We start from the raw sequence: 230,686 nt of genomic DNA, 5'->3' as shown, positions 1-230,686 counted from the left end.
ACGAGGTGCATTAGGTAATCCGTTTATTTTTTCAAGATTTAATTCCATAATCGAAAATAATATTGACCCGGGATTACCAACAATATTAACTGTAAAAGAAACAGTTTTAGAACATATCAAGTTGCTGAAAATTGAGTACGGTGAACTCCGAGCTTTAAATTTTATAAAGAAAAATATTATTTGGTATTACAAAAACTATATCGGGATAAATGAACTTATAGATTCATTAATGAAATTAAATTCAATAGAGTCAATTCTTGACTTAGTTGATGATCATACAGAGAAAATACTCGATCAAAAGTATCCCGAAGAAAATTTACAAGCAGTTCAACAAAAATTTAGAATGAAGGTGCTCTTTTGGTTGGTAAAAGAACCTGTATATACGGAGTCCTTCGGTTGAGGTTTAAAGAAAGAAATGAGAAAAGAAATTATAATCAACTCATCCTCTTCTCAAACAAGAGTTGCTATTACCGAAGACGGTAATTTGGTTGACTATTTTGTCGAGAACCCGGAAAAGAGGAGAATGGTTGGCAATATTTACCTCGGTAAAATTGCAAGAGTACTTCCGGGAATTAGAGCTGCGTTTATTGACATCGGTTTAAAACACGATGCCTTTCTTCATTTTTCTGATATCGGAGACAGATTAGAAGCATTGCAATCTGTTTTAGATGATGACGATGATCGTGATATAGATGACGATGATGATGATGATGCCCCGGCAAAAAAGCCGCACCCAAAGCAAGAACACAGCTCACCAAAGTTGCATAAGGGTCAGGACATTCTGATCCAAATCATTAAAGAACCTGTTAAGGATAAAGGAGTTCGAGTTTCTTCGTCCTTAAGTTTACCAGGAAGATTTTGTGTCTTGCTTCCATTCGATACCAAAATTGGTGTGTCAAAAAAAATAAGTGATTATCGTGAAAGAAAACGTCTTCGTAGAATTGCACGCGAAATTTTACCCGATAATTGCGGATTGATTATTCGCACTGCTGCAAAAGATCAATCCGAGCAACATCTTGCTAGTGATTTAAAATATCTTGTTAAAACATGGAAAACCATAGAAGAGGAAGCAAAGAATAATAAGCCTCCTTATATGGTTTATAATGATGTTTCTACCACAAGAAGTGTTATCCGAGATTTATTCACCGACGAAGTAAACAAGATATTTATCGATTCAAAAAAGATTTATAAAGAGATAAGAGATTACGTGCAATTTATACAACCCGAATTGGTTGAAAAAGTTGTTCTCTATAAAGATTCGCAATCAATTTTTGAAGCATTCAAAATAGAAGAACAGACAAAACAACTTATGGGCAGAAAAGTTCAATTACCTTCCGGCGGTCACATCGTAATTGAACATACCGAAGCAATGATAGTAATAGATGTTAACTCGGGAAGATACGCAGCAAAAAAAGAGCAAGAATTAAATTCACTTAAAACAGATTTAGAAGCAGCGCGTGAAATAGTTCGTCAACTTAGATTGCGTGATATAGGAGGCTTAATTGTAGTTGATTTTATTGATCTTGAAGATGATAAAAATCGTAAGAAAATTTATGACGAGCTTCGAAAAGAATTTAAAAAAGATCGTGCAAAAATTGCGATGCTTCCTATGACCGACTTCGGCTTAATGCAAATTACTCGTCAACGTGTTCGAGAAAATATCTTGCAATCTGTAAATGAAGTTTGCCCATATTGCCTTGGTACTGGTTTATTAACCAAAAAATCTCATATGATTCATGAGATCGAAGATTGGATTAAAAAGTATAAACATCATGGTAAAGAGAAAAAGCTTTTATTAAAAGTTCATCCAACTTTAGGCGCAAAATTAAAGGAAGGATTATTTTCGACTCTCTTTAAATTGCAGTCAAAATATTTTATCAAAATAAAATTGGTTGAAGATAATAAAATCAATCCGCAGGAATTCCATTTTATCTCAGCATCAAACGAAAAAGAACTTACAGAAAGTAATAATGAATAAATGAAAGGTATCTGAAATGAAATTTTTTATTGACACAGCAAATATTAAAGAAATTCAAGAAGCTGCATCTCTCGGTATTCTTGATGGAGTGACAACTAATCCATCTCTTGTTGCTAAAGAGGGAAGAAATTTTAGAGAACTCTTGGATGAAATTGTTAAAATAGTTGATGGCCCAATAAGCGCTGAAGTAGTTTCAACTGATTATGCTGGAATATTAAAAGAAGCTAACGAACTTGCAAAAATTCACAAAAACATAGTTGTTAAAGTTCCGCTTATTAGGGAAGGTTTAAAAGCTGTAAAAACCTTAACTGAAGACGGAATAAAAACAAACGTAACACTTTGCTTTTCGGCATCGCAAGCATTGTTAGCCGCAAAGGCAGGTGCAACTTATATCAGCCCTTTCGTTGGTAGACTTGATGACATAAGTACAGATGGAATGGGATTGATCTATGACATAATTCAGATTTATGAAAATTATGGATTCCCAACACAAGTATTAGTAGCAAGTATTCGTCACCCGCTCCATTTGGTCGAAGCGGCAAAAATGGGAGCTCATGTTGCTACAATGCCGTTTGATGTAATTAATAAATTATTCAATCATCCGTTAACGGATATTGGTTTAGATAAATTTTTGAGTGATTGGAAAAAACTTAATCAGTAGGTGGAAAATGTCGAGTGATCAAAGTAGTTCTAGTAAAAAAACAAAATTTTATGATATTCATAAAAAACTTAATGCAAAGATTGTAGACTTTGCTGGTTATCAAATGCCTGTTCAATATTCTTCAATTATCGAAGAGCACAAAATAATTAGGAATAGTGTGGGTGTGTTTGATGTTTCCCATATGGGCGAAGTTTTTGTCAGAGGTAAAGGTGCATTGGATTTTGTTCAATACTTAACAACTAATGATGCAAGTAAATTAATCCCGGGTAGGGTTCAATATTCAGCAATGTGTTATGAAGACGGTGGAATTGTTGATGATCTGTTAGTTTATAAAATCTCCGATGAAGAGTATATGCTTGTTGTAAACGCTTCCAACAAAGATAAAGATTTCGAATGGATGAAGAAGAATAACAAGTTTGATGCGCAGCTTGTTGATGAGAGTGATGAATATTCATTACTTGCCGTTCAAGGTCCTGATTCAATGAAAGTTTTGCAGAAATTGACTGATGTTGATATTTCAACGCTGGAATATTACCATTTCCTTAATACACAAGTCGCCGGGGTTGATATGATATTTTCTAGAACCGGATATACAGGTGAACTAGGCTATGAATTATATTTCAAAGGCGATGAAACCGTTGCGGAAAAAATTTGGAATTCTGTTTTTGAAGCCGGTGAAGAATTTGGAATTAAACCAACCGGATTAGGTGCACGTGACTCTTTAAGACTCGAAATGGGGTATTGTTTATATGGTAACGATATTGATCAAACCACTAATCCGCTTGAAGCCGGACTTGGCTGGATAACCAAACTGAAAAAAGAAAATTTTATTGCTAAAGATGTTCTTGTTAAGGTGAAAGAAGAAGGATTAAAACAAAAATTAGTCCCCATGCAGACAGATGAAAAAGCTTTCCCGCGTCACGGTTATGATATTGTTGCCGATGGTAAAAAAATTGGATATATAACCAGCGGCACAGTTAGTCCTATTCTAAATAAAGCGATTGCACTTGGATATGTTGATAGTGAATATGCCAGCGAAGGTAAAGTTGTAAGTTTTTTAATTAGAGAAAAGGAAATTCCTGCTACTGTTGTAAAACTTCCATTTGTGGTGAAGTAAATGAAAATTAACGTATTGTTATCTCCGCTTAATGCTGAGGAAATGTATTTTGCCGGTAAAACTGCTGTTGTAATTGATGTTCTTCGTGCAACGACGGTTATTTCAACAGCGCTTGAGAATGGTGCAAAGGAAATTATTCCGGTTGGCACTATAGAATTTGCGATGAAGATTTCCGGTGATGCATTTGGAGGACATCGTTTGTTAGGCGGTGAACGTAACACAAAAAAAATTGAAGGATTTAATCTAGGTAATTCACCTTTAGAGTATTCAAAAGAAATTGTTGATGGAAAATCTATTATTCTTTATACCACAAACGGATCAAAAGCGATTGTGAAAGCAAAATTTTCTGAAAATTTATTTACATGTTCCTTTTATAATTTGAGTTCGGTTGCCGAACAGATGACTGCAATGAATATTGATTTTGATATTCTGTGTTCAGGCGATAATGGCAGATTCAGTTTAGAGGATACAATTTGTGCCGGCAGATTAATTTCGGAAATAATAAAATTAAAAGAGGATATCGAGTTAACCGATTCGTCAAGAGCGAGCGTTTCACTGAATAAATCCTTCGGAAAAAGTATTTCTAAAATGCTTGCCGAAACAGAACACGGTAAGAGACTAATTGAGAATGGTTTTAAAGACGATATTACTCACGCTGCAAAACTTTCTAAAAGTAATATAGTCCCTTTTTATAAAAATGGTGTTATCAAAAAATATGAAATTGAACAAGTTCAATAATTAGTGATGGCAAAAACTAAAGCGAAGAAAAATAATTCAAAAAACGGGAATAATTATTTTATCATTTCTGTTGAGAAAAAGAAAAAATTATTCGGAATAATTCTTTCTGTATTTGCCATGCTCATTTTTTTGAGTATTCTTTCATATTCTTCTAAAGATGTTTCTCAATTAATGGGTGGAAATGACTTAAATATATTTAATCTCTCTTCAGAAAAAGCGGGCAGAATAGTTTCGATAAATAACTGGATTGGGATAATCGGTGCGCATATTTCTTATTTCCTCACACATTCAACTATCGGTTATGCTTCAATTATATTTCCCGTAATTATGTTTATTTGGGGATATACAATTCTTAAAAATGAAGAATCAAAAACCGCAGTTTATCTTTCAAACTTTTTTTTGGTTATAGGTTTAATTTTCTCGGCATTCTTTGGTCTGCTCAGAAACTCAACTGAATTTGATTTACTAACGGACAATGTAGAATACTCAGGTAAGATAGGAGACTTCTTGGGTAATCTTCTTGGCAATCTTCTCGGTGGTCTCGGTGGAATTATTTTCCTTGTTACCGCATTAGTCATAACACTAATAATATCGTTCGATATAAAATTTACACCGATTCTAGAATTCTTTAAGAATCTTTGGGTGGAGACGTTTGAGAAAGAAGAAAAGAAACAAAAGGAAGTTATTCGCATCAAGAAACCTGATGATGAAGAAAAAGAAAGCAATCTAGCCAAGATTAAAAAGCTTCGAGAAAAGGATGCTGATGTTGAAGTAGGATTTACACCCGGCTCAATAGAAGTGGAATCGGTTGAACCCGAACTTGATACAAAAATTAGAATTTTACAAAAAGATGAACCCGAAGGAATTATAGAAGAAGAATCCAAAGTTGAAGATCCCTACATCGCTAAATTAGATGACAAGAAAGTAAAAGATAAAGATACGAAAGAAACTGATACCGACCCGATAATTGACAAGATGGAAGAAGCTAAACTACCGGAGCAGTGGGAAGAGGAAATAAAATATAAATGGCCCCGAATCGATTTACTTGAAGCACCGAAAGAAACTGAACTCCAAATTTCTGAAGAAGAATTAAAACGAAATGCGGAACTGTTAAAAGAAAAATTAGCTTTATTCGATATTAAAATTGAGGATATCTCGGTAACTCCGGGTCCGGTGGTTACTTTGTACGAAATTGTACCTGCACCGGGAGTAAAGATCAGCAGAATTGTAAGTCTGGAACATGATATTGCTTTAGCATTAGCTGCAAGAGGAATAAGAATTATCGCACCAATACCGGGTAAAAGCGCAATTGGTGTGGAAATACCGAATGCTGAATCACAATTAGTTAAAGCACGTTCGGTGGTTGCAAAATTAAAAGAGAGTAAAGCTGAACTCCCGTTAGCTCTCGGTAAAACAATCTCGGGTGATGTTTATATAACTGATCTAGCTACGATGCCTCACTTGCTTATTGCCGGTTCAACCGGTTCGGGAAAAAGTGTTGGAATCAACATGATTCTAACTAGTTTGATTTATGCTAAACATCCTTCCGAGATAAAATTTGTAATTGTCGATCCAAAGAAGATTGAGCTATCATTTTATAAAAGATTAAACAGACACTTCTTAGCTGTTTCACCGGATATTGACGAAGAGATAATAACTAATCCACAAAATGCATTGCTTGTATTAAAAGCCGTAGAATTTGAGATGGAAAAACGTTACGACAAACTTGCTAAAATTGGTGTTAGAAATATTGTGGATTACAATGCAAGAGTAACCGATCCGAAACGTAAACCGAAAGACACTGATTCAATGAAGCATTATAAAATGCCGTACATAATCGTTGTTATTGATGAGTTAGCTGATTTGATGATGACATCCGGTAAAGAAGTTGAAGAGCCCATAGCGAGATTAGCACAATTAGCAAGAGCGGTTGGTATTCATCTTATTGTTGCAACACAACGCCCATCTGTTAATGTAATAACCGGTGTAATTAAAGCAAACTTTAGCGCACGTATTGCATATCAGGTTGCTACTAAAATTGATTCGCGTACAATACTCGATATGAATGGAGCTGAACAGTTGCTTGGTCGTGGTGATATGTTATTTTTACCGGGAGGAATGCCCAAACCGATAAGAATTCAGAATGCCTTTATCACTTCAGACGAAGTTGAAGAAATAACTAAATTCATTTATTTGCAGGAAGGTTTCAGCAAACGATTTTTCTTGCCTTCAATGTTTGAGAAAAAAAGTAAAGCCAATTCAAGTTTTATTACTGAATTGGATGATATGTTTGAAGAAGCTGCAAGGATGATTGTTCGGCATCAACAGGGTTCAGTATCATTATTACAGAGAAGGCTGAAACTTGGTTATGCTCGTGCGGCAAGAATTGTTGACCAGCTTGAACAAGCCGGTGTCGTCGGTCAATCAGAAGGCAGTAAAGCTAGAGAAGTTCTCGTCGAAAATGAAGAACAATTAGAAATGATTTTAAGGTCATTATGATAATTTCAATACAGATACTTTTTATAACATTATTGTTTTTATTTAATCCTCAAATTGAAGACGGTTCAAAATTATTAAATGAACTTCAGGAAAAATATGAGAGTGTAAATGATTTCCATGCTGATTTTAGATTGGAAACAGTCACCGGTAATGTAGAAACCGGTAAGTTTTATTATAAATCAGTTGACAAGTTTAAAATAGAATTAAAATCAAGAACAATGATTAGCGATGGAGAATCAGTTTGGAATTATACCCAAAGAAATAATAAAGTAATTATAACACCGATTGAAGATAATGAAAATTCATTTTCAATAAATGATTATGTGTTTGAGTTTCCGGCAAAATGCAATGTGACGAGAGGAACCGACGAAAAGGGCAGAGATATCTTATTGCTGAAACCAAAATCAACCGAACTGAATTTTAAAGAAATGAAAATAGTTGTTAATTCCGAGAAACTAATAGATGAAATTCATCTTACAGATTTTATGGATCAAGGTTATAGAGTTTACTTATCAAGCACAAAAGTGAACCGAAAACTAAGTGACAAGTTCTTTATCTTCGAACCATCTGACGGGATTCAGGTAATTGACCTCAGATAAAAATGAAAAACATACATTTAGAAAAACGGTCGGTTATGTATTCCCGTTTTTACTAACCGGTTTATTTCTTTATTTGGCATTCAAAGATGTAAATCTTTCGGAAGCATTCGAATTAATTTCGCATATATCAATTCCATACTTCTTGGTATTTCTTGTAGTATTCTCACTTTCACATTATATACGTGCGGTTAGGTGGAAAATAATTATTGGTTCTGTCAAGAAAGATACACACGTGTTTAATTTATTGGGTGCGACGATGATTGGTTATGGAGTTAACTGTGTGATCCCGCGTCTCGGAGAAGTTTACAGAGGTTTATTTCTTGCAAAGTGGGAAGGTATTTCTCGCACTTCAATGCTTGGAACGATCATCGTGGAAAGAATTATCGATATACTTGCTCTCGGTATATCTGTGCTAATAAGTGTAACGATATACTCAGGAGATCTTTATAAAGAAGTCACATGGCTTTCATCAGCATTGATATTAGGAGCAGCGGTAATTTTGTTGTTAATTATAGTTTTATACTTAACGGTAAAATTTAAGGAAAAATTTTATAATGCAATTGTTCGTTTTATCGGAAAAATTTCTGAAAACTCTGCGGAAAAAGTAGCTTACATTTTTCATACTCTTACAGATGGGTTTGCAGCTCTTAAAACGAGCAAAAGTTACTTCTACACTTTTTTATTAAGTGTAGTAATTATGGTTGTTTACGGATTGAATTCATATATCGGTTTTTATATGCTGAATATGAATGAGATTCAAGATGTTACTTTTGAAATGGCCTGGGTTCTTATGACAATTAGTGCCTTTGGTATAATAATCCCAACTCCGGGTGGAACTGGTTCATATCACGCTATAACCATTTTAGTCTTAACGACTTTATATGGATTTGGACAAGAAATTAGTGCAGCTTTTGCATTGCTGACCCACTTTATTTCTTACATCGCATTTATTCTATCTACTGTTTTATTTACATATCTTGTTAACAAGAGACAAGTTAAACTCGGTTATAATAAGGAAAATTTCTTTACCGTACTCAAAAATTCGAGAGAGTCATAATGAAAAATATTTTAGCATCGATCATATTTTTGATAAGCTTAATTAATCTTAGTGCTCAATTTGACATCACTGGGGGTATGGGAATTTCATTTCAGTCAACTCCTTCACTAAAAGATTATATAGACAACCTAGCACCGGCGGGTGAAGAATTAGCCCAATACTCAAGTGCAGTCACCTTCTTCGGTGAAATTGATTACTCAATAAGTAAAACATTCGATCTCGGTTTGGAATATGAAAATAAATTATTTTCATACAATACTTCTTATGGAGGTTTGGGCACATACGATTTATCTTACACTGCTCATAGTCCTTCATTACTTGCGTTCTATGTAGTTCAAGGCGTTGGTTACAAATTTAAGTTTGGAGGAGGAGTCGGTTATAGAATTATTTCAATTGATGAAGAACTTCCTACTTCGAATAGTGTTATAAATTATACTGCTAATGGTTTTGGAATAGTATTAAAATCGTTAGCTCATACACTATTAGGTGGAGATTTTTATGCATCTATCGGTGCCGATATTCGTTATGATATCATAGGTGAAGCATCAAATAACGGAAATACTTTGGGGGCTGCCGGATTAAAAGAAAAAGTTGATTTTAATACTCTAGCTTTCGGTGTTAAAATAGGTGTTTCATATTTTATCAGATAAATTATTTTAGATCAATTATAAATTATGAAGGAGCAATTTTATGAAAAAAATAATCCTAATGGTAATTATTTTATTTACAGTAACAAATTGTACCGAAAAAGTAGAAAATGAACAACAACACATAAAACAAGAGACTAAAGTGAATAAAGAAGAAAGCTATAATTATGTTACTATTGGACCGGATTCAATTTTGGTAGCAGTAGTCAAAACAAATATGGGTACTTTTGAAATGGAACTATACCCAAACGAAACTCCTATTACAGTTACAAACTTTGTAACATTAGCAGAAGAAAATTTTTATGACAGTGTAACTTTTCACAGAATAATTGATGGATTTGTTATCCAAGGTGGTGACCCGACCGGAACGGGTTCCGGTGGAAAAAGTATTTATGACGGCAAACCTTATGCCGATGAGTTCGTTCCATCGTTGAGACATAATTCGGCTGGAATTCTTTCAATGGCAAACAGAGGACCAAGCACAAATACAAGCCAATTTTTTATAACTCTTGCTCCAACACCGCACCTTGATGACAGACATACAGTCTTCGGAAAAGTCATCAGCGGCATGGATGTGATATCAAAAATTGGGAAAGTGCCAACAGATCCACAATTTAACCGCCCAATAGATCCGGTGGTTATGGAAAAGGTTACAATCGAAAGAAGAGCTAAGGTAAATTAATTATTGAATGAAGCAACAAGAGTTTTTTACATCTCGATGGGGATTGATAATTGCTACTCTCGGTATTGCCGTCGGTACCGGGAATATCTGGCGATTTTCTAGAATTGTTGCACAGAACGGCGGCGGTTCATTTTTAATCCCTTGGGTTGTATTCCTTTTATTTTGGTCTATTCCTCTTATCATTGCTGAATTTGCTATCGGTAAATCAACACGCCTCGGACCGGTTGGGGCAATCTCAAAAACTGCAGGCAAACAATTTGGTTGGATGGGGGCATTCATTGCTCTCGTATCCACAGCTATTATGTTCTATTACTCGGTGGTTACCGGATGGTGTTTATATTATTTCTCTTCTGCAATTTCAGGAAATTTATTTGAGACTCAAAGTCACTTAGAGTACTGGAATAATTTCTCAACAAGTTCTTTGCCGGTTTTATTTCACGCATTAGCAATCGGTATTGGTGCAATTGTAATTTATAGGGGAATTGTAAAAGGAATTGAGAAAACTAATAAAATACTGGTCACTTCATTAGTTGTCATTTTACTTATACTCTTTATTCGAGCCATTACATTACCAAACGCTATCGAGGGAATTGAATATTTCTTTACACCAAAATCAGAATTTTTACTTGATTATAAAGTTTGGCTAAATGCACTTACACAAAATGCTTGGGATACCGGTGCCGGTTGGGGATTAATTTTAGTCTATGCTACTTACATGAGAAAGAAAGAGGACATCCCCTTAAATGCCGCACTTATTGGGTTTGGAAATAACTCCATTTCACTTATTGCCGGGATTACAATTTTTTCAACGGTGTTTGCGTTAAGCTCGGTTGATGCGATGAATCAAATATCTCAATCCGGTCCGGCAAATACTGGATTGACATTTATCTATTTGCCTATTCTCTTTTCGAAAATATCCAACAGTGTTGGATTAAATTCTTTTTTTGCAGTAATATTTTTCCTTGCTCTCTCATTTGCTGCACTAACTTCACTAATATCTTTGATTGAATTAACAACTCGTGTATTTATTGATTATGGAATGAATCGGAAGAAAGCTATTAAAATTGTTGCGGCTGCCGGTTTTGTTCTAGGCTTACCCTCGGCTTTAAATCTTGATTTTTTTACAAACCAGGATTGGGTCTGGGGGGTTGGATTAGTTTTGAGCGGTGCATTTATTGCATTCGCTGTCAATAAATTTGGGGTCGATAAGTTTAGGCAGGAAATAATAAATGCTCCGGGAAGTGATATAAAAATTGGAAAATGGTTCAATGTTTCGATGAAGTATTTAATACCTCTGCAAGCAATTGTATTATTGTTCTGGTGGTTAATTTCATCGGTAACGTGGGATCCTCTATGGTGGAACCCATTTCATGCAGAAAATGCCGGAACTTGTTTAGTTCAATGGGGACTCTTTATTTTAGTATTTTACTTTTTTAATAAAAAAATTGTTCATCCAAACTGGCTTAGCAAATGAATCTTGTTTTCATTCTAACTTTATTATTTGTTACAGCTATAGTCTGGGGTGGATTTCTATATTTTCTTTCAAAAGCTATAAAGCACGAAAAAAAGAAGAAACAAAATGGCAAAAGTTCAACATAGATCAATTTATGAAATTCCGGAATTGGTGAAATCAAATAAATTACCGCATGTTAATTTTCTATGCGGTGAGGATACTTTTGCAATCGATGGTGCGTTAAAAATTTTAATTGACTGGATCGAACCGTCAATCGGTTCTGAGTTTGACAAAGAAATTATTTCAGCAGATAAAAATAGTTCATCACAAAATATTATCGATTTAGCTTTGGCATTTCCCTTTGGAGGGATGAAAAAATTAATTGTTATAAAAGATTTTAATAATCTTGATGAAAAAAATAAATTTGTGGAATTAATAACCGACCCTCCCGAATATCTTCACTTAATACTTATTCAATATGGCACAGTAACGGCAACTAAGACTGAACCTTATGCGTCACTTCACAAAAATAAATTGATGTTTGAAGCAAAAAAGTTAAAGCCGGATGAACTTGCTGATTGGTTGGTAAAGCATGCTAAAAAGAACAGGGTAGTATTATCCTATGAAAATGCTGTCGCGTTAACTGAAATTGTTGGTGATGAAAAATCACTTCTTGAGAATCAGGTGAATAAGATGTATGATTATGTTGGTGAGGGAGGAGTACTAACTTTTGATGTAATTTCTTCGCTTGCTTCGACCACAAGAAAATATACTACCTTCAATTTGCAAGACGAAATTGGCAGGGGAAACAAAGCTAAGGCACTAGAAATCGCAATAAATTTGTTAGATAGTGGGACTGAAATGGGGCAACTTATTGCCAATTTGAGCCGATATTTTTTGCTTAACATGCAGTCAATTGAGTTAAAAAGTAAACGTTTTGAATTGGCGGAAGCTGCAAAGGAAGCCGGGGCAAATTTCTTCTATTATAAGAATACTACCAATTCCAAAATTTACAATAATCCGGGTCATCTTAAAAAAGCCGCCGAAGCACTTTTTAAGGCAGATTTAATTCTGAAAACAACATCCGCTGACCCAAGGACTGTCCTAACAATATTAATAAGTGAGATGATTCCGGATTGATTAGTTTTGACATCAAAAAAATTGAAAAGAGATAGAAATTAGACTAATTTGTTTGAAACATTTTTTATCGTAAAAGGTATAAAATCCATTGAGTAGAAAGCTTACAGAATTTACGGACGAAGAACTTATCAAAGAGTTTCAGGATAACGAAACTCTTGAAGCGTATGAAATTTTGGTTAAGAGATTCAAAGACCCCTTGACCAATTTTGTTTTTAGATTTGTTGGTGATCGCGATGCCAGTACCGATATCGTTCAAGATACGATGATAAAATTCTACTTGAACAAGGACTCATACAAATCATTTGCGAAATTTTCGACTTGGATTTATACTATTGCCGGTAATCTAGCTAAAAATGAATTAAAGAGAAGAAAGAGAAGGAAAATTTACTCTCTCGATAATTCGATTGATGATGACGAAAGTAAGAAACTCCAAATTGAGGACAAGTCTTATTTTGAACCGGATAGATTAGCAGATAGCAATATCAAAAGTAAAATCATCCAAAGTGCACTGTTAAAAGTAAAACCTGTTTATAGAGAAGTAGTTATTCTCAGAGATGTTGAAGAATTTTCATATGAAGAAATTGCTGATATCACCGGACTTTCAATCGGTACTGTAAAATCAAGAATTAACAGAGGAAGAACACAACTTCAGAAATTATTAAAAAATATATACAAAGAGTAAGCCTATGGGAATTAATATTTACAAATCTAATGAAGAAGAAAAATTTACCAAACTGATAAACGACTTAAAGAATCTACCTAAAGAAAAGGCGGACGATAACTTTGAGTATAGCCTCATGGTTAAAATCCAGAATAAGAATTTTGAACTTTCTCAACCGGAAAAAAGATTCTATTTTAGTAAACAAATTGTACCGGCCGCTGCATTGGCGTTTTCAACTATTTTATTGTTTTTTGTTCTAAGTGATTCAGAGGTAAATTTAGAAAATCCGTTTCAAGCCACACCACCGGTAAGGGCTAATTATTCGATTGCAAAAACTGATACAATTGTACTTTCTAATCCTGAAACCATTTCTGAAACAATAACGAATGAAGCAAATCAAGCTGCAATTGTTGCTCAATCAAATGTAAATAATGTGGTTCGAGTTGTTGTTGAACCTTCCGATGCCGTTACTGTTGAAGAAGTAAATTTGCCATTTGATGATTCAAATTCACTCGATCTTGATTCTTTTGTAAGCGGAAATAGAAATCAACCTGCATCATTGCAAAGAGGGCGTTTGGTTGGCGGAGGTTCTCAACCAACTCAATTTGATGGATTTTTGTTCAAAGAAAGACCCAGCCCGGAAGCACTGAAATTGCACAAAAATATGCTCGATTCGCTCAAAAAAGCCGAAAATGTTGAAAGAAAATAGTTGTATTTAAGACTTAGGTTAAATATATTTACAGTTCGTATAAAATTATACTAGGTGACAAATGAAACAGGGAATACATCCTAATTACAGACCGGTTGTTTTTAAAGATATGTCAGCAGACTATGCTTTTCTTACACAATCTACTATCGATACCAAAGAGACAATCATTTGGGAAGATGGGAATGAATATCCTCTTGTTAAATTAGAAATTTCAAGCGCTTCACATCCATTTTTTACAGGTAAACAGATGATGCTTGATTCAGCCGGACGTGTTGAGAAGTTTAATAGAAAATATGGTCGCAAGGAAAAATAATTTTTTTGTTTTCAAAAAGAGGGTTGTAACAAAAGTTGCAGCCCTTTTTTGTTTTAAATTTTAGATCGCCTCAACACTCATTACATCCAAAATTAATCCATTATTTTTACTATTTTAATAAACTTCATTGTATTGATAAGCAAGGAATTTATATTTCATGGAACAGGATATTATTTATAAAGGACCGGAAATTTACACAGGGGTTAGAGGGCTAGCTGTTAAGATTCTCAATCGAGTTGATAGAACAGATGCTTACCTAGATAAATTATTAGATATAGAAATTAAAAATTCCGAACTCTCCGGAGTCGATAAAGCACTACTTTTCGAAATTGTTCACGGGGTAATTCGTTGGCTTGGAAAAATTGATTGGATACTTAACGGATTTTACAAAGGGCAATTCTCCAAATGTATTCCCAATGTAAAAAATGCGATGCGAGTAGCACTTTATCAAATATTGTTTTTAGATAAAATTCCGGAATATGCAGCGGTTAATGAAGCAGTCGATTTTGTAAAAAAAATACAAGGTCAGAAACCAGCCGATTTAACTAATGCAGTATTAAGAAATATTATACGAAGCAAAAACGGAATACGTTACCCGGATGAAAAAGAGGAGGAAGTAAATTATCTATCCGCTTATTACTCTCATCCAACATGGATGATTAAAAGATGGCTCAAAAATTTCAACAGAGATTTTACTGAAGAGTTACTGAAATCCAACAATAATAAACCCGATTTAACATTAAGAGTTAATAATCTTGTTACAAACAAGATTGAATTAAAGCAGCTTTTAAATAAGGTAAATCTTGAGCATGGGGATACAAAATATTTACCTGAATATATAAGGTTAGCAAATCTTACAAACATAACAGCGTGGGAATATTTTGCGAAAGGTTATTTTAGTGTTCAGGATGAAAGTACAGGTTTCCCTCCAATCCTTCTTGACCCTAAACCCGGTATGAGAGTTTTGGATTTTTGTGCCGCACCCGGAGGTAAATCAGCCCACCTTGCTGAATTGATGCGTAATGAAGGGGAGATTATAGCACTCGATCAATTTGAAAGCCGCTTAAGTATATTGAACAAGAACTTAGAGAGAATGCATGTTAAAATTGTCAAACCGATAGTCGCTGATTCCAGACAATTTGAAGACGAACAAAAATTTGATCGAATACTAGTTGATGTTCCATGTTCGGGTTTAGGAACTTTAAGAAAGAAACCCGATATCAAATGGAAACGAGATATTGGTGATATACGAAAATTGAATGTAACACAATCTGAATTGCTTCAGAATGCTGCCAAACAATTAAAAGTTGGTGGCTTTATTGTTTACAGCACGTGTACAATAGAACCTGAAGAAAATTTTGAAATTGTGAGTGCTTTTTTGCAAAAGAATCCCGATTTTGAACTTGTCAAGGCAAATAATATTTTCGGTGATGAGTTATGCGATTCTAATGGTTGTGTTCAGACCTATACAAACATTCATGGAATAGATGGATCATTTGCAGCTAAGTTAAAAAGAATTAGATAAGGGTCATATGGATGTCTATTGATGAATTAAAATTACTTGCTTATGAGTTAAAAGAAGCAAGAGAAAAAGCTGAAGTAAGCTTACAGCACATTGCGTCTAAGACTCGCATTGATTTGAAGTTTTTGAAAGCAATCGAGGAAGGTGATTTCGCTATTCTTCCGGATGTATATATCACGGCATTCATAAAGGAATATGCTGCTCTGTGTAATTTGGATCCTAAACAAGTTTTAGAAAAATATAAACTAGCAAAACAAGGTAAGCCTATCAATCCTCCCGTAGATCAACAGGAAACGATAGATAATTCTGCTTCTGAAAAACAACTCGAGAAGAAAAAAGAATTTAATGATAATATTAGTAATGTTAACCCTGTTGGAGAAACTCCTTCAAGCAATAAAAGGATTTTTCTTTATGGCGGTATTGGATTACTTCTAATTTTATCGATTACCTCCTATTTCATGTTTTTTAAAAATTCCTCTCCTGATATTGTTGTTGAAAAGCCATTTGAAGAAGTATTGAATGAACAAAAAAAACGATTTGATATAAATGAAGAACCGAGCCCCCAGGATTTAGCCGTATCAGCTGATTCATTGAGCCTTATTATTAAAGCCGATGATACTTGTTGGGTAAATATAACTATAGATGAAGCAGTGGATAAAGAATATATGTTGTACAGAAATAGTTCAATTGCTGTTAAAGCAGCGAGAAAGTTTGATTTGATCGTTGGTAATGCCGGTGGTATTTCACTTGAATTAAACGGGAATCCAGTTACAATTAACGGTACAAAAGGGCAACGCAAAATATTTTCAATAAACCAAGATGGATTACAAAACTCTTCTAACTGAGTTCTATGAGTTCTAATATCGAAAAAAGGATTGAAGAATTACGAGAACAAATTCGTCACCACGACTACCAATACTATATTCTAACAAATCCTAAAATCACAGATCAAGAATATGATAAACTCTATAAAGAATTAGAATATCTAGAAGCGGAATATCCTGAGCTAGTAACTCCCGATTCACCTACTCAAAGAGTTGGATCAGACCTTACTAAAGAATTCCAACCGATTCAGCATAGAATCCCAATGCTGAGTTTGTCAAACACCTATAGTCAGCAAGAATTATGTGATTTTGATAGAAGAGTTCGAGAAGGTATTGGAAATCTTTCGGAAGTCGAATACGTGGCAGAGCTGAAAATTGACGGAGTCTCGGTTTCGATTCGTTACGAAGACTTTAAATTAGTCTCGGCTGCTACAAGAGGTGACGGTACAACAGGCGAAGAAATTACAAATAATGTAAAGACTATTCGAAGTGTACCACTCAAAATAAAGAAATTGAACATTGCCAAATACGATTTAAATAAAATTGAAGTGCGTGGTGAAATTTTTATGGAAGTAGAAGCATTCAAGAAATTTAATGCTGAACGCGAAGCTAATGGGGAAAAGACTTTTGCCAATCCAAGGAATTCATCCGCCGGTACATTAAAACTTCAAGATCCAAAATTAGTTTCAAAGCGACCATTGGATATTTTCACTTATTTTCTTGCATTAGAAAATGGTCAAATTGAATCGCAGATTGAATCATTATCCTTATTAGAAGAACTCGGTTTAAAAGTAAATCCAAATTATAAGTTGTGCAGAAACATAGATGAAGTCTTGGATTACTGCAATAAGTGGGAAGTAGATCGTAATAAACTACCATACGAAATTGACGGGGTTGTGGTTAAAGTAAATTCAGTTAAATATCAACGCGCACTTGGCAGTATAGCAAAATCACCAAGGTGGGCAGTAGCATATAAATTTAGAGCAAAGCAAGTTGAAACAAAATTAAATAAAATTACTTGGCAAGTTGGTAGAACAGGAACTGTTACTCCTGTTGCGGAACTTGAACCAGTATTTCTTGCGGGCTCGACAATTAGTAGAGCAACATTACACAATATTGAAGAAATTGAGCGGAAAGATATCCGGGAAAGCGATTTTGTTATTATTGAAAAGGGAGGAGACGTAATCCCCAAAGTTGTTCAGGTTGTTAAATCAAAACGCGATTCCAATATTAAGAAAACTTTTGCTCCTAAAACTTGTCCGGTTTGTGGTTCAAAGTTGTATCGACCAGAGGGTGAAGTAGCTATTTACTGTGAAAACAATACGTGCCCGGCCCAGGTTAAAGGAAAGATTGAACATTTTGCATCTCGCGGAGCTATGGATATTGAGGGACTTGGTAGATCCATAATTGATCAATTTGTGGATTTGGATTACTTAAAATCATATGCAGATATTTATGATCTGCACCTTCATAAAAATGAATTGACACAACTTGAAGGATTCGGGGAATTAAGTATCTCCAATTTGATTAAGTCAATCGAAGAAAGTAAAAAACGACCATTTGAAAAAGTATTGTTTGCACTAGGTATTAGGTTTGTCGGCAGCGGAGCGGCACAAAAAATTGCTCGACATTTTAAGAATATTGATGAAATTGTAAAGGCAACTGCAGAAGAAATTGAATCAATACATGAAATTGGGCCGTCAATCAGCAATAGTGTAATTAAGTTTTTTGCTACTTCGGATAATCTTAAAATTATAGAGAGATTAAAAAAGGCCGGATTGATTTTTCAGCAAGAAAAAAAATCCGATGTCTCGGAGAACTTAAAAGACCTTACATTCGTCTTAACGGGGACTTTGGAAAAATTTACGAGAGACGAAGCAAAAGAAATGATTATACTTAGAGGAGGAAAGGTTACTGGAAGTGTTAGTAAAAATACGAATTACTTAGTTGTTGGAGAAAATGCTGGTTCAAAATTGGATAAAGCCGAAAAACTTGGCGTTAAGATTTTAACCGAAGACGAATTTTTATCACTGATTGAGAAAGGTAAGTGATTAAGTCAATTAAAAATTATATTGCATTCTTTATTGCTAAAAAAAAATACTTAAATAAAAAATCTTCACCCAAAAATTTTAAGAGTTTGATTTCAAATTCATCAAAAATTTTGATTGTTCTACCAAATAATGCAGAAGACATTTTAAAAGCATTAGATATTCCGGCTTTTTTTAAGAAAAATAACAAAGAAGTGATTCTAATTACTAATGAAAAATTTCAACACATTGCACAAGAAGAATTTCAGTTTAAGACAATTACCTATAATGAAGAATCTATTTCTAAATTTGGACTGCCTGTGCGCTCCCTGGTTGAAGAATTGTTATTGTTGGAAGTTGATATAGCTCTGGACTTAAATAGAGAAGAAAGCCTGTTTCTAGGAATTTTGGCCAATATATCGAAATCGGATTTAGTTGCGGGATTTAAAAAAATAAAAGCCGATGATTTATATGATTTACAGATAGCAAATCATCAAAATAATGCTGAAATTTCTTATAGAAATTTCTTAAATTCTATTCAAATGTTATAAAAATTTATAATTCATTTTACAGACGAGATATTCAATTATGAACGAAAATATTAATTTTGAACTAAAAAGAATCAACGATATTGCCGTATTCAGATTAAATGAAAAAAGATTTGATTCACAAATTGCCGGTTTAGTTAAAGGCGAATTCACAATTCTTCTGCATACAGACGATGTTAATAAATTAGTTATTGATTTAGCTGAAGTTGATTATTGTGATAGTTCTGGTTTAAGCGCTATTCTTTTAGCCTACCGAATTTTACAATCGGAAGAAGGACATATCAGAATCGCATCACCAACAAAGAACGTCAAAAGTCTGATAGAAATTTCACAACTAGATAGAATATTGCCAATCACAGAAACCGTCGAGCAAGCAATCGAGGACCTAAAGAAAATATAGGTAATTCCTATTGGATCGTACACTCGATTTTGTAATTATATCAATATATCTACTTATCATTGCTTTAATAGGATATTTTTCCGGTGGTAAACAAAAAACCACCAGAGATTATTTTCTTGGGTCCGATAAAGTATCTTGGTGGGCCGTAACATTTTCAATTGTTGCCGCTGAGACAAGCTCACTTACTTTTATTTCCATTCCCGGATTAGCTTATTTAACAAATCTAAATTTTTTACAACTTGCTTTCGGATATATAATCGGGAGGATAATTGTAGCTTCTGTACTTTTGCCGCAATATTTTAAAGGTGAACTTTCAACGGCATATGCTTATTTAGGTAATAGATTTGGAAATAAAACACGATCATTTGCGTCAATAGTGTTCCTTTTTACTAGACTTCTTGCTGATGGTGTTAGACTTTTTGCAACAGCCATACCACTTAAACTTTTATTGGGGATAGACTATCCTTATGCCATATTAATCATTGCAGTTATTACACTTCTATACACAGTAACTGGTGGTGTCAAAGGAATAATCTGGGTTGATGTGGTGCAAATGTTCGTCTATATCGGTGGTGCAATTATTTCTCTTTGGTTTTTATTTAACTCACTGTTACCGGGTGGAATTACTGCAGTCTTCCAAAGTGATTATTCACAAAAATTTGAATTGATAAACTTAGGTTTTGCATCTGGCTTTAGCGCTTTTATAAAGGAACCTTATTCATTAATTGGGGGAATAATTGGCGGTGCATTTCTCTCGATGGCGTCACATGGTACTGATCAGTTAATTGTTCAAAGATTGCTTGTAACTAAAGATTTGCGTGAGGCAAAAAAGGCAATTATTACAAGTGGCATAGCTGTCTTTTTTCAATTTGCGTTATTCTTGTTTATCGGAATTTCACTCTACGCATTTTATGGAGAGATAGACATCCGCGCTGATGAAATTTTCCCGAAATTTATAATTGACAATTTACCGGTTGGAATTACAGGAATAATAATTGCCGGATTATTTGCCGCTGCAATGTCAACACTAGCCGGATCTATAAGTTCACTTTCCTCGTCGGTCGTATTTGATTTATTTCCAAAGTTCTTTAATACAGATGATGATAAGAAAAATTTAAGAATTTCCAGATTAATGACAATCTTTTGGTCACTTTTGTTAATTAGTGCTGCTATTTTCTTTATGAATACATCTCAATCGGTAGTCGAGTTAGCTTTGTCGATTGCTTCTTTTACATATGGCGGACTACTCGGAACGTTTTTGCTGGGAATTTTAAATAAAAGAATAAATCAAAATTTTGCTATAATTTCATTTATCCTTGGGCTTGTTGGAATGGGAATTTTCATAAGCTTGAATCTTGTCGCATGGACTTGGTACACTTTTATCGGTGTGTTAATAACATTAATTTCCGGTACAATACTAGCATTCTTTCAAAAGTCCTAAATCAAGGATAGCTAGTTTTTTTAAGGTATTTATTTGCCTTGCAAGTCAAATCTTTCAATAATTTCTGTTATTTTAGTTTACATAAATATTCTAATTGTTAAACATAACCAACATTAGGTGAATTTTTTGATTGACAAAAACCGATTAAAAAAGTTGAAACTAATTGTATTTGATGTCGATGGCACATTAGTCAATGAGCGAGACGAAATTGGTCAAGAGACGATTAAATATGTAAAGTTACTTAGAGAAATGGGAGTAAGATTTTCGTTTGCTTCGGGCAGACAACATAGTGCGCTTCTGCATCATGCAGAAACTTTAAATATTATTTCACCGCTTATTTCTCTTGATGGTACTCTTATCAAAAGCCATCCTGAAGGTAAAATTGTATCAGAATCTACCATCCCGGATAAGTATGTAAGAAAAGCAATTCAAATGGCAGATAAATATTTGCTGCGAATTGCTCTTTGTCATGATGAAGCAATTTATTATGATGAACAAAATTCCGGTGTTCAATCTTTGCTTGATAAATACGGAGCAAAGTATAAAGAAGTTGAATCATATGATCAGTATATCCCGGACACACTAGAGATTGTTATTACCGGTGATTCAAAAGAAGCTGTGAAATATGTAAATAAGAAATTTCAATTTCCTTATTCATTTGGATTAGTGACATCTTTTTATAAATCACAATCTCATGGTGGAATTTACTATCTTGAAATAAGGAAAAGTGGTGGAAGCAAAGGAAAAGGATTAAAAAAGCTTAACAATTATCTTAAAATTGGTATAAAGGAAACTGCTGTTATTGGTGATTGGTTTAATGACCGAAGCTTATTTGAAACCGGAGCTTTAAAGATAGCAATGGGTAATGCAGTACCCGAAATTAAAAGATTAGCGGATCATATTTTAACCAGATCTTTCCATGATGATGGAACTGCAGAATTTTTAGAAATGGTAGTAAGGGCCAAAAAGTAAAAATTATGTTTACCGAAGAAACAAAAAAGAAACTCAGAACAAGTTTAAGAGTAAGAATCCTTCTAGTTCTTGTCTCAATAATTCTTGTATTGCTGATGTTTCCGAAAGGGGAATCTCTCGAATTTGAAGTCTCAATTGGTTCGATTTGGATTCAAGACGATTTAATTGCTTCAACTTCTTTTGAAGTGCTTAAAGATCCCGATGTTTACAAACGAGAAATTAAAAATGCTCAAGATAATGTTAATCCCATTTTTATACTTGAGAGTTCAATTGAAAGTAAACAGATTGATTCTATTCGTTCGTACAATAATTTTCTAATTGAATACATTGATGAGCATCTTAATGAGAGAAATGAACAATTCAGTAACCCAACTTTTTTAACCGACGATAGTTACAGAAGATTACTCAATATTAGACGACAAGAGAATTTAATTGGAAGTACAAATCGTGTTAGACTAAGATCTATCTTCCAACTTTCCGAACAGATTGTAGATCGAATTTATAAAAGAGGGTTATTGAGTACATCACTTGATGAAATTAAAAAAGATTCAATTACATTGAGAGATGGTAGATTTGAAAGAGACGTCTCAAAAAGAAATTATTTAGATGATAACGCTGCCAAAAATTTCATTCAACTATTTGTAAGGAACAATCTTAATTCAAGCGACGAAATTAGAAGTGCAGTTGATGAATATGTCTACCATTTCGTTAAACCAAATATAATTTTTAGTTCTGAACTAACTAATGAAGCAATTGAGAGAGCCAAAAATAAAATCCCAAGAAATGTCGGAATTGTAAATGAAAACGAAAGAATAGTTGCAAAACATGACAGAATTTCTGCCGAAACCAAGTTAAAGATTGATTCCTATAAAATTGCTAAGGGGGAATCAACCGGTTTTTGGGGTGAGTTTGCGCAATCAGTAGGAAAGTTTTTACATATTCTTGCTATCCTATCACTTTTCTCAATTTATATTTATCTCTTCAGAAAGAAAATTTATAACGATAATATTAAAGTATTACTACTTGCCATCATAATTTTACTTATAAGTTCGCTTGGGTATATAGTACAATTGGTTGTAGTAAATGCACCGATTGAGTATTTAATTTTAGTCCCAGCCGGTTCAATGCTTTTAACAATTATATTTGATTCCAGAGTTGGATTTTATGGCACAATTGTAATAGCATTGATAACTGGAGCATTAAGAGGAAATGATTACGCTTTCGCTGTCATGAATATTGTCGCAGGAGGCTTAGCTGCATACACAGTTAGGGATATAAAAAACCGCTCACAAATCTTCAGATCGTTTCTATTTATTTTAATTGGTTATATAATAACAATCTTTGCCTTTGGATTGGAAAGATTTGCCCCAATCGATCAAATATTGGTTAATTCCGGTTTCGCTGCTACAAATGCATTGATAAGTCCGGTATTAACATATGGACTAATAATTTTCTTCGAAAGAATTTTCAATATTACAACTGATTTAACTTTGTTGGAATTAACCGACTTTAATTCTCCTTTATTAAAACAACTTGCGGCAAAAGCTCCGGGCACATTTTCACATTCTATAACAATGGCCTCATTAGTTGAAACTGCCGCACAAAAAATTGGAGCCAATCCGATTTTAGCAAGAGTGGGTGCGTATTACCATGATGTAGGTAAATCATTCGATCCGGGATCATTCGTAGAAAATCAAATTGATAATAGAAACATTCACGAGAAACTTAATCCACAAAAAAGTGCTCAAGTTATAATCGAACATGTTGTAAAAGGTATTGAATTCGCAAAAGAACAAAGACTTCCTCAAGAGATAATTGATTTTATTCCAATGCACCATGGAACAACAGTAATAGCATTTTTTTATGAGAGAGCAAAGCAAGAATTAGGTGAAGAAAATGTGAATAAAGATGACTTTCGTTACCCCGGGCCTAAGCCTAACACAAGAGAAACTGCACTTGTTATGTTAGCCGATGCTTGTGAATCTGCTGTAAGATCGATGACCGATGCCGATCCTAAAAAAGTAGAGAATGTTATCAATAATTTATTCAAACAGAGAATTGACGATGGTCAACTTGATGAATCGCCAATTACATTGCAAGATTTAAAGAAAATTAAAGAATCATTTATTTCCATTTTGGTTGGTCAACATCATAAAAGAATCAGATATCCGAAGCAGAATGAAATGGAAGAGAATGAATAGGCAATGCGTCAATTTATAGATGAATATTTAACAATTCTTTCGTTAGAAAAAAATCTCGCGGAAAATTCTGTAAAATCTTATAAGTCAGATCTCATAAAATTCATTTCAATTTTAGAAAAAGAAAATATTAGCGACTTGAATGATGTAGATCATAAATCCATCACCAAATTTTTGCAGTATATAAAATCCGAAGGGCTAACCGGATCTTCAGCCTCAAGATATCTATCCTCGATTCGTGGTTTTTTCTCGTATTTAGAAGAGAATAATTATATTGAAAAAGATCCAACTGGAAGAGTTAGTTCTACTAAGATGACGCGAAAACTTCCCGCTGTTTTATCATTTGCTGAGATAGAAATAATATTAGACAAACCGAAGGTAAACGATAAGTTTGGATTGCGAGATAAATCAATCCTTGAGCTTTTATATTCATCCGGACTAAGAGTTTCCGAATTAATTGAATTAAAAATTGCAGATTTATTTATAGATGATGAAGTAATTCGCGTGACCGGAAAAGGCTCTAAGCAGAGAGTTGTACCGATTGGGTCAAGTGCAATTGAATGGATGAAGAAATACTTAATAAACTCTAGACCGTTATTAGAAAAGAAAATGAAAAGTAAGAATTATATTTATCTGAACACAAGGGGAACAAAATTTTCGAGAATGGGTGTTTGGAAAATTGTAGAGAAATATACAAAAGAAGCCGGAATCAACAAGGAAGTACATCCGCACACTTTTAGACATTCATTTGCAACTCATTTATTAGAAGGTGGTGCGGACTTGCGCTCCGTTCAAGAAATGTTAGGACATTCGGATATTTCAACAACTCAAATTTATACACATATAGATCGCGAATATATTAAACAGATTCATAGAGATTTTCACCCGCGAGGATGATTAAATTATTTATAAATATCGGATTAATAATTATAATCTCTGCTTGTAACACAAATGTGGAGAAACCGTTATCATCCGATTCTTGTTCTATCATTGTTAATTATTCCGATCATAAAAACTGGTCAGCCGATAGTTTGGAATCAATTATACCAGATACAATATTAGTTGCAGAAGATGATAGAGTGATATTTGGACTATTCACTAATTTTAGGCAAGCATCCGATAGAGGATTTCAACTTTATGTTGATAAAATTATTCCAAACTTCGATGTTATAATTGGCGATTCAATAATTCCAAATGATTATACTCCATTTTATTTTGTAGGTTGGCATTTAGATAGACCGGCCTTGTATAGAACAGATTTATTAGATGTATCTCCTAAATTAGTTTGGAGTAAGTGGGGAAGGGAAATTTTGCAACTTTATAGAGATCATGAAAGGAATCATTATTTCTTTACTACTGTACTTCATGAAGGAATTAGAGGTAACTTTCCTCTTAAAATGGATGCCAGACTTTATTATTTTAATCGATTAGATGAAAATGCTAAACTTGTTCATCAAGCCGGAAATGTCATGAGTATTGATGGAAGATGGGATACTGACTCAACATTCATAAATTATATCTCGGTTCTTGATTCAATGTTGACATCGAATATCATTCAATATCAATTTGATTATTCGAAGGATGGTAAGCAGATAAATTCAACTGAGAGAATATTTGAATTGATTGAAGGAATTCCGATCCCAAAATTATCAAACATAAATCCCGTTTCTCCAAATCTCCGGTATAAATTATCGGTTATTAAATCGGATTCTCTGATTCAACTAAATATAATTGATGAGTTAAACGGCACAAACAATTTTATAACTAATTTATCCGGTGATATTAAAGAGAATATATGGAATGCGGTTGGAGATTATTTATTTGTAACTTGTGATGCAGAATCAGATTCAACAACTCTTTATTCAATTAATCTACAAAAAATGAATATTGCCTCTGAAATTAAAGCTGTCGGGGAAATGAATTTACTAATAATCGGGAATTTATTGATATATGATGAAGATTTTGACAATGAGGCAAAGATTATTTTATTCAGATATAGAAAAGACGATATTTTTTCATCGATTAAAGTAAATGGTGGTTGCGGTATAAACAGCATACCAGAGCGGAATAAGATTTTTTAATGAAGACCTACTTTAGAATATTATCATATGTAAAACCTTATTGGAAACATCTACTGTTATCAGTTACAGCAACGTTTTTCTATGCCATTCTTAATGGTGCTTCGGTTTATTTAGCTATTCCATTACTAGACACACTTTTCCAAGAATCCGGTGTTTCGACATCTATTCCGGAAACGACTACCGATCCGGCAGCGGCTGAAATTTTACCGGGATGGTTCTCCCAATTCATGAATAGTTTAACGAAATCATTTCAAGAATTTATTTTTAGCGGAACAGAAGTTGAATCATTATTCAAAATATGTGCATTAATTCTCTTTGCATTTCTTGGTAAAAATTTATTTGGATATCTTCAAGCATATTTCCTTGCATTCGTTGAACAAGGTGTAATCAAGGATATGCGCAACCAAGCTTATGTTCATCTACACAAATTACCGATGAGCTTTTTTAAGAATGAAAAAACCGGAAATTTAATATCCAAAATAACCAACGATGTAAATGTTGTTCAGTCCAGTGTATCTGCGGTTTTTCTAAATTTAGTTAGAGAACCACTGACCATTTTGGTATTTCTCGGTATAGCAATGTCAATTAGTCTTCATCTTACTTTATTCTCGTTTATTGTTTTGCCGGTTTCTTTAGCAATAATTGGTTGGATTGGATTAAAGCTCCACAAGCAAAGTGGAATTTTGCAAAGTAAAATGGCCGATATAACGAATTTATTACAAGAAACAATTTCCGGTGTAAAGATCGTCAAGGCATTTGGAATGGAAGAATATGAAAATAATAAATTCAAGAAAGAAACATTCAAGTTCTTCAAGCTAAGTCTTAGAATGGTAAGAGTTAGAAACGCAGCTTCACCAATAACAGAATTTTTGAGTGTTATTGTTGGTGTCATAGTGATTTTTTACGGTGGTCAGCTTGTGTTGATAGATGGAACAATGCGAGCAAGTGAATTTCTCACATTTCTATTTGCAATATTCCAATTAATGCCGCCTATAAAAGAATTAAGCAGTGTTAATAATCGAATTCAAGAATCCAGTGCTGCTGCGGAGAGAGTTTTTGAAATTTTAGATACAGAACCAAATATAAAAAGTGCTGCGGATGCAATCAGAAAGACTGAATTTAATGAAGTAATCGAATTCAAGAATGTTTCTTATAAGTATGAAGATTCTTCGGTAGAAGTTGTTAAAAACATAAGTTTCAAGGTGAACAATGGTGAAATAATCGCACTTGTCGGCAGCAGTGGTTCGGGTAAAACAACTCTTGTAGATTTAATTCCGAGATTTTATGACCCGGTTGATGGCGCTATTTTAATTGATGGAATTGACATAAGGAAAATTAAATTAGAAGATTTAAGAAAAATGATGGGCATCGTAACTCAGGAAACAGTTTTATTTAATGAATCGGTTTCTAATAATATTGCTTATGGTCTTGAGAATTTTGACTCAACTAATATAATCGAAGCAGCCAAAGCTGCTAATGCACATGATTTTATTATTAATCTTCCCAAAGGTTACGATACGATAATTGGTGAACGGGGGACAAAACTTTCGGGTGGACAAAGACAGAGAATTTCGATTGCTCGAGCATTATTAAAAAATCCTCCTATCATGATTTTTGATGAAGCAACTTCGGCATTAGATAACGAATCAGAAATACTTGTCCAAGAAGCAATCGATAGATTGATGCATCATCGAACAACTTTTGTAATTGCTCATAGATTAAGTACAATTAGAAATGCTAATCGTATATTAGTTTTAGATAACGGACAAATAGTACAAGATGGTAAACATGATCAGCTAATAAAAAACTCCACCGGAATTTATAAACGATTATATGAAATGCAATTCAGGTAATATCTATTATGGAAATGCTCAAATCCCGAATTAACTCAAAGATCAGTTATTATTTAGTAGCGGCGTTATTGGCTTCATTTTTGATTTCATTAGCACTGTTGCAATTATTTGCCGCTTTATTATTCATAATATGGTTGTTTGAAAAAGATAAACTAAAATCCGCGGACTTGTTTCTTTATGTTATTCTTGGGTTCGGTTTAATCAGATTGGTTTCAATTCTTTTCTCTGAATACTTTAGCGTTAGCCTCGTAGCAATCCAAAAGGAATTGCTCTTCTATACGACAATATTAGCATTGTTTTTCTATATAAAAACTTTCGAACGTCAGCAAATTACTAAACAATTGGAAATAATGATTCATGCCGGTGCAGTTGTAGCATTGATTGGGATTATTCTTTTTTCACTTGGTACAAGTCATCGTGCACAATCTTTTGGGTCAGGTTATGCAACTTTCTCGACTTATCTCACTGTAATTCTAATGTTTATTCTTTCTTTTCATACAAATTACAAGTTTAAGCGAGGAACTCTAGTTTGGATTTTTGAATCCGGATTAATTTTTTCCGGGATAATTCTTGCGATGGGAAGAGCTGATCTTGCAATTGCAGTCACACTTGGAATTGTAATAATCTTTTTAAGAAAAATAGCACTAAAGAAAATTGTTCCTGCTGCAGTAATTGCTTTTACATTAACAATAGTTGCCCTCCAATTCAATCCGGGTGAATCTGCCGGAAGAATTTCTAATCCAACTACATTATCGGATCGGGATGTTTTATATAAAGGATTTTTTGAACTAGCTTCGGAGCACCCAATTCTAGGATTTGGTCCTAGAACTTTTCATGAGATTTTCCCATTCAAGGATAAACTTGCTGATAAAAAAGTTGGCACCTGGCATAATGATTATATCCAAACATACCTTGAAAGCGGTATTTTTGCTTTAGTTTTGCTCTTAATCTTAATTTTTCTGTTTTTTCACAAATCGAAATGGGTCATCTTAAAGCCTAGTAAATTGGTTAAAATTGATAACGATAAATTCGCTCTGATTTTCGGTACAATCGCAATATTGCTATCAGGATTAACGGGTGTTTTTTTGTATTCGCCAATTTTATCAATTCTATTCGCATATTTTATTTCTTTATTCTCTTATTTCCATTATATTGATGGTTATCAAAGTTAAAGGCAAATTTGTAACAAATTTATTAAATTATTTTTCATAGATTTTAGAGAAATTATCTACCATCATTAAAGGAGGTTATACATGAAAAAAGTATTATTTGCTGCACTATTTTTGATACTTTCGGTTGGTTTATTCGCTCAACAAATTGAAAGTGGTGTTTTTGATGTAAATAGTAACACAAAAGGGTATTCGCTTGATAAAAATAGCGGAGACAGAATTTTTACTTTAGAAGTAAGATTCAATAAACCATTTGAAACAATTCCGGACGTTGTTGTTGGTTTAAATAAGATGGAATTTGATAAAAACACAAACGCAAGAGTAGATGTTCAAGCATCAGCAGTTTCACGTGATGGTTTTGTTCTCAGAATAAAAACATGGGGTGATACACGAGTCTTGGTTCTTGGCGGCAGCTGGGTTGCCCACAATTAATTTTGATTCGGAGGGTGAAAACCCTCCGATCATTTTCTTACCTTTCTCAGCAATAAATCTTATATTTATCATATAAAACTTACCAGCTCTTTAAATGAAAAAAATTCTTGTCGTTACTACTTTTAATAATCACTTCCATTTTTTTTATAGACTTTCCCAAACATTGATTCAATTTGGTTTTGAGACTCACTTTTTGACGAATAAGTATTCAATTTTTCTGGAAGCACAAAAACTTGATCAGAAAATATATTTTTTGTCAAAAGAAAGAAAAAGTGTTCCGGATGTAGATATAGTCAATTCATTTGAAGTGTCTGCCGGCTCAATTACAACTACACAAGCAAATCTCATTACTTCGTCAGTATGGAGCAAATTAGAGGTTTTGAATCGAATAAATAATTATGAGTATAACTTTTTATGGGGTGGAGTTAGATTAATTGAATTGACTTCCGCCGAGTTTGCATTCCGGAATAATATAAAAGCTCTATTTTTTGAGCTTGGAAATTTCCCAAATAAAGTTTTTGTTGATTCGAAAGGTACAAATGCGAGATCATTGCTGGCGGAAAAACCGGAAGTGCTTGACACTATGAATATTGATCCGGAAATGTTCAATCAGTGGAGAACTGAATATATTGCAAAAAGTTTGAGTAATCACTTAGTTCCTCAAAGTGGTGCCGCAGCCGGAGTTGAATACAAAAAAAATTTAATAGATTCATTCGGATTCAAATTTCATAAATTAATTCAAAATGAAGCTCTTATAACAAAAGAAAAGTTGGTTGGGAAGTACTTACGAAAAGTTATCAAATTGGAATATGACCAAATTGATCTCGATAAAACAGATTATCTCTTCTTCCCGATGCAAGTAAATAAAGATGCACAGTTAATACTAAATAGTAAGATTGGTAATCTGGAAGCACTAAAACATGCAAATAAGATTGCCGAAGAAAAAGGATTGAAATTGGTAGTTAAACCTCATCCGGGAGAAGTTGAATTTGGGTTTATTAAAAAAGTTAATAATCTTAAAAATAGTTTAGGTTTTTGTTTTGTAAATAATAATACTATCGAACTCGTACATAAATCCAAGGAAGTTGCTACGATTAACTCTACGGTTGGATTACAAGCAAAAATATTAAATAAACCGGTGACTTGTTTTGGAAAAGCTTTTTATGATAAATTTGATGAAAAAAGATTAGCAGCCTACATGCAAAGTTATTTAATCGATGCTGATTTTTGGAATGATAATAAAATTGATACACCTTCAGCTGAGCAAATTCTCAATAGAGCTGAACTAAAGTAGAGTTTTATGTGACCAAAGAATATTTCAAAAAAGGAATTCTTTTATATTTTCTTGGGAATGTCAGTTCTAAGTTAATTACACTTTTGTTACTTCCTCTTTTTACTTATTACCTTACGCAAGAAGAATACGGTCTCTTTGATGTCCTAAACACTATTGTAATGTTCTTCGTTCCGATTGTCGGTGTTCAATTATTTGAGGGTATCTTAAGATTTCTACTTGATAGTAATGAAACAAATAAACATAGCAAGGTTATCACAACTTCTTTTTATTTTCTTTTGATTAATTTAGTTCTGCTTAATTTATTCTTTCTCGCCATTGTAAATTTTATAAATATTCCTCATTCAACCTGGCTGCTATTATATTTTAATTTTTACTTCATTAATTTTTACCTACAAAGAATTTCACGTGGACTGCAGCTTCAGAAGGTTTTCGCATTTTCAGGTATTATAAACACTTTGGTTATAGCAATCGTAAGCGCGTTAGTCCTAATTCAATATGACTTCAAAACAGATGGATTATTGGCAGCTTATTTTTTTGGCAGCTTTTCATCATCTATTTACCTCATATTTTCAACAAAAATTCATCGTTATATCCGAATAGTAGCTTTTGAAAAAATCTTACTCAATCAACTTTTAGTTTACTCAATTCCGTTACTTTTTGACGCAGTTCTTTGGTGGACAATGAATTTGTCAGATAGATTGATACTAGGCTACTTTAATGGTACAGGTGATGTAGGTATTTATAGCGTTGCCAATAAATTTGCTGCTTTGTTGACCTTTCTCAATCATATATTTTATCTTGTTTGGCAGGAGTATGCTCTTATCAATTCAAGTGATTCTTCTAGAATCGAAGAATTCAAAAAAATATTTATTCAGTATGTAAAAATTCAATTTACGGGGATACTTATATTGATGCCCATTTCCAAATTGGCGATTGAGTTTTTAATTGATGAAAATTTTATATCTGCTTATTTGTTTGTTCCCGCACTAATGATTGGTGCGATGTATTCTTCTTTAGCCGCATTTTATGGAATCTTTTATCAAAGGTTAAAAAGAACAAATGGCGCTCTTTACACTTCACTAATTGCCGCATTATTGAATGTAGGCGCTAATTTTCTATTGATTCCTAGTTACGGAATCTGGGCTGCAGCGGGCTCAACAATGGCTGCATTTTTATTATTATGGATTATACGGATGTATATTTTCCGTGATTCGTTTAATCTTGGTAAATCTTTTTTACTCAAAGTACTTATTGCTGTTATATTACTAACACTTAGTCTAACTTTATATTTTATTGATGGAATCCATTGGCAAATCTTAAACTTATTGTTTGCGGGGGTTTTATTTATAGTGATTAATAAAAACTTCATTCAAAAATTGTTTACTAGAACGTCAAATTAGTTGCAAAACAAAGTAAATATATTGCAAATAAGCGTACGCGCAGACATTGGCGGGGGACCTGAACATCTTTACAACTTAGTAAAAGGATCGACTCAAAAGTTTAACTATTTTATTGCAGCTCCAAACGATAAACCATATTTGGAACTATTTCGTTCACTGGTCGGAAACGATAATATAATTATCATTCCTCATCGTAAATTTAGAGTTTCTGCTTTCCTTAGTTTAAGAGAGTTTATTAAAAAAAATAATATCTCGATAATACATTCGCATGGCAAAGGTGCCGGAATATATGGCAGATTGCTGGCTCTCATTACAGGTAAAAGATCGATTCATACTTTACACGGTTTTCATATCGGCAAGTACAATCTTCTGCAGAAACAATTATACTTTTTTATAGAAAGAATACTTTCAATATTTTCACACAAAATAATTGCGGTTTCCGAAGGAGAAAAGAAACATATTCTTGAATCCAATATATGCAGTGAATCAAAAATTTTAGTTATAGAAAATGGGATCAAAATTCCTGATCAATTCATTTCACAGGAAAACTTTAATCAAACACCCAAAAAGCTTATGCATTTAACGCGTTTTGATTATCAGAAAAATACATCTCAATTGATTTCGATTTGTAATGAGCTAAAAAAGAGGGAAGTTCTACATCAATTTCAATTTCTTATTTATGGAAACGGTGAAGATTTTGAAGTGTTTAAGCAACAAATTATTGATCTAGAATTAGAAAATTCAATTATTTTAAAAGGTGCTGATCCGAACGCAAGAGAAAAATTAGTCGAAGGCTTTTGTTATATTTCTACTTCAAGATGGGAGGGATTACCTATTAGTTTATTGGAGGCTTTTGCCGTTGGTCTACCGGTAATTTGTTCGGATACAACCGGCAATAATGATTTAGTTAAAAATAATTTCAACGGATATCTTTATGATATTTCTGATCCTTCACAAGCAGTTGATTATTTACTAAAACTATCAGCCGATCAAGAACTTTGGAGTAAACTTTCCACCAATGCTAGAGATTTTGTAACTAATAATTATAGTTTGGAGAAAATGATTAGTAAAATAGAACAGGTATACGATAATTGAAAACAGCAATTGTGCATGAATGGTTTGTGGATTATATGGGCTCGGAAAAATGTGTTGAGTCATTTAATAATATTTATCCGCAAAGTGATGTTTTTTCTTTAATTGACTTCTTAGATGAATCGGATAGAGAAAAGATATTAAAAGGAAAACATGCAAAAACAAGCTTTATTCAAAAGCTGCCGAGAGCAAGAACTTCTTATAGATCTTTTCTGCCTTTGTTTCCATTAGCAATTGAACAACTTGATGTTTCTGACTACGATGTAATTATTTCAAGTTCTCATTCAGTTGCAAAAGGTGTTTTGACCAACAGTAAACAATTACATATTTGTTATTGTCATACACCAATGAGATATGCTTGGGATTTGTATCACCAATATATCCTTGAGAGTGGTTTGCAGAAAGGTATTAAAGCATTCTTCGCCAAATATTTTCTTCATAAAATAAGAATGTGGGATTTTATTTCTTCCAATAGAGTCGATTATTTTATTGCTAATTCAAATTATATAGCAAAGCGGATTAAGAAAATTTATGGTCGAGATGCTGATGTAATTTATCCGCCTGTAGATATTGATAAATTTGAACTGACGAAAGTTAAGGAAGATTATTACCTGATCGTTGCGAGATTTGTTCCATACAAAAAAGTTGATATCGTTGTTGATGCATTTACAAAACTTACCAGCCATAAACTAATTGTTATTGGAAGCGGACCGGATGAACATAAATTAAAGAAAATAGCTACCTCAAATATTGAATTCAAAGGTTATCAAAATGATTCTGATTTAACGAAGTTAATGCAAAAAGCAAAAGCTTTTATTTATGCAGCCGAAGAAGATTTTGGAATTACAATTGTAGAAGCTCAGGCTGCTGGTACACCGGTTATAGCATATGGTGAAGGCGGTGCTAAAGAAACGGTTGTTCCCGGAAAAACCGGAATATTATTCAATAAGCAAACATCTGATTCATTGATTAATGCAGTTAATGAGTTTGAAAAATCAATTCAAGATTTTAATCCCCAGACAATTAGCGACCATGCAAAACAATTTTCTAGACAGGTTTTTGAGAGTAGAATTAAAGAATATGTCGAGGTAAAATACCAAGAATTTTTAACAGCGGGTAATTAGGATGTTGGATCAAAAATCATTACTAAATCTTAGAAAGATTCTTGACTTTTTATTTCTGAATATCTCGTTTTTACTTGCAGCTTTTTTTGCACAACCCATTGAAGCATTACTAACCAATCAGCTTATTTTCATACTTTTAATCCTTCAGAATATTATTTGGTATACAACATCTGCAATTACTTCAACCTATTATGATGCTACTTACCGGTCGTTTTCAGATCAATTCTTTAATCTTGGCAAAAACATTATCATCGAAATAGTATTCGCGATACTTTATTTATTCTTTGTTAAAGAAAATTTGTTCACCAGAAATTTTGTTTTTTATTTCAGTACGCTTTTAATTATTCTGATATATTCAAAGGAATACTTAGTTTGGAAATTTGTTGATAGTGAACGACGAAAGGGGAAAAATTTACGAAACCTAATTGTTGTTGGTGTTAATGGTTTTAGTCTTCAGTTTGTTGAAGAAATTGAATTAAGATCGGAATTTGGATATAAATTTATTGGATTCATTGATGAATCTTTAGCGGATAGAAACGTTTTGGGTAGATTAAGTGATCTCGAAAAAATAATAACAGATAATAAAATCACTGATGTAATTTATTCGGGCTCATTAGATGACCAGCAAATATTTGAAAACGTCGTAAAAATTTGTGATAAAAACGTTGTAAAACTAACCATATTACCGCAGATAAAGCAGTTTTTTAATTCTAATATAGAAATGAATTTCCTCGGCAACTTTCCTGTGTTAACTTTTCGAAGCAATAAATTGGAGCAATTTCAATGGCGTTTTCTCAAACGAATATTTGATATTATTTTTTCAATATTAGCTCTAATCCTAATATTGTGGTGGGTCTATTTGATAATTGGATTGGTTATCAAGTTCACATCAAAGGGTAAAGTATTGTTTAACCAAGAGAGAATCGGTAGAGGAGAACGAACTTTTCTATGTTATAAATTCCGAACTATGCGAGGTATGGATTCATTCGGAAAGAATGCTTTAGTTGATGACTCAGATAGAATAACTCCGATTGGTAAGATATTACGTAAGTACAGTTTAGATGAACTCCCACAATTTTTAAATGTGTTAAAGGGAGATATGTCCGTAGTTGGACCGAGACCGCATGCAGTTAATTATAATAATTTGTATTCCGATATGGTTGATGAGATAAAACTCAGACACCGGGTTAAGCCCGGAATTACAGGTTGGGCACAAGTACACGGATTAAGAGGTGATGTTTTTGATTTTGAAGAGAATAAAAACCGAACAAAGAAAAGAATTGATTTTGATAATTGGTATATTGAAAATTGGTCGGTTAAGTTGGATATTAAGATAATTATTGAAACGGTTTGGCAAATTATTTCCGGTAGAAACTTGGGGACTTAATGTGAGTAAAATTGAAAAAATATCATCCATTATTATTGCAAAAAACGAAGAAAAAAATATCGGTAGATGTATAGAAAGTCAAATGAATTCCATTGATGAGATTATAGTGTTAGTTGATGAAAGTTCCACCGATAAAACTTTCCAAATTGTTTCATCTTTCGAAAAAGTTATAGCAAAAAAAACAAATTGGAAGGGATTTGCTGAAACTAAAAAAGAAGCTTTAGCCTTGACAAGTTATAACTGGGTATTTTGGATTGATGCCGATGAAGAAATTACCAAAGAACTTTCCAACGAACTAAGAATGTTGAAGGGAACAGATGTTGATTTTAATGCCTATAAAGTAGCTCGAAGAGCATTCTTTCTGGATAAGTGGATAAAACATAGCGGTTGGTACCCGGGTTATGTAACAAGATTCTTTAATAAAATTCATAGCAGTTTTGACGAAAGTAAAGTGCATGAGGGATTAATCGTTGACGGAGAAATTGGACTACTAGAAAATGATATTAATCATTATACAGATCCTTCAATTCAACATTACTTCGAAAAGTTTAATAGATATACCTCTTTAGCCGCTGAAGATTTATTAAAGAAAGGTAGAATTGCAGACATTTCCGACATTGTTGTGAGACCTTTCTTCCAATTTTTTAAAATGTATTTTGTACGTCTTGGTTTTCTTGATGGACTGAGAGGTTTTATCTTAGCAATCTTTTCTTCGGCGTATGTTTTTACTAAATATTGTAAGTTATGGGAGCTAAATAAGAAGAGTTAAATATGAAAATTGGACTAATTCCTAACACTACCAAAATGAATACTATTGATATCTTAAATGACTTTCTATTACTATTGGAGCAATTCGGAATAGAATATCTTTTTAGCGATAACTTATTGGAGCTAAAAGATCAACTTGTATTTAGGAATACTGATACTAAGTTTATGTCAATTAAAAAACTTGGAGAATCTGCCGACATAATTGTTTCATTCGGAGGTGATGGAACAATGTTGCATAATGCTTATGAATTAAGAGGTACAAAGGCACCCATGCTGGGATTAAATCTCGGTAAACTCGGATTCCTTGCCGAATACGAGATGAAAGATGTTCCACAGTTAGTTAACGAATTGAAAGAAAATAAATTTGTAATAGATGAACGAATGGCTTTAAGCGCATTTAATAAAAATGAACCTCAAAATGAGTTATACGCAATAAATGATCTTGTAATTGACAAAGGCCGGTGGCAAAAGATGATAGAGTTAACTGTTAAAGTTGATGACCATTATGTCTCCACTTTTTCTGCCGATGGAATTATTATCGCAACACCAACGGGTTCAACGGGATATTCACTTTCTACAGGTGGTCCAATCGTCAACCCGAAAGCTGATGCAATAACTATTAGTCCAATTTCTCCGCATACTTTAACTATGCGTCCACTTGTACTTTCTAGTAATCAAAAAATAGAGATTAGTGTTCGATCTCCTTATGAATCTGTTCAAGTGAATTGTGATGGTCAGCGTGTATATTATTATCAATCTCCTGTAACTTTAGAAATAAATAAAAGTTCACAACCCGTTAAGTTGATTCATTCTAACAGTTCGAATTATTTTGAAATACTTCGCAATAAATTATTTTGGGGCTTAGACCTTAGAACAAATATTTCATAATCTCGGTGAAACTATGATTAAGTTTATTGTTTTTTATTTCATGATTCTTCTCAATGTTTTTTCGCAAGAAGGTATCATAGTAATTGATGAACAAACAGATGAAAAAATGCTTCTCGGGCGACATTCAAGAACGGCTTTTCTAGATTCTAGTTTTGTCGAATGGTACTCGGAAGAATACAAGTATTATATAGTTGACGAAGAAACATTGGTTTCAGTTAAAGATGAAATACATAATATTGATATCAAAATTATAATGGGTACATGGTGTGATGACAGTAAAAGAGAAGTACCCCATTTTTACAAAATAATTGATTTTCTTGAATATGATGAATCCAGAATTGATTTAATTTGTGTTGACCGCGCTAAAGTTGGCTTATCAGATGAAGTTGATGGACTGGATATTAAACTTGTTCCTACATTTATTTTTTATGAAAATGGCTCTGAACTCGGACGAATTATTGAAACGCCTATGGAAAGTTTGGAGATAGATTTAGCAAGTATTTTAAAATAAAAAACCTCCGCAAATTGCAGAGGTTTTTTAACTAACTTTTGTAAACTTACTAATTATTTGATGCTGTTAATTCAACAGGATTAATCTCTTCAATTTTCTTGAATTTCTTAGGTGCCTTTACTTTCCCGTTCCCGTTATTTTTGCCAACATCAATATTTATTTTCGTGGCACTTTCTTTGGATTTTCTCTCTTTTATTTCACGATAAACGTAAACTTCATTTTTATAATTACGAAGTACAATTCTATCTTCATCTTGATGCAGGACATAATTTGGAATTAATGGTATTTTACCGCCGCCGCCGGGGGCATCAATTACAAAATGAGGAATAGCCAAACCACTTGTATAACCTCGCAATTTATTCATTATATCTAAGCCAGTTTGAATTGAAGTTCTAAAATGACTGGCGCCCTTAGTTTCATCAGCCATGAATAGGTAATAAGGTTTAACGCGAATTTTTAGAAGCTTCTGAAAAAGCTCCATTAAAACTTCCGCGTTATCGTTAACACCTTTCATAAGTACAGCTTGGTTTTGAACCGGGCATCCGGCATTTGCCAGCATTGTGCAAGCCCGTGTGCTTTCTTCAGTAATTTCCCAAGGATGATTGAAATGTGTATTTATATATATCGGATGATATTTCTTTAACATGTCGCATAATTCGGGTGTAATGCGATGGGGAAGAACGCATGGCATTTTTGTACCGATACGAATTATTTCAACATGAGGAATTGACCGAAGACGTTTTAATATTTTTTCGAGCATTGTATCAGTTAACATTAATGGATCGCCACCGGAGAGAATTATATCTCTAATTTCGGTATGTTCTTCTATATAATTAAAAGCCGATTCCAATTCCTTCATTGAGATTTTACCAGAATCACCAACTTTTCTTTTACGAGTACAAAATCTGCAATACATTCCGCATTGACTTGTAACAAGGAAAAGACAACGATCCGGATATCTATGTGTTATGTTGGGTACTGGACTCATTGCATCCTCATTAAGAGGATCTTCAAAGCCATCCAAATCATCTAATTCAACTCCGTCAGGAACGCTCTGGAGCCAGATTGGATCTCCGGGATAACGGATTAGACTAAGATAATATGGATTAATTCTAGCTTGAAAGAATTCATCGAGATCTTCAGCCACTTTTTTATCTATGTTGAATTTCTCGACAAGTTGATCAACGGAATGCACGCTGTCGCGTATCATTTGTTGCCATAGTTCCATTGATTTTCCCTTTATGTTGTTAGATATTTACCAAAAATTATTAGGTTATCATTAACCTTATAAAAATCTTTTATATCAGCTAGAACTTCGTAATCGTTACTGTGATAAAATTTTCTTGTTAATTCGTAACTTGGTTGTGAAGATGTTTCAGCTATTACCAAGTACCCTTTTTGTTCTCTAATAAAATTTTCTGCATGTTGAAGTAATTCTTTCCCAATTCCTTTCCCGTGCATTCTTGAATCAACAACTATCCAGTATAAATCATAAGTGCCTGTTGTCATGTATCTTTTACCAATGCAATGGTATCCAACAACTTTTTTGTCAAACTCATAAATAAAAATGTTGTAACTATAATCATCTTTTAGATCATTCTCAAGAGTTTCATCAATTAATTCTATAGCTGTCTTCTTTTCTTCAGTACTGAATATGTTAATTGTGTCTAACACCTCTATCAAATCATTACGATCTTTTTTTTCTAATCGACGAATCATTTATCTACTTCTCAACAACGAGAGTTCAATTAATTTTTTTATAAGATCTTCATAACTAATTCCGGCTGCTGCGGAAGAACGTGCAAATCCTGAATCTGGAGAAATATCAGGATTCGGATTAACCTCTATAACAAACGGTCTGTTATCTTTGGTTAATCTAACATCAACTCTTGCATAATCACGGCATCCCATCGCTTTATAAGATTCCAAAGCAATTCTATTAATTTCCTTTGTAACCCTCTTCGGTAACTTAGCCGGACAAATTGGAAGTGTATGTTTATAGTATTCACTTTCCGGTGACCATTTTGCTTCGTAAGTTATAATTTTAGGTAAACCTTTTGACAGTCCTTTAAAACTTATTTCCGAAATCGGAAGGACTTCATTTCCCAAAATTGATACGTTTAATTCTCTTCCGTCTATGTATTCCTCAACTAGCAGGTCTTGCTTAAAGTTTTTGAATAAATAATTCATTCTTGCTGAAAGTTCGTCACTATTGTTTACAACAGAATTTTCCGAGATCCCAATGCTTGCATCTTCACTTAATAATTTTACAATCATCGGAAATTGTAAACCCTTTGAATCAAATTCCTCGTTTGATTTATACAATGCCACTTGATAATTAGGTGTCGGAATTCCTGAACCTATCAGAATCCGTTTTGTTCTTTGTTTAAAAAGACAATTACCTAGCGTCAAACCATTATTGCCTGTATAAGAGATGCCGAGAATGTCAAAAAGTCCTGCGCAATAACTTTCAAAGTGAGAGTTACCCTCAACTGACTCGATAAGATTCAAAATAGCATTGGGTTGATAGGATTTGCATTCATTATAAAGAGATTTAATATTACTGTTGACGGGATATCCTTTTACAACATTATATTCCTCGGAAAGAATTCCAATAATGCTTTCAATTTGCTCTACGAATCCCTTTTCTGACAAATCAGTCGCTACAATCGAATCTTTTCCCGCATAATTTTCATAAATCGATTTGGGCTCGTTATAGCAGACCAATATTTTGTCATCTCTCATCAGATTAACCCATATCTTTTTGCAGCAGCCAATAAAACTTCATTTATCATTTGTTGATAATCCAATCCAGCAGTTCTAGCGGCTTTTGGATAACATGAATTATCTTGAGGATCTGGAAGAACACCCGGTAACGGATTTACTTCTATTATATTTGGCTCACCTTCCGCATCCAATCGAACATCAATGCGGCTCCAATCTTTACAATTTAAAACTGAGTACGTTTTTAACACTAATTCCGAAATCTTACGTTCCAATTCTTTGTTGATATCAGCCGGACATGAAAAAATGTCTAAAGGATTTTCGCGTGTATCCAAAATCCATTTTGCTTCATAAGAATAAATTGGTACCATATCCTTCGGCAATTCGTTGAAATTCATTTCAACAATTGGCAAAGTTCGAGCTTCGCTTCCATTTCCTAAAACCGCAACTGTAAATTCTCTACCAGGTAAATATTCTTCAACAATAAATGGTTGGTTATACTTGTTAACATTTTCTGCGAGAGTTTTTTCAAGTGTTGCATGATCGTTAACGAATGATGAATTAAAAATTCCTTTACTTGAACCTTCGCCAATTGGTTTAATCATTAATGGAAATTTTAATTCCTTACCGGCAAAACCATTTTCACCATGTGAGACAATAAACTTTGAATTTCTAATTCCGTGATAGGTTAGAACTTCCTTAGTTCTGGATTTATCTAAACATAAACTCAAAGTCAATGGATCGGAACCGGTGTAAGGAATTTGGAGCATATCAAGTATTGCAGGAATCTGTGCTTCTCTGCTTATTCCATTCGCACCTTCAGCTACATTAAAAACAATTTCCGGTTTAAGTTTGCGAAACTTTTCATAAGCATCTTCATTTGCTTCAATCAAAGTGACATTATGATGTGCCGTAAGTGCATCTCTTATGGCATAAATCGTTTCGTAAGTATCCCATTCGGCATATCTATCAAGGGTTTCGTCGGATTGAAGATAACTTTGGGATGAGTCTTGTAAAACTTTTGAAGTAGAGTCAGGTTTGACATTATATGTAAGTGCGACGTTAAACTTTTTTATCATTGTAAGGAATAAAAATTCCTTTAAAAAGTTAGTTGCAATATAAAAGTTTAATAATGATATGCAATACTTTGTGAAAAAATATTTTTTAAAACTTTTTTTAAAAATATTCTATGCGATGTGTGAAAACTTGAAAGAAGAAAAATATTTTTGTCTTAACTCGGATTTAATGATTGAGTTTTCTTCTCTTACCAACGATGGATCTGAGTTGATTAGATTAAAAGCATCTTCTCTTGCACAAATTAAAAGTTCTGTATCATTAATTATATCAGCGTACTTTAATTGAGGAAATCCACTTTGCTCTGTTCCGAAGATATTCCCGGGTCCGCGGAGTTTAAAATCAATTTCAGACAGTTTGAACCCATCATTATTTTCAACCATAGCTTTTAATCGTATTTGTGACTTGTATTTTTCCAACTCGGAGGAGGAAAGAAACTCTAGAGAAATATTTTTCGATTTAATTTTGCTTAGGTGTTCGTCTCGTGTGACTAAAATACAGTAAGATTGTTTGTCACTTCTACCAACACGACCTCGTAATTGGTGTAACTGGGATAAGCCAAAGCGAAAAGCTTCGTTAATTACGACAATTGTCGCATTCGGAATATCAATTCCTACTTCAATAACAGTTGTCGAAAATAGAACATCAAATTCTTTATTGGCAAATTTCTCCATTATTTCTTCTTTTTCTTGCCAATTCATACGTCCGTGGATCATTTTGACTTTAATATCGCTTAAGTAAGTACCTGCAAAATGTTCGTATTGAGTTGTTACATCTTTTAGATCTAATTTTTCGGATTCCTCTACAAGTGGATAAATAATAAAAGCTTGCTCGCCGTTACGAACTTGTTCTTTGATAAATCGAAATATATCTTCTAAATTATTTTCACTACGCAGAACGGTTTTTATTTTTTTCCTATTCTTTGGTAGTTCATCAATTATTGAGACATCCAAATCACCATAAACAGTCATTGATATTGTTCGAGGAATTGGTGTGGCCGTCATCACAATTACATCGGGTGAAATATTCTTGTCAATCAATTTGGATCTCTGTGCAACACCGAAACGATGTTGTTCATCGATTACTACCAATCCCATTTTTGGAATAATTACATTTTCTTCAATCAAAGCATGGGTACCAACAATTAAGTTTATTTTATTTTCTTGGATACCGTTCAATATTGTTTTACGTGTTTTTGCATTTTGTCCGCCAATTAACAAAGCCACATTAAAATCATTTTGTTCAAGCAACTTATGAATATTTTTAAAGTGTTGATCAGCTAAAATTTCGGTTGGAGCCATAAGTACTGCCTGGTAACCATTACTTGCTGCTATTAACATGGCTATCAATGCCACTATTGTTTTACCGCTTCCAACATCGCCTTGCAGCAATCTATTCATGGGTTCTGCTTTCTCCATATCCTGTCTAATTTCATGCAGCACTTCAAGTTGAGCATCTGTTAACTTAAATGGGAGCTTGTCAATAAACTTTTTAATTGGTTCAGCGTGAATACTGAACTTGATTCCGTTTTGTTTATGTTTTCTCTTGATTCTTCTCAAAGCAGCAATACATTCGAGATAAAACAACTCCTCATATTTGAATCTTTGAATTGCCTCTTCTAGTTTCTCTTTGCTTTGTGGTAGATGAAAATTTTTAATGGCTTCATTTTTATTTAATAATTTTTGAGATGTGAGGATAGTTTTCGGGAGTGATTCTGTAACTAAGTCAGAATAATCCTCCACAACACTTGAAATTATTCTTCTTAAACTTATATCACCAATATTCGTTGATTTAAGTTCTTTAGAAACTCTGTAAAAGGGAATAATTTTGCCGGTGTTCAAAAATTCATTTGATTCTGTTTCTGTTATCTTATCAAAATCTGGATGTGTGAATTGCAAGTTTCCATATCTTGTTACTACAGGTTTTGATGAAACTGCATAGATATCGTTTTCTTTAAAGACTTCTTTAAAATACTTAATACCTTGAAACCAAACACATTCAAAATGTCCGGCTTTATCTTTCATCTGTACTTTGAATATCTGTTTCTTTCCGTATCGTATCAACTCGGTGTCAACAACTTTGCCAATCACGGTAAGTTCACCATCAAAACCATTTAAAACAATTTGTGCAACTTTAGCCGTATTCAATATTGTCGTGCGATCGAGATGCTTGGTAGGGAAGTAATAGAGCAGATCTTCAACGGTTCGTATTCCGATTTTACTGAAAGCTTCAGCGCGCTTTGGTCCGACTGATTTAATATACTGAACCGATGTAGAAAGATCTTTATTCATTTAGAGAAAAGTTATTAATCGAACTAAAATATAGTTGATTTGAAAGAGATTTGGAAGGAATCTTAATGTTCAGATTTCATATCGCGGTTCATTAACTCAAAAGTCATTTTTTGTGGATCGCGATTTTCATACAAAGTTTTATAAACAGCATCTATTATGGGAGTTTCTACTTTTGCTTGAAGAGCAAGTTCTCTTGCTGATTTTGCAGTTACAACACCTTCGGCAACCATGTTCATCGATTTTAAAACATCTTTTAACTTAATACCTTTACCGATCTGCTCGCCTACGTAGCGGTTTCTGCTGTGCTTACTCATACAAGTAACAATAACATCACCCATTCCGGACAATCCGGAGAAAGTTTCCGGTCTTGCACCCAATTCAATGCCTAATCTGGAAATTTCAGCTACACCACGTGTCATGATTGCGGCTTTGGTATTATCACCAAATTTTGCTCCGTCAATTATCCCGGCTCCGATTGCAATTACATTTTTTAAAGCACCACCTAATTCGACACCAATTATATCAGTTGAAGAATAAACTCTGAAATACGAAGTCATGAATGCGGCTTGTATTTGTTCAGCGGTTTCAAAACTTTTTGAAGCAGCAACCACTGCGGTCGGTATTTTTTTTGCAACTTCTTCTGCATGACTTGGACCTGAAAGAACACCGATATTACTATCAGAAATATTCTTGATAACATCTTTAATTATTAACGAAACAGTAAATAAAGTCTCGGTTTCAATTCCCTTAGCAACACTTACTAAAATTGTATCAGTAAAATCAACTTTCTTTAGTTTTTGCAGAACCCCTCGCAAATACTGTGAAGGAATTGCGAGAACAATCATATGCATTCCTTCAACTGCTTCATCCAAGTCATGAGTTATTTTTATTTCTTTTGGAAGCTTAATTCCTGGTAGATAGACTTTATTAACTCTGGATTTGCTCAAAGATTTGGCATAGGAACGTTTGTATTCCCATAACGTTACATCATGCCCGTTATTTTGAAGTATAATTGAAAGTGCAGTGCCCCAACCACCGGCACCGATTACTGATATTCGCATTATTTAGAATTTTTCTTTTTTGAAAGTGATATTCTATTTTCATTACCTTTTAATAATCTTCCTAAATTTGCACGATGAGTATAGATCACAAGTAAAGCAATAAAAATTGCGAATGGTAGTATAGTGTGATATCCTTGAATATCAACATGGAAGATATTTTCTCGTACAATAAGAATTAACGGAACCGAGATAGCAGCCAAAATTGAACCAAGTGAAACATATCTTGAAATTGTAACAACGACAAAGAAGACTGCAAGTGCTAAAAGCATATCTATAGTTATGATTGCAATTAAGAAACCTAATGAAGTAGCAATACCTTTCCCGCCTTTGAAGCTAGCAAAAATTGTCCAAATATGACCGATGACGGCAAATAAACCAGCGAAAATTTGTACAAGAGTGAAATCATCAAAAGGAGTTGCATTAGGGAATGGAAAATCTCCTAAATACAATCTTGCAATAAGAATAACGGCAACTGCGCCCTTTAATGCATCTAATAAAATTGTTAATACTCCATACTTCCACCCCAATATTCTAAAAACATTCGTACCACCGGCATTACCACTGCCGTGTTGACGAATATCAATACCTTTTACTGCCTTAGTAATTAAAATACCAGTAGGGATAGACCCGACTAAGTAAGAAAGTATGACAATAATAAGTAGATTAAGCATTTGTTTCCTCTATAATTAGGATAAAGTTATGTAAATGTAATCCAATTTTCAATTGAAAAAATTATCCGTTTCTAGATGTAATAAGATGAAATAATTCTACATCAGATTCAGTAGTAATTTTAAAGTTTAAACTGGAGCCCTCAACCAGATTAACGGACTCTCCAAGTCTTGTGACTAACATTGATTCGTCAGTCCCAACAAATGATTCCTCAGCAGCTTTTTGCATTGCTCTCAAAAGTACAGAATATTTGAAAGCCTGAGGAGTTTGAATATAGTTAATTTTTCCTCGATTAATATAATTTACGATTACATCTGTCCCGTTAACTAAAGTGTCTTTTGCTTTAATTGCAGCAACAGCATTTCCCTTTAACTTTGCAGTCTCAATTATATCATCGAGAATATTTTGCGATAATAAAGGTCTGGCAGCATCGTGAACTAGAACTAAATCATCTTCTTCTGCATTAATTGAAAGGAGAGCATTATAGACGGAATATTGTCGCTCACTGCCCCCCTCAACAATTTTCAAAATCTTCCAGAAACCATTCTTAGCTTTAACTTGCTCAAGCAAGTCAAAATACTCAGGTTGAGCGGAAACGATTATATGATCAATTTTTGTATTAAACTGAAAAACTTCCAAAGTGTACGCGATAAGTTCACGTTCATGAAATTTCATGTACTGCTTCGGAATTTCACCGCCAATTCGTTTACCGGTTCCACCAGCTGGTATTATGACGAATACTTTACTCATTAGATTATCAACATTGCATCGCCATAACTGAGAAATCTATAACCCTCTTTCAATGCCTTTTTATAACTTTTCATCACAAAATCATAACCGCCAAATGCCGCTGAAAGCATCAATAATGTTGATTCGGGTTGATGGAAATTTGTAATCAATTTTTTTGTGATCTTAAAGTCATATTGAGGGAAGATAAACTTATCGGTCCAACCGAAGTTTGGTTTAGAGAAACCTTCTGCAGTAACACTACTCTCTAATGCACGAGTTGTGCTTGTACCAACAACAAAAATATTTTTCTTTCCTTCAAGTGCTTTATTAATTTCAGCAGCCGTATCATCGGGAATTTCAAAATATTCAGAATCCATTTTATGTTTAGTCAAGTCTTCAACTTCAACAGGTCTAAATGTGCCTAAACCAATGTGAAGAATAACAGGTACAACCTTTATACCTTTTTTCTTAATCTTCTTAATTAGTTCGGGAGTAAAATGTAGTCCGGCCGTTGGTGCTGCAACAGAACCGTCTTCCTGAGCAAAGATGGTTTGATAATTTTCACGATCTTTAGGTTCAACATCTCTTTTAATATATGGAGGAAGAGGCGTTTGACCAATTTTATCTATTGCTTTGAAAATATCACCGGCATCATCATTAAATCTAACCGTTCTGCCTCTTGAGGTTGTGTTGTCGATTACTTCGCACCATAAATTATCATTGAAGTAGATTCTATTGCCAATTCGTACTTTCCTAGCCGGATCAACAATCACATCCCAGATATTTTCTTCTTTGTTTAATTCGCGCAATACAAAGACTTCAATCTTTGCATTGGTACGTTCTTTTTTTCCGTAAAGACGAGCTTGCATAACTTTGGTTTCATTGACAACCAACACATCACCTTTGGACATATAGTCAACAACGTCGGCGAACGTTTTATGCTCAATCTCTTGGGTTTTCCTATTGAGAACCATCAGTTTTGCCTTATCCCTTTTTTTCTCGGGATATTTTGCGATTGCAGTTTTAGGCAGATTATACTTAAAATCTGATAGCTTCATTTATTCTCCTTCTCTGATGATCTTTTTATTAATGTATATGAGCGGGGGGAAATAATCCTCCCGCTCACTTATTATTTCTTTTTGGATACTTTTTTCTTTGATGATTTTTTAACAACTGATTTATCTTTTAGAGTAGCTCTTGCTGCAGCTAAACGAGCAATCGGAACTCTGAAAGGAGAGCAACTGACATAATTCATTCCAACACGATGACAGAATTCAACAGAATCCGGTTCACCACCATGTTCGCCGCAAATACCTACTTTCAGATCTGCTCTGGTTTCTCTTCCTTTATCGGTTCCCATTTTAACGAGTGCACCAACACCTTCTTGGTCTATACTTTCAAATGGATCCTTTGGAAGTATATCTTGCTCAACATATTTTGGCAAGAATTTTCCGGAATCATCACGAGATAAACCAAAAGTAGTTTGAGTTAAATCATTTGTTCCAAAACTGAAGAACTCAGCAACTTCTGCAATTTGATCTGCGGTTACAGCCGCTCTTGGTAACTCGATCATTGTACCGACAAGGTAATTTACTTTTTTACCTTTTTCTGCAAAAACTTCTTTTGCAACTTTTCTTACAATTGCTTCTTGAAGTTTTAATTCATTTACATGACCAACCAATGGAATCATTATTTCAGGATTTACCTTAATACCTTCTTTTGCAACATTAACCGCAGCTTCAAATATTGCTCTAGCTTGCATTTCTGTAATTTCCGGGAAACTGATACCTAAGCGGCAACCTCTGAACCCTAGCATTGGATTAAATTCATGAAGAGATTCAATTTTCTCTTTAACAGCTTTAGCTGAAACACCTAATGCATCAGCAGTTTCTTGAATTTCTTTTTCTTGATGAGGTAAGAATTCATGAAGAGGTGGATCTAATGTTCTTACCGTAACGGGACGACCTTTCATCACTCTGAATATTCCTTCAAAGTCAGCTCGTTGATAAGGGAGCAGTTTATTTATTGCTTTCTTTCTGCCTTGTTCACTATTAGAGAGTATCATTTCACGAACTGCAAGAATTCTATTTTCACCGAAGAACATGTGTTCGGTTCTGCAAAGACCGATACCTTCAGCACCAAAAGCAATTGCATTTGCTGATTGATCCGGTTGATCGGCATTAGTTCTTACATTCATAGTTCTTACTTGATCAGCCCATTTCATTAGGTCTGCGTAAGTTTTATAAACATCGGATTTTTTAGGATCCATTTCTTTAGTAATGAGAACCTGGATAACTTCCGAAGGTTTGGTTGTCAATTCACCCTTGATTACTTCACCAGTTGTTCCGTCAATTGAAATGTAATCGCCTTCTCTAAGAACATGCTCTGATCCTTCAACTTTCATAACACCGGCTTTATAATCAATATTAAGAGTACCACAACCAGCGACACAAACCTTACCCATTTGTCGGGCAACTAGAGCAGCATGTGAAGTCATACCGCCACGAGCTGTAAGAATACCATCTGAAGCATTCATACCTTTAATATCTTCCGGAGAAGTTTCGATACGAACGAGAATAACTTTATCACCCTTAGCAGCCATTACTTCGGCATCATGAGCTGAGAATGCAATTTTACCTGATGCAGCACCAGGACCGGCATTTAAACCTTTAGCCAATAGAAGGCCTGAATCAATTGCTGATTGTTTTTCCTTTAAATCAAAGATTGGTCTGAGTAATTGATTTAATTGATTTGGTTCAATTCTCATCAATGCTTGTTCTTTGGTAATAAGTTTTTGTCGAACCATATCAACTGCAATTTTAATAGCAGCAAAACCTGTTCTTTTACCGACACGGCATTGTAGCATCCAGAGTTTACCTTGTTGAATTGTAAATTCTATATCCAACATATCTTTGTAATGTTTTTCTAACTTTAATCTGAAGCCATCTAATTGTTTGTAAACTTTTGGATCATCTTTCTTAAGATTTTCAATTGGCTCGGGAGTTCTAACACCCGCAACTACGTCTTCACCTTGAGCGTTGAACAAATATTCGCCATAGAATTTATTTTCGCCTGAAGCAGGATCACGAGTAAATGCAACACCAGTACCGGAATCTTCACCCATATTTCCAAATACCATTGATTGTACGTTTACTGCAGTTCCCCATTCAGCCGGAATGTTGTTAAGTTTTCTGTAAACAATAGCTCTTTCATTCTGCCATGATGCAAAGACTGCACCAACTGCACCCCAAAGTTGTTCCATTGGATCAGATGGGAAATCAAATCCTTTCTTCTCTTTGATTGCAGCTTTGTATTCAGCAATTAATTCTTTTAATTGCTCGGTTGAAAGTTCATTATCTTTTTCAACACCGGCTTGTTTTTTCTTGCGTTCAAGAATTACTTCAAACGGATCATGATCGTGTTTATCTTCAGGTCGTAATCCTAGAACGACATCACCATACATTTGAACAAATCTTCTGTATGAATCATATGCAAAACGAGGATTGTTAGTTTTTTTGCTTAACGCTTCAACTGTCACGTCGTTAAGACCAAGATTAAGTATAGTGTCCATCATTCCGGGCATTGATGCACGAGCTCCTGAACGAACGGAAAGAAGCAATGGGTTTGTTGTATCACCAAAAACTGCTCCCATTTCTTTTTCAATTTTGGATATTGCTTTTAATACTTGATCCTTTAATTCTTTTGGGTACTTCTTCTTATTATCGTAATAATAAGTACAAACTTCGGTTGTAATTGTGAACCCCGCAGGAACAGGTAAACCAATGTTTACCATTTCAGCAAGGTTTGCACCTTTACCGCCAAGTAAGTTTTTCATATCAGCTTTACCTTCAGCACGCTTTCCTCCGAAGAAGTAGACATACTTAGGTGTCTTTTTTGCAGCCATTAAAGACCTCCTTACATTAATAGATTATTTTTTTCGAATATATGTTTAAGCAAGTTGCTCATTTCTTCATCTTCCTCAATCACCATTTCAATCTTGAGGTAGTATATATCAATGTCATCAAATTCTTTGCTATAGGCATTAAGCTTTACAGCATCTTTTTGAGTTGTGATGACAGAATAAGAATTAGTATCGTAGAACATTTTTCTAATTGCTTGTATTTCCTTTAGGCTATAAGATTTATGATCTCCAAAAGTAATTCTGTTCGTTAAATCAATTTTATTATGCTTAAGAACATTTAAAAATGAATGCGGTCTTGCAATTCCACATACCACTAAACTTTTTTGACCATGGAATTCTTCAATTTCATAAAATTTGTGGTCCTTTACATCATAAAAACCGGTAGCTTTATAAAAAGCATGAAATATTTTTTTGCTTTCAAAATAGCGAAGGATATTCTCCGGAATATCTTCCTTATCAGAAAATTTTCTGTTTATTATTATTGCATCTGCTCGTCTGGCAGAAGAGAATGGTTCTCTCATGCTGCCAACCGGTAAAAGTTCTTGATCTGATCTACCGGCAACTCTTAAAAATTTTTGATCAAAGACGAGTAAGTTAAGATCACGTGCAATCCATCTATGTTGAAAAGCATCATCTAATACAACACAATCAAGATCAAATTTATTGATTAATCGCTGTGCACCTTCAACTCGTTTTTCGGCAACTGCAGCGGGAACTTTACATTCTTGTGCCGCAAAATATATCTCATCGCCACTTTCAATAACTGATTTAAAGAATTCCTTGCCATCGGATATCAATTGATATCCTCTTGTTGTTCTCTTATAACCGCGACTAAGGATTGCCGGTTTCTTTTTAAGTTCTTTTAATTTATTTGTGATATAAATTACGGTAGGTGTCTTACCGGCACCACCAAGAACTAAATTTCCCACAGAAATAATTTTTGCATTTACTTGATGACTTCTAAATATTCCTTTGTCAAAGAACATGTTTCTAAGCTTAATAACACTTGCATAGATAAATACAAATGGTGAAAGCAGTATTTTAATTGTTGGTGTTAACAATTTGCTCGGCTTCTTCCTGAAGTTTATTTAATTCCAATTCACAGTCTTGAATTAATTTAGAAATCTCTTCTCGTGTACTTTTTTCGTTTACATAAATCGGATCGGAATAAATAACTGTTACTTTACTAAATGCTTTTGGAACTTGAAACTTATCCCAACTATTAAAGACGTAATGCTTTTTAGAAGCAGTTCCAATTAAAACAAGAGGAATTGATTTTCTATGAGCTAATACGACTGCACCCGGTTTCATCTTGAATTGAGGACCGGTTGGTCCATCAGGCGTAATAGCAAACGAAAATCCTTCATCAATTTTATCTTCCATTATCTTAAGTGCTTCTTTACCTCCGATATGACTTGATCCTCTAACAACATTATAATTCCAATTGTTCAAAAGCTTTGTCAGGATATCACCGTCTTTGCTTCTACTTACCAAAGCGGCAATTTTGTATTTGCGTTGAACATACCAAGGGATAAGCATTCGACCATGCCAAAAAGCTGAAATAAATTGCTCGTTATTATTGAGTACTTTTAAAATCGCCGTTTCATTAAATATTTTAATGCGATACGTCTTAGTAACCAGATTTGCAATAAAATTAAGAACAGTAAGACCTAAAAGGCTGAGAACTCTTTTTTTGATTTCTTTAAGTCTCATTATAACCGGCAACTATTATTTCTGCCGCACGTTTTGATGCTCCGGGACTTCCCAACTTCTCTTTTATAAGTGATAATTCATCTTTGATCTTTTGATATAATTTTATATCACTTAATATTTTGTCAGCTTCTAAAAATACTTTTCTCTCGTTTACATCATCTTGAATTAATTCTGGTAAAACTGTTTTCCCAAGAATAATATTTGCCATTGCAATATTATTAATCTTAGCCAGTGCTTTCCCTATGCGATAAGTTAAACCGGCTGTTTTATACACTACAATGCTGGGCAATTCCATTAATCCGGTTTCTAGAGTTGAGGTTCCGGATTTAATAATTCCAAATTTTGAATTAGCGAGTAAATCATAGTTATTACCATGGCTTATGGTAAACTCAATATTGCCGGCAATCTCTTTTAATAAATCCTCTTCAATATTTTCTGAACAAGCAACAATAATATGCATATTATATTTGGCAGCAATACTTTTTGCACCGGTAATCACTTCCGGGAATATTCTCTCAATTTCTTGTTTTCTACTTCCCGGCATTACAAGTAGAATTTCTTTAGAAAGATCTAAATTTAGCTTACTGTAAAGTTCTTGTTTCGATAGAAAATTGTATTCCGAAATCCTGTCAATCAATGGATGTCCGACATAATCAACCACAACATTAGCGTTTTGATAAAAATCTTTTTCAAAAGGGAAGAGTACGATCATCTTATCAATATATTTTCTAATTTTTTTTACTCTTCCTTGTCCCCAAGCCCAAATTTGGGGTGATATATAATAATAAACTTTAGCGCCTAACTTTTTAATTTTTGGAGCTAGGTTCAAATTAAATCCCGGATAGTCAATTAACACAACTTCTTTAATATTATTTTGCTTTATATGTGACAACAAATTTTTCTGAACTCGTTTAATAAAAGGGATATGCTTAATCACTTCAGTAAATCCAAGAAAAGACATATCTTTTATGTGATATAATAATTCCATTCCGCTTATTTGCATCAAATTACCGCCGATTCCAACTACGGAAACTTCGGGATCCAGTTTTTTTATCTCGCTTATTAATACAGCCCCGTGCATATCACCCGATACTTCACCGGCAATTATCATTAATTTCTTATTCAAAAATTGTTGACCAATTATTTATCAAATAAATTACTACAATGAGAAGAACAACAAATGAAATCGCTTGCAATGTTCTTCGCTCTGATCGTAATGCTGCATTTATATTTTTCTTCGGTTGTTCAATACCAGGATTTTTATATGGTGTCAATCTTGGTATTAATTTAGGAACGTTTGCTTTATAATTTTCATATTGTTTGCCGTAAGTCTTAACTAAGTAATTTTCTTCTTCATCAATGATCAATTTGTATTGAATAAAGAAAAATACAAGAGCAACAATTTGAAGATAGGGGAACAGTGCCCATGACATAATCCCAACGCCGAAATAAATCAATATATTTCCTAAGTACAACGGATTTCTTACATAGGCAAAACCACCGGAAACAACAAGAAATGTTCCACCGACAGTACCAGTAGTTCGTGTTTCGCTACCAGCATAACTTACACCGGATATCCTTATAAACTCACCTAAAAGAATAATTGCAAATCCTACGAGCATTGTTAAGGGAGTTGCTTCTTGGAACGCTACCATCAATATCAAAAAGGGAATAGGTGTATAACTTCTGTACTTAAAAACTTTTGACGCCAGCTGACTCATTTTTTATCCTTGCTGATATACTGTTTTTCTTTTTAATTCTGCTTGATGCCTGTGTCTTAATCTTTTCTTACTTTTTAATTGGTCTAATTGTTTAATTACATCTTCAAAATTTTTATATGGCCAGAATGATATCCTATTTGTCTCACAAAACTTTAGTAAAGATTTTTTTGCGAAAACAAAATCACAATACTGAACGGGACAAGCGTCCGAATATCCGTCACCAATAAACACTGTATAATCTTCATCAGAGCTATTATTAATTATGTGATTTCTTTTACAATTTGCACATTGTTTACATTCTTCATCTGTATAAGGAAATACCGGAACAAGTTTATCGTCTTCGAAAAGTAATTTGTTCGTGTAAGCTTTTAAATGTGATAAATTCTCTCGTTCCAAAACTCTGTTAATGTAATAATCCAATCCATCGCTTAAAATGAATAATTCAAAATTGTTGAGTTTGCAATATTCTATAAATATTTTAAATGTTGGGTCGATATCGATTTCATTTAGAAAAGAATCAAAGTCAACCGGATTAAAATTTTTTACAGTTGCGCAAAGTTGTGTCCAAGTATCCACAGATGTAATTTCTTTTTTGATCCATTTCTCAATAATTCGATTAGCTTTGTCGGCATCACCAAATCTTAAAAACATTTCTTCGCCGATATCTTTTTGTGTTATCGTGCCATCGAAATCAACAAATATTTTAAAAGCTTTTTCTTCAACCACTATTAATTTACCGGTAAATCCTCTTGAAACTGAACACCTACTAATTTGGAAATTCCTTCCTCTTGCATAGTGACACCATACATATTCTCAGCCGACTCCATCGTACGCTTATTATGAGTTACAATAATAAACTGAGTATTATGGCTGAACTCCTTAATTAATCTTGTAAAGCGATCAATGTTTGCATCGTCAAGCGGTGCGTCCACTTCATCCAACACACAGAACGGTGAAGGTTTGACGAGATAAATAGCAAATAAAAGGGCAGTAGCAGTTAGAGTTTTCTCTCCTCCGGAAAGAAGTTCAATTGAAGTTGGACGTTTACCTTTTGGTTTAGCTATAATTTCAATTTTGGCTTCGAGCGGATCAACATTATCTTCCATAATCAAATCGGCCTCATCACCAGGGTCAAACAGTGTTCTGAATATTTTTTGAAATGAAGTTTTGATTTGATCAAATGTGCTTTGAAAAAGTTCTTGAGCAGTTTGATTTATCTCTTTGATGGAACTTATCAGATCTTTTTCAGAATCCACTAAATCGTCACGTTGTTTTAATAGAAAATCGAGTCTTTCTTTTTCTTCCTCATATTCCGAATATGCCAGAAGGTTGATTGGACCGAGACCTTTAATTTTTTCTTTTAATTCATGAACTTCCGAACGTCTTTCCTTGAAGTCAAACGAATCAAGATCTTCAAATTCCTTTAGTTCTATATCGAGTGCATAGTCTTCTTGAATATCTTGAAGCAAGTTTTCCATTCTTAATTTAATTTCACTTACTTGTAGATCAGATTCGTGAACTGAATCTGAAATTGATTCTCGCTCTTTTCTCAGTTCGGATAGTTGATTTTCAAATCCCACGGATTCTGATCTTACGGATTGAAGTTCAGATTCTATTCCCCGTTCTTCTGATATTAACTCTTCTCTTATTTTTTCAATTTCTGCAAGTTCGATTCTCTTTTCAGAAATGCTCTCTTTTATTAATTCAATATCATCAGAAGTTGTGGTAATATCCTTTTCTCTTTTTGCAATATTGGTTTCAGTTAATATTTTGCTTTCTTCGGCTGATTTAAGAGTATTCTCGGCGCTGGATTTCTGACCTCGTAATCTTTCAAGATCAATTTTAAGACTGTTTTGACGATCGAGTGTTGAACGATATTCATGGTCAAGATCAGCAACTTCCGCTTCTATATTTTGCAATTCTAAATCTTCTGCTTTTTTCTCTTCACGACTTGCTGAAATCTGATTGTTCAAATTTTCAATTTGATTATCAAGTTGATTTGATCTGCCGACAAGTTCTTGAATTTCATCTTGGGACTTATCAATTTCTTCAGATGCTTTTTTGTTTTCAAATTCTAACTGAGCAATCTGCTTTTCGATATTGGATATATCATTGAGTAAAAGTTTCCCTTTTTCGGAGAGTGATTTCAAATTGATTAGGGAGATTTCTTTTTCTTTCTCTTCAATTTTTATTTGAATGGATTTAAGCCGATTCTCCAACTTTGGGAACTCAGCTTTTAGTTGCTCAAGCATTTGTTTTCTGCCAAAGATTGAATCATCCATTTTCGGGAGTGAGCCGGCACTTATGATACCATCTTTTTCAACTAAATCACCTTCTAACGTGGCAAAACCAAAATCATTATATTTTTTACTCAGACTGACAGCCGTTGCAAGGTCGCGGACAATAACATAATTTGAGAGTACCTTGTTAAAATATGGTTTCCATTTTTCATCGGATTTTACCGGATTGAATGCCCAATCAACAAAGCCGAGCTCTTTTGAAATTTTATTTCTTTTTCTATTAATTAAAAATTTATTAATCTTTCCAATTATACCATTTCGGCGATATGCAGTAGTTTCTAATACAAAAAAGGAAGCTTTACCGAGATCATTTTTCTTTAAATATTCTACTGCATTTTTAAGTTCAGTAGTGCTTTGTATCAATAAGTTATTAAGTACAGGTTTCAGCGCTGCTTCAAGGGCATACTTGAATTCTTCTTCGGTCGTTCCAACATCGGCAAATATTTGTTTTTCGTTATCTGTCCAACCTTCGCTTTCTAACAACAATTTAGAACCTTGAGAAACACCCTCAAGATTAGTTATCAATGTATTTATAAAATCAATTTTATCACGCAGAACATGAATGGATGATTTTATTTCGGCTTCATCGGAACGAAGCTTACCTAATTCTTTTTCGAGAGATTCTTTTTGAGATTGTTTCTCAGCATATTCTTTTTCTGAAGCTTTTAATTTTCTATCTACATTCTCTTTTTCATTTTGCAACTCTTCAAGAAATCCAACAGTCTTTGCAATATTATTTGTGATTGTTTGAATTTTTTCGTTGAGTTTTTGAATCGATTGATCTACTCTTTGACGTGATTCTTGAAAATTGTTTAATTGATTTTCCTTTGAGGATAAATCACGGAATTTATTAAGAACTGTTTCACTTTTCTCCTTAAAAACTTTTCTTTTACTTTCAAGTATCTCTTTGCGCGATTTGATTTCATAGTCAAATCCAACAAGCTCTGATGTTTTCTTTTCGATTTCTTCAACAAGTTGGACTAATTTATTTTGACTTTCGTCAATTTGTATAAGTGCATATTCTTTTTGCTGTTGAAAATCTTCAAGTTCTTCATGATATCTAAGTAAATTATTTTCGAAAGAATTTAATCTTTCTTCAGAAACCGAAATGATTTTTTGAGATTCGTGAATCTTATCATTCTGCTGACGTATCTGATATCGTTTGTCTCTGAGACGTTTCTCAATTTCTTCAATTTGAGTTCTGAACTTAATTAATTCAGTTTCAATTCTTCGAATATCGCTATCAACAATCGATTTACGTTCATTTAGAGATGCAATTTTATCTTGAGCATTATTTTTATTTCTTGTAAATAAAGCCCATTCACGTTCAGCTAAATCCAGTTCCTTTTCTCGTAAAACGGATTGTATTTGATTATACTTATCCGCTCTTTTTGCTTGACGTTCTAATGAACGAACAGTTTTATCCACTTCCGAAACAATATCATTTACACGGGTTAAGTCAGCTTTAACTTCATCTAATTTTTTAAGTGCAAGTCTTCTTCTTAATTTATATTTATTAACCCCGGCAGCTTCTTCGAACATTCTTCTTCGTTCTTCTGCTTTATTGCTTAAGATAGTCTCAATCATTTTTAATTCGATTACCGAGTAAGCGTTTGTACCCATACCGGTATCCATAAAAAGATTTGTGATATCTTTTAGTCGGCAAATATTTTTGTTTAATAAATATTCGCTTTCACCCGATCGGAAAATTCTGCGGGTGATAGTCACTTCGGAATATTCTGTCGGAAGAATTCCTTTGTCATTAACAAGTGTAAGTGAAACTTCCGCCATTCCCATCGGTTTTTTATTTCGTGTACCATTGAAGATGACGTTTTCCATCTTATCACTTCTGAGAGTGCTAGATTTTTGTTCACCCAAACACCAGCGAAGAGCATCAACAATATTAGTTTTGCCACATCCGTTCGGACCAACAATTCCCGTAATTCCTTTTGTAAGGTTAATCGGGGTCTTATTAGCGAACGACTTAAAACCAAATATTTCCATTTTGGATAAATACAAATCTACCTCTTAAAGAAATTTATATTCACTTACTGCTCTAATAATATGGTAAAGTGAGGAGTTGGTAAGTTGAAAGTATAATAGAATTCCACCAATGACAACAATTATTAAAATAATACTATAAAAATGAACTGTCGATGATCGAACATCAAAAATAACATGAATACCCTTTAATAAACGCTGACCGAGCCAAAGTAAAAACAAAGTGATAAAAATATATACATATGGATTTATAACATTTGCTATTAACACTCTATACAGAACTAATTCCAATGGTAGTAAAAGTGATAAGGGGAGAAAAGCCCAAATAACCGTGTAATAAATGCTCGAAAAATATACTTTAGTTTTAAGAGAGAACGAGAACATTTTAATAACTAAAGAAAATAAAATAAAAACAGCAATTGAAATGAAGAATAGTATAAAAAATCCTTCAAATGGAAACCATGCTAAATAAATAACCATGTCAATTAGTGATGGCGATCCAAACGAAAGTAACAGTTTTTCGAGATGAATATTTGTTCTTAAAAAGTGCAGTAGATTAATAATAAGCAAAGCAAATGAACCAGCCAGAATAAACATTAACAATATTGTCTGAAACCCGGAAAGTAATCTGTGATCTCTGATATCCGCATAAAAATTATATGGTCTAATTAAAGCACGTCCGGCATCTTCTCTAAATTTTCTTTTTGAATTTATTAGCAATGCCATGAATATTGAAAGTACTAAACCAATAATCACAAATAGAATTGGCGAATCATCTTTTTCTGTGCCTATAGGAATTGTAATCTTTTCACCGTTGGTCAGTTTTGATTTAACAACATTGTAGGAAATTCTGTCTGTTGATTCCGGGTTAGCTAACAAACCAAGTTTGTAAATATTTTGTTCATTATATCCGGCGTAAAGCGATTTATAATCACCACTAAAATCATAAAATGAATTTAGGATGAAACCGTTTATTTTATTTTCAAAACTGAAATCAATTATATCACTGAAATATTTTGCAGCAGCTTCGTATGAATTTTTATTGAGGTAACCGTTAGAGTTTCCAATGAATGAGGGATATGTAACTTCTGAAATAAAGACTGAAAAATCATGATCTGTTATTAATTCTGGTTTAGGTAATTCTGTTTCACCGAATAATTCAATACCTGCTAAATCAAGTGATGCAATTTTTGATTTAGGTAGAATAATAAATGAAGCATACACAAGCTTATCAGTTTTTTCATCAAGCAGTTGGGCTTGAGCTCGTAAGAAATTTATTTCATCTTCATTGCTCCCTAAAAATCCACCGCCAAGTCCAAAACCGATTACAGATGAATAATCCGAATACTGATCGATCATTAAATTGAGATGATTCGTAACTCTGTTAGAAAAATCATCATCAAGTAAAATTTGAGCCGGGATTGAATTAATTGGTACTTCGACTAATGCGGTTAAACCAAGCGATTCGCATAAATGTAATGCATAAGTTGGAGGAAGTACTTTTGCAAATCTTATCGTATTAAAACCTGTTGCTTTAATTAATTCTAAATCTTTTTTTAACTTCTCAAAACTTGCCAAACCACCGGTTTCGGATTCAAAGTAAAAGTATGTTGTTCCTTTAATTTGAAAATCTTGATTGTTCAGATGAAGTTTATTTTCCTCCGGAGAAAGGTCAAAAAGTGAAAACGTTTTAACCGATTTATCAATTACAGAATCATTTAACGATAATTCGACATCAAGTTTATAAACTCTTGGATCTGAAGGTGACCAAAGATCAATAGTTGCAAGAGTTAAATCCGTGTTTACTTCACGAGATTCATTAACTTTTATTCCGTTTACATCTGCAACAAATGTTTGAGAATTGGTTGAACCGGTTAGGGTAAACTTCAATTTGTAATTTTTCTCTTCATGCGCAAGATCGTTTCCTGTTTGCAGATTGTTTTGTACCGAAGCTAAAATTTTTATGGTGGCTGAAGATAAATTTTGAGAAAGCGATTTCTCGATTTTTAATTTACTGATAAACAATTTGTTTGTTTCATATAAATACACATCCCCAATAATTCCACCGCGTGTACTTGGGTACAGAAATCTTTGTTCAATGGGAATAGTGTTTTTATCATCAAGTTCGTATTGAACTTTCACCGACAATTTATTTTGAGAATCGGATTTAAGAATGTCGGGTGGAAGAATAATAGAAAATGGCTGAATGCCACCGGGATGTTTATAAATTACGAGATCATTAAGCAAAACATCGGCAGTGTAAGTAATTCCAAGGAATCGAACACTTAAATTTTTATTTGCAGCTTGGTCTTTAGAAATGAAAAAACCTCTTTCATAAACTAGTGATTCGCTTCCGGCAAATGTTGAAGGAACAGATACTTTCACCTTTTTATCGGGCGATGACGGGGTATAAACTTGCCAATCGTTTTTTAAGTCAATTATCGATCTAGTCTGGTTAATATCAAAAAAAAGTGAGTCAACTTCGGCTAAATTATAAGGTGGAAGTTCTTTAATTGTTATTTGAGAAAAAATCGAAATTGTAAATAAATGGAGAGCAAAAATGAATAAAAAATGTCGAATATTGGCCATTTTCAAATTGATTGAATAGAAGTTAATAAAGACATCAAATATACAAAAAAAAGGAGGGGTTAGCAATCAAATAAAGCGAGTGCAGAGAATGAAAAAATGGGTTTATGAAGCATAAACCCATTTTTTATTAAGCATTGACAATCGCCATAAAAGAGCTTGCTTTTAATGAAGCTCCGCCGATTAATCCGCCATCAATATCTTGCTGGCTAAATAATTCGGCCGCATTTTCGGGTTTTACGCTCCCGCCGTATTGAATTACAATATTTTCTGCCAAATTAGATGAAAATTGTGACTTTATTAAATTTCTGATGAATTTATGTACTTCTTGAGCTTGTTCAGGACTGGCGGTTTTTCCGGTACCAATTGCCCAAACCGGTTCATAAGCAACAATTAATTCAGATAGATCCGATTCCGGAATTCCTTTTAAGCCGTTTTTAATCTGAGTTTCGACTACTTTCTCAGTTAGTCCATTCTCGCGTTCTTCCAAAGTTTCCCCAACACAGAATATTGGTTTTAGTCCGGAAGCAATCGCTTTCTTAATTTTTAGATTAATAACTTCGTCAGTCTCGCCAAAAATTGTTCGTCTTTCAGAATGACCCAAAATTACAAATTTGCAACCGACACTTTTTAGCATACTTGCAGATACTTCTCCTGTAAATGCACCGTTTTCTTCATAGTGCATGTTTTGTGCACCTAGTTTAATTTTACTTCCTTTTAAAAGAGTGGTAGCTGTTTCTAAAGAAGTAAATGGGGGACATACGATTACCTCTGTCTGAGTTTCTGATTTACTCATCTCATTCTTAATCGCTGAAATTAATTCAATAGTCTCCGAAAGATTATTAAACATTTTCCAATTTCCTGCTACAATTCTTTTCCGCATAAAATTCCTCTTGATTTAGCTTACTGCTTCAACTCTTCTAATTCCCGGTACTTCGCGTATTAGTGCCCGTTCAACACCTGCTCTTAATGTCATTGAAGACATTGGGCAGTTGGTGCATGCACCGGTTAGTTTAACTTCTACAATTCCCTCTTCTGTTATTTTTACGAGCTCAACATCTCCGCCATCCGCTTTCAGATACGGACGAATAGTCTCTAATGCATTTTGAACTCTATCGTGAAGAGCTTTGTCCATAATGTACTCCTTTAATTATCATTGCCCAATAATATTTCTATCTCGGGCTTGCCCTTTAATCCTGATTTCTCTGCTTCTTTAACTAAATTTTCTGCTATTGAAAGAATTGATTTTGCATTTTCGGAATCAGGTGTATCGTAAACAATAGGTTTCCCTTTGTCTCCGCCCTCTCTAATTCTCGGATCAATTGGGATACCACCGAGAAAGTTTACATTAAAATCTTCAGCAAATTTTTGTCCACCACCGGTTCCAAATATATCATATTTAGTACCGGTATCCGGTGCAATAAAATAGCTCATATTCTCAATTATTCCAAACACCGGCACATTGACCCGTTCAAACATTTTTAGCCCTTTACGTGCGTCAATCAGTGATACCTCCTGAGGTGTAGTAACAATTACCGAACCGGAGAGAGGAATGGTCTGCACAAGAGTTAATTGAATATCACCGGTTCCCGGAGGTAAATCAAAAATTAAATAATCTAATTCATCCCACATTACATCACTCATAAATTGCTTAACCGCACCGCTTGCCATCGGTCCACGCCAAATAACAGGCGCATTATCATCAAGTAAAAAACCAATTGACATAACTTTAATGCCATAATTTTCCAACGGAAGCATTTTTGCTGTTTTTGTGTCCTGGTAAATTTTGGGTTTTTCATTTATCCCCAGCATTAAGGGAATACTGGGTCCATAAATATCGGCATCAAGTAAACCTACCTTGTAACCCATTTTACCGAGAGCTACCGCCAAGTTAACGGCGACTGTACTTTTACCAACTCCACCTTTACCGCTTGCAACAGCGATTGTGTATTTAACATTCTCTAGAATTTTTTCTTTTTGAGGTTGTGAAATATTCATTTGTGGTGAAGATTGAAATTCAACCGTGATATTGCCAATATCATTTATATTTTTTGTGAGTGATTCGTTGATAGATGATTCTAATTTATTCTTCACATGATGAGCTGGGGAAGAGATAGTTAATAAAACTTTTACATTATTTTTATCAATTGATATGTCTTTTATTTTACCTGCACTAACTAAATCTTTCTTTTCTTCCGGATCGATCACCTTACTTAAGGCATCTAAAACGTCACCTTTCATTAAATCGGTCATGTTATACTCCTTTCATCAAAAATATGAACCACTAAATTAACAAAATCCAAAATCACTTTCTAAGACAAACGTATTCTCTGATAATTAATTCGAACAAATTAAAGTAAATAATTATTTTATTGCCGGCTTGAAAATAAATTTAAGTATGCTTAACTTTAGAATAAAATTTACTAAAATTATGCCGACAATATCAAAAGAAAATTATTTAAAAGCAGTTTATAACAAAAGCAAGGAAGATGGCTCCGGCGCGACAACATCAGCATTAGCTGAGAATCTGGAGATTTCAAATGCAGCAATTAGTGATATGGCAAGAAAATTATCAGATGAAGGATTGATAAATTATGCAAAGTATAAAGGAATGGAATTAACAGGTGAGGGTAAAAAAATTGCACTTAAAGTTATTCGAAGGCATCGATTGTGGGAATTGTTTTTAATTCAGGTTCTTGGATTGTCTTGGAGCGAGGTTCATGATGAGGCTGAAAATTTAGAACACTCTACATCAGATCATCTGATTGATAAAATTGATGAGTATCTTGGATTCCCAAAATTTGATCCACATGGTGACCCGATTCCACAGAAAAATGGCTTACTGCCAAGTGCACCCGAAGTTGTTGAACTAGCAAAAGCATCGGTAGGAAAGAAATATAAAGTTGGAAGAGTAAACGATAAGAATAATGATTTAATCAAGTACTTAACAAAAATTGGAATCAGTTTATCCAAAGAAATCGAGATAGTTGAGAAATTATCGTTCGATAATTCTGTAATAATACAAGTTGATTCCGAGCGACATTCATTAAGTGAATTCGCAGCATCAAATGTTTTTTTAGTAAAGGTAAAATGAAATGGAACCGAGCTATTTAATTTTTCTGGGTTTATTAATTCTCTCAGTGATCGTTATTCTGTTTTATCCTGGGAAAGGATTAATCCATTACTTTAAAAAGAGCAAGCAGAATTCAACAAGAGTTTTGATTGAAGATTCGTTGAAACACATATACGATTGTGAGTACAATCAGGCTCAGAGCAGTTTAAACAGTATTGCCGGCAATTTGAATATTACATCTGATAAAGCAGCAAAGTTAATTTCTAAATTAGCTGAGATGGGATTAGTTTATGCAAAGACTGACAAAGTGACTTTAACTCAAGAAGGTAGATCCTATGCTCTACGTGTAATTCGAATTCATCGGCTTTGGGAAAGGTACCTAGCCGACCAAACAAGTTTGCGCGAAACAGAATGGCATGCTCAAGCTGAGGAAAGAGAACATCATTTAACAGAAGAGCAAGCAAATGTGCTTGCTGCCCAAATTGGCAATCCTGTTGTTGATCCACACGGTGATCCGATACCAAGTTCTGATGGCATTATAAAGGAAAAGCGTGGGGTTTCAATTTTAAAATTGGATATTGGTCAGCTTGCTAGAATAGTGCACATTGAAGATGAACCGAATTCTGTATACTCACAAATTGTTGCAAGCGGTATTCACCTTGGTATGCAAATTAGAATTTTGGAAAATTCTAAAGACAAAATAAAGTTTATTGCTGAAGGTGAAGAAATTTTATTATCTCCTTTGATTGCATCGAATCTAACTGTTATGCCGGAAAGTAAAAGTGAAGATTTTAAGAAAGATACACCAACATTAAGCTCATTAAAAGCTGGAGAAGAAGCCGAAGTTATCGGCATTTCAAAAGCTTGCCGTGGTCAACAGCGCAGAAGAATCATGGATCTTGGAATTGTTAACGGTACTAAAATTAGATATGAGATGGAAAGTGCCGGCAAAGATCCAATTGCTTATTCGGTAAGAGGCTCCATGGTTGCTTTAAGAAAAGCTCAAGCTGATCAGATATTTATTTCTAAGAAAGGTATAGTAAATGGTTGATATACATAATTGCGAAAATTGTCCAGCACATAATATTGATAATCTGGTTAAACTCGGTATTAATATGTCGGGGTTCGACTATGTAGTGGCTCTTGCTGGAAATCCAAACACCGGAAAAAGTACTGTATTCAACAATCTAACTGGTTTAAGACAACACACCGGTAACTGGCCTGGCAAAACTGTCACTCGCGCGGAAGGTGCTTTCGCAGTAAACAACACAAAATATAAATTAATCGATTTACCCGGAACATACTCACTCTTATCAACAAGTACTGATGAAGAAGTTGCGAGAGATTTTATTTTATTCGGGCAGCCGGATGTAACGGTTATTGTTGTTGATGCAACAAGACTTGAACGAAATCTTAATCTTGTTTTGCAAGTTTTAGAAATTACCGACAGAGCTGTGTTATGTCTAAATTTAATTGATGAAGCTAAAAGGCATAAAATAGAAATTGATCATCGATCACTTTCACGAGAACTTGGCATTCCAGTAGTCCCCGCTGCAGCTCGTCAAAAAATTGGAATGGACGAATTGATAAATAAAATTAATGAAGTAGCAACGGGCAAATATGTATGCAAGCCTTATCGTGTTAAAAACATATCCAACAAAGTGTCGCAAGTTGTTGAAGAAATAACAAAAAATATTTTGAAAGAATTTCCCGAACTACCAAATGCTCGCTGGGTTGCAATGAGGTTATTGGAAGGTGATCAATCAATTATCAATGCTGTAAAGACAGGTGAACTTGGTAACATAAAAAGTGTTTCATTAATTGCTTCACAGCAAGTAGCATAGATAGGAATTAGTATGAGCAGCAGAGATTATATATTAAAACAAGCTGATGATCTTAGATGGGAGATAGGTGAGAATTTCCATGATCATATTATCGAATCACTTTACAAAGATGCTGGACAGATTGCATCAAAAGTTGTGAAACACGAAGGTGAGGATAAAAAGTATAAATTCGATCAAATTTTAGACCGGTTAGTTACAAGTCGTTGGACAGGTTTCCCAATAATGTTTTTACTTCTTGCAGTTGTATTCTGGATAACTGTTGAAGGATCAAATGTTCCTTCCGGTTTATTAGCGTCTCTACTTGTTGATACAATTCATCCTTTATTAAAAAGTTTTGGAACTGAAATAGGTTTACCGATTTGGTTAAATGGCTTACTTATTGACGGCGCATATTTAGCTTTGGCTTGGGTTGTCGCAGTGATGCTTCCTCCTATGGCAATTTTTTTCCCGTTGTTTACTTTACTTGAAGATTTCGGTTATTTACCCCGAGTTGCGTTCAATATGGACAATCTCTATAAGAAAGTCGGTGCACACGGGAAACAAGCGTTAACTATGAGTATGGGTTTCGGTTGTAACGCTGCGGGAATTATTGCAACAAGAATCATTGATAGTCCTCGGGAAAGATTAATTGCGATAATCACAAATAATTTTTCACTTTGTAACGGTAGATGGCCAACACAAATTTTGATTGCTACTATTTTTATAGGAGGCGCTGTTCCTGCTCATTTAGCCGGGATTGTTTCTGCGGCAGCAGTAGTCGGGATTGCCGTTCTGGGGGTTGTGTTTAGTCTTATTGTTTCTTGGGGATTATCAAATACCGTCTTAAAAGGTGAAGCATCCGCGTTTAGTTTGGAACTTCCACCTTACAGACCACCAAGATTATTACAGACTCTTTATACATCTCTTATTGATAGAACTATTTTTGTTTTGTGGCGTGCAATTATTTTTGCAATTCCGGCAGGATTAGTTATATGGCTGGTGTCAAATATTTCTATTGGTGAATTAACAATTGCCGAACTTTTCATCAATTGGTCAAATCCATTCGCAATACTATTTGGATTAAATGGAATAATTCTTCTTGCATATATTATTGCGATTCCGGCAAACGAAATAGTTATTCCAACAATACTGATGCTTACTGTAACCACAGCAAGTCTTGCTGGTGTTGGCTCAGGTGCAGGTGTTATGTTTGAACTCGAATCCGTAAATGAGACTGCACAAATTTTATACGGTGGTGGATGGACAGCGTTAACCGGAGTATCATTAATGTTGTTTAGTTTATTGCATAATCCTTGTTCAACAACATTATTTACAATATATAAAGAAACAAAAAGTGTCAAATGGACGGTAGTTTCTGCTTTACTGCCAATAGCGATGGGATTTACTTTAACATTTTTTGTAGCACAGATTTGGCGAATGTTAAGCTAGTCTTTTTTAACTTTTTCTCTTCTCACTAGCTTGTGAACCTTACCGCTCGCTTTTTCCATTAAGTATTCTTGAAGATTAATTTTTTCTTCACCAACAACCGGATGATTAAATGCATGTCGCCCGTTCGGTAAAATAACACGCGCTTTCTGATTATCTTTTATTCCTGTGAGTAAAAGTTTTTCAATAATTTCTTGTTTTATTTTTTTGTCATAAACCGGAAAAGTAACTTCAACTCTTCTATCTAAATTTCTTGGCATTAAATCGGCACTACTCAGATACAATTCTTCATCCCCGCCATTATAGAAATAATAAGCACGGCTGTGTTCCAAGAATCTTCCCACGATACTGATAACTCTTATATTTTCACTTAAGCCAGGTACTTGCGGAAGTAAACAACAAATTCCGCGAATGATCATATCTATTTTTACACCGCGTTTAGAAGCTTCGTAAAGTGATGAAATTAATAATGGATCAACAAGAGAATTCATTTTGAATATTATTCTTCCCAGTTTACCATTGTTAACGTTATCAATTTCTCTTTCAATTAATCTTAGAAAACTTTGACGTGTATTGATTGGTGAAACAAATAAATGTCTGTATCTCTTTTGCTCGGAATAACCAGTTAAATAATTAAAAACTTCAGAGACATCCGCACAGATTTCAGGATTAATCGTAAATAATCCAAGATCGGTATAAAGTTTAGCTGTGGTTGGATTATAATTCCCGGTACCGAGATGAACGTATCGTTTAACACCATCTGCTTCTTTTCTTACGACCATTGTCATTTTTGAATGTGTTTTTAAACCAACCAATCCGTAAACAACATGCACTCCTGCTTTTTCAAGTTCACGGGCCCAAAAGATATTATTCTCTTCGTCAAATCTCGCTTTCAATTCAACCAGAACAGCAACTTGCTTTTTTCGCTCCGCGGCTTCAATAAGATATTTTACAATAGGAGAATTAGAGCCAACACGATAGAGTGTTTGTTTAATCGCAAGCACATCAGGATCTTTTGAAGCTTGCTTTACAAAATCAACAACAGGTGTAAATGAATCGTACGGATGATGAAGATAAATATCACCTTTAGAAATTTTCTGAAAAATATTTTCTTCCTCTTCTTCAAATTCACGAGGAATTACCGGATGGAAAGGAGGTTCCTTTAAATGATGCAATGGGAGATCATATAATTGCATAACACTGCTTAAACCAAGGGGACCGTTAATTATATGTATATCATCCTCGGTTATTTCTAAATTCTCTGTAAGCGTGTTTAACATGAATTTCGGAATATCTTTTTCGACTTCTAATCGAACAACAGAACCAAATCTGCGTTGACGAATATTTTCTTCAATCACTTCGAGTAAATCATCGGCTTCATCTTCCTGAATTTCCATATCTGTGTCACGAGTTATTCTGAACCTATGTGCGTCGAGTATTTGAAGTCCGGGGAAAAGTGTTTGCATATTTTTCTTTATTAATTCATCAAGCCAAATAAATTTAGCTGAGAATTGACCATTACTTCCTTTTTTTGTCGGTTTAATAATATCGTCAATTCTTATTAATTGCGGTAATATACTTGGCACTTTAACTCTTGCAAAATGCTCTTCGCCATTCGGCTTTTTTACAAGAATTGCAAAACTCAAACTCAAGTTTGAGATATAAGGAAAAGGTCTCCCGGGATCAAAAGCTAATGGTGTTAATACCGGATAGATTTCTTTGTTAAAATATTCTGATAATAGTCTTTGTTCTTCTTTTGGAAGTTTGTCAAGGTTCAGAATATGAACATTATTTTCTCTTAAAGATGGAACAATTTCGTTTCGCCATAAATCATAAATGGTTTCAATCATCGGGCGAACTTCTTTTTCTATGGCGCGTAATTCCTGAAGAGGTGTCAATCCGTCAATAGTCGGATCAATAATTTTTGCTACAACCTGATCTTTAATTCCGGCAACACGAATCATGTAAAATTCATCTAGGTTGGAAAAGAAGATTGAAATGAATTTCACTTTATCTAATAATGGGAGATCTGGGTTAATTGCTTCTTCCAGAACTCTTCGATTAAATTCAACCCAGCTTAGATCGCGATTTACGAAATTTTTCGGGCGATAATATTTTTTCAGATATTCCTTTGTCAGACGCATAATATATTCTCTAAAACCTTGAAATATAAGGATTTAGTAGTAGAAAATCGTGGTAAATCGGCAATTACTTACTTTTTCTGCTTTTTTTGGCTGATGAAAATGATCCTAAATCATACTCGATTGTGGTATTCGGCATTTTCAATCTTCGCAATTTTACTTTACCCATTTTGAAGAATTCTTCAGCTTGAGTATCATGATAATCCGAAAAGATTACAACTTCTTTGATTCCTGCGGCAATTAATGATTTTGCACAATTGGTACAAGGCATATTTGTTACATATGCTGTTGCTCCTTGAGTGCTTATTCCATGAACTGAGCATTGAAGAAGTGCGTTCATCTCAGCGTGAATTGTTCTGATACAATGATTATCAACAATCCAGCATCCAACATCCTCGCAGTGTTTACCTCCCGGAATTGATCCATTGTATCCGGTTGATAAGATTCTTTTATCACGCACGAGTACACAACCACAATGCATACGAGGACAAGTTGCGCGTTCCGAAACTAACATTGCTTCTTTTAAGAAATATTGATCCCATGATGGTCTTTTTTTCTTTGCCATTTTAACTCCAAGTTTCAGTTCTGTTTGCAATTTTATGAAAATCACACGATTATTGCTTGTAAATTTATTGTTATCAAAATAAAAATGAGAATGAATGAAAAAGAAAATTTGGTCAAATGGGAAAATTTATACAGCAAATCACAAACAAAAGTGGGCCGAATCAATTGTTACAGAAGGAAATAGAATATTATTTGTGGGAAGTAATGATGAAGCAAAAAAAATAACTGGTAATCAATTTGATCTGCATGATCTAGAAGGGAAACTTGTACTTCCCGGCTTTATTGATTCCCATGTTCATTTGATAATTGGCGGCTTGAGTTTAACAAAATTAAATTTGGGAAAGGTCAAATCGAAAGAGGATTTTAGAAATTCTCTAAAGGAATTCTTAGCAAATACTAAATCCGATTGGGTTACAGGCGGAAATTGGAATCACTTACAATTTGATACAAAAGTACTTCCCACTAAGGAATGGATTGATGATCTTACAGATAAACCGATTTATTTAACAAGAGTTGATATACACACTGCTCTTGTTAATTCCGCTGCTTTAAAATTAGCCGGGATAAATAAGAACACACAAGCACCGGAGGGGGGACAAATAATAAAAGATGAAACCGGTGAACCAACCGGAGTTCTTAAAGATACCGCAATGAATTTGGTATCAAAATTAATTCCCGCACCTTTAGAATACGAATTAGGTAATGCGATGTCTGCTGCACAAAAAGAAGCACATATTAATGGCATTACATCAGTTCATGACATAACCGAACCGGAGCATTATCAACTTTACAAAAAATCTTATGCAGAACAGAAATTAAAATTACGTATAAATTGTATTCATCCAATAAGCCAAGTTAAAAGATTGATCGATGGTAATGTATTCAATGAAATTAAAAATGAATATATCAGAAGCTCGGGAGTAAAAGCATTTGCAGATGGTACTCTGGGATCAAACACTGCGTGGTTTTTTGAACCGTATAAAGACGATCCAACCACAACTGGGTTACCGACCGATTATATGGTGGATGGAAAGTTTCGTGAATGGGCATTGCTTGCTGATAAAAATAAGATTCAATTAGCAGTACACGCAATAGGTGACAGGGCTGTTTCCGAAGTTATTAATGTATTTGAGGAGATTGTAGATACAAATCCGAGTTGGGATAGAAGGTTTAGAATTGAACACGTACAGCATATCAAAAGTGAAGATATTACAAGAATGAAAAAACTTAATGTTATTGCTTCAATGCAGCCTTCTCAGCTGTATGATGACGGAGTTTGGGCTGGGGATAAAATTGGTCAACATAGATTAAACGGTACGCATGCTGTTAACACATTACTTAATAACGGAATCAAAGTTTGTCTAGGCAGTGATTGGACTGTCACACCACTTGATGTTATTCACGGAATCGATATTGCGGTTAACAGAAAAACAAAAGACGGTGCCAATCCCAATGGTTGGATTCCTGAAGAAAAAATATTAATTGAACAAGCAATCAATGCTTACACAATTGATGCAGCCTATGCTTCGTTCGAAGAAAATATAAAAGGATCTATTGAAGTCGGTAAACTTGCCGATTTTATTATGTTAAATGAAAATGCCTTCGAATTACCATCAACTGAAATTGAGAAAATAAAAGTAGCAAAAACTATTTTTAACGGAGAATTAGTTTACAGTATCTAAAATTGACTTTCGTACATAATCACAACGTTATCGCTAGCCGGATAACCCACACAAGTTAGACAATAACCTTGTTTGATATCTTCGTCGGTTAATGCAGTTTGTTCAATTAATTTTAATTTACCTGAAAGTAACTTTGCTTTACAAGTACCGCAATTCCCAAATTGACATGAGTTTGGAATTGCTAAACCATTTTCAAGTGCTTTTTCTAAAATTGCTTTACCAGGCTGAACAATGACCTTGTGTCTATCGCCATTTAAAATTATTGTTACTTCTCTTTCCTTTTCTTCAATTTCATCAGATTCATCAAGAATCTTTGTTGTGTAAATTTCTCGATGAATATCTTTTCTATCGATACCCCTTTCTTTTAGTAAATCCATTGCGTTTTGCATCATCTCTTCAGGACCACAAAGATAATACTCGGTTTTATCCTTCAGTTTATCGGCATACTTATTTAGTAACTCAATAGCACAATCTTTTGAGATCCTTCCACTTATTCCTTGCCATTTATCACTTGGATGGCTCAAACAATGTTCAACAAAAAATCTTTCTGAATATTGTTTTGTTAAACTTTGTAATTTTTCATAGAATATAATAGACTTTTCGTCGTGGTTGCCGTAAAATAAAAAGACATTACTCTTGGGTTCATACTTTAGAATGGATTGCAAGTGTGACATTAATGGAGTAATTCCGCTACCTGCACCAAACATAACCAAGGATCTTTCTGCCGCCGGATTTGGCTCAACTGTAAAATTTCCAAGAGGAGGCAGAGAATTAATGTGATCCCCGACTTTTAAATTTTCCAATAGATATTTTGTCGTAACTCCATCTTTAAACTTTTTGATCGCAACTCCAACTTGAGGAAGTTCATCGGGAGTCGTCCAAATTGAATAACCGCGACGTGTTTCAATACCATCAGCATCAAAAATAAATGTGAGAAATTGACCGGGTAAAAACGATAAGTCTCGGTTATCTCTCTCATGTAGTAAAATGCTTAGTGTATCTTCGGTTTCGTTGTTTATTTCATCAACAATCAAATTCAGAAAATCACTCATCAAAATCCTTTCATTTTTGTAAGAATGTAAAATAGTATAAACAAAGTCTTTTCAAGAAAGTTCAAAACTTAAGGGAATTGAGAGTAAGAGGCAAGCCGCTGCAGCCGAGGGCGCAACTGCAGCAGCTGAATTGATCATTAAAGGAGGGTACAACATGATTCTAACTATATATTATCAATTAGCATACCAATAGATTTATTTGAAAGAAAAGGGATATTTGTGGCTTTTTTCTTATTTGGCTGAAAACAGAATTATTTTTTTTCTTAATGGTAAGAATTGAGGGGAAATTTCTCTTATTTATGGAGGAGAATTTTGAAGGTAGTTCCTTTCCCGATCACTGATTCTTTAACGAAAATCTTTCCGTGATGGTAATTCTCAACTATTCGTTTAGTTAAACTTAAACCCAAACCCCAGCCACGCCTTTTTGTACTGTATCCAGGTCTAAAAATATCTTTTCTTCTTTTATAGTCAATTCCCTTGCCGTTATCGCTAACTTCTAGATGTACATATTTTTCATCGGCAAAATATGTAAAATTGATTTCGCCTTGCTTGTGTTCAATAGCGTCTAAAGCATTTTTCACGAGATTCTCAATTACCCATTCAAATAATTCGGCGTTCAAATTTACCGTTAAATCTTCCGGACCTTCAATTTTCATTTTAAGATTTTCGGCGGAACTAGGAAGTCTTCTATAAAAATAATTCATAATGCGGTTTAATAATTCATTCAAGTTCTCGGGTTTTAATTCCGGTTTAGAACCGATTTTCGAAAATCTATGAGTCACTTTGTTTAATCGTGAAAGATCATTATCTATTTCGTCAGCGGTGTCGATAACTTTATCAGGATTATCATGATATAAACGAAGCATTTCAGTCCATCCCATCAAACTTGAAATAGGTGTTCCGAGTTGATGCGCCGTCTCCTTCGCCATCCCAACCCAAATATTGCTTTGTTCGGTTTTCTTCATGTAACTAAAACTGAAATATGCGATCAGTAAAAAGAATAGAGCAAACGTTAGTTGTAGGTAGGGGAATAATCTTAAATTCTTGACTAATTCTGAATCTCCGTAATATATTTTTCGAGAGATTTTGGAATCGGGAAAATTCACAATAATTGGTGTATGTTCTTTTGAGAGTTCAGCGACTTTTTCTTTTAAGAATTCTTGAAGTTCTGTATCAGATAGAGTTGTATCAAACTCAAGATTACGAATTCCTATATCGAATCCTTGAAAAATCACATTATCGTTTTCATCGGTTAAGATTAGTGGGAAGTCGATTCGCTTTACTATGTTTTCGAAGACAAAAGTGACATCGAAATTATTATTGATATTTGGATCGGCAATATATTCCAGTCCCTTCGCATAAAGCTCAACGATTTCGCGCTCTCTGTCCTGAAGTTTTTGAACTAGATTATTAGTGAAGTATAACGTACCCGCGGCAATGGTTATTCCAAATAGAAGCAAAATAATTTTTATGTTAAAGGAGGCAGGTCCGCCGGACATTTTCATTCTACTGGCCTTAAGTTATCAACAAACGAAACTTATAAAATTATTGTCTCTGCTCTACTTGGCCCAACCGAAATAATAGATATCTCAAAACCGCACTTCTCTGAGATGTAGGATAGATATTGTTGAGCTTCATTAGGTAATTCTTCAAATGAGCGAACTTTTGAAATATCTTTCTTCCATCCCGGCAAAGTTTCATAAATTGGAGTTACTTTTTCCATTTGAGCAATATCCGTTGGGAAGGATGTTAATTTTTTCCCTTCGACTTCATACCCGACGCAGACTTTAATTTCATCAAGATAGCTTAGTACATCAAGCTTGGTAATTGCAACTCTTTCAATACCATTTATCATTCTCGAATATCTCATCATGAAAGTATCAAACCAACCACATCTTCTTGGACGACCGGTTGTTGCTCCAAACTCTGCGCCTGCTTGACGTAATTTTTCACCATTCTCTTCATCCAATTCGGTAGGGAAGGGTCCCAAACCCACTCTTGTTGTATAAGCTTTCACAATTCCGAATACTGATGAAATTTTAGTTGGTGGAATTCCTGTACCTGTACAGCCGCCACCGGATGTCGGATTTGATGAAGTAACGTAAGGGTACGTTCCGAAGTCAACATCTAAAAGAGTCCCTTGAGCACCTTCCATTAAAATACTTTTACCTTCGGAAATTTGTTGATTCAGATAAACCGGAACATCTTTAATAAATGGATCAATCACTTTATCAAATTCCAAGTATTCTTTTATTATAGCATCAACATCAAGTTCATTTTCATTATACACTTTTGTTAAGAGAGTGTTTTTCTCTTCAATATTTTGTCGTATCAATTTTTCAAGATGAGGTTTATTCAGCAGATCGACTATTTTAATTCCTTTACGAGCATATTTGTCAATATAACAAGGTCCAATACCTCTTCCTGTAGTTCCGATTTTTCTGTCGCCTTTTTCACTGATCGAGTCGAGCAATTTATGATAGGGCATAATAAGATGAGCGTTGTGACTTATAAATAAGCGGTCTTTAAATGAAATATTGTGATCTTCTAAAAATCTAATTTCATCCAACAGCGCTTTAGGATCAATAACCACTCCGCTTCCGATAACGCAAGCTACATCTCTTCGTAAAATACCGGATGGTATTAAGTGTAGTATGAATTGCTTATCATCAATTTTAATTGTATGTCCGGCATTAGCACCACCTTGATATCGTACTACAACATCATACTTCTCGCTAAGAATATCAACAATTTTGCCTTTACCTTCATCGCCCCATTGGCTTCCAACTAGAATGGTTACATCCATAAATTCCTCAGGTTAAAAAAGTGCAATAAAAAACTCCGAATGGAGTATCCGGAGTTTAATAAATTTTTTGTTAGTTAGAAGCTTTTTACGGCTTCATCAACAGAATCGAAGTTTTCAAAAATTGTGATGAGTTTTGTTATCACTAACAAGCTATTAATTTTTTCTGTAGCACGTGCGAGCTTAAGTCCGCCGCCACCGTTTTTCATAGTCGTAAAACCGCTTATTAACATGCCTAAGCCGGAACTATTCATAAATTTTACCGAAGAAAGATCTACAACAACATGTTTCTTACCTTCATCAAGGAACTTATGCAGTAAATCACTGAATTCTTGAGCTTCGGGACCACCCATAACATTGCCTTTAAGCTCAATAACTACCGCTTCATATTTTTCGGAAACTTTGATTTTCATTGGTTCTCCTGATTGTTAAATTCTATTAAAAACTTGGGAATTAATATAATAATTTTGAGATTTATACCTAAAATTATTCTTCATAAATATTTATATTAACAGCTAAGTTATTCATTCTGAATATAAAAAGAAAGATTATTTTGCTTATAGAGGGCTGTTTTAATTAAACTTTCTAAAATTAGTTTTCTTGGAACTATAAGGGGTAGGCATCGTCTAAAATGTCAAATCTAAATCAAGATTCCGCATTACCTATTAGTGATGATCAAAACGAAGATTTCCAATTGATACGAGATTTTATTGATGGAAATGAAGATGCATTTACTAAGTTAGTTTTGAAGCATAAAGAGAAAGTTAGAAACCTAGTTTTTCTTACTTTAGGTGATGCTGATAATATTGATGATATTTCTCAAGATGTTTTCATCAATGTTTTCCATAAAATAAAGGAATTTAGATTTGAATCTAAATTTACAACATGGCTTTACAGAATTACGGTTAATAAATGCAGAGACTATCTTAGGAAAAAAAGGGTTCGCAGTATTTTTGTTCCTATTAAAGATTCCATAAACGAGCCAAGTATAAAGGGTCATTCCGATAGTCCTGATTTACCCGGGTTAGTAAGAAAGGGAATTGAAAAATTGCCTGAAAAATTAAAAGTTCCATTAATTCTTCGAGATATTGAAGGGTTGAGTTACAAAGAAATTGCTGATCAACTTGATTGTGAAGTTGGTACAGTGAAATCGAGAATTTTTAGAGCGCGTGAAAGTTTGAAATTTATTTTGGAGCCATACCAAGATGAATTGATTTCTTAACCGGGGGTTTAATGAAAGGTCTTGCTAATAAAAAAGACGCATTAAAAAAAATAACACCTATAGTTTTTCTTGCAGTTCTTACTATTTCTCTCATGATATACTTTAAAGAAAATCGAGGTGATTTTGGGGAGATTGTTTCCAAAGGAACTAACGATTTATTATCTATCTACACACAAAATCTAAAACCACTTCTTTTTGGAACAGATATAACGAACGAAGATGTATTTAATTTTGCACTCTATCAAACAATTCCAATAGACAAACAAGAAAATAAACTTCTCAAATTTACAGAGCAAAATGAAGTTGTAAGTTACGAAATTCTTCCATCATCATATAAACCAGATACCGAAAATTATAAGAACTTTGTGAAGTATATGGCGTTTGATGATAATCAAATAGAGCAATTAGACTCCATATTAGAATCTTATCAACCTGAATTGGCTGAAGCTGTTTTAACAGATGGTAATAATACCTTAGCTGTTAATTCTCGTCTTGCCTCTTTACAAAAAGCTGTATTGACCGATATAGCAGCATTTTCGCAATCAGTTAATAGGCCTAAAATCAGTAGTTTGTTTGATGGCAATTATGCTTTCCTTGAATCTAGAAGCGCATTTGATTTTGTGGAGGACATTAAAAGTGATACATCAAAAGATTTTTTAATTATTAGTAATGACACTGCATTCACATCTGAACTTGCATTTAATGAAAAGAAATTACAAGATGAAATAAGTCGAATAAGGAGTAGGAAGAATTCATTAGATGAATTCAGAGTTTCTGTAAGAAATAGAGATCATTCTCGAGTAGTTATTCCTAAGCCACCTAAAGTTGATGTGAATACAAATAATGAAATGAGTTTTTCTTATACTCTACCAAGTGTTGAATGGAACACTCAAAAGTTTAATAAAGAAGTCATGGATTCTCTGCGTATTGCACTTAATCAAATTAACAAAGAATTAGCTAATATTTCTTTCAATTTTGATGTCGATTCATTAAAACGTTCGCTTAAGTTTGGTATAGATGCATTAAAGGAAGATACTTTGCACTCAATGGCGTTTGAATTTAATTTTGAAAATTTGGGTCAAATTGTTAATAAATCAATTGAGAGCGCATTTAAAGGTCAGGCGGATGAAGAGTATTGGGAACGATTCGGAGCTGAGATGGATTCACTGGCAAATGAATTAGTTAAAGCCAAAAAAGACTCTGTTCAATTAACAAAAGAAGAATTGAAAAAGAGAATTGAACAAATGAAAAGAAAAAATAAATAAGTACATTTATGAATTTACTATCAATGGACATTCCCAAATCTCGGAAACTTGAATCTGCTATTGCTTTTTCTATTCTTTTATTAATCTTTAAGGTCTTATTTCATTCACCGAATATTTTTGTCTATGTCTTGTTTGGTGAAACAATTGTATTTATTACTTGGTATTTGTGGTTTAGTTATATAGTTGATTTCATTCGCGTAAGAATTGCTACACCACTTCCAATTGTTTTAAACATTGGAATTCTTGTTGCATTAACTTTTTTTGCAATCTCTATTTCTTCGCTTTTATATGATACCGCGACTTTTGAACCTAATCAAAATTTTATAACATCTATTTTTTCGTTAATAATTTCTTTTATGTTTTTGGCTGCATCCTCGTATGTTTTTGCCTCATTCCGAGAATTGTTTTTCCTAAGACAAAAACGTGATCCGAAAACGTATTTTAATACAATGCTTGTATTCTTCATATTGCTTTTCTTCTCAAACATATTAATAAATATTGATGCTGAATTTGATTATCCCAAAAATGCATTTTATGTAGTCGCATTAATCTTGGCTTCCATCAACTCACTAAGAGTTGCTTGGATTGCATTTTTAACTAAGAAGCAAAAAATCTATTTACTTCTTTTATCGATTGCACTCGGAATACTATTCGGATTTAATTTCGCTCTTTCGCTTGATGACAATGTACTAACTAAAACTATAATCGCTTTCTCTCCGGGATTCCATTCCATTCTGAATCTATTAATGATATATGGAACAATTTATTTCAGTGTAATTTTCTTTACAACATTGTTTCATCTTCCAACTGCTGAAGCTTTTGATCGGAAAGCTGAAGAAGTAACTTCTCTGCGTGATTTAACAAAATTAATAACGCAGGTACTCGACTTTAAAGAACTGGCAAACACAATAACACAGTTAACCACAAAGGTTTGTAATTCAGATTCAGCCTGGCTTCTGATAAAAAATAATAATGATTATGAATTAGCTTCAGTAAATAATATTGGGTACTTAGAAGCCGACAAATTAAGTAAGAAAATTTTAGCGGAAAATATTAATGAAGTTGATACACTTATTAGTCTCAATCCGGGAAGTTTCGAGGTCTCAATTAAAAATGATTTGAGAAAATTTAATTTCAATTGGATTGTAATTGCACCCTTAACAGTTCACGAAAAAAAGAAAGGTTTTCTTTTTGCGGCAAGGAAAAAAGATTTTGCATTTGATGATGATGATAAAAAATCGATTGAAGCTTTTTCAGATTATGCATCAGTGGCAATGGAAAATGCAATGTTAATCGAAGAATCGATTGAAAAAGAGAGACTTGAAAAAGAATTAGATGTTGCAAGAGAAGTTCAGTATAAAATTTTACCATCAAAAACCCCTGATTTGAAAAATTTAGAAATCTCTGCGCTCTTTGTCCCCGCGTTTGAAGTTGGTGGTGACTATTATGACTTTTTTCATATTAACGAAGAACATCTTGGAATTGTAATTGCGGATGTTTCCGGTAAAGGAATTTCTGCCGCTTTTGTTATGGCTGAAATTAAAGGAGTCTTTGAATCTCTTTCAAAAGTTGTTTTAGACCCACGAGAACTCCTTATAAATGCTAATTCAATTCTGACAAATAGTCTTGATTCAAAAAGTTTTGTTACAGCTATTTATGGTGTACTTAACATTAAAACCGGACTATTTAGATTTGCAAGATGCGGGCATAATCCGGTTATACTTATCCGTGATGGTAAAGCTACAAGATATACGCCGGTAGGTTTAGGTCTTGCTTTGGATAATACAGATAAGTTTAAGGAAAGTCTTAAACTCATGGAAATTCAATTAAAGAATAACGATATTTTGACACTATATACAGATGGAATTCCGGAAAGTCAAAATTCGAAATTGGAAGATTTTGGCTATGAGAGATTTGAAAAAATTTTAATTGCAAATGCTGAATCTTCCACTGAAATTTTATCAAATAAAATAATGGAGAAACTAACTACATTCTCTAAAGATTATATTCAACATGATGACATAACATTATTAATTATGAAATGGAATTTTAACAATAAATCAGTCGGGGATAATTAATGGCAGATTTCAACGTCAATGTAAGGGGAGTTGGGTCTGTAAGCGTTATTGATGTTAAGGGTTATCTTGATGCTCATACAGCACCTCAACTAGAAAACGCTTTCAATCAATTGATTGATGGTAGTAAGTTCAAGGTTGTTGTTAACTTTAATGACTTGTCTTACATCAGCAGTGCCGGATTAGGAGTTTTTATGGCTTATGTCGAAACTATGAGAGATAATAGAGGCGACATAAAGTTTTCAAACATGCAAGAAAATGTTTATAATATTTTCGATCTTCTTGGTTTTCCGATGTTATATGAATTCTACAAGGAAGAAAAAGAAGCAGTTCAAAAATTTACCGAGCCGCAAAACTCGTGACAGCTAAAACTAATAATATCACAAGAGAGATTACCGTAAAAAGTTCGACGGATAATCTTGCAGCTATAAGAGAGTTCATCCAAAATTCAGCTCTTGAAAGCGGTTTCTCTCAGGAAATTGTTAGTAAAATTTCACTTGCAGTTGATGAAGCTTGTACCAATGTTATTAAACATGCCTATAAATTTTCTCCCGACAGAGAAATTACCGTGCATACCAAGTTGGAAAAATCTAAGTTTACTATTCTAATAACAGATACCGGAGACAAATTTGATCCCAATTTAATTCCCGAACCAAATCTAAAGGAATATCATAAACAAAGAAAAGTTGGCGGTTTAGGAATGTATCTTATGAAAAAATTAATGGATGAAGTTCAGTATAACACACTTTCGGGTAACCAAAACCAAGTTGTATTAGTAAAATATTTAGTTTAATCTAATGCAAACTCAAGATCAAAACTCAGCATTACGTAACCTTTCAGCACTTGTTGATTTCAGCAATCTTATAAATTCCAGTTTAGATGTCGAGTTCACGTTTAACAATCTTTTACTAACATGTCTAGGCAAATTTCATACAAGCCGCGGTTGTATAGCCATTAAAAGGAGCGATAACTTTTTAGAAATTAGATCATCGAAAGGATTAGTGAAGGAAACAATCAATAATTTCCCCGATGTTCGAATTAATGACTTGGATGAAGATAAGGAGTTCAAAGCATTTTTAACAAAGAATAAACTCGAACTTTGCCAAAGAATAATTTCTTCGGAAGGTGAAATCGGGATACTCATGCTCGGTGAAAGATTTGGAGGAAACGAGTATAGAGAAGACGATAAAAATTTCTTAAAAACACTTCTCAATATTGCCGCAACCGCAATTGATAATGCCTCATCAGTCGAAAAACTAAAAAATCTTAATCGGCAATTAGATGGAAAAGTTAATCAGCTAAGTTCACTCTTTGATTTAAGTAAAGAATTCAGCGGAATACTTGAGAGAGACATGATTGGAAAACTTTTAGTTTTTTCTATTATCGGTCAACTAATGGTTTCGAAATATGCTGTAGTCATTTGTGAAGGTTCGAAAATCGAATATCTTGAAAACAAATTTCCCGAGGAAAAATTATCCAAAGCATTTAGAGATTGTCTCCCAACAGAATTGAAAGAAGTTTTACAGAAAGGTGATATCCAAAAAAGATTCCCGATTTTGTTTGAAATTGGCATAACACTTTTAATTCCAATGCAGATTCAAGGCGAAACGAAAGGTTTAGTCTTGTTAGGCAGTCGTAGAAGCGGAGAAGAATTCTCCAAATCCGATATTGAATATGTATCCTCAGTTGGCAGTTTGGCAATTATTTCAATTGAAAACGCGAGATTATTTGAAGAGACAGTTGAGAAGCAGAAGTTAGAAAAAGACCTTGAATTGGCGAGGAATATACAACAGAATTTACTTCCTAATAAAATTCCGGTAATGAAAAACTATGAAATAGCGACATTTAATAAATCGGCAAGACAAGTTGGCGGTGATTATTATGATCTCGTTAAGTTGGATGAACATCGTGTCTTATTTGCTGTCGGAGATGTCTCGGGTAAAGGAGTTCAGGCTGCACTTTTAATGGCGAACTTGCAAGCATTTTTACAATCTGTTGCAAAACAGAACTTTCCGCTTGCTGAAGCGACTAATTTGATAAATGACCTTGTTTCGGGCAATACGACTATGGGAAGTTTTATCACGTTTTTCTGGGGTATTATTGATGATTCTAACAAAAAACTGACTTTTGTAAATGCCGGTCATAATCCGCCATTATTAGTAAGAAATAATGAACTTATAAAATTGAAAAAGGGCGGAATGATTTTAGGAGTCATGGAAACGATGATTCCTTATGAATCGGAAACTATCGAACTTAGCAAGGATGATGTTATAGTTTTATTTACTGATGGGATTACCGAAGCTATGAACAAGGATTTAGAGGAATATACTGATGAACGATTAGAAAAATTACTATCGAACATGGGTAATAATACTGCTAACGAAACGCTTGAAAAAATAATTGAAGATGTAAATATATTTACTGCCGGGGCAGAGCAATCAGACGATATAACATGTTTGGTTATAAAATATTTGTAGGTGAACAATCAGCAATTATTGGGAAAAATATCGAGATAGACTTAGAACTCCATTCTTTTATGCATTGGTGATTCTAGGCATTTTCAATTTCTATTTTACAATTGAGATCACTCCGCAATCTAACGATGAATGTCTTTGGATTCCTAAACAGATTGATAAAGAGACTAACGGAATCTTCTTTGATTTTGTAAAAGTTGATGGTGTTACTTGGGAAGCCGGAATAAGAAACGGAGATCGGTTATTAGCGATTAATGGTGTTGAAATTAGGAATACCGGAACAGCTCAATTCCTTTTAAATCAAATTGCGGCTGGTGATTCCGCCTACTACTTATATGAACGTAATGGCACTGAATACGAAGGTTATGTAGAGATTAAAAAGTTGCTGAACTTTGGTGGAGTTGCAATTATACTCAGCTCTTTAATCTGGTTAATTGTTGGATTTATAACAATCAAATCAAAACCTGATGGACAACTTCAAACAGTTTTTTATAAAGTTGGTATTTATTTTACAATTTATGCGGCTGGGACTTTATTAAATAATAATTTTAATTCTAATCCGATATTTGAATTCAATTTTTTAGTAATTCTGATTGGAATACTGTTTTTATTTGCGGCAAGTTATCTGCCGTTTAATGTAATTAAATTCTTCTGGATATTTCCCAAACAACTCCCTTTCGCAGAAAAAAGATTTATCAAAAAGTTTTTAATTTATTCACCAAGAATCGTTTTTGTTTTTGTATTACTCATAACTCTGCTTGTAAACTTTGGAATTCTACCGGCAAGACCAATCAATTATTCAATGCATGTCAATAATTTTCTATCATTCCTATTTTTATCATCAATTGCAATCGGATTTGTTTCCCTTATAGTTTCCTATATACGATTGCAAAAAACTGATGAGAAAAAACCGATTTTTGTAATTCTTGTTTCTTATGGTTTTGCAATCTTAGCAATAATTTACACAAGCACATTAGCAAATGAACTTGCAGAAACCATTTTTAATAATCCAGAATATTTTTTCCCAATTTTTATAGTCGCGGTGTTACCGCTTTCGTTTGGGTACTCAATTTTTAAGTATTCACTTATGGACGTAAGCGATGTAATCAAGAATGCAATTTTTTATGGAGTGCTTACTGTCTCGTTAGCCGCTGCATATTTTCTTGTGATTTACATTTTGGGATTGGGTATAAGTAGTGCCGTTTCAACACAATATCAAGGTATTATAGCTGGATTTATATTTGTTCTATTTGCTGTATTATTTCAAAACACTAAAGACAGATTCCAAGAATATATTACAAAGAAATTCTATCCGGAACAGTTTGCTTCACAAAAGATGTTAATGAAATTTAGTAGTGAAATATCAACAATTGTCGGAATGGAAAATATTCTTAACTCTACACAGACTATTTTTATCGATTCGTTATTAATAAAAAAATATGCTGTGTATCTTAAAGATGAAAATGAATCAAAATTTAATTTGGTAAGAAGTTTTGGAGTATTCTCTTTACCAAATGAATTTTATGAAAGCGACTCGTCTTTGCAAAATGCTCTCACATCTGATGATAAACTAAATATGCACAAAGTAATTGAACAAGAAGACTTCGAAAAAGTAATACCGCAATTACAAACCGAGTTAATTAGAGAATCGATTTATACTATCATACCGTTAATTGTGAAATCAAAAATCATAGGTTTATTATTGTTCGGGCTTAAACACTCCGGGGCAAGATTTGCCGGTAAAGATTTGGAATTATTAAACGCTGCGGCAAATCAAATCTCAATCGCATTAGAGAACGCAAGATTATATGAATCTGAAGCTGAAAAAATGAAAATTGAACGCGACCTGGAAAATGCGAGAAAAATTCAAGAGAGTCTATTACCAAAATCAATCCCGCAATTTTCACATCTTCAGATTGCCGGAAGTATGATCCCCGCGATGCATGTTGGTGGTGACTATTACGATATAATTCAGATTAATGAAAATAAAATAATGGTTGTAGTAGGTGATGTATCCGGTAAAGGTTTAGCAGCCTCGTTTTATATGTCAAAGCTACAAACAATGGTCAGATTATACTGCGATGAAAATTCTACTCCTAAGGAAGTGCTATCAAAGGTAAACAAATCAATTTATGAAAGCATAGAAAGGAATTGGTTTATTACAGTAGCTGTTGGTTTGTTTGACATCACGAAAGGTAAGTTGCGTTATTGCCGTGCCGGTCATATGCCATTGATTGAGACAAATAACCGAACTATAACTCACTATCAATCGCGTGGTATCGGGGTTGGATTAGAAAAAGGTGATATTTTTGATACGTCACTTGATGAAATAGAAATCAATCTAGTCAAAGATCACTCTTATATTTTTTATTCGGATGGAATTACTGAAACCATGAATAACACGAATGAGTTATATGGAATCAGCAGATTTGAGGAAACACTAAAAATAAATTCTTCACGAACCTCAGACGAAATTTTAAATACTACAATAAACTCACTGGCAAAGTTCAGAAAATCCTACCATCAGAATGATGATATTACAATGGTTGTTGTAAAATATTTGTAATGCTCATCAAGATCAAATTCGGATAATTTTTCTAATAGACATAATATTTATATCTTTAAAAATATTTCAAATAAATTATATGGAGGCCAAAGTATGCAGGAAATTTTTGATATTTTGAAAAACTGGGCTGAGGTATATATCTTAAAGATAATCGCCGCTATTGCTATTCTTGTGATTGGTAAAATTATTGCAGGAATGATAAAAAATTTTGTAAAAAAGTTACTTAACAAAAGTAATATGGATCTTACGATTGTATCTTTCCTGAGCAATCTTCTTTATGGATTATTGATAACACTAATAGTATTAGTTGCACTAGGGCAACTAGGTGTTGAAACCACATCATTCGTTGCAATTGTTGGTGCTGCAGGTTTAGCTGTCGGTTTTGCTTTAAAGGATTCCTTAGGAAACTTTGCTTCAGGTGTAATGTTGTTAATCAATAAACCATTTAGTGTCGGTCATTATATTGAGGCTGGTGGTACAGCAGGGACGGTACTAGAAATAAAACTATTTGCAACAAAATTAAAAACACCTGATAATAAAGTCATTTATGTGCCCAATGCAAGCGTCGTTGGCGGTAATATTACTAATTTTTCGGCTGAAGATACAAGAAGGGTTGACATGCAATTCGGTATCGGGTACAACGATGATATCGATAAAGCTAAGCAGATTATTCTCAAACTATTAAGTAATGATGATAGAGTGTTGAAAGATCCTAAACCGCAAGTTGTTGTTGGTTCACTTGGTGATAGTAGTGTAAACATTGTTGTTAGACCATGGGTTAATAAAGCAGATTATTGGGGTTTCTTTTTTGATATGACCGAAACTGTTAAAAAAGAATTTGATAATGCCGGAGTTTCAATTCCTTTCCCGCAGAGAGACGTTCATCTTTACCAGCAGTCAAAAAATTAAAGACAATAAAAAAACCCGAACAAATGTTCGGGTTTTTAGTAATCCATTAAAATACTTATTAGAACTGAATATTTTTCTTAACTTTGCTTGCATATTCTAAAACGAAAGGACTAGCAACAAAAATAGAGGAATAAGTTCCTATCACTACACCAAAGAATAAAGTAAAAGCAAATCCTCTAAGAACTTCTCCACCAAAGAATAATAAAACAGCTACAACAATTAATGTGGTAAGACTAGTAATTATTGTTCGCGGGATAGTTTTGTTTATTGCTTTATTAATATTGTCTTCCAGTGGTGCCGTTTTATGAATTTTAATATTCTCTCTAATTCTATCGAATACAATCACAGTATCGTTTATAGAATAACCGACAAGCGTTAGAAAAGCAGCTACAACGTTTACTGATATTTCGAGATTTAATCCCGGAATAACATTATAAAGAATTGAGAAAATTCCTAAAGTAATCAAAACGTCATGAAATAGTGCAGCAACCGCACCAAGAGCAAAGACAAATTTAAAACGGAATCCCAGATAAATCAGCATCACCACTAGCGCAAGTAAAACTGCAATTGTTGCGTCACGTTTTAACTCTCCGCCAACTTTAGGTCCAACGTTATCCTCTTTAAGTACTTTGAATTTATTATCTGGCATGTATTCAAGTAAATTCTCTTGAATCCAATCGGCAATTCCAACTCTAACGATAAGTTTTGAGTTATTTTCTTCTTGGTTAAATCTAATCGCTTGGAATCCGGAATTAGTTAACTTATCCGTTAGAGGACCAACGAGAAGTGGATCCGATATGGAATAAGTAACGGATGAAGATGTTGTATCTGTAATTTGATAAGTAAGATCGGGAAAATTCTTGCTGATTAAAGTTTCAACTCTTTCCAATACGCTTGGGAAAAGATCTGCCGGTATTTCTTGTAATTCTGACCTGATAAGTAAACCGGTTTCTCCGCCGAATGTTTTCACTTCTATATTTCCGAGTCCTAATCCACCTAAATAATCTCGAGCATCTCCAACTTCAATAGGTTTTTCGAATTCAAGCGCTATTTCAGTACCGCCTTTAAAGTCGATTCCAAACTCAATACCTTTGAATAATAAACTCAATAATCCAAAAACTAATAATACACCTGAAACTATATAAGCAATTTTTCTTTTACCGAGAAAATCAAAATTTGTGTTTTCAAAAATTCGCATTTAATAAAACTCTCCTAAATAAAGAAATATTAACCCAAGTTAACTTTCATGCCTTTTGCTGCCATAAGATCGAAAACGATACGAGTTACAACGAGTGCAGCAAACAATGAACAAGCAATACCAATCATTAATGTAAGCGCGAAACCTTGAACCGGACCGCTACCAAATTGATAAAGTATTACACCTGTAAAAAATGTTGTGATATTTGAATCGAAAATTGCGGAGTAAGAATTTGAATACCCGCTATCAATTGCAGCTCTGACGGTTTTACCGGTCGCTAATTCTTCTCTAATACGCTCATAAATAATTACGTTTGCGTCGACCGCCATACCAATCGTTAGAATGATACCGGCTATACCGGGTAAAGTTAAAGTTGCATTAAAACCGGCAAGTATTCCCATAATAAATAACACAGTAAAGAATAATGCCAAGTCTGCAATAGTTCCGGCTTTTACATAGTAGAAGATCATGAAGATAGCAACAATTACAAATCCGATAATTAATGAATTCAAACCCTGGCTAATAGAATCTTGTCCTAGTGAAGGACCTACTGTTCTTTCTTCAATAATATCAACCGGGGCAGGGAGAGCACCGGCTTTAAGTACAATTTCTAATAACTTTGCTTCTTCTAGATCACCAATTCCTTCAATAACCGAACTTCCGCCTGGTATTTTGTTTTGAATAGTTGGAGCCGAATAAACTACACCGTCAAGAACAATAGCACATCTTTTCTGAATATTTGCACCTGTTATTCTCGCCCATTCTCTCGCACCTTCAGCATTCATTTGCATATTTACAATCGGAGCTGTGGTTTGCGGATCGATGTTTGACTGAGCATCAACAATAACACCACCAGTTAATTCTGCTTTCTTATTTAATAAAAATAGTCTGAAAATATTTTCTCCACCTTCAACTGAAGCCGGTTTTGCTGAAAAAGCAAACTCAACATTATCGGGTATGATATTTTTAATTTCCGGGCGAGCTAGATAAGCTTCGAGTTTTGGTCTATCACTCTCACGTACAAATGCATCGGCAAAAGGACTTTGAGGGTTTATCATAGCGATTGCATAAAATGGATGCTCTCTTGCAAATTCTTCTTGAGTCATATCTTCAGCAGAAGTTGTATCATCTGATAAAGTGGTGTCTGTACTTGATTTTAAAGACTCGGCGAGTTTTGTATCGATTGAGTTCATTATTTGGATAGTAAGTTCTGACTCTTTTACAATTTTGAATTCAAGAAGAGCACTTCCTTGCAAAAGTCGTTTAGCATCTTCTTCTTTAGAAATGCCCGGTAACTCAACAATAATTCTTCTTGCACCTTGCTTTTGAATGCTTGGTTCAGATACACCATATTGGTCAACACGGTTTCGAATGATCTCGATAGCTCTTGTCACAGCATCCGATTCTTGTTCTTGCAAGTCATCAATAATATCAGCATCGTCTTGTCTAATCGACCCAAAATAACGGCTTAAACGAATATTGTTTTGTTGAAGTTTTTCTGCAAGTATAGATACTAAGTTTACTTCTTCAATTTTAGCTTGCTGTTCGGCTTCTCCCAATAATTCAAGAAACCTTTGATCGGGATCCTTTGCTAATTTTTCAAGAAGTTTAGCCGTATTAACTTCCATAACTAAATACATACCACCTTGCAAGTCCAAACCTAATTTAACACGTTTTTCTTTTGCGGTTCTGAAATCAGGTTTGTCTGCATAAATTTCATCTTCTTTTAAATTGACCAATCTAACCAAATCATCATCTGAAAGATTAGGGTTCGCTGTTTGCAGACTATCTCTAAACCTTTCTAATTGTGATTGTATAGTAATGGTGTTTTGCGAATCAGCATATGTGGGATAGAGTAGATAGAGACTTAAGGCAACGGCTCCCAATATGAGAATAATTCTAAATCTAAATTCTTTCATCCTGTCAATAAACCTTTAATTTAAGTGGATAATCTGATTTAAATTAAGACAACCAATATAGACAGTTGACCTCTAAAAATCAATTTAATTTGATGTTGTTATTCTGCTTAAGCTATTGTTTTATAAACAATTAACCCGGCATAAAGCCGGGCCAAATTATCAACGAAAATAGTAAACTACTCTCTAACCACCCAGGTTTTTACTGTACTTTGAACTTTTGGGTGAAGTTTAACATTAACTGTATAAATTCCGAGAGCTTTGATTGGTTCTGCAATTTCAATTTTGCGTTTATCTATTTCGTAACCTTTTTCTTTTAAAGAATCAGCGATCATCTGAGTTGTAACTGTACCGAAAATTTTATCTTCTTCGCCCACTTTAACGGGGATGGAGATTGAAACATTTTCGAGTTCGGTTGCAAGTTTTTGTGCTTCTTCAAATTCCTTAGTTTCTTTTTTAAGAATTTGTTTTTTCTCTTCTTCAAACGCTTTAATATTACCTTGGGTAGCTACATAAGCTATTTGACGAGGAATAAGGAAGTTGCGGGCAAACCCGTTTTTCACATCAACTATTTCACCTATCTCACCCAGCTTTTCGTAATTCTTTCTTAAAATTACTTTCATTAGTTTCTCCTCAATTACTTAACAGCTTCAGAAACGTATGGTAAAATAGCAACTTGTCTAGCACGTTTAATTGCGCGCACTAATTCACGATGTTGCTTTGCACTTAAACCGGTAATTCTACGAGGAATGATTTTTCCCTGATCGGTTATAAATTTCTGAAGTTGTTTTGAGTCTTTGTAATCGATATAATCATCAATTACGCGTTTTACTTTTTTTACTTTCATTTAATTTACCCTTTTTGAACTTATTTTTTATCGTCGTTATTCATCAAATCAGATTCTTCATCAGTCAAAAATTTATCAAACGAATTATCTTCATAGCTGGAGTCATCATCGTCACTAGCAGAAAAATCTCCATCTTCATTAGGTTTGTTAAACTTATTCAAGAATTGAATTCTTTTTGCTTTTATTTCGACGATAGTTCTATTTTTTCCTTCATCGGTTTTAAAGGTTCTGCTTTGAAGTTCACCATCAACAAGAACAGCGCTTCCTTTAAACAATCTTTCTTTGCAGCTATCAGCTAATTTATTCCAAGCAACAACACCAACATAGCATACATCTTCTTGCCATTGGTTGCTGCTATCTTTGTATCTTCTATTTACCGCAATGTGAAAATTTACTACGGGTGTTCCATTAGTAGTTTCTCTAAACACAGGGTCTTTAGTTAAATTACCTGCAACAACAACGCTATTTAATTCCGGCATTTTCAAATCTGCCATCATTTACCTCCAACTAGTCTGATGTTTGTTTATCTTCACTAACTGCTTTTTCTGAAACTTCGGCTTCTTTTTGTGTAGCTCTTTCTTTCATTTTTGCGATGTGTTCCAAATCTTCTTTGCCTAAAACTATTGTAAGATATCTTACAACAGTTTCGTCAAGACGATAAATTCTTTCCAATTCTGCAATTGTTTCTGACATTGCTTCAAAACGGAAAATTGCGTAATAACCACTTTTAGATTTTTGAATTGGATAGGCTAAGCGCTTGCGACCCCATTTCTCAATCTCGGATATCTCTGCGCCATTTGTTTTGAGGATTTCTTCTATTCGTGTTAAGGTTGATTCAATATGCTCATCTTCTAATGCTGCATTCAAAATCACAACACTTTCATAATGTCGTTTAGTCATCTATTCACCTCCCTTTGGACGTTTGGCCCACCGATTAATTCGGAGAGCAGGGTTTAAAAATATGACCTCAAATATAATACTATTTTATAAGCGGTGCAATAACTAGTGAAACTACCGCCATAAGTTTAATTAAAATATTGAGGGAAGGTCCGGATGTATCTTTAAAAGGATCGCCTACCGTATCACCAACAACAGCAGCTTTATGAGCTTCCGATCCTTTGGTGTATTTGAATCCGTCAATTTCGATACCGCCTTCAATTAATTTTTTCGCGTTATCCCAAGCACCACCAGCATTCGACTGGAAAATAGCCATCAAAACACCACTTGCAGTTACTCCGGCTAATAATCCCGCTAGCATTTCTTTACTAAAAAATCCAATTACCACCGGAACTGTAACAGCCATTAACCCTGGGACAATCATTTCTCTTATTGCTGCTTTTGTAGAAATTTCAACACATTTTGAATATTCTGCTTTAGCTGTACCTTCGCGTAAACCTTTTATTTCTCTAAATTGTCTTCCAACCTCAATTATCATTTCCTTAGCTGCTCTACCTACGGCACCCATTGCTAATGCTGAAAATAAGAAAGGTAACATGGCTCCGACCAACAGACCTCCCATAATTATTGGTTTTGCAAGATCGATTGTTATAATTTCGGCTTGTTGCATATAGGCTGAGAAAAGTGCCAGTGCCGTTAAAGCTGCAGAACCGATTGCAAAACCTTTTCCTATTGCAGCAGTTGTATTTCCAACAGCATCAAGTTTATCGGTTCTTTCTCTAACTTCTTTTGGAAGCTCCGCCATTTCGGCAATACCACCGGCATTATCAGAAATTGGACCATATGCATCAACTGCTAATTGAATACCGGTTACCGAAAGCATACCGAGAGCAGCAATCGCAATACCATATAGGTTTGCTAATTCGTATGAAACAATAATACTACCCGCTATAATAATAATTGGAAAAGCTGTCGACATCATACCAACACCAAGACCGGAAATAATATTTGTAGCAGCACCAGTAATAGATTGATTTGCAATTCCTTTTACGGGTTTTTTATCGGTACCTGTATAATATTCTGTAATCAAACCAATTGAGGTGCCTGCAAATAATCCGATAAGTGTTGCGAAGAAAATTCCGTTACTTGTATATTGAAATCCACCAAATTCCCATGAAGAGGGGAGAACGTTATGAATAATAAAATACGATGCAATGACCATCAAACCTGAGGCACCAAATTCACCAATGTTTAAAGCTTTTTGAGGATTACCACCTTCTTTAACCTTTACGAAGAATGAGCCCACAATTGATAAAATAATTCCCGCTCCGGCGATAAATAATGGCAAAAGTACGGCTTCAAGTCCCAACTCAGGAACTTCCGGGCTGGCGAATAATGCACCAAGAACCATTGTCCCGATAATTGCTCCAACATAAGACTCAAATAGATCCGCTCCCATACCTGCGACATCGCCAACGTTATCACCAACGTTATCGGCAATTGTTGCTGGGTTACGCGGGTCATCTTCAGGGATTCCTTCATAAACTTTTCCGGCTAAATCGGCTCCAACATCGGCAGCTTTTGTATAAATACCACCGCCCACTCTTGCGAACAAGGCTATTGAGGATGCACCCAGTGAGAAACCTGATAGAACATTTATGACTTTCCCGAGATCCCAATCGAGGTTGCTGTAAACAATAAACAGGACACTTAATCCGAGGATACCTAAGCCGACAACATTCATCCCCATAATTGCACCGCCTGAAAAGGCAATATTTAGGGCTGGTCCTAAACCTGTTCTAGCAGCGTTGGTTGTTCTAACATTGGCTTTTGTTGCAGCAATCATTCCAAGGTAACCGGCAAGGCCTGAACATAAGGCTCCGGCAATAAATGAGATTGCTATAATCCATGAAGAATCTTCTCGTCCGGAATTTGCAATCCCGAGTAATACTGCAACAGACACTACAAATACTGCTAAAACTCTATATTCTGTTTTTAAGAAAGCAATAGCACCTTCTTTAATGTGTCCGGCAATTTCAATCATTTTGTCTGTGCCGGCAGGTTGTTTATTGATCCAAACGTTTTTTGTATATGAGTAGAGAAGTGCAGTTAGTCCAAGGACAGGAATTACGAAAATTAACGAATCCATATTTTTCTCCTAGTTTTCCTCTCTTTCGTGTGGGGGTTCTTTTTGATTAATTTTATTCGAAAACTTACTAAAATGATCGGTCATATTTTTAATACCACCGATCAAAAATTCATCAATTATTTCGACTGCAAAATCAAAATTTGGTTTTAACTTGGTTAATTCTTCGGCCGAAAATTTACTTAATACGTAATCGGCTTGCAATCCTTCTTCAAATTCAGCACCGATCCCAAAACGCATTCTTGGAAAATTTTGTGATTGTAGATGATAGATAATAGATTCTAATCCATTATGACCACCACTGCCACCGCTTTTCCTAATTCTTAGATGTCCCATTCCAAGATTAATGTCATCAACAACAACTAATAAATCCTCGATATTGATATTATAATTTCTACAAATATCAATTGCGGCAAAGCCGGAATTATTTACATAAGTTGTCGGTCTGACAATTAGAAAATCATTTTCTCGAAACTTGCCCTCAACAAAAAGATAGTCGCTTTTTGAAGTCTTGTAAATTAGATTATTTTTTTCGAGAAATCTATCAATAATAATAAACCCGGCGTTATGTTTAGTATTAACATATTTGACGCCGGGATTTCCAATACCTATTACAGCTTGCAATAATAATTACTCGTCTGTTTCGTCTTCAGCTTTACCTTTTTTAATCACTTCAGGTTCGTTGATTTCTTCAGCAGATTCTTCTTCGGTTTCTTTGCTATCATCTACAATTTTCGGTGCAACTATTGAAAGGACGACAGCTTTTACCGGATTAAGAATTTTAACATTTTCGAAAGAAAGATCTGCAATTGTGATTGACTCTCCGAATTTTAAGTTAGATACATCGAATTCTAAATGTTCGGGGATGTGCCGCGGTAAACATTCTATTTGTAATTTATGCAATGTTTGTTGCAATACTCCACCTTCTTTAACCCCGACTGCAGTTCCTCTAAGGACTAATGGGATTTCGAGTTCAAGTACTTCACCTCTGGTAATACCTCTTAAATCAAAGTGAACAACCTTATCGGTTACCGGGTCAAACTGAATTTCTTTTAGAATTGATTCATGCATATCGGCAGAGTCACCTTCAATTTTTAACTGTATCAAGTGACTTTCAGATGTGAATACAAGTGGATTAATATCATTTTCTTCAACTAAAATGGGAATACCTTCCTGACCTTTAATATAGAAAACACCGGGCACTTTACCACTTTTTCTTGCTTGGTTAATTGCACCTTTAGTTGAAATCTCCCTTTTTTTTGCTTTTAATGTTACTTCAGCCATTTTATTTTATCTCCGTGTAATATACTTTTCTAACCTTTATCAATTTCAAAAAGTGAACTTATAGATTCATTTCTATAAGAACGAATAACCGCTTCGGCAAATAATTCTGCAACGGTTCTTACAACAATTTTTGAGCTCATTTTATCCTTGCTAAGCGGAATAGTATCGCTCACATATAGAGTGTCTAATTCAGAATCTTCTATTCTCTTTACCGCATCACTTGAAAGAACGGGATGGGTAATGGTTCCGTAAATATTTTTTGCACCATGTTTCTTAAGAGCTGAAACTGCCGATACGAATGTACCCCCTGTATCGATTAGGTCATCAATCAGTAGGACATTTTTTCCATCAACATCACCAATTACATGCATCACTTCAGCATAATTGTGTTCCGGTCTTCTCTTATCTAAAACAACAATATTTGTATTTAATCGTTTAGCATAAGAACGGGCTAATTTTATTCCACCCATATCCGGCGAAACCATAATCACTTCTTCGGCCATTTCCTTGAAGATAGAAGTGAAAACCGGACTTGCGTATAAGTGATCAAAAGGTATATCAAAAAATCCTTGTATCTGAGCAGCATGCAAATCCATAGTTATTATTCTATCGCAACCAGCTACAGTTAAAAGATTTGCAACAAGTTTTGCAGTAATAGCAACTCTTGGTTGATCTTTTCTGTCTTGTCTGGCATAACCGAAGTAGGGAATAACAGCAGTAACTCGTTTTGCGGAAGCTCTTCTTGCCGCATCAATCAATATTAACAACTCCATCAGGTGATCAGCAGGAGGATGGGTTGATTGAACAATGAAGACGTCTCTTCCCCTAATATTTTCTTGGTATTTTGCCCAAATTTCGCCATCACTAAATCGTTTTAAATCTAGCGTTCCCAAAGGCAAGCTAAGATAATTTGTTATTTTCTTAGCAAGTTCAGGATTTGAGCTACCGGAAAATATTAGTGGAGTAGATTCCACACTTTCCTCATCGTCTTCTAAAATATACAGATTTCAAATATAGCTAAATAGAAAAGGTATGTCAAATAAAGTAATTACAATAACTTATAATGAATAGAACTTTATTTCCTTTTTCGGAACAAGTAATAAAGCACTATTAAAATCACCAGTAAACTTGAGAAATAAACCCATTGTGGAGTCTCTTTTAAGCGAAAAGGACGATATGTTGCCGAAATCTTTTCACCGCTTCCTATTTCACTTAAGGAATAATCCCAAGTTAATTTGTTCCGTGATTTTGATTTTGCATTATGACTTAAAATTTCTCCTGGCAGATAATAAATAAGCGAGATTTTAAAGTCATCAGGTTTCAATCCAAATCCCGTTGCAAAAGGAAGTAGGTATTGTGAAAATATTTTAGTCTCATTTGGGCCGTCAACCAGAGAAAAATTTGCACCTTTGAATGCTCTAGTAAACTTTAGAGAATCAAAATTATTGTATTCCAATTCAACTTGAGCATGTATAGTAGAATCAGCATAATTTATAAATGTATTAATTCTCTCTATTGTGTTGTGTGGGGATGAAAATTCATTTCTAATGCTATCAGCATTAAAGATGTGTAGTTTGTTAAGCAAAACCGAATCTTTTTTGTCTTCCCATTTCATCCAGTAATGCACAAACATTTCGCCGCTACCGTCGGTCTTTATTGTTGTAATTTGGGTATAGTTTAGACATGATGTAAGCAGAAGTAATAAAATTGGTAAAAAGAAGAAAAATTTTTTCAACATGGAGATTAATGAATTTGTGATTAATGAGACCGAACCAAAATACTTGTTTTTTTTTTGGCTTCAAAGATATATTTTTACAGCGCTTAATTATGGGAGTAATAAAATGCCAACATATGAATATAAATGTCAGTCGTGCGGAAACTTATTTGAGTATTTTCAAAAAATTACTGAACAACCGGTAACAGTTTGTGAAAGTTGTGGTGGTGAGCTGAGAAAATTAATCAGCGGCGGTGCAGCACCGATTTTTAAAGGCAGTGGATTTTATCAAACCGATTATAAGAATAATGGTAACAAAGAAAAGAAGGAAATTAAAACAGTAAAGAAAGAAGAAACTAAACCTGTTGCTGCAGAAAATAAATAGGGCTGATTATTCAGTCCTAAGATTAAAAATCTAAACCGATTGAGAAATAATATCTAGGTGTTGAAAAAGCATCAACGTTGTAAGACCAAGCTACATCAATTCTCCACAAAAATATAAAGTAAACTCTAAAACCAAAACCAGTTCCAATCAACAGATCTTTTGTAATTGTATTACCTTCACTATTCTTTGTGAAAAATTGAAGTTGATCATTATTGTTCCATGCGGATCCAACATCAACGAATGCCGTTCCTAAAATGTTTTGAAAAAACAAAGGTAGTGGTCCCGTCAATAAATAACGAATTAAAGGCATCCTCAATTCTAAATTGAGAAGTGAATATTTAGTTCCAATTTGTTGGGCGTAATCATAACCGCGCAACGGTAAACCCGGTGTAAAGAAGGCGAAATCTTCAGGGTCTTCAATAGGAACTTCACCGGTGGCAAATTGTCTATTTACCCAATTATCTGTTCCACCGATAAAAAATCTTTGTGGATTTGCACCTGCAGAGTAACCTCCGGAAAATCGAATCGCAAAATGATTATCAAACCAAAATCTTAAGTACGTTCTATAATCCCACAACAGAGAATAGAAACTTCTAGAACCATCATCAATCCCGGGATTTCCAAAAAGTGTTAATTTATATCTTGTTCCTTCAATAGGGGAAGTGTATCCATACAAAACATTATCATGAACAAAACTTAGAGAAGGAATTACAAATGTTCTTTTCTTTGATGGTTCTCTGAAATCATCTAAGTTTTCTGATGATGTAGAAAACACACCTAAACTTCCGTCAATTCTATAAAATCTGTTTATAGGAAGACTAGCAGATACAATGCCGCCGAAATTTCTGAATCTAAATAAATCTGCACCACCCGGTCTAGACAGGTAAACAAATCTTGCGGTATGGAATCCTTCGATACCATAGTTTATTCTTTTGGGCAGATAATAATATGCCAAACCGTAATCGCTGTTTTTTAAATCAATTTGGAGACTAGTTATCCCAACCAATCTATGATTACCAAGCACATCACTAAAAGATAAAACAGTTGTACCGAGCACTCCGTACATAGTGCTGTAGCCAGCATTTGCATAAATAAGATCTGGTGAGAAATCAATTTTGTATTTATTTAAAAGAAAGTTTCCATCATCGTCTAATTTTTCTGAAAACATTTCCGCGCGCATCGATTTGGATGAAAGCGTATCAGAAGTTGCAACTGATTCTCCAAAAACAAATCTAGAATAATCAACTATTTCCTCATTTGTCGAATCTTCTTGAACATATTGCCCGGTAATAATTCGTGAACTGTCTTTGCTCTCAATCAAATTAATTTCTCTTTCCTCAACTAGTTTAACTTCAGAAGTCGAGTCAGTTTTCAACCTGGCTGTTACGAATGGATCAAAATGTTTGTAGCTTGATTCAATTAACTCCTTCATAAACTTTGTATACTTTAAATCGTCAACAGGCTTCATATCAAACGGGTTATTAAGCATAAAAATGTTATGACCGCTTTTATATAAGGATGAAAAAACTAACTTTTTGCCATCGGCGGATGTGGAAATCTGTTCAATTCCATTCAAAGAATTCGTCAGTGGATACGCAGGTAAATCTACGATTGTAGAAACTGAATCTGATTCATTCAGTGAAATACGTTTTCTATACAGGTTTGTTATACCGCTTCTATCTGAGACAAACAAAATTTCTTTACCATCTGGAGAACTTATTGCGGAAGTTTCATCGCTTAATTCCCAGTCGGTTAGACGAGTAATTTTTAATGATTTCGAATTGATGGCATACAAATCTAGCTGACGGAAATTGTGATAGAAGATATCTAAATTTTCTGGAATTTTAGTCGGATCAGTAAAGCGACCTCTATCAGATGAGAAAAATATGGTTTCATTATCAACCGACCACCGTGGATCCGATTCTGAAAAAATATCATTCGTTAGATTAAACAGTTCTTTTGTTTCAAGATTATAAACATATAAATCCGATTGAACAGCATTAGCTCCTACAAAAACTAGGTTGGTCCCATCAGAAGACCAATTAACGGACTCAATTCCATCTAATTCAAAAGGAAGTTCTGTGAATTCTTCTTCGTCTGTATCGAATGTATAAATTCTATCGAAACCGCTGCTCTTTAATGAAAGTGCAATAGTTTTATTGTCCGGTGACCATGTTAAAGAAGGGTACAGTATATTCAATTCTTCAAAATTTGGTGTTCTTCCGCTTTCAATAATCTTCTTTGTAATTTTGCCGGTATTGGCATCCATTAAATAAATGTCTAAATAAATATCTTGATCTGAGATAAATACTATCTTATCACCCTGAGGAGAGATTGCCGGACTTGTATAATAGAATCCGCCGTCTTTTGTATGATTTGTTAATCTTTTTGCAAATTCATCAGGATTTTGTTTGTGTTCAATTTCCGGCCAATATTGTTTTTTAAAATAATTTCGCCAGCGTTCATTCAATTCTTCAAAGTCTAATCCAATCGAAGCTTTTAATCCTTCTTGTAAACTTCCTGTTGATTGCGATTTGTGAAGTATTTCGCCTATTTTTTCTCGACCATAAGTTCTTGCTATATAAGCCATAACAGATTGACCGCCCCGGTATCCCCAATAACCTGATAAACGATTTATATCCGGTAAATTTTCATTCATAATGGCATCACGAATAAACATATCAGTGTTAGTTTCCCAACCGCTTGCTTCATATTCAGCCATTCCCTCATGATACCAGTGCGGCAGGTTAAGAGTTATATTTTTTGCAATTATGTTTTGAAGAGTTCCGCCATATAGCATATCTCGCATAACCGCATGAACTAGTTCATGATGTATGACGTGACGAAATTTATCATACGATCCTTCAAACGGGAATACAACTCTATTCTTAAATGGTTCGGTAAATCCACCAACACCTTGACTTAAGTAAGATCCAGTTGTATTTGTTTCTTGAAAGTCATTATGAGAATTATAAACGATAAGAGATATTCTATTATTTAATAGATAGTCAAAAGATTCTTGTATTGATTCTAAAGCTTCTTCAGCCGCCTTAGCCGTAAATTCGGCAATTTCAGTTCCCTCGGAAGTAAAATATATATCAAAGTGTTTAGTCTGAATATAATACCAATCAAATTCTTTGTATTGAACTTTATTCTGACCAAACTGTGCAATTGTTTGCATTGTAAGTGAAAGTAAAATGAAGACAGTAAATATTATACTTCGCATTGCTTTCCTTTTTTAGGTTAAAAATTGGAAGATTTTTATTAATTCAAAAGAGCAAAATCCGTCTCTCTTTTTGATTCATCAACTCTTATAAGTTTTACATTAATTTTATCACCGAGTCTATATTTTTTGCCGGTATCTTGTCCAATAATTGCATATTGTTTTTGATCAAATATATAGTAGTCGTCTTTTATATCTCTTAAACGAATTAAACCCTCGGATAGGTTTTCTCTCAATTCAACAAAAATTCCAAAATTGGTGATTCCGGAAATTATAGCTGTAAATTCTTCACCTATTCGATTCTTTAAGTACTCCATTTGTTTCAATTTTACGGACAATCTTTCGGCGTTAATTGCACTTCTTTCTTGAGCCGAACAGTGATCACAAATACTTTCAAGTTTTGCTGAGTTATATCCCGAATCTCTGCCATGCAAGTTATCAAATAAAATTTTGTGTACAATCAAATCGGGGAAACGTCTGATTGGTGATGTAAAATGAGTGTAATATTTAAAACCCAATCCGTAATGACCAATATTGTCCGTTGAGTAAACAGCTTTAGCCATAGAACGGATTGCAACTTCATTTATTAATGCATCGTCTGAAGTTCCTTCGACTTCTTCAAGTAATCTTTGGAACTCTTTTGATTTATTTGCAGCACTCGGTTCAAAAGTATAACCAAGTGATTTTACAAAACTTGCAAACTCCTTTAACTTTTCTTCATCGGGTAAGTCATGCACGCGATAAACAAACGGAATTGAGTTTTTCTTTTGCTTGTTTACGTGCGTCGCAATTACTTGGTTTGCAAGTAACATAAATTCTTCAACGAGTTTGTGACTGTCCTTAACCTCTTTTATTATTATGTCTGTTGGAACACCATTTTCATCAAGTTTGAAATTAACTTCAGGAGTATGAAAATTAATACTGCCTTGATTCATTCTTTTTGATCGAAGTTGTTTTGCAATTTTGTTTAGTAACGAGATTTCTTCAAAAAAATCACCCGAGTTGTGATCAAGAATTTCTTGCACTTCGTTATAAGTGAATCTGCGCCTACTATTTATAATTGTTTTAGAAATTTTGTAATCAATTATTTTAGTTCGTTTAGTCATTTCAATAACAACACTAAATGTTAACCGATCTTCATTCGGTACAAGTGAACAAATTTGATTCGATAATTTTTCCGGAAGCATTGGAATAACTGTCCCAACAAGATAAACACTGTTAGCTCTTTTCTGTGCTTCCTTAAAAATTGGTGATCCTTCGGTAACGTAATGAGCAACGTCAGCAATATGAATACCGATTAATAAATTTCCGTTGCTTAACTCTTCAACTGAAAGGGCATCATCAAAATCTTTAGCATCATCCGGATCAATTGTGAAAACAATTTTATCGCGAATATCCATGCGCGATTTAATTTCTTCTTCAGTTATATCAATTTCAGTTTTATTCGCCTGGTTAATTACTTTTGGAGGAAATTTGTAATTCAGGTTAAATTCTCTGGCTATGTTCATTATTTCAGCTTCATAACTTCCAGCTTTGCCAAAATTATCTTTTATTACTCCTTGTGGGTTTGCTGAATTATCATCCCAAACTATATCAGCCACTAAAACTTTGTCACCATTTTTTGCTCCATGCAAATCTTGCTTATGAATATATATATCGCGATGAAGTTCGGGTTGATCCGGAATCACGAAATAGGTCGAATTACTTTTAACCAATTTGCCGACAATTTCTTTATTTTTTCTTTCGATTACACGTAATACTTTTCCTTCTTTATTTTTCCCACGTTGTTTATCGAAAATCTCTATTTCAACAACATCACCATTGAGTGCATTACCTAAATTTCTTTCTGAAACAAATACATCTTTAATCGAAGAGTCGTTTAAAACAACGAAGGCATATTTTCCATCATCAATTATTTGTATTACACCATTATTTTTTTTCTGGGCTTGACTCAAATGAAGAAAATATCTCTTGCCTTCTTTCTCCAATAATCCCTCTTTGTAGAGTCTGAATAATGTTTCTTTTAATTTTTCATAAAGATGTGGTTCTCTCGCATTTAACTTTTTCGAAAGTTCGCGAGGTTTAATTTTAACAGATGGATGTCTTGTAAAAAATGCCTTTATTTCTTTCTTCATTAAAATTCGAACCTGTATTTTAATCCTAACTCAGTTATTTTATCATCAATACCAAAAGTTCGTACCAATGGATCTTTTCTTTCCAACCGAATTAAAAAGTTTGGATTGAAGAGGTAATCAACTCTTAGATTTGCTTTGTTAATATTTTGAAATAATTCGGTAGTTCCGCCAAAACTATACTTAAAATTAGAGAATCTGCCTGAAACGGCAAACTTGGTGTCTTCACCGGCTTGGCTAAGTTGAATGTTGTTGACAACATCACCGACTGCCGAGTTTACGAATCTTGTCAAGATTCCACCAAGCAACGATGCACCGGTGTTCACTCCAATTGTCTGATTTGCTACATCTTGTCTATTCTGTGCACTTAGGTCAGCTTTAAACTGATTAACCAAAACGAAGGAAACCGCATCAGAAGCATCGTATCTTTCATCCGGAATGTTATTCTCAATATTTCTCGTTCCAACATAAACCGAAATATTATCGGTATGACTAACAAGGTTTGTACCCAATTCGCTAACCGGTCCTTCTAATCTCAATTTCACCGCGACTTCTTCGCTGGTTGTGCTGTTCGGAGGAAGATAATCACTTCTATAAGTTGCAACAACATTCAAATATGGATCTGTAATTTCAGTCTCAAAACGAATTGATCCTTCGGCTTCAAATGTTTTGAAATATTCTAGCTTAGAACCATCTAGCAAATTAAAGGAACCTTGAGCTAATGTTCTGCCTTCAATACTTTCAAATTTGAGATTACCCAGGGCTTCGACACTAAGTTTTTGATTTAACGCTTGAGCAAGAACGATTTCCAATTTTACAATATTCGCCGTTTCGATGTTCAATTTATAATCAAAATTCAATTCCGATTCAGATATGGGTTCCCTGTTTCGTGATGAGGATACTATTTCTTCTAACTGTTGCTGAATTCTATCTATGTTTGTTGTGTCTTCGATAAAAGTATATTCATATGTTGTTCCTCCTTGGTAGCCCGAGGATTCAGCAATTAAAGTTAAATCAGTGTTTATTAATCTCACATCTGCTATTATCGAAGCACCGCTTGAATTGTATTCAAAAATCCAATCACCATTAGTTCCGATAAAAAGATCACCGTAAATCAATGGCTGCACACTGCGAGATCTGTTACCAAGAACAGCCAAGTCGCCATTTATTTTTAACACAACATTATTCGGAATAAGATTTTCGATGTCTCCTGATCCCTTTATATTCATTGTCCCAGCGTTTGCAGTACCGCCTGCATTTATAATAGACAATTTTTCGATATTGAATTTATCGCCTTGTAGTGTAATTAGAGTATTAATCTCATAATCCAAATTATTAAGTGTAGAGTTAAAGCCACCATTGGCAAGTGTTATACTGCCTGCTAATTTTGGATCTGCTAGTGTACCTTCAATAACAATATCTGTAGTTAGTAAACCTTTTTGATTTTTAATTTGCGGAAGAATATTACCTAAAGCAGACAGATTAAATTCCTCAGATAAAATTCGAATTGAAAGAGAATCTTTTTCATTAAAACGTTCACCTTCAAGTTGGTAGTTAAGATCAATAGGAACAGTACCAGTAATTTCAAGATTTGGTATCGAATCAGTTTTTTGAGGATCGATGAAATAAGAATCAATGTTAATCAATTTATCAAAATAATTTATTTCACCGTATAAGTTGCCGAAATAAGTACCGCCATATGTAACACTATCAAGATTGACTGTGAAATCAATAACGGGATCTGAAAAAGTACCGGAGAAATCACCATCCACATTAAGGTTGGCATTAAACAGCGGAACGTTTTCGCCGGTAAGTAATCTGCTTAATAAAAGTCCATCTAAATGCTTAATATCAGTATGAAGATTTTGTCTGCCGTCGTTATAAACAATCCCGTTAATAAATACGGCTGCCGCTCCACTATAGATTGAGAAGTCTTCAATGTCGAGGGATTCTCCTGGTTTGATATTTAACTTAATTGGACGAAGATTTTTCCAATATGTTTGGTTGTATGTGAGTTCTAAATTGTTTAGATCAATATCTTGTGAGTAAGGTGAAATCATGTAATAACCATCGGTCGCAATCAGTATTTTTTTGTCAAAGAAGGATTCTAGGTTGAAGAACATTTTGTTCTGATTGAATATTACGTCGAACTTAATATTCTCTAAATCGAAACCGGAATAGATTCTATCGCAATTCAATGAAATAGCGCCAAACAGATCTTCAAATTTTAGCGAAGAGTTATCTCGTGAAAATTTAAAATCTGTTTCAAGATCGGAAATGTAAAAAACATCATCACCTACAGTCAGCAAATAATCAATATATAAATCTGTATTAATCGAAAAATTATCCCGAGTATTGCTCACCGATCCTGATCCTGAACCCGCGATATCAAGTTCTTCATCAAGTAAAATAGAAATGAGTTCGAAGTCTTTGAAATTAAATGCGAAATCGAAGTTTAACTCTTTCGAAATTATATCCTCGGGAATTTCCTCGAGCACAATTGTCGAGTCCGGTTTATACAGCGGACTTAGCTCTTCAATCTTTTCTGATGAAATCTTTGCAATAATTGCCGCTTCATATGATAAAACATCAATTGCATTTTCCAAAGAAAAATCTCCTGTAATTGTGAAGTCAACAAAATCAGAATCAAGGTAAATATTTCGTTTATCATCAGTCTTTACAATTTGAAGAGAAAGTTTAGCTCGATCAATTACTTTTGAACTATACCTAGAAGAGTCCATTCTAAGATTGAACATGCCATATAAAGAATCTAGGTTAAAGTGGTGGCCGTTTGCATCAAAGTAAAAGTTAAGATCAGAATCGTATTCTTCATTGTTTAAAAAGCCGGCTAAGTTTAGTTCGGAAATATTTCCGTCAAAATCATATCGGGGTTTATCTGATTCGGAAAAATTTAGAAATCCCACCGTTGAAATTTTTGCAGAGTTAACCAAACCATTAATATTCAGTTCGACATTCTTTTTAGAAGCAGTACTTGAGAGTTCAATATTTTCCAATTTATAATCAGAGTAAGTTGAATTAGTTATTTTTAGATCAACAACCGACTCCAATTCCTCAGGTGAAACACCGGAACCAACAATTTTTGCATCAATATTCAATGATGACGCTTCACTAATAATCGGTGCCAAATTAATTCTTGAGGTTTTTAGCTTAATATCATACTTCATTGGATCGGAATCAAGATTCAATGAAGCAACAGTTTCAATCGATCCTTTATTTACATCAGACTTAAGATCGGCAGTAAAATTAGTAGGAGCACCTTTAAAAGTAATATTCAAGTTTTTCAATTCGATTTCTGAAAAGTCCGGGAAATCTACACCCGGTAAAAGTGAAACCACATCTTTGTAACTGGCATAAGAATTAAAAATCTCGACATCTATTAAAAGCTGATCGGGAATATGAAGGTTACTAACTTTACCTTTTGCTTGTACTAAAGTTTTTTCGGTTTTAAGTGATAAACTCTCAAGGTTCAAATTACCATAAGGGCCATTAGCTTTTAAGTAAACATCTACTTTGTCACCTAATAAATTTGTAACCGGTAAGAATGATGACAAATCATCAAAGACAAATGGTGATAAACTGACTTCAACATCCGCCGGTGCATTTTTAAGTTTTTCAAGGGAGAATTCGTTAAAAAAATCTACTTTGTTTAACTTAGCATCAATTCTTATATCCGAATCATCTGAAGTCAATCTGAAATTACGAACAATTGCATCTTTATTTTGATAAACAAAAATTCCAGAAAATTCCTTTAGCTTGAATAACTCAACATTCGGATCGAAAGAAAGTTTTTTAAGGTTTAGACTGTAGTTGTTATTTGCTATATCTAAGATTGCTTTAGCAGAAAAATTAAAATTATTTATTACCAAGTCGTCAAAGTCGATATACCTATATACATTTGTGTTTCCTCGATTCTCATAAGTTTGAACCACAAATCTCATGTTTATTAAATTGAGATCATTAATTTGTATTAAAAAGGGGAATGATGATTCGTTTTCACTTTTGGTCTCATCTGAAATCATTTCCTCCTCAGTTTCCTGTTCTGATAGAGTTGCTACATTCCATAGACCATCCTCATTTTGAAGTAAGGAAAGTTGTGCATTGTTAACGGCAATTTCACGTAAAAGAATTTTCCCAATCAATAATTCAAAAGGATTTAGTTTTATTTCGATATTGTCAGAGTAAAAAATTGAATTGTTTGATGAATCGGAGAGCGCAATATCTCTAATTGTGATAGTTGTTAAAATTGTCCCTTCGATCTTACCAATATGCAGGCGCCCATTGATACTGCTGTTTACATTTTCAACAATTGTCTCGCGGAGATATTCGCGAAAAGTAGAAGTCTGACTTATACCGAGAAATAATACTATAAGAACTATCAAAACGACAACGATAGATATAAATACGTTGACGATCTTGTGAAACAAAGATCTTTTTGTTTGTCGTTTTGTCTTTTTCAAAATTACTTATATCTCTCAATTATAGTTCTTATTATATCTGTTGATGATCTATCAGTGACAAATTTGATACGTTTTACTTCACCGCCATTTTTTTCAACTATTTCTCTGCCTATAATCTTATCAATATCCCAATCTTCACCTTTAATTAAATAATCAGGGATCAGCTCTGTAATAATATTCTCTGGAGTATCTTCTTCAAAGTAAGTTACAAAATCTACCGCTTTTAAGTTCCCAATAAGATATGCTCTTTCTTCTAATTTCAATATTGGGCGTTTATCACCTTTAATTCTTTTAACCGACGCGTCACTGTTTAATGCAACAATGAGTATATCACCGCATTGTTTAGCCTTGTTGAGATAATCAACGTGTCCGGGATGAAGAATATCGAAGCAGCCATTTGTAAAGACAACTTTTTTATTTTGTCTTTTTAATTCAGCTCGTATAACTAATAGTTCTTTTCGGTCTGTTAAAATATTCATTTTTATTCTTCGGCAACTGTATTAAATAATTTGTTTTTTTGAATCGGTACTATCCCGACTTCTTCGCAAACTAAACCGCCAGCATAATTAGCTAAATATGCTGCCTCATCAATTTTTGCTCCTGCTGCTAGTGCAATAGTTAACGTGGCAATCACCGTATCACCGGCACCGGAAACATCAGAGACTTTTCGAGCTTTGGTTGGAATTCTTTTTACAGTTTTCTTACCTTTTTCAAATAACGCTACACCTTTTTCGCCTAGTGTTAAAAGAACATACTTCGCATTTAACTTCTCTAATAATTTATGCCCGGAATTATGAATATCTTCATCATTCATCATGTGTGTTCCAAAAACATCTTCTGTCTCTTTCCGGTTTGGTTTAAACAACGTAACATTAGTATACTTAAAGAAGTTATTAAATTTTGGATCGACGGTAATAATTATTTTATTCTTAATAGCTAGATCAATAACTTTTTCGATTAAACGGGGGGTGAGCACACCTTTATTATAATCTTGTAAAATTATTGCGTCAATATTTTTTATTTCTGACCGCAGTTTGCCAAGAATTTTATCTTCCGATTCTTTAGAAATATTTTGTTTGCTTTCTTTATCAATTCTTACGATATGTTGTTTGCCAGCAATTACTCTTGTTTTTGCTGTGGTAGGGCGTGAGTTATCAATAATAAGTCCGGATGAATCAATGTTTTTTTCATCAATCAATTTTTGGAAAATATTTCCGTCATTGTCATTGCCAACAACTCCAAGCGGGATAGGAATACCACCAAGTGATGAAATATTCAACGCAACATTCGCTGCGCCTCCAAAACGAAAAAACTCATCGTCAATTTCGACTACAGGCACCGGCGCTTCCGGCGAAATTCTTTTTACATCACCCCAAAAGTAACAGTCCAACATCATATCACCAATAACAGCTATTCGCTTACCGCTGAAGTTATTGGATAGTTCTTTCAATCTAGATTTAGAAAAATTCATTCTATTTGTGATCTCCCCATTGAGCAATTTCATTAAATAAATTTATTCGAACAACACCATCCGACGATCCGAGCCACATACTTTTTCCATCAAAATAAAGAGCGTGAATCGAATTTGGAATTCGTTCATCGTTTAGCATTTTGACTTCACCGGTAATTCTATTTATTAATGCAAGTCCACGTCCAAAAGCTTCTTTTGCAGTTATTGAGAACTCATAAATTGAAGCCCATATATAATTGCCGGTTCTTTCGAGGGCATAAATACCATCGCCGTCTAAACCTGAATAACTATCAATTCTTAACCACTCATTTCGTCTATCATATCTATATAGCCCGCCTATATTGTAATTTGGATTATCCGGTGTAATAAATTGATCAAGTCCAATCCAAACAAAATTTCTTTCGAATAAAATATCAGCTACAGATATATTTTCTCCTTCACCATTAAAATAATTTAAACGATTATCATAATAAGAAAGTGCACCCGGTTCTGATAAATCCATGTACTTATTATATTTGTGCAATCCATTTTCAGTCCCGAACCAAACTAGACTATCTCCATCAAGAGCAATGGTTTTAATCGTATTACTTTTTTCATCCTTGTTAATTGTTAAATCAAAATCAGTAAATCTTCTTGAGTTAATATCAAATTTTGTTAAGTAAAGGAATCTTCCAATCCACACAACATCTTGAAGTACATCATATTCAATTGAGCGAATCCAATTACTTAACTGACCACCTTTGCTGAATTTTCTTTTTAACCATCTTTTTGTTCTTTGGTCGAATACAAACAAACCGTCTATTGAGCCTGCCCATACATATCTAGAGTTTGCAGTAACCGAGTAAATAAAATCATTTTGCAATCCATTTGATGAATTATAATTTTCCCATTCATCTTGCAATAATGAATATTTATAAAGTCCGCTACTATTAGTTGCAAACCAGATGTTCGATCCGTCACCGGCAATATCAAGTACATCAATTCCGTTTAAATATTTTTCAATATCTTTTTGGGCGATTAATGTATTGGCAAACACCAACAAAACTATTATGAGAAATTTTGGCATAAAGTAAAAAGTATAAGATTATAAATATTATTTTAATTCCGGAACGAGAGTCCTGTTAAATTCAATTCCGAAATATTCTTCAAAACCTAAAGTTAAACAATTTCGCAATCTTTTATAATCCACTTTTTCGTTTAGGATAGATTCGATCTCGATTGTCTTATCGTTGATCTCTTTTTTTAATTCGAGCTTTGTTTCGATAGGAAAGTTGAGGAAATTTACCAATTCCTTATGTTTAGTTCCGCAAAGTATTGAACCATGTTGAAGAACAACATTTTTCATTTTCTTCTGTGCGCTTCCAATCAATTTTTTACCGGTATATTTAACTTCATTTTTTGCAGTTGAGGCGAAACATATACCACCGGATTTATTTTGTAATATTTGAGTGAAGTTCGGTTGCTGCTGTTCCAAAGAAGTTTCATCTAATCGCTTATCATATCTCAGCAATCCGTAAACTAAAGCTTCCGAAACTGATTGATAAATTTCTTTTGGGGATAATCCGTATGAAAGGGGACAGATAAATGAGTAGGTAATTTCTTCAGAATGAAAAATTGCACGACCGCCTGTCGGACGTTTAACAACATGAATTTGTTCATCTTTTACTTTTTCTAAATCAACATCAGAAAAACTTTGATTTGCACCTAAAGAAATAGCATAAGGTTTCCATTGATACAATCTAAAAAAAAGTTCATCATCTTTACAATTTTCGGCAAGTTGAATATCAAACGACATATTGTGCTCACCTGAAAAAGTACCATCATCAATTAGGAAAAATTTCATTTCCTGATAATTCCTCTATTACTTCGTTGAAGGAAATCCAATAATTCTTTTACCGAAGGTACATCCCCGTATTCCTCAGCAATTTTTTCTTTAGCTTTTGTTAAGGTTAGACCTGAATCATAGATGATGGAATAAACTTTTTTAAGAGTGGAAATATCTTCGCCGCTGAATCCTCTTCTTCTCAGCCCAATTACATTTAATCCCATATATCTCATTGGTTCTCTTCCGGTAAGCACAAATGGAGGAACATCTTGCGTAATTTTGGTTGCAGCACCAATCATGCTATATTTACCGACTTTACAGAATTGATGAATTGCGGTAACACCACCAACTATAACATTATCATCTATTTCAACATGACCTGCAATCTGAACAGTGTTGGCAAGTATTACATTATTCCCAATAATACAATCGTGCGGAATGTGAACATAAGCCATAAGTAAACAATTCTCTCCAACTTTAGAAAAGCCGCCTTCACCGGTCCCGCGATGTATTGTAACAAACTCACGGATGGTTGTATTGTCACCGATATAAACGTAGCTTTTTTCATCTCCAAACTTTAAATCCTGAGGAACATTTGCTATTACTGCTGATTGATGGATATATACTTTGTTCCCGATTCGTGCGCCATTATATACTACAGCATAGGGGCCTATTACGCAATCATTACCTATTTCAACATCATCGTGAATAATGGCATAGGGGTGCACTTTAATATTGTTGCCAATTTTAGCTTTTGGACTTACAATTGCTGTTGGATGAATTTCGCTCATAATTTACCAAGTTTTATTCTTCAATACTTTGAGGAGGTCTATCGGTTACAACTGCCATCATTTCTGCCTCGGCAACCAATGTGTTCTCAACAAATACATTACCTTTAATTTGGAAGAAGTTCTTTTTCTTATTTAATAAATCAATCTCAATTCTCAGTTGATCTCCAGGGACGACCGGTTTTCTAAATTTCGCATTATTAATACCTGAGAAAAACACAAGATGTTCTGCAGGATCTTTTACCGAATTAAGCAACAAAATTCCACCGGTTTGTGCCATTGCTTCAATTAATAATACTCCTGGCATAACAGGTTCACCGGGGAAATGCCCTTGGAAAAATGGTTCGTTAATTGTTACTGATTTTATACCAACAACTTTTCGTTCAATATCAAGTTCGATAATTTTATCGACTAATAAGAAAGGATATCTATGAGGAAGAATTCTTTGTATAGCATTTACATCTAATACAACACCTTCGGTTTTTTTGAACTGATATTTTCTAACGAGTTTTTTTTGCTGATATAATTTTCTAATCTTTTGAGCGAATTCAACATTGGCTTTATGACCGGGTCGTGCTGCCAGTATTTGAGCTTTAATTGGAACACCTATTAAAGCTAAATCTCCGATCAAATCTAGAAGCTTATGACGTACCGGTTCATTCTTGTATCGAAGTGATTTATCATTTAAAAATCCGGTTGGACCAATTTCCACTTTATTTTTAAAACCAACTTTAGTCATTATTCTATCAATGCCCTGTTGGTCAATATCATGATCAACAATTACAACGGCATTATCAAGATTTCCACCTTTAATTAAGCCGGCATCGGCAAGTTGCTCAACTTCACTTAAAAAACAGAAGGTTCGAGCAGGAGCAAATTCGGTTACAAATTCTTTCTCAAGATCGAATAAACCTGTGTGTTGACTTCCAAGAGCAGGATTGAAATAGTCGACCATAACTGTTAATCTGTAACCATCTAAAGGAAGGGCAACTATGTCGACTTGTCTATCTTCGTCATGATGCATTACTGTTTCATCTATAATTAAGTAATCTTTAGGTTCATCTTGAGTAACAAATCCGGCTTGCAATAATTTCTCAACGAATGGCATTGAACTGCCGTCACCAACGGGGGGTTCTATTCCGTCAATTTCAATTTTTATATTATCTATTTGTAAACCGACAACAGCGGCAAGGACATGTTCAACTGTATGAACTTTTGCATCACCTAAGCCAATTGTTGTACCTCTTGAAATATCAACAACGTAATCAGCAATCGCGGGAATTTCCGGTTGACCTCCCAGATCAGTTCTAATAAATTTTATACCGTAATTTTCCGGAGCAGGTTTGAATGTTATTGTTGATGTCGTTCCTGTATGCAATCCATCCCCGGAAATTGTAACCGGAGTTTTTATAGTTCGTTGTAGTTCAAGCATTATTCTTCCTTCGGATTTTGCTTTGTTAATTCTTCAATTTTCTTCTCAAGTTTTTGAATACGTTCAACGTAGCTGGGCAAATTTTTGAAATGAGCTTCAAGTCTCATAGTTAAACCAATTTCTCTTGCGGGTGAACCAAAATACTTACCACCTTTTGGTATTCCTTTCGCGACTCCGGACTGAGCACCAATCATTGTCCCGTCTGCAATTTCGATGTGTCCAACAATTCCAACTTGTCCGCCAAACATACAATTTTTACCTACTTTTGTACTCCCGGAAATTCCTGTCTGAGCTGAAATCACAGTATTCTCACCAATAATAACATTATGAGCTACTTGAACTAAGTTGTCAATCTTGGTACCTTTTTTAATTATTGTTGATCCAAAAGATGCGCGATCAACGGAAACATTTGAACCGAGTTCAACATCATCTTCAATTATCACATTTCCTATTTGAGGTATTTTTTGATATACACCTCTTTCATCCGGTGTAAAACCGAATCCGTCTGAACCAATTACCGTACTCGAGTGAATAATAACATTGTTACCAATATTGCATCCTTCTCTTATAGAAACATTTGGGTAGAGAAGTGTATTTTTACCAATCGTAACATTCTCGAGTATTACTGTATTGTGCAATATGCTTGTGTTATCACCAATTTTGCATCCGTTCGATATAACAACATTGGCACCGATCGAGACATTAGTCCCAAGTGTTACGGATTCTGCTATTATCGCTGTTGGATGAATTCCTTCTATTTCATTTTTATAAGTAAAATACTGCGTTAAAATTTTTTGAAGTGCGGATTGAGGATTATTAACGACTATGTAAGTTATATCTTCTCGAGTTCGTTCAATATCATCTTTTATTAAAACGACCGAAGCTTGGGTAGTATTTAGAAATTTATAGTAAGTCGGGTGGTATAGAAAGGTCAAATCGCCTTCAACAGCTTCCTCGATTTTAGCTATGTTGGCGAATTCTAATTCCGGATTTCCAAATATAAAACCGCCGACTAAATCGGCGGCTTCCGTAACTTTTATTTTCATATTGGAATTTATTGTTCTATTTCCAACTTTTCAAGAACAAGTGGAGTAATATCATGCTCAGGTTTAGTATATAAAAAGATTATATCACCACTTTTATCGAATACAAAATCTAGTTCTAAATCCTCAGCCACTTCCTGAATAACATTAAATACTTTGTTCTGTACAGGCTCCATCAGTTCGGTCTGCTTTTTGAAGAGATCACCGGTAGGTCCAAACTTCTGTTGTCTATATGATGTAATTTTAGTCTCGAGAGCTACTAACTCTTTTTCAGTCTCGGATCTTTTCTGATCACTCATAATCAATTTACGTTGATCATAATCATTATATTTGGATTGCCATTCATCTTCCATCTTGCGGAGTTCTTCTTGCCATTCGGCAATTAAGGCATCCAATCTGGCTTGCGCATCAGTAGCGTCCGGAAGTTTAGACATTATTGTGTTTGAATCAACATACCCAATTTTTAGTTGGGCAGACAATGTAAAAGCTGAACCTAATAGAACTAATGCAACTAATAGTCTTTTCATTTTGATTACCTAAAAATTATTTTCCTCTTTTGAGTTTGTCGAGTACTTTAAAGGTAATATCGAATTCTTGGTCGGCATAAAGGAGAACAACATCGCCGGCTTTATCAAAAACAAAATTCATACCTTCTTCTTTCGCAACTTTATCGATTGCATCAAATACGTTTTGTTTTATTGGACCCAACATTTCTTCTTGCTTAATATAAAGTTCGCCATTTTGCTGATTGTATTTTGACTGTCTGAATTGATCAAGTTTTTGTTGTTGACCAACAATCTCTTGTTCTCTTGTTGCTCTGGCTTCAGGTGTCATGCTTTCAATTTGTTGTTGATATGTTTGATAAGCTTGTTGAAGAGCCACTGTCATGCTGTCAATCTTTTTATTCCAGTTTTGGATCATTGCGTCTAGATCACTTTGTGCTTTAATTGCGGGAGGATATTGATTCAAAATTACCTGTGAATCAACAAATCCAACCTTTAGACCGGTTGTTTGTGCTGTTAAAGCAACTGTCATAAAAAGAAGAACAATTGAAAATAAAAATACCTTTTTCACATTTACCTCATTATTATTATTTAATTAAAATCCTCTTCCGAATTGAAAATGGAATTGCCATTGTGGATCTTGGCCGTCAACAGAAGGTCTGTCAAAACCATAACCAAAATCAAAACCTATTAAACCTATTGGGTTAATCATAATTCTTGCACCGACACCAACCGAGCGTTTTAACTCAAAAAAATCAGTGTTTGGAATATCGAGAAAAACATTTCCGGCTTCAACAAATGTCAAAAAGTATAGCGGAATAGGATCAAGAGTAATTGCTGCTCGAATTTCGGCAGTGTATTTAGTCATTACTCTACCACCGATTATATCATCCAAGTTGTTTGGGTTTTTAGGTCCGACTGATCTATCGTCATATCCTCTTAACGGAGTTGTGGCAATAATTAGACCATTACCGCCCATAAAATAATATTCAAATGGATTTATAGGTGTACCTGCTCTAAGCTCATCCATGTAGCCTAGGTTTGCCGAAGCATAAAATGTTAGCCGGTTTGAATTGAATAATCTTTTATACCATTCAAACCCGAATTCAAATTTATAGTAATCCACTTCACCTGGTAAAAGGGGACCACCATTAAGTTCTCCGCTTACACTAAATTTAGTTCCGCGTGATGGGAAAATCGGATTATCAATATCACTACGCGAGATTGTTGCTCCGACAGAATATTGTCTTGATAGCCCTTCTGTATAAAATCCGCGTCCTTCGATAATATCATTGTACTGAAATTTAAATCTTCCTTGGACATAGAAAAAGTTATCAGGCCATGTTAATCTTCGACCTAATTTTAGAGTGATGCCTGATTGTCTTAAATCGTAAATATATCGCTGTCTTGTATCGAACAAATCAAAACCAACCAGTGTAGGTGTATCAAGGAACCATGGTTCTGTAAAACCAAAACTAAATGTTCTATAATAGTTACCAACGCCAAATTGCCAATTGAAATTTAGGATTTGTCCACCACCAAGTTGGAAAGGTTCGGCGATAGAAAAGTTCGTTAAAGTAACACCAATAGCACCGGAAAATCCGAAACTACCGCTATAACCAACAGAAGCATTCAAGTAGTCACTCGATTTTTCTTCTACTCTATAAATTAGATTTACAGTACTATCGTTAGCTGGACGATAATCAACGCCTTCTGTATAAAGTTTTTCTACATTAAAGTATTGTAAGTTAGAAAGCTGCTGAATACTTCTGAAAATTCCGTTTCGACTAAAATAATCACCGGGGACTGTATAAAGTTCTCTTCTAATTACTTTGTCCTTAGTTTTTGTGTTTCCTTCAACACTAACTTGGCCAACTCTAAATCTATTTCCTTCTACTATGTTAACATGAATGTCAAGAGAATCAGCGGCGACCTTTTCTTCACGAGTTTGGAGATTAAATCCGAGGTAGCCATTATCTTGATAAATTGCAGTTACGTCAGTTTGATTTTCGTTAAAGCGTAGGTTCTGATTAAATTTTGTATAATTATAAACATCCCCTTTAGAGAAATTTAATCTTTGTGAAAGAACAGAATCAGGATAAACTGTATTACCATTCCAATAAACGTTTCTAATTTTATATTGAGGTCCTTCGAAAACGGAGATCTGAACTTCAACGTCTGTCTTATTTTCGTTGTAAATTAAAGTGTCTTTTAATATCTCAAAATCACGGTAACCGTTTTCGTTATAAAAATCTTTTAATAAGCTTTTGTCTTTCTCTAAATCTTCTTTTTTCAAATTAGAGCTTGACCAAAATCTCCACCAAGCCGCTTCTGTAGTTTCATCGAAAGTACTTTTAAGATCGCTGTCGTCAAAAGCTTCATTACCGACAAAGGAGATTTTACGCACAATAACTTCATCACCTTCATCAATTTCATAAACCAACACTTTACGATTTATAACTCTATCAATTATACGAGTTGGAATATTTGGATTAAAATCATATTCGGTTTCAATTTCCCAAGAAAAATCTTTTTCATTTCTCCATGTAACGGTAATTTGTTTTCCTGAAGTATCGGCACGCAAATAAGTGAAAAACTGAGGTGTAATTTTAGCATTCAAATAACCTTCTTCATCATAAAGCTTTTTGATTTTAGTTATTCGTTTATAAATTTCTTGTGTTCTCAAAATTTGTCCACGAATAAAATCACCGACCTCTAGAATCTCATCATCGTCAAGTTCGTCATTTCCAGAAACCAATACTTTTTCAACTCTCGGATATTCGGAAACTTTTATGACAAGAAAAACACCGTCATCAATTTTCTTCTCAATTGCAATATCAATATCAGAGAAGATGTTAAGTGACCAGAGGCGAGTAATTGCATTTACAGTTTGATCACCGGGGATTTCAATTTCATCACCAACTTTCAATCCGCTGTTAGCAATAACGGTCTGCGGATCGGCTGATTCACTACCTTGAACAGAGATTCCGAGTATTTTGTAATTAGTTCTCTGGAATTGTGCCATTGAGGTTGCGGTAAGGATTAAGAGAAATATTAAACTATATTTCAGCTTTCTGCTTAGAGAGTTTTTTTGCATTATCAATATCTTTAGTCTTTTGGGAAACTTGTTCACTAACTAAACCGAATCTTCGTTCTCTTTTTTGAAAATCCTTAACTGCATTATAAAGTTCTTCAGTTCTGAAATCCGGCCAGAGTACATCTGAAACATACAACTCGGAATATGCGAGCTGCCATAATAAAAAATTACTAATTCTATATTCACCACCGCTTCGGATGAGCAAATCCGGATCGGGAAAATCTTTTGTTGTTAAGTGCTGCGAAACTAAATGCTCGTTGATATCTTTTTTGGTAATAATACCTTTTTGGAAATCGTCGATTATAGTCTTTACTGCTTCTAAAAGTTCCCATCTGCCGCTATAACTCAGTGCTAAATTAAGAGTTAATCTCTTATTATTCGCGGTCTTATCCATTGCTTGATGCAGCTCGTTTTGCACTATGTTCGGCAAGGATTTAATGTTACCAATAGCAGTTAAACGAATATCATTTTTGTGTAACTCATTAGTTTCGTTTTGTAAACTCTTAACAATGAGTCTCATCAAAGTCGAAACTTCATCTTTTGGTCTATTCCAATTTTCAGTAGAGAAAGTATAGAGTGTCAACACATCAACACCCAAGTGTGCACATGACTCAACCATGTAACGAACAGATTCGACGCCTTCTTTATGTCCGGCAACACGAGGTAGATTTCTATTTTTTGCCCATCTACCGTTGCCGTCCATAATAATAGCTATATGCTTAGGAATCTCACCGGTTTGTTTTAGTTGATTGAATCTTATTTTATCTTGTTCTGTGAGAGTTGCTGCCAATGTGCTTTTAAATTATTATTAGACCAAGCAAAATAGTTTCGTGAGCTTAGAAAGTCAAGAAATTCGTTATATTATAATAATTTATAGGGGTAGGAAAGTTTTAAATTATTCGTCGTTAAGCGGTATCAATTTTATCTTTTTTTGTGATGATTCAGGTAAAGACTTAACAATCATTCGTGCTTTGTTTAAATGAATTTCCGAAACACCCAAAAAAAGAGTCACTCTTCTTGTCGAACTTCTTACATGTTGAGATGCGAGATAATCCAACTTGGAAATAATTTTAGGGTCATTCAGTTCTTCCTCGCGTAAAATAACACCGAGTACCATTTTCTTTTTATACTTGCCAACTGCATCTACTTGATATTGACCGATTGGTTTCGGTTCGGGTAAGAACTTTCCATATCTTCTGCTTAGTGTAAGAAAACCATTTTTCCAGAAGTGATGAATTAGTTGATCCACTCTATTTTGTGTTTTAACTTGCGCGTTCATGACTTTTATGCCGATAAAATCGGGATTATGGGTGAAAACTTTTTAAAATCGATAACTTTTATGTTATAAATTCTATCGTACTCGAATTTCTTTACTTCACTCGTATTATTTGGTCTTCCGTAAATGACCTTCTTTCCATTTCTACTTTTTGAGATGAAATAAGGTTCCAAAATGATTTCATCCAAGTTATAGATGAAGCGAACTCTTTTTCTACTTCTTATTGCGTGAGCAAAAATTTCTGATTTCATAAAAACCTCTAACTAATTATATAGCCGGAAAACTCCGACAACCTTTCCTATTATCGAAAAATCTTCTCGATTTGTTAGAGTGATTGTCTGATATTTTTCATTTTCCGGTATAAGGTTAATGTAATTGTTCTTTTTCTCAAATCTTTTCAAAGTTGCTTCATCACCAAGAAGTGCAACAACAATTTCTCCATTAGACGCATCTTTTTGCGGATTGACTATAACCGTATCACCTTCAAAAATTCCGGCATTGATCATACTATCGCCTCGTACTTTCAATCCAAAACAATTAGGATTATTCTGAACAAAAGAAGGATCTACTACAAGAGTATTTTCAATATTTTCTTCGGCAAGAATAGGGTAACCGGCTGCAACTCTACCAACAACTGGGATTTCAATCAATTTTTCGGCTATTTGCTGAACTTTTGATGCAACAGAATCTACAATGGAAAGCGCTCTGCTTTGGTGAGATTCAATATTTAAGTAACCTTTTTTAACGAGAGCTTCTAAGTGACGTTTAACACCAAAAGTTGAGGAAATGTCAAATTTCTTCCCAATTTCTCTCAAAGTCGGAGGATAACCGTTGGTATCAAGATACTGCTGAATGAAATTCAAAATATCCTGCTGACGATCTGTTAGTTTTAGTTTCATGTAGTGCTCGTTTGTTCACTACAAATATAGTGTACATATGAGCACTTGTCAAGAAAAAAGTTTAATAAAAAACCCGCCGAAGAGGCGGGTTAGAATTACATGAGGGTTAAGCCATGAAATTAATCAACATAGGTAAGCCAATTATATCTATCTTCAATAGTGCCGTTTTGAATTCCGGTTAATTCGTTGTAAAGTTTTTTACTGAAATCTCCGCCGGTATCTTCGCACATTTTTAGGATTCTATCTTTATATTTTAATCTACCTACACAAGAAATTACAGCGGCAGTTCCGGTACCGAACATTTCTTCAAGGCTACCGTTATCATATCTTTCAAGTATTTCATCAATTCCGATTAATCTTTCATTCACATTCAAACCCCAATCTCTCATAATTTGGAGTGCTGATAATCTTGTAACGCCGGGTAATATTGACCCGGTCAAATTTGGAGTAGCAATTTCATTTTTAAATTTAACGAAGATATTCATTGTACCTACTTCTTCAAGATATCTTAGATGAATAGCATCAAGCCACAAGACTTGAGTATAACCTTGTTTAATTGCTTCACGTTGTGCAAATAAACTTGCGGCATAATTACCAGCAGTTTTGCAATCCCCGACACCTTTACGAACAGCACGAACATATTCATTTGTCGCAAGTATAGGAACGGGTTTGAAGCCTTCGGGATAATATGGACCAACCGGACTTAACATTATAATTAATTTATAATTTGTCGATGGTTTTACACCAAGAAAAGGATCGGTTGCGAATACAACAGGGCGAATATAAAGTGCATGTCCCGGTAAAGTTGGTATCCAATTCTGCTCTAATTTTACCAACTCTAGCATCGCTTCGAGTAAAAGTTTTGAGTCCACTTGAGGGATGCACATTCTTTCGGCAGAGTTGTTTAATCGTTCAATATTTTTTTCGGGTCTGAACAATGCAATTTTCCCATCTCGATGTTTGTAAGCTTTAAGTCCTTCAAATATAGATTGTCCGTAATGTAAAACCATTGCGGCAGGACTCAGTTCAAGTTTAGTTCTTTCTTTAATTGTTGGTGAATGCCATCCACCAAGTGCGGAGTCGTAATCCATTTCAAATACATGATCAGTAAATGTTCTACCGAAGATTAATTTTTCCGGAATCTCAACCTTTGACTCACGCTCCATAATATCGAAACTAATATTTCCCATATCTGTCACCATATTTTTATTGGGGTTTTAAGATGATTTTTTAAAATAAAAATGCCCGGTGGAGGGCACTACCGGGCATCTCATATACGAATTGGTAATCACTCTAATGATTACCAAACTTGGTATTATGATGCTTAAAATGTATGTATTAATCAAGCTCAAAATAGACATCACTTTCTATAAATTATAACACTTCAGGAAGTGGTAATATAATAAATTCTTCTACATTCACAATGAAAAAAAGATTCAAGTGTACTAATTTTACCATCGCATCAACTTTTTGAAACGTTAAAGCAATTTTTCTCTTAATTTTGTCCGTATATTTATTATCGAATAAAAATCAATTTTATTAAATTTTTAAATGACAAAAGCAATTCAACATTTGGGAAGAAAGACTCTTTTATTTTTTGAGGAACTAGGTGAGATTACAATTCTATTCTTGAGAATCTTAAAATTTGCTCCAAGTTTAATAAAACACAGGTGGCATCTTCTTCAGCAAATGGAACACATTGGTGTCAACTCTCTTCCGCTTGTCATAATTATTGCTGTGTTTACAGGTGCGGTAGCCGCTTGGCAAGCTGCTTTTCAATTAAAAGGACTTGCTCCTTTGTCATTTCTTGGTACAGCAACAACGAGAGCAATTATAACGGAACTTGGTCCAGTTTTAACGGCAATTGTTATTGCCGGTAGAGTCGGCGCTTCCATTGCCGCCGAAATTGGTTCTATGAAAGTGACCGAACAAATTGACGCACTTAAAACTATGGGAATCTCTCCGATTAGATATTTAGCCGTACCAAGATTTTTTGCGGCGGTAATGATGATGCCGGTATTAATAATTATTGCAAACGCGATTGCAATTATCGGCGCTTTCTTTATCTCAAATTATTTTTTGGATATTTCATTTAATGTGTTCTTTGATTCTGCAAGAAGATTTTTTGAACTTGGCGATTTTTTCTTTGGTCTTGTTAAAGGAATTTTCTTCGGTGGAATAACTTCTTTACTTGGTTGTCACATTGGCTTTGCAACCGAAGGCGGTGCCGAAGGAGTAGGCAACTCCACAATCCGTTCATTCGTCCTCAGTTCCGCAATGATTCTTATAATTGACTATGTTCTTTGGTCAATTATATTTTAGAATTGTTATCGTTTTGTTAAAAAATCAGTTTTACTTGTTTTAATCAATGGTGGTTTGTATTTTAACAATTATTTTGATGAAAAAAGAGGGTGTTATGAGGAAATTATTTCTAGCTATTTTATTAGTATCTTTATTTCATGGAATCAATGCTCAGACTCTTTATCTGGAGGAAAATTTTAATTTTACAGGTTTGTTAACCAATAATGGATGGACAGCTCATAGTGGTGGGGGTACCAACCCAGTTTCTACCTCAACTGGTTTGACCTTTACTGATTATGCGATGTCTGGTATCGGAAATGCAGCATCTTTATCAAACACTGGAGAAGATGTAAATAGAAGTTTTACATCCATTAATTCAGGTAATATATATATATCTTTCCTTATAAATGTTGGGGATGCTCCAAATGGGTATTTCTTACATCTAAGATCTAGTACATCTCATTATAGTAGAGTATGGGTTACAGAAGATGGGACCGGCGATTTTGAGTTAGGGCTCTCAAAATTTTCTGAAGCTGAGAGTTATACTGACAATAATTATTCATTCGGTACTACATATCTAATTGTTATTAAGTATACATTTAATAACACCACTTCTGATGATGATGTTGTTACTATGTACGTTTTTGCAGATGGTGCTGACTTTAGTTCTGAACCCGTAACTTCTACATTAGGTCCACTAGGTGTTGGGACTGCTGATTTTTCCTCATTTGAGAATATATCATTAAGACAATATACAAGTACTCAAGACATTATAATTGATGGCATTCGTGTCTCCGATTCTTGGTCTCAAGCTCCCCTTCCTGTAGAACTGACCAAATTCGAAGCAGAATATGCCAACAACTCAGTCCAACTAAATTGGGAAACCGCAACCGAGACAAACAACGCCGGGTTTGAAGTCCAACGGCAGAATTCAGAACTCGGAACTCAGAATTCAGAATGGGAAGTTTTAACATTTATACCCGGTCATGGAACAACTAACTCACCAAAATATTATTCTTATACTGATAACGATTTACCAGATTTAGATAAAGTTTTTTACCGATTAAGACAAATTGATAATGATGGTACTGATGCTTACTCGAAAACTGTGGAAGTTGATCTTGGCGGTGTAACTAGTGTTGAAGATGAAATGCAGTTTGAATTTGCGTTGGAGCAAAATTATCCAAATCCGTTTAATCCGGTTACAACAATTAATTTTACACTTCCCAGCGTAGGGACAACTCATGAGTTGTCCCTACAAGCAAAGTTGACAGTTTATAATTTGCTTGGTCAAGAAGTTCATACTCTAGTAAATGAAGTAAAATCTGCCGGAAGTTATCAAATACAATTTGATGCAAGTGATTTACCGAGCGGAATTTATTTCTATTCGCTTACTTATGGTAATCATAATCAAACTCGTAAACTTGCGCTTCTAAAATAGTTTTATGTAGTGGGCGTTTAATTTGCGTCCACTACAAATTTACATTCAACCTAAATATTTTTTAACTTGCTCAGACTGCATGATTAAAAGAATGTAAGAATTTTTTTACTTCAGTACTCTTAAATCGATCATCCGATAAAATCTCAATTAAATTAAAAGTAGTTGCAACATTCCTCAGTTCCGTAATTATACTTATCATTGATTATACCTTTTGGTTATTATTATATTGAAATAAATCTACCATTTTAAATCTTTCCTTTTTACTTGTATTAATTTGAAGTGATTTGTATTATAAAGATCATTTTAATTAATAAATGAGGGCATCATGAGAGGTATATTACATTTGCTTTTAACCTTCATGTTTATAAATATTATTTCCTTCGCTCAAGTTGAATTCTCAATAGGTTCGCCACCAGCTACAATTGATTTTAATTCCTTCACGGGTAATGGTTTTTCGCCAACTCCAGCAGCAGGTCAACTAAATTCTAATGAGTGGATTGTTCAAGGACTTTCAGATGGGGTTCTATCATTTGGTGGAACAGCTACCACTGGTGACTTTGCACGTGGTGCAAGCGTAGGTGGCGTATCAACTGGTGGTATTTATTCTTTTGCAGTAGGTTTTGAAAATTTTGCGCTTGGAGCGCAACCTACCGCTCTTGATATGAACCCAGGCCATTTTATTCTCAGACTTCAAAATACTGGTTCTACCCCTATTACTGAATTATCACTCTCTTATGTAATTTGGGTTTTTAACGATGAAGCTCGGTCTAGTTCGTTTAATTTTAGTTATTCAACTGACAATTCGTCATATATCGACGTCTCAGCAGCGGATTTTACAACGCCTGAAGCGGCTGATGATCCAGCAGCTTGGGTATCAACTAATAGAAATATAAACTTGACTTCATTGGACGTTGCTGAAAATGATTTTTTATATCTCCGTTGGAGTACCGCTGATGTAAGTGGTCCAAGTTTTCGTGATGAGATTGCACTTGATGACATAACATTTACTTCCGTACTTCCGGTAGAACTAACTTCCTTCAATGCTGAATTTGTTGATAATTCTGTTAGACTAAATTGGGAAACCGCAACTGAAACAAACAATGCAGGATTTGAAGTCCAAAGGCAGAACTCAGAACTCGGAACTCAGAATTCTGAATGGGAAGTTTTAACATTTATACACGGACATGGTACAACCAACTCACCAAAATATTATTCTTATACTGATAACGATTTACCAGATTTAGATAAAGTTTTTTACCGATTAAGACAAATTGATAATGATGGTACTGATGCTTACTCGAAAACTGTGGAAGTTGATCTTGGTGGTGTAACTAGTGTTGAAGATGAAATGCAGTTTGAATTCGCGTTAGAACAAAATTATCCTAATCCGTTTAATCCGGTAACAACAATTAATTTTACACTTCCAAACGTAGGGACAACTCATGAGTTGTCCCAACAAGCGAAGTTTACAGTTTATAATTTGCTTGGTCAAGAAGTTCGTACTTTAGTAAATGAAGTAAAATCTGCCGGAAGTTATCAAATACAATTTGATGCAAGTGATTTACCGAGCGGAATTTATTTTTATTCGCTTACTTATGGTAATCATATTCAAACTCGTAAACTGGCACTTCTAAAATAATCTTAATTTATCATCGTAGGGACAATTCATGAGTTGTCCCTACATATTTACATAATAATTCCAATTCCTTTTAACTTGCTAAACAATTCAATAAGGGATAATTTTCACAGGACAATTTTGTGTTAATTATTGAGGAAAAATAATGTCAAATTTTGTAATCAAACCAGCAGTCAGAACTGAAAAAATAACTTATGCAGTGAGAGATATTATTGTATTAGCAAATGAAGTCGCAAAAACTGGTAAAGAGATGTTATACTTAAATATCGGCGATCCTAACTTATATGATTTTGAACCGCCGCGTCACATGGTAGATGCAACTTACAATGCAATGTTAAAAAACAAAAACGGTTATTCACCTTCGTCGGGGATTAAAGAAGCGATTGAAGCTATAGAAAAAGAAGCTGAACGAAAAGGAATCAAAAATATTCACGATATATTTGTAACAACCGGCGCAAGTGAAGCGATCGAACTTGCCGTGACTGCATTAGTAAACCAAGGTGAAAATATCTTAACTCCAACACCGGGATATCCATTATACACAGCAATCTCAAGTAAATTAATGGCTTATGAAAATCCGTATTATCTAAATGAAGCAAACGGATGGCAGCCGGATATCGAAGATATTAAAAGTAAGATTAACGACAAGACAAAGGGAATAATAATAATTAATCCGAATAATCCAACGGGATCAAATAGTAATTATGATACTTTGAAAGAATTAGTTGATCTAGCTGTAGAAAAGAATCTTGTAATCTTTGCAGATGAAATTTATGATAAACTTTTATTCGATGGACAAAAACATGTATCGATTGCATCTATTAGTCCCGATGCACCGGTAATAACTTTTGGCGGATTGTCTAAAAATTATATGGTGCCGGGATTCAGAATTGGTTGGGGAGTGGTTAGCGGACAAAAAGAAATGTTGAAAGATTATATTGAAGCGATAAATAAAATGCTTCGTGCAAGACTTTCGGCTAATCATCCCGAACAATACGGAATTAAACCGGCATTGCAGGGAGATCAATCTCATTTAGCAGTTGCAATGGAAAAACTTCACAAGAGAAGGGACATGACTTATGAGATGCTGAATTCCGTTGAAGGAATTTCATGCGTTAAACCCGAAGGTGCATTTTACGCTTTCCCAAAAATTGAACTGAATAAACAAAATGATAATCACTTTGTTGCCGAGTTAATTAAAGAAACCGGAGTTGTTGTTGTACCGGGAACAGGATTCGGTCAAGTTCCGGGAACGAATCATATGCGCGTTGTTTTCTTACCGCAAGATGATGTTCTCGAAAAAGCTTATGAAAAGATTGTTGCGTTTTATAAGAAGTACAAAGAAGAATTTGATAAATGAGTTAATATTAAAACCCCGGGATTTGTCAAGTTATTTGTGTATTAATAAGTTAATGACTACAGATTTATAATGGGAAATCCCGGGGTTTCAATTAAAAAAAGGAATAGAAAATGATATTCGATTCAATTACAAATAGCGATTTATATTATGGTCTTGGTGAAAAATTCAAAACAGCATTCGAATTTTTAAAGAATACCGATCTTGAAAATTTACCGTTAGAAAAAATTGAAATAGATGGTGATAATGTGTTTGCAATCCCGCAAAAATATATTACCGTTGATGATCATGAGAAAAATTGGGAAGCTCACAGAAAGTACATTGATTTACAATACATAATTAGTGGTTCCGAAAATATTGGATTCGTCTTAATTGATTATCTGGATGAATTTCAGGATTACGATCTAGAAAATGATTATGAGTTACTCTCCGGTGAAGGTGACTATGTACAAATTAACGATGGTGAGTTTGCAATATTTTTCCCCGATGACGCACATAAACCGGGATTGAAAGTCGGCGAGAACGAAGAAGTTCATAAAATAGTAATTAAAATAAAAGTGAATTAAAACCCCGGGATTTCTCAGGTTATTGTTTAGTAGAGAAGTTTTAGATTACAATTTAATAATGGAAAATCCCGGGGTTTTTCAAAAGCTACTCAATAACTTTTTTATTTATAGCATCAACAAAAAGAATATCGCCGACATTATCATAACCTAAAAACATTTCAGAGCCTTCGTGTTTTAATCGTTCTTCATGAAAACCGATAATAACCAATGCGGCTTCATAAGATTTTTCGTTTACCAATGATTGAATTTTAACTCCTTCTTTTCTTTCGATGACTTCAATATTTTTATCTGTGATTGGCAGTCTGCCGGTCAAAACAAGTTCGTTCAAACGTTCCTTTGATAATTGGATTTCTCCTTCTTTGCAAGTACTATAAATTTTTATAAAACTTTTTTGCCAATCCGGATGACCTAAAATAATATAACTAAGTAAAATCATGAGGTTAGCATTATCATCATCAAGACTTCTGATCCAAACATGAATTCCGTTTTCATAACGAATATTTCTATTCGAACAACCGAGAACACATACGTCGAAATCACCGGCTTGAGTAAGTGAAATATTATCTGTAATTCTATCCAGTTCGGAAGGTTCTTTTTTATCGAATTCAAATATTATCATGTTACTTTCCAAACCGGAAGCACTTGGTAGTTGTACTGCTTGCGCAATCGCTGAAGTATAGGAAGGTGAGATAATTGTATCGACAATCATATTCCCGCCGATTTTTTGCGAGCGTTTAATCAAATCCTCTTGAATTCGAACAGCTTCTTGTATTGATTTTTTTGAATAATAACCTTCGATCAAGTGAAGGTATGTTCCGAAACCATGTCGGTGAGAAATCCAATTTAAAAGTTCGAAAGCTTTATCCCGTTCGAATGAATGTTTAGAAATACAAATTGCCGAAGGTCGCCAAGTTTCACGAAGTCGTTTCGATTTTTGCAGATATACTTGCAAGTTTCTACTTAGTTGAAAAATTGTACCGAGAAATATTGATTCCAATCCTTTGCGGTTCTTGTGGTATTCATTAATCCCGATGTACATCGCTATCATTAAAATTATTGAAAGAATCGCATAGGTAGGACTCATCTGAAACATCAGCCAAACACAAAGAACAAAACCAATTAATGAAAAGTACCAACGTGAACGAAAAGTTGGTCTGTATGAAGGATCGGATCCGAAGTGATGTAAAAATGAAATCAAACAAATTGAACCGTATGTAACCATAAAGAACATAGAAATTATTGAAGCAACAACATCAACATCACCAAGGCTTACAAATATCAATGCAATAATGAAAGTAATTACGGATGCATTATAAGGTTCGTTCATTGATCCTTTACCTCGTGAAGTGATCCAGTTCAATGAACGAATTGGAAACGATTGATCCATCCCGATTGCTTGTAATGTTCTAGGCGCTACCATAATGGAACCGAGCGCACTTGAAAGAGTTGAAGCAGCCAAACCAACAGGTATTAATATCCATCCGTATAATGCGATATCTGACATAATAAGTTGATTGTTTACCAAATCTTCGGGACTTGCCGAACCCGAAAGTTTCCAGATAATAAAAAAGTATATAATCATACCCAGAATTGTTGCTGTTATAGTTCCTAAAGGAATTGATTTTTTAGGATCTTTAAGGTCACCTGATAATCCAACACCGGCAGTCATTCCGGTGAATGCCGGGAAAATGATGGCAAATACAATAAAAAAATCTTGCGAATTTCTGAAAGAACGATCCCACAAACTGTAGTTTTGTGTCTCCGCATAGTTTGTTGAACCGAGGAAAAATGCAATTAATGATATCGCTAAAATTCCAACAACAACATAAAGTGCTTTTACACCTAAATTTGCCCCTTTCGTGATAATTACAACTCCTAAAATTATCATGCTTGGTATGCTTACGACTTGTCTTGGTAAATCGAGTCCGTAGTTTATCTTAACCCATTCAAAAAGAGGAGAAAATGCTTCAGTGAAAGCTATAATATAGAATGCGACACTAATTGCTTGAGAGAGATAAAGTGCAATTCCAATTGTGGCTCCGATGTTTAATCCGAATGAACGAGAAATAATAAAATACTCCCCGCCGCCTTCAACTCTTCTATTTGTTGCAATTTCTGAAATTGCTAATGCCGTGGGTATTGTTACAAGGTGACCAAGAAGAACTATGAGAACAACTCCAAAAAATCCAAGAGTACCGACAGCAAAACCGAATCGAAGAAAAAGAATTGCACCTAATATTGTTGAAATGGCAGTGAAAAAAACCGGCATGGTAGAAAATTTTTTTGCGTTATTTTCGTTGGACATTAGTTTTCCGAAAATTGTAGTTATTAATTATATATAAAAGATATCAGCTTTTCAAAACTTGATTAATATTTCGTGAAAGGTTTTGCTCTAATTAAATCCTAATTATTATCTAACATCTTTTGTAATTTAATGATTTCTTGATAACAGGAACTCATTTCTCTATATTTCGTAATTATAAAATTGAACAAAACACTGAATATTTTGCAAAATAATAAAATTACTGTTTTACCAAACGGAATTAGGGTAATTTCCGAGAAGCTTCCTTATGTCAAATCATTTTCATTAGGATTTTGGTTTGATACCGGATCAAGAGATGAAAACGATTCAAATAATGGAATCAGTCACTTCATTGAACATATGCTCTTCAAAGGAACAACAAAAAGATCGGCTGCAAAAATTGCAGATGAAATTGAATCACTCGGCGGTTACTTGAATGCGTTCACTTCAAAAGAACATACATGTTATTATGGCAGAGGACTGTCGCAGCATATTGAGAAAACTTTTGAAGTTCTCTCGGATATGATTCAAAATCCAGCATTCAAGAATTCTGAAATAAAGAAAGAAGCAACAGTTATTGTTGATGAACTTTATGACATCGAAGACAATCCTGAAGAATTGATATTTGATAAATTTGAATCCGCGATATTTAACGGGAACGAATTAAGCAGACCGATAATCGGGACAGAGAAAAACATTCTCCGTTTTAAGCGTGAGGATTTACGAGAGTATGTAAATAAAAGTTATACATTTAATAATCTTTTTATAGTTGCCTCGGGCGCTGTTGAGCATAATGATTTATTAAAATTTGTTGAAAAATATTTAACAAAACCGCTTAATGGTATTGCCCAAAAACGTAAACCGACAGTTCTAAAACAGTCTGATGATCTTCATGTTTACAAAGAAATTCAGCAATCACATTTCATTATCGGAAAACCTACATATGGTTACAATGATAAAAGGAGAGTGCAAATAAGTCTGCTTTCACATATTCTTGGTGAAGGAAGCAGTTCAAGGTTATTCCAATCAATTCGAGAAAAAAACGGAATTGCGTATCAGGTTAATAGTTTCTTAAATTCGTTTTTCGATATTTCTACTTTTGGCGTATATCTTTCAACAAGTGATAAGATGATAAATAAAGCCGTTGATTTAATTGCTATTGAATTCAAAAAAATGCGAAGTAAAAAAATCACTCAAAAAGAATTAAACAAAGCCAAAGAATACTTCAAAGGAAGTATTTTTATGAGTTTGGAAAGCACGACAAATAGAATGATCAGACTTGCAAATTCAATGATATATTTTAATCGAACAAAACCTTTGAAAGAAACAATCGCCGACATTGATAGAGTAACACCATCAGATATTTTAGAAATTTCAAACCAATTGTTGAATGAAGATTCTATGAATAAAGTGATAATTAGTTCGAAAAATTTATTGCTTTATTCAGCAGCATAAAATTAAAAGGAATTAGTAATGCCAAAGTTAATTGTTGATGGTCAAGAATTAGAATTCAAACAAGGACAAACCGTAATTGAAGCCGCAAGAGAAAACGGAATTGAAATTCCTCACTTTTGCTGGCACCCAAAACTATCTATTTCTGGTAACTGCCGTGTTTGTCTAGTTGAAATTGAGAAGATGCCTAAACTTGCAATTGCTTGTTCAACATTAGCATCCGATGGTATGGTTGTCCACACCAAATCAGAAAAAACTTTAACTGCACGCAATGCAGTGATGGAATTTATTTTAATTAACCATCCTCTTGATTGCCCGATTTGTGATGAAGCCGGTGAATGTAAACTTCAAGATTACGCATTTCAACATGGTTATGGCGAAAGCCGTTTTGATGAAATAAAAAACAGAAAAGAAAAACGAGTTGAACTTGGACCAAGAATCATGTTTGATGGTGAACGATGCATCTCTTGTTCACGATGTATTCGATTCTCTGATGAAATTGCTAAAGAAAATCAACTTACATTTGTTCAACGCGGGGATAGAGTTACAATCACAACTTTTCCCGGAGAAGAGTTTGATAATGCTTACACACTAAACACGGTTGACATTTGTCCCGTTGGTGCTTTAACTAGCAGAGATTTCAGATTCAAATCACGTGTTTGGGATATGTCCTCGACAAAAACAATTTGTCCCGGTTGTGCTAGAGGCTGCAACATAGATATGTGGGTTCGCAACAATGAAATTTTAAGATTAACTCCAAGAGAGAATTTAAAAGTTAATGATTATTGGATGTGCGACTGGGGAAGATTAAACACATTCAAATTTGTTAATGCCGATGATCGAATTAACGGCGCATCGATTCGCGAAAATGGTGAAATAAGAAAAGTAAGTATTGATGAAGCAATTGGTAAAGCTGCAAATGAATTAAAAAAATATAAAAACAATGAAATAGCATTTATCGGTTCTGCATTCGCAACATGTGAAGATAATTTTACACTAGCAAAGTTTGCTAAAGAACATTTCTCTGCTTCAAATTTGGACTTCGCACGTTTTATTAACGAAAATGACCAAGATGAAATTTTAATTAGAGCTGATAAAACTCCTAATAGTTGGGGTGCCGAAAATACTGGAATCAAACCTGGAAGCAGCGGACAAGATTTATCCGGGATCATTTCCGAAATAAAGAAAAACAATATTAAAGCTCTTCTTATAATGGAAGATAATATTGCTGTCATATCAGAAGATTATGCAAACGCTTTAAAAAAATTAGAACTATTAATAGTATTCGCGGTCAATGAAAACGAAACAACAAAACTTGCTCACATTGTTTTACCGGCATCAGCTTATGCTGAAAAAAATGGTACGTTTGTAAACTTTGAAGGAAGAATTCAAAGAATAAGACCGGCGGTTCTAACAACTGAAATGGAAAGGTCTCTTGAAGGAATGTCAATGAGCCGGTTAGATAAATTCGGAACTAAATACGATTCATGGGCAAGCGGAAAAAGAATAAATGCAAAACCAAGTTGGAAATTACTCTCGATGTTATCACAAGAAATGGGTGGCAACATCGATTACCAAATGGCTGAAGATGTTTTTGATGATATCGTAAAATCAAATAAAGATTTTAACGGATTGGATTATGATATTATAGGTGAACAAGGTGTAAAAATCGGCAATTTAATCAAAGTAAAAGAAACGGTTTAATCTAAAGCGGAACAAAAATGACGATTCTCGAAATTGTAATTATTACGATGATAAGAATAGTAATAATAGTTAGTGTATTACTGTTGACGGTTTCTTATCTGGTTTACTTCGAAAGGAAAATCAGTGCATGGACACAAAACAGAATCGGTCCAAATCGAGTCGGATGGCGAGGTGCCCTTCAACCTTTTGCTGATGTTGGTAAACTTTTACTTAAGGAAGATATTGTTCCAAGTGCATCAATAAAATCGATTCATACTTTAGCGCCGTTCATCGCTTTATTTATTGCATTTTCAACTTATGCTGTTATTCCGATTGGTCCGGATATCACAATTTTTGGCTACAATATTCCGCTTGTAGTAGCAGATGTCAATATTGGTATTTTATATGTATTAGCATTGACATCTCTCGGTGTTTATGGAATTACACTCGCCGGTTGGTCATCGGGCAGTAAATATTCATTGTTAGGTGGAATTCGTGCTTCTGCACAAATGATTTCATACGAAGTTTCAATGGGATTTTCAATCGCCGGTGTTGTACTGTTTGCCGGTTCATTGAGTCCTGTTGCAATTGTTGAATCACAAAATGGCTGGATGTGGAACGCAATCCTACAACCCATCGGATTTATTACATTTACAATTTCTGCATTTGCCGAAACAAATCGTTTACCATTTGATTTACCGGAAGCTGAACCGGAACTTGTTGGTGGGTATCATACCGAATACAGCAGCATGAAATTTGCGGGATTCTTTTTGGCTGAATACGCAAACATGATTATTGCAAGCGCATTAATCGTAACTTTATATTTAGGCGGATGGCAAGTACCTTATATCGATAAGTTAGGGCTAGGTGAGACATTAACCGTTTTGATTCAAATTGGTTCTTTTTTCGTAAAAATGGGTGCGATGCTATTCTTCTTTATTTGGGTAAGATGGAGTATCCCAAGATTCAGATATGATCAATTGATGTCGCTTGGCTGGAAAGTGATGTTTCCGTTAGCTCTTGCAAATGTTGTTTGGGTTGCATTATTGATTATGATTTTCAACATTTAGTGCTGAAAAAGGAAAGATTATGGCGGTTAAAAGAAGAGAAAAAGATTTAACATTACTGGAAAAATTATACATTCCCGAAATAGCTAAGGGGATGGCTTTAACGCTGAAAAATATGTTCAGACCGCGAGTTACGATGCAATATCCCGAAGTTAAATTCGATCCGCCCGCATCTTACCGAGGAAGGCCTGTACTTGTTGAAGAACCCGAGACCGGTGAAAGATGTGTCGCCTGTGGGTTGTGTTCAAGGGTTTGTCCGGCATTAGCTATCGAAGTTCAAGCTGCTGAAACCGATCGAGAAAAAGAAAGATATCCCGAAAAATTTGAAATTAATATGATCCGCTGCATATTCTGTGGTTTTTGTGAAGAAGTTTGTCCCGAAGAAGCAATTGTAATGAGCAAAGATTATGAGTTGGTTTACACCAACAGACAAGATGCTTTATATGGAAAAGATAAGCTTTTAGTTCCTGTTGAACAGCTTCAAGATAGACTGGAATTTTTAAGGAACTTTAAGTAATATAGACACCTAAGTACGATTTATTTTGATTCTTATGAAGAAAACACTATTTATATTGGTATCATTTTTTATTTTGACCCTCACTACATTTCCAAGTGGTGTAGAAATTGGGAATGTTTCAGTTCCGGGATTCGTAAAAACCGGCGAAACATTTTTTGTCTCCGCAAAAGTTTACCGTTCAATTGATGACAACTCGGTTTATTTCTTTTTACATACCGAAAATGAAGTTGCATTAAAGTCAGCTTACCTAAAAGGTCCTACAATACAGAAGCAAATGCGGTTCTACCGTGAAAATATAAATTCTCAATTTGAAAAAGTCTATAAAATAGAATCGGGTGATTTATCAAGTTCGCAAGATGAAATAATGCAGATTAATCTTGAGTTATCAGCTTCAGGTAATGAGGATATTGAATTGTTAATTACATCTTATGAAAGATTGTCCGAAAACGAGATAGAAAGACGAACAGAAAAGATTAATTTGTATAAAGAAAGTAGAAGTGCCGGTAAATGTTTAAAAATTTTCCCGAGTACAAAAGTTGAATTTGATTTTACATTCGAAGAAAATCATTCTGGAAGGATATTGGTGGAGTTCTGGGCGAATCTTTCAAGCAACCAATCAAAAGTGTTTTCTTTAGATGACGGAAACGGTAATGAAATTGCTAATTTTTCAATTTCAGAATTTGGGTATTTAACCACTAGCCATTTACTTGATGCTGAATTTTTTAGAGAATATTTCTTGAATGTTGCAGGATGGAATTATTTTCTTCTATTGATAGATAAAGAATTTAATAGGGTAGAACTTTACTCTAACGATTATAAAATTTATAGCGGAATAATTTCTGAAATAAACAGCCAAGACAATTTTACCTTCACCTTCTTTAATGATTCACAAAGAGATCAATTATTAGTTGAAAGAATCAAAATCTGGTCATTCAATAATAATTTAAGATTAGCCTTTAGGAATAAAAATTTTAATAGATATTCGGCTGATAGCTCAAGTGTTTTATACCAAAATAATTTTGATTCAGATAAAGCTACAGAAAATATTATTTACCGTGGTCAAATTGGTTTAGTAAAATCAACCGCTCCAATTTTTTCGCAAGCTCCGACTTTATACGTTTCATTGTACGGACAAAGTTTTCAGATCAACTGGGAAGTAAATGATTTATCGCGTGCTGAAAAATTTCTTGTTGAAAAATCATATGACGGTCGCGATTATCATTATGTAAATTCGATCCGAGTAATTGATAACTCAAAAAATATATATTCAACAACAGATCAAGATTTTTCGAATAATCAGATTATCTATTATAGAGTTAAGCAAATTAACGATGATGGCTCTTCGGTCTATTCTTCCGATGCAAAAGTGGGAAGAGGAAAAATCAAGCACTTTAAATTGAATCAAAACTTTCCGAATCCATTCAACCCAAATACAACAATTTCGGTTAACGTGACTAGAGCCGATGAATTCGAAGTGTTAGTTTATGATATTGTTGGAAAGATTGTGACTGTTTTACATCAAGGTCCGCTTAGTGAAGGCACACATCAATTCTCATTTGATGGTTCCGAAATTCCTTCCGGCTTATATCTATGTGAAATTAAGTCTGGTGATGAACTGGAAGTCATGAAAATGATTTTAGCAAAGTGATTTTTCTATAAAATCATTATATTGATATTTCACACAATTAAATTTCGAAGAAAATGTTATCTAAAGTATTTGCTTGCACAACTTACGGCATTGATGCATTCCTCGTTGAAGTCGAAACACACATAGAAAAACAGATCCCGGGTGTTAGTATAGTTGGTTTACCCGATTCCGCAGTAAAAGAAAGTAAAGAAAGGGTAACCGCTGCAATATCAAACAGTGGGTTTCAATTTCCTAAAAAGAAAGTTACAATCAATCTCGCTCCGGCTGATGTAAAAAAGGAAGGAAGCGCTTTTGATTTACCGATTGCAATAGGAATTTTAGCAGCATTAGAAAATGTTAGCAATACTAAACTGGAAGAAACTCTTTTACTAGGTGAACTTTCTTTGGATGGTTCGCTTCGAAAGATAAAAGGTGGTCTGCCGATTGCGGTTGAAGCAAGAAAACGCGGACTTAAAAATTTAATTCTTCCAAAAGACTCAGTAAAAGAAGCATCGATTGTAGATGGACTTAATGTTTTTGGTATGGAAAACTTACTCGATGTAATTTCCTTTCTTAATAATGATAAAGAATTCGAACCAATTGTCACCAAAAAAGAAGAAGTGTTCTCACATGTAAATTCTTACAATCTTGATTTCTCGGATGTTAAGGGACAAGAAAACGTGAAACGTGCGTTGGAAGTTGCCGCAGCCGGCGGACATAATATCCTAATGATCGGGCCACCAGGTTCTGGTAAAACGATGTTGGCAAAAAGATTCCCATCTATTCTACCTCCATTGACTTTTAATGAAGCAATCGAAACTACAAAAATTCATTCGGTTGCCGGAATTTTAAGTAAAGAACGAGCATTAATTACAGAACGTCCTTTTCGGAGTCCTCATCACACTGTTTCCGATGCAGCATTAATTGGCGGTGGTACATTCCCTCGTCCGGGAGAAGTTTCGTTTGCACATCACGGAGTTTTATTTTTAGATGAGCTACCCGAATTCAAAAAGAATGTTTTGGAAGTTATGCGTCAACCAATGGAAGATTATAAAGTTACAATAAGCAGATCTAAAATGTCGCTTGAATTTCCGGCAAATTTTATGCTTGCCGCGGCAATGAATCCTTGCCCTTGCGGTTTTTATACTGATCCTAATCGTGAGTGTACATGTAATTCAGGAATGATTCAAAAATACATGTCAAAAATATCCGGGCCGTTATTAGACAGAATTGATATTCATATTGAAGTTCCTGCAGTTAAGTACAAGGAATTATCCTCAAATGTGAAAGGTGAAACGTCAAACGATATCCGAAAACGAGTTGTTACAGCAAGAAATATTCAGTTGAAAAGATTTAATGACACTCCGTCAATTCATAATAATGCAGATATGCCCACAAAAGAAATCAGAAAATATTGTAAACTTGATGAACAAAGTTCTGAGTTACTTAAAATGGCAATGACAAAACTTGGTCTTTCGGCAAGAGCATATGATAGAATATTAAAAGTAAGCCGCACAATAGCAGATTTGGAAGGAAGTGCTGATATTCAGCCGGCTCACATTAGTGAAGCAATTCAATACCGCAGTTTGGATAGGGAGTTGTGGAATCACTAATTTTTTTTATGAATAAACCAAGTTTCTTGGAGAAACTTGTTTTTTATATGTATAAAGACCCAACCAATTTTTAATAAAAACCTTTCTTGCTTTTCAAAATAATTCACTCTATATTTATTGCTCGTGTTTTTTACATTTTGACGAATTGCATGGGGAGGCGCCAAAGTAGGAGAGTTGGGGCGGACTGTAAATCCGTTGGCTTACGCCTTAGGGGGTTCGATTCCCTCCCTCCCCACACAAATACTCAGATCGTTTGAAGGAGATCACAATCCCGTTGTTATCGTACTTCGCCGATCATTCCAGATTTACATATGTTGATTATATTCTCTTTTCAATAGAAATTCTATTGTACTGAGATTTTTTGCGTTCATTTGTTCATTAAATATTGAAATTATTTTTATAAGCGGGAGTAACTCAGTTGGCTAGAGTCACAGCCTTCCAAGCTGTTGGTCGCGGGTTCGAGTCCCGTCTCCCGCTCAACAAAAACCTGCTGATGTAGCTCAGTTGGTAGAGCACATCCTTGGTAAGGATGAGGTCACCGGTTCAATCCCGGTCATCAGCTCAAAGATATTTTGTGAAGTTAAGCTTCACTGATTAAGAAAGAAATTGTTTACCGGAGTTATAATGGCTAAAAGCAAAAACATAAGACAAAGAATCATATTAGAAAGCACTGCTGGTACAGGCTACCGATATGTGACTACCAAGAATAAAAGAAATCATCCTGGTAGAGTAGAATTTAAGAAATACGATCCAGTTGTAAGAAAACACGTAATTTTTAAAGAAACTAAATAAACACACGAGAGTGGCTCAATTGGCAGAGCAGCGGTCTCCAAAACCGCAGGTTGGGGGTTCGAGTCCCTCCTCTCGTGCCATGAAAGCTTAAAGTGGAAACACGATGAAAGAAAAAATTATCAACTTTTTTAATGATGTGGTCAAGGAAATGAAAAAAGTAACTTGGCCAACTAAAGATGAATTAAAAGAATCTACAACTATTGTTATTGTTGTTTGCTTAATGCTCGCTGCTTTTACTTATGCGGTTGACATGGCTGTTTCGCAAATAATGAGAGGATTATTTTAACATTGGATCAAAACATCGCAAAATGGTACGTTGTTAGAACTTTTTCCGGGCATGAGAATAAAGTTAAAACGCTGATTGAAAATGAATTGGCTGATAACGATGAGCTTCGTGCACGAATATTCGAAGTTTTGGTTCCAACCGAAAAAGTTTTTGAAGTTAAAGACGGTAAAAAGAAAACTAAAACTAAGAATTTCTTCCCAGGTTATATCTTAATTCAAGCCGATATTGATAACCGTGTTAAGGATTTTATTTCAAACACACCTTCGGTTATGGGTTTTCTTGGTAATGCAAATGCTCCCGTTCCACTTCAACCCGATGAAGTCAAAAGAATTGTTGGAAGAATTTCCAAAAATGATGATACCGAAAGAACCGAAACTCTATTTAGAACCGGTGATTTCGTTAAAATTATTGATGGTCCGTTCAACAATTTCTCCGGTCTGATTGAAGAAGTGAATGAAGAGAAAATGAAAATGAAAGTTATGGTTTCCATTTTTGGCAGAAAAACACCTGTGGAAATCGATTTTGTTCAAGCAGAATTTGAAAAATAATTTATTAAGTAGGTTGACTTATGGCAAAGAAAATTGATGGTTACATCAAACTACAAATTCCGGCAGGACAAGCTAATCCTTCTCCGCCAGTTGGACCGGCTCTTGGTCAAAAAGGCGTTAACATCATGGAGTTTTGTAAACAATTTAACGCAAAGACACAAGATAGAGTTGGTTTAATTATACCTGTTGTAATTACTGTTTATGCGGATAAATCCTTTACATTTATCACAAAAACACCTCCTGCAGCTGTGTTATTAAAAAAAGCTGCCAAAGTTGAAAAAGGTTCCGCGGAACCAAATAAAACAAAAGTTGCAAAAGTTACAAAAGCTCAAGTAAAAGAAATTGCTGAAATGAAGATGCCGGATCTTAACGCGACAGATGTTGATCATGCAATGAGCATGGTTTCCGGTACTGCAAGAAGCATGGGAATAACAGTAGAAGATTAAGTTACTAAATTTTGGGTAGTTAAATGAAAAGTTCCAAAAGAGTAAAAATAATTAGAGAAAAATTCGACAAGAATAAAGAGTACTCTATAACCGATGCAATTAAATCATTAAAAGAGTTATCATCTGTAAAGTTTGACGAAACTCTTGATTGTGCAATTCGTCTTGGGGTTGATCCTAGACACGCTGATCAAATGGTTAGAGGCACTGTTTCACTTCCGAACGGAACAGGTAAAGAAGTTAGAGTGCTTGTGATTGCCAAAGGTGCAAAAGCTGATGAAGCTAAAGCAGCCGGGGCTGATCATGCCGGATTTGAAGACTATCTTGAAAAAATTAAAGGTGGCTGGACTGATATTGATGTAATTATCGCCACACCCGATACTATGGCTGAGCTAGGTAAATTAGGTAGAGTTTTAGGACCAAAAGGTTTAATGCCGAATCCTAAAAGCGGTACAGTTACCAACGATGTTGCTCTCGCCGTTAAAGAAGTCAAAGCCGGGAAAATCGAATTTAGAGTTGAAAAGGCGGGTATTGTTCACGCTTCGCTTGGTAAATTATCGTTTACTGAGCAGCAGTTAGAAGAAAATGCCAAAGCTTTTATCAAAACTATTATGAAAATGAAACCTTCCTCAGCGAAGGGTCAATACGTAAGAAGCTTATATCTTTCCAGTACCATGGGTCCTGGTTTGAGAATTTCAAAAGATGAAACTGCTTCCGCCGTAAAACAAGATTAAAAAGTTTACGCACTCATATAAATAAATGCTTCTACATTATTTATATAATGTCAATTTCATGGGAGTAAGATGAATAAGCAAGAAAAAGCAGAATCCGTTGCGGAAATTAAAGACTTGGTAAGCAATTCAACTGCTCTTTTCCTTGTTGATTATCACGGGATTAACGTTGCAAATGTTAGTCAGCTTCGACGTGATTTTCAAAAAGAGGGAACTACTTATAAAGTTTTTAAGAATACGCTTTTAAAACGTGCGCTGCAAGATGCTGGTGGATACGATGAATTTTTGGGTCAGCTTACCGGTATGACCGGTATTGCTTTTGCCGGAGAAAATTTTGTTGCCCCGGCAAAAATCATTAAAAAATATTTTGATGATAAAAAGAATCTGAAATTCAAAGGTTGCTATATCGATTCAACTTATTACGGCGAAGATCAGTTGGAAATACTTGCATCAATGCCTACTAAGGATGAAATCATGGCAAGCATTATCGGAAGTATCGCTAATCCGGCAACTGGTATTGTCGGCGCAATTAACGCTGTAATGAGAGATGTTGTTAGCTGCATCGATCAAATCAGTAAAAAAGAAGCAGCATAATTATTAGAAAGAATCAAACAAAGGAGTTATAAAATGTCAGAGAAAATTGCAGAAATAGTTGAGAAAATTAAGGGTTTGACCTTAGTTGAAGCAGCAGAATTAAAAACTGCTTTAGAAGAAGAATTTGGTGTTACAGCAGCGGCTCCGATGGTAATGGGTGCGGCTCCAGCTGGCGGCGCAGCTCCTGCAGCTGAAGAAAAGACCGAATTTGATGTTATCTTAGCTGGTGTTGGTGATAAGAAAATCAACGTTATTAAAGTTGTTAGAGCTCATACCGGATTAGGATTGAAAGAAGCAAAAGATCTTGTTGATAGTGCACCAAAACCTGTTAAAGAAGCTGTTTCAAAAGACGAAGCCGAAAAAATCAAGAAAGAACTTGAAGAAGCAGGCGCTACAGTAGAATTAAAGTAGTTTGCAATATCATATAAATTGTAAAAAAATGCCGAAGTGGTAAGATGGTGAAGTACGTCTTACCACTTTCTGTCATTTCTTAAAATGACAAACAAAGATTATAATTTCACATTTGGAGGTTAGTTTGGATAAATCAAAAATTAATAAGTTGACAAACAGAATCACGTTCTCGTCCATATCCTCCGTTATAGATGCACCAGATTTATTGAACATACAAGTTGAATCCTTCGAAGATTTTATACAGTTAAAAGTTCCTAATAAAGAAAGAGAAGATAAAGGGCTGCAATCTGTATTTACAGCAAATTTTCCAATTCTTGATAACAAAGAATTTTATAGACTCGATTTTCTTGATTATGCAATTGAAAAACCAAGATTTTCGATTCAAGAATGTGAAGAGAGGGGATTAACTTATTCGGCTCCTTTGAAAGCTAGATTAAGGCTTTCAACGCGTGATGATCAAACGGAAGAATTTGTGAATACCGTTGAACAGGAAGTTTACTTAGGAAACCTTCCTTATATGACCGAAAGAGGTACATTTATTATCAACGGTGCGGAAAGAGTTATTGTAAGTCAGTTGCACAGATCACCTGGTGTTGCCTTTGCGCAAAACGTGCACCCTAACGGAACACCGATCTATTCAGCCAGAATTATCCCTTTTAGAGGTTCATGGGTTGAATTTGCAACGGATATTAATCATGTGATGTATGTGTATATAGATAGACGAAAGAAATTCCCGGCTACTACACTTCTCAGAGCTTTAAATTATACAACTGACGAGGAAATCTTAAATCTATTCAGTTTAATTGAAGAAGTATCAGTTAAGAAACTAGATATCGAAGAACATACAGGAAGAGTTGCTGCTAGTGATATAATTGATACTACAACAGGTGAAATTTACGCACAGAAAGACGAAGAACTAACTGAAGAAATTATCGAAGCTCTCAAAGGATCTTCTCTCACAAAAGTTGAATTGATTACTCTGGAAACATCAGTTGATCAAGACTTAATTCTGAACACTCTTAAAAAAGATACAGCCAAAACTAAAGAAGAAGCTTTATTTGCGATATATAGACAATTGCGATCAGGTGAAGCTCCTGATGTTGATACCGCACAGGGTTTAATTGATAAACTTTTCTTTAATGAAAAAAGATATGACTTAGGTGAAGTTGGCCGTTTTAGAATGAATGACAAATTAGGTTTGGATATTTCGCCTGATGTGAAAATCCTTACTATAGAAGATATAATTGCAATTATGAAAAATATCATCAAATTGAAAAACGGTAATGTTGCAATAGATGATATTGATCACCTTGGAAATAGAAGAGTTAGAACTGTTGGTGAACAGTTAATGCAACAATATAATGTTGGGCTTGCAAGAATGGCGCGTACAATAAAGGAAAGAATGAATATGCGCGATCAGGAAAACATGCAACCACAAGATTTGGTAAATGCAAGAACAATAAGTAGTGTTATTAACGCATTCTTCGGTACAAATCAGTTATCTCAATTTATGGATCAAACCAATCCTCTTTCTGAGTTAACTCACAAGAGAAGAGTCTCTGCATTAGGTCCGGGTGGTTTGACCAGAGAAAGAGCCGGTTTTGAAGTTCGTGACGTTCACCATTCCCATTATGGAAGGCTTTGTCCGATCGAAACTCCCGAAGGTCCGAACATTGGTCTTATTTCATCTCTTACTATTTTTTCAAAAGTAAATCACTTAGGATTTTTGGAAACACCGTATAGAAAAGTTAAAAATGGTAAAGTAACTAATGATGTAGAATATTTAAGTGCAGATCAAGAAGATGAATTTGTTATAGCTCAAGCTAATGCTCCTTTGGATAATAGTGGAAAATTTGTTAATCCAAGAGTTAAATCAAGATTTAAGGATGAATATCCGGTCGTTACTCCGGATACTATTCATTATATGGACGTAGCTCCGGCACAGATCGTTTCTGTTGCCGCAGCACTAATCCCATTCTTAGAACATGATGATGCGAACAGAGCTCTCATGGGTTCTAATATGCAGCGTCAAGCAGTACCGTTATTAACACCTAGTGCACCGATTGTCGGTACAGGTATGGAGTGGAAAGCCGCGAGAGATTCTAGAAATTTAATTATTGCAGAAGATGATGGTGTTGTTGAATACTCCGATTCAAAAAAATTAATTGTTAAGTACAAAGTTGATGCAAACAGTTTTGAAGCATTGACAAACTTTGATGATGAAAGAAGAGTAGAATATAATCTTACAAAATTTTCCGGTACAAACCAGGAAACATGTTTTAATCAAAAACCAATTGTTAAAACTGACCAAGTTGTAAAGAAAGGGGATGTTTTAGCTGATGGCCCTGCTACTGAAAATGGTGAATTAGCTCTTGGTAAAAACGTATCGGTTGCTTTTATGCCTTGGCGTGGTTATAACTTTGAAGATGCGATCGTATTAAGTGAAAGATTAGTCGCGGAAGATGTCTATACTTCAATTCATATTGAAGAATTTGAATTGCAAGTTAGAGAAACTAAACGTGGCGAAGAAGAATTAACCCGTGATATTCCTAACGTTAGCGAGGAAGCAACGAAAGATTTAGATGAAAATGGTATTGTTAGAGAAGGTGCTGAAGTTAAAGAAGGTGATATTCTAATTGGTAAAATTACACCAAAAGGAGAAACTGATCCGACACCTGAAGAAAAACTTCTTAAAGCAATATTTGGGGATAAAGCAGGTGATGTGAAAGATGCGTCATTAAAAGCACCTCCCGGATTAAAAGGTATTGTAATTAAAACAAGACTTTTCAGCAGAAAAAGAAAAGATGCCGAATCTAAAAAAATTGAAAAGAAAGAATTAGATGCACTCGAATCTAATTATAGCAGAAAAGTTGAGAACCATTATAATAAATTGGTTTTAAAGCTTACGAAAATTTCAAATGGTAAAACTACTACCGGAATTCGTGATCTTGACGGAAGTGTTGTTTTAAGGAGCGGTACTTCGATAAAAGATGATACTTACACAAATATTGAAGACGTCACAAAATTAGATTACACACATGATTGGTTTGATAATAAGAAAACCAATGAAATGATAAAAACTCTCTTTAAAAACTACTTCAATATCAAATCAGAGATGGAAGAAGAATACAAAAGAGAGAAACTTAAAATTCAATCAGGTGATGAACTTCCTCCTGGCATTGTTCAACTTGCTAAAGTATACGTTGCTAAAAAACGTAAAATAACTGTTGGTGATAAAATGGCAGGTCGCCACGGTAATAAAGGTGTTGTTGCGAAAGTAGTACCGGTTGAAGATATGCCTTATCACGAAGACGGAACACCTGTTGATATAGTTTTAAATCCACTTGGCGTACCTTCACGTATGAACCTTGGTCAGTTATATGAAACTGCACTTGGTTGGGTTGGTAAACAATTAGGATTGAAGTTTGAAACTCCGATTTTTGATGGCGCTTCAGTAAAAGATGTAGAAGGTTGGATGGAAGAAGCCGGATTAAATAAAGGAAGTAAAACTTGGTTATATGATGGAAGATCAGGTGAAAGATTCCATCAAAAAGTTACTTGCGGATATATTTATATGCTCAAATTAGGGCATATGGTTGATGATAAGATTCACGCTCGTTCAATAGGACCATACTCGTTAATTACTCAACAACCGCTTGGTGGTAAAGCACAATTCGGTGGACAGAGATTTGGAGAAATGGAAGTTTGGGCGCTTGAAGGTTATGGTGCAGCTCATGTGCTTCAAGAAATCTTAACAGTAAAAAGTGATGATGTTACAGGAAGAGCAAAAACTTACGAGGCTATCGTTAAAGGCGAAAACATTCCAACACCAAATATTCCTGAAGCCTTTAGCGTGTTGATTAAAGAATTGCAAGGCTTAGCATTGGATATCAAAATTAACTAGTTAAACTTTTAGGAGATTCTCATGAGATTTAAAGCTCAAGAAAATAAAATTAAGCACATAGAACAATTGACAATTAGTTTAGCTAGTCCTGATGATATTTTGTCAAGGTCACATGGTGAAGTGACAAAACCGGAAACTATAAATTATCGTTCTTTTCGTCCAGAAAAGGATGGTTTGTTCTGTGAAAAGATTTTTGGTCCGGTAAAAGATTGGGAATGTGCTTGCGGTAAATATAAAGGTATTCGTTATAAAGGAATTGTGTGCGATAGATGCGGTGTTGAAGTAACTCTAAAAGCTGTTAGACGTGAAAGAATGGGACATATTGCTCTTGCAGTTCCTGTTGTTCACATCTGGTTTTTTAAAGCACTTCCATCAAAAATTGGTAATATTATTGGATTGACAACTAAAGAACTTGAAAAGATAATTTATTATGAATCTTATGTTGTTATCAATCCTGGTCCAACCGGGTTAAATCATCTTGATCTAATTTCTGAAGACCAATATTTCGAAATATTATCATCATTACCTCATGATAATGATTCATTGGAAGATAACGATCCCAAAAAATTCATTGCTAAAATTGGCGGAGATGCTGTAAAAGTTCTCTTGAAATCTACAGACATCGAAACAACATTCCTCGAATTGAAAGCGCAATTGAAAGAAGAGACTTCACAGCAAAAAAGAAATGATCTTTTAAAAAGATTACGAGTATTAGAAGCTTTTAGAGAAAGAGAAGGTAAAGTTCCTAATAGACCTGAATGGATGGTGCAAAGTGTAGTTCCGGTTATTCCTCCTGAACTTAGACCGCTTGTTCCTCTTGAAGGTGGGCGTTTTGCCACTTCTGACTTAAATGATCTTTATAGAAGAGTAATTATTCGTAACAATAGATTAAAAAGATTAATAGATATTAAAGCTCCTGAAGTCATTCTTCGAAATGAGAAGAGAATGCTTCAAGAATCAGTTGATGCATTGTTTGATAACTCTAGAAGAACAAGCGCGGTCAGAAGTGATGGAAACAGACCTTTGAAATCATTAAGCGATATGCTTAAAGGTAAGCAAGGCCGCTTCCGTCAAAACCTTTTGGGTAAACGTGTTGATTATTCCGGCCGTTCTGTAATTGTTGTCGGACCAGAATTAAAACTACATCAATGCGGTCTTCCGAAAGATATGGCGGTTGAATTATTCAAACCATTTATCATTCGCAAGTTGATTGAAAGAGGTCATTTCAAAACCGTTAAGAGTTCACGAAAAGCAGTCGATAGAAAAGATCCGGTTATTTGGGATATTCTTGAAAAATTAATTGATGGTCATCCGGTCATGCTTAACCGTGCACCAACATTGCACCGCTTGGGTATACAGGCATTCCAGCCGATACTTATTGATGGGAAAGCAATTCAGCTTCATCCAATGGTTTGTACAGCATTCAATGCGGATTTTGACGGTGATCAGATGGCTGTTCACGTTCCGCTTTCTTATGAAGCCCAACTTGAAGCAGGACTATTAATGCTTTCAAGTCACAATATTCTTTCTCCACAAAACGGTGCTCCTATTGTTGTTCCTACGCAAGATATAGTTTTAGGTTGCTATTATTTAACTAAAACTAAAACCGGTGGTCAAGGTGAAGGAATGGTGTTTAGCAATTTTGAAGAAGTTATGATTGCATATAACTCTAAAGTTGTTGAACTTCATGCAAAAATTAAGGTTAGAGTTGAAGGACAATTTATTGAAACAACTGTTGGCCGAGTAATATTTAATCAAATCGTTCCGGAAGGAATGGGTTTCTTTAATGAATTACTTGTTAAGAAAATCTTCAGCGGATTCATTTACAAGATGTTTATAAAACTCGGCAATGAAAAAACTGCAAAGTTCTTGGATGATCTAAAGGATTTAGGTTATAGATATTCAACCGCAGCTGGAATTTCAATTAGCTATAGTGATATGATCATCCCTGAAGAAAAAGAAAAACTTATTAAAGATTCGAATGAAAAAGTAAGTCAGATTTTAAATGAACACGAACAAGGTTTGATTACTGATGCCGAAAGATATAACAAGATCATAGACGTTTGGACACACACAACGAATAACGTTGCAAAGTCTTTGATGGATAAAATTAAAACTGATCAAGGTGGATTCAACTCAGTACACATGATGGTTGATTCCGGTGCGAGAGGTTCACAAGAACAGGTTAGACAGTTAGCTGGTATGCGTGGTCTAATGATGAAACCACAAAAAAGTTTAACAGGTCAATCAGGTGAAATTATTGAAAACCCGATTGTTGCTAACTTTAAAGAAGGTTTATCAGTACTAGAATACTTCATTTCCACACACGGTGCTCGTAAAGGTCTTGCAGATACGGCATTAAAAACAGCAGATGCGGGATATTTAACTAGAAGGTTATGCGACGTTGCTCAAGATGTCATCGTATCAGAAATTGATTGCGGTACGATTAGAGGTGTTTACATTTCTGCACTTAAAGATGTTGAACTTGAAAGAGAACCATTGGCTGAAAGAATTACTGGTCGTGTTGCTCAAGAAGACATTTATGATCCAAGAACAGATGACTTAATTGTCGAAGCAGGCGAAGTTATAGAAGAAGAAAAAGCCGAACTTATTGACGAAGCGAACATTGACTCGGTTTATATTAGGACAGTACTTACTTGTGAATCAAAACGCGGTGTTTGTGCTAAATGTTATGGACGTAACTTAACAACCGGTCATTTGGTTGAAATTGGTGAAGCGGTTGGAATAATTGCTGCTCAATCAATCGGCGAACCCGGTACACAGTTGACTCTTAGAACATTCCACTTAGGTGGAACTTCATCTCGTATTGCTTCACAATCACAAGTTGAAGCTACAGTTGACGGTGTAGTAAAATTCGATAGAGTCAACTTTGCAGAAAAAACAGATTTCTTCGGTAAAGTAAAAGTTGTGATAGGTCGTCGAGGTTCAATTGGTATTTTCGATGAAGATCTTAGACAAATAAAGAAATTTGATATTCCTTATGGTGCTGAATTAATGGTGGAAGATGGCGCAAAAATAAAAAAAGGTCAGCCTCTTTATAATCACGATCCATACAACTCCTTAATCTTAACAGATTCAGCAGGTACAGTTAGTTTTGTTGATTTAATTGATAACTCAACAATTCAACAAGTAGCCGATGAACAAACCGGTCACGTTCAAAAAGTTGTAATTGAATCGAAAGATAAAACACTTACACCAAGTATTGTAATTACTACCGAAGATGGTGAGCAAAAAGTATTTAACTTACCAACAAAAGCCTATCTCTCAGTTGATGAAGGTGAGAAAGTTCAAGCAGGCACAATCTTGGCAAAGATTTCAAAATCTGCCTCAAAAACTCGAGATATTACAGGCGGTTTGCCTAGAGTAACCGAATTATTTGAAGCTAGAAGTCCCCACGAACCAGCAGTTGTCTCTGAAATTGAAGGTGTAGTTAAATTTGGAGTCAGAAAAAAAGGTTCAAGAGAAATCATAATTGAATCACTTGACGGATCTATTCAAAAAGTTTATAACGTTCCTTACGGAAAACATATTCTCGTTCAAGAAGGTGACGAAATACCTGCCGGTGAAAAAATTACCGATGGACCAATAGACCCACATGATATTTTGAAAATTAAAGGAACAAACGCAGTTCAGGAATACCTTGTAAACGAAATTCAAGATGTTTACAGATTACAGGGTGTTAAGATAAATGATAAACATATTGAAGTAATAGTTAAACAAATGCTTCAAAAATTACGAGTTATTTCTTCGGGCGATACGAAATTCATCGATGAAGATTTAGTCGATAGAGTCAAGTTTGGTGAAGAAAACGAAGAAATTAAGAACCTGGTTTATACAGTTGATCCGGGTGATTCCAAATTAAAATTGGGTCAATTAATAACTAAGTCCAAAGCCCGTGAAATTAATGCTGATCTTAAAAAGAAAGATAAGAATCTCCTTGAAGTAAGAGATGCTGATCCTGCAACATTTGATAATATCCTTCTTGGTATCACGCAAGCAGCGTTATCAACCGAGAGTTGGATATCAGCGGCATCTTTCCAAGAGACAACAAAAGTATTAACCAATGCAGCAACAGCAGCAAAAGAAGATACACTAATTGGTTTAAAAGAAAATGTTGTTATGGGCCATCTTATTCCGGCTGGAACCGGCTTGAAGAAGTATAAAAAGATTCTTGTAGTGGGTGATGAGCCAGAAATAGCAGTTGCAGAAGAAGCTATGGAAAAAGTTGAGGAATCTAAGCAGAAATCATAGATTTTCAATCTTAAATTTAATTGGACAATATTGACAATAAAATAAAATAATGGTAAATTTTGAGTCTGTTTTCTATGGGAAACGATTTAAAATTTTGGAGGAAAATAAGTGCCGACAATAAGTCAGTTGATTAGGAAGGGAAGAAAAGAAATTAAGGTGAAAAGTAAAGCACCAGCTTTGCAGAATTGTCCGCAAAAAAGAGGTGTTTGCACCAGAGTTTATACTACTACTCCCAAAAAACCTAATTCGGCTTTACGTAAAGTTGCCAGAGTTAGATTAACAAACCAAATTGAAGTTACAGCTTACATTCCGGGTGAAGGTCATAATCTTCAAGAACACTCAATCGTTTTGATTAGAGGCGGAAGAGTAAAAGATTTACCTGGTGTTCGTTATCATATTTTACGTGGTACGTTAGATACCAGTGGTGTGGAAGAAAGAAAACAAGGTCGTTCTAAGTACGGCACAAAAAAACCTAAAGCAAAATAAGTTGAACTATGAGAAAAAGAAGAGCAGAAAAAAGATTTGTAAAACCTGATCCAAAATTTAATGACGTTTTGGTTTCAAAGTTTATTAATTACATGATGTTGGACGGTAAAAAATCTGTAACTAGAAATATGATCTACGATAGTTTTGAGATCATTGAACAAAAAACTAAAAAACCAGCGTTAGAAGTTTTTCAAAAGGCAATTCAAAATGTTGCCCCAATGGTAGAAGTAAGAAGCCGTAGAGTTGGTGGTGCAACCTATCAAGTACCTATGGAAGTTAGACCTCAAAGAAGAACTTCGCTCGCAATGAGATGGATTAGAAATTACTCAAGAGATAGAAAAGATAAATCAATGGCCTTAAAGTTAGCTGCGGAACTAATTGCAGCATCTCAAGGTGAAGGTTCAGCAGTTAAGAAAAAAGAAGATACACACAGAATGGCAGAGGCGAATAAAGCATTCGCTCACTTTAAGTGGTAATCGTAGAAAGGTAATTAAGTTTTAAATGGCAGAGAAAAGAGTAGATATAACAAAATTAAGAAACATCGGTATCATGGCGCATATCGATGCCGGTAAGACTACAACCACTGAAAGAATTTTATTCTATACCGGTAGACTTCACAGAATGGGTGAAGTTCATGATGGCGCTGCTACTATGGATTGGATGGAACAAGAAAAAGAGCGTGGTATTACGATTACTAGTGCAGCTACTTCTTGTCATTGGGCTGATCATCAAATAAATATTATTGATACTCCCGGTCACGTTGATTTTACGGTTGAAGTTGAACGCTCATTAAGAGTTTTGGATGGTGCGGTTGCTTTATTTTGTGCTGTCGGTGGTGTTGAACCTCAGTCTGAAACTGTATGGAGACAAGCTGATAAATATGGTGTTCCAAGGATTGCTTTTGTAAATAAAATGGATAGAATAGGCGCAGATTTCTATCACGCTGTCGATATGATGAAAGATCGTCTAAAAGCAAATGCGGTGCCTATTACTTTACCCATTGGTGAAGGTGATTTGTTTGCAGGTGTGATAGATTTGATTTCGATGAAAGCAAGAATGTATCACGAAGAAAATTTTGGTTCTACATTTGAAGATGTAGAAATTCCACAGGACCTAAAAGCTCTTGCTAATAAATATCGAACATTAATGCTTGAGGCAGTTTCTGAAGTTGATGATACACTTCTTGAAAAGTATTTAGAAGGCGAAGAAATTTCAGTTGATGAAGTAAGAACGGTGCTTCGAAAAGCAACGATTCAAAATAAAATCGTTCCAGTTCTGTGCGGTTCTTCTTTTAAGAACAAAGGTGTTCAAAAATTACTTGATGCAGTAGTCGAGTTCTTGCCTTCACCAATAGACATTGGTGAAATTCACGCGCATCATGTTGATAAAAATGATCAGGTTATTGTATCACCTGATGAAAAAGCAAAATTTGCTGCCTTAGCTTTCAAAATTATGACTGATCCATATGTTGGAAAAGTTACTTTTATTAGAGTTTATAGCGGTAGATTGGAAGCTGGATCTTATGTTCATAATTCAGTTTCGGATAAGAAAGAAAGAGTTGGCAGAATTTTAGAAATGCATGCTAACTCAAGAACAGATAGAGAATATTTAAGAGCTGGAGATATTGCAGCTTTAGTTGGTCTAAAATATACTAAGACTGGCGATACTCTGTGCGACGAAAAAGATCAAATAGTTCTAGAAAAAATGGTTTTTCCTGAACCGGTTATTCAAATTGCCATCGAACCTAAAACTAAAGCTGATCAAGATAAGTTATCAGACGCATTGTCCAAATTATCGGATGAAGATCCAACATTCAAAGTTAAAGTTGATGATGAAACAGGTCAAACTTTAATAAGCGGTATGGGTGAGCTTCATTTAGAAATTCTCGTCGATAGAATGAAGAGAGAATTCAAAGTAGAAGCAAACGTTGGTAAACCTCAAGTTGCTTACAGGGAAACTATTAGAAAAACCGTGCAACAAGAAGGTAAGTTTGTTAAACAAAGTGGTGGTAGAGGTAAATACGGTCACGTTTGGGTTGAAGTTGGTCCGAACGAACCTGGTAAAGGTTATGAATTTGAAAATGCGATAGTTGGTGGTGTTGTGCCGAAAGAATATATCCAACCGGTATCGAATGGTATAATTGAAGCGATGAGAAATGGTGTTATTGCCGGATTTCCGGTTGTAGACATCAAAGTTAAGTTGTACGATGGTTCATATCACGATGTCGATTCGGATGAAATGTCATTTAAAGTGGCTGGCTCAATGGCATTTAAGGAAGCGGCTAGAAAAGCCGGTCCTGTTTTGTTAGAACCAATGATGAAAGTTGAAGTTACAACCCCAGAGGAATATTTGGGTGATGTTATGGGTGATTTAAATAGTAGAAGAGGAAAAATTGAAGGTTTCTCATCTAGAAAGGATGCTCAAGTAATTAGGGGATTAGTACCTTTAGCTGAAATGTTTGGGTATGCAACTACTTTAAGATCGATGACACAAGGTAGAGCAATATACACAATGCAATTTTCACATTACTCTGAAGTTCCAAAATCAATAGCAGATGAAATTTCAGAAAAAACAGGTTCAAAGAAAACTGAGTCAGTTTAAACAAATTTGGAAATCATTAATAAAAAGTAAAATAACAAGGAGAATTCGATGGCAAAAGAAAAATTTGATAGGAGTAAACCTCACGTAAACATAGGTACTATTGGTCACGTTGACCACGGTAAGACAACACTTACTGCTGCTATCACAATGGCTTTGTCAAAACGTGGATTATCCGAAAAAAGAACATTCGATAGTATTGACAATGCTCCTGAAGAAAAAGAACGTGGTATCACTATTGCTACTGCTCACGTTGAATATTCAACAGCTAATAGACACTATGCTCACGTTGACTGTCCTGGTCACGCTGACTACGTTAAGAACATGATCACCGGTGCTGCTCAGATGGACGGTGCGATTCTTGTAGTTGCTGCAACTGACGGTCCTATGCCGCAAACTAGAGAACACATTCTACTTGCTCGTCAGGTTGGTGTTCCTAAAATTGTTGTATTTATGAATAAAGTTGACTTAGTAGATGATCCTGAATTATTAGAATTAGTTGAAGTTGAATTGAGAGATTTGTTAACAGAATATGAATTCCCGGGTGATGAAATTCCGATTATTCAAGGTAGTGCACTAAGGGCTTTGGAAGCTGCAACTGATGATGGTACTCCTGATACTGATGAGAGATTGAAATGTATTTGGGATTTAATGGATGCTGTAGATAGTTATGTTCCGATTCCGCAGCGTGACGCTGATAAACCATTCTTGATGCCAGTGGAAGACGTTTTCTCTATTACTGGTCGTGGTACAGTAGCCACCGGTAGAGTTGAAAGAGGACAAGTAAAGATTCAAGAAGAAGTTGAATTGATTGGTCTAGGAATGCACAAGAAAACAGTTGTAACAGGTATTGAAATGTTCAGAAAAGAACTTGATGCTGCTATGGCTGGTGATAACGCAGGTATCTTAATGCGCGGTATCGATAAAAAAGAAATTGAAAGAGGTATGGTCTTAGCGAAAACTGGATCAATTACACCTCATACAATATTTGAAGGCGAAGTTTATATCCTGTCAAAAGAAGAAGGTGGACGTCATACGCCATTTTTCCAAGGATATAGACCTCAGTTCTATTTTAGAACAACTGACGTAACAGGCGTTGCTGAATTACCTGAAGGAACCGAAATGGTTATGCCTGGCGATAACGTAAAATTAAAAGTTACGCTTATTTCTGAAATCGCAATGGAAGAAGGTCTCCGCTTCGCTATACGTGAAGGTGGTAGAACGGTTGGTTCCGGCGTTGTTACTAAAATAATTCAATAATATATAGTTTGTAGAAATTAAATTTATTGAGAGAAGGTTTTGCCACCTTCTCTCTGTGTGAATAATAAGGAGAGATTGAAAGTGCCAGGTCAAAAGATCAGAATAAAATTAAAATCTTATGATCATATTTTGATAGATAAGTCTACCGAGAAGATCATTAAGACTGTTAAAAGTACGGGTGCTGTTGTTTCAGGACCAATTCCTCTTCCTACCCGAAGAACAGTTTTTACGGTATTGAGATCTCCACACGTAGATAAAAAATCTCGTGAACAATTTGAAATTAGAGCGCACAAAAGAATAATTGATATTCATAACTCTAACAACAAAACCGTCGATTCGCTTAGTAAATTAGATATTCCGGCGGGTGTTGATATTGAGATTAAGTTATAAGGATTGCTAAAATGCCAGGATTGTTAGGAAAAAAACTTGGAATGACTTCAGTATTTTTACCGGATGGAAAATCCGTCCCGGTAACTGTTATTGAAGCCGGTCCTTGCCCGGTTTATGCTGTTAAATCATCCGAGAAAGATGGTTACAAAGCTCTTCAACTGGGATTTGGTGAAAAGAAAGAGAAAAGAACCGCTAAACCACAACTTGCAGTTTATAATAAATTGGGATTAAAATCTCCTCGCTTATTAAGAGAATTCAAGAATTTTAAGGATGGCGAGTTTAATGTTGGAGATTCGATTAACGTTGAAATCTTTCAAGAAGGTGATAAAGTTAAAGTTTCCGGTTTAAGTAAAGGTAAAGGATTTCAGGGTGTGATGAGACGACATGGATTCGGTGGTGTTGGTGGTACAACTCACGGTCAAAGCGATCGACTTAGAGCTCCCGGTTCAATTGGTTCAAGTTCTGATCCCTCTAGAGTCTTTAAAGGTACTAGAATGGCCGGAAGAACAGGTTATGAAAAAGTTACAGTATCTAATCTTAGAGTTATAAAAGTAATCCCCGAAAAGAATGTAATTCTTGTAAAGGGAGCAGTTCCAGGTTCAATTAATTCACTTGTTGAAATTAATAAGTAGTGGTAAAGAAATGAAAGTTGATGTCTATAAAATAGATGGTACAAAATCAAGCAGCAAGGTTGAACTATCAGATGATATCTTCGGAATTGAGCCGAATGATCATGTAATTTATTTAGCTGTTAAAACTTATCTTGCAAATCAACGCCAAGGTACTCATAAAGCTAAAGAAAGAGCTGAAGTTAGAGGCGGTGGTAAAAAGCCATGGAAACAAAAAGGAAGAGGCGGAGCAAGAGCCGGCACATCTAGATCTCCTTTATGGGTCGGTGGAGGAACAATTTTTGGACCGAGACCACGTAACTACAGGCAAAAATTGAATAAAAAAGTTCTACAATTAGCCAGAAAATCCGCTCTTTCATACAAAGCCAAGGCTGAACAAATAATGGTAGTTGAGGATTTTGATTTTGATTCACCTAAAACAAAAGAGTTGGTAAACATTTTAAGTTCGTTAAATGTTAATGGTAAAAAAACTTTATTACTTACAGCAGGATCTCGGGAAAAAGTTTATTTATCAGGAAGAAACGTTCCAAAATTAAATATACTACAAGCATCTAATGCATCAACTTATGATTTGGTTAATAATCAATTAGTATTGTTACAAAAGAGTGCTGTAGAAGAAATTCAGAATTCATTAAACTAATTAGTTGGTTTAGAAATGCGAAATGTTTTAATAAGACCTTTAATAACTGAAAAGATGACCGAGATTTCAGAGAAAGAACAATCGAAATACGGTTTTATAGTTGACTACAATGCTAACAAAATTGAGATCGCAAAAGCTCTCAAAGTAAAGTTCGATGTTGACGTTGTTGAGGTTAACACAATGAAATACAAAGGTAAAACCAAGACACAGTTTACCAAAAAAGGTAGATTCAGTGGTAAAACCCCTCGTTTCAAAAAAGCAATTGTACAGTTGAAAGAAGGTCAAAAAATTGATCTATTCGGTGAAGCATAAGGAATTGGAGTTTAGTAAATGGCTATTAGAAAATTAAAACCAAATACACCCGGAACAAGATTCATGTCTTTCTCTGCTTTTGATGCAGTCACGAAAGATACTCCAGAAAAGTCTTTGACTACTGCTCTCAAAAAATCCGGTGGTAGAAACAACAAAGGTAGAATCACTTCGCGTCATATTGGTGGCGGACATAAGAGACGTTACAGAATTATTGATTTTAAAAGAGACAAACAGGATATACCAGCAAAAGTTTTCTCAATTGAATATGATCCGAATAGATCAGCTAGAATTGCATTATTGAATTATGCTGATGGCGAAAAGAGATATATAATTGCTCCGAACGGATTAAATGTTGGTGATACAATTATATCAGGTGCCAAAGCTGATATTAAAACAGGCAATGCACTTAAGTTAAAAGATATTCCAGTTGGTACAATTGTCCATAATATTGAATTGAAACCGGGCAAAGGCGCACAAATTGGTCGCTCTGCTGGTACAGAAATTTCATTAAATGCTAAAGAAGGTAAATATGGTCAGATTAAATTACCTTCAGGCGAAGTAAGAATGGTTAGTCTGGAATGTATGGCTACCATTGGTTCTGTTGGAAATTCAGTTCATGAAAATATTAGTTTAGGTAAAGCAGGCCGCTCACGTTGGCTTGGTAGAAGACCTAAAGTACGTGGTGTTGTTATGAACCCAGTCGATCACCCGATGGGTGGTGGTGAAGGCAGAACTTCGGGTGGCGGACATCCGGTTTCTCCATGGGGTCAAAAAGCTAAAGGATTGAAAACTAGAAAAAGAAAAAATCCATCTAATAAATACATCGTTAAAAGAAGAAAAAGCTAGAGTTTAACATATGCCAAGATCAGTTAAAAAAGGACCGTTTATAAGCGTAAAACTTCTCAAAAAAGTTCAACAACTTAATGAGAAGAATCAAAAAAAGATCGTCAAAACTTGGTCGAGAACAAGTACAATCTCACCCGAGTTTGTTGGTCACACAATTGCAGTTCACAATGGCAATAAAATGATTCCGGTTTATATTTCGGAAAACATGGTTGGTCATAAACTTGGTGAATTTGCCCCTACTAGAATTTTTAGAGGGCATCCCGGAACTAAAGCTGAAAAGGCAAAAGTAAAGTAAAGTGATTGAGGACATTTAATGGAAGCTAAAGCAACACATCGTTATATAAGTTCATCTCCTCGTAAAATGAGATTAGTTGTTGATCTTATTAGAGGTAAATCTGTTGAACAAGCTATTGAAATTTTGCATTTCAATACAAAGCATGCTTCAAAAGATGCAGAAAAAGTTCTGAGAAGTGCTGTGGCGAACTTATACAATAAGACCGAAGACGAAAAAGTTGATATTGCAAAATTAGTTGTAAAAGAAGCTTTTGTAAATCAAGGTCCTACATTAAAAAGAATGCTACCTGCACCAATGGGCAGAGCATATAGAGTAAGAAAGAGATCAAACCACCTAACAGTGGTTGTTGGAACAAAAAGTTAAAAACTCAGGAGGATTTTTTGGGTCAGAAAGTTAATCCAGTAGGTTTTAGAGTTGGTGTTATTCGAGGATGGGAATCCAACTGGTATGAAAACGGCAGTTATGCTGCTAAGTTGGAAGAAGATCGAAAGCTCAGAAACTATATTAAGAATAGGCTGAAGAAAGCAGGAATTGCGAGAATAGTAATTGATCGTACATCAAAAAATGTTATTCTAACAATTCACACGTCACGTCCTGGTGTTGTTATTGGTAAAAGCGGAAAAGAAATTGCCCAACTCGAAGAAGAATTGAAAAAGGTAACTGATAAAGAAGTTAAAGTACAGATAACTGAAATTAAAAGACCTGAGTTAGACGCACAACTTGTTGCAGATAACATTGCTCAACAATTGCAAGGTCGTATATCATTTAGACGTGCGATGAAATCAGCAATAACATCGGCGATGAGAATGGGAGCTGAAGGAATTAAAATTATGTGCTCTGGTCGTCTCGGAGGTGCTGAAATGGCCCGTACCGAACAGTATAAAGAAGGAAGAATTCCTCTTCATACATTAAGAGCTGATATAGATTATGCAACATCAACATCATTTACAATCTACGGTGCAATAGGTATAAAAGTTTGGATCTGCCGTGGAGAGATTTTAGGAAAACGTTTATCCGATTAAAGTGAATAGGAGTTTTTTCTCATGTTAATGCCCAAAAGAGTAAAATATAGAAAAGCGCATCGTGGTAGAAGACGCGGAAAAGCTTATAGAGGAAGTAAAGTAGGTTTTGGTGATTTTGGTCTAAAGGCTATGGAAGCTGGTTGGATTACAAGTAGACAAATCGAAGCATGTCGTGTTGCTCTTTCACGTAAAATGAAAAGAGATGGTAAAGTTTGGATCAGAATTTTCCCGGATAAACCGGTTACAAAGAAACCGCTCGAAACTAGAATGGGTAAAGGTAAAGGAGCTCCGGAATTTTGGGTTGCAGTTGTTAAACCCGGTAGAATTATGTTTGAGGTTTCGGGGGTTTCAAGAGAAGTTGCAATGGACGCTCTTAAATTAGCTTCTCACAAATTGCCTATTAAAACAAAATCAGTTACTAGACCAGATTACGAATCAAAATAATTTTAGGACAAAGCAATGAAGATTTACGAAATAAGAGAAATGAAAACCGATGAAATCTTAAAAAGAATCGCTGATGAAGAAAAGAACATGGTTGATATGCGTTTTCAACATGAATTAAAACAGTTAACCAATACTGGTAAGTTGAAAGAAGTTCGTCGTGATATCGCAAAAATGAAAACTGTTCTTCGTGAAAGAGAATTAGAAGAACAAAAAACTGCTAAAGAAAATAAATAGGAGTTCTAGAAGTTAATGGAACAGATAAGAGGAAGAAGAAAAACAAAAATTGGGCAAGTAGTTTCCAATAGTATGGAAAGAAGCGGAATAGTAGCTATTGAAAGAAGAATGGCTCACCCTCTTTATAGAAAATATTTTAAGAAAACCACGCGAATTATGTTTCATGATGAAAACAATGAATGTGGAATTGGTGATACCGTAAAAATTCAAGAATGCAGGCCATATAGTAAAAATAAAAAATGGCGTTTAGTAGAAATTGTGGAAAAAGCTAAATAATAGCTTCTTTTAAGGAGTGTATTTGAAATGATCCAAGAAGAAACAAATTTAACAGTAGCAGATAATTCGGGTGCAAAAAAAGTTCGTTGCATCAGAGTTCTTGGCGGAAGTAATAGAAGATACGCAAGCGTTGGAGACTTAATAGTAGTTTCCGTTAAAGCTGCGATGCCCGGCGGCGGAGTAAAAAAAGGTGAAGTATCCAGAGCCGTTATTGTAAGAACAAAAAAAGAAGTAAAACGTGATGATGGTTCTTACATCAGATTTGATGAAAATGCAGCAGTTCTATTGAACGCTCAAAATGAACCTAGGGGTACTCGTATTTTTGGACCTGTTGCGCGAGAACTCAGAGATAAAAAATTCATGAAAATAATTTCACTTGCTCCAGAAGTTTTATAAGATATAGGTTAAAAATGAAAATTCATAAAGATGATACTGTTTTAGTAATTTCAGGCAACTTTAAGGGGAAAACCGGAAAAGTTCTTAAAGTTTATCCACAGGATAACCGTGTTATTATTGAAGGTGTGAATATTCGTAAAAGACATTCAAAACCTACTCAGGCAAATCCTCAAGGCGGAATAATCGAAAAGGAATCACCTATTAACGTTTCGAACGTTATGGTAGTTGATCCTAAATCGGGTGAAGCAACAAGAGTTGGAAAGAAAATAATTATTGATGATAAAACCGGTAAAAAGAAATCGGTTAGAATTAGTAAAGTAAGCGGCGAAATGCTGTCATAATTATACTAGGAGTTTTAGATTACAATGGCTAAGCAAACAAAAAAAGAAACAGAGCAAAAAGAAAAGAAAACTCAGGCACCGGCAGAAAAAACTAAAGTAACTCCAGTTAAAATTCCGGCTCGTTTATCTGCTGTTTATAAGGATGAAATTATTCCTAAGCTAAAAGAAAAATTTAAATACAGCAATATTATGGAAGTACCTAAATTAGATAAGATTGTTGTTAATATGGGTGTTGGTGCTGCGGTTCAAGATTCGAAATTACTTGATGAAGCTGTAAAAGAACTTGAAATGATCACCGGTCAAAAAGCGTCTGTAAGATCAGCAAAAAAATCTATCTCTAACTTTAAACTTAGAGAAGGTATGAAAATAGGAGCAAAAGTTACTTTACGAAAAGAAAGAATGTATGAATTTTTAGATAGATTGGTATCGGTTGCATTACCGAGAGTAAGAGACTTTAGAGGTATTTCTGATAAATCATTTGATGGACGCGGTAATTACACTCTTGGAATTCAAGAGCAAATTATCTTCCCGGAAATAAATGTTGATAAAATTACAAAAGTTTTAGGTATGGATATCACGTTTGTTACAACTGCTAAAACTGATGCAGAAGCTTTTGAATTACTTTCATCATTCGGTGTACCTTTTAGAAAAAAAGAAGCAAATTAATTATAATTTAGGGCTAACATGGCAAGAAAAAGTTTAATAGCGAGACAAGAAAAGAGAGTAAAACTTGTTGAAAAGTATGCAAAGCTCCGTAAAGAATTAAAAGAAAACGGTGATTACGAGGCATTGCAAGAACTGCCAAAAAACTCATCTCCCGTTCGTTTAAGAAATAGATGCCAGATGACCGGAAGACCTCGCTCGTATTACAGAAAATTCGGTATTTCAAGATTGGTGCTTCGTGAATTAGCATCAAAAGGTGAAATCCCGGGCTTAAAAAAATCAAGTTGGTAACAGAAGGAGAATTTTAAATGTCGATGACTGATCCTATATCAGATTTTTTGACTCGAATCAGAAATGCAGTAAAAGCTAGAAAACGTTATGTGGATATCCCTGCATCAAATACTAAAATTAGTATTGCAGAATTAATGAAAGAGAATAAATTCATTAAAGACTACAACGTAATTGAAGATAATAAACAAAACATTTTAAGAGTTCATTTGCAGTACGTTAACGGTGTATCTTCGATAACAGGCTTAGAAAAAATTAGTAAACCGGGACTTAAGAGATATTGTGGAAAAGATGAAATTCCAAGAGTTCTTAACGGACTTGGTATGGCGGTCATCTCAACTTCAAAAGGTATAGTTTCCGATAAACAAGCTAGAAGAGAAGCTATGGGTGGTGAAGTTCTAGCACACATTTGGTAAAATTTTGTAAGAGGTAAGTAAAGTGTCCAGAGTAGGTAAACAACCAATAAATATTAAAGACGTTCAAGTTAATCAAACTAACGGAACGCTTAAGATCAAAGGTAAATTAGGTGAGATGCAATTAGATGTTCATCCTAAAATGAATATCAAAATTGATGGTGAAGAATTATCGGTTCTAAGACCGGATGATACAAAAGAAAGTAAATCCTTGCATGGATTAACTAGAGCACTAATTCAAAACATCGTAACAGGCGTTACAAATGGTTATACCAAAACGCTTGATATAGTTGGCGTGGGTTACAGAGCAGAATTAAAAGGCAAAAACTTATTTATAAATATTGGTTATTCTCATCCAATATATTTTGCTCCGCCTGATGAAATTACACTCGAAGTTACAACCCCAACTCAAATAAAAATTAGTGGTGTTGATAAAGAATTAGTTGGTTTGGTTGCTGCAAAGATTAGATCTTTCAGAAAACCTGAACCTTATAAAGGAAAAGGTATTAAATACTCTGACGAAACAATTATCAGAAAAGCCGGTAAGACCGCTGGTTAATGGGAGATTAGTTAAGCTATGTTAAGAAAAACACAATTACAACAAGCTAAAAAGAAAATTAGAGTTCGAAAAAAAATCTGGGGAACAGCGGAAAGACCAAGAATGAATATTTTCCGCAGCTTAAATCAGATTTATGTTCAATTTATTGATGATAATGCCGGCAAAACATTATTTTCAGTTTCTTCGATTTCTAAAGAAATTGCAGATGAAGTAAAAAAAGCTAAAACGAAAACAGAGAAAAGCAAAATTGTTGGTTCTTTAGCTGCTAAAAAAGCTGTTGAATACGGTATAAAATCTGCCATCTTTGATCGAAATATTTATAGATACCATGGACGCGTTAAAGCTGTTGCCGATGGTGCAAGAGAAGGCGGATTAAAAATTTAGGTCATTGCCGGGTCGTCTAACGGTAGGACTACGCCCTTTGGAGGCGTCTGTAGAGGTTCGAATCCTCTCCCGGCAGCAAGTAAAAAAGTAATACACCAATAGAATATTTATTGTAACTAAGGAGTTAGAAATTGAGGTACAAAAAAGTATCCGGAATCGAAAATCTTAAAGAAAAAGTTGTTCATATCAACCGTGTTGCTAAAGTTGTAAAAGGTGGTAGAAGATTCAGCTTTAATGCTATTGTGGTTGTTGGCGACGGTAATGGTCACGTTGGTGTTGGTTTAGGTAAAGCTAACGAAGTCACCGATGCTATCTCAAAAGGAATTGATGACGCTAAAAAGAATGTCTATCGTGTTCCGGTAGTTAAAGGAACTATTCCTCATGAAATACTTGGTAAATTTGGCGCTGGTAAGGTTCTATTAAAACCTGCTTCTCCCGGTACTGGATTGATTGCTGGCGGTGGAGTTCGTGCAGTATTAGAATCAGCTGGAGTTCAAGATATATTAACTAAATCTTTAGGCTCTTCAAATCCGCACAACCAGGTTAAAGCAACATTAAATGGATTATTGAACCTACTCAATGCGGCAAGTATGGCTCGTAAACGTGGTATGGAAATTCAACAACTTTTCAATGCTTAATTGTTGAGGCAGTGTAATGGCAAAAAAGAAAAAAATAAAAGTTATTCAAACAAAAAGTGTGATTGATAGGCCGAAAGATCAAAAGCTTACAATAGAGGCTTTAGGACTTGGCAGACCAAATTATTTTAAAGTACATAACGATACCCCTCAGATAAGAGGAATGATTAATAAAGTATCACACTTAGTCAGTGTAGAAGAAATTGAAGAATAGAGGATTAAATGGATATTCTAAGTAATCTTAAATATGCAGAAGGATCAAGAAAAACTAGAAAACGCGTAGGTCGCGGTGAAGGATCCGGCCATGGTGGTACAGCTACGAGAGGTATGAATGGTCAAAAATCTAGATCTGGTGCAAAGTACAGAGCTTGGTTTGAAGGTGGTCAGATGCCGCTTCAAAGAAGAGTTCCGAAGCGCGGTTTTACCAACCGGTTTAGAGTTGAATATCAACCGATTAATGTAAGTACACTGCAAAAATTAGCCGATGATAATAAACTCGAAAACGGTAAAGTTGATGCTGTTGCTCTTTATAAAGCCGGTGTTATTAATAAAGTTGGACCTTACAAGATACTTGGCCAAGGTGAATTAAAAGTTAAATTAGAAGTTGAAGCTAATGCATTTAGTGCTTCGGCTAAAGAAAAAATTGAATCTGCTGGTGGAACTATTAAAGAGACGAAAGTTTAATGGGAAAATTACAAGACACCTTCCGGAATATTTTTAAAATTCACGAGCTAAGGCAGCGAATTCTTTACACCTTGGCTCTTTTAGTGATTGTCAGAATCGGTGCGCACATAACATTACCCGGTGTTGATGCACGTGTGTTATCCGAAGCAATGGCTAATCAAACATCCGATAACTTATTTGGTCTCTACGATCTATTTGTTGGTGGAGCTTTTTCTAATGCTGCCGTGTTTGCTTTAGGAATTATGCCTTATATCAGTGCATCCATCATTATTCAGTTATTGGGTGCAGTTGTTCCTTACTTCCAAAAACTTCAAAGAGAAGGGGAAGAAGGTCGTAAGAAAATTACTCAGTTAACAAGATATGGAACTGTAGGAATTTCAGCACTTCAGGCTTGGAGTGTTACAATTTTATTATCAAGTATGACTGCGAACGGTGTACCGATCATTTCACCTGAAGTATCGGGGTTTGGATTTACTTTTACCGCAGTTGTGTTCTTGGTTGCCGGTACTGTGTTTATGATGTGGATGGGTGAGCAAATAACTGAAAAGGGAATTGGCAACGGTATATCGCTTATCATTTTCATCGGTATCATTAATATGCTTCCGTTCGCTATGATTGATGAATACAGATTAATTGCTGCTGGTACAAGAAACATTGTTATCGAAATTGTAATACTTTTCTTCATGGTTGCGGTAATTGCTGGAATTGTTTTGGTTACTCAAGGTACTAGAAGAATTCCGGTTCAGTATGCAAAACGTGTGGTAGGAAGAAAAGTTTATGGTGGTGTGACACAATATATCCCATTGCGAGTTAATACGGCTGGTGTAATGCCTATTATTTTTGCTCAATCAATCATGTTTATTCCTAATACAGTATTATCATTTTTCCCTGATAGTGAATTTATGCAGTCGTTAGCCGGTTATTTTGTTTATACCTCATTCACTTACTCTGCAATATATGCTTTGATGATTGTGTTCTTTACATATTTCTATACTGCTATTGCATTTAATCCGCAGGACGTTGCTGAAAATATGAAAAAACAAGGTGGCTTTGTCCCGGGTATTCGTCCAGGAAAACAAACTGCTGAATTTATAGATAATATTTTAACGAAAATTACTTTGCCCGGTTCTGTCTTTTTAGCAATTGTTGCGATATTACCGGCATTTGTAAATCGATTTGGTGTTTCAGGAAGTTTCTCGCAGTTCTTTGGCGGTACAAGTTTATTAATTATGGTTGGTGTTGCACTTGATACACTAAATCAAATTGAATCACACTTGTTGATGAGACATTATGATGGATTTATGAAGTCCGGAAAATTGCGTGGTCGTAGAGGTTAGGTTTTGTTGTGATTCTTATTAAGACTAAAAAAGAAATTGATTACATAAGAGAAAGTTGTAAAATTGTTGCAGAAACATTGCAACTTGTTAAGAGATACGCTGAAATAGGAAAATCGACTTTAGAATTAGATAAAATTGCGGAAGATTATATAAGAAGTAATGACGCAATTCCGGCATTCAAAGGTTATTCACAATCCGGTTCTTTTGATTTTCCCGGCTCAATTTGTTCTTCAATTGATGATGAGGTAGTTCACGGAATACCAAGTGATAGACTTTTACAAAACGGTGAAATTCTATCAGTTGATGTTGGTGTCGAAAAGAACGGCTACTTTGGTGATGCAGCCATTTCAATTGCTATCGGGGAACTAAGTTCAGAAAAATTGAAACTTATGGGCGTTACCGAAAAATCATTGTATAAGGCCATTGAACAAGCTCGAGTAGGAAATAGAATCGGTGATATTGGTTACGCTGTTCAATCATATGTTGAAAAGGAAGGATTTTCTGTTGTAAAGGATTTGTGTGGTCATGGAATGGGTAAATATCTTCATGAAGAACCGCAAGTCCCAAATTATGGAAGACCAGGTTCCGGTGCTCTTATTAAAAATGGAATGACAATAGCAATTGAACCGATGATAAACCTTGGGAAATCTTCGGTTTATGTAGCTGATGATGGCTGGACGGTTTTAACAAGTGATGGAACAGCATCATGTCATTTTGAGCATTCAGTTGCGATAGTTGACGGTAAGGCAGAAATTTTAACAATAGTATAAAGATTAAATGGCAAAACAAGGTCCAATAAAAGTTGATGGTGTAGTAACTGAGACGCTGCCTAACGCAAATTTTAAAGTTAAACTCGATAACGGGCATGAGATATTGGCTCACATTTCGGGTAAAATGAGAATGCACTTTATTAAAATTTTAGTTGGTGACAAAGTTGCAATTGAAATGTCACCCTACGATTTGAATAAAGGTAGAATTACGTACAGATATAAATAGTTTTTCGGAGATAAAATGAAAGTTCGTGCTTCAGTAAGAAAAATTTGTGAACATTGCAAAGTAATAAAAAGAAAAGGCGTTGTAAGAGTAATTTGTAAAAATCCAAAACACAAACAACGTCAAGGATAAAATAAGGAGGTTTAGGTTTGGCTCGTATTGCAGGTGTTGACTTACCAAAAAACAAGAAAGCGTATATAGGATTGACCTACATCTATGGTATCGGTCAAGTTACAGCTTTGCATATTTTGGAAAAAGCTCAAGTTGATCCTAACAAAAAAGTTTCTGAACTGGATGAAAGCGAAGTTGCAAAAATTCGTTCGATAATGACAGCAGAATTCAAAGTTGAAGGTGCGCTGCGAAGTGAGGTTCAACAAAATATTAAGAGACTTATGGATATCGGTAGTTACCGAGGGTTGAGACATAGAAGAGGACTTCCTGTTAGAGGTCAGCGAACCCGAACAAACTCCAGAACAAGAAAAGGTAAAAGAAGAACTGTTGCTGGTAAGAAAAAAGCACCTACTAAGAAGTAATTTAATAACGGAGGAATTTAGTTTTGGCTAAAGTTCAAAGAAAAACGAAAAAGAAAGTACATGTTGACGCGGTTGGGGTAGCTCACATCAAAGCTTCTTTTAATAACGTAATCGTTACATTAACAGATATATACGGTAACACGATTTCGTGGTCGTCTGCAGGTAAAAATGGTTTTAAAGGTTCTCGTAAGAACACACCTTTTGCTGCGCAAGTAACGGCCGAAGCGGCTGCAAAAGAAGCACACGATCTTGGGCTTAGAAGAGTTGATGTTTTTGTAAAAGGACCCGGTTCCGGTCGTGAAGCTGCAATTAGAGCGCTTAATACAGCCGGTTTGCAAATCCTTGCAATTAAAGACATTACGCCAATACCGCATAACGGTTGTAGACCACCTAAACGTAGAAGAGTATAACGAGGAGAAAGTTAATGGCCAGATACACAGGACCAAGCTGCAAGTTGTGCAGAAGAGAACGACAGAAATTATTTCTCAAAGGATCGAAATGTCATTCGGAAAAATGTGAAATAGAAAAGAAAAACTTCCCTCCGGGAGAACATGGTTTAAGCCGCCGTGGTAAATTCTCAGAGTACGGAGTTCAGTTAAGAGAAAAACAGAAAGTTAAAAGAATTTATGGTTTGTTAGAAACTCAGTTCAGAAATTATTTTGAGCGGGCAAACAGACAAAAAGGTGTTACAGGTGAAAACCTGATCCAACTTCTTGAACGAAGATTAGATAACGTTGTTTTTAGATTAGGATTCGCTCCTTCTAGAAAAGCTGCCAGACAATTGGTTAAACATAGACACTTTAATGTAAACGGAAACGTTGTTGATATTCCATCATATGCACTCGCTCCCGGCGATGTTATATCAGTTCGAGATAAAAGTAAAAAGTTGGATGCAATTCACGATTCACTAAGAAGAACAAAAGAAAATTTATACAGTTGGTTAATTATAGATAAAGCAGGTCTATCCGGTACTTTTGTTCAATTACCTACACGTGAAGAGATACCGCTTAACGCTAATGAACAATTAATTGTTGAGTTGTACTCTAAGTAATTCACAAATTTAGAATTAAATTAGAAGAGGAGCTAAATGAGCTATCCTTTTATAAAGATGCCAGACGGATTAGTACTTGACGAAAAAACAGCAAATGAAAATTATGGTAAGTTTATTATGCAGCCCCTCGAAAGAGGATTTGGTGTTACTTTAGGGAATTCTCTTAGAAGAGTTCTCTTATCATCTTTAACCGGCGCTGCAATTAATGCGGTTAAGATAGAAGGTGTTTTGCACGAATTTACTTCGGTGCCCGGAATAGTTGAAGATGTTACGGAAATCGTTCTAAATCTTAAGCAAGTTAGAATGAGAATCATCAATAAGAAAGCTACAAAATTAGAATTATCACTAAAAGGTCATGGTGAATTAAAAGCAAAAGATCTTCAAGATGCTTCTGCAGATATCGAAATTCTAAATCCAGATCTTCATATCGCTACTTTGAACAAAGAAGCTAACTTAGTAATGGAGTTGAGATTTGGGTTTGGTAAAGGATATGTTCCAAGTAATGAGCAAAAAATTCAAGATCAAACAATTGGGTTGATTCCAATAGATTCAATTTATACTCCGATAAAAAACGTTAGATACGATGTTGAAAACGTACGAATCGGTGAAAGTAATGATTTTGAAAAATTATCTATCGAAGTAACAACCGATGGTTCAATTACACCGGAAGACGCATTAAGCGGTGCGGCTAATATTCTCAGAGATCATATCAATTTGTTTATCAATTTTGATATGACACAAGAAGAAGATAAAGTAGAAAACGAGAAAGACGCGGAGTCTGAAAGAGTCAAAAAGATTCTACTTACAAGCGTTGATGATTTGGAATTGAGTGTTCGTTCACACAATTGTTTAAAAGCTGCAAACATCAAAATTCTTGGTGATCTTGTAAGAAAAGACGAAAGTGAAATGCTCAAATTCAGAAATTTCGGAAGAAAATCTTTAGCAGAATTAATTGAGATTGTTGAAAACTACGGTCTCGAATTTGGAATGGACGTTGATAAATATATTATCGAAAAAACTGAAACAAACTAATAAATCCCGTAAGGTTTAAGAATGAGACACAGAGTTAAAGGTAGAAAATTAGGAAGAACCGCTAGTCATAGACGAGCTACTTTAAATGAATTAGCTACACAGTTGTTAAGATACAAGAAAATCAAAACAACAGTGGCAAAAGCTAAAGAAACTAAAAAGTTTGTAGAACCGTTGATTACTAAAGCAAAGAATGATAATATTGGTTCTAGAAGACACATTGCAAAGTTCATTAAAGATAAAGAAGTGCTTAAAGAACTCTTTGGCGAAATTGTTGAAAAGATCGGCGATAGACCGGGTGGTTATACTAGAGTTGTAAAACTTGGACATCGTTTAGGTGACGCTGCTGAATTAGCAATTGTTGAATTAGTTGATTACAACGAAATCCATGCTCAAAAGAAAGAAGCTAAGGATAAAGCTGAATCAAAAACAACCAAATCTAAAAAAGCACCTAAGAAGGAAGAAGCTGCTGATGCTGATGTAGTTGAAGAAACAAAAGAAAAACCGAAGAAAACAACAAAAGCAAAATCTACCGGTGCGAAAAAAACAACCACAGCTAAAAAAGAAACAAAATCTAAAAAGTCAGATAAAGAAGACAAAGGTGAAGATAAATAAGTAACTTCCTGTTAGTTTTATTAAATTGAGAGAGTAACCATTGGTTACTCTTTTTTTTTGCATATGATGAATATAACCTTTATAAAATCCGTCAAGTTGATGAATCAACTTCCGAAATTGATTATGCCGGAAATCGTGCTGGCGGGAAGATCAAATGTCGGAAAGTCTTCATTTATTAATAATATATTTAACCGTAAGAATATAGCATTGACAAGCTCCAATCCAGGTAAAACGAGATTAATTAATTATTATAACGTTGATGATAAATTTTATATTGTAGATTTGCCCGGTTTCGGTTATGCCAAAGTTTCAAAAAAAGAAAGAGAAGAATGGCATAAACTAATTGGTAATTATTTTCGGAGTGATCGACAAATAGTTACAATTTTTCATTTGATTGACGCTCGGCATCACCCAACTGATTTAGATCTGTTATTGAATGAATTATTGATTTCTCTTCAACTTCCATACACGCTGGTATTAAATAAAGTTGATAAACTTAAACAATCTGAAATTGCTAGACGTAAATCAGAGATAAGAGATTATTTCCCCGAAGCCTCATACGGGGACAATCTTTTGCTTCACTCGGCTGTAAAAGGAACCGGTAAAAAAGAAATCGTTTCTCGACTCCATAAGCTATTCTATTAATGAATTTTTGCTGAACTTTTGTTATTATACATCGCTTTTTTTCAACTTCTTAACAACAAAACTATATTATGGGATTAAGTGTAAGAAATAGGAAACGAATTTTAATCTTCTCACTTATTCCTGTGCTGATTGCAATTCTGTTCCTAGCCGAAGATCTAGTATTAAAAATTATTTCCGCTGCAGTACTTGTGCTTTATGTCGGATTCATAATTTTTTTAAGAGATAGTGTTAGAGAAGAATCCTTTGATACAAAATTTGATGAAGTCCCATCTGAGCCTGATCAACAAATTGATTCAGAACCAAAAAACAAAAACTACGAATTTGATGACGGTGAAGATTTTAAAATATTATCACCATCAAAAATAGAAGTAATTACAAGCGAAAATTATACTCCCAGCTATCATGATAATAAATCAAGAGATTTCTTTAAGCCATCGGATTTAAAACAAAACTTTGCTCAAATTGCTACGGAGGAACTTCCTGAAAATGTAAGTCATGATGAGCAGTTCGCATTTGTATTAGAAAAAATACTGAATGTTGTTAAAGAAGCTTACATGGCGCATACATCAATTTTCTTTTGGTACAACAAAAGTAAAGAAAGATTAACATTAGAGAAGTTTGTCTCAAGCTCAGCCGAATTTATAACGGAACAAAAATTTGAAATTGAAGATGATATTCTAAGCAAAATAGTTAAGAAAGAGGAACCCGAACTTCTTACGGATATTACACCTAACGCTGAAAGGGATGTTATTCGTTATTATAATTCTAAACAAGGGATAAAAAGTTTTGTTGGTGTTCCATTATTTTATGGCAAATCATTAGCCGGTGTCTTAGCCTTGGATTCAAAAGTGCACGATGCTTTTGGAATCGAAACCATTTATTCATTAGGTAGATTTGTAAGAGTGCTCTCAATTATAATCTCACTTTTTGAGGATAAATTTGCCGAATCTCAAGCGGAACAAAGATTAAAATCATTACTTAGTGTTCTCAATATCGAAAAAAAATTTGCTAATGAAAAAGAACTTTTCGCTTTGATGGAAACTTCGGTTAAAGATTTGCTGCAATGGAATTCATTTGTTTTTGTGTACTTTGATCCAACCGATCAAAAATTCCGCACTTCCAAAATTGTAAATAAAACAACGCTTAAATATATCGGTGAAAATTTTGAAGTTGAATTAGGCGGTACACTGGTTGGTAAAGCAATTCTAAGTGGTATGCCGATAAAAATTGATGATACTTCCACCGGAGAATATTTTAGATTCTCAAAAAATGAAGACATAAGTTTTGACGGTTCATTTTTGGCTATACCTCTGATATATGATGATCAGAATTATGGTGTACTCTGTTTTGAATCATTAAAGAAAAATCTTTATACAACGGAAGACGTTCACTTCATGAAACAAGCAACAAAAATCTTTTCTTTTATGGTTCATTCTTTTTCAGCTCAAAAAGTATTAAAGGGCTTACTCTCTGTTGATATTGAAACAAAGACTCTAAATCAAGAAACGTTTATAACACAATTACGAAATGATCTGGTAAAAGCAAACGAGATGGGTGCCGAAGGAGCGATAGCATTAATAAAAATTGACGAGTTCATTGAGGAAGAGTCATTGTTTGAAAGTAACCCTTTCCCAAAAGTATTGAAATCTATTGCTAATATTATAAAAGAGGAAATTACTCCCGTTAATCTGCTTGGTAGATTGGATGAGCGACTCTTTGGAGTTTATTTCTTTAATGCATCGACAAAAGATGTGTTTTTATGGGCGGAGAAGTTAAGAATTAAAATTGCACGCAAACCTATTGCAGTTGTAACAAAACAGACTACATTTACAGTTTCAGTTGGAGTGGCTTCCGCTTCGGGCAAAACAGATGTGAAAATTGTTTTGGAAAATGCTGAACTTGCACTCAATAAAGCTCTCGAAAAAGGGGGCAATACCGTAAAAAGTATAAACTAATTTTGAATAATTTTTTTACAATCATATTAGATGGTGTTGGGATCGGGGAATTACCCGACGCGGATAAATATGGAGATAAAGGAAGTAATACTCTTGGTAATATGGCTGATTTGTTGGGTGGACTTGATTTACCGAATCTGCAAAATTTTGGTTTAGGTAATGTAGCAGAAATTAAAGGAGTTCCCGCCGTACAAAAATCTATAGCATCCTTTGGTAAAATGAAAGAAGTATCAAAAGGAAAGGATTCTACAAGCGGACATTGGGAAATCGCCGGTCTAAAATTGGATTTTGATTTTCCTTATTACCCTGATGGATTCCCAAAAGAATTAATTGACAAGTTTATTTCGAAATGTAACTTAAAAGGAATACTTGGGAATAAACCCGCCTCCGGAACGGCAATTATTGAAGAACTTGGCAATGAGCATGTTAAAACCGGTTTCCCGATAATTTATACGTCAGCTGATTCGGTATTTCAAATTGCCGCTCATGAAGAGATAATTCCGTTAGATAGACTTTACGAAATTTGTAAAATTACTCGTGAAGAAATTTTAATTAATGAGCATGCTGTGGGAAGAATTATTGCTAGACCGTTTATCGGAAAAGCAGGTAACTATGAACGAACAACTAATCGAAAAGATTTTTCATTAAATCCACCTTCTAATACAATATTAGATTATCTCCAACAAAATAAAATTCAAACAGTTGGTATTGGCAAAATTAATGACTTGTTCAACTACAAAGGAATTGATATAGTAGAAAAGACAAAGTCTAACAGTGAAGGAATGTCAAAGTTATTGAATTATTCAAAAAGAGTTTCTAATTCCTTTGTATTTGCAAACCTAGTTGATTTCGACGTCTATTTCGGGCATAGAAATGACCCGGAAGGTTTTCATAAAGCATTAAAAGAGTTTGATGACTGGCTGCCAAATTTTACTGAATCTTTAGATTTATCTGATGCATTACTGATTACTGCTGATCATGGAAACGATCCCACCACACCTAGTACCGATCACAGCAGAGAATATGTGCCTGTTCTATTTTATAGAAAGAATATTAAAGGGATTAATCTAGGAATTCGGGAGACATTTTCAGACGCTGCCCAAACTATAGCACATTATTTTAAAGTAAATAACAATTTGGAAGGAACAAGTTTTTTAAATGAGTTTTAAATTCTTACGCATTGGGATAGATGAATTATTCAATGTCTAATAAAACCGGTGAGGTCAACAATTCAAAAGAAAGATTCGAAAAAGTGATCGATAAAGATTTGCTAAAGAGGATAGTCCAAGCTCAATCACTTCCTGAAGAAATTGTGATAGATTTTTTGAAATGTAAAAGTTCTCTTTATAATACAGATTTTGTTTCTAGGATTGTATATTGAGTAAAGATAAAAACGAATACTTGATTGACACCGATGTTCTTGTTGATCATCTAATTTATAAGGGAAATGAAAAATCCCACCTCGAAAAATTAATGGAGTCTGGAATTTGTTTCACAACTGTTATAAATTCCGCTGAATTATATTTTACTGTTCGCGATAATATTGAAAAAGATTCCGTTGATGCATTGATGAAAGCCGTTACTGTTTTGGGTTTTCATGCGCGTTACAGTTTATTGGTTTCGGAATTTACAGAAAAGGTAAATAGTGTAAGAGATGCATTGTTCTGTGTGACAGCAAAAATAAATAAACTGAAAGTTGTTACAGAAAATATAAATAGATATTCAAATACCGAATTAGAAATAATTGACCCGAAAAATTTGTGAGGTAGCTTATGATGTTAGGTAAAGTAATTGGAACTGTTTGGTCAACCCGTAAAGATGAAAATCTTGTCGGGTCAAAGTTTTTGATTGTTAGAGAACTCGACTTAGATTATAAACCACTGAATAATTATGTGGTAGCTGTAGATTCAGTTGGTGCCGGGGTCGGTGAGATTATTTTGGCTGCTCAAGGAAGTTCAGCGCGTCAAACAGCAATAACGAAAAATAAACCCGTTGATGCTGTTATAATGGCAATTGTTGATAAACTTGACATAAGTGTTAAAGAGAAATTAACTGAAGCAGATAAGAACTGATGATACTTGGACGTGTAATAGGAACAATTTGGGCGACTCGAAAATATGAGTCATTGAAAAATTATAAAATGCAATTTGTTCAACCAATTAACTCGAAAAAAGAAGATATTGGTAGGCCAATTGTTGCATTAGATACAATAGGTGCCGGACCTGGTGAGATTGTGTACTACATTACCGCCAGTGAAGCTGTCATCCCGTTAACTGTTGACATGGCTCCCGTTGATGCTTCAATTGTTGGGATTGTTGATTCAATAAACTCTGAACTTAATTAGGAGATGTTGTTTTGAAGATCACTAAACAATTCACCAATCGTGAAAGTCAATCGTTAGATAAATATTTGCAAGAAATCGGTAAAGTTGATCTGCTTACTGCCGACGAGGAAATTGAACTTGCAATAAAAATTAAAAAAGGTGACCAATCAGCTTTAGAGAAACTAGTAAAAGCTAATTTACGATTCGTTGTTAGTGTAGCAAAGCAATATCAAAATCAAGGACTAACTCTTGGTGACCTTATTAATGAAGGTAACTTAGGACTAATTAAAGCAGCAAAAAGATTTGATGAAACCCGCGGATTCAAATTTATTTCTTATGCTGTTTGGTGGATTAGACAATCAATTTTACAAGCTCTTGCCGAGCAATCTAGGATAGTAAGACTTCCATTAAATAGAGTCGGTGCGCTTAATAAAATCGGTAAAGCATACAGTAACTTAGAACAAGAATTTGAAAGAGAACCAAGCGCAAGTGAACTAGCTAAAGAATTGGAAATGGATATTAATGAAGTTTCCGATACTCTGAAAATTTCAGGCAGACATATTTCTATGGATGCACCTTTCACTCAAGGTGAAGAAAATAGACTGCTTGATGTGTTAGAAAACGATCAACAACCCTCTCCCGATTTTAGCTTAATGTCAGAATCACTTAAGAGTGAAGTTGAACGTGCTCTCGCAACTTTAACGGAACGTGAAGCTGAAGTTATCAAATTATATTTTGGTTTAGGTACAGAACACAGTTTAACATTAGAAGAGATAGGCGAAAAATTCAATTTAACTCGTGAGCGGGTTCGTCAAATAAAAGAGAAAGCAATAAGACGATTAAGACACGCTTCGAGAAGTAAGAACCTAAGAACTTACCTCGGATAGTTTCCATGCAATACAGATTTTATCTCGCTTCCTTAATAGTTGTGTTATTGACTTGGCTTATATTCGGTTGTTCACCCTCCTCACAATCCGATCGTTATAACCGTCCAAAAGAAGTAGAAGAAAAACAACCTTCCTCGGTAAGGTTTACTTCCACTGAGAATACGGATACATCAACAGTTTATAATATTCCAGATGAACTTGAGGAATTTGATGATATTCCGGTTGAGGATGTACCAGTTGATACACGAGAGTTTATTGGTAAATACGAAAGAATGCAATCACTTAGTTCGGCTTTTACAACGAGAGAAAAAATATTGTTTGAAATTATATCTTATCTTGAAACTCCGTATAAATATGGAGGCGTCGATCGTAATGGAATTGACTGCTCTGCATTTACACAGCATGTATTTGATACCGCTATTGGACTTCAATTACCTCGAACTTCTAGTGAACAATTTAGTATCGGTGAATTAATATCCTCCAAATCGGAATTAACATTTGGTGATTTGATTTTCTTTAATACTACTCGACGATCGTACCCCGGGCATGTGGGTATCTATATAGGTGAAAATTTATTTGCACACGCCAGCCGATCATTAGGTGTTACAGTTTCCTCACTTGAAAGTTCATACTATAAAAAAAGATATGTTGGTGCCCGCAGAATCAAATGAGTTATCATATCTTTAAATTGAATTTCAACATCAAATCGGTTAAATTTATCTCTTAAAAAACAGGGAGAGCAAATGGAATACAGAATTGAAACAGATACTATGGGTGAAGTAAAAGTTCCGGCTGATAAATATTATGGCGCACAAACAGCTAGATCATTAATGAATTTCAAAATTGGTGGTGAAACTTTTCCTCGCGAAATAATTAGAGCCTTAGGAATATTAAAGAAAGCTGCCGCTCAAACAAATCAAGAACTCGGTATGTTAACCAAGGAAAAAGCCGAGTTGATTGTAAAAGCAGCTGATGAAGTTATTGAAGGAAGGTTAGATGATCATTTTCCGCTAGTAGTTTGGCAAACCGGAAGCGGAACACAAACAAACATGAACTCAAATGAAGTTATCGCCAACCGAGCTATTGAAATAGCCGGCGAAGAATTAGGAAGTAAAAAACCTATTCATCCTAATGATGATGTTAACAAAGCTCAATCTTCGAATGATACTTTTCCTACAGCTATGCATATTGCAGCAGTCGAACAAATAGTTAATCATTTAATTCCTCGTGTTACTAAACTTAGAGACGCACTTCAAGTTAAAGCAGAAGAATTCAAGAATATAATCAAAATAGGAAGAACTCACTTGATGGATGCTGTTCCGCTTACACTTGGTCAAGAGTTCTCAGCCTATGTACAACAATTGAGTTATGGTTTGAATAGAATTAATAGTTGTTTGCCACGATTAAAGGAATTAGCACTTGGTGGGACCGCAGTTGGAACAGGGTTAAATACTCATGAAAAATTTGCGGAATTATCTGCTGCAAAAATTTCAGAAATAACCGGATTAGATTTTGTAACAGCACCTAATAAGTTTGAGGCACTAGCAGCACACGACGCGATTGTAGAAGCCAGCGGCGTTATGAAAACATTGGCTGCCTCCCTGATGAAAATTGCTAACGATGTTAGATGGCTTGGTAGCGGTCCTCGTTGCGGTATTGGTGAAATTAATCTTCCTGCTAATGAACCAGGTAGTTCAATTATGCCTGGTAAAGTAAATCCAACTCAATCTGAAGCTATGACAATGGTTTGCGCTCAGGTTATGGGTAATGATGTTGCCGTAAACTTTGGTGGTGCAAGCGGCAATTTTGAATTAAATGTTTTCAAACCTGTCATGATCTACAATCTTTTACAATCAATCAGATTACTTGGTGATGCTTGTGATAGTTTTGCAGATCATTGTGTGGTAGGGATTGAAGCAAATGAGGTTAACATTGATAAAAATTTGCGTAACTCTTTGATGTTAGTTACTGCACTAAATCCTCATATCGGTTATGACAACGCAGCAAAAGTAGCAAAGAAAGCTTTTAACGATAACTCAACTTTAAAAGAAGCCGCAGTTGCGTTAGGATTGCTTACAGAGAAAGAATTTGATGAAAAAGTTAGACCTGAAAATATGATCGGGCCTAAAAAGTAATTTTGGAATTATGAGATAATAAAACTAGAATAAATGTATTTCCACAATTTAAAGCCGGTATTTCCGGCTTTTTTAAAAAATAAATTTATTAAAGATTGCTAGAAACCATTGTAAATATTTATTTAATTATTCAAAAGGATTTTGTAACCGGATTCAAAGCTTTATCATACAAACAATCCGGCACTGATGAAGAAAAGATAATATTTTTAAAAAAATCTGCTAAAGAAGATTTTGAATCAGCAATATTGTTTGAAGCACCGGTTGATAAGAAAGGGCAGTACATGCCTTATAGTCGTTTTGCTAAATTAGAGAAACAAGGAATGCATTATAGACTTTTCGAGGAAATATTTACCGAGTTTAACGTACCTGATAAACCGTTAATATGTGTTACACCAATTGTTGACGGTGAATTTTATGGTGAAGAATTTTAATATGGAGAAAGTAATGAACCAAACTAGTATCGAAAACATGTCGATTAACACAATAAGGTTTTTATCTGTTGATGGTGTACAAAAAGCAAATTCAGGCCATCCGGGAATGCCGATGGGTTGTGCTCCAATTGCATATTTGCTTTATCGAAAAATTATGAATCACAATCCAATGAATCCGAAATGGATAAATAGAGATCGATTTGTATTAAGTGCTGGTCACGGAAGTATGCTGCTATATAGTTCTCTACACTTATCAGGCTACAAAGTGACGATGGAAGATCTGCAAAACTTTAGGCAGTGGGGAAGTATTACTCCCGGTCATCCTGAATATGGATTAACCCCCGGGGTTGAAACTTCTACTGGTCCATTAGGACAAGGATTTGCAAACGCGATCGGTATGGCAACTGCACAAGCTTTTTTAAGCGCCAAATTTAATAAAGACAATTTTAAGATTTTGGATAATTACGTTTATGTTATTGCCGGTGATGGTGATCTTATGGAAGGTGTATCACATGAAGCCGCTTCATTTGCCGGACATAATAAAATTAATAAACTCATTGTTTTTTACGATAACAATAAAATTACGATAGACGGAAGCACATCGATTTCCATGTCGGATAATGCAGCAATGAGATTTGAAGCTTATGGCTGGTACGTTCAACATGTAAAAGACGTAAACGATTTAGAGAAATTAGAGGAAGCTGTAAGCAATGCGAAAAAGTCAGATAGACCAGCTTTGATTATAACAGATACACACATAGGTTATGGAAGTCCAAAGAAACAAGATACTTCCTCTGCTCATGGTTCCCCTCTAGGAGATGAAGAAGTTGCTGCGACAAAGAAAAATCTAAATTGGCCGGAAGGTAAAACCTTCTACATTCCTGAAGAAGTAAAGGAACATTTCGCGTTACTTAAGACTGAAGGTGCTACTAAAGAAGAAAAATGGAATAAATTATTCACTGAATATTCAGCGAAATATCCTGCAGAGGCTGAATTATTCCAAAAAGTAATGGTTGGTAATTTTGGTGATCAATGGAAGTCACTTCTCCCAAAATTTGAAAACTATGGTGAAAAACAAGCCACTCGAAATAGTTCTGAAAAAGTAATTAATTCAATTGCAGAAAATCTTCCCACATTATTTGGTGGCTCGGCTGATTTGGCTGCTTCTACTAATACAAAAATTAAAACTGATCCAGATTTTTCTGCTGAAAATAGAAACGGAAGAAATATAAATTTTGGTATTCGTGAATTTGGTATGGCAGCTATACTTAACGGCATGGCACTTTATGGCGGCGTGATTCCTTACGGTGCAACATTTTTAGTATTCTCAGATTATCTTCGTCCGGCAATTAGACTCGCATCTCTCTCACACATAAGACCAATATATGTTTTCACTCACGATAGTATTGGCTTAGGAGAAGATGGACCGACTCACCAACCGGTTGAACATCTTTCTTCGCTTCGAGCAATTCCCGGTTTAGTTGTTATTCGTCCTTCCGATGCAAATGAGACAACTTATGCATGGCAAGCCGCAATTAAGCATAAATCAGGCCCCGTTGCGATAGTATTAACACGACAAAAGATTAAAATAATTGACCGAAATAAATATGCATCGGCTGAGGGATTAAAAAAAGGCGCATATATAATTAAAGATACCAAAGGTAAACCGGATGCTATTCTTTTCTCAACAGGTTCGGAAGTAGACCTAGCAATAAATGCTTCAGAAAAATTGGAAACTCAAGGAATAAAAACTCGAGTAGTTAGTTTTCCTAGTTGGGAATTGTTTGAGATGCAAGATGATGAATATAAAAATTCTATTATTCCAAAAGATATAAAAGTTAGAATATCAATTGAGGCCGGTGTTAAACAAGGATGGGAAAAATATGTTGGTGACGCCGGAGAGTGTATCAGTATCGAAAAGTTTGGGGCTTCTGCACCGCTTGAAGTAATTTTTGAAAAATATGGTTTTAGTATTGAGAATATAGTTAATAGAACAAAAGCGTCATTAGGTAAATAATTTTAACGCGGTTGTTAATTACTATGATTTGCAACCGCTTTTTTTAAATAAGATATTTTATCAAAACAAACCCGCCGATCAATAATACTGTAAAAGCGATTGCAAGTAAATTAAAATATTTGTCGATGAAGCTTTTTATCTGAGGTCCGAATCTCCAAATTAAGTAAGCAACAAGAAAGAAACGTGCAGCTCTGCTTATAATTGAGGCTATTACAAACAACATGAGATTAATCTCGAATGCTCCACCAGATATGGTAAAAACTTTATAGGGAATTGGTGTGAATCCGGCAGTAAAAATTATCCAAAAATTCCATTCGTCGTAAAGACTTTTTACATTATAAAAAATTTCTTGCGTAAAACCCGGTATGTTATCAAAAAAGAAAAGTGCGATTGCGGAAAAACTATCGTCTGTACCCCACCAAAGAAAATGTCCGATAGCGTAACCGAGTAAAGCCCCTAATACTGAACCGACTGTACTATTAATTGCGAACTGAAACGATTTTGTCCTTGCACCTAAAGCTAACGCAATTAATAAGGCATCAGGCGGAATCGGGAAGAAGGATGCTTCTGCAAAAGCTAAAATAAATAAAGCTATTGGCCCGTAAGGAGTTTCGGCCCAGTGTAGCATCCAGTCATATATTTTCCGAATTAATTTCATCTTTTTAGAATAATAAACCGCAATAATACTAAAATTATCATCCCTAAAGAAATTATTTCATATACAGGATATTCATATTTTTAATCGGATTTTATTGCAATTTTTACCTCACCCACGTAAATTAAGACCCTAACTTTGAAGGAGAGAAGAATGCCTATTTATAAGGACTTTAAAACAATTCCGCAATTGTTTTTTCAGATTACAAAGGAGTTTGCAGTTGGTAAAAATCGTCCAGTTTTGAGATATAAATATACAAGCGAATACTCCGATATATCATATCAACAATTATTTGATACAACTGAAAAATTTGCAAATGGATTAGCATCTCTGGGTGTAAAAAGAAATGATAAAGTTGCAATAATTGCAGAGAATCGCCCTGAATGGGTTTATTCAGATATGGCAATATTAGGTCTTGGTGCAATAGATGTGCCTTTGTATCCCATTTCAACCTCGGAAACAATTCAGTTTATTCTTAACAATTCCGAATCGGTAGGCATTATTGTTTCAAATAAGTTTCAGTTAAATAAGGTATTGAAGATTAGAAACGAATGTAAAAATCTGAAGTTTATTATTGTAATGAACAATGAAGATGCTGGGAATGAGCAAGATGTTTATTCATTCCAGAATGTATTGGATAAAGGCACTCAATTTAAATCTGAAAATCCTAATCATTTTGAGGAAAGTGCCAAACTTTGTAACGAAGATGATTTGTGTACCATTATTTATACATCCGGTACAACCGGTGAACCAAAAGGTGTAATGTTGACTCATAAAAATATTGTTTCGAACGTTAAAGCAGCTCACGAAATTTTCCATATTGATGAAAATGATATTTTCCTTTCTTTCTTACCCCTCTGTCATATCTTTGAAAGAATGGCGGGTTATTACACTGCATTCTCGTGTGGTGGTATGATATGTTATGCCGAAAGTATAGAAAAAGTTGCTCAGAATATGGGCGAGATAAAACCAACAATTATGACTGCAGTTCCAAGACTTTTCGAAAGAATTTACAGTAGAATAAAACGCAATGTTGAATCACAGCCGGCGAAAAAACAGAAAATATTTAACTGGGCATTAGAGGTCGGCAGAAATTATATGGATGCTAAAAAGAGCAGAGATGGTGTCCCGATCGGACTAGCTGTTAAAAGAGCTTTGGCTGATAAATTAGTTTATAAAAAATTACGTGAACGAACAGGCGGAAATTTAAGATTCTTTATCTCAGGCGGTGCTGCATTATCGCGCGACCTCGGACAATTTTTTGAATCGGTTGGATTACTTGTAATTGAAGGATATGGATTAACTGAATCTTCTCCCGTTATTTCTGCCAACCGATTGAACGATTATAAGTTCGGTTCTGTTGGCAAACCTATGCCCGGAGTTGAAGTCAAAATTGCACAGGATGGTGAAATATTAGCCGCGGGTCCAAACATAATGCAAGGTTATTACAAAAATAAAAAAGAAACTGAAGAGACAATTAAAGATGGTTGGCTGCATACTGGTGATATCGGAGTGTTTGATGCAGAGGGATTCTTAATTATTACTGACCGTAAAAAACATCTTTTCAAAACTTCGGGTGGAAAATATATTGCGCCAACCCCGATCGAAAATATGTTTCTTGCAAGTAAATATATTGATCAATTTGTATTAATTGGTGATAGAAGAATGTTTTTAAGCGCATTAATTGTTCCGGATTTTGAAGCATTAAAAGAATATGCAGACGCAAATAGAATTCAATACAAAACCGCGGAAGAGTTAATTGAGAAAAAACAGATCAATGAACTACTTGAAAAAGAACTTGGTGAATTTCAGAAAAAACTAGCCAATTATGAAAGAGTAAGAAAATTCAAAGTTCTTGATAAACCATTCTCGATTGAAGGCGGTGAAATGACTCCTTCATTAAAAATTAAAAGAAAAGTAGTTGAAGAAAGGTATTCTCATTTAATTGAAGAGATGTACAAAGGTATTGAGGGATAATTTTGGTATTCTTTAATATATTTTTTACCTTTGAAAGCCGTTCAATCTGAACGGCTTTATTTTTTAATCAAAAAGGAATTAAAGATGAGTGAAGCAAAAAAAGGTGATACCGTTAAAGTACATTATACTGGGAAACTAAACGATGGATCAGAATTTGATTCTTCAAAAGGGAGAGAACCTCTTGAATTTCAAATTGGTGAGCAACAAGTCATTGCCGGGTTTGAAAATGCGGTTATTGGTCTGAAAACGGGGGATTCGGTTACCGTGGAAATCCCAAGTGAAGATGCATATGGACCAAAAATTGACGAAATGGTTCTAAAAGTTGAAAAAAGTCAGCTCCCTGCTGAATTTAACCCTGAAGTCGGACAAAAATTTCAACTTCCTCAAGATAATGGACAAAATGTAATTGTTACGGTTACGGACCTGACTGACACACATATCGAATTAGATGCAAACCATCCACTTGCCGGTAAAGATCTTACCTTTGATATACAATTAGTTGAAATAGTATAATTATTTGTTAGGGATAATCCTTAGATTCCGGGTTAGACCCGGAATCTTTCCCTACACTAATTGCAAAATACCGATACAAGCCACTTCATTCCAAATCTAATTTCTTAAAAATTTCTTATATTTAGAGCTAATTAAAAATGGTTTTTACGTGGAAAAAGAAAAGATTTTGGTCACATCGGCGTTGCCTTATGCCAATGGTCCTATTCATCTAGGACATCTCAGCGGCGCTTATTTACCGGCAGATATTTATGTGAGATATCATCGACTTAAAGGTAGTGATATTCTTTATATATGCGGTTCGGATGAACATGGAGTACCTATAACAATCACAGCAGATAAAGAAAAAGTTAAACCGCAAGTAATTATTGACCGTTATCATAATATCAACAAAGAAGCTTTTGAAAAATTTGGAATGTCCTTCGACATTTATTCACGAACTTCACTTCCAATTCATCATGAAAACGCTCGAAATTTTTTCAAGAGTTTTTATGATCAAGGACTTCTAAAAGAAAAAAAATCATTACAGTTTTATGATGAAAAAGCTAAAATGTTTTTACCTGATAGATATGTTGAAGGTACTTGTCCGAAATGCGGATACGAAGAAGCACGAAGTGATGAATGTGAAAGTTGCGGATCATTATATGATCCATCGGAATTAAAAAATCCCAAAAGTAAAGTAACCGGAGAAACTCCAAAATTAAAAGAAACCTCTCACTGGTTTTTCCCGCTCGGAAACTTTCAAGATCGAATTGAAAAATATATAGATGAAATGCACGAAAAGTATAATTGGAAAGACAATGTTCTAAAATATTGTAAAAATTGGTTCAAAGAAGGTTTAGGCGATCGTGCAATTACTCGGGATTTAGACTGGGGAATAAAAGTCCCACTTGATAATGCTGAAGGAAAAGTAATCTATGTATGGTTTGAAGCCGTGCTCGGTTATATCTCTGCCACTATGGAATTATCGAAACAGAAAAATGATTCGCAACTTTGGAGAAAATATTGGCAGGATGAAAAAACAAAATATGTTGCATTTATTGGTAAAGACAATATTGTGTTCCATACAATTATTTTTCAAGCAATACTAATGGCTTGGAATGATGTTAATGAGGAAAAATTTATTATGCCGCAAAATGTTCCGGCTAATGAATTTCTAAATTTTGAAGGAAAGAAATTTTCAAAATCGCGTGGTTGGGGAATAGACGTGATCGATTTTCTAAATCTTTTCCCGGCAGATTCTCTTCGTTACACACTCGCGTCAAATTTACCCGAAAATAAAGACACTGATTTTTACTGGAAGGAATTTCAATCAAAAAATAATGATGAATTGGCCGATATCTTAGGTAACTTTATCAACAGAACATTTACATTCGTCCATAAAAATTTTGAAGGAAGAGTTCCGGAACAATCCAAGCTAGCTGATATCGATAAAGAAATGATTTCTCTATTAGAGTCCTATCCTAAAAAAGTAAGTGACCTTATAGAAAAATATAAAATAAAAGAAGCCACACTAGAGGTTATGAATTTAGCTCGTGCCGGTAACAAATATTTTAACGATTCTCAGCCATGGAAAACTATTAAATCAGATAAAGAGAAATGCGGCACTACGCTAAATATTTGTTTACAGACTATATATAGTTTGGCAATATTGATAAATCCGATTATCCCAACTTCATCAGAAAGAATTCTGGGAATGTTGAATGCAAAACTTACTGATTGGTTCTCAAATACTGGAAAGAATTTAGATGACGGTCACCGATTACATGAAGCCAGTATATTATTTACAAAGATTGAGGATGAAGTGATCGAAAAACAAATTAATAAGTTAGGAAAAACTGATGTCGAAGTAATTGAAGAGGAACAAATCTCGATAGAAGATTTTACTAAGATAAAATTAAAAGTCGCAGAAGTTATTGAAGCTGAGAATATCCCCAAAAGTGACAAGCTTCTAAAACTTCAGGTTAAAATTGGTGACGAAAAAAGACAAGTTGTTGCCGGTATAGCAAAAAGCTATAAACCGGAACAATTAGTTGGCAAAAAGGTTATAATAGTTTCAAATTTGAAGCCTGCTAACCTTTTTGGAAATGAGTCACAAGGAATGATCTTAGCGGCTGATTGCGGTGAGGGTGTTTCAGTTATTGAAGTCGATCAACATGTTCCATCCGGAGCAAAAGTCAAGTAACTTATATCTATGAATTTAAATACGAAAACCGTACGAAATAGAACATTAAAAATTAGTCAGCAAAAGGCTCGGGAAATTTCTAAAACTCTAATTCAATTAGATTCTAAAGCGTCTATTTCGAAAATAAGGAATACAACAATCCGGCAGGATACATTTGAGGCACTTCAATTTATGCCGGATAATTTTGTTGATCTTTTAATTCTTGATCCACCTTATAATCTTTATAAAACTTTCAACTCGAGTACATTTACAAAAAAGAACATAAATGAATACGCTGAATGGATTGATGACTTAATAAAAAGAGTATTTCATACATTAAAAGAAAATGCATCAATTTATTTTTGCTCTGATTGGTATAGTTCAACTTCGGTACACCTAGTTTTAGAAAAATATTTTAAAGTAAGAAATCGAATTACTTGGGAACGCGAAAAAGGTAGAGGTTCTAAATCAAACTGGAAACAAAACTCCGAAGACATTTGGTTTTGTACTCTCGGCAACAATTATACATTTAATGTAGAAGACGTTAAACTTAAACGTAAAGTCATTGCCCCTTATAAAAATGAAAACGGTGAACCAAAAGATTGGGATGGGACAAACGGCAATTTTAGAATTACTTACCCATCAAATATTTGGACGGATATTTCGGTTCCGTTTTGGTCAATGCCCGAGAATACGGAACATCCAACACAAAAACCGGAGAAGTTGATTGCAAAGTTGGTTTTAGCTAGTACTAATAAAAATGATTTTGTCTTTGATCCTTTTCTGGGTTCAGGTACATCATCTGTCGTTGCAAAAAAATTAGGACGTAGTTATTGCGGAATTGAAATAGACCCAAAATTTGCCGCCATTTCGGAATATCGTTTAGTTAACACAAATAAGAATGATAAAATCCAAGGCTACACAGACAAAGTTTTTTGGGAAAGAAATACTTTGTCCTATCAATCTAAAAACGGAAACAACAAAATTTTTTAGTAAAATAAATGCAAGGGTAATATATGCGAAAAGTATTAATGATTGTCTTAAATGTTCTTCTAATATCACTTTTAATTTCATGTTCATCGAGTGAACAAACAGTTGTTGCTAAATATGGGCAAGAGGAAATCACATATACTGAATTGAAAGATGCTTTCTATAATAATTTAAGTGAATCAGAAAAGTCTAAAGCCGACTCAACCGAAGATATTAAAGAGTTTTTACCACTATATGTTAACTATAAGATGAAACTAAGAGACGCAAAAGTTCGAGGCTTCGATCATGATCCGGTAGTACAAAAGGAAATTGATGATTATACAAAAACTGTCGGTATTCCCTACATAGAAGAAAAATATATAATAGAGCCCGGTTTAAAAGATTTTTACGAAAAAAGAAAAATCGAAAAACGAATTAAACATATTCTGATTAGAACCGATTCGATCAGCACTGAAGAAGCTATAGACAAAGCCAATGAAATTCTTACTAGAATTAAAAACGGTGAAAATTTTGAAAAACTTGCTTATGAAAATACTGATGATGATTTCTCGAGAGCTGATAGTGGTGATGTGTATTGGTTAACTGCCGGACAAACTGTCCCCGAATTTGATGATGCAATGTATACTACAAATAAAGGTGAAGTATATCCGAACCCGATTCAAACTAAATATGGTGTTCATATTTTAAAAGTAGTTGATGAGCAGCCGCGTAAATATCAAATAAAAGCACGTCATATACTCGCTAGTTTTAGACAAGGTACGGGTCTTGATACTAATGCTGCCTTTGAAAAGATTAAAGAAGTTCAAGAAAGACTCAATGAAGGACAAGCTTTTTACGATCTGGCAATTAAATATTCAGATGACGAAGGCAGTGCACAGCGAGGCGGTGATCTTGGTTTCTTCCAAAGAAGAATGATGGTTCAACCCTTTGATGAAGCAGTTTTTAATTTAAAAGTTGGTGAAATCTCCGACATAGTTGAGACCCGTTTCGGTTATCATATTATTCAACTTGACGAGATAAAAGAATACCCTTCGTTCGAAGACGAGAAAGAAAGTTTTAAATCAACATATCAGCGTACCTTATTCGCTCCTCACAAGGAAAAGTATCTGAACAAATTGAAAGCTGAATACGGTTTTGAAATGAATGAAGATTTGAAAGCCAAAGTTAGTGTCGGAAACGATTCTCTAACATTCGGTGAAACTTATTGGACAAGTAAATTAAGAAATAACTATGGTGATAGTATAATTGTTAAAAGAAATGATGGGGACATAACACTTGATGGTGTGTTGGAATGGTTCAAAGACAATCCTAATTACCAAACATTCAAAATGACAGAGATGAATATGTTCAAAATGTTCTTAGATTATACATATGAATCATTGATGGCAAAAAAGGCTTTTGAGCTTAGAGAAGGTAATACAGAATTCGCAAAACTGATGAATGATTATCGCAATGGACTTTATATTTTCAAATTACAAGAAGAAGAAATTTGGAATAAGCTAGCAGTCGATACAACTCAACTTGAAGTTATCTACGAACAAAATAAGGATAGCTTTATTTGGCCAGATAGAGTCTCCTATTCGGTAATTTATAGACCTGATGAAAATAACATTAAGAAGGATTATAGTTTATTAAACGATGGTGCGGAATTCTCCACCATTCTTGAGGAAAATTCTAAAAATGCAAAACTAAGAAGTAAATCCGGTGAGAAATTATTACAAAACGTTAATTCTAGTGAAGTGGCAAAGGCTGCTAACAACTTGTCGAACGAAGGGGATATTTCCCAACCGTTCAAAGTTGAAAACGATTGGTATATTGTTAAATTAATTGAAAAATTGCCATCACGAACTAAAAGTTTTGACGAAGCAAAATCGGAAGTGATGGGGATTTGGCAAGAACAACAGACTAAAAAATTAGAAGAAGAATACTTAAGTAATTTACGGAAAATATATGAACCGGAATTATATTATGACCGGTTATCAAAAACACATAGTAATTAGTTTAATATTAATTTTTATACTTGCCGTTTTTGGCTGTAAGGAAAAGGAAATTCCTCCAACCATTGTCGCAAAAGTTGGAGATAGAGTATTAACTGAGGAGAATCTAGATTCTTTGTTATTGTTTACTAACAACAAAAATAAATATAAAGAAGAAGTTGTTAGAGATTGGGTTGATTCCGAAATATTACAATTGGAATCAAGAGAGAAAGGAATATTTGCGACACAAGAATATCTCGAGCTTGTAAACGAAAGTAATAAAAGAATTGCAATTGCACTTTACTTAAGACAATTACTTAATGAACAAGAAAATAATATGGATGAAGTTGTTCTAAGAAATTATTACGAACAAAATAAAGATGAATTGTATATCTCAAATAAAGCTTTTGTTTTCAATAGAGCTTCGTTTTCGGATGAAACAAAAGCAATACAATTTAGATCCACACTTATTGAAAGTGATTGGAATAAAACTGTAAATGTTTTCTCGGGTGATAAATCAATTGTTGAATTTACAACAGAGAAGTTCTCTTATGATTATCAAATTATTTCAAATCAAGTTAGAATTGTTCTCAATAATCTGGAAGAAAGTGAAACAAGTATAATATTTGAAACGCAACCGGGTAACTTTAATATCGTTCAGCTGATTAGAGTGTTCGACCCGAATTCTATCCCGGATTATGAATATATCAAAGATTATGTTAAGCAAAGATATTTTGCTATGATAAATTCTCAAAAATATGACGAATTAATTCAAGACCTTTACTCAAAATACGATGTAATAATTAATAGGTAAATTGATGAAAAAAATTATAATTGCATTACTTCTTGTCTATACAATTTTTGCACAAGAATCATTAGATAGAATAATTGCCGTTGTTAATAATGAAATCATTCTTCAATCAGAATTAAATCTTCAAGTAGCTTATGTTGCGGCACAAAGAAATATTGATCCGAAGAATCCCGAATTGCAAAATACAATTCTAACAAAAATGATTGAAGAAAAATTGCTATATGCACAAGCAGAGCTAGATTCTATCACAGTTTCAGATGAGGAAGTAAATAACCAATTGCAAAATCAGCTTAACTTCTTCATTTCACAATATGGTTCGCAAGAAAGAATGGAACAAGCATACGGAATGAGTATCGAAAAAATTCGCCGTGAATTGCGTGATGAAGTTCGAAAGAATATGATGAGTAATATGGTTCAACAAAAACATTTCGGGCAATTAGACGCTACTCGTCGCGAAGTACAAGAATTTTATGAAACATATCAAGATTCTTTAGGATTGATTCCAGAAAGATTTGAACTTTCGCATATTTTTATTAATCCTCAACAAGGCGAGAGACTAAAAACTAAAGCGAAAGAGTTTGCACAAAGTTTACTTGATTCGATTAAATCCGGAGCTGATTTTGCTTCGCTTGCAAAAAAATATTCTGATGATCCGGGTAGTGCAGCTCGAGGTGGGGAACTGGGATTTGTGAAACGTGGAGTCTTCTTCCCTCAATTTGAAGCTGCTGCTTTCCAGCTTGCCGAAGGCGAGATTTCAGGTGTGGTTGAATCTCCGGTTGGATATCATATTATCGAAATGCTGGAGAGAAGAGGTGAGTCAATACAAACTAGACATATTTTGATCAAAGTAAGCAGTGATGATGAATCCGATCTTGATGCTATAGAAACATTAAATGAAATTCGTGATAGTTTAATGCAAGGACACAAAAGCTTTGATTACTTTGCCAGAAAATATAGCGATGACACCGAAACCGCAAAGTTGGGCGGCAGTCTGGGCAAATTTGAAGTTTCACAATTGGATAAAACTCTTCGTGATCGTGTTTATGGAATGGCTATCGGTGAAATTAGTTTTCCCAAAAGATTAGAGCTGGATAATAAAACTTATGGATATCACATTATAAAAGTTAATAATAGAGTTCCCGAACATCGTCCAACTTTTGAAGGTGACTATGATGAAATTAAACGCTTAGCAATTTATCATAAACGTCAGAAGCAATACACTAAATGGATAGAAGAATTAAAAGAAAAAATTTATTGGGAACTTAGAATATAGATTGGGGGAGAGTTGACACAATTTACGGATTCAAAAGATGTTGAGTTGGTTGGAAAATTAAATCAATCAATTGAATCGATTAGAAAAGAAATAAAGAAAGTTATTGTTGGTCAAGATGAAATTGTTGACAGCTTATTAGTCGCATTTCTTGCACAAGGTCATTGTCTATTAGTAGGTGTTCCGGGTTTAGCAAAAACTTTATTGATACGAACTCTTGCTGACGTGCTGAATCTTAATTTTAATAGAATACAATTCACACCTGATCTAATGCCCGGAGACATAACCGGTACGGAAATAATTGATGAAGATAAAACAACCCATCAAAGAAATTTTCGATTTATCAAAGGTCCTATTTTTGCGAATATAATTCTTGCCGATGAAATAAATAGAACTCCGCCAAAAACTCAAGCCGCACTTTTGGAGGCTATGCAAGAACATCGTGTTACTGCTGCTGGTCATTCATATACAGTAGAAGAACCATTTTTTGTATTAGCAACTCAAAACCCGATTGAACAAGAGGGAACGTATCCGTTACCGGAAGCTCAATTGGATCGTTTTATGTTCAATCTTTGGCTCAACTATCCTTCATTTAACGAAGAGTTAGAGATTATAAAAAATACAACTAGCAGTTATCAACCCAATTTGAACAAAGTAATTGACGCAACCGAAATAATTAAATATCAACAATTAATACGGCGTGTACCGGTTGCTGACAATGTTATTGAGTTTGCGGTTAAATGTGTTAGTGAAACAAGAGTTAACAGCACAACAAAAGATTATGTAAAGCAATGGGTTAATTGGGGCGCGGGTCCAAGAGCTTCACAATATTTAATACTTGCCGCAAAAACAAAAGCTGTAATGAATGGTAGATTCACACCAAATATTTCTGACGTAAAAGAATCGATGATTCCGGTATTGCGCCATAGAATTATACCCAACTTTAATGCAGAAGCCGAAGGAATTACTTCGGTAGAAATTATAAACCGTATCCTCCAAGATCAAAAGGATTAATAGATACATGAATTATAGATTTGCCGTAGTATTTCTCCTTCTAGTTTTTTTATTTGCGTGTTCTGATGGTGAATTAGAAAAGGAGAATTTATCGCTCGAAGAGAAAATTACTTATAATGAATTTGGTTTAATTGCCGATTCATTAATCGAAATCAGAGAACGAGTAAAGAAAAATCAAACATTGACGGATATCCTATTACCTCACAAAGTTAGCTATCAACAAATTCACAATATTGCTCAAGTATCCAAAGATGTTTTTGACATTCGTAAAATACAAAGCGGCAAAGATTACATTCTGTATATTGAACCGGATTCTGTAAACAGAGTCAAGTATTTTGTTTACCAAGAAACACCTCTAAAGTATTATGTGTTTGATTTGAGTGATTCTATCAACGTTATTTCGGGTGAAAAAGAAGTTGAGATAAGGGAGACTCGAATTGCCGGTACTATTCACAATTCATTATATCAAACATTAGCTGAATTAAAAGTTAGTCCATTGCTAGCTCTGAAGCTTTCAGAGGTTTTTGCTTGGCAGATAGATTTTTATGGAATCCAAGCCGGTGATAGTTTTAAAATTATTTATGAAGAAAAGTTGCTGGATGGTGAATTCATGACGGTTGGAAGGATTCAAGCTGCCGTTTTTAATCATCGCGGTAAGGATTATTATGGATTTTACTTCGAAGAAGGGGAAGTACCGGATTACTTTGATGAAGAGGGAAATAGTTTACGGAAAGCATTCTTAAAAGCACCACTTAAATTTGGTAGAATAAGTTCTAGATTCAGCAATAGCCGACTTCATCCGGTTTTAAGAATTTACCGCCCGCATCATGGAATTGATTACGCTGCTCCGACCGGAACTCCAATACAAGCTATTGGCGACGGTGTTGTAGTGGAAAAAGGATATCAAAGAGGTAACGGCAATTGGTTAAAGATAAAGCATAATGGAACTTACTCAACGGCTTATTTACATCTTTCTAAGTTTGGGAAAGGAATAAATAAAGGTGTAACTGTTAGACAAGGTCAAATTATAGGTTATGTTGGAAGCACCGGTTTATCAACTGGTCCTCATTTGGATTTTAGATTTTATGTAAACGGAAAACCTGTAAATTTTCTAACTCAAGAATTTCCACCTTCTAAACCTGTTGACAAAGAATTACATGAACAGTATTGGACTTTTATGTCAGACCTTAAACTAAAACTTGATAGTCTTAATGTTGAACAAGATCAAATTCTTGCTTCCGGTGAAATTGAAGAGACTAAAACTGTTTTATAAGGTTTCTATTTTTTATTAGTTTCAACTTAATTGCGACATTAAAAAACCCGACTTTTCCAAAAAGTCGGGTTTTTAGTTTGCGTTAAATTTCAATCCAAATCGTCTATTTAAAAGCTTTCTTCAAAACTTCCTCTTGTGACTTTGTATGCATTTTTAATGAACCGGGAGCAGGACTAGGACTTTCCGGTTTACCCACGTATTCAATCTTATTTTTCGATCCCATAATATCCAAGAACTTCGGAAATAAGAAATTCCAAGCGCCCATATTGCGCGGTTCTTCTTGAACCCACTTTATCTTTTTAACTTTTTGATAAGATTTTATTATGGATTTAATCTGATCAAGATCGAGAGGATAGTATTGTTCAATCCTTACAATTGCGGAGTTCATTTTTTGTTCGGCTTCCTGATATTTAACAAGATCGTAATAAATTTTGCCGCTGGTAAAAATTAAATTTGTAATTGAGGATTTATCCGAAACACGATCATCATCAATAATTGTTTTGAATTCGCCATCGGTAAATTCTTTAACCTCGGAACGGGCGGCAGGTAAACGCAGTAAGCTCTTCGGAGTCATTACAATCAATGGTTTCTCCTGTCCGTCGGTCATCTGTCTTCTCAACAAATGAAAATACTGTGCCGGAGTTGTTGGATTAGCAACATACATATTGTTTTCAGCACAAAGAATCAGAAACCGTTCCAACCTTGCGCTTGAATGTTCGGGACCTTGACCTTCTTGTCCATGCGGTAATAATAAAACTAAATTATTTGGCAGATTCCATTTTGTATAAGAACAGCAAATAAAATTATCAATTATCACTTGAGCGCCGTTTGCAAAATCTCCAAACTGTGCTTCCCATAATACTAAAGTTTTAGGATCGGCTGCACTATAACCGAACTCAAAACCTAATACGGCTGCTTCGGAAAGGAAGCTATCTAACGGTTCAAGAAATGCTTGTTCTGCTCTAATTGAATTGTGAGGAATAATTTCACTTCCGTCATTCATATCAGTTAGAATTAAATGCCGTTGGCTAAAGGTTCCGCGGGCACTGTCTTGACCGCTTAACCTAACCGGAATTCCTTCAATTAATAAAGAACCAAACGCCAATGCTTCGGCAAATGCCCAGTCAATTCTTGTACTTCCAGTAAAAAATTCTTTTCGCTTCTCAATTTGTTTTTTCAACTTTGGATTCAGCGTAAAATTATCGGAAAATTTTGTAAGTCCTTTTACTACTTCATTTAGTTTATCAATACTAACCTTTGAAGTTTGGGATTCATGCTTTTTTTCATACTCTTCTTTTGAAATCGCCCAAGGTCTATCAGGTCTAAATGAAATTTTTGTTTTCTTCGATTCTTTAAGTGATTTATCAAGTTTATCAAAAATTTCAGAATCAAACTTGTCTATTTCTTTTTGAGTATAAATTTTCTCACTAATTAATTTATTAGCATAGATCTGCTTAACGGAAGGATGACTTTTTATTTTCTTGTACATGAGTGGTTGAGTATAGACCGGATCATCACCTTCGTTATGTCCATGTCTTCTATAGCCGAATAAATCAATCACAACATCTTTATTAAATTTTTGGCGATATTGGAATGCTAATTCAGTTACCCAAACAGAAGCTTCGGGATCATCACCGTTGACATGGAAGATTGGAGCTTGTACCATTTTGGCAACGTCGGTTGCATAAGGTGAAGAACGAGCATCTTCGGGAGAGGTTGTAAATCCAATTTGGTTATTAATTATTATATGAATTGTACCGCCGGTCCTATAACCTTTTAGTTGAGATAAATTTAATGTTTCGGCAACTACTCCTTGCCCGGCAAATGCCGCATCACCATGAATCAAAACCGGAATAATTTTATCGCGTGAGGTATCTTCAGATCTTTGTTGTTTTGCTCTAACAACACCCTCTACAACCGGATTTACCCATTCAAGATGACTTGGATTTGATGCAATCGAAACATTTATTTTTTTACCGTTATAAGTTTCGTATTCTCCGTTTGCTCCCAAGTGATATTTGACATCACCGGTTCCTTGTGGTACATCGGGATTTAAATCTTCTTCAAATTCAGAAAATATTTTGCTATAATCTTTACCTAAAACATTAGATAGAACATTTAATCTACCTCTATGGGCCATACCAAGAAATACTTCTTCTACTCCATTATCTGCCGCAACACCTAATAATCTATCCATAACGGGAATTAGAGTTTCCGAGCCTTCAAGCGAAAATCTTTTGTGACCCACAAAACGAGTATGCAGAAAATGTTCAAAACCCTCGGCAATAATTAATTTATCCATAATACGTTTTTTAATATCGGTTTCGTAATGTGGAAGATTTCTTACCGGTTCCATTTTACTTTGCAGCCAAGCTTTTTCACTTGGATTTTGAATATGCATGTACTCAATACCAATCATCTCACAATATGTTTGATGAAGTGCTTCCAATATTTCGCGAAGTGTACCGGTTGCCATACCGGCAAGATTCCCGGTGATAAACTTTCTATCATAATCCCAAATTGTAAATCCATAAGTTGAGGGGTCTAACTCCTCATGGTATGCAGCAGTTTTAGATAGCGGATTCAGATTTGCAATTAGATGTCCACGTACACGATACATATTTATTAACTGAAGAATAATCGCTTGTTTTTCAATTTCTTCATTGCCGGAAACCACACCGATTTGAGTTGAAGTTGTATCGGTTCTCCAGTTTACAGGACGCTGAGGTATTTCCAAATCTTCAAAAAGACTCTCGTAAAAATTATTCTGCCCAAGTAAAAGCTCATCAAAATATTTTAAGAATTCACCCGATTCAGCTCCTTGAATTACTCTATGATCATAAGTGCTTGTTACATTCATTACTTTGCCGATTCCCAAACTTGCCAAGGCTGTTTGATGCATCGCTTTGAATTCGGAAGGATAATCAATTGCGCCGACCGCAAGTATACAACCTTGTCCCGTCATTAACCTTGGTGTGGAGGAAACTGTTCCTATTCCACCTGGGTTTGTTAAAGTAATAGTAGAATTTTGAAAATCCTTGGGCTCAATTTTGCCGGATTTTGCTTTGCCGATTAAGTCATCATATGCATCACAAAATTGTTTAAAATTCATTCTACCGGCTTTTTTAATATTCGGGACAATAAGTGAACGAGTTCCGTCTTTTCGTTCTATATCAACCGCCAATCCTAAATTGATATATGGTTTTTTGACGAGATGTGGCTGGTTATCGAGTACCGCAAAAGAATTGTTCATGTTCGGCATTTTCTTAACAGCTTGAACAAGTGCATAAGCAACTATATGAGTAAAGGATAATTTTCTACCATGTAATCTTTTTAAGTGCTGGTTAATTATTCTTCTATTCTCTTCCAATAGTTTAACCGAAATTGTTCGCAATGATGTTGCAGTCGGGATTGTTAAACTATTATTCATGTTCTCAATAATTTTCGCACCGACACCCGTTATACTTTGAGGTTCGTCTTCCTCGGATATTTCAAAAGAAGGGGAAAGTTGAAGTGAAGCAGATTTGTTTTTGCTCCCTTTTGATTCGGTTTTTGTTTGTTCGTTTTTACTTTGCGAACCACTTGTCAAATCGTCAAAATAGTTTTGCCAATATTCAGAAACCGAATTTGAATTTTCAAAATACTTTTCAAGTAGGTCGGCAACAAAACCGTAATTGTATCCGAAATGATTAAATAATTCTTGATGATACTTACTAACTTCTTTTTCGCCCATTTTCTTATATTATCTCGATTGTTTATAGTTTTTTTCAACAATTAAAAAAGGATATAATGTTCTATACAAAATTAGACACACTTTAGTTCAAATTAAAGAAAAATCGAAAATTATTGAATATTCATGGCAAATTAATGGCTGTTTTAACTCAAGAATACAAAACAGCAAACAAGATAAAATATCTTATTTTAAAAAGGCGTAAAAATATGAAAAATTTTGAGTTTGTAAATCCAACAAAGATTTTGTTTGGGAAGGGAATGATTGAAAAAATCGGAAGCGAAATAGCATCCAATAATATTAAGAAAGTTTTATTACACTATGGCAAATCATCTATTTTCAAGAATGGAGTTTATCAACAAGTCACTGATTCATTAAACAAAAATGGGATTGAATGGATTGAACTCGGGGGAGTTAAACCAAATCCTGTACTAACAAAAGTGCAAAAAGGAATTGATCTTTGTAAGAATGAAAAACTTGAAGCTGTTTTAGCAGTAGGAGGTGGAAGTGTTATTGACAGTGCTAAAGCAATTGCTGCCGGAGTTCTTTTTGATGGCAATATTTGGGATGCATTTGAAGGAAAAAAGAAAGCTACAAGAGGGATTCCGATTTTTACCGTTTTAACTCTTTCAGCGACTGCCTCAGAAATGAATGCATTCGCAGTAATTACCAAAGAAGATGAAAAAAAGAAATGGGCTTTCTCTGCAGGGTACGATTCCTTCCCAAGAGTAACCGTAATTGATCCAACAGTACAAATGACTTTGCCGGTTGAACAAACAATTAACGGTGCAGTCGATACAATGTCGCATGTGTTTGAACTTTATTTTGACGGAACAAAAAACACAGACATACAAGATGAAATTGCTGAAGGAATACTACGGACTACCATGAAACATGTTAGAATACTTTTGGCTAATCCTGATAATTATGAATCACGTGCAAATCTTGCATGGTCTGCAACTCTTGCATTAAATGGAATTAATGGTGCAGGAAGAAGTTGGGGTGATTGGTCAACGCATACCCTTGAACATTCTTTAAGTGCGTTTTATGATATAGCACACGGAGCTGGGCTGTCGATAATGTTTCCTGCTTGGATGAAATATGTATATAAAAATGATATTCTAAAATTTGCTAAACTAGGAAGAAATGTTTTTGATCTTGACGGGGATGAGGCGAATGTCGCATTGCGAACAATAGATAAAGTAAAAGAGTTCTTTGATGAAATTGGTACACCAACATCATTAAAACAAATTAATGTTACTGAAAAAGATTTGGACAAACTTACCGATAATGCATCACTGCGTGCACCAATAGGAAATCTTGTGAAGTTGTACAGAGATGATATTAAGAGAATATATGAACTCGCTTTGATTTAGTTTGTCAATTCTGTGAGATGTAGTTATTGATCTGTTTTTCTTTTTGAGTTCATTAAAAGTTTTACAAAATGTATTTTGATTTCATAAAAATTCGTTGTAAAAGAAAATATTTATCTGTACTTTCGCACCAATTATTAATCTCAAAAAAATGAAGGATATAAAATGGCTGAGTGCCCTGTATGTGCAGCGGATATTCAACTGCCTGAAGATACAGTTAAAGGTGAATTGATTGAGTGTCCTGACTGTGGAACTGAATTAGAAGTAACAAGTGTTAATCCATTCACACTTGCCGAAGCTCCAAGTGAAGAAGAAGATTGGGGCGAGTAATTGATTAAGGTATTGGATTCAACATTACGAGAGGGTGAACAAACGCCCGGTGTTTATTTTGATCGTCACATCAAACTTGCAATTGCTCGTCTATTGGATGAAATCGGTATAGACATTATTGAAACCGGTCATCCGACAGTAACCGAAGATATCCGCTCAGCAGTTCACAACATTGCCCATTCGAAATTGAATGCCATAGTTGCTGCACACTCAAGATCAGTTAAATCAGATATAGATCAAGCTCTTGATTGTGGAGTGAGTTTTATTGGAATTTTTTATTGTGTTAGTGATGAAAGATTATCGACAGTATTCAAAAAAGATTTGGATGCGGCGATCCAACAAATCACCGATGTGATTAAATATGCCAAAAGTGTTAAACCGGATTTATTAATAAGATATACTCCGGAAGATACAGTTCGTTCTCAATTTGAAAACGTTATTAAGGTTGCTGTTGCAGCGGTTAAAGCAGGTGCAGATATTATTAGTATTGCCGATACAACCGGTTATATGATTCCCGGTTCCGATCACAACATGTACGATTATGTAAGAAAGTTGAAGAATGGTTTAACAAATGAAAATCTTGACCCGATGATAGCTGTGCATTGCCACAATGATAGAGGTTTGGCATTAGCAAACGCGATGGACGGTATTCGCGGCGGTGCAAATATAGTTGATGCTTCGGTATTGGGTCTTGGAGAAAGAGCCGGTATTGTTGATCTCGCGCAGTTATTAACTTTACTTGCAGCAGATTTTAAAATTGACAAATGGAATCTGAAATTATTACCCGAACTGTATGACTTAGTTAGCAAGCACGCCAATCTACCAATACCTTTAAACTTCCCCGTAATTGGTCAGAATGCGTTCACACATTGTGCCGGAGTTCATACACATGCTGCCGCTATCAATCCAATGCACTATGAAAGTCTAAATCCAGAATTAGTTGGAAGAGAACGGAAGTTCGCATTAGATCACATGTCGGGAATGGCTTCTCTAAATTATGCTCTACAAGTTATTAATTATGATAACATTGAAGATGAATTGAAAAAAGAAGTACTAAAAGAAATAAAGACAATCGGCCAAAAGGGAAGAATGGTCGAACTTTCCGAATTACCTCATATAGTAGAAGTTTGTAAGCATCATAAGCAATTCGCTTCTTGATGCTGTTTAATCCATAAATTAATTACAGCAAAAGAGAGAAAACAATGAAAGTAGGTTTTTTACATTCGTTAATTCGTAAAGATGAAAAGTTTTTGATTGAAGAATTCAATAAAAGAAAAAATGTTGAGCTGGTAATGATAGATGATCGACAATTGTCGTTTAATATTGGTGTTGACCAGTTTGATTTGGATGTGGTGATTGAACGAAGTATTAATCACTCTCGCGCACTGCACTCAATCGTACTTTACGAAAGTGCCGGAGTTAAATGTGTTAACAATTCGCATGTTGCAACTATATGCGGTGATAAACTTTTAACTTCCGTTGAGTTGGGAAAACAAAAAATTCCTCAACCAGAAGTTCGTGTTGCTTTTACAGAAGAATCTGCTTTGGAAACAATTGAAGAAATGGGCTATCCGGTTGTTCTAAAACCGGCTGTTGGTTCTTGGGGGAGGTTACTTTCAAAAGTAAATGATAGAGACGCAGCAGAATCAATACTTGAACATAAAACAGTTTTGGGAACATACCATCATTCAATTTTTTATATTCAAAAGTATGTTGAGAAATCCGGACGTGATATTAGAAGTTTTGTTGTTGGTGATGAATGCATCGGATCAATCTATAGAACATCACCACATTGGATTACAAACACAGCAAGAGGTGCTGTTGCAACTAATTGTCCGGTTACAAATGACATTGCGGAAATATCGGTTAAAGCAGCGCATGCAGTTGGCGGTGGTGTTGTTGCTATTGATCTTTTTGAATCAAAAGATGGATTAATGGTAAACGAAGTTAACTATACAATGGAATTCAAAAATAGCATAACAACTACCGGGGTAAATATTCCCGCAAAGATAGTTGACTATGTCTTAAAAGTTGGAGCAAATTAAAATGCAGAAACTAAGTGTATCGGTTGTTGGAGGTTCCGGTTATGCCGGTGGCGATTTAATAAGGTTACTTCTTTTTCATCCGAAAGTTGAAATCAAACAGGTAACTTCCGAAAGTTATCTAGGTAAGTTCATTTACAAAGCTCATCCGAATCTTAGAAAAGTAACTGACTTAAAATTCAGCAGTATGAATGAACTGGAAAAATGCGATTTACTTTTTCTCTGTCTTCCTCACGGAAGTGCGCAAAAAAATATTGATAATTTTTTAAAGATTGCCGATCGCATTATTGATCTTAGTGCTGACTTTAGATTAAATGACAAAAATGAATATGAGAAATGGTATCATCATAAACATGCTCGACCGGAACTATTAAAGGATTTTGTTTATGGAATTCCTGAACTTCATCGTGAAGAAATGAAATCCGCTAAATATATTTCCTCTGCCGGTTGCAATGCAACTACAACTATTTTACCATTATATCCTTTCTTTAAAAAAGATTTAGTTGATTTAGATCGAACAGTTATCGAAGTAAAAGTTGGATCAAGTGAAGGAGGTAACAAATCATCCGATGCTTCACATCATCCGGAAAGAGCAGGAGCTGTTAGATCATACCAACCAACAGGACATAGACACAGTGCGGAAATTATACAAGAATTGAGTTTTAGCGGAAAGAAAATTAGTGTTCACTTTTCTGCTACTTCGATTGATATGGTGCGCGGTGTTCTAGCAACATCTCATCTATTTCTGAAAGAAAATCTAGAAGAAAAAGATATCTGGAAATTATACCGTGAGTTTTATAGTAACGAACCTTTCATAAGAATTGTTAAAGAGAATGAAGGTAACTATAGATACCCGGAACCAAAACTATTGATCGGAACAAATTATTGTGATATCGGCTTTAAGAAAGATGAAAACTCCAATCGTGTTGTGGTTATCAGTGCAATTGATAATTTGATGAAAGGTGCGGCTGGACAAGCTTTACAAGCTTTCAATTTAATGAACGGTTTTGATGAAACAACGGGACTAGAATTTCCGGGTCTTCATCCAATTTAATACTCAGTGGACCTTTGCGTTCTCTGTGGTGAAAGATTCACCACAAAGGTCACAAAGAAACACAGAGAAGAATATGTGTAGATTATTATTTATAAAATCTAAAGATCAGTTTTCAATCCCCGAATACCTTGATAAATTTGCTGTGATTTGCAAAAACAGCAAAGAATTTCAAGGACATGGTTGGGGATTAGCATATTTAAAAAATAATGAATGGAATCATTACAAAAATATAAATCCAATTTGGGAGAATGATTTTTCAAAATTTAATATCACAAATAGACTAGTAGTACATGCAAGAAGTGCTTTCCGTGATCAAGATATAACCATAGAAAACAATATGCCGTTTTACAATAATGATACAATCTTCATTTTTAACGGTGAACTTAATGGTGTAAAGTTAAAAGTCGAAGGAAGAATTGGTGCTGAGAAAATATTTAATTTTATTAATCGCTTTGATCGAGGAAATAAACTTGAAGCTCTTCAAAAGGGTACAACAATTATAAAGCAAAGAACAAGTTACATTCGCGCAATGAATATTATCTTTACTGATAAAAATAGCGTTGTTGTTTCATCGCAATTCAATGAGGATGAAGAATACTTTACAATGAGTTATAAGCAAAATAAAAGTGAACTTATTATTTGTTCAGATCCTTTAGATGATCATGAGTGGTTAACAATTCCGAATAATACAATTATGGAGTTTAATGAATGATACTTATTAAAATCGGTGGCGGACAGTCTATTAATGTTAAGGGTATTATTGATGATATCTCAACAATGAAAGATGAGCAGTTTATAATTATCCATGGAGCGAATGCTTATAGAGATCAACTTGCAGCAAAATTAAATTATGAAAAAAAAATAATTACTTCAGTTTCGGGTTATGCAAGTGTTTTTAGTGATGATGATGCAATTGATATTCAACTAATGGCTTATGCCGGGGTTATGAACAAAAGAATTGTTGAATTAGCTCAACAAGCCGGAATAAATGCTGTTGGGTTAACAGGCTTGGATGGCAGATTGGTGCAAGGTAAAAGAAACACCGGAATAAGAGTAAGAGAAAATAATAAACTCAAAGTCATTCGTGATAATTCAGGCAAGCCTCAAGCAATTAATAGTGATTTTATTAATTTACTTTTACAAAATAAGTATCTCCCAGTTGTTACTGTGCCGATTGCTGATGAAGAAGGCAAAGCTATCAATTCGGAAAACGATGATATTTTGGCAGTATTTCAATCGACACTAAAAGCGGAAAGAATAATCCAATTTATTGAAGCTCCGGGATTCTTAGAGGATGTAAATGATGAAAGTTCATTAATTTTGAATATGACGAAAGAAGAACTTCGTCAAAAAGAAGAACAAGTTGATGGCAGAATTAAACGAAAGTTGCACGCATTAAATAAATTATTCGAAACTTCCGATGCAACTGTTATAATTGCTGATGGAAGAACCGAGCATCCGTTAAAAGATGCAATTGAAAATAAAGGGACAGTAATAAAATGATTGACTACAAAGAATTACAAAGTAAATATGAATTTGATGTCTTCCCAAAACGCGATGTAGTTTTAGTAAAGGGAAAAGAAGCAACATTATGGGACGACAAAGGAAACGAATACATCGATTGTGCTGCCGGTATTGGAGTTGCCAGCATCGGACATGCAAATCCGTATCTTGTCAAAGCACTGACTGAACAAGCATCTACTTTGGTCACTTGTCCTGGCACATTTTATAACGATACTAAAGCAAAATTTTTAGAAAAACTAATTTCAATTGCGCCAAAGAATTTTACAAAAGCATATTTGTGCAACTCGGGTGCTGAAGCAATGGAATCTGCAATTAAGTTTACAAGATATTCAACTAAAAAAACCGATTTCATTGCCACAATGAAAGGTTTCCACGGAAGAACTCTCGGTGCATTAAGTGCTACTTTTAAAAAAGAATATCGGGAAGATTTCGAACCGTTAGTTCCGGGATTTTCTTTCGTACCTTTTAATAATTTTGAAAAATTAGCCGAAGCAGTTACAGAGAAGACGGCAGGAGTAATAATTGAAGTTATTCAAGGTGAAGGCGGAATAAATATTGCTGATAAAAATTTTCTTCAATCGACACAAAAACTTTGTAACGAAAAGGGAATCAAACTAATAATTGATGAAATCCAAACAGGTTTCTGCAGAACCGGGAAGATGTTTGCTCATGAACATTTTGATATTCAGCCTGACATGGTTTGTCTTGCAAAAGCAATCGCCGGTGGTTTTCCGGTCGGTGCTGTATTATGCAATGATTTATTAGAAGTTCCCGCGGGCAAACACGGAACAACTTACGGCGGAAATCCATTAGCTTGCGCAGCCGGATTAGCGTCTATTAATTTTATGCTAGATAATAAATTGGACGAAAGAGCAGCCGAGCTTGGAGAGTACTTTATTTCAAAACTTGATATCAATAATCTTTCCAAAATTCGAGAAGTAAGACATATGGGATTGATGATTGGAATTGAACTAAAAGAAAAATCAAAACCATATTTAGAAGAACTTATGAAAAGGGGAATACTTGCTTTACCTGCTGGTACAACCGTAATTCGAATGCTTCCTCCTTTAGTTATTACAAAGGAGCAATTGGACAAAGTAGCCGAAAATTTGAACGAAATTTTAGCTTAACTTTCGAATTATTTTTCAATTTTACGCACATCATCATCAATTTCCGTGAATAATCATCAAATTGACATTCGCCCTATTTTGTAATAATTTTGATGAATTCAAAACGAATTGATAACCTATGATTTTACAATATCTTCCAATCATTTTAGTACTAGTTGTAGCCGCAGTATTTGCTGCCGCAATAATTTTTTCATCTTCGCTGTTTGGGCCACAAAGACCAACAAAAATTAAAATGATGCCTTATGAAAGTGGTAAAGATCCAATTGGTTCAACAAACGAGAGAGTCTCGATAAAATACTATCTCGTTGCAATGATGTTCATAATATTTGATATAGAAGTTATCTATTTGTATCCATGGGGAGTTGAATTTCGTAATCTATACAATGAGTTTGGAATCTTTGCATTCTGGCCAATGATGGTTTTTCTAATTGTTCTTGAACTTGGATTCCTTTACATATACAAGAAAGGTGCTTTAAAGTGGGATTAGAATCAAAGCTCACCTCTGATGGTTATTTAACCACGAAATTAGATGCAGTAATTGCTTGGGCAAGAAAAGGTTCACTCTGGCCGATGCCGATGGGAATTTCTTGCTGTGCGATTGAAATGATGTCGGCAGTCGACCCTAAATATGATATGTCCCGTTTCGGGTCTGAAGTTATGAGATTTACTCCTCGGCAATGTGATCTAATAATTGTAGCCGGAACTGTTACTTACAAAATGGCTCATGTTGTCAGAAGAATTTATGATCAAATGCCTGATCCAAAATGGGTAATTGCAATGGGAGCTTGTACTTCTTCCGGAGGAATGTATAGATCATACCCGGTTGTTCAAGGAATTGATCAGTTTTTACCTGTTGATGTTTACACTGCCGGCTGTCCGCCCAGACCCGAAAATTTAATAAACGCTTTGATGGAGCTTCAAAAGAAAATTGACGGTACACGAGCAAGAGATTTTCAAGATAAGAAATTAGTTGATTTATCAATAAGTAATAACTAACCGGCTAAAATGGAATTCAAAGAATTAATCGTATCCAAAGTAAAAGAAAAATTTGGGTCGGATATTGTAGATATAACTGATTTCCGAAATGATCTTTGTATAGAGATTCATCCCGCAAGAATTGTTGAACTTTCGAATTTCTTAAAAGATGATCCCGAATTAGATTTTGCAATGTGTGTTGATGTTACTGCAATTGATTGGGCTAAAAGAAAAAATAGATTTACTGCGGTTTATCATCTTTATTCACTAAGTAAAAATTTTAATATAAGGTTAAAAGCAACTATCGAAGATGCAAAAAATCCATCAATTGATTCTGTAGTTTCGGTTTGGGAAAGTGCAAATTGGTATGAAAGAGAAACCTGGGATATGTATGGAATTCATTTTAATAATCATCCTGATTTACGCAGAATGTACATGCCCGAAACATTTGAATATCATCCGTTAAGAAAAGAATTTCCTGTTATGGGAATACCCGGTTCACTTCCACTTCCAAATAAAAACGAAGACTAATGAATAAACAAATCGATATAACGAATGATGAGAAATTGTTGAATAAACTTTTAGAGTCAGATCCTGATTTAACAATTGAAGATGCACTTGAAAACGAAATGATTATTAACATGGGTCCGCAGCATCCCGCAACTCATGGTGTTTTAAGATTATTACTTCGACTTGACGGTGAAACAGTTGTTAAATGCGTGCCGGAACTCGGTTATCTTCATAGAGGATATGAAAAGATGGCCGAGAATATGAATTATTATGACTACATCCCTCACACCGACAGACTTGATTACACAGCAAATCTTTGCAACAACGTTGCATACGTGCTTGCGGTTGAAAAACTTGCCGGAATAGAAGTCCCCGAAAGAGCTACTTATATTCGAATGATAATTAATGAGCTCGGAAGAATAATGGGACATCTAGTTGCTGTTGGAACATTCGCGCTTGATGTCGGAGCAATTACAGCATTTATGTGGACTTTCAGAGAAAGAGAATACATACAAAATATATTTGACTTACTTATTGGCGCCAGATTCACAACTAGTTATACACGTTTCGGAGGCGTTGCTTCGGATGCAAGTGATGAGGCGTTAAGAATGATTAAGAATTTCCTAGATAGATTCAAAGATGCATTCGACGAATTTGAACGATTACTTAATACAAACAGAATTTTTGTTGAACGTCTTGACGGTATAGGTTTATTGCCTAAAGACAGAGCAATCTCTTTGGGAATTACCGGACCGAACTTAAGAGGTTCCGGGGTTGAGTATGATATCCGCCGCGCTAAACCATATATGTTCTACGATCAGACGGACTTTAAAGTACCGGTTTACAATGAAGGCGATTGTTTAGCTAGATATTTTGTTCGTGTTGATGAAGTAAAAGAATCCGTAAAAATTATTTACCAATGTTTGGATAAGATTAAACCGGGGAAATTTTTAGCAAACGATCCTAAAAAAGTTCTACCGCACAAAGATGAAATTTATACAAAGATGGAAGAGCTAATTCATGATTTCATGTTGGTAAATTTTGGAATTAATCCTCCGGTCGGCGATACATATTTCTCGGTTGAAAATCCAAAAGGGGAGCTCGGTTTCTACTTTGTTAGCAACGGAAGCGGGCATCCTTGGAAATTAAAAATTCGATCACCAAGTTTTTGTAACATACAAGCATTACCATTAATGTGTGAAGGTCAAATGATTTCCGATGTTGTTGCAATCATTGGTAGTATTGATCCTGTAATGGGAGAAGCGGATAAGTAAAACAAATTCTAAACACTAATTTCTAAATTCTAAAAAGAATTGAAATGTCATTTAATTTTACAGACGAAAGTCTAAAGAAAATAGAAGAAAGCAGAAAGAAATATCCAACCGCCTTAGCCGCTGTAATGGATACACTCTGGATTGCGCAAGAACAAAATGGTTATATCAGCACTGAAGTTATGCAGGAAATTGCAAATGTACTAGGCATAGATAATGTATCGGTCTTGAGTGCTGCAACATTTTACACAATGTATCATAAAAAACCCATGGGCAAACATCACATACAAGTCTGTACAAATGTATCTTGTATGCTGCGCGGTGGTTATGAAATTTGGAAGCAAATTAAAGAAAAGTACGGCATTGATAATCTTGGTGTTACTGAAGACGGTCTTGTTTCAATTGAGGAAGTTGAATGTATGGGCGCTTGTGGTTATGCTCCTATGATAGCAATCAACGAAGATTATTTTGAAAATTTAACGAAAGATAAAGTTGAAGAAATTTTGGATACACTCAAGTAATGGAAAAAGTTAAAATAGTTCTCCCCGGAATAGAAAATTTACATGTGTTAGATACCTACCTTTCTAACGGTGGATTTAATTCCGCAAAGAAAGCTTTCAGTTTAACTCCGGATGAAATTATTGACGAAGTTAAGAAATCAGGATTAAGAGGCAGAGGCGGTGCTGCGTTTTCTACCGGACTCAAGTGGAGTTTCATGCCAAAAACTACAGATAAACCTAAATATCTCTGCGTTAATGGCGATGAATCAGAACCGGGTTCGTTTAAAGATAGAGAAGTATTCGAAAAGAATCCTCATCAGCTTATCGAAGGTATTTTGATTGCTTGTTATGCAATCGGTGCAAAGACAGCTTATATATATATTCGCGGTGAATACCATAAATGGATTAAGTTAATGCAAAAAGCATTAGATGACGCCTATGCTAAGGGTTACGTTGGCGAACAAATGAAACAAACTTTCGGAACTGATTTTTATTGTGATATTCATATTCACAAAGGTGCAGGTGCATATATCTGCGGTGAAGAATCTTCGTTGATGAATTCCATTGAAGGTAAAAGAGGATATCCAAGAATTAAACCTCCATTCCCTGCACAAAATGGTTTGTGGGGAAATCCAACTACAATTAATAATGTTGAAACAATCGCAAACGTTCCAAAAATAATAGAAAATGGTTGGGAATGGTTTGCTAATATCGGTGCCCCAAAACATCCGGGTACAATTTTAATCGGTATCAGTGGTCATGTTAATAAACCGGGAGTTTACGAACTTCCGACCGGAGTTTTATTAACCGAACTAATTTATGATATAGCCGGTGGAGTTCCGGGAAACAAAAAAATTAAAATGGTTATACCCGGTGGTTCATCTATGCCTCCATTAAGAGGTGATCAAATTGAAGGTGTTCGTATGGATGCGGAATCTCTTAAAGAAGCCGGTTCTGCGATTGGAACGGCAGGTGTTATGGTAATGGATGAAGATACTGATATTCTCAAAGTTTTAGCCAGAATTACAAAATTTTATTATCATGAAAGTTGCGGACAGTGCACACCCTGCCGCGAAGGCACAGGTTGGATGTTAAAGACTTTAAACAGAATGATAGAGGGCAATGCTACTTCAAAAGATTTAGACTTACTGATTGATGTAGCAAACAATATCGAGGGTAATACGATCTGTGCATTAGGTGATGCTGCAGCATGGCCTGTTAAATTTACAATCCAACGATTCAGGAAAGAACTTGAAGAATATGTTAAACCGGAAGTTGATTTACCTATCCATAACAAAGTTCATTCTATGCGGGGGACAAAAGTTCCGTTGGATAAAATTAAAAGATAAATACCTCTAATAGAATTCAGTATTAACCGAAAACTTTTCAAGTAATCACTCTTTTTATTATCTAATCTCATCGCAATCAATACCAAATACTTTTTTTTCAAAAGTCTTCATATCCAAATAATATGGAATAATTATTAGTGAAATTTAAAGGGGATGTGTGTATTTTGAAATAACCAGCACTGATAACTATCCAAAATATTACGAAATCAGTTCTGTGTATTATTTAACTATGTGAGTCACCTGCCGTAGGTCTATTAAAAACATTTGTAGGGGGTAAGGTAATTATATGAAAAGCAGAATAACGAAGAGATACATTCTCTTATTTTAAATTTGTTAGAAGAAGGGTAATATTAAGAAAGTGGCAAATATTTTGAGGCTTATGCGCGAAGAATTTCCGTATGATACTGCGACGTATCTTCTATTAGGTATCGCTTTAATTCGTGATGAAAAATACGATAAAAGCAAAAGAGTCGTCCAAAATGCATTGAATAAGTTTTCAAACGATTGGTAGCTTCATTAATTAATGGGACAAGCATTAAGAAATCTTAACAGACTAGCCGAAGTCGAAAAGCATTACTGACTCTACCCGGAAAACCCGTCCGTAAGATTGGATTTTTTATCAAAGAAAAGAAAGTTAAATATTCGTAAATAATTTTTATGCAAGGAAATAATATGAAGAAAGACTTTATTGCGCATGTAAAACAAAATGAAGATGGAAGCTGGAAAGAACCACATTATCTAAATGATCACCTTAAAGATGTTGCAAATCTTGCCGGTAAGTTTGCTGAGGAATTCAAGAATAGAGATTGGGCCGAATTGGCGGGCTATCTTCATGATCTTGGTAAGTATAATCCTGATTGGCAAAAATATTTATTTAGAAATTCAGGTTATCCTGATCCTGATGCTCATATTGAAAATTTAGGCACCAGACCAAATCATAGTACTGCTGGATCAGTTTACATTTTTGAGAAATTCAAAAAATCTAAAATGGCTAATGCTTTAGCTTATGCAATTGGCGGCCATCATTCCGGTTTGCCGGATTGGACTCCACAGCTTTATCAAAGATTGTTTGATGAAAATGGAAATCTAATAATTGATGATTTGGAAAAGATAAAACCTATTAAAGAAGCAAAACCGTTTCTTGAATCACCAATTCCGACTTCAATTCCTGCCAACTACAAATGTGGAAACAGTAAAGAAGCAATAGAACAAAATCATCTTTGGATCAGAATGCTTTTCTCTTGCCTTGTTGATGCTGATTTTCTAGATACAGAAAAATATATGGAAGAGAAGGTGCGCGGGGATTATTTACCAATTTCAGAACTTCAGAAAAAACTTGATGATTATTTATATTCGAAACAATCAGAATCCGAACTCAATAAAAAAAGAAATAAAATTTTGAAACAATGTATTGATAAAGCAAAGTTAGAGCCAGGTTTCTTTTCTTTAACAGTCCCTACTGGTGGCGGAAAAACTTTATCTTCAATGGCTTTTGCACTTAAGCACGCAATAAAACACGATAAGAAAAGAGTAATAGTAGCAATTCCATACACAAGTATAATTGAACAGACATCAAAAGTATTTAAATACGGAAGTGATATAGATGAAGAAATAGAAAAATTTAAATCAGAAGGTAAATTTCTTTTTGGAGAAGATCAGGTAGTTGAACACCACAGCAATCTGGATCCCGAAGATGAAAATCATAATAATCGACTAGCAAAAGAAAATTGGGACGCACCAATTATTGTAACTACAAACGTGCAGCTTTTTGAATCATTATTTGCAAACAGAACCTCGGCATGCAGAAAATTACACAACATTGCAAACAGCATAATTATTCTTGATGAAGCACAAATGATTCCAACAGATTATTTAAAACCAATTATAAGTGTGTTAAATGGATTAGTTAAATTTTTCGGTGTAACTGTCTTACTGATGTCTGCGACTCAACCGGCGCTCAAAGGAAAAATTGGAAGTGATACTTCAGTAATTGACGGACTTGAAAAAGTAACCGAAATAATTGATGACCCAGACTCTCTTGCCTTAGAATTTAAAAGAGTAAAAGTAGAGATCCCCAAAGACCTAACCGAGCGACAAAGCTATGAAGAAATTGCAGAACAATTAAAGTCTTATCATCGAGTACTCTGCATTGTAAATAGAAAAGATGATTGCAGGCAGATTCATAAGCAAATGCCAGAAGGAACTATTCATCTTTCAGGGTATATGTGCGGTGAGGAAAGAAGTGAAGTTATTTCCGATATAAAAAGTAAATTAAAAAATAATGAGTCGATTCGCGTAATTAGCACACAAATTGTTGAAGCCGGAGTTGATATTGATTTTCCGGTTGTTTACCGAGCATTATCAGGACTTGATTCCATTGCGCAGGCTGCCGGAAGATGCAACAGAGAAAATAAAATAAAAGATGGCGGTAAAGTAACTGTCTTTAATCCACCTAAGCCATCGCCGGTAGGATTTTTAAGAAAAGCAGAAGACGCAGGAAAAGCGGTTATAAGAAATAAAACAAATTTAGAATTAATACCAAGCATTTATTCGGAATATTATAAATACCTTTATTCAAATCTAATTACTTTCGATAAAGCTGACTTTCAACATTATATTTTAAATGATACTTCTGATTTTCATTTCTCATTCAAAACCTTTGCTCAAAAATTCAATATGATTGATTCAACAAAGCAATACAGTATAATTGTTTGGTATGAAAGCAAGAAATCAAAAATAGATAGTCGAGATTTAATAAAGCAATTAAGATACAATCCAACAAAAGAATTATTAAGAAAACTCCAGCGATACGTCGTGAATGTCCCGATATACATTTTTAATAACATTAAAAATGCTAATTACGTTGAAGATATAAATGGTTATTGGGTACAGTGTGATGAGAATTTGTATAAACCAGGTTTGGGATTATTAGGTAATGAATCTGATTGGATTATTGGTGATGGAGTTGTATGAAAATCATTAATTGACAAAGATAATTACAAAATACAAAGGAGGAAATATGTATGAACAATCTTAACCACAAACCATTTTGTTTGGAGGTTTGGGGAGATTATGCTTGTTTCACACGACCTGAAATGAAAGTAGAACGAGTGAGTTACGATGTACCCACACCTTCTGCAGTCCGAGCTGTTTTCGAATCCATTTTTTGGAAACCCGCAATCCGGTGGCATCCAACAAAAATTGAAATTATTAATCCCATTAAATGGATGTCAGTAAGAAGAAACGAAGTAGGTACAATTGCTTCAAATAAAACCGGAATAATAATCGAAGAAAACCGACAGCAACGCGCCGGATATTTTCTTCGGGATGTTAAATATAGATTTTATGCTGTGCTTGAATTTATTCCGATAGCTGAAAGGAAAAATAATCAGCATACAAATTTACCGGAATTTCTTTGGGATCCGGATGAAAGAGAATTTATGCTTGAAGAAATTAAAAATTGGGAAGAACAAAAAGATGTTTACCGTAAAGATGAAAATCCCGGAAAATATCTTGCAATCTTTGAACGCCGGGCTTCTAAAGGACAATGCTTTAACCAACCGTATCTGGGGACAAGAGAATTTAGCTGCAATTTCAAATTGATTAAAGATTTTGAAACTAATCCGGCAATTACAATAGATGAAACCCGCAATCTCGGATTTATGCTTTACGATATGGATTTTTCCGATTTAGAAGATCCAAAGCCAATGTTCTTTCCGGCAAGAATTGAAAACGGTGTCGTCAATATTCCACACTATACAAGTGAGGAGATAAGAAAATGATACTACAAGCTTTGTATGATTATTATCAGAGGAAAGCTGCTGATCCCGGCAGTCATATTGCACCAGAAGGATGGGAGTGGAAAGAAATCCCTTATGTAATATTAATTAATGAAGATGGTGCTTTTATTAGTATTGAAGATACGCGTGAAGGCGAAGGAAGACTTAAAAGATCAAAAAAATTTCTCGTCCCTCAATCTGTAAATAGAACTGTTGGGAAAAAATCAAATTTACTGTGGGATAATATTGAATATGCGCTTGGAGCAAATCCAAGAAATCGTGAGGACATCAATGAAAGGTTTAATTTATTTATTGAAAGAATAAAAAAAGAAATAGAGCCCGAAAACATCCATTCGATAAATTCTTTGTTAAAATATCTTGAAAATGATCCGGTTGAGAAAATTGAAAATTCAGGGTACACCGAATTATGGCAAAAAATGCTTGATGAAAATCCATTCATTGTATTTAGAATAGATGGAGCATTAAATAACTGCATTTGTGATGACTTAAGGGGAAAATTAAAACGGTCAGTGCAGAATGAAGGGAACGAAATTTGTCTGATAACAGGTGAAACAAAAACAAAAGTTGCCCGCCTTCACCAAAAAATTAAAGGTGTCCGTGGTGGGCAGACACAAGGAGGTGCTCTAATTTCTTTTAATTTGCCAGCCTTCAACTCTTATGGAAAAAAGCAAAATTATAATTCACCCATTAGTGAGAGTGGTTCATTTGCTTATACAACAGCCTTAAATCTCTTGCTTGGCAAGGATTCAAAAAATAAAATTTCTATTGCAGATACTACAATACTTTTTTGGACGGAAAAGAAAACAGAGGAAGTGAATCCTGAAGAAATGTTTTCCTTTCTTGTTGCACAAAAACCGGATGAAGATAATCCCGATAAAGGTGTACAAGTAATTGAATCATTTATTAATTCTGTATTTACAGGTAAACTTTCATCAGAAAAAACCAATCATTTTTATGTTTTGGGACTTGCCCCCAACGCCGCACGAATATCTGTCCGTTTTTGGAAAGCCCCATCTGTTGAAGATTTCGGAAAAAATATAAAAAAACATTTCGATGATTTTGAAATAGTTCATGGACCGAAAGATCATAAATATCTTTCTCTCTATCAGATATTATCCTCAACCGCCCTTTCCTATAAAATGGATAACGTTCCGCCAAATCTTGCCGGTGCTGTTATTGAGAGCATTATTGATGGTACACCTTACCCTAGAACTTTAATGCAGCAATGTGTTCGAAGAATAAGAGCTGAACAAACTGTTAACCGCACCAGAGCTGCAATTCTTAAAGCATACTTAAATAGGTTTAATAAAATTCATAATAAGAATGAAAAGGAGATTAAAATGGGACTCGATCCAAACAACACCAATGCTGCTTATCGCATTGGGAGACTTTTTGCGGTATTGGAAAAAATTCAGGAAGAAGCTAATCCAGGAATTAATGCGACTATTAGGGATAGATATTATGGTGCTGCCTCAAGTAGCCCAATTACTGTTTTCCCACGTTTATTGGGTTTAAAAAACTCGCACCTAAAAAAACTGAACGCCGGAAGAAAAATATATTTTGAAAAGATGATCGGGGATGTGGTTACTGAAATATCATCTTTTCCCACTAACCTTGCACTTAATGATCAAGCTCATTTTGCAGTTGGCTATTATCACCAAAGACAAGAGTTTTTTACAAGGAAATCAGAGAAAGAAGTTTTGGAAAATGAAACAAACAAAAATTGATGAATAAAGGAGAATAAAAATGGAAACAATTAAAAATCGTTATGACTTTGTTTTTTATTTTGATGTAAAAGACGGTAATCCAAATGGTGATCCCGATGCGGGTAACTTACCAAGGATTGATGCAGAAACAGCGAACGGTTTAGTAACAGATGTTTGTATTAAAAGAAAAGTGCGGAACTACGTACAGTTGACCAAAGAAGAAAAAACACCTTATAATATCTTTATAAAAGAAAGGGCTGTACTTAATAATTTAATCGATGAGGCACACGAAGATGACGAGGTAAGTAAAAAGGAAAAAGATAAAGACAAAACTGAATCAGCTAGAATGTGGATGTGCAAAAATTATTATGATGTTAGAACTTTTGGTGCGGTTATGTCTACAGGTAAAAATGCCGGCCAAGTTCGTGGACCAATTCAAATAACCTTTGCGCGTTCAACTGATCCAATAGTTGCACTTGAACATAGCATTACACGAGTAGCGAAAACTACAGAAGCAAGATCAGAAACCGGCGGCTCAGAAATGGGAAGAAAATATACTGTACCTTATGGATTATACAGAGCCCACGGCTTTATATCTGCACACTTAGCAAACCAAACGGGTTTCAATGAAGAAGATTTGAGTTTATTCTGGGAAGCAATGCAAAATATGTTCGAACACGACCATTCAGCAGCACGTGGAATGATGAATACAAGAAAGTTGATTGTATTCAAACATCAAACAGCATTGGGCAACCAACTTGCTCACGAATTGTTTGACCGTGTAACTCATAAAAAATTAACAGATGGACCCGCTAGAGATTACTCCGATTACGAAATACTTCTTGACGGTGAAAAATTCACAGAGATATTTAAGGTTGTTGAGGTTAAGTAAATAATAAATATGTTATTGCAATTGACTGAGAGATAAGGAAATTAATTTTTATCATCCTTTAAAGCCCACTCACCCTAAGTCCCTCTCTCCAGAGAGAGGGACTTTTAAAAGCCCCTTCTCTTTGAAGAGAAGGGGTTGGGGATGAGTTGAAGAAGTATTTAATGAGTCTGAACTCAAAATCTAATTTAAATCCAGTTGCAATAAAGCTTTGTAGAGAGTTAAGAAAAAACTCTACAAAAGCAGAAATAATTTTCTGGGAAGCTGTACGCAACAGAAAATTTATGGGTAAAAAGTTCAATAGGCAATTTCCGTTATTCTATAATTTGGGAGGAAAGGAATCATTTTATATAGCTGATTTTTATTGTCATGAATTAAAGTTAGTTATTGAAATTGACGGCGGTTACCACATAAAGCAGAAAGAGTTCGACATGCTAAGAACGGAAGATATTAAAAATCTCGGAGTAACAGTTATTAGGTTCACAAATAAAGAAATCGAAACTGATTTAAGTAAAGTATTAAATGAGATCAAAAGAGAATATCAAAAATAATACTCCCCTTCTCTTTGAAGTCGAAGATCCCGCTTGCGGGGAGAAGGGGTATGGGGATGAGTCAGGAAAATGTACACAGAAGAACAATTCATAATGATAAGCGCCTTACAACATTACGTCTATTGTCCTAGACAATGCGGACTAATACATGTAGATGATGTTTGGCAGGAAAATCTATTTACCACCCGAGGTAATATTCTTCATGAAAAAGTTGATACCGACACATACGAAACACGCGGCGATGTTAAAACTGTTCGCGGATTACGAATTCATTCATTTAAGTACGGAATTGTTGGGCGTTGTGATGTAGTTGAATTCCATGAAAATCAAAAAGGGAAATTTATTTTGCCGGTGGAATTTAAATCCGGAAAACCAAAAGATGATTTAAGCGACAAGGTACAGCTCTGTGCACAAGTTCTTTGTCTTGAAGAAATGCTTAATACAATAATTACACAAGGAGCATTCTTTTACGGAAAAATTAGAAGGCGGGATGTTGTTGAAATTAATGATGAACTTCGCTCCCAAACGGAAAACATTATCATTTCTGTGAGGGATATCGTAACAAGTAAAAAAATTCCTAAAGCAGAGTATGCTGCAAAATGTAAAAATTGTTCGTTGCAACCAATTTGTCAACCAAAAGCGATGAACAGCCGTAAGTTAAAAAATTACATTAAAGGATTATATACATTATGAAAAAACATCTTAACACACTTTACATTACCTCGGAAGATGCATTTGTTCATAAAGAACGAGAGACATTTGTTGTAAAAATAAATGACGAAAAAGTTTTCCAGGCTCCAACTCATTCGATCGAAAATATTGTTTGTTTCGGTTTCAGAGCATTAACGCCAGCGCTTATGGCGTACTGTGCAGAAATCAATATTGGTATAAGCTATCTTTCTATGAATGGGAAATTTCTTGCTCGGGTTTACGGTGCTCAAAAAGGAAATGTTTTATTGCGTAAAGCCCAGTATGCAATATCCGATGACGAATTTCTCTCGCTTAAACTTGCAAGACCAATTATTGCTGCAAAGGTTTCAAATTACCGCTATATACTTTTGAGACATCAAAGAAATCATCCCGACTTATCTCCTGAAGAAATCGAATTAGTAGTTGATGTGATGGCTAAAAGATTGAAGAAAATTGAAGAAACCCGATCATTAGATGAGCTAAGAGGTTATGAAGGGGAATGTGCAAATATATATTTCAGCGTACTTTCAAACTTAATAACGTCTCAAAAAGATGATTTTACTTTTACACAAAGATCAAAACGACCGCCTCTCGATCCCGCAAATGCATTGTTATCATTTACATATGCAATCTTAGTTAACGATGTTCGATCAGCTTTAGAAACAGTCGGTCTTGATCCTCAAGTTGGATTTTTACATCAACTAAGATCAGGAAGACCAAGTCTCGCTCTTGATGTAATGGAAGAATTCAGAGCCTATATGGGGGATAGAATTATGTTGAATCTAATCAACTTAAAACAAGTATCAAAAAAAGATTTCGAGATAAGAGAATCGGGCGAAGTTAGAATGTCTGATGATGCAAGAAAAGCACTATTAACTGCTTATCAAAAAAGAAAACAGGAAGAAATAACCCATCCGTTTCTTGGTGAAAAAATGACAATCGGATTATTGCCTCACATACAAGCCCAACTACTTGCACGTTATATTAGAGGCGATATAGAAGACTATCCACCATTTTATTTGAGGTAAATTATTATGATGGTTGTAATTAGTTATGACGTTTCAACGAAAAAGATCAGTGGAAAAAAGAGATTAAAAAAAGTCGCTGACACTTGTTTAAACTATGGTATAAGAGCACAAAATTCTGTGTTTGAATGTGTTGTAGATCCTTCCCAATGGGAAATGTTTAAAAATGAGCTTTTATCAATTTACGATGAAAAGGAAGACAGTCTAAGGTTTTACCACCTTGGCGCTAATTGGCAGCGAAGATTGGAACGCTATGGTAAAGACAAAAATCTGAGTTTTGATGACACATTTATTTTATAAAATTTTGATTTTTGCTAAGTGAAGCATACACAAAAACCCTAGTAGGTTAGCTGTTTAAAAATGAGCCATAAATGCTGTTTTAAGTAACAGTGTAGATTTTTTTTCTTGTTCTTTACTTTGTTAGCAAAAACCTTAAGTTAACACAGTATATTTTATACAGTTAGGGTAGTAACTGTCGCACCCTACACGGGTGCGTGGATTGAAACGCTGATGAAATAATTACAGACGCAAAAGCTGAGTTGTCGCACCCTACACGGGTGCGTGGATTGAAACACAGGGCATCTAATACTTTTTTCTCACCGGCTTTGTCGCACCCTACACGGGTGCGTGGATTGAAACGATGATAACCCACTCACGGTCACGGATTGCCTTGTCGCACCCTACACGGGTGCGTGGATTGAAACATCTAAAACTAAGCGACTCTTGTTGATTGCTTAGTGTCGCACCCTACACGGGTGCGTGGATTGAAACATATTCAACCAGCTGCACGGCAGCATGAACTTAAGTCGCACCCTACACGGGTGCGTGGATTGAAACACATTTACCTAGAAAGTGACAACAAAGCTAAACTGTCGCACCCTACACGGGTGCGTGGATTGAAACTTTTGAAGAGTGCATGAGCTTAACATCGTATGGTGTCGCACCCTACACGGGTGCGTGGATTGAAACCTCATAAACCAATTGAGGAAAAGGCAAAAGAACGTCGCACCCTACACGGGTGCGTGGATTGAAACCGTCGCTTACTCCGATAGTTAACTCCGCAGTTAGTCGCACCCTACACGGGTGCGTGGATTGAAACAAAGTCAATCAACACACGTACTTTAAAATCACTTTGTCGCACCCTACACGGGTGCGTGGATTGAAACAGGAAGTTAGTAAAATAGATTTTGAGGATAAGAGTCGCACCCTACACGGGTGCGTGGATTGAAACGAGTTTGAAGTCTCTAACGCTATTGCCAAAAAGAGTCGCACCCTACACGGGTGCGTGGATTGAAACTAAGGAATGAAGTTGTTATGGGAAGATTGGGAGCGTCGCACCCTACACGGGTGCGTGGATTGAAACTTTTTAACCGAAAGCTTGGACTAAAGTCTATGGGGTCGCACCCTACACGGGTGCGTGGATTGAAACAATAATGTTGATAGTGTTGGCCGGCAGCTTTACAAGGTCGCACCCTACACGGGTGCGTGGATTGAAACGGACCAATATTAGCGGCTGCTGTAATAGCCGCGGGTCGCACCCTACACGGGTGCGTGGATTGAAACCCGTCACGTTATAATAAGTTGCATGAGTGTTAGCAGTCGCACCCTACACGGGTGCGTGGATTGAAACTGCTCAATGTGATTTTGAAGTTTTTGTTCTGTTGGTCGCACCCTACACGGGTGCGTGGATTGAAACCAAAGAGTCCACGGATTAATTGTAGCAAGCGGCTGTCGCACCCTACACGGGTGCGTGGATTGAAACACTTTGTAAGATTGCTGCGGATAGTGATCAGCGGTCGCACCCTACACGGGTGCGTGGATTGAAACAATCCTTCCACCGCACACGTCAGAAAGGTGCCGAGTCGCACCCTACACGGGTGCGTGGATTGAAACAGCAGACATTACACGAGTTTGTTACCAAAACATGGGTCGCACCCTACACGGGTGCGTGGATTGAAACATTTAATTGACTAAAAGAGGTAATTATTATGCCAGTCGCACCCTACACGGGTGCGTGGATTGAAACAAAACACTACCAAACAAAACGAACTTAGCAGAATGTCGCACCCTACACGGGTGCGTGGATTGAAACCTGAACCTGGGAATATGAATGTAAATACGAATGCTGTCGCACCCTACACGGGTGCGTGGATTGAAACCTTTTTATAGCTTCTTCCATTACAAGATGTAGCATGTCGCACCCTACACGGGTGCGTGGATTGAAACATTAGCGTTAGCAGTAAACAACTGCCCTTCCATTGTCGCACCCTACACGGGTGCGTGGATTGAAACATTTAAGTAAAAAATACACTTGTTGTTGCTATCGTCGCACCCTACACGGGTGCGTGGATTGAAACCATCAATATGAATCAACATTCCCGCTTGATATTTGTCGCACCCTACACGGGTGCGTGGATTGAAACATGTTATGCCTTTTTAATATTCAGTTGAATCATAGTCGCACCCTACACGGGTGCGTGGATTGAAACAATGCCGGTAATACAATTAATGGGCCGCGCTTTTTGTCGCACCCTACACGGGTGCGTGGATTGAAACAATCCCACCGATTAATTTAAACATAGACGGGCGTGTCGCACCCTACACGGGTGCGTGGATTGAAACAATGATTAAGGGTTTATCAGAATAAACTATATCTGGTCGCACCCTACACGGGTGCGTGGATTGAAACAATGATGGCAATATAGTGCGTAAGCTGGATGCTGTCGCACCCTACACGGGTGCGTGGATTGAAACACTGCTCTTATCGCTTTCACGATCGTTAATGGATGTCGCACCCTACACGGGTGCGTGGATTGAAACGGGTCTAAATTTTTCTTAGCTTTTGAATAAGCTGTCGCACCCTACACGGGTGCGTGGATTGAAACTTGAATTGCAAGTTATAATTTTTTGGGCGGACAGGTCGCACCCTACACGGGTGCGTGGATTGAAACTTGAACGTTGCGAAAATTACTGCACTAAAGAATGTCGCACCCTACACGGGTGCGTGGATTGAAACACAAATAAGTTATCTCGAAATTGATAATATCTTTGGTCGCACCCTACACGGGTGCGTGGATTGAAACTGAAATAGAACCCGTATCAGAAATAACAGAAGAGGGTCGCACCCTACACGGGTGCGTGGATTGAAACAAGCCACATAACAGGATAGCAATTAAGAAGCTGCGTCGCACCCTACACGGGTGCGTGGATTGAAACTGTCAACTTGGCTAAACGATACATCTTTAAGTTAGTCGCACCCTACACGGGTGCGTGGATTGAAACATTAACCGTGAATCCCAAAGTGTAAATTTTCCCTTGTCGCACCCTACACGGGTGCGTGGATTGAAACCGCATTAAATAGAGTTATCAAACTATCTAGCTTTGAGTCGCACCCTACACGGGTGCGTGGATTGAAACTTTAATATGGATTTGGGAGCAGTTGAAGCATACAAGGTCGCACCCTACACGGGTGCGTGGATTGAAACAAAATTAAATACACTTGGTGCCGATGTTGCTTTAAGTCGCACCCTACACGGGTGCGTGGATTGAAACTCCAACCCCGATAAATTTATGATGCTGTTTCATTAGTCGCACCCTACACGGGTGCGTGGATTGAAACTGCTGACAAGTTTTGCACAGAATAAAACCATAAGAGGTCGCACCCTACACGGGTGCGTGGATTGAAACCGGTAAAGCCGGATAACCCGTTAAGATTACCGAGTCGCACCCTACACGGGTGCGTGGATTGAAACCTAAATGAAATTGATGTGTAATTGAATGAATTACTTCGTCGCACCCTACACGGGTGCGTGGATTGAAACAGTGATGCTGAGGATAAATTTTTAAAGGAAAACTAGTCGCACCCTACACGGGTGCGTGGATTGAACGGATCAAGTAGTAGTTATACCGCAGAAAAGGATGAAAAGAATCTCTTGATTTATTTAAAATGAATTCATAATTTATTGTCGCCGATAAGGCACACGGCTAATTCAAGGGAAAAATGATTGATGAAATATTACGATTGGAATGAAGAAAAGAATAATATTTTAAAAGAAACACGAAATATATCTTTTGAAGAAATCGTATTAGCAATCTCTAATGGAAAGATTTTGGACATCTTAGACCACCCTGATAAAGAAAAGTATCCAAATCAAAAAATGTTCATTATAGAAGTTGGAAATTATGCGTATGTTGTTCCGTTTGTTGAAGATGATAAAAAATATTTTATGAAAACAATTTATCCGAGCAGAGAAGCAACAAAACAATATTTAAATGAAGGAGAAGACAGATGAAATATTTAGATAAAGAAGAAAAAGAATTAATGGAATCCTATAAAAAAGGTGAATGGAAATCGGTAAAAAGAAAAGATAAAAAGAAGTTTGAACAAGCCGCAAAAGAGAGTTTGGCCAAAAACAAAAGGATAAACATTCGTTTGACTTCGAAAGATTACAATGATATTCAAGTAAAAGCAATAGAGGAAGGTATTCCATATCAAACATTAATTGCCAGCATTATACACAAATATAATAAAGGTGAATTGCGTTCTATGGAATAATAATTCGCTTAAAAAAACATAAGAATATTTATATAAAATTACTCCAAAAGATTTGGATAACAACTATTTGTGAACGGTAAGCAATTACGTTCAAAATTCTCAAAATAATACATAATTATTCAGATTTATCTACACCTAATTGCCATCCGGTTCATACCCATTTCTCGAATGATTCTCGAAGAGTTCTCGAGTGACTCTCGAATAGTTCTCGAGGCGTTGCCGTCACAGCGCCGTAGCAGTGCCGTTCTAGTCTCGAAGCAGTGCCGTCCAATGGCCGAATTTTCTGAATTAATTAGAAGAGTGTGACAAAGTGGCGTAGAATATAGGTAGGTTCTACTTTCGATTAACTTCCGCTCAACCTTCGATCAACTTATACTCAAACATTTATGCAGCTTTGACATAAAAAAGGGGAGCCAATTGACTCCCCATTATTCTCACAAACTCCAACTCAAATATTATTTACTCTCAAGAGTCACATCAAATTCTTTTTCCTCTCCGCCACGTAAAACTATTACTTTAACTACATCGCCGGGTTTGTGCTCGTTCATCGCATACATAAAATCATAAATGTTAACGACTTTCTTTTCACCAAATTGAATCATTATATCACCGCCTTGTAAACCGGCTTTTTGTGCGGGACCGCCTTCACTAACACCACCTAATTTGAATCCTTCACCGTTCCAACCGAATTCAGGTATTGTACCGACGTAAACTTTAGTTGCACCTCCTCCTTTTGGAGCAGTTCTCTCAACTTTAATAAAATCCGGACGTTCATCCAACTCATCTATTTTTGTTGTTACTGTATACACATAATCAGCAACATTCTTTTGTCCTTCTAAGTTTATCTTATCCCAATCATCGGAAGGTTTATGGTAATCTTCATGAATTCCGGTAAAGAAAAATAATACCGGAATTTCCTTTAATGTAAATGATTGATGATCACTTCCGCCCCAGCCGTCGTCATTAAATTTTAATTGAAATTCCATAGTGTTGTTAGTTTCAAGCATTTCTTTCCAAACGGATGAAGTTCCGGTTCCAATAATTGTGAGGGCTTTGTCATCACTTAATCTGCCTATCATATCCATGTTTAACATTGCAACAGTATTCTGAAGATCAACAGGAAAATTGTTTACAGTATGTGCAGAACCAAGTAAGCCAAGTTCCTCTGCATTAAATCCCATAAATACTATACTTCTTTTCAAATTTTCTTTATTAGCGGCAAGCTTTTCAGCAATTTCTAAAAGACCGGAAGTTCCGGACGCATTATCATCTGCACCGTTATGAATCATGGGTTCATCACCTCTGTACATCGATCCGTCAACACCCCAGCCGAGATGATCGAAATGCGCACCTATTACAATGTACTCATCTTTTAGATTTGGATCATTGCCTTCAAGATAGCCGGCAACATTGTCACCATTAACTATAATTTCCTTTACATCTGTAGAAATTGATGCTGTCGAATTATTAAGTAAAAATGAATTCGGTTTTTTTGTTTCATCAATTTGTTTTTGTAATTCATTGAGATCATATCCTTCGGACTTCAGCAAATCATCAATAATGGTTCTTCTAACATGAATGATTGGAAAGTCATTCATTGCCGGACCACGATCATATTTGAATTCAATCAGGTCATCGTCTTCATTCGGCTTATATCCATTTACAAATATTACTCCGAGAGCTCCGGCATCTCGTGCAGCGGAAGCTTTCACACGAAGAGATGAAAACCTATCAAACTCGCTCATCGCGCTATCGTTATCAGGATTATATCTCATAATAATTGCAATTCTGCCTGTTAAATCTAAACCTGCAAAATCGTCATACTCTAATTTAGATGAAGAAATTCCGTAACCTGTAAAGGCTAATTTTGCTTCGATGGTATTATTACCGGAAAACGGTGCAACTGTAAAATTTTCGTCAATTCTTAATTCGAGTTTATTTTCACTGAAGGAAATACTTGCGGAATTGTTGCTACCTAATTCTATGTTTTGAACGAATTCGAAATTTTGAAAAAAGCTGCCATCATAAAAGGGAAGTAATCCGGCATATTCAAATTGCTGTTTGATATATTCGGCAGCGAGTTTACCGCCTTCCGAACCGGCTAATCTGCCTTCCAGCTCATCTGATGCTAAATACTTCAGATGATCTCTAAGTTCATCTATAGTTATATCAGGATTAGTAGATGTATCTTGTGCAATGCTTACAATTGCGAATGCCAAAAGAAAAAGAAATAATTTCTTCATTAGATCCTCAAATTTTTAGAAGTGGTACAAAATATTAAAATTAAATGAAAAATATTATAGAGTGGGTTCAATAAAAATTAGTTTTCTGGAACGTGGACAAGGAAATACTCTTCGGCAGTTTCTCCAATTAATGATGCTTGTTCAATTGTCATATGAAGTTCGGCTTCTTCTTCACTTAATGCACCGGCTTCAATAATAGCTAAATCGGTTCCCTTAGCCATTCTCACTAAATTTTCACTGTAAGCTGTATCACCACCATAACAAATAGATTTTCCGTCATAATCAAACCTATATCCAAGAGATGGAACCTCAATAGCAATACCATCATCATTCGGCTCTCGATGATTTACTTTAAAAGGAGTTACTTGAATCGAATCCAACGCAAAAGCTTTTTGATCCGAGATACTAATTAAATTAATGGGATACTCAATTTCTTTTGAGTAAACCGAGTTAAACGCATTATAAATACTTTGAATCTCCAAACATCCTTTTGGATAGTAGATATTAAGTGGTTGCTTTCTTTTCATAACGGAGAGATAAGTAAGAAGCGACCAAAGTCCTCCTAAATGATCATGATGACCATGACTTATAAAGATATCTGAAACTTCCAAGATTTCTTTTTTGCTATAGTCTTTGTTCAGATCTCGTAAAATTCCATCTCCTGGATCAACAACAAATTTGGCTTTGTTGGTTGTAATAATTATTCCTGTAGCAATATTCGGAATGGAACAATATATTTTTATAAAGAAATCATCTTTCTGCCAGATGAGAGGATATTTTGGTAATTTCTTTTTTGTCATCTTATTCGCTTAATCAATTAGATTAAAATCTGTGAAACAATTCCACCAATTAAAAAGGCTACAATCCAAGTTCCGAACCATATTGATAAACCTTCTTTAACTCCACGTTCTTTAAGCATAACAACAAATGATGCGATGCAAGGGACAAATAATGTTATTGTTATAATTGCTACAGTTATCTGCATTATGGTCAATTCCATGTCGAACAATCCGGCAGCACCGAAATCTCTTCTAACTAATCCCATGACAAAAGCTGTTGCGGCTTCTTTAGGAAGTTGTAACCAACCGGTTACAATAGGAGCAAGTATATCTTGCCAAATACTAAGTATGCCTGAAATCTGCATTAATCCTACACCTAGAGCACCGACAAAAAACCAGAAAGCTGCTTCTTTCATAAAACCAATTGTTCTAAACGCTGTCTTTCTCCATACATTTTTTAATCTTGGTATTTGAATAGCTGGTAAATCAATTAACAAAGGTGAACTTTCGCCCGGAAGCATTTTATTAAGTACTGTAGAAAGACTAATGAACACAGTAAAAATGACAGTTCCATAAATTAACAACGGAACAACACCGGCACCGCTTAAAAGAACTGCAATCACAGCTAATTGAGCTGAGCATGGAATTGCAAATTGTAATATAGCTGTGACGATCGTTTTCTCTCTATTGCTGCCTAAAATACGTGTTGTAATGTTTGCCATCGTAACGCATCCAAAACCAAGCATTATTGGAATTACAGCTCTGCCATTTAAACCAATTTTTGTAAATGATCTATCGAGCATTGTTGCTAGTCTAGGTAAGTAACCGCTGTCTTCTAACAATGCCATTACAAAGTAAAATGCCAAAACAAGTGGAAGTAATAAAAATATTAGATAAGTAGTAGTCATTGTGATAACGCCAAACTCACCAAATAAGAGTTTCATAACCGGACTCGAAAACTCGAATTCGGTTTCTGCGTTGGGCAGTGCAGAAACCTCGTCAAACTCACTAGCTAATTCTGGATTTGATGATTTGCCATCCGGGAAAATAAACGATTTGCTATCTACAACTTCTTCCGCGTCATTTATAATACTAACTTCCATTTCCGAAGGAGTATAATTAGAAATGAATGACTTGAGATGATATTCAAAAATTCCTTTACCTACCGTATCTTCGGTGAATCCAACAACTCTCTGAGAAACAACATCACCAATGAAGAAATATAAAATAACAAGAACAACCGCTAAAATTGGAATACCTGTTAGAGGATTTAACGACAACCTTCCAATCAAATTAAAAATCTCACCTTTTTTCGAATCTTCGTGTTCAATTTGATCGACAAGTTCATTTACCCGGTTTCGTCTTCCTATATAAATTTTTTCTCTTTCATCTGCGGTTCCGGTTTCAACTTTATTTTTTTCTGCAATTGAAGCGTCGCCTTCTAAAATTAAAACAGCTTCCGGTTGTGCAATGTTCTTTTGCATAACTTGCTGAATCATAAAGTGGAGGTCTAATTCTTGCTTACCGACTCTCGCATTTTGGATTGCTTCATCAAGTTTATCAAATCCGGTTTCCTTCACCGCAGAAGTTTGATAAACCTCCACGCCTAATATTTCACTTAACTTGTCGGCATCGATTTTAATTTTTCTTTTTGAAACTTCATCGGCAAAGTTTAGCATTACAGAAACTTTTTTGCCCATGTCAATCAATTGAAGTGTCAAAAATAAATCTCTCTCCAAATGAAGCGAATTGACAACATTTAAGATTCTATCCGCTTCAAGAATTACATCACGTGCAACTGTTTCTTCTTCGTTAAAAGAGGAGACTCCATAAATGCCGGGCGTATCGATAATTTCAAAATTTTTATAATTACTTTTAGCTAATGCAACTGTTGTCCCCGGAAAATTGGAGACATCAACGTACATGCCGCTCAAGTAATTGAAGAAAAGTGATTTGCCTACATTGGGATTTCCAACAAGAACAACTTTCTCTTTAACATCGGTTATCTTTTTAAGATCAACGTTACTTAGTGTTTGATTTTTGTTGAGATTGAGAATACTATCGGATTTCATAAAATTCCCTTATTGCACAATAACTTTAATTTTTTTTGCTAAATCTGAACCAACCGCAATTTCTTGTCTGTTCTTTTGTAATACAACAGTTCCTCCCGGAAGCCGTTCATAAACACGTACGATAGAACCCTCAGTTATCCCGAGTCTTATAAATTGCGATTTTAGTTCGCCTTCAGGCAAGTTGATAACAATTATCGAATTACCTTTTTTTGTATTGTTAAGAGTAGAATCAGTCATTGTTTATCTTATGTTTACAGTTTTTGCTCGTACATTTCCCAAAAATATTAAACGAATAACCGGTTGAATCAAAACCGAGTTCTTTGCTGATTTCGTTAACAATGTTTTGAATTTTTGGGGAGGAGAATTCTTTAATTTCACCGCAGTTTGTACAGATTAGGTGATCGTGGTTTTTTCTGTTGATACTAGCTTCAAACCGTGAAATATTATCACCAAAATTTCTTCGTGCTAAAATTCCACATTGTTCTAAAAGTTCAAGAGTATTGTAAACTGTAGCTCTGGAAATATTAGATTTGTTTGTTTTCATGGTCACATAAAGATCATCTGCCCCAAAATGACCGTTTTGATCTAAAGCGGCATCAAGTACTTCAAATCTTTCCGGTGTAACTCGGTGTTTACCGGTTTTCAGGTAATCCTTAAATTTTTTATGTGCGTCTTTTTGTACTGGCATTTTCTCTTTATTTAGATTTAGTCTATATAAAAATATGTTTAAATCTAGAAATAAGCAAAATATATTTACATGTCCGATTTAATTTTTTATACAGTTTTTGCAATTAGGACTCAATGTTTTATTTTCGCCGGTATCTTTTAGTAAAATTGAACTTATCAATCAAAAAAGGAGTTAATATGTCAACAAGTTTTGAAGTCTTGGAATTAGTAGGCACATCTAATGATAGTGCTTCAGAAGCGGTAAAATCTATCGTTTTAGAAGCAAATAAAACAAAGCCGGTTTCTTGGTTTGAAGTTGTTGAAGAAAGAGGCAGAGTTACTCAAGATGGTAAAATTGAGTTCCAAGTAAAAATAAAAATAGGTAGAAAATTATGAACAATTTAAGGAGTAAATAGCTTTGTTAAATATTGGTGATTCAGCTCCGAACTTTACACTTAAAAATCAGAATTTAGAAGAAGTAACTTTGGATTCATTTAAAGGAAAGAAAAATGTTGTAGTTTTATTTTTTCCGTTGGTTAACACAAGTGTTTGTGAAAAAGAACTTTGCTCAACTAGAGATAGCATGGCTCAATACGAAGATCTTGATGCCGAAGTTCTTGCAATTAGTGTTGATAGTCCCTTTGCACTCAAGCTTTGGAATGAAAAACATAGATTTAATTTTAATCTGCTGAGTGATTTTAATAAAAATGTTTCTCAAAGTTATGATTCATTTTATGATGTTTTTGTCCCGGGCAAATTTGATCTCAACGGAGTATCGAAACGTTCTGCGTTTGTAATAGATAAAGAAGGTAAAATAAGATACGCTGAAGTACTTGAAAACGCCGGTGATGAACCGAATTATAATGCGATCAAAGAATCACTGAAAAATTTATAGCAGCTATTAACACCTATAATTTAAGCCGTTACAAACATATATTGTAACGGTTTTTCTTTTGTAATTATACATGATAAATATTATTGTTATCTTTACGGAACTAATATTAGTTAAATATCTGTTTCGCAAATAACTAATAGGAGAAAGCATGATAAAAGAGGGAAATAAAGCTCCGCAGTTTACTTTACCTGATAGCAAAGGAAACAAGGTTTCACTAAAAGATTACTTAGGTAAGAAAGTTGTACTGTATTTTTATCCTAAAGATATGACTTCAGGTTGCACTCAGGAAGCATGTGATTTTAGAGATGCTCATCCAAATTTCAAAAAACTAAATGCTGTTGTTCTTGGTGTAAGTGCAGATTCATCAGCTTCACATCAGAAATTTTCTGATAAGTATGATCTTCCCTTTACTCTTTTGAGCGACGAAGATAAAAAAGTTTTAGAAAAATACGGCGTCTGGAAAGAAAAAAGTATGTATGGGAAAAAATATATGGGAATCGAAAGAACCACGGTAGTAATAAATGAAGATGGTAAAATCCAAAAGATATTCCCAAAAGTAAAAGTTAACGGACATATTGAAGAAGTATTGAAAGAATTGAAAAACTAATGGTTTACGTAACGCGCAGAGAAACATTCAGCTCATCACACCGACTTTACAACCCGGAATTTTCCGAAGAGGATAACAATAAAATTTTTGGAAAGTGTAATAATCCAAACGGACATGGACACAATTATGTTCTCGAAGTCATTGTTGCCGGCGAAGTAGATCCCAAGACCGGTTATGTAATCGATCTTAAAGATCTCAAAAAAATTATAAAAGAAAATGTAATTAAAAAAGTTGATCATAAACATCTTAATTTGGATGTTGAATTTATGAAAGGTTTTATACCAACCGCTGAAAATATTGCGATAGGTATTTGGGGAGAGTTAGTAAATAGAATTCCTACCGGCAAATTGTATTCTGTTAAAGTTTATGAAACAGAAAATAATTATGCCGAATATAAAGGAGAATAAAATTGGACTTAGAAAAAGTAGAATCACATGTAAAGGTTTTGCTGGAAGAAATAGGCGAGGACATTAACCGAGATGGTTTATTAAGAACTCCTCAACGAGTTGCAAAAGCTTATGAATTTCTTACACAAGGTTATCATAAAGATGTGAAAAAAGTTGTAAACGGTGCAATCTTCGAAGAAAAATATGATGAAATGGTGATTGTAAAAGACATAGATTTCTACAGCATGTGTGAGCATCATTTACTACCGTTTTACGGCAAAGTTCATATAGCATATGTTCCGGATGGAAAGATTGTTGGATTGAGTAAGCTACCGCGAATCGTTGATGTATTCGCACGCAGATTGCAAGTACAAGAACGTTTAACGCAAGAGATTGCCGATACTCTTGATGAAATTCTCAAGCCAAAAGGTGTAGCGGTAGTTGCGGAAGGTTATCATATGTGTATGATGATGCGTGGTGTTGAAAAACAAAATTCCATTACGACAACTAGCGCGGTTCATGGTTTATTTAAGGATGATGCAAGAACCAGATCTGAATTTTTAAATCTAATAAACACAAAGAAAATATAATGGCACAATCAAATTCTGCAGTTTGGATAACCGGAGCAAGTTCAGGAATAGGAAAATCAATTGCTCTAGAATTCGCTTCAAACGGAAATGTTGTTGCGGCTTCATCCAGAAATAATGAAGCTTTGAAGAGATTAAAAAAGGAAGCTGGCGATAAAAGTTTGATTGAAACATTTCCACTTGATATCAAAGACCCAAATCAAGTTTTAGAAACCGTTGAAAAAATTTCCCAAAATTATAACATTAATTGTTTGATAAATAATGCCGGATCGACAACTTTTAAACTAGCTGTTGATAATTCATTAACGGAGATTGATGAAATCCTAAAAACAAATTTGAACGGTGCCATTTACGCAATCAAATCTGTACTTCCCAAAATGTTAGAAAAAAAAGAAGGGATGATTATTAACATTATTTCGGTAGCAGCTGAAAAGGTTCTTACTAAAAGCAGTGTTTATGCTGCATCAAAAGCAGGTTTGCAAACTTATACTAAAGTTTTACGTGAAGAATTGCGTAATTCCAATATAAAAATTGTCAATATCCTTCCTGGTGCGACTAGAACCCCAATTTGGCCGAATAATGTTTTGGAAAAACATAGTGAAAGAATGATGTCGCCATCTGAATTAGCTAAATTTATTTACAGTATTTATAGTATTAAATCCAACTTAGTACCGGAAGAAGTTACAATTAGACCAATTAAAGGGGATTTGTAGTTTCTTCAAGTCATTTATATTTATTCAAATTAATTGATGCTTGATGCATTCCTTACTAAACCTTATCTTTCGAATAAATTAGTAAGGAAATTGTAACCAAGATGAAAAGAATATTTTTATTTCTTCTACTAGCAACATCTATCACACTTTACTCACAAGAAAATTTTAATAAGCTAGCGGATAAGATTTTACTCGGCGGTGATTTTGGTTTTACTTTCACATCCAGCGATTACAAAAATGTGGGAGTAGGTTTGCTTATTCGCGGAGTTGGTGAGTATTATCTATTTGAAAACGAGTCCCACAAAATTGGTCTGCGTGCATTTGGAGGTTATGGAGTTAGTACCGGCTCTGATAAAAGGTTTGATCCCGATGGTTTTAGTACTCAACTTTATACATTAGCTGCCGGGGGAATTTATTCTTTACAAGTATCTAAATCAGTCGCTCCTTATGCATTTCTTGGTTTAAGATATTTGCGATTTAATCCTAAAGATAAGGATGGAAATACACTTCCTAATAATGCGGCAAATGAATATGATAGAAATGTTGTGAATCTTGCGCTAGAATTCGGAATTCGTTTCAATATAAATAATGATCTCTATGGTTACGGTAGTTTGATTCCTTTCAGTTTATCGAACGATTACATAGATGACAGAGCCAGTGGTTCGGCCAAGGATTTTGTCGTCACATTAAACTTTGGATTGATGTATGCTTTTGACGCCCCTTGGGTTTCAGATCAAAAAAAGATTAGCGATGATTTACCTTCCGGTATGGAAAACGAAAAAGATATGGTTGAAGAGAATAAAATCGAAGAAACAATCTTAGAAAAAGAAGTAGCGGATGTTAAGCTAGAAACTAAAGAACTAAAATCCAACGAAGAAATTATTTTAAAAGAAAATGCAGATGTTGGCCCTGTGAAATCCAACATTGTTGAGGAGCTTTCATATAAACTGGATTTGGGACGAGTATTTTTTGATTACGGTAAAACTGAATTAGATCGTATGGAATATGTTGAATTGGATCGACTCTATAATTTAATCGCAGAAGATAATACAACTCGCTGGAGAATTACAGGATATACGGATAATTTAGAACCTGTTCAAGTCCATCAAAGTGTAGCAATTCAAAGAGCATATTTTGTATTGCGTTATTTTATGTCAAAGGGCATTGAAAGAGAACGTTTTGAAGTTGACGTTAAAGGTGAGGAAAATCCGCTTGCCAGTAACGACGATCCAAAAGGAAGAGAAAAGAATCGAAGAGTTGAAGTAACAAAAATTAAATAGGAAGGGGTTGCCTCAATAAGATATATCAAATTTTATTGAATAATTTATTGAGGCAAACCGGTTTATTATTATTTAGAAGAAATTACATCTGAATTTTGGTTCACCACAATTACCGCGTTGCATTCCTCTGCCTCTAAAACTTCCGGGTTCATCACTCATCCCATGTCTAAATCCTCTGCTGAATCCCGGGAAATCATCAAGTAATTCTTTCTGTTCAGTTGTAAGGAGAGAACCTACTTTAATTCTCATTTCCATTCTCATTTTTGAAAGTGAGTTATGAATTTCATTATTCTTTTCAACTAAATTCATGACAGCATTCTCATCAACTTTCTCAGCATTTAATAAATTCTCAATTTCAATTTTGTTCTTTTTTAATTCGGCGCGCAGATCGATAGCCTTCATTTGATGCTCATATCTCAACTTTTCGATCTCACTTTTTTGTGAATCGGATAAATCGAGTTGTGTGAACATTCTGCCTTGACCAAATCCGTTCGCCATTCGTTTTTGTGCAAAGGTAGAGCCTGTAAAAAGAACTGCGATACTTATAACAAATAATATGACTGATAACTTCTTCATTTTAACACCTCCATGCTTTATATTTGGTTTTATTTGAATATTGGACACACATGAGTAGCCTTAGGTTTAAATTCGTTAGAAATTTCTCCTGAATGATAGATTATAAACTATATAAGAGAATTAAACCATTTCGGCGGTTGAAGTGTCTAAATTTTCGAAACAGCAGGAAATTATGCCGGTAGATACAGATTTTGAATTAGTTAAAAAATTCCTAATAGGTGATGAATCTGCTTTTAATAAATTGGCAGCTAATTATCAGAAGAAGATTTATTGGCATGCACGAAGAATGTTGGGAAATCATCTTGATGCTGATGAAGTTACGCA

Annotated in this window: 222 protein-coding genes, 5 tRNA genes and 1 CRISPR repeat array (2 of these 228 only partly in view); of the genes, 163 read left to right on the top strand and 64 right to left on the bottom strand. The window is 34.8% G+C overall.

All coding sequences use genetic code 11. The features are described from left to right. From QY331_11895 to QY331_11720, 36 genes are all read left to right on the top strand, one after another. Positions 1-400: the 3' portion of a tRNA-dihydrouridine synthase gene (locus tag QY331_11895; protein ID WKZ68652.1), read on the top strand. Its footprint begins 674 nt before the window's first position; 400 of the gene's 1,074 nt are visible here — the last part of the coding sequence; its start codon lies off the left edge, out of view; the stop codon is at positions 398-400. 15 nt (positions 401-415) lie between these two features. Beyond that, positions 416-1,978 carry an Rne/Rng family ribonuclease gene (locus QY331_11890; GenBank protein WKZ68651.1) on the top strand — a complete coding sequence of 521 codons (1,563 nt, stop codon included), beginning with the start codon at positions 416-418 and terminating at the stop codon, positions 1,976-1,978. A 16-nt stretch (positions 1,979-1,994) separates the two neighbouring features. Beyond that, a complete protein-coding gene (gene fsa, locus QY331_11885) occupies positions 1,995-2,639 on the top strand; it encodes a fructose-6-phosphate aldolase (GenBank protein WKZ68650.1) in 645 nt (214 codons plus the stop codon). Between the two features lie 7 nt (positions 2,640-2,646). Then, positions 2,647-3,756 (top strand): glycine cleavage system aminomethyltransferase GcvT, encoded by a 1,110-nt coding sequence (gcvT, locus tag QY331_11880; GenBank protein ID WKZ68649.1) that lies wholly within the window; start codon positions 2,647-2,649, stop codon positions 3,754-3,756. Continuing rightward, positions 3,757-4,494, top strand: coding sequence for a 2-phosphosulfolactate phosphatase (locus QY331_11875; GenBank protein WKZ68648.1), 738 nt, complete (start codon positions 3,757-3,759; stop codon positions 4,492-4,494). A 6-nt stretch (positions 4,495-4,500) separates the two neighbouring features. After that, complete coding sequence (locus QY331_11870; protein WKZ68647.1) at positions 4,501-6,993, top strand: DNA translocase FtsK 4TM domain-containing protein; 2,493 nt, start codon at positions 4,501-4,503, stop codon at positions 6,991-6,993. Then, a complete protein-coding gene (locus QY331_11865; GenBank protein WKZ68646.1) occupies positions 6,990-7,592 on the top strand; it encodes an outer-membrane lipoprotein carrier protein LolA in 603 nt (200 codons plus the stop codon). Before QY331_11870 ends, QY331_11865 begins: the two co-directional genes overlap by 4 nt. Beyond that, positions 7,579-8,649 carry a lysylphosphatidylglycerol synthase transmembrane domain-containing protein gene (locus QY331_11860; GenBank protein WKZ68645.1) on the top strand — a complete coding sequence of 357 codons (1,071 nt, stop codon included), beginning with the start codon at positions 7,579-7,581 and terminating at the stop codon, positions 8,647-8,649. Before QY331_11865 ends, QY331_11860 begins: the two co-directional genes overlap by 14 nt. After that, positions 8,649-9,299 carry a hypothetical protein gene (locus tag QY331_11855; protein ID WKZ68644.1) on the top strand — a complete coding sequence of 217 codons (651 nt, stop codon included), beginning with the start codon at positions 8,649-8,651 and terminating at the stop codon, positions 9,297-9,299. Before QY331_11860 ends, QY331_11855 begins: the two co-directional genes overlap by 1 nt. A 40-nt stretch (positions 9,300-9,339) precedes the next feature. Then, a complete protein-coding gene (locus QY331_11850; protein WKZ68643.1) occupies positions 9,340-9,978 on the top strand; it encodes a peptidylprolyl isomerase in 639 nt (212 codons plus the stop codon). A gap of 7 nt (positions 9,979-9,985) precedes the next feature. Beyond that, positions 9,986-11,452 carry a sodium-dependent transporter gene (locus tag QY331_11845; protein ID WKZ68642.1) on the top strand — a complete coding sequence of 489 codons (1,467 nt, stop codon included), beginning with the start codon at positions 9,986-9,988 and terminating at the stop codon, positions 11,450-11,452. 105 nt (positions 11,453-11,557) lie between these two features. Next, positions 11,558-12,571 (top strand): DNA polymerase III subunit delta, encoded by a 1,014-nt coding sequence (holA, locus tag QY331_11840; protein ID WKZ68641.1) that lies wholly within the window; start codon positions 11,558-11,560, stop codon positions 12,569-12,571. Positions 12,572-12,659: 88 nt separating this feature from the next. Then, positions 12,660-13,253: a sigma-70 family RNA polymerase sigma factor gene (locus tag QY331_11835; protein ID WKZ68640.1), complete on the top strand. Its 594-nt coding sequence runs from the start codon at positions 12,660-12,662 to the stop codon at positions 13,251-13,253. A 4-nt stretch (positions 13,254-13,257) separates the two neighbouring features. Next, complete coding sequence (locus QY331_11830) at positions 13,258-13,941, top strand: hypothetical protein (GenBank protein ID WKZ68639.1); 684 nt, start codon at positions 13,258-13,260, stop codon at positions 13,939-13,941. A gap of 61 nt (positions 13,942-14,002) precedes the next feature. After that, a complete protein-coding gene (locus QY331_11825; protein WKZ68638.1) occupies positions 14,003-14,254 on the top strand; it encodes a type B 50S ribosomal protein L31 in 252 nt (83 codons plus the stop codon). Positions 14,255-14,411: 157 nt separating this feature from the next. Further along, positions 14,412-15,779 carry a 16S rRNA (cytosine(967)-C(5))-methyltransferase RsmB gene (gene rsmB / locus QY331_11820; protein ID WKZ68637.1) on the top strand — a complete coding sequence of 456 codons (1,368 nt, stop codon included), beginning with the start codon at positions 14,412-14,414 and terminating at the stop codon, positions 15,777-15,779. 11 nt (positions 15,780-15,790) lie between these two features. After that, a complete protein-coding gene (locus QY331_11815; protein ID WKZ68636.1) occupies positions 15,791-16,621 on the top strand; it encodes a helix-turn-helix domain-containing protein in 831 nt (276 codons plus the stop codon). Positions 16,622-16,626: 5 nt separating this feature from the next. Further along, positions 16,627-18,651: an NAD-dependent DNA ligase LigA gene (gene ligA / locus QY331_11810; GenBank protein WKZ68635.1), complete on the top strand. Its 2,025-nt coding sequence runs from the start codon at positions 16,627-16,629 to the stop codon at positions 18,649-18,651. Then, the gene (locus QY331_11805) at positions 18,648-19,178 is read left to right on the top strand and encodes a hypothetical protein (protein WKZ68634.1); all 531 of its coding nucleotides are present in this window, start codon (positions 18,648-18,650) and stop codon (positions 19,176-19,178) included. The genes ligA and QY331_11805 overlap by 4 nt, the downstream gene beginning before the upstream one ends. 37 nt (positions 19,179-19,215) lie before the next feature. Continuing rightward, the gene (locus tag QY331_11800; protein ID WKZ68633.1) at positions 19,216-19,575 is read left to right on the top strand and encodes an STAS domain-containing protein; all 360 of its coding nucleotides are present in this window, start codon (positions 19,216-19,218) and stop codon (positions 19,573-19,575) included. A 10-nt stretch (positions 19,576-19,585) separates the two neighbouring features. Beyond that, positions 19,586-21,016 (top strand): sodium:solute symporter, encoded by a 1,431-nt coding sequence (locus QY331_11795; protein ID WKZ68632.1) that lies wholly within the window; start codon positions 19,586-19,588, stop codon positions 21,014-21,016. A gap of 126 nt (positions 21,017-21,142) precedes the next feature. Then, entirely contained in the window at positions 21,143-21,988 is an 846-nt protein-coding gene (locus QY331_11790) for a Cof-type HAD-IIB family hydrolase (GenBank protein ID WKZ68631.1), read from the top strand. A 5-nt stretch (positions 21,989-21,993) separates the two neighbouring features. Beyond that, positions 21,994-24,189, top strand: a complete 2,196-nt coding sequence (locus tag QY331_11785; protein WKZ68630.1) for an HDIG domain-containing protein — start codon at positions 21,994-21,996, stop codon at positions 24,187-24,189. Between the two features lie 3 nt (positions 24,190-24,192). Beyond that, the gene (xerD, locus tag QY331_11780; protein WKZ68629.1) at positions 24,193-25,083 is read left to right on the top strand and encodes a site-specific tyrosine recombinase XerD; all 891 of its coding nucleotides are present in this window, start codon (positions 24,193-24,195) and stop codon (positions 25,081-25,083) included. Then, positions 25,080-26,267 carry a hypothetical protein gene (locus QY331_11775; GenBank protein ID WKZ68628.1) on the top strand — a complete coding sequence of 396 codons (1,188 nt, stop codon included), beginning with the start codon at positions 25,080-25,082 and terminating at the stop codon, positions 26,265-26,267. Before xerD ends, QY331_11775 begins: the two co-directional genes overlap by 4 nt. Next, entirely contained in the window at positions 26,267-28,120 is a 1,854-nt protein-coding gene (locus tag QY331_11770) for an ABC transporter transmembrane domain-containing protein (GenBank protein ID WKZ68627.1), read from the top strand. Before QY331_11775 ends, QY331_11770 begins: the two co-directional genes overlap by 1 nt. A gap of 14 nt (positions 28,121-28,134) precedes the next feature. Then, positions 28,135-29,292: an O-antigen ligase family protein gene (locus QY331_11765; protein ID WKZ68626.1), complete on the top strand. Its 1,158-nt coding sequence runs from the start codon at positions 28,135-28,137 to the stop codon at positions 29,290-29,292. A gap of 81 nt (positions 29,293-29,373) precedes the next feature. Beyond that, the gene (locus QY331_11760; GenBank protein ID WKZ68625.1) at positions 29,374-29,721 is read left to right on the top strand and encodes an H-type lectin domain-containing protein; all 348 of its coding nucleotides are present in this window, start codon (positions 29,374-29,376) and stop codon (positions 29,719-29,721) included. Between the two features lie 94 nt (positions 29,722-29,815). Further along, the gene (locus QY331_11755) at positions 29,816-31,015 is read left to right on the top strand and encodes a hypothetical protein (protein ID WKZ68624.1); all 1,200 of its coding nucleotides are present in this window, start codon (positions 29,816-29,818) and stop codon (positions 31,013-31,015) included. Positions 31,016-31,023: 8 nt separating this feature from the next. Beyond that, positions 31,024-32,415, top strand: coding sequence for a lipopolysaccharide biosynthesis protein (locus QY331_11750; GenBank protein ID WKZ68623.1), 1,392 nt, complete (start codon positions 31,024-31,026; stop codon positions 32,413-32,415). 21 nt (positions 32,416-32,436) lie between these two features. Next, positions 32,437-33,510 carry a glycosyltransferase gene (locus QY331_11745; GenBank protein ID WKZ68622.1) on the top strand — a complete coding sequence of 358 codons (1,074 nt, stop codon included), beginning with the start codon at positions 32,437-32,439 and terminating at the stop codon, positions 33,508-33,510. Then, the gene (locus QY331_11740; GenBank protein WKZ68621.1) at positions 33,507-34,631 is read left to right on the top strand and encodes a glycosyltransferase family 4 protein; all 1,125 of its coding nucleotides are present in this window, start codon (positions 33,507-33,509) and stop codon (positions 34,629-34,631) included. The genes QY331_11745 and QY331_11740 overlap by 4 nt, the downstream gene beginning before the upstream one ends. A gap of 1 nt (position 34,632) precedes the next feature. After that, on the top strand, positions 34,633-36,018 hold the full coding sequence (locus QY331_11735) for an exopolysaccharide biosynthesis polyprenyl glycosylphosphotransferase (GenBank protein ID WKZ68620.1): 1,386 nt from the start codon (positions 34,633-34,635) through the stop codon (positions 36,016-36,018). Between the two features lies 1 nt (position 36,019). Next, entirely contained in the window at positions 36,020-36,787 is a 768-nt protein-coding gene (locus tag QY331_11730; protein ID WKZ68619.1) for a glycosyltransferase family 2 protein, read from the top strand. Between the two features lie 2 nt (positions 36,788-36,789). After that, positions 36,790-37,674, top strand: coding sequence for an NAD(+)/NADH kinase (locus QY331_11725; GenBank protein ID WKZ68618.1), 885 nt, complete (start codon positions 36,790-36,792; stop codon positions 37,672-37,674). Between the two features lie 13 nt (positions 37,675-37,687). After that, on the top strand, positions 37,688-38,185 hold the full coding sequence (locus QY331_11720; GenBank protein ID WKZ68617.1) for a hypothetical protein: 498 nt from the start codon (positions 37,688-37,690) through the stop codon (positions 38,183-38,185). Positions 38,186-38,234: 49 nt separating this feature from the next. Here the strand turns inward: QY331_11720 and QY331_11715 are convergent, their stop codons facing one another. The 20 genes from QY331_11715 to QY331_11620 all read right to left on the bottom strand — a co-directional run bounded on the left by QY331_11715 (position 38,235) and on the right by QY331_11620 (position 63,229). Then, positions 38,235-39,413, bottom strand: a complete 1,179-nt coding sequence (locus QY331_11715; GenBank protein ID WKZ68616.1) for a KamA family radical SAM protein — start codon at positions 39,411-39,413, stop codon at positions 38,235-38,237. An 11-nt stretch (positions 39,414-39,424) separates the two neighbouring features. After that, on the bottom strand, positions 39,425-39,904 hold the full coding sequence (locus QY331_11710; protein WKZ68615.1) for a GNAT family N-acetyltransferase: 480 nt from the start codon (positions 39,902-39,904) through the stop codon (positions 39,425-39,427). After that, complete coding sequence (locus tag QY331_11705; GenBank protein WKZ68614.1) at positions 39,905-40,930, bottom strand: ATP-grasp domain-containing protein; 1,026 nt, start codon at positions 40,928-40,930, stop codon at positions 39,905-39,907. After that, positions 40,930-41,988 carry an ATP-grasp domain-containing protein gene (locus QY331_11700; protein WKZ68613.1) on the bottom strand — a complete coding sequence of 353 codons (1,059 nt, stop codon included), beginning with the start codon at positions 41,986-41,988 and terminating at the stop codon, positions 40,930-40,932. The genes QY331_11705 and QY331_11700 overlap by 1 nt, the downstream gene beginning before the upstream one ends. Positions 41,989-42,096: 108 nt before the next feature. Beyond that, positions 42,097-44,274 carry an ATP-dependent DNA helicase RecG gene (gene recG, locus QY331_11695; protein ID WKZ68612.1) on the bottom strand — a complete coding sequence of 726 codons (2,178 nt, stop codon included), beginning with the start codon at positions 44,272-44,274 and terminating at the stop codon, positions 42,097-42,099. A 62-nt stretch (positions 44,275-44,336) separates the two neighbouring features. After that, entirely contained in the window at positions 44,337-45,335 is a 999-nt protein-coding gene (locus QY331_11690; protein WKZ68611.1) for an NAD(P)H-dependent glycerol-3-phosphate dehydrogenase, read from the bottom strand. Further along, the gene (gene plsY / locus QY331_11685; protein WKZ68610.1) at positions 45,335-46,006 is read right to left on the bottom strand and encodes a glycerol-3-phosphate 1-O-acyltransferase PlsY; all 672 of its coding nucleotides are present in this window, start codon (positions 46,004-46,006) and stop codon (positions 45,335-45,337) included. The genes QY331_11690 and plsY overlap by 1 nt, the downstream gene beginning before the upstream one ends. Before the next feature lie 61 nt (positions 46,007-46,067). Continuing rightward, positions 46,068-46,754, bottom strand: a complete 687-nt coding sequence (ispD, locus tag QY331_11680; GenBank protein WKZ68609.1) for a 2-C-methyl-D-erythritol 4-phosphate cytidylyltransferase — start codon at positions 46,752-46,754, stop codon at positions 46,068-46,070. Beyond that, positions 46,754-47,791, bottom strand: coding sequence for a tRNA preQ1(34) S-adenosylmethionine ribosyltransferase-isomerase QueA (gene queA / locus QY331_11675; GenBank protein WKZ68608.1), 1,038 nt, complete (start codon positions 47,789-47,791; stop codon positions 46,754-46,756). Before queA ends, ispD begins: the two co-directional genes overlap by 1 nt. 71 nt (positions 47,792-47,862) lie before the next feature. Further along, on the bottom strand, positions 47,863-50,637 hold the full coding sequence (ppdK, locus tag QY331_11670) for a pyruvate, phosphate dikinase (GenBank protein WKZ68607.1): 2,775 nt from the start codon (positions 50,635-50,637) through the stop codon (positions 47,863-47,865). An 11-nt stretch (positions 50,638-50,648) separates the two neighbouring features. Continuing rightward, entirely contained in the window at positions 50,649-51,716 is a 1,068-nt protein-coding gene (gene lpxK / locus QY331_11665; GenBank protein WKZ68606.1) for a tetraacyldisaccharide 4'-kinase, read from the bottom strand. Then, a complete protein-coding gene (locus QY331_11660; GenBank protein ID WKZ68605.1) occupies positions 51,697-52,368 on the bottom strand; it encodes a lysophospholipid acyltransferase family protein in 672 nt (223 codons plus the stop codon). The genes lpxK and QY331_11660 overlap by 20 nt, the downstream gene beginning before the upstream one ends. After that, positions 52,358-53,494 (bottom strand): lipid-A-disaccharide synthase, encoded by a 1,137-nt coding sequence (gene lpxB / locus QY331_11655; GenBank protein WKZ68604.1) that lies wholly within the window; start codon positions 53,492-53,494, stop codon positions 52,358-52,360. The genes QY331_11660 and lpxB overlap by 11 nt, the downstream gene beginning before the upstream one ends. Next, on the bottom strand, positions 53,487-54,089 hold the full coding sequence (locus tag QY331_11650) for an isoprenylcysteine carboxylmethyltransferase family protein (GenBank protein ID WKZ68603.1): 603 nt from the start codon (positions 54,087-54,089) through the stop codon (positions 53,487-53,489). The genes lpxB and QY331_11650 overlap by 8 nt, the downstream gene beginning before the upstream one ends. A gap of 3 nt (positions 54,090-54,092) precedes the next feature. Continuing rightward, complete coding sequence (locus QY331_11645; GenBank protein WKZ68602.1) at positions 54,093-54,815, bottom strand: MtnX-like HAD-IB family phosphatase; 723 nt, start codon at positions 54,813-54,815, stop codon at positions 54,093-54,095. A gap of 2 nt (positions 54,816-54,817) precedes the next feature. Continuing rightward, on the bottom strand, positions 54,818-58,408 hold the full coding sequence (gene smc, locus QY331_11640; protein ID WKZ68601.1) for a chromosome segregation protein SMC: 3,591 nt from the start codon (positions 58,406-58,408) through the stop codon (positions 54,818-54,820). Between the two features lie 9 nt (positions 58,409-58,417). Next, complete coding sequence (locus tag QY331_11635) at positions 58,418-60,979, bottom strand: glycoside hydrolase family 2 TIM barrel-domain containing protein (GenBank protein WKZ68600.1); 2,562 nt, start codon at positions 60,977-60,979, stop codon at positions 58,418-58,420. A 127-nt stretch (positions 60,980-61,106) separates the two neighbouring features. Beyond that, positions 61,107-61,859 (bottom strand): triose-phosphate isomerase, encoded by a 753-nt coding sequence (tpiA, locus tag QY331_11630; protein WKZ68599.1) that lies wholly within the window; start codon positions 61,857-61,859, stop codon positions 61,107-61,109. Between the two features lie 15 nt (positions 61,860-61,874). Then, positions 61,875-62,111 (bottom strand): NifU family protein, encoded by a 237-nt coding sequence (locus QY331_11625; protein ID WKZ68598.1) that lies wholly within the window; start codon positions 62,109-62,111, stop codon positions 61,875-61,877. Between the two features lie 11 nt (positions 62,112-62,122). Continuing rightward, entirely contained in the window at positions 62,123-63,229 is a 1,107-nt protein-coding gene (locus QY331_11620) for an Mrp/NBP35 family ATP-binding protein (protein ID WKZ68597.1), read from the bottom strand. 145 nt (positions 63,230-63,374) lie between these two features. Between QY331_11620 and QY331_11615 the strand changes: the two genes are divergently transcribed. The 4 genes from QY331_11615 (at position 63,375) to QY331_11600 (ending at position 67,321) form a co-directional block, all read left to right on the top strand. After that, positions 63,375-64,070 carry a metal-dependent transcriptional regulator gene (locus QY331_11615; protein WKZ68596.1) on the top strand — a complete coding sequence of 232 codons (696 nt, stop codon included), beginning with the start codon at positions 63,375-63,377 and terminating at the stop codon, positions 64,068-64,070. A 139-nt stretch (positions 64,071-64,209) separates the two neighbouring features. Further along, positions 64,210-65,100 (top strand): iron dependent repressor, metal binding and dimerization domain protein, encoded by an 891-nt coding sequence (locus QY331_11610; GenBank protein ID WKZ68595.1) that lies wholly within the window; start codon positions 64,210-64,212, stop codon positions 65,098-65,100. Continuing rightward, entirely contained in the window at positions 65,093-65,893 is an 801-nt protein-coding gene (locus QY331_11605) for a FeoB small GTPase domain-containing protein (GenBank protein ID WKZ68594.1), read from the top strand. Before QY331_11610 ends, QY331_11605 begins: the two co-directional genes overlap by 8 nt. Positions 65,894-65,905: 12 nt before the next feature. Next, positions 65,906-67,321, top strand: coding sequence for a nucleoside recognition domain-containing protein (locus QY331_11600; GenBank protein WKZ68593.1), 1,416 nt, complete (start codon positions 65,906-65,908; stop codon positions 67,319-67,321). Here the strand turns inward: QY331_11600 and ppk1 are convergent. Continuing rightward, complete coding sequence (ppk1, locus tag QY331_11595; GenBank protein WKZ68592.1) at positions 67,318-69,462, bottom strand: polyphosphate kinase 1; 2,145 nt, start codon at positions 69,460-69,462, stop codon at positions 67,318-67,320. The two genes, QY331_11600 and ppk1, sit on opposite strands and share 4 nt — an antisense overlap. 64 nt (positions 69,463-69,526) lie before the next feature. Next, on the bottom strand, positions 69,527-70,024 hold the full coding sequence (locus QY331_11590; GenBank protein WKZ68591.1) for a deaminase: 498 nt from the start codon (positions 70,022-70,024) through the stop codon (positions 69,527-69,529). Between the two features lie 94 nt (positions 70,025-70,118). On the opposite strand from QY331_11590, the gene QY331_11585 reads away from it, so the two are divergent. Next, entirely contained in the window at positions 70,119-71,705 is a 1,587-nt protein-coding gene (locus tag QY331_11585; GenBank protein ID WKZ68590.1) for an amidohydrolase, read from the top strand. Here the strand turns inward: QY331_11585 and QY331_11580 are convergent. From QY331_11580 to QY331_11565, 4 genes are all read right to left on the bottom strand, one after another. After that, complete coding sequence (locus QY331_11580; GenBank protein WKZ68589.1) at positions 71,702-72,757, bottom strand: ferredoxin--NADP reductase; 1,056 nt, start codon at positions 72,755-72,757, stop codon at positions 71,702-71,704. The two genes, QY331_11585 and QY331_11580, sit on opposite strands and share 4 nt — an antisense overlap. 293 nt (positions 72,758-73,050) lie before the next feature. After that, a complete protein-coding gene (locus tag QY331_11575; GenBank protein ID WKZ68588.1) occupies positions 73,051-74,262 on the bottom strand; it encodes a HAMP domain-containing sensor histidine kinase in 1,212 nt (403 codons plus the stop codon). Positions 74,263-74,294: 32 nt separating this feature from the next. Then, positions 74,295-75,563, bottom strand: coding sequence for an adenylosuccinate synthase (locus QY331_11570; protein WKZ68587.1), 1,269 nt, complete (start codon positions 75,561-75,563; stop codon positions 74,295-74,297). A 74-nt stretch (positions 75,564-75,637) separates the two neighbouring features. Then, positions 75,638-75,973 (bottom strand): STAS domain-containing protein, encoded by a 336-nt coding sequence (locus QY331_11565; GenBank protein WKZ68586.1) that lies wholly within the window; start codon positions 75,971-75,973, stop codon positions 75,638-75,640. 218 nt (positions 75,974-76,191) lie between these two features. On the opposite strand from QY331_11565, the gene QY331_11560 reads away from it, so the two are divergent. The 8 genes from QY331_11560 to QY331_11525 all read left to right on the top strand — a co-directional run bounded on the left by QY331_11560 (position 76,192) and on the right by QY331_11525 (position 86,071). Beyond that, positions 76,192-76,782 (top strand): sigma-70 family RNA polymerase sigma factor, encoded by a 591-nt coding sequence (locus tag QY331_11560; protein WKZ68585.1) that lies wholly within the window; start codon positions 76,192-76,194, stop codon positions 76,780-76,782. 11 nt (positions 76,783-76,793) lie between these two features. Continuing rightward, positions 76,794-78,047: a hypothetical protein gene (locus tag QY331_11555; protein ID WKZ68584.1), complete on the top strand. Its 1,254-nt coding sequence runs from the start codon at positions 76,794-76,796 to the stop codon at positions 78,045-78,047. An 8-nt stretch (positions 78,048-78,055) separates the two neighbouring features. Continuing rightward, positions 78,056-80,125 carry a PP2C family protein-serine/threonine phosphatase gene (locus tag QY331_11550; GenBank protein ID WKZ68583.1) on the top strand — a complete coding sequence of 690 codons (2,070 nt, stop codon included), beginning with the start codon at positions 78,056-78,058 and terminating at the stop codon, positions 80,123-80,125. Further along, the gene (locus QY331_11545) at positions 80,125-80,484 is read left to right on the top strand and encodes an STAS domain-containing protein (GenBank protein ID WKZ68582.1); all 360 of its coding nucleotides are present in this window, start codon (positions 80,125-80,127) and stop codon (positions 80,482-80,484) included. Before QY331_11550 ends, QY331_11545 begins: the two co-directional genes overlap by 1 nt. Beyond that, a complete protein-coding gene (locus QY331_11540; GenBank protein ID WKZ68581.1) occupies positions 80,481-80,915 on the top strand; it encodes an ATP-binding protein in 435 nt (144 codons plus the stop codon). The genes QY331_11545 and QY331_11540 overlap by 4 nt, the downstream gene beginning before the upstream one ends. Before the next feature lie 4 nt (positions 80,916-80,919). After that, on the top strand, positions 80,920-82,599 hold the full coding sequence (locus QY331_11535; protein WKZ68580.1) for a SpoIIE family protein phosphatase: 1,680 nt from the start codon (positions 80,920-80,922) through the stop codon (positions 82,597-82,599). Positions 82,600-82,666: 67 nt separating this feature from the next. Continuing rightward, on the top strand, positions 82,667-85,162 hold the full coding sequence (locus QY331_11530) for a SpoIIE family protein phosphatase (GenBank protein WKZ68579.1): 2,496 nt from the start codon (positions 82,667-82,669) through the stop codon (positions 85,160-85,162). Between the two features lie 93 nt (positions 85,163-85,255). After that, positions 85,256-86,071 carry a mechanosensitive ion channel gene (locus QY331_11525; protein ID WKZ68578.1) on the top strand — a complete coding sequence of 272 codons (816 nt, stop codon included), beginning with the start codon at positions 85,256-85,258 and terminating at the stop codon, positions 86,069-86,071. 58 nt (positions 86,072-86,129) lie between these two features. Here QY331_11525 and secF read toward each other — a convergent pair whose 3' ends face one another. The 11 genes from secF to QY331_11470 form a co-directional block, all read right to left on the bottom strand. Then, the gene (gene secF, locus QY331_11520; GenBank protein WKZ68577.1) at positions 86,130-87,269 is read right to left on the bottom strand and encodes a protein translocase subunit SecF; all 1,140 of its coding nucleotides are present in this window, start codon (positions 87,267-87,269) and stop codon (positions 86,130-86,132) included. 29 nt (positions 87,270-87,298) lie between these two features. Then, positions 87,299-89,188 carry a protein translocase subunit SecD gene (secD, locus tag QY331_11515; GenBank protein WKZ68576.1) on the bottom strand — a complete coding sequence of 630 codons (1,890 nt, stop codon included), beginning with the start codon at positions 89,186-89,188 and terminating at the stop codon, positions 87,299-87,301. Positions 89,189-89,364: 176 nt separating this feature from the next. Continuing rightward, a complete protein-coding gene (rplI, locus tag QY331_11510) occupies positions 89,365-89,808 on the bottom strand; it encodes a 50S ribosomal protein L9 (protein WKZ68575.1) in 444 nt (147 codons plus the stop codon). 14 nt (positions 89,809-89,822) lie between these two features. Then, positions 89,823-90,032: a 30S ribosomal protein S18 gene (gene rpsR, locus QY331_11505; protein WKZ68574.1), complete on the bottom strand. Its 210-nt coding sequence runs from the start codon at positions 90,030-90,032 to the stop codon at positions 89,823-89,825. A gap of 20 nt (positions 90,033-90,052) precedes the next feature. Beyond that, positions 90,053-90,526 carry a single-stranded DNA-binding protein gene (locus QY331_11500; GenBank protein ID WKZ68573.1) on the bottom strand — a complete coding sequence of 158 codons (474 nt, stop codon included), beginning with the start codon at positions 90,524-90,526 and terminating at the stop codon, positions 90,053-90,055. 13 nt (positions 90,527-90,539) lie between these two features. Then, positions 90,540-90,932 carry a 30S ribosomal protein S6 gene (rpsF, locus tag QY331_11495; GenBank protein WKZ68572.1) on the bottom strand — a complete coding sequence of 131 codons (393 nt, stop codon included), beginning with the start codon at positions 90,930-90,932 and terminating at the stop codon, positions 90,540-90,542. A gap of 79 nt (positions 90,933-91,011) precedes the next feature. Then, the gene (locus QY331_11490) at positions 91,012-93,078 is read right to left on the bottom strand and encodes a sodium-translocating pyrophosphatase (GenBank protein WKZ68571.1); all 2,067 of its coding nucleotides are present in this window, start codon (positions 93,076-93,078) and stop codon (positions 91,012-91,014) included. Between the two features lie 9 nt (positions 93,079-93,087). Continuing rightward, on the bottom strand, positions 93,088-93,699 hold the full coding sequence (pth, locus tag QY331_11485) for an aminoacyl-tRNA hydrolase (GenBank protein ID WKZ68570.1): 612 nt from the start codon (positions 93,697-93,699) through the stop codon (positions 93,088-93,090). 6 nt (positions 93,700-93,705) lie between these two features. Then, positions 93,706-94,359, bottom strand: a complete 654-nt coding sequence (locus tag QY331_11480) for a 50S ribosomal protein L25 (GenBank protein WKZ68569.1) — start codon at positions 94,357-94,359, stop codon at positions 93,706-93,708. Positions 94,360-94,388: 29 nt separating this feature from the next. Next, positions 94,389-95,333 (bottom strand): ribose-phosphate pyrophosphokinase, encoded by a 945-nt coding sequence (locus QY331_11475; protein ID WKZ68568.1) that lies wholly within the window; start codon positions 95,331-95,333, stop codon positions 94,389-94,391. Between the two features lie 101 nt (positions 95,334-95,434). After that, entirely contained in the window at positions 95,435-96,097 is a 663-nt protein-coding gene (locus tag QY331_11470; protein WKZ68567.1) for a hypothetical protein, read from the bottom strand. Positions 96,098-96,200: 103 nt separating this feature from the next. Between QY331_11470 and QY331_11465 the strand changes: the two genes are divergently transcribed. Next, a complete protein-coding gene (locus QY331_11465) occupies positions 96,201-96,458 on the top strand; it encodes a zinc ribbon domain-containing protein (protein ID WKZ68566.1) in 258 nt (85 codons plus the stop codon). A 22-nt stretch (positions 96,459-96,480) separates the two neighbouring features. On the opposite strand, the gene QY331_11460 is transcribed toward QY331_11465, so the two are convergent. From QY331_11460 to QY331_11375, 18 genes are all read right to left on the bottom strand, one after another. Continuing rightward, positions 96,481-99,684 carry a peptidase MA family metallohydrolase gene (locus tag QY331_11460; GenBank protein ID WKZ68565.1) on the bottom strand — a complete coding sequence of 1,068 codons (3,204 nt, stop codon included), beginning with the start codon at positions 99,682-99,684 and terminating at the stop codon, positions 96,481-96,483. 38 nt (positions 99,685-99,722) lie between these two features. Continuing rightward, the gene (rnr, locus tag QY331_11455; protein ID WKZ68564.1) at positions 99,723-101,816 is read right to left on the bottom strand and encodes a ribonuclease R; all 2,094 of its coding nucleotides are present in this window, start codon (positions 101,814-101,816) and stop codon (positions 99,723-99,725) included. Next, positions 101,816-106,291, bottom strand: a complete 4,476-nt coding sequence (locus QY331_11450; protein WKZ68563.1) for an AsmA family protein — start codon at positions 106,289-106,291, stop codon at positions 101,816-101,818. Before QY331_11450 ends, rnr begins: the two co-directional genes overlap by 1 nt. Positions 106,292-106,293: 2 nt before the next feature. After that, positions 106,294-106,770 carry a D-glycero-beta-D-manno-heptose 1-phosphate adenylyltransferase gene (rfaE2, locus tag QY331_11445; protein ID WKZ68562.1) on the bottom strand — a complete coding sequence of 159 codons (477 nt, stop codon included), beginning with the start codon at positions 106,768-106,770 and terminating at the stop codon, positions 106,294-106,296. A 2-nt stretch (positions 106,771-106,772) separates the two neighbouring features. Further along, on the bottom strand, positions 106,773-107,762 hold the full coding sequence (rfaE1, locus tag QY331_11440) for a D-glycero-beta-D-manno-heptose-7-phosphate kinase (protein WKZ68561.1): 990 nt from the start codon (positions 107,760-107,762) through the stop codon (positions 106,773-106,775). 1 nt (position 107,763) lies between these two features. After that, positions 107,764-108,828 (bottom strand): hypothetical protein, encoded by a 1,065-nt coding sequence (locus QY331_11435; protein WKZ68560.1) that lies wholly within the window; start codon positions 108,826-108,828, stop codon positions 107,764-107,766. Positions 108,829-108,855: 27 nt separating this feature from the next. Then, positions 108,856-109,605, bottom strand: coding sequence for a hypothetical protein (locus QY331_11430; protein WKZ68559.1), 750 nt, complete (start codon positions 109,603-109,605; stop codon positions 108,856-108,858). After that, positions 109,602-110,378, bottom strand: a complete 777-nt coding sequence (gene lpxA, locus QY331_11425) for an acyl-ACP--UDP-N-acetylglucosamine O-acyltransferase (protein ID WKZ68558.1) — start codon at positions 110,376-110,378, stop codon at positions 109,602-109,604. The genes QY331_11430 and lpxA overlap by 4 nt, the downstream gene beginning before the upstream one ends. Before the next feature lie 13 nt (positions 110,379-110,391). Further along, positions 110,392-111,807, bottom strand: a complete 1,416-nt coding sequence (locus QY331_11420; protein ID WKZ68557.1) for a bifunctional UDP-3-O-[3-hydroxymyristoyl] N-acetylglucosamine deacetylase/3-hydroxyacyl-ACP dehydratase — start codon at positions 111,805-111,807, stop codon at positions 110,392-110,394. Continuing rightward, the gene (lpxD, locus tag QY331_11415; GenBank protein ID WKZ68556.1) at positions 111,807-112,853 is read right to left on the bottom strand and encodes a UDP-3-O-(3-hydroxymyristoyl)glucosamine N-acyltransferase; all 1,047 of its coding nucleotides are present in this window, start codon (positions 112,851-112,853) and stop codon (positions 111,807-111,809) included. Before lpxD ends, QY331_11420 begins: the two co-directional genes overlap by 1 nt. 8 nt (positions 112,854-112,861) lie before the next feature. Next, complete coding sequence (locus tag QY331_11410; protein WKZ68555.1) at positions 112,862-113,377, bottom strand: OmpH family outer membrane protein; 516 nt, start codon at positions 113,375-113,377, stop codon at positions 112,862-112,864. A gap of 16 nt (positions 113,378-113,393) precedes the next feature. Continuing rightward, the gene (locus tag QY331_11405; protein ID WKZ68554.1) at positions 113,394-113,924 is read right to left on the bottom strand and encodes an OmpH family outer membrane protein; all 531 of its coding nucleotides are present in this window, start codon (positions 113,922-113,924) and stop codon (positions 113,394-113,396) included. 24 nt (positions 113,925-113,948) lie between these two features. Next, complete coding sequence (gene bamA / locus QY331_11400) at positions 113,949-116,378, bottom strand: outer membrane protein assembly factor BamA (GenBank protein WKZ68553.1); 2,430 nt, start codon at positions 116,376-116,378, stop codon at positions 113,949-113,951. 34 nt (positions 116,379-116,412) lie between these two features. Further along, entirely contained in the window at positions 116,413-117,240 is an 828-nt protein-coding gene (locus QY331_11395; protein WKZ68552.1) for an isoprenyl transferase, read from the bottom strand. A 105-nt stretch (positions 117,241-117,345) separates the two neighbouring features. Beyond that, complete coding sequence (locus QY331_11390) at positions 117,346-117,729, bottom strand: hypothetical protein (GenBank protein WKZ68551.1); 384 nt, start codon at positions 117,727-117,729, stop codon at positions 117,346-117,348. Between the two features lie 5 nt (positions 117,730-117,734). Then, positions 117,735-117,977 carry a hypothetical protein gene (locus tag QY331_11385; protein ID WKZ68550.1) on the bottom strand — a complete coding sequence of 81 codons (243 nt, stop codon included), beginning with the start codon at positions 117,975-117,977 and terminating at the stop codon, positions 117,735-117,737. Positions 117,978-117,989: 12 nt separating this feature from the next. Further along, the gene (gene lexA, locus QY331_11380) at positions 117,990-118,625 is read right to left on the bottom strand and encodes a transcriptional repressor LexA (GenBank protein ID WKZ68549.1); all 636 of its coding nucleotides are present in this window, start codon (positions 118,623-118,625) and stop codon (positions 117,990-117,992) included. Positions 118,626-118,744: 119 nt separating this feature from the next. Beyond that, complete coding sequence (locus tag QY331_11375; GenBank protein WKZ68548.1) at positions 118,745-119,815, bottom strand: branched-chain amino acid aminotransferase; 1,071 nt, start codon at positions 119,813-119,815, stop codon at positions 118,745-118,747. 361 nt (positions 119,816-120,176) lie between these two features. Here QY331_11375 and QY331_11370 point away from each other — a divergent pair, with 361 nt between their 5' ends. The 5 genes from QY331_11370 (at position 120,177) to QY331_11350 (ending at position 125,926) form a co-directional block, all read left to right on the top strand. Then, the gene (locus QY331_11370; protein ID WKZ68547.1) at positions 120,177-120,947 is read left to right on the top strand and encodes an ABC transporter permease; all 771 of its coding nucleotides are present in this window, start codon (positions 120,177-120,179) and stop codon (positions 120,945-120,947) included. A 94-nt stretch (positions 120,948-121,041) separates the two neighbouring features. Continuing rightward, a complete protein-coding gene (locus QY331_11365) occupies positions 121,042-122,367 on the top strand; it encodes a T9SS type A sorting domain-containing protein (GenBank protein WKZ68546.1) in 1,326 nt (441 codons plus the stop codon). A gap of 325 nt (positions 122,368-122,692) precedes the next feature. Then, positions 122,693-124,006: a T9SS type A sorting domain-containing protein gene (locus QY331_11360; protein ID WKZ68545.1), complete on the top strand. Its 1,314-nt coding sequence runs from the start codon at positions 122,693-122,695 to the stop codon at positions 124,004-124,006. 142 nt (positions 124,007-124,148) lie between these two features. After that, a complete protein-coding gene (locus tag QY331_11355) occupies positions 124,149-125,363 on the top strand; it encodes an aminotransferase class I/II-fold pyridoxal phosphate-dependent enzyme (GenBank protein WKZ68544.1) in 1,215 nt (404 codons plus the stop codon). 110 nt (positions 125,364-125,473) lie between these two features. Next, complete coding sequence (locus QY331_11350; GenBank protein WKZ68543.1) at positions 125,474-125,926, top strand: YhcH/YjgK/YiaL family protein; 453 nt, start codon at positions 125,474-125,476, stop codon at positions 125,924-125,926. Between the two features lie 85 nt (positions 125,927-126,011). On the opposite strand, the gene QY331_11345 is transcribed toward QY331_11350, so the two are convergent. Next, positions 126,012-128,231: a hypothetical protein gene (locus QY331_11345; GenBank protein ID WKZ68542.1), complete on the bottom strand. Its 2,220-nt coding sequence runs from the start codon at positions 128,229-128,231 to the stop codon at positions 126,012-126,014. A 180-nt stretch (positions 128,232-128,411) separates the two neighbouring features. On the opposite strand from QY331_11345, the gene QY331_11340 reads away from it, so the two are divergent. From QY331_11340 to tkt, 66 genes are all read left to right on the top strand, one after another. Beyond that, positions 128,412-129,683: a pitrilysin family protein gene (locus QY331_11340; GenBank protein WKZ68541.1), complete on the top strand. Its 1,272-nt coding sequence runs from the start codon at positions 128,412-128,414 to the stop codon at positions 129,681-129,683. A gap of 18 nt (positions 129,684-129,701) precedes the next feature. Beyond that, positions 129,702-131,384, top strand: a complete 1,683-nt coding sequence (locus tag QY331_11335; GenBank protein ID WKZ68540.1) for a 2Fe-2S iron-sulfur cluster-binding protein — start codon at positions 129,702-129,704, stop codon at positions 131,382-131,384. 17 nt (positions 131,385-131,401) lie between these two features. Beyond that, entirely contained in the window at positions 131,402-132,433 is a 1,032-nt protein-coding gene (gene nuoH / locus QY331_11330) for an NADH-quinone oxidoreductase subunit NuoH (GenBank protein WKZ68539.1), read from the top strand. A gap of 19 nt (positions 132,434-132,452) precedes the next feature. Beyond that, positions 132,453-132,947, top strand: a complete 495-nt coding sequence (nuoI, locus tag QY331_11325) for an NADH-quinone oxidoreductase subunit NuoI (protein ID WKZ68538.1) — start codon at positions 132,453-132,455, stop codon at positions 132,945-132,947. Between the two features lie 34 nt (positions 132,948-132,981). After that, positions 132,982-134,595, top strand: a complete 1,614-nt coding sequence (locus QY331_11320; protein WKZ68537.1) for a T9SS type A sorting domain-containing protein — start codon at positions 132,982-132,984, stop codon at positions 134,593-134,595. A 53-nt stretch (positions 134,596-134,648) separates the two neighbouring features. Continuing rightward, on the top strand, positions 134,649-136,187 hold the full coding sequence (locus tag QY331_11315) for a YifB family Mg chelatase-like AAA ATPase (protein ID WKZ68536.1): 1,539 nt from the start codon (positions 134,649-134,651) through the stop codon (positions 136,185-136,187). A 151-nt stretch (positions 136,188-136,338) separates the two neighbouring features. Continuing rightward, positions 136,339-136,422, top strand: a tRNA-Tyr gene (locus tag QY331_11310). A gap of 168 nt (positions 136,423-136,590) precedes the next feature. After that, positions 136,591-136,664 (top strand) — tRNA-Gly (locus tag QY331_11305). A gap of 12 nt (positions 136,665-136,676) precedes the next feature. Then, a tRNA-Thr gene (locus QY331_11300) sits at positions 136,677-136,749 on the top strand. A 62-nt stretch (positions 136,750-136,811) separates the two neighbouring features. Then, positions 136,812-136,979, top strand: a complete 168-nt coding sequence (gene rpmG / locus QY331_11295; GenBank protein ID WKZ68535.1) for a 50S ribosomal protein L33 — start codon at positions 136,812-136,814, stop codon at positions 136,977-136,979. 4 nt (positions 136,980-136,983) lie between these two features. Then, a tRNA-Trp gene (locus tag QY331_11290) sits at positions 136,984-137,059 on the top strand. Between the two features lie 23 nt (positions 137,060-137,082). Beyond that, the gene (secE, locus tag QY331_11285; protein ID WKZ68534.1) at positions 137,083-137,265 is read left to right on the top strand and encodes a preprotein translocase subunit SecE; all 183 of its coding nucleotides are present in this window, start codon (positions 137,083-137,085) and stop codon (positions 137,263-137,265) included. Between the two features lie 2 nt (positions 137,266-137,267). Next, complete coding sequence (gene nusG, locus QY331_11280) at positions 137,268-137,813, top strand: transcription termination/antitermination protein NusG (protein ID WKZ68533.1); 546 nt, start codon at positions 137,268-137,270, stop codon at positions 137,811-137,813. A gap of 20 nt (positions 137,814-137,833) precedes the next feature. After that, positions 137,834-138,259: a 50S ribosomal protein L11 gene (gene rplK / locus QY331_11275; protein ID WKZ68532.1), complete on the top strand. Its 426-nt coding sequence runs from the start codon at positions 137,834-137,836 to the stop codon at positions 138,257-138,259. Positions 138,260-138,282: 23 nt separating this feature from the next. Further along, positions 138,283-138,990 (top strand): 50S ribosomal protein L1, encoded by a 708-nt coding sequence (gene rplA / locus QY331_11270; GenBank protein WKZ68531.1) that lies wholly within the window; start codon positions 138,283-138,285, stop codon positions 138,988-138,990. Between the two features lie 69 nt (positions 138,991-139,059). Beyond that, positions 139,060-139,581, top strand: a complete 522-nt coding sequence (gene rplJ / locus QY331_11265; protein ID WKZ68530.1) for a 50S ribosomal protein L10 — start codon at positions 139,060-139,062, stop codon at positions 139,579-139,581. A gap of 33 nt (positions 139,582-139,614) precedes the next feature. Next, a complete protein-coding gene (gene rplL, locus QY331_11260) occupies positions 139,615-139,992 on the top strand; it encodes a 50S ribosomal protein L7/L12 (GenBank protein ID WKZ68529.1) in 378 nt (125 codons plus the stop codon). Positions 139,993-140,116: 124 nt separating this feature from the next. Then, positions 140,117-143,896 carry a DNA-directed RNA polymerase subunit beta gene (gene rpoB, locus QY331_11255; protein WKZ68528.1) on the top strand — a complete coding sequence of 1,260 codons (3,780 nt, stop codon included), beginning with the start codon at positions 140,117-140,119 and terminating at the stop codon, positions 143,894-143,896. Positions 143,897-143,917: 21 nt separating this feature from the next. Continuing rightward, a complete protein-coding gene (rpoC, locus tag QY331_11250) occupies positions 143,918-148,168 on the top strand; it encodes a DNA-directed RNA polymerase subunit beta' (protein WKZ68527.1) in 4,251 nt (1,416 codons plus the stop codon). A 108-nt stretch (positions 148,169-148,276) separates the two neighbouring features. Then, positions 148,277-148,654: a 30S ribosomal protein S12 gene (gene rpsL, locus QY331_11245; protein ID WKZ68526.1), complete on the top strand. Its 378-nt coding sequence runs from the start codon at positions 148,277-148,279 to the stop codon at positions 148,652-148,654. An 8-nt stretch (positions 148,655-148,662) separates the two neighbouring features. Next, complete coding sequence (gene rpsG, locus QY331_11240; protein ID WKZ68525.1) at positions 148,663-149,130, top strand: 30S ribosomal protein S7; 468 nt, start codon at positions 148,663-148,665, stop codon at positions 149,128-149,130. 25 nt (positions 149,131-149,155) lie between these two features. Next, positions 149,156-151,255 (top strand): elongation factor G, encoded by a 2,100-nt coding sequence (gene fusA / locus QY331_11235; protein ID WKZ68524.1) that lies wholly within the window; start codon positions 149,156-149,158, stop codon positions 151,253-151,255. Positions 151,256-151,303: 48 nt separating this feature from the next. Further along, entirely contained in the window at positions 151,304-152,512 is a 1,209-nt protein-coding gene (tuf, locus tag QY331_11230) for an elongation factor Tu (protein ID WKZ68523.1), read from the top strand. A gap of 81 nt (positions 152,513-152,593) precedes the next feature. After that, a complete protein-coding gene (gene rpsJ, locus QY331_11225; protein WKZ68522.1) occupies positions 152,594-152,902 on the top strand; it encodes a 30S ribosomal protein S10 in 309 nt (102 codons plus the stop codon). Positions 152,903-152,913: 11 nt separating this feature from the next. Continuing rightward, a complete protein-coding gene (gene rplC, locus QY331_11220; GenBank protein WKZ68521.1) occupies positions 152,914-153,534 on the top strand; it encodes a 50S ribosomal protein L3 in 621 nt (206 codons plus the stop codon). Positions 153,535-153,544: 10 nt separating this feature from the next. Next, positions 153,545-154,171 carry a 50S ribosomal protein L4 gene (gene rplD, locus QY331_11215; protein ID WKZ68520.1) on the top strand — a complete coding sequence of 209 codons (627 nt, stop codon included), beginning with the start codon at positions 153,545-153,547 and terminating at the stop codon, positions 154,169-154,171. 15 nt (positions 154,172-154,186) lie between these two features. After that, positions 154,187-154,483, top strand: a complete 297-nt coding sequence (gene rplW, locus QY331_11210; GenBank protein ID WKZ68519.1) for a 50S ribosomal protein L23 — start codon at positions 154,187-154,189, stop codon at positions 154,481-154,483. Positions 154,484-154,501: 18 nt separating this feature from the next. After that, entirely contained in the window at positions 154,502-155,329 is an 828-nt protein-coding gene (rplB, locus tag QY331_11205) for a 50S ribosomal protein L2 (protein WKZ68518.1), read from the top strand. A 10-nt stretch (positions 155,330-155,339) separates the two neighbouring features. Next, positions 155,340-155,624 (top strand): 30S ribosomal protein S19, encoded by a 285-nt coding sequence (gene rpsS / locus QY331_11200; protein WKZ68517.1) that lies wholly within the window; start codon positions 155,340-155,342, stop codon positions 155,622-155,624. A gap of 18 nt (positions 155,625-155,642) precedes the next feature. Further along, on the top strand, positions 155,643-155,987 hold the full coding sequence (gene rplV, locus QY331_11195) for a 50S ribosomal protein L22 (protein WKZ68516.1): 345 nt from the start codon (positions 155,643-155,645) through the stop codon (positions 155,985-155,987). A 17-nt stretch (positions 155,988-156,004) separates the two neighbouring features. Beyond that, on the top strand, positions 156,005-156,646 hold the full coding sequence (gene rpsC, locus QY331_11190; protein ID WKZ68515.1) for a 30S ribosomal protein S3: 642 nt from the start codon (positions 156,005-156,007) through the stop codon (positions 156,644-156,646). Between the two features lie 21 nt (positions 156,647-156,667). Further along, positions 156,668-157,090, top strand: coding sequence for a 50S ribosomal protein L16 (gene rplP / locus QY331_11185; protein WKZ68514.1), 423 nt, complete (start codon positions 156,668-156,670; stop codon positions 157,088-157,090). A gap of 15 nt (positions 157,091-157,105) precedes the next feature. Beyond that, positions 157,106-157,324 carry a 50S ribosomal protein L29 gene (rpmC, locus tag QY331_11180; protein WKZ68513.1) on the top strand — a complete coding sequence of 73 codons (219 nt, stop codon included), beginning with the start codon at positions 157,106-157,108 and terminating at the stop codon, positions 157,322-157,324. A 24-nt stretch (positions 157,325-157,348) separates the two neighbouring features. Then, positions 157,349-157,600, top strand: coding sequence for a 30S ribosomal protein S17 (gene rpsQ, locus QY331_11175; protein ID WKZ71307.1), 252 nt, complete (start codon positions 157,349-157,351; stop codon positions 157,598-157,600). A 27-nt stretch (positions 157,601-157,627) separates the two neighbouring features. Further along, positions 157,628-157,996, top strand: a complete 369-nt coding sequence (gene rplN, locus QY331_11170) for a 50S ribosomal protein L14 (GenBank protein ID WKZ68512.1) — start codon at positions 157,628-157,630, stop codon at positions 157,994-157,996. Positions 157,997-158,010: 14 nt separating this feature from the next. After that, the gene (gene rplX / locus QY331_11165; protein ID WKZ68511.1) at positions 158,011-158,337 is read left to right on the top strand and encodes a 50S ribosomal protein L24; all 327 of its coding nucleotides are present in this window, start codon (positions 158,011-158,013) and stop codon (positions 158,335-158,337) included. Positions 158,338-158,448: 111 nt separating this feature from the next. Then, a complete protein-coding gene (gene rplE, locus QY331_11160; GenBank protein ID WKZ71306.1) occupies positions 158,449-159,003 on the top strand; it encodes a 50S ribosomal protein L5 in 555 nt (184 codons plus the stop codon). An 18-nt stretch (positions 159,004-159,021) separates the two neighbouring features. Further along, positions 159,022-159,291, top strand: coding sequence for a 30S ribosomal protein S14 (gene rpsN / locus QY331_11155; GenBank protein ID WKZ68510.1), 270 nt, complete (start codon positions 159,022-159,024; stop codon positions 159,289-159,291). Between the two features lie 23 nt (positions 159,292-159,314). Next, positions 159,315-159,704, top strand: coding sequence for a 30S ribosomal protein S8 (gene rpsH / locus QY331_11150; protein WKZ68509.1), 390 nt, complete (start codon positions 159,315-159,317; stop codon positions 159,702-159,704). Positions 159,705-159,726: 22 nt separating this feature from the next. Then, positions 159,727-160,260 carry a 50S ribosomal protein L6 gene (gene rplF, locus QY331_11145; GenBank protein WKZ68508.1) on the top strand — a complete coding sequence of 178 codons (534 nt, stop codon included), beginning with the start codon at positions 159,727-159,729 and terminating at the stop codon, positions 160,258-160,260. Between the two features lie 18 nt (positions 160,261-160,278). Continuing rightward, the gene (rplR, locus tag QY331_11140; GenBank protein WKZ68507.1) at positions 160,279-160,644 is read left to right on the top strand and encodes a 50S ribosomal protein L18; all 366 of its coding nucleotides are present in this window, start codon (positions 160,279-160,281) and stop codon (positions 160,642-160,644) included. A 5-nt stretch (positions 160,645-160,649) separates the two neighbouring features. Further along, a tRNA-Gln gene (locus QY331_11135) sits at positions 160,650-160,720 on the top strand. Positions 160,721-160,775: 55 nt separating this feature from the next. Further along, a complete protein-coding gene (gene rpsE, locus QY331_11130) occupies positions 160,776-161,282 on the top strand; it encodes a 30S ribosomal protein S5 (GenBank protein WKZ68506.1) in 507 nt (168 codons plus the stop codon). A gap of 16 nt (positions 161,283-161,298) precedes the next feature. After that, positions 161,299-161,493, top strand: coding sequence for a 50S ribosomal protein L30 (gene rpmD / locus QY331_11125; GenBank protein ID WKZ68505.1), 195 nt, complete (start codon positions 161,299-161,301; stop codon positions 161,491-161,493). 8 nt (positions 161,494-161,501) lie between these two features. Further along, a complete protein-coding gene (rplO, locus tag QY331_11120; GenBank protein WKZ68504.1) occupies positions 161,502-161,963 on the top strand; it encodes a 50S ribosomal protein L15 in 462 nt (153 codons plus the stop codon). After that, positions 161,963-163,300 carry a preprotein translocase subunit SecY gene (gene secY, locus QY331_11115; GenBank protein ID WKZ68503.1) on the top strand — a complete coding sequence of 446 codons (1,338 nt, stop codon included), beginning with the start codon at positions 161,963-161,965 and terminating at the stop codon, positions 163,298-163,300. Before rplO ends, secY begins: the two co-directional genes overlap by 1 nt. An 8-nt stretch (positions 163,301-163,308) precedes the next feature. Further along, positions 163,309-164,070, top strand: coding sequence for a type I methionyl aminopeptidase (gene map / locus QY331_11110; protein WKZ68502.1), 762 nt, complete (start codon positions 163,309-163,311; stop codon positions 164,068-164,070). A gap of 7 nt (positions 164,071-164,077) precedes the next feature. Further along, complete coding sequence (gene infA, locus QY331_11105) at positions 164,078-164,296, top strand: translation initiation factor IF-1 (protein ID WKZ68501.1); 219 nt, start codon at positions 164,078-164,080, stop codon at positions 164,294-164,296. 15 nt (positions 164,297-164,311) lie between these two features. Then, entirely contained in the window at positions 164,312-164,425 is a 114-nt protein-coding gene (rpmJ, locus tag QY331_11100; GenBank protein ID WKZ68500.1) for a 50S ribosomal protein L36, read from the top strand. Positions 164,426-164,442: 17 nt separating this feature from the next. Beyond that, positions 164,443-164,826 carry a 30S ribosomal protein S13 gene (gene rpsM / locus QY331_11095; GenBank protein WKZ68499.1) on the top strand — a complete coding sequence of 128 codons (384 nt, stop codon included), beginning with the start codon at positions 164,443-164,445 and terminating at the stop codon, positions 164,824-164,826. A gap of 23 nt (positions 164,827-164,849) precedes the next feature. Then, a complete protein-coding gene (gene rpsK / locus QY331_11090; GenBank protein ID WKZ68498.1) occupies positions 164,850-165,236 on the top strand; it encodes a 30S ribosomal protein S11 in 387 nt (128 codons plus the stop codon). Between the two features lie 14 nt (positions 165,237-165,250). After that, a complete protein-coding gene (gene rpsD / locus QY331_11085; GenBank protein WKZ68497.1) occupies positions 165,251-165,877 on the top strand; it encodes a 30S ribosomal protein S4 in 627 nt (208 codons plus the stop codon). A 36-nt stretch (positions 165,878-165,913) separates the two neighbouring features. Further along, positions 165,914-166,909, top strand: coding sequence for a DNA-directed RNA polymerase subunit alpha (locus QY331_11080; GenBank protein WKZ68496.1), 996 nt, complete (start codon positions 165,914-165,916; stop codon positions 166,907-166,909). 21 nt (positions 166,910-166,930) lie between these two features. Beyond that, a complete protein-coding gene (rplQ, locus tag QY331_11075) occupies positions 166,931-167,521 on the top strand; it encodes a 50S ribosomal protein L17 (GenBank protein ID WKZ68495.1) in 591 nt (196 codons plus the stop codon). Positions 167,522-167,584: 63 nt separating this feature from the next. After that, positions 167,585-168,166 carry a ribosome biogenesis GTP-binding protein YihA/YsxC gene (gene yihA / locus QY331_11070; GenBank protein WKZ68494.1) on the top strand — a complete coding sequence of 194 codons (582 nt, stop codon included), beginning with the start codon at positions 167,585-167,587 and terminating at the stop codon, positions 168,164-168,166. A 68-nt stretch (positions 168,167-168,234) separates the two neighbouring features. Next, positions 168,235-170,121, top strand: a complete 1,887-nt coding sequence (locus QY331_11065; GenBank protein WKZ68493.1) for a GAF domain-containing protein — start codon at positions 168,235-168,237, stop codon at positions 170,119-170,121. 2 nt (positions 170,122-170,123) lie between these two features. Next, a complete protein-coding gene (locus QY331_11060) occupies positions 170,124-171,290 on the top strand; it encodes a phosphopentomutase (protein ID WKZ68492.1) in 1,167 nt (388 codons plus the stop codon). A 32-nt stretch (positions 171,291-171,322) separates the two neighbouring features. Then, positions 171,323-171,502: a hypothetical protein gene (locus tag QY331_11055; GenBank protein ID WKZ68491.1), complete on the top strand. Its 180-nt coding sequence runs from the start codon at positions 171,323-171,325 to the stop codon at positions 171,500-171,502. After that, positions 171,499-171,885, top strand: a complete 387-nt coding sequence (locus QY331_11050) for a PIN domain-containing protein (protein WKZ68490.1) — start codon at positions 171,499-171,501, stop codon at positions 171,883-171,885. The genes QY331_11055 and QY331_11050 overlap by 4 nt, the downstream gene beginning before the upstream one ends. A gap of 8 nt (positions 171,886-171,893) precedes the next feature. Next, on the top strand, positions 171,894-172,193 hold the full coding sequence (locus QY331_11045) for a EutN/CcmL family microcompartment protein (GenBank protein WKZ68489.1): 300 nt from the start codon (positions 171,894-171,896) through the stop codon (positions 172,191-172,193). Continuing rightward, positions 172,193-172,465 (top strand): EutN/CcmL family microcompartment protein, encoded by a 273-nt coding sequence (locus QY331_11040; protein WKZ68488.1) that lies wholly within the window; start codon positions 172,193-172,195, stop codon positions 172,463-172,465. The genes QY331_11045 and QY331_11040 overlap by 1 nt, the downstream gene beginning before the upstream one ends. Before the next feature lie 11 nt (positions 172,466-172,476). After that, positions 172,477-173,331 (top strand): sigma-70 family RNA polymerase sigma factor, encoded by an 855-nt coding sequence (locus QY331_11035; GenBank protein ID WKZ68487.1) that lies wholly within the window; start codon positions 172,477-172,479, stop codon positions 173,329-173,331. A gap of 5 nt (positions 173,332-173,336) precedes the next feature. Next, a complete protein-coding gene (locus tag QY331_11030; GenBank protein WKZ68486.1) occupies positions 173,337-174,002 on the top strand; it encodes a C40 family peptidase in 666 nt (221 codons plus the stop codon). Between the two features lie 72 nt (positions 174,003-174,074). Next, positions 174,075-175,466, top strand: coding sequence for a class II fumarate hydratase (gene fumC, locus QY331_11025; GenBank protein WKZ68485.1), 1,392 nt, complete (start codon positions 174,075-174,077; stop codon positions 175,464-175,466). Positions 175,467-175,561: 95 nt separating this feature from the next. Continuing rightward, positions 175,562-175,897: a hypothetical protein gene (locus QY331_11020; GenBank protein WKZ68484.1), complete on the top strand. Its 336-nt coding sequence runs from the start codon at positions 175,562-175,564 to the stop codon at positions 175,895-175,897. A gap of 13 nt (positions 175,898-175,910) precedes the next feature. Further along, the gene (gene tkt, locus QY331_11015) at positions 175,911-177,914 is read left to right on the top strand and encodes a transketolase (GenBank protein WKZ68483.1); all 2,004 of its coding nucleotides are present in this window, start codon (positions 175,911-175,913) and stop codon (positions 177,912-177,914) included. Between the two features lie 43 nt (positions 177,915-177,957). On the opposite strand, the gene QY331_11010 is transcribed toward tkt, so the two are convergent. Continuing rightward, the gene (locus QY331_11010) at positions 177,958-178,572 is read right to left on the bottom strand and encodes a DedA family protein (protein ID WKZ68482.1); all 615 of its coding nucleotides are present in this window, start codon (positions 178,570-178,572) and stop codon (positions 177,958-177,960) included. A gap of 150 nt (positions 178,573-178,722) precedes the next feature. Here QY331_11010 and QY331_11005 point away from each other — a divergent pair, with 150 nt between their 5' ends. From QY331_11005 to QY331_10965, 9 genes are all read left to right on the top strand, one after another. Then, entirely contained in the window at positions 178,723-180,546 is a 1,824-nt protein-coding gene (locus QY331_11005; GenBank protein WKZ68481.1) for a long-chain fatty acid--CoA ligase, read from the top strand. An 84-nt stretch (positions 180,547-180,630) separates the two neighbouring features. Then, a complete protein-coding gene (locus QY331_11000) occupies positions 180,631-181,059 on the top strand; it encodes a peptidylprolyl isomerase (protein WKZ68480.1) in 429 nt (142 codons plus the stop codon). Positions 181,060-181,207: 148 nt separating this feature from the next. Continuing rightward, positions 181,208-183,241, top strand: coding sequence for a methionine--tRNA ligase (metG, locus tag QY331_10995; protein WKZ68479.1), 2,034 nt, complete (start codon positions 181,208-181,210; stop codon positions 183,239-183,241). A gap of 171 nt (positions 183,242-183,412) precedes the next feature. Continuing rightward, a complete protein-coding gene (locus QY331_10990; GenBank protein WKZ68478.1) occupies positions 183,413-184,213 on the top strand; it encodes a site-specific DNA-methyltransferase in 801 nt (266 codons plus the stop codon). A 23-nt stretch (positions 184,214-184,236) separates the two neighbouring features. Further along, complete coding sequence (locus QY331_10985) at positions 184,237-186,210, top strand: peptidylprolyl isomerase (protein WKZ68477.1); 1,974 nt, start codon at positions 184,237-184,239, stop codon at positions 186,208-186,210. Continuing rightward, positions 186,161-187,000, top strand: coding sequence for a peptidylprolyl isomerase (locus QY331_10980; GenBank protein WKZ68476.1), 840 nt, complete (start codon positions 186,161-186,163; stop codon positions 186,998-187,000). Before QY331_10985 ends, QY331_10980 begins: the two co-directional genes overlap by 50 nt. Before the next feature lie 4 nt (positions 187,001-187,004). Then, positions 187,005-188,270, top strand: coding sequence for a peptidylprolyl isomerase (locus tag QY331_10975; GenBank protein WKZ68475.1), 1,266 nt, complete (start codon positions 187,005-187,007; stop codon positions 188,268-188,270). A 12-nt stretch (positions 188,271-188,282) separates the two neighbouring features. Beyond that, complete coding sequence (locus QY331_10970) at positions 188,283-189,281, top strand: MoxR family ATPase (protein ID WKZ68474.1); 999 nt, start codon at positions 188,283-188,285, stop codon at positions 189,279-189,281. 7 nt (positions 189,282-189,288) lie between these two features. After that, on the top strand, positions 189,289-190,554 hold the full coding sequence (locus tag QY331_10965; GenBank protein WKZ68473.1) for a peptidoglycan DD-metalloendopeptidase family protein: 1,266 nt from the start codon (positions 189,289-189,291) through the stop codon (positions 190,552-190,554). Positions 190,555-190,657: 103 nt separating this feature from the next. Here QY331_10965 and QY331_10960 read toward each other — a convergent pair whose 3' ends face one another. Next, positions 190,658-194,287 (bottom strand): multifunctional oxoglutarate decarboxylase/oxoglutarate dehydrogenase thiamine pyrophosphate-binding subunit/dihydrolipoyllysine-residue succinyltransferase subunit, encoded by a 3,630-nt coding sequence (locus QY331_10960; GenBank protein WKZ68472.1) that lies wholly within the window; start codon positions 194,285-194,287, stop codon positions 190,658-190,660. 134 nt (positions 194,288-194,421) lie between these two features. Here QY331_10960 and QY331_10955 point away from each other — a divergent pair, with 134 nt between their 5' ends. The 25 genes from QY331_10955 (at position 194,422) to QY331_10835 (ending at position 219,558) form a co-directional block, all read left to right on the top strand. Beyond that, positions 194,422-195,660: an iron-containing alcohol dehydrogenase gene (locus QY331_10955; GenBank protein ID WKZ68471.1), complete on the top strand. Its 1,239-nt coding sequence runs from the start codon at positions 194,422-194,424 to the stop codon at positions 195,658-195,660. 162 nt (positions 195,661-195,822) lie between these two features. Continuing rightward, a complete protein-coding gene (gene lysW / locus QY331_10950) occupies positions 195,823-195,987 on the top strand; it encodes a lysine biosynthesis protein LysW (GenBank protein WKZ68470.1) in 165 nt (54 codons plus the stop codon). After that, positions 195,988-197,145 (top strand): 2-isopropylmalate synthase, encoded by a 1,158-nt coding sequence (locus tag QY331_10945; protein ID WKZ68469.1) that lies wholly within the window; start codon positions 195,988-195,990, stop codon positions 197,143-197,145. 44 nt (positions 197,146-197,189) lie between these two features. Further along, on the top strand, positions 197,190-198,032 hold the full coding sequence (gene lysX / locus QY331_10940) for a lysine biosynthesis protein LysX (GenBank protein WKZ68468.1): 843 nt from the start codon (positions 197,190-197,192) through the stop codon (positions 198,030-198,032). 1 nt (position 198,033) lies between these two features. Further along, positions 198,034-199,083, top strand: coding sequence for an N-acetyl-gamma-glutamyl-phosphate reductase (argC, locus tag QY331_10935; protein WKZ68467.1), 1,050 nt, complete (start codon positions 198,034-198,036; stop codon positions 199,081-199,083). 73 nt (positions 199,084-199,156) lie between these two features. Continuing rightward, positions 199,157-199,795 carry a hypothetical protein gene (locus QY331_10930; protein WKZ68466.1) on the top strand — a complete coding sequence of 213 codons (639 nt, stop codon included), beginning with the start codon at positions 199,157-199,159 and terminating at the stop codon, positions 199,793-199,795. Beyond that, a complete protein-coding gene (locus QY331_10925) occupies positions 199,792-200,586 on the top strand; it encodes a [LysW]-aminoadipate kinase (protein ID WKZ68465.1) in 795 nt (264 codons plus the stop codon). The genes QY331_10930 and QY331_10925 overlap by 4 nt, the downstream gene beginning before the upstream one ends. Next, entirely contained in the window at positions 200,583-201,737 is a 1,155-nt protein-coding gene (locus QY331_10920; protein WKZ68464.1) for an acetylornithine/succinylornithine family transaminase, read from the top strand. The genes QY331_10925 and QY331_10920 overlap by 4 nt, the downstream gene beginning before the upstream one ends. 118 nt (positions 201,738-201,855) lie before the next feature. Continuing rightward, positions 201,856-202,224, top strand: a complete 369-nt coding sequence (locus QY331_10915; GenBank protein ID WKZ68463.1) for an NADH-quinone oxidoreductase subunit A — start codon at positions 201,856-201,858, stop codon at positions 202,222-202,224. Next, positions 202,215-202,733, top strand: a complete 519-nt coding sequence (gene nuoB, locus QY331_10910; protein ID WKZ68462.1) for an NADH-quinone oxidoreductase subunit NuoB — start codon at positions 202,215-202,217, stop codon at positions 202,731-202,733. The genes QY331_10915 and nuoB overlap by 10 nt, the downstream gene beginning before the upstream one ends. Before the next feature lie 9 nt (positions 202,734-202,742). Next, positions 202,743-203,243 carry an NADH-quinone oxidoreductase subunit C gene (locus tag QY331_10905; protein WKZ68461.1) on the top strand — a complete coding sequence of 167 codons (501 nt, stop codon included), beginning with the start codon at positions 202,743-202,745 and terminating at the stop codon, positions 203,241-203,243. Continuing rightward, the gene (gene nuoD, locus QY331_10900) at positions 203,243-204,496 is read left to right on the top strand and encodes an NADH dehydrogenase (quinone) subunit D (protein ID WKZ68460.1); all 1,254 of its coding nucleotides are present in this window, start codon (positions 203,243-203,245) and stop codon (positions 204,494-204,496) included. Before QY331_10905 ends, nuoD begins: the two co-directional genes overlap by 1 nt. A 44-nt stretch (positions 204,497-204,540) precedes the next feature. Continuing rightward, entirely contained in the window at positions 204,541-205,014 is a 474-nt protein-coding gene (locus QY331_10895; GenBank protein ID WKZ68459.1) for an NAD(P)H-dependent oxidoreductase subunit E, read from the top strand. After that, positions 205,014-206,342, top strand: coding sequence for an NADH-quinone oxidoreductase subunit NuoF (nuoF, locus tag QY331_10890; protein WKZ68458.1), 1,329 nt, complete (start codon positions 205,014-205,016; stop codon positions 206,340-206,342). Before QY331_10895 ends, nuoF begins: the two co-directional genes overlap by 1 nt. Before the next feature lie 379 nt (positions 206,343-206,721). Then, positions 206,722-206,853: a hypothetical protein gene (locus QY331_10885; GenBank protein ID WKZ68457.1), complete on the top strand. Its 132-nt coding sequence runs from the start codon at positions 206,722-206,724 to the stop codon at positions 206,851-206,853. Between the two features lie 161 nt (positions 206,854-207,014). Continuing rightward, positions 207,015-209,315 carry a CRISPR-associated helicase Cas3' gene (cas3, locus tag QY331_10880; protein ID WKZ68456.1) on the top strand — a complete coding sequence of 767 codons (2,301 nt, stop codon included), beginning with the start codon at positions 207,015-207,017 and terminating at the stop codon, positions 209,313-209,315. Between the two features lie 50 nt (positions 209,316-209,365). Beyond that, positions 209,366-210,124: a type I-C CRISPR-associated protein Cas5c gene (cas5c, locus tag QY331_10875; GenBank protein WKZ68455.1), complete on the top strand. Its 759-nt coding sequence runs from the start codon at positions 209,366-209,368 to the stop codon at positions 210,122-210,124. Next, complete coding sequence (gene cas8c / locus QY331_10870; GenBank protein WKZ68454.1) at positions 210,121-211,869, top strand: type I-C CRISPR-associated protein Cas8c/Csd1; 1,749 nt, start codon at positions 210,121-210,123, stop codon at positions 211,867-211,869. The genes cas5c and cas8c overlap by 4 nt, the downstream gene beginning before the upstream one ends. Positions 211,870-211,888: 19 nt before the next feature. Beyond that, complete coding sequence (cas7c, locus tag QY331_10865; GenBank protein WKZ68453.1) at positions 211,889-212,740, top strand: type I-C CRISPR-associated protein Cas7/Csd2; 852 nt, start codon at positions 211,889-211,891, stop codon at positions 212,738-212,740. A gap of 161 nt (positions 212,741-212,901) precedes the next feature. Next, positions 212,902-213,288 (top strand): endonuclease domain-containing protein, encoded by a 387-nt coding sequence (locus tag QY331_10860; protein WKZ68452.1) that lies wholly within the window; start codon positions 212,902-212,904, stop codon positions 213,286-213,288. 69 nt (positions 213,289-213,357) lie between these two features. Beyond that, positions 213,358-213,981 carry a CRISPR-associated protein Cas4 gene (gene cas4 / locus QY331_10855; protein WKZ68451.1) on the top strand — a complete coding sequence of 208 codons (624 nt, stop codon included), beginning with the start codon at positions 213,358-213,360 and terminating at the stop codon, positions 213,979-213,981. After that, on the top strand, positions 213,978-215,006 hold the full coding sequence (cas1c, locus tag QY331_10850; protein WKZ68450.1) for a type I-C CRISPR-associated endonuclease Cas1c: 1,029 nt from the start codon (positions 213,978-213,980) through the stop codon (positions 215,004-215,006). Before cas4 ends, cas1c begins: the two co-directional genes overlap by 4 nt. 6 nt (positions 215,007-215,012) lie before the next feature. Next, a complete protein-coding gene (gene cas2, locus QY331_10845; GenBank protein ID WKZ68449.1) occupies positions 215,013-215,303 on the top strand; it encodes a CRISPR-associated endonuclease Cas2 in 291 nt (96 codons plus the stop codon). Between the two features lie 174 nt (positions 215,304-215,477). After that, positions 215,478-218,891: a CRISPR direct-repeat array (repeat unit 32 nt; unit sequence GTCGCACCCTACACGGGTGCGTGGATTGAAAC). Between the two features lie 119 nt (positions 218,892-219,010). After that, positions 219,011-219,295 carry a DUF4258 domain-containing protein gene (locus QY331_10840; protein WKZ68448.1) on the top strand — a complete coding sequence of 95 codons (285 nt, stop codon included), beginning with the start codon at positions 219,011-219,013 and terminating at the stop codon, positions 219,293-219,295. Further along, positions 219,292-219,558, top strand: a complete 267-nt coding sequence (locus QY331_10835; GenBank protein ID WKZ68447.1) for a hypothetical protein — start codon at positions 219,292-219,294, stop codon at positions 219,556-219,558. The genes QY331_10840 and QY331_10835 overlap by 4 nt, the downstream gene beginning before the upstream one ends. 455 nt (positions 219,559-220,013) lie before the next feature. On the opposite strand, the gene QY331_10830 is transcribed toward QY331_10835, so the two are convergent. The 5 genes from QY331_10830 to QY331_10810 form a co-directional block, all read right to left on the bottom strand. Further along, complete coding sequence (locus tag QY331_10830; protein WKZ68446.1) at positions 220,014-221,801, bottom strand: M28 family peptidase; 1,788 nt, start codon at positions 221,799-221,801, stop codon at positions 220,014-220,016. Between the two features lie 77 nt (positions 221,802-221,878). After that, positions 221,879-222,601: a ribonuclease Z gene (locus QY331_10825; GenBank protein ID WKZ68445.1), complete on the bottom strand. Its 723-nt coding sequence runs from the start codon at positions 222,599-222,601 to the stop codon at positions 221,879-221,881. Positions 222,602-222,618: 17 nt separating this feature from the next. Next, a complete protein-coding gene (locus QY331_10820; protein WKZ68444.1) occupies positions 222,619-224,652 on the bottom strand; it encodes a ferrous iron transporter B in 2,034 nt (677 codons plus the stop codon). A 9-nt stretch (positions 224,653-224,661) separates the two neighbouring features. After that, positions 224,662-224,889: a FeoA family protein gene (locus tag QY331_10815; protein WKZ68443.1), complete on the bottom strand. Its 228-nt coding sequence runs from the start codon at positions 224,887-224,889 to the stop codon at positions 224,662-224,664. Then, a complete protein-coding gene (locus tag QY331_10810) occupies positions 224,882-225,340 on the bottom strand; it encodes a transcriptional repressor (protein ID WKZ68442.1) in 459 nt (152 codons plus the stop codon). Before QY331_10810 ends, QY331_10815 begins: the two co-directional genes overlap by 8 nt. 176 nt (positions 225,341-225,516) lie before the next feature. Here QY331_10810 and QY331_10805 point away from each other — a divergent pair, with 176 nt between their 5' ends. The 7 genes from QY331_10805 (at position 225,517) to QY331_10775 (ending at position 229,786) form a co-directional block, all read left to right on the top strand. Beyond that, positions 225,517-225,714 (top strand): dodecin family protein, encoded by a 198-nt coding sequence (locus QY331_10805; protein ID WKZ68441.1) that lies wholly within the window; start codon positions 225,517-225,519, stop codon positions 225,712-225,714. 22 nt (positions 225,715-225,736) lie between these two features. Further along, complete coding sequence (locus QY331_10800) at positions 225,737-226,213, top strand: peroxiredoxin (GenBank protein WKZ68440.1); 477 nt, start codon at positions 225,737-225,739, stop codon at positions 226,211-226,213. Between the two features lie 148 nt (positions 226,214-226,361). Beyond that, complete coding sequence (gene bcp / locus QY331_10795; GenBank protein WKZ68439.1) at positions 226,362-226,820, top strand: thioredoxin-dependent thiol peroxidase; 459 nt, start codon at positions 226,362-226,364, stop codon at positions 226,818-226,820. After that, positions 226,820-227,227, top strand: coding sequence for a 6-carboxytetrahydropterin synthase (locus QY331_10790; protein WKZ68438.1), 408 nt, complete (start codon positions 226,820-226,822; stop codon positions 227,225-227,227). The genes bcp and QY331_10790 overlap by 1 nt, the downstream gene beginning before the upstream one ends. A 2-nt stretch (positions 227,228-227,229) precedes the next feature. Further along, the gene (folE, locus tag QY331_10785) at positions 227,230-227,796 is read left to right on the top strand and encodes a GTP cyclohydrolase I FolE (protein WKZ68437.1); all 567 of its coding nucleotides are present in this window, start codon (positions 227,230-227,232) and stop codon (positions 227,794-227,796) included. Next, a complete protein-coding gene (locus QY331_10780; GenBank protein ID WKZ68436.1) occupies positions 227,796-228,506 on the top strand; it encodes an SDR family NAD(P)-dependent oxidoreductase in 711 nt (236 codons plus the stop codon). Before folE ends, QY331_10780 begins: the two co-directional genes overlap by 1 nt. A gap of 101 nt (positions 228,507-228,607) precedes the next feature. Beyond that, the gene (locus QY331_10775; GenBank protein ID WKZ68435.1) at positions 228,608-229,786 is read left to right on the top strand and encodes an OmpA family protein; all 1,179 of its coding nucleotides are present in this window, start codon (positions 228,608-228,610) and stop codon (positions 229,784-229,786) included. Between the two features lie 72 nt (positions 229,787-229,858). On the opposite strand, the gene QY331_10770 is transcribed toward QY331_10775, so the two are convergent. After that, the gene (locus QY331_10770; protein ID WKZ68434.1) at positions 229,859-230,362 is read right to left on the bottom strand and encodes a Spy/CpxP family protein refolding chaperone; all 504 of its coding nucleotides are present in this window, start codon (positions 230,360-230,362) and stop codon (positions 229,859-229,861) included. 142 nt (positions 230,363-230,504) lie between these two features. On the opposite strand from QY331_10770, the gene QY331_10765 reads away from it, so the two are divergent. Continuing rightward, positions 230,505-230,686, top strand: the beginning of a protein-coding gene (locus QY331_10765; GenBank protein WKZ68433.1) for an RNA polymerase sigma factor. Its footprint extends 394 nt past the window's final position; only the first 182 of its 576 coding nucleotides appear in the window; the start codon lies at positions 230,505-230,507; its stop codon lies beyond the right edge, outside the window.

This window comes from Melioribacteraceae bacterium, from assembly GCA_030584085.1.
Classification (GTDB): Bacteria; Bacteroidota; Ignavibacteria; order Ignavibacteriales; family Melioribacteraceae; genus SURF-28.
The sequence above is the reverse complement of the archived record's forward strand: the minus strand, read 5'-3'. Positions and strand labels throughout refer to the sequence as shown.

Coding starts and splice junctions, on each gene's coding strand:
- rpsR (WKZ68574.1), bottom strand. CDS start 90,032: ATGAAAGTAAAAAAAGTAAAACGCGTAATTGATGATTATATCGATTAC.
- QY331_11660 (WKZ68605.1), bottom strand. CDS start 52,368: ATGAGACTTAAAGAAATCAAAAAAAGAGTTCTCAGCCTTTTAGGTCTT.
- QY331_11460 (WKZ68565.1), bottom strand. CDS start 99,684: ATGCGAAGTATAATATTTACTGTCTTCATTTTACTTTCACTTACAATG.
- QY331_11580 (WKZ68589.1), bottom strand. CDS start 72,757: ATGAGTGATTTTCTGAATTTGATTGTTGATGAAATAAACAACGAAACC.
- QY331_11490 (WKZ68571.1), bottom strand. CDS start 93,078: ATGGATTCGTTAATTTTCGTAATTCCTGTCCTTGGACTAACTGCACTT.
- QY331_10885 (WKZ68457.1), top strand. CDS start 206,722: ATGCGCGAAGAATTTCCGTATGATACTGCGACGTATCTTCTATTAGGT.
- lpxD (WKZ68556.1), bottom strand. CDS start 112,853: ATGAAAATAAAAGTTACGGAAGCCGCCGATTTAGTCGGCGGTTTTATA.
- QY331_11760 (WKZ68625.1), top strand. CDS start 29,374: ATGAAAAAAGTATTATTTGCTGCACTATTTTTGATACTTTCGGTTGGT.
- QY331_11720 (WKZ68617.1), top strand. CDS start 37,688: ATGATTAAGTTTATTGTTTTTTATTTCATGATTCTTCTCAATGTTTTT.
- QY331_11435 (WKZ68560.1), bottom strand. CDS start 108,828: ATGCCAAAATTTCTCATAATAGTTTTGTTGGTGTTTGCCAATACATTA.
- rplA (WKZ68531.1), top strand. CDS start 138,283: ATGAAAAGTTCCAAAAGAGTAAAAATAATTAGAGAAAAATTCGACAAG.
- rplP (WKZ68514.1), top strand. CDS start 156,668: ATGTTAATGCCCAAAAGAGTAAAATATAGAAAAGCGCATCGTGGTAGA.
- tuf (WKZ68523.1), top strand. CDS start 151,304: ATGGCAAAAGAAAAATTTGATAGGAGTAAACCTCACGTAAACATAGGT.
- QY331_11870 (WKZ68647.1), top strand. CDS start 4,501: ATGGCAAAAACTAAAGCGAAGAAAAATAATTCAAAAAACGGGAATAAT.
- QY331_10835 (WKZ68447.1), top strand. CDS start 219,292: ATGAAATATTTAGATAAAGAAGAAAAAGAATTAATGGAATCCTATAAA.
- holA (WKZ68641.1), top strand. CDS start 11,558: ATGGCAAAAGTTCAACATAGATCAATTTATGAAATTCCGGAATTGGTG.
- QY331_10830 (WKZ68446.1), bottom strand. CDS start 221,801: ATGAAGAAATTATTTCTTTTTCTTTTGGCATTCGCAATTGTAAGCATT.
- rplJ (WKZ68530.1), top strand. CDS start 139,060: ATGAATAAGCAAGAAAAAGCAGAATCCGTTGCGGAAATTAAAGACTTG.
- rplL (WKZ68529.1), top strand. CDS start 139,615: ATGTCAGAGAAAATTGCAGAAATAGTTGAGAAAATTAAGGGTTTGACC.
- QY331_11335 (WKZ68540.1), top strand. CDS start 129,702: ATGCCAAAGTTAATTGTTGATGGTCAAGAATTAGAATTCAAACAAGGA.
- QY331_11585 (WKZ68590.1), top strand. CDS start 70,119: ATGAAAAAGAAAATTTGGTCAAATGGGAAAATTTATACAGCAAATCAC.
- rfaE2 (WKZ68562.1), bottom strand. CDS start 106,770: ATGAATATTTTAACAGACCGAAAAGAACTATTAGTTATACGAGCTGAA.
- queA (WKZ68608.1), bottom strand. CDS start 47,791: ATGAAGCTATCAGATTTTAAGTATAATCTGCCTAAAACTGCAATCGCA.
- QY331_11600 (WKZ68593.1), top strand. CDS start 65,906: ATGAGCAGCAGAGATTATATATTAAAACAAGCTGATGATCTTAGATGG.
- fusA (WKZ68524.1), top strand. CDS start 149,156: ATGGCAGAGAAAAGAGTAGATATAACAAAATTAAGAAACATCGGTATC.
- QY331_11525 (WKZ68578.1), top strand. CDS start 85,256: ATGCAGGAAATTTTTGATATTTTGAAAAACTGGGCTGAGGTATATATC.
- QY331_10810 (WKZ68442.1), bottom strand. CDS start 225,340: ATGCCAGTACAAAAAGACGCACATAAAAAATTTAAGGATTACCTGAAA.
- rplB (WKZ68518.1), top strand. CDS start 154,502: ATGGCTATTAGAAAATTAAAACCAAATACACCCGGAACAAGATTCATG.
- QY331_11350 (WKZ68543.1), top strand. CDS start 125,474: ATGATATTCGATTCAATTACAAATAGCGATTTATATTATGGTCTTGGT.
- QY331_11765 (WKZ68626.1), top strand. CDS start 28,135: ATGCTCAAATCCCGAATTAACTCAAAGATCAGTTATTATTTAGTAGCG.
- tkt (WKZ68483.1), top strand. CDS start 175,911: ATGAACCAAACTAGTATCGAAAACATGTCGATTAACACAATAAGGTTT.
- rplN (WKZ68512.1), top strand. CDS start 157,628: ATGATCCAAGAAGAAACAAATTTAACAGTAGCAGATAATTCGGGTGCA.
- QY331_11545 (WKZ68582.1), top strand. CDS start 80,125: ATGGCAGATTTCAACGTCAATGTAAGGGGAGTTGGGTCTGTAAGCGTT.
- QY331_10860 (WKZ68452.1), top strand. CDS start 212,902: ATGAGTCTGAACTCAAAATCTAATTTAAATCCAGTTGCAATAAAGCTT.
- lysW (WKZ68470.1), top strand. CDS start 195,823: ATGGCTGAGTGCCCTGTATGTGCAGCGGATATTCAACTGCCTGAAGAT.
- rpsS (WKZ68517.1), top strand. CDS start 155,340: ATGCCAAGATCAGTTAAAAAAGGACCGTTTATAAGCGTAAAACTTCTC.
- QY331_11005 (WKZ68481.1), top strand. CDS start 178,723: ATGCCTATTTATAAGGACTTTAAAACAATTCCGCAATTGTTTTTTCAG.
- QY331_11370 (WKZ68547.1), top strand. CDS start 120,177: ATGACAAAAGCAATTCAACATTTGGGAAGAAAGACTCTTTTATTTTTT.
- QY331_11355 (WKZ68544.1), top strand. CDS start 124,149: ATGTCAAATTTTGTAATCAAACCAGCAGTCAGAACTGAAAAAATAACT.
- QY331_11830 (WKZ68639.1), top strand. CDS start 13,258: ATGGGAATTAATATTTACAAATCTAATGAAGAAGAAAAATTTACCAAA.
- QY331_10955 (WKZ68471.1), top strand. CDS start 194,422: ATGGCTGTTTTAACTCAAGAATACAAAACAGCAAACAAGATAAAATAT.
- QY331_10985 (WKZ68477.1), top strand. CDS start 184,237: ATGCGAAAAGTATTAATGATTGTCTTAAATGTTCTTCTAATATCACTT.
- QY331_10980 (WKZ68476.1), top strand. CDS start 186,161: ATGAACCGGAATTATATTATGACCGGTTATCAAAAACACATAGTAATT.
- rplC (WKZ68521.1), top strand. CDS start 152,914: ATGCCAGGATTGTTAGGAAAAAAACTTGGAATGACTTCAGTATTTTTA.
- ligA (WKZ68635.1), top strand. CDS start 16,627: ATGAGTTCTAATATCGAAAAAAGGATTGAAGAATTACGAGAACAAATT.
- QY331_11360 (WKZ68545.1), top strand. CDS start 122,693: ATGAGAGGTATATTACATTTGCTTTTAACCTTCATGTTTATAAATATT.
- QY331_10960 (WKZ68472.1), bottom strand. CDS start 194,287: ATGGGCGAAAAAGAAGTTAGTAAGTATCATCAAGAATTATTTAATCAT.
- QY331_10920 (WKZ68464.1), top strand. CDS start 200,583: ATGATTGACTACAAAGAATTACAAAGTAAATATGAATTTGATGTCTTC.
- QY331_11625 (WKZ68598.1), bottom strand. CDS start 62,111: ATGGACAAAGCTCTTCACGATAGAGTTCAAAATGCATTAGAGACTATT.
- QY331_10930 (WKZ68466.1), top strand. CDS start 199,157: ATGTGTAGATTATTATTTATAAAATCTAAAGATCAGTTTTCAATCCCC.
- QY331_11030 (WKZ68486.1), top strand. CDS start 173,337: ATGCAATACAGATTTTATCTCGCTTCCTTAATAGTTGTGTTATTGACT.
- QY331_11480 (WKZ68569.1), bottom strand. CDS start 94,359: ATGGCTGAAGTAACATTAAAAGCAAAAAAAAGGGAGATTTCAACTAAA.
- QY331_10780 (WKZ68436.1), top strand. CDS start 227,796: ATGGCACAATCAAATTCTGCAGTTTGGATAACCGGAGCAAGTTCAGGA.
- QY331_11055 (WKZ68491.1), top strand. CDS start 171,323: ATGTCTAATAAAACCGGTGAGGTCAACAATTCAAAAGAAAGATTCGAA.
- QY331_11700 (WKZ68613.1), bottom strand. CDS start 41,988: ATGATAAAAAAGTTTAACGTCGCACTTACATATAATGTCAAACCTGAC.
- QY331_11410 (WKZ68555.1), bottom strand. CDS start 113,377: ATGAAAAGACTATTAGTTGCATTAGTTCTATTAGGTTCAGCTTTTACA.
- rplK (WKZ68532.1), top strand. CDS start 137,834: ATGGCAAAGAAAATTGATGGTTACATCAAACTACAAATTCCGGCAGGA.
- QY331_11470 (WKZ68567.1), bottom strand. CDS start 96,097: ATGTTGAAAAAATTTTTCTTCTTTTTACCAATTTTATTACTTCTGCTT.
- QY331_11040 (WKZ68488.1), top strand. CDS start 172,193: ATGATACTTGGACGTGTAATAGGAACAATTTGGGCGACTCGAAAATAT.
- nuoF (WKZ68458.1), top strand. CDS start 205,014: ATGGAAAAAGTTAAAATAGTTCTCCCCGGAATAGAAAATTTACATGTG.
- rpmC (WKZ68513.1), top strand. CDS start 157,106: ATGAAGATTTACGAAATAAGAGAAATGAAAACCGATGAAATCTTAAAA.
- ispD (WKZ68609.1), bottom strand. CDS start 46,754: ATGAGTAAAGTATTCGTCATAATACCAGCTGGTGGAACCGGTAAACGA.
- QY331_11345 (WKZ68542.1), bottom strand. CDS start 128,231: ATGTCCAACGAAAATAACGCAAAAAAATTTTCTACCATGCCGGTTTTT.
- QY331_10990 (WKZ68478.1), top strand. CDS start 183,413: ATGCCGGATAATTTTGTTGATCTTTTAATTCTTGATCCACCTTATAAT.
- QY331_10975 (WKZ68475.1), top strand. CDS start 187,005: ATGAAAAAAATTATAATTGCATTACTTCTTGTCTATACAATTTTTGCA.
- ppk1 (WKZ68592.1), bottom strand. CDS start 69,462: ATGCGTCTGACAAAGGAATATCTGAAAAAATATTATCGCCCGAAAAAT.
- rpmD (WKZ68505.1), top strand. CDS start 161,299: ATGGCAAAAAAGAAAAAAATAAAAGTTATTCAAACAAAAAGTGTGATT.
- QY331_11575 (WKZ68588.1), bottom strand. CDS start 74,262: ATGAAAATGTCCGGCGGACCTGCCTCCTTTAACATAAAAATTATTTTG.
- QY331_10805 (WKZ68441.1), top strand. CDS start 225,517: ATGTCAACAAGTTTTGAAGTCTTGGAATTAGTAGGCACATCTAATGAT.
- QY331_11320 (WKZ68537.1), top strand. CDS start 132,982: ATGAAGAAAACACTATTTATATTGGTATCATTTTTTATTTTGACCCTC.
- secY (WKZ68503.1), top strand. CDS start 161,963: ATGGGAAAATTACAAGACACCTTCCGGAATATTTTTAAAATTCACGAG.
- rpsF (WKZ68572.1), bottom strand. CDS start 90,932: ATGACTAAACGACATTATGAAAGTGTTGTGATTTTGAATGCAGCATTA.
- bamA (WKZ68553.1), bottom strand. CDS start 116,378: ATGGCACAATTCCAGAGAACTAATTACAAAATACTCGGAATCTCTGTT.
- QY331_10905 (WKZ68461.1), top strand. CDS start 202,743: ATGGAATTCAAAGAATTAATCGTATCCAAAGTAAAAGAAAAATTTGGG.
- QY331_11855 (WKZ68644.1), top strand. CDS start 8,649: ATGAAAAATATTTTAGCATCGATCATATTTTTGATAAGCTTAATTAAT.
- rpmG (WKZ68535.1), top strand. CDS start 136,812: ATGGCTAAAAGCAAAAACATAAGACAAAGAATCATATTAGAAAGCACT.
- QY331_11815 (WKZ68636.1), top strand. CDS start 15,791: ATGTCTATTGATGAATTAAAATTACTTGCTTATGAGTTAAAAGAAGCA.
- bcp (WKZ68439.1), top strand. CDS start 226,362: ATGATAAAAGAGGGAAATAAAGCTCCGCAGTTTACTTTACCTGATAGC.
- QY331_11385 (WKZ68550.1), bottom strand. CDS start 117,977: ATGAAATCAGAAATTTTTGCTCACGCAATAAGAAGTAGAAAAAGAGTT.
- lpxA (WKZ68558.1), bottom strand. CDS start 110,378: ATGAGCGAAATTCATCCAACAGCAATTGTAAGTCCAAAAGCTAAAATT.
- cas3 (WKZ68456.1), top strand. CDS start 207,015: ATGAAGAAAGACTTTATTGCGCATGTAAAACAAAATGAAGATGGAAGC.
- cas1c (WKZ68450.1), top strand. CDS start 213,978: ATGAAAAAACATCTTAACACACTTTACATTACCTCGGAAGATGCATTT.
- QY331_11735 (WKZ68620.1), top strand. CDS start 34,633: ATGTTGGATCAAAAATCATTACTAAATCTTAGAAAGATTCTTGACTTT.
- QY331_11420 (WKZ68557.1), bottom strand. CDS start 111,807: ATGCTTGAACTACAACGAACTATAAAAACTCCGGTTACAATTTCCGGG.
- QY331_10895 (WKZ68459.1), top strand. CDS start 204,541: ATGTCATTTAATTTTACAGACGAAAGTCTAAAGAAAATAGAAGAAAGC.
- QY331_11065 (WKZ68493.1), top strand. CDS start 168,235: ATGGGATTAAGTGTAAGAAATAGGAAACGAATTTTAATCTTCTCACTT.
- nuoD (WKZ68460.1), top strand. CDS start 203,243: ATGAATAAACAAATCGATATAACGAATGATGAGAAATTGTTGAATAAA.
- QY331_11705 (WKZ68614.1), bottom strand. CDS start 40,930: ATGAGAGATGACAAAATATTGGTCTGCTATAACGAGCCCAAATCGATT.
- infA (WKZ68501.1), top strand. CDS start 164,078: ATGGCAAAACAAGGTCCAATAAAAGTTGATGGTGTAGTAACTGAGACG.
- QY331_10820 (WKZ68444.1), bottom strand. CDS start 224,652: ATGAAATCCGATAGTATTCTCAATCTCAACAAAAATCAAACACTAAGT.
- cas2 (WKZ68449.1), top strand. CDS start 215,013: ATGATGGTTGTAATTAGTTATGACGTTTCAACGAAAAAGATCAGTGGA.
- QY331_11615 (WKZ68596.1), top strand. CDS start 63,375: ATGCTTAACTTTAGAATAAAATTTACTAAAATTATGCCGACAATATCA.
- QY331_11010 (WKZ68482.1), bottom strand. CDS start 178,572: ATGAAATTAATTCGGAAAATATATGACTGGATGCTACACTGGGCCGAA.
- ppdK (WKZ68607.1), bottom strand. CDS start 50,637: ATGGCTGCAAAAAAGACACCTAAGTATGTCTACTTCTTCGGAGGAAAG.
- rnr (WKZ68564.1), bottom strand. CDS start 101,816: ATGAAGAAAGAAATAAAGGCATTTTTTACAAGACATCCATCTGTTAAA.
- rplV (WKZ68516.1), top strand. CDS start 155,643: ATGGAAGCTAAAGCAACACATCGTTATATAAGTTCATCTCCTCGTAAA.
- rplI (WKZ68575.1), bottom strand. CDS start 89,808: ATGAAAGTAATTTTAAGAAAGAATTACGAAAAGCTGGGTGAGATAGGT.
- rfaE1 (WKZ68561.1), bottom strand. CDS start 107,762: ATGAATTTTTCTAAATCTAGATTGAAAGAACTATCCAATAACTTCAGC.
- QY331_11715 (WKZ68616.1), bottom strand. CDS start 39,413: ATGGAACTATGGCAACAAATGATACGCGACAGCGTGCATTCCGTTGAT.
- tpiA (WKZ68599.1), bottom strand. CDS start 61,859: ATGCGGAAAAGAATTGTAGCAGGAAATTGGAAAATGTTTAATAATCTT.
- fsa (WKZ68650.1), top strand. CDS start 1,995: ATGAAATTTTTTATTGACACAGCAAATATTAAAGAAATTCAAGAAGCT.
- lexA (WKZ68549.1), bottom strand. CDS start 118,625: ATGAAACTAAAACTAACAGATCGTCAGCAGGATATTTTGAATTTCATT.
- yihA (WKZ68494.1), top strand. CDS start 167,585: ATGATGAATATAACCTTTATAAAATCCGTCAAGTTGATGAATCAACTT.
- QY331_11555 (WKZ68584.1), top strand. CDS start 76,794: ATGAAAGGTCTTGCTAATAAAAAAGACGCATTAAAAAAAATAACACCT.
- QY331_11430 (WKZ68559.1), bottom strand. CDS start 109,605: ATGAAATTTTTCCTAATTGATGATGGTACTTTTTCAGGTGAGCACAAT.
- QY331_11620 (WKZ68597.1), bottom strand. CDS start 63,229: ATGACCGATTTAATGAAAGGTGACGTTTTAGATGCCTTAAGTAAGGTG.
- nuoH (WKZ68539.1), top strand. CDS start 131,402: ATGACGATTCTCGAAATTGTAATTATTACGATGATAAGAATAGTAATA.
- QY331_11560 (WKZ68585.1), top strand. CDS start 76,192: ATGTCAAATCTAAATCAAGATTCCGCATTACCTATTAGTGATGATCAA.
- QY331_10815 (WKZ68443.1), bottom strand. CDS start 224,889: ATGACTGATTCTACTCTTAACAATACAAAAAAAGGTAATTCGATAATT.
- cas4 (WKZ68451.1), top strand. CDS start 213,358: ATGTACACAGAAGAACAATTCATAATGATAAGCGCCTTACAACATTAC.
- QY331_11565 (WKZ68586.1), bottom strand. CDS start 75,973: ATGAAAATCAAAGTTTCCGAAAAATATGAAGCGGTAGTTATTGAGCTT.
- rplX (WKZ68511.1), top strand. CDS start 158,011: ATGAAAATTCATAAAGATGATACTGTTTTAGTAATTTCAGGCAACTTT.
- fumC (WKZ68485.1), top strand. CDS start 174,075: ATGGAATACAGAATTGAAACAGATACTATGGGTGAAGTAAAAGTTCCG.
- QY331_11635 (WKZ68600.1), bottom strand. CDS start 60,979: ATGGCCAATATTCGACATTTTTTATTCATTTTTGCTCTCCATTTATTT.
- plsY (WKZ68610.1), bottom strand. CDS start 46,006: ATGCTTAATCTACTTATTATTGTCATACTTTCTTACTTAGTCGGGTCT.
- rplR (WKZ68507.1), top strand. CDS start 160,279: ATGTTAAGAAAAACACAATTACAACAAGCTAAAAAGAAAATTAGAGTT.
- lysX (WKZ68468.1), top strand. CDS start 197,190: ATGAAAGTAGGTTTTTTACATTCGTTAATTCGTAAAGATGAAAAGTTT.
- QY331_11725 (WKZ68618.1), top strand. CDS start 36,790: ATGAAAATTGGACTAATTCCTAACACTACCAAAATGAATACTATTGAT.
- QY331_11590 (WKZ68591.1), bottom strand. CDS start 70,024: ATGGCAAAGAAAAAAAGACCATCATGGGATCAATATTTCTTAAAAGAA.
- QY331_11365 (WKZ68546.1), top strand. CDS start 121,042: ATGAGGAAATTATTTCTAGCTATTTTATTAGTATCTTTATTTCATGGA.
- rpsG (WKZ68525.1), top strand. CDS start 148,663: ATGAGAAAAAGAAGAGCAGAAAAAAGATTTGTAAAACCTGATCCAAAA.
- cas8c (WKZ68454.1), top strand. CDS start 210,121: ATGATACTACAAGCTTTGTATGATTATTATCAGAGGAAAGCTGCTGAT.
- QY331_11845 (WKZ68642.1), top strand. CDS start 9,986: ATGAAGCAACAAGAGTTTTTTACATCTCGATGGGGATTGATAATTGCT.
- rsmB (WKZ68637.1), top strand. CDS start 14,412: ATGGAACAGGATATTATTTATAAAGGACCGGAAATTTACACAGGGGTT.
- QY331_11000 (WKZ68480.1), top strand. CDS start 180,631: ATGAGTGAAGCAAAAAAAGGTGATACCGTTAAAGTACATTATACTGGG.
- cas5c (WKZ68455.1), top strand. CDS start 209,366: ATGAACAATCTTAACCACAAACCATTTTGTTTGGAGGTTTGGGGAGAT.
- QY331_11650 (WKZ68603.1), bottom strand. CDS start 54,089: ATGAGTCAGCTGGCGTCAAAAGTTTTTAAGTACAGAAGTTATACACCT.
- nuoI (WKZ68538.1), top strand. CDS start 132,453: ATGGCGGTTAAAAGAAGAGAAAAAGATTTAACATTACTGGAAAAATTA.
- secE (WKZ68534.1), top strand. CDS start 137,083: ATGAAAGAAAAAATTATCAACTTTTTTAATGATGTGGTCAAGGAAATG.
- QY331_11080 (WKZ68496.1), top strand. CDS start 165,914: ATGAGCTATCCTTTTATAAAGATGCCAGACGGATTAGTACTTGACGAA.
- QY331_10775 (WKZ68435.1), top strand. CDS start 228,608: ATGAAAAGAATATTTTTATTTCTTCTACTAGCAACATCTATCACACTT.
- QY331_10915 (WKZ68463.1), top strand. CDS start 201,856: ATGATTTTACAATATCTTCCAATCATTTTAGTACTAGTTGTAGCCGCA.
- QY331_11550 (WKZ68583.1), top strand. CDS start 78,056: ATGAATTTACTATCAATGGACATTCCCAAATCTCGGAAACTTGAATCT.
- gcvT (WKZ68649.1), top strand. CDS start 2,647: ATGTCGAGTGATCAAAGTAGTTCTAGTAAAAAAACAAAATTTTATGAT.
- QY331_11865 (WKZ68646.1), top strand. CDS start 6,990: ATGATAATTTCAATACAGATACTTTTTATAACATTATTGTTTTTATTT.
- QY331_11850 (WKZ68643.1), top strand. CDS start 9,340: ATGAAAAAAATAATCCTAATGGTAATTATTTTATTTACAGTAACAAAT.
- QY331_11770 (WKZ68627.1), top strand. CDS start 26,267: ATGAAGACCTACTTTAGAATATTATCATATGTAAAACCTTATTGGAAA.
- QY331_11375 (WKZ68548.1), bottom strand. CDS start 119,815: ATGGGAAATATTAGTTTCGATATTATGGAGCGTGAGTCAAAGGTTGAG.
- QY331_11570 (WKZ68587.1), bottom strand. CDS start 75,563: ATGGATGTAACCATTCTAGTTGGAAGCCAATGGGGCGATGAAGGTAAA.
- QY331_11535 (WKZ68580.1), top strand. CDS start 80,920: ATGCAAACTCAAGATCAAAACTCAGCATTACGTAACCTTTCAGCACTT.
- rpoC (WKZ68527.1), top strand. CDS start 143,918: ATGAGATTTAAAGCTCAAGAAAATAAAATTAAGCACATAGAACAATTG.
- QY331_11775 (WKZ68628.1), top strand. CDS start 25,080: ATGATTAAATTATTTATAAATATCGGATTAATAATTATAATCTCTGCT.
- QY331_11875 (WKZ68648.1), top strand. CDS start 3,757: ATGAAAATTAACGTATTGTTATCTCCGCTTAATGCTGAGGAAATGTAT.
- QY331_10790 (WKZ68438.1), top strand. CDS start 226,820: ATGGTTTACGTAACGCGCAGAGAAACATTCAGCTCATCACACCGACTT.
- rplW (WKZ68519.1), top strand. CDS start 154,187: ATGCGAAATGTTTTAATAAGACCTTTAATAACTGAAAAGATGACCGAG.
- rplD (WKZ68520.1), top strand. CDS start 153,545: ATGAAAGTTGATGTCTATAAAATAGATGGTACAAAATCAAGCAGCAAG.
- argC (WKZ68467.1), top strand. CDS start 198,034: ATGCAGAAACTAAGTGTATCGGTTGTTGGAGGTTCCGGTTATGCCGGT.
- rpmJ (WKZ68500.1), top strand. CDS start 164,312: ATGAAAGTTCGTGCTTCAGTAAGAAAAATTTGTGAACATTGCAAAGTA.
- QY331_11605 (WKZ68594.1), top strand. CDS start 65,093: ATGGTTGATATACATAATTGCGAAAATTGTCCAGCACATAATATTGAT.
- QY331_11755 (WKZ68624.1), top strand. CDS start 29,816: ATGAAAAAAATTCTTGTCGTTACTACTTTTAATAATCACTTCCATTTT.
- QY331_11500 (WKZ68573.1), bottom strand. CDS start 90,526: ATGGCAGATTTGAAAATGCCGGAATTAAATAGCGTTGTTGTTGCAGGT.
- xerD (WKZ68629.1), top strand. CDS start 24,193: ATGCGTCAATTTATAGATGAATATTTAACAATTCTTTCGTTAGAAAAA.
- QY331_10965 (WKZ68473.1), top strand. CDS start 189,289: ATGAATTATAGATTTGCCGTAGTATTTCTCCTTCTAGTTTTTTTATTT.
- QY331_10840 (WKZ68448.1), top strand. CDS start 219,011: ATGAAATATTACGATTGGAATGAAGAAAAGAATAATATTTTAAAAGAA.
- cas7c (WKZ68453.1), top strand. CDS start 211,889: ATGGAAACAATTAAAAATCGTTATGACTTTGTTTTTTATTTTGATGTA.
- QY331_10925 (WKZ68465.1), top strand. CDS start 199,792: ATGATACTTATTAAAATCGGTGGCGGACAGTCTATTAATGTTAAGGGT.
- QY331_11710 (WKZ68615.1), bottom strand. CDS start 39,904: ATGATTCGTCGATTAGAAAAAAAAGATCGTAATGATTTGATAGAGGTG.
- QY331_11315 (WKZ68536.1), top strand. CDS start 134,649: ATGTTATCTAAAGTATTTGCTTGCACAACTTACGGCATTGATGCATTC.
- rplO (WKZ68504.1), top strand. CDS start 161,502: ATGGATATTCTAAGTAATCTTAAATATGCAGAAGGATCAAGAAAAACT.
- QY331_11465 (WKZ68566.1), top strand. CDS start 96,201: ATGCCAACATATGAATATAAATGTCAGTCGTGCGGAAACTTATTTGAG.
- secF (WKZ68577.1), bottom strand. CDS start 87,269: ATGCGAATTTTTGAAAACACAAATTTTGATTTTCTCGGTAAAAGAAAA.
- QY331_11690 (WKZ68611.1), bottom strand. CDS start 45,335: ATGCGAATATCAGTAATCGGTGCCGGTGGTTGGGGCACTGCACTTTCA.
- QY331_10770 (WKZ68434.1), bottom strand. CDS start 230,362: ATGAAGAAGTTATCAGTCATATTATTTGTTATAAGTATCGCAGTTCTT.
- rpsD (WKZ68497.1), top strand. CDS start 165,251: ATGGCCAGATACACAGGACCAAGCTGCAAGTTGTGCAGAAGAGAACGA.
- QY331_11045 (WKZ68489.1), top strand. CDS start 171,894: ATGATGTTAGGTAAAGTAATTGGAACTGTTTGGTCAACCCGTAAAGAT.
- QY331_11800 (WKZ68633.1), top strand. CDS start 19,216: ATGAACGAAAATATTAATTTTGAACTAAAAAGAATCAACGATATTGCC.
- rplQ (WKZ68495.1), top strand. CDS start 166,931: ATGAGACACAGAGTTAAAGGTAGAAAATTAGGAAGAACCGCTAGTCAT.
- secD (WKZ68576.1), bottom strand. CDS start 89,188: ATGAAAGAATTTAGATTTAGAATTATTCTCATATTGGGAGCCGTTGCC.
- QY331_10825 (WKZ68445.1), bottom strand. CDS start 222,601: ATGACAAAAAAGAAATTACCAAAATATCCTCTCATCTGGCAGAAAGAT.
- rpsH (WKZ68509.1), top strand. CDS start 159,315: ATGACTGATCCTATATCAGATTTTTTGACTCGAATCAGAAATGCAGTA.
- recG (WKZ68612.1), bottom strand. CDS start 44,274: ATGAATAAAGATCTTTCTACATCGGTTCAGTATATTAAATCAGTCGGA.
- QY331_11825 (WKZ68638.1), top strand. CDS start 14,003: ATGAAACAGGGAATACATCCTAATTACAGACCGGTTGTTTTTAAAGAT.
- rpsN (WKZ68510.1), top strand. CDS start 159,022: ATGGCAAGAAAAAGTTTAATAGCGAGACAAGAAAAGAGAGTAAAACTT.
- QY331_11785 (WKZ68630.1), top strand. CDS start 21,994: ATGTTTACCGAAGAAACAAAAAAGAAACTCAGAACAAGTTTAAGAGTA.
- QY331_11890 (WKZ68651.1), top strand. CDS start 416: ATGAGAAAAGAAATTATAATCAACTCATCCTCTTCTCAAACAAGAGTT.
- QY331_11390 (WKZ68551.1), bottom strand. CDS start 117,729: ATGAACGCGCAAGTTAAAACACAAAATAGAGTGGATCAACTAATTCAT.